The organism is Rhizobium hidalgonense (genome assembly GCF_005862185.2).
GTDB lineage: Bacteria > Pseudomonadota > Alphaproteobacteria > Rhizobiales > Rhizobiaceae > Rhizobium > Rhizobium hidalgonense.
Genome location: NZ_CP054030.1, coordinates 115,134 through 283,207, shown reverse-complemented (window position 1 = coordinate 283,207; position 168,074 = coordinate 115,134). Strand labels below are relative to the sequence as shown.

General features: G+C 57.4%; 147 protein-coding genes, 26 pseudogenes and 1 riboswitch (1 of these 174 only partly in view). Of the genes and pseudogenes, 95 read left to right on the top strand and 78 right to left on the bottom strand.

What is annotated here, in order from left to right; translation table 11 throughout:
• The 5 genes and pseudogenes from FFM81_RS32540 to FFM81_RS32520 all read left to right on the top strand — a co-directional run.
• Nucleotides 1-238: pseudogene (locus tag FFM81_RS32540) on the top strand (FGGY-family carbohydrate kinase); the annotation flags it as partial.
• The gene (locus FFM81_RS32535; protein WP_138386432.1) at nucleotides 235-1,008 is read left to right on the top strand and encodes an SDR family NAD(P)-dependent oxidoreductase; all 774 of its coding nucleotides are present in this window, start codon (nucleotides 235-237) and stop codon (nucleotides 1,006-1,008) included. The pseudogene FFM81_RS32540 and the gene FFM81_RS32535, both read left to right, overlap by 4 nt.
• A gap of 19 nt (nucleotides 1,009-1,027) precedes the next feature.
• Nucleotides 1,028-1,783 carry an SDR family NAD(P)-dependent oxidoreductase gene (locus tag FFM81_RS32530; RefSeq protein ID WP_138386433.1) on the top strand — a complete coding sequence of 252 codons (756 nt, stop codon included), beginning with the start codon at nucleotides 1,028-1,030 and terminating at the stop codon, nucleotides 1,781-1,783.
• Between the two features lie 316 nt (nucleotides 1,784-2,099).
• Complete coding sequence (locus FFM81_RS32525; protein WP_138386434.1) at nucleotides 2,100-3,527, top strand: ISNCY family transposase; 1,428 nt, start codon at nucleotides 2,100-2,102, stop codon at nucleotides 3,525-3,527.
• Between the two features lie 1,162 nt (nucleotides 3,528-4,689).
• Nucleotides 4,690-5,538, top strand: coding sequence for a DUF932 domain-containing protein (locus FFM81_RS32520; RefSeq protein WP_138386436.1), 849 nt, complete (start codon nucleotides 4,690-4,692; stop codon nucleotides 5,536-5,538).
• Between the two features lie 194 nt (nucleotides 5,539-5,732).
• On the opposite strand, the gene FFM81_RS32515 is transcribed toward FFM81_RS32520, so the two are convergent.
• Nucleotides 5,733-6,710, bottom strand: a complete 978-nt coding sequence (locus FFM81_RS32515; RefSeq protein WP_246401491.1) for an antitoxin Xre/MbcA/ParS toxin-binding domain-containing protein — start codon at nucleotides 6,708-6,710, stop codon at nucleotides 5,733-5,735.
• A 676-nt stretch (nucleotides 6,711-7,386) separates the two neighbouring features.
• On the opposite strand from FFM81_RS32515, the gene FFM81_RS32510 reads away from it, so the two are divergent.
• Nucleotides 7,387-9,045, top strand: coding sequence for a ParB/RepB/Spo0J family partition protein (locus tag FFM81_RS32510; protein WP_138386573.1), 1,659 nt, complete (start codon nucleotides 7,387-7,389; stop codon nucleotides 9,043-9,045).
• Here FFM81_RS32510 and FFM81_RS32505 read toward each other — a convergent pair.
• Nucleotides 8,981-9,475: pseudogene (locus FFM81_RS32505) on the bottom strand (phosphomethylpyrimidine synthase ThiC); the annotation flags it as partial. The gene FFM81_RS32510 and the pseudogene FFM81_RS32505 overlap by 65 nt on opposite strands.
• Nucleotides 9,476-9,567: 92 nt before the next feature.
• Nucleotides 9,568-9,679, bottom strand: a riboswitch (TPP riboswitch).
• 130 nt (nucleotides 9,680-9,809) lie between these two features.
• Between FFM81_RS32505 and FFM81_RS32500 the strand changes: the two are divergent.
• Nucleotides 9,810-10,999, top strand: a protein-coding gene (locus FFM81_RS32500) for an IS3-like element ISRle4 family transposase (protein WP_173883915.1) whose coding sequence is annotated in 2 segments (ribosomal slippage) — nucleotides 9,810-10,059 and nucleotides 10,059-10,999 — 1,191 coding nt in all. Because the reading frame shifts where the segments join, the coding sequence is not laid out codon by codon here.
• A gap of 177 nt (nucleotides 11,000-11,176) precedes the next feature.
• On the opposite strand, the gene FFM81_RS32495 is transcribed toward FFM81_RS32500, so the two are convergent.
• Nucleotides 11,177-11,887, bottom strand: coding sequence for a hypothetical protein (locus tag FFM81_RS32495; protein ID WP_138386540.1), 711 nt, complete (start codon nucleotides 11,885-11,887; stop codon nucleotides 11,177-11,179).
• A 1,913-nt stretch (nucleotides 11,888-13,800) separates the two neighbouring features.
• On the opposite strand from FFM81_RS32495, the gene FFM81_RS32485 reads away from it, so the two are divergent.
• The gene (locus tag FFM81_RS32485; protein ID WP_138386541.1) at nucleotides 13,801-14,034 is read left to right on the top strand and encodes a helix-turn-helix domain-containing protein; all 234 of its coding nucleotides are present in this window, start codon (nucleotides 13,801-13,803) and stop codon (nucleotides 14,032-14,034) included.
• Nucleotides 14,021-14,284, top strand: a complete 264-nt coding sequence (locus FFM81_RS32480; protein ID WP_138386518.1) for a hypothetical protein — start codon at nucleotides 14,021-14,023, stop codon at nucleotides 14,282-14,284. The genes FFM81_RS32485 and FFM81_RS32480 overlap by 14 nt, the downstream gene beginning before the upstream one ends.
• 41 nt (nucleotides 14,285-14,325) lie before the next feature.
• On the opposite strand, the gene FFM81_RS32475 is transcribed toward FFM81_RS32480, so the two are convergent.
• The gene (locus FFM81_RS32475; protein WP_138386519.1) at nucleotides 14,326-14,583 is read right to left on the bottom strand and encodes a CrpP-related protein; all 258 of its coding nucleotides are present in this window, start codon (nucleotides 14,581-14,583) and stop codon (nucleotides 14,326-14,328) included.
• A gap of 1,090 nt (nucleotides 14,584-15,673) precedes the next feature.
• On the opposite strand from FFM81_RS32475, the gene FFM81_RS32470 reads away from it, so the two are divergent.
• Complete coding sequence (locus FFM81_RS32470; protein WP_138386520.1) at nucleotides 15,674-16,333, top strand: transcriptional regulator; 660 nt, start codon at nucleotides 15,674-15,676, stop codon at nucleotides 16,331-16,333.
• Nucleotides 16,334-16,463: 130 nt separating this feature from the next.
• Complete coding sequence (locus FFM81_RS32465; protein WP_138386521.1) at nucleotides 16,464-17,024, top strand: hypothetical protein; 561 nt, start codon at nucleotides 16,464-16,466, stop codon at nucleotides 17,022-17,024.
• Between the two features lie 631 nt (nucleotides 17,025-17,655).
• On the opposite strand, the gene ccoS is transcribed toward FFM81_RS32465, so the two are convergent.
• From ccoS to FFM81_RS32360, 21 genes and pseudogenes are all read right to left on the bottom strand, one after another.
• Nucleotides 17,656-17,805, bottom strand: coding sequence for a cbb3-type cytochrome oxidase assembly protein CcoS (ccoS, locus tag FFM81_RS32460; RefSeq protein ID WP_138386527.1), 150 nt, complete (start codon nucleotides 17,803-17,805; stop codon nucleotides 17,656-17,658).
• Nucleotides 17,802-20,087, bottom strand: a complete 2,286-nt coding sequence (locus FFM81_RS32455) for a cation-translocating P-type ATPase (protein WP_138386528.1) — start codon at nucleotides 20,085-20,087, stop codon at nucleotides 17,802-17,804. The genes ccoS and FFM81_RS32455 overlap by 4 nt, the downstream gene beginning before the upstream one ends.
• Nucleotides 20,088-20,092: 5 nt before the next feature.
• Nucleotides 20,093-20,569 carry a FixH family protein gene (locus FFM81_RS32450; protein WP_138386529.1) on the bottom strand — a complete coding sequence of 159 codons (477 nt, stop codon included), beginning with the start codon at nucleotides 20,567-20,569 and terminating at the stop codon, nucleotides 20,093-20,095.
• Nucleotides 20,566-22,134 carry a cytochrome c oxidase accessory protein CcoG gene (ccoG, locus tag FFM81_RS32445; RefSeq protein WP_138386531.1) on the bottom strand — a complete coding sequence of 523 codons (1,569 nt, stop codon included), beginning with the start codon at nucleotides 22,132-22,134 and terminating at the stop codon, nucleotides 20,566-20,568. Before ccoG ends, FFM81_RS32450 begins: the two co-directional genes overlap by 4 nt.
• A gap of 232 nt (nucleotides 22,135-22,366) precedes the next feature.
• On the bottom strand, nucleotides 22,367-22,552 hold the full coding sequence (locus FFM81_RS32440; RefSeq protein ID WP_138386532.1) for a hypothetical protein: 186 nt from the start codon (nucleotides 22,550-22,552) through the stop codon (nucleotides 22,367-22,369).
• Nucleotides 22,553-22,562: 10 nt separating this feature from the next.
• On the bottom strand, nucleotides 22,563-23,426 hold the full coding sequence (gene ccoP, locus FFM81_RS32435; protein ID WP_138386534.1) for a cytochrome-c oxidase, cbb3-type subunit III: 864 nt from the start codon (nucleotides 23,424-23,426) through the stop codon (nucleotides 22,563-22,565).
• A gap of 1 nt (nucleotide 23,427) precedes the next feature.
• A complete protein-coding gene (locus tag FFM81_RS32430; RefSeq protein WP_138386536.1) occupies nucleotides 23,428-23,580 on the bottom strand; it encodes a cbb3-type cytochrome c oxidase subunit 3 in 153 nt (50 codons plus the stop codon).
• Between the two features lie 8 nt (nucleotides 23,581-23,588).
• Nucleotides 23,589-24,323 carry a cytochrome-c oxidase, cbb3-type subunit II gene (ccoO, locus tag FFM81_RS32425; RefSeq protein ID WP_138386537.1) on the bottom strand — a complete coding sequence of 245 codons (735 nt, stop codon included), beginning with the start codon at nucleotides 24,321-24,323 and terminating at the stop codon, nucleotides 23,589-23,591.
• Nucleotides 24,324-24,331: 8 nt separating this feature from the next.
• The gene (gene ccoN, locus FFM81_RS32420; RefSeq protein ID WP_138386538.1) at nucleotides 24,332-25,954 is read right to left on the bottom strand and encodes a cytochrome-c oxidase, cbb3-type subunit I; all 1,623 of its coding nucleotides are present in this window, start codon (nucleotides 25,952-25,954) and stop codon (nucleotides 24,332-24,334) included.
• Between the two features lie 467 nt (nucleotides 25,955-26,421).
• Nucleotides 26,422-26,766: pseudogene (locus FFM81_RS32415) on the bottom strand (Asd/ArgC dimerization domain-containing protein); the annotation flags it as partial.
• Nucleotides 26,767-26,792: 26 nt separating this feature from the next.
• A protein-coding gene (tnpC, locus tag FFM81_RS32410) for an IS66 family transposase (RefSeq protein WP_246401488.1) occupies nucleotides 26,793-28,446 on the bottom strand; the annotation gives its coding sequence in 2 pieces (ribosomal slippage) (nucleotides 26,793-27,453 and nucleotides 27,452-28,446; 1,656 coding nt in all).
• Between the two features lie 45 nt (nucleotides 28,447-28,491).
• Nucleotides 28,492-28,839, bottom strand: coding sequence for an IS66 family insertion sequence element accessory protein TnpB (gene tnpB / locus FFM81_RS32405; protein ID WP_138386577.1), 348 nt, complete (start codon nucleotides 28,837-28,839; stop codon nucleotides 28,492-28,494).
• Between the two features lie 94 nt (nucleotides 28,840-28,933).
• The gene (gene tnpA / locus FFM81_RS32400) at nucleotides 28,934-29,242 is read right to left on the bottom strand and encodes an IS66-like element accessory protein TnpA (RefSeq protein ID WP_173883911.1); all 309 of its coding nucleotides are present in this window, start codon (nucleotides 29,240-29,242) and stop codon (nucleotides 28,934-28,936) included.
• Nucleotides 29,243-29,321: 79 nt separating this feature from the next.
• Nucleotides 29,322-30,018: pseudogene (locus FFM81_RS32395) on the bottom strand (aspartate-semialdehyde dehydrogenase); the annotation flags it as partial.
• 451 nt (nucleotides 30,019-30,469) lie between these two features.
• A complete protein-coding gene (fdxB, locus tag FFM81_RS32390) occupies nucleotides 30,470-30,793 on the bottom strand; it encodes a ferredoxin III, nif-specific (RefSeq protein WP_138386542.1) in 324 nt (107 codons plus the stop codon).
• A gap of 382 nt (nucleotides 30,794-31,175) precedes the next feature.
• Nucleotides 31,176-32,495 carry a nitrogenase iron-molybdenum cofactor biosynthesis protein NifN gene (gene nifN / locus FFM81_RS32385; protein WP_138386543.1) on the bottom strand — a complete coding sequence of 440 codons (1,320 nt, stop codon included), beginning with the start codon at nucleotides 32,493-32,495 and terminating at the stop codon, nucleotides 31,176-31,178.
• 74 nt (nucleotides 32,496-32,569) lie between these two features.
• Nucleotides 32,570-33,970, bottom strand: a complete 1,401-nt coding sequence (nifE, locus tag FFM81_RS32380) for a nitrogenase iron-molybdenum cofactor biosynthesis protein NifE (RefSeq protein WP_138386545.1) — start codon at nucleotides 33,968-33,970, stop codon at nucleotides 32,570-32,572.
• A 65-nt stretch (nucleotides 33,971-34,035) separates the two neighbouring features.
• Complete coding sequence (gene nifK, locus FFM81_RS32375; RefSeq protein ID WP_138386546.1) at nucleotides 34,036-35,577, bottom strand: nitrogenase molybdenum-iron protein subunit beta; 1,542 nt, start codon at nucleotides 35,575-35,577, stop codon at nucleotides 34,036-34,038.
• Nucleotides 35,578-35,672: 95 nt separating this feature from the next.
• Complete coding sequence (gene nifD, locus FFM81_RS32370; RefSeq protein ID WP_138386547.1) at nucleotides 35,673-37,172, bottom strand: nitrogenase molybdenum-iron protein alpha chain; 1,500 nt, start codon at nucleotides 37,170-37,172, stop codon at nucleotides 35,673-35,675.
• A 116-nt stretch (nucleotides 37,173-37,288) separates the two neighbouring features.
• Nucleotides 37,289-38,167, bottom strand: a complete 879-nt coding sequence (gene nifH, locus FFM81_RS32365) for a nitrogenase iron protein (RefSeq protein WP_138386548.1) — start codon at nucleotides 38,165-38,167, stop codon at nucleotides 37,289-37,291.
• A gap of 348 nt (nucleotides 38,168-38,515) precedes the next feature.
• A pseudogene (locus FFM81_RS32360) lies at nucleotides 38,516-38,666 on the bottom strand (transposase); the annotation flags it as partial.
• 225 nt (nucleotides 38,667-38,891) lie between these two features.
• On the opposite strand from FFM81_RS32360, the pseudogene FFM81_RS33110 reads away from it, so the two are divergent.
• The 4 genes and pseudogenes from FFM81_RS33110 to FFM81_RS32345 all read left to right on the top strand — a co-directional run.
• A pseudogene (locus FFM81_RS33110) lies at nucleotides 38,892-39,129 on the top strand (plasmid partitioning protein RepA); the annotation flags it as partial.
• A gap of 470 nt (nucleotides 39,130-39,599) precedes the next feature.
• The gene (locus FFM81_RS32355) at nucleotides 39,600-40,244 is read left to right on the top strand and encodes a hypothetical protein (protein ID WP_138386549.1); all 645 of its coding nucleotides are present in this window, start codon (nucleotides 39,600-39,602) and stop codon (nucleotides 40,242-40,244) included.
• 13 nt (nucleotides 40,245-40,257) lie between these two features.
• On the top strand, nucleotides 40,258-40,968 hold the full coding sequence (locus FFM81_RS32350) for an AAA family ATPase (protein ID WP_138386550.1): 711 nt from the start codon (nucleotides 40,258-40,260) through the stop codon (nucleotides 40,966-40,968).
• Between the two features lie 179 nt (nucleotides 40,969-41,147).
• Nucleotides 41,148-41,838, top strand: a pseudogene (locus FFM81_RS32345) (cytochrome P450).
• Between the two features lie 397 nt (nucleotides 41,839-42,235).
• On the opposite strand, the gene FFM81_RS32340 reads toward FFM81_RS32345, so the two are convergent.
• Entirely contained in the window at nucleotides 42,236-42,436 is a 201-nt protein-coding gene (locus FFM81_RS32340; RefSeq protein WP_138386551.1) for a hypothetical protein, read from the bottom strand.
• Between the two features lie 166 nt (nucleotides 42,437-42,602).
• Between FFM81_RS32340 and FFM81_RS32335 the strand changes: the two genes are divergently transcribed.
• Together FFM81_RS32335 and FFM81_RS32330 are read left to right on the top strand one after the other, a co-directional pair.
• Nucleotides 42,603-42,884, top strand: a complete 282-nt coding sequence (locus tag FFM81_RS32335; RefSeq protein WP_138333897.1) for a toxin-antitoxin system TumE family protein — start codon at nucleotides 42,603-42,605, stop codon at nucleotides 42,882-42,884.
• Nucleotides 42,881-43,240: an HVO_A0114 family putative DNA-binding protein gene (locus FFM81_RS32330; protein WP_065284004.1), complete on the top strand. Its 360-nt coding sequence runs from the start codon at nucleotides 42,881-42,883 to the stop codon at nucleotides 43,238-43,240. Before FFM81_RS32335 ends, FFM81_RS32330 begins: the two co-directional genes overlap by 4 nt.
• On the opposite strand, the gene FFM81_RS33290 is transcribed toward FFM81_RS32330, so the two are convergent.
• Nucleotides 43,149-43,379 carry a WGR domain-containing protein gene (locus tag FFM81_RS33290; RefSeq protein ID WP_343073729.1) on the bottom strand — a complete coding sequence of 77 codons (231 nt, stop codon included), beginning with the start codon at nucleotides 43,377-43,379 and terminating at the stop codon, nucleotides 43,149-43,151. The two genes, FFM81_RS32330 and FFM81_RS33290, sit on opposite strands and share 92 nt — an antisense overlap.
• A gap of 407 nt (nucleotides 43,380-43,786) precedes the next feature.
• On the opposite strand from FFM81_RS33290, the gene FFM81_RS33095 reads away from it, so the two are divergent.
• Both FFM81_RS33095 and FFM81_RS33090 read left to right on the top strand, forming a co-directional pair.
• Complete coding sequence (locus FFM81_RS33095; protein WP_246401485.1) at nucleotides 43,787-44,104, top strand: hypothetical protein; 318 nt, start codon at nucleotides 43,787-43,789, stop codon at nucleotides 44,102-44,104.
• Between the two features lie 111 nt (nucleotides 44,105-44,215).
• A complete protein-coding gene (locus FFM81_RS33090) occupies nucleotides 44,216-44,383 on the top strand; it encodes a hypothetical protein (protein ID WP_246401483.1) in 168 nt (55 codons plus the stop codon).
• Between the two features lie 49 nt (nucleotides 44,384-44,432).
• On the opposite strand, the pseudogene FFM81_RS32315 reads toward FFM81_RS33090, so the two are convergent.
• The 3 genes and pseudogenes from FFM81_RS32315 to FFM81_RS33085 form a co-directional block, all read right to left on the bottom strand.
• Nucleotides 44,433-44,725 (bottom strand): annotated as a pseudogene (locus FFM81_RS32315) (IS3 family transposase); the annotation flags it as partial.
• 24 nt (nucleotides 44,726-44,749) lie between these two features.
• Nucleotides 44,750-44,992, bottom strand: a pseudogene (locus FFM81_RS32310) (MerR family transcriptional regulator); the annotation flags it as partial.
• Between the two features lie 149 nt (nucleotides 44,993-45,141).
• Complete coding sequence (locus tag FFM81_RS33085) at nucleotides 45,142-45,369, bottom strand: hypothetical protein (RefSeq protein ID WP_204339644.1); 228 nt, start codon at nucleotides 45,367-45,369, stop codon at nucleotides 45,142-45,144.
• Here FFM81_RS33085 and FFM81_RS32305 point away from each other — a divergent pair.
• Nucleotides 45,320-45,551 (top strand): annotated as a pseudogene (locus FFM81_RS32305) (aldehyde dehydrogenase family protein); the annotation flags it as partial. The gene FFM81_RS33085 and the pseudogene FFM81_RS32305 overlap by 50 nt on opposite strands.
• Before the next feature lie 168 nt (nucleotides 45,552-45,719).
• On the opposite strand, the gene FFM81_RS32300 reads toward FFM81_RS32305, so the two are convergent.
• From FFM81_RS32300 to FFM81_RS32285, 4 genes are all read right to left on the bottom strand, one after another.
• Nucleotides 45,720-46,895 (bottom strand): E22 family MetX-like putative esterase, encoded by a 1,176-nt coding sequence (locus tag FFM81_RS32300; protein ID WP_138386508.1) that lies wholly within the window; start codon nucleotides 46,893-46,895, stop codon nucleotides 45,720-45,722.
• Between the two features lie 168 nt (nucleotides 46,896-47,063).
• Nucleotides 47,064-47,855, bottom strand: a complete 792-nt coding sequence (attM, locus tag FFM81_RS32295) for an AttM family quorum-quenching N-acyl homoserine lactonase (protein WP_163925935.1) — start codon at nucleotides 47,853-47,855, stop codon at nucleotides 47,064-47,066.
• Nucleotides 47,856-47,901: 46 nt separating this feature from the next.
• The gene (locus tag FFM81_RS32290) at nucleotides 47,902-49,065 is read right to left on the bottom strand and encodes an iron-containing alcohol dehydrogenase (protein ID WP_138333571.1); all 1,164 of its coding nucleotides are present in this window, start codon (nucleotides 49,063-49,065) and stop codon (nucleotides 47,902-47,904) included.
• 25 nt (nucleotides 49,066-49,090) lie between these two features.
• A complete protein-coding gene (locus FFM81_RS32285; RefSeq protein WP_138333569.1) occupies nucleotides 49,091-50,542 on the bottom strand; it encodes an NAD-dependent succinate-semialdehyde dehydrogenase in 1,452 nt (483 codons plus the stop codon).
• 77 nt (nucleotides 50,543-50,619) lie between these two features.
• Between FFM81_RS32285 and FFM81_RS32280 the strand changes: the two genes are divergently transcribed.
• The 9 genes and pseudogenes from FFM81_RS32280 to FFM81_RS32245 form a co-directional block, all read left to right on the top strand.
• Nucleotides 50,620-51,450, top strand: a complete 831-nt coding sequence (locus FFM81_RS32280) for an IclR family transcriptional regulator (RefSeq protein WP_138333567.1) — start codon at nucleotides 50,620-50,622, stop codon at nucleotides 51,448-51,450.
• A gap of 546 nt (nucleotides 51,451-51,996) precedes the next feature.
• The gene (locus FFM81_RS32275; protein WP_138333565.1) at nucleotides 51,997-53,277 is read left to right on the top strand and encodes an ABC transporter substrate-binding protein; all 1,281 of its coding nucleotides are present in this window, start codon (nucleotides 51,997-51,999) and stop codon (nucleotides 53,275-53,277) included.
• 141 nt (nucleotides 53,278-53,418) lie between these two features.
• On the top strand, nucleotides 53,419-54,315 hold the full coding sequence (locus FFM81_RS32270; RefSeq protein ID WP_138333563.1) for a branched-chain amino acid ABC transporter permease: 897 nt from the start codon (nucleotides 53,419-53,421) through the stop codon (nucleotides 54,313-54,315).
• Complete coding sequence (locus tag FFM81_RS32265; RefSeq protein WP_138333561.1) at nucleotides 54,312-55,271, top strand: branched-chain amino acid ABC transporter permease; 960 nt, start codon at nucleotides 54,312-54,314, stop codon at nucleotides 55,269-55,271. Before FFM81_RS32270 ends, FFM81_RS32265 begins: the two co-directional genes overlap by 4 nt.
• Nucleotides 55,268-56,044 carry an ABC transporter ATP-binding protein gene (locus FFM81_RS32260; RefSeq protein ID WP_138386509.1) on the top strand — a complete coding sequence of 259 codons (777 nt, stop codon included), beginning with the start codon at nucleotides 55,268-55,270 and terminating at the stop codon, nucleotides 56,042-56,044. Before FFM81_RS32265 ends, FFM81_RS32260 begins: the two co-directional genes overlap by 4 nt.
• Nucleotides 56,037-56,681, top strand: coding sequence for an ATP-binding cassette domain-containing protein (locus FFM81_RS32255; protein ID WP_049810903.1), 645 nt, complete (start codon nucleotides 56,037-56,039; stop codon nucleotides 56,679-56,681). Before FFM81_RS32260 ends, FFM81_RS32255 begins: the two co-directional genes overlap by 8 nt.
• A 599-nt stretch (nucleotides 56,682-57,280) precedes the next feature.
• Nucleotides 57,281-58,928, top strand: a pseudogene (locus tag FFM81_RS32250) (acetolactate synthase large subunit).
• 143 nt (nucleotides 58,929-59,071) lie between these two features.
• Nucleotides 59,072-59,200 (top strand): iron-containing alcohol dehydrogenase, encoded by a 129-nt coding sequence (locus FFM81_RS33205; protein ID WP_163925920.1) that lies wholly within the window; start codon nucleotides 59,072-59,074, stop codon nucleotides 59,198-59,200.
• Nucleotides 59,163-59,573, top strand: a pseudogene (locus tag FFM81_RS32245) (bifunctional folylpolyglutamate synthase/dihydrofolate synthase); the annotation flags it as partial. The gene FFM81_RS33205 and the pseudogene FFM81_RS32245, both read left to right, overlap by 38 nt.
• Nucleotides 59,574-59,644: 71 nt before the next feature.
• Here the strand turns inward: FFM81_RS32245 and trxA are convergent.
• From trxA to FFM81_RS32155, 18 genes and pseudogenes are all read right to left on the bottom strand, one after another.
• Nucleotides 59,645-59,965 carry a thioredoxin gene (gene trxA / locus FFM81_RS32240; RefSeq protein ID WP_138333557.1) on the bottom strand — a complete coding sequence of 107 codons (321 nt, stop codon included), beginning with the start codon at nucleotides 59,963-59,965 and terminating at the stop codon, nucleotides 59,645-59,647.
• A 543-nt stretch (nucleotides 59,966-60,508) separates the two neighbouring features.
• Nucleotides 60,509-61,393, bottom strand: a pseudogene (locus FFM81_RS32235) (plasmid partitioning protein); the annotation flags it as partial.
• Nucleotides 61,388-61,698 (bottom strand): annotated as a pseudogene (locus FFM81_RS32230) (transposase domain-containing protein); the annotation flags it as partial. The pseudogenes FFM81_RS32235 and FFM81_RS32230, both read right to left, overlap by 6 nt.
• A gap of 150 nt (nucleotides 61,699-61,848) precedes the next feature.
• On the bottom strand, nucleotides 61,849-62,619 hold the full coding sequence (locus tag FFM81_RS32225; protein WP_173863108.1) for a hypothetical protein: 771 nt from the start codon (nucleotides 62,617-62,619) through the stop codon (nucleotides 61,849-61,851).
• Between the two features lie 431 nt (nucleotides 62,620-63,050).
• Complete coding sequence (locus tag FFM81_RS32220; RefSeq protein ID WP_246401481.1) at nucleotides 63,051-63,683, bottom strand: adenylate kinase; 633 nt, start codon at nucleotides 63,681-63,683, stop codon at nucleotides 63,051-63,053.
• A gap of 102 nt (nucleotides 63,684-63,785) precedes the next feature.
• Nucleotides 63,786-65,747, bottom strand: coding sequence for an acetate--CoA ligase (acs, locus tag FFM81_RS32215; RefSeq protein WP_138386510.1), 1,962 nt, complete (start codon nucleotides 65,745-65,747; stop codon nucleotides 63,786-63,788).
• 101 nt (nucleotides 65,748-65,848) lie between these two features.
• The gene (locus tag FFM81_RS32210) at nucleotides 65,849-66,274 is read right to left on the bottom strand and encodes a hypothetical protein (RefSeq protein ID WP_138333554.1); all 426 of its coding nucleotides are present in this window, start codon (nucleotides 66,272-66,274) and stop codon (nucleotides 65,849-65,851) included.
• Nucleotides 66,275-66,333: 59 nt separating this feature from the next.
• Nucleotides 66,334-67,887, bottom strand: a pseudogene (locus tag FFM81_RS32205) (acyl CoA:acetate/3-ketoacid CoA transferase); the annotation flags it as partial.
• Nucleotides 67,888-68,150: 263 nt separating this feature from the next.
• Nucleotides 68,151-69,323, bottom strand: a complete 1,173-nt coding sequence (locus tag FFM81_RS32200) for an iron-containing alcohol dehydrogenase (RefSeq protein ID WP_168291034.1) — start codon at nucleotides 69,321-69,323, stop codon at nucleotides 68,151-68,153.
• Nucleotides 69,324-69,439: 116 nt separating this feature from the next.
• A pseudogene (locus tag FFM81_RS32195) lies at nucleotides 69,440-71,064 on the bottom strand (acetolactate synthase large subunit).
• Nucleotides 71,061-71,234: a hypothetical protein gene (locus tag FFM81_RS32190; protein WP_173883914.1), complete on the bottom strand. Its 174-nt coding sequence runs from the start codon at nucleotides 71,232-71,234 to the stop codon at nucleotides 71,061-71,063. Before FFM81_RS32190 ends, FFM81_RS32195 begins: the two are co-directional and overlap by 4 nt.
• Before the next feature lie 631 nt (nucleotides 71,235-71,865).
• Complete coding sequence (gene repA / locus FFM81_RS32185; protein ID WP_138386563.1) at nucleotides 71,866-73,113, bottom strand: plasmid partitioning protein RepA; 1,248 nt, start codon at nucleotides 73,111-73,113, stop codon at nucleotides 71,866-71,868.
• A gap of 675 nt (nucleotides 73,114-73,788) precedes the next feature.
• Entirely contained in the window at nucleotides 73,789-74,952 is a 1,164-nt protein-coding gene (locus tag FFM81_RS33080; protein WP_246401479.1) for a hypothetical protein, read from the bottom strand.
• A gap of 163 nt (nucleotides 74,953-75,115) precedes the next feature.
• Nucleotides 75,116-76,222, bottom strand: a complete 1,107-nt coding sequence (gene phaC / locus FFM81_RS32175; RefSeq protein ID WP_138386564.1) for a class III poly(R)-hydroxyalkanoic acid synthase subunit PhaC — start codon at nucleotides 76,220-76,222, stop codon at nucleotides 75,116-75,118.
• A gap of 3 nt (nucleotides 76,223-76,225) precedes the next feature.
• Nucleotides 76,226-76,822, bottom strand: a complete 597-nt coding sequence (locus FFM81_RS32170; protein WP_246401477.1) for a poly(R)-hydroxyalkanoic acid synthase subunit PhaE — start codon at nucleotides 76,820-76,822, stop codon at nucleotides 76,226-76,228.
• 97 nt (nucleotides 76,823-76,919) lie between these two features.
• Nucleotides 76,920-78,094: pseudogene (locus FFM81_RS32165) on the bottom strand (iron-containing alcohol dehydrogenase).
• A gap of 57 nt (nucleotides 78,095-78,151) precedes the next feature.
• Nucleotides 78,152-79,275, bottom strand: a pseudogene (locus FFM81_RS32160) (thiamine pyrophosphate-dependent enzyme); the annotation flags it as partial.
• Nucleotides 79,276-79,872: 597 nt separating this feature from the next.
• Complete coding sequence (locus tag FFM81_RS32155; protein ID WP_173883913.1) at nucleotides 79,873-80,016, bottom strand: hypothetical protein; 144 nt, start codon at nucleotides 80,014-80,016, stop codon at nucleotides 79,873-79,875.
• Nucleotides 80,017-81,418: 1,402 nt separating this feature from the next.
• Between FFM81_RS32155 and FFM81_RS32150 the strand changes: the two genes are divergently transcribed.
• The 14 genes from FFM81_RS32150 to FFM81_RS32085 all read left to right on the top strand — a co-directional run bounded on the left by FFM81_RS32150 (nucleotide 81,419) and on the right by FFM81_RS32085 (nucleotide 94,394).
• A complete protein-coding gene (locus FFM81_RS32150) occupies nucleotides 81,419-81,577 on the top strand; it encodes a hypothetical protein (protein ID WP_173883912.1) in 159 nt (52 codons plus the stop codon).
• Nucleotides 81,578-81,601: 24 nt separating this feature from the next.
• Entirely contained in the window at nucleotides 81,602-81,742 is a 141-nt protein-coding gene (locus FFM81_RS32145; RefSeq protein ID WP_163925910.1) for a hypothetical protein, read from the top strand.
• A 107-nt stretch (nucleotides 81,743-81,849) separates the two neighbouring features.
• A complete protein-coding gene (locus tag FFM81_RS32140) occupies nucleotides 81,850-82,206 on the top strand; it encodes a hypothetical protein (RefSeq protein WP_138333887.1) in 357 nt (118 codons plus the stop codon).
• A gap of 70 nt (nucleotides 82,207-82,276) precedes the next feature.
• Nucleotides 82,277-83,737 (top strand): radical SAM family RiPP maturation amino acid epimerase, encoded by a 1,461-nt coding sequence (locus FFM81_RS32135; RefSeq protein WP_246401475.1) that lies wholly within the window; start codon nucleotides 82,277-82,279, stop codon nucleotides 83,735-83,737.
• Nucleotides 83,734-85,800, top strand: coding sequence for a RiPP maturation radical SAM C-methyltransferase (locus FFM81_RS32130; RefSeq protein ID WP_246401473.1), 2,067 nt, complete (start codon nucleotides 83,734-83,736; stop codon nucleotides 85,798-85,800). The genes FFM81_RS32135 and FFM81_RS32130 overlap by 4 nt, the downstream gene beginning before the upstream one ends.
• Before the next feature lie 68 nt (nucleotides 85,801-85,868).
• On the top strand, nucleotides 85,869-86,720 hold the full coding sequence (locus tag FFM81_RS32125; RefSeq protein ID WP_138386449.1) for an electron transfer flavoprotein subunit beta/FixA family protein: 852 nt from the start codon (nucleotides 85,869-85,871) through the stop codon (nucleotides 86,718-86,720).
• Between the two features lie 17 nt (nucleotides 86,721-86,737).
• Nucleotides 86,738-87,859, top strand: coding sequence for an electron transfer flavoprotein subunit alpha/FixB family protein (locus FFM81_RS32120; protein ID WP_138386450.1), 1,122 nt, complete (start codon nucleotides 86,738-86,740; stop codon nucleotides 87,857-87,859).
• The gene (locus tag FFM81_RS32115) at nucleotides 87,860-89,167 is read left to right on the top strand and encodes an FAD-dependent oxidoreductase (protein WP_138386451.1); all 1,308 of its coding nucleotides are present in this window, start codon (nucleotides 87,860-87,862) and stop codon (nucleotides 89,165-89,167) included. It abuts the gene before it with no gap.
• 11 nt (nucleotides 89,168-89,178) lie between these two features.
• Nucleotides 89,179-89,475 (top strand): ferredoxin family protein, encoded by a 297-nt coding sequence (locus tag FFM81_RS32110; RefSeq protein WP_017958637.1) that lies wholly within the window; start codon nucleotides 89,179-89,181, stop codon nucleotides 89,473-89,475.
• Nucleotides 89,476-89,671: 196 nt separating this feature from the next.
• Complete coding sequence (nifA, locus tag FFM81_RS32105) at nucleotides 89,672-91,225, top strand: nif-specific transcriptional activator NifA (protein ID WP_017958636.1); 1,554 nt, start codon at nucleotides 89,672-89,674, stop codon at nucleotides 91,223-91,225.
• Nucleotides 91,226-91,440: 215 nt separating this feature from the next.
• Nucleotides 91,441-92,934, top strand: coding sequence for a nitrogenase cofactor biosynthesis protein NifB (nifB, locus tag FFM81_RS32100; protein ID WP_017958635.1), 1,494 nt, complete (start codon nucleotides 91,441-91,443; stop codon nucleotides 92,932-92,934).
• Between the two features lie 15 nt (nucleotides 92,935-92,949).
• On the top strand, nucleotides 92,950-93,144 hold the full coding sequence (locus FFM81_RS32095) for a 4Fe-4S binding protein (RefSeq protein ID WP_017958634.1): 195 nt from the start codon (nucleotides 92,950-92,952) through the stop codon (nucleotides 93,142-93,144).
• Between the two features lie 162 nt (nucleotides 93,145-93,306).
• A complete protein-coding gene (nifT, locus tag FFM81_RS32090; RefSeq protein WP_017958633.1) occupies nucleotides 93,307-93,513 on the top strand; it encodes a putative nitrogen fixation protein NifT in 207 nt (68 codons plus the stop codon).
• Nucleotides 93,514-93,770: 257 nt separating this feature from the next.
• A complete protein-coding gene (locus tag FFM81_RS32085) occupies nucleotides 93,771-94,394 on the top strand; it encodes a glutamate acetyltransferase (protein WP_138386452.1) in 624 nt (207 codons plus the stop codon).
• Between the two features lie 232 nt (nucleotides 94,395-94,626).
• Here the strand turns inward: FFM81_RS32085 and nodX are convergent, their stop codons facing one another.
• The 6 genes from nodX to FFM81_RS32055 all read right to left on the bottom strand — a co-directional run bounded on the left by nodX (nucleotide 94,627) and on the right by FFM81_RS32055 (nucleotide 100,321).
• Nucleotides 94,627-95,730 carry a nodulation protein NodX gene (gene nodX / locus FFM81_RS32080; protein WP_138386453.1) on the bottom strand — a complete coding sequence of 368 codons (1,104 nt, stop codon included), beginning with the start codon at nucleotides 95,728-95,730 and terminating at the stop codon, nucleotides 94,627-94,629.
• A gap of 198 nt (nucleotides 95,731-95,928) precedes the next feature.
• The gene (locus FFM81_RS32075) at nucleotides 95,929-96,708 is read right to left on the bottom strand and encodes an ABC transporter permease (protein WP_138386454.1); all 780 of its coding nucleotides are present in this window, start codon (nucleotides 96,706-96,708) and stop codon (nucleotides 95,929-95,931) included.
• 3 nt (nucleotides 96,709-96,711) lie between these two features.
• Nucleotides 96,712-97,746, bottom strand: coding sequence for a nodulation factor ABC transporter ATP-binding protein NodI (nodI, locus tag FFM81_RS32070; RefSeq protein ID WP_138386467.1), 1,035 nt, complete (start codon nucleotides 97,744-97,746; stop codon nucleotides 96,712-96,714).
• Between the two features lie 37 nt (nucleotides 97,747-97,783).
• Nucleotides 97,784-99,061 (bottom strand): chitooligosaccharide synthase NodC, encoded by a 1,278-nt coding sequence (nodC, locus tag FFM81_RS32065; RefSeq protein WP_138386455.1) that lies wholly within the window; start codon nucleotides 99,059-99,061, stop codon nucleotides 97,784-97,786.
• 22 nt (nucleotides 99,062-99,083) lie between these two features.
• Nucleotides 99,084-99,734, bottom strand: coding sequence for a chitooligosaccharide deacetylase NodB (gene nodB / locus FFM81_RS32060; protein WP_138333873.1), 651 nt, complete (start codon nucleotides 99,732-99,734; stop codon nucleotides 99,084-99,086).
• Complete coding sequence (locus FFM81_RS32055) at nucleotides 99,731-100,321, bottom strand: NodA family N-acyltransferase (RefSeq protein WP_017958626.1); 591 nt, start codon at nucleotides 100,319-100,321, stop codon at nucleotides 99,731-99,733. Before FFM81_RS32055 ends, nodB begins: the two co-directional genes overlap by 4 nt.
• Nucleotides 100,322-100,578: 257 nt before the next feature.
• Between FFM81_RS32055 and nodD1 the strand changes: the two genes are divergently transcribed.
• The 6 genes from nodD1 (at nucleotide 100,579) to FFM81_RS32025 (ending at nucleotide 107,589) form a co-directional block, all read left to right on the top strand.
• A complete protein-coding gene (gene nodD1, locus FFM81_RS32050; protein WP_138333871.1) occupies nucleotides 100,579-101,511 on the top strand; it encodes a transcriptional regulator NodD1 in 933 nt (310 codons plus the stop codon).
• 660 nt (nucleotides 101,512-102,171) lie between these two features.
• Complete coding sequence (locus FFM81_RS32045; RefSeq protein WP_017958624.1) at nucleotides 102,172-102,450, top strand: acyl carrier protein; 279 nt, start codon at nucleotides 102,172-102,174, stop codon at nucleotides 102,448-102,450.
• Nucleotides 102,451-103,662, top strand: a complete 1,212-nt coding sequence (locus FFM81_RS32040) for a beta-ketoacyl-[acyl-carrier-protein] synthase family protein (RefSeq protein ID WP_017958623.1) — start codon at nucleotides 102,451-102,453, stop codon at nucleotides 103,660-103,662.
• A 384-nt stretch (nucleotides 103,663-104,046) separates the two neighbouring features.
• Nucleotides 104,047-104,619 carry a nodulation O-acetyltransferase NodL gene (nodL, locus tag FFM81_RS32035; RefSeq protein ID WP_017958622.1) on the top strand — a complete coding sequence of 191 codons (573 nt, stop codon included), beginning with the start codon at nucleotides 104,047-104,049 and terminating at the stop codon, nucleotides 104,617-104,619.
• A gap of 580 nt (nucleotides 104,620-105,199) precedes the next feature.
• A complete protein-coding gene (glmS, locus tag FFM81_RS32030; protein WP_138386456.1) occupies nucleotides 105,200-107,026 on the top strand; it encodes a glutamine--fructose-6-phosphate transaminase (isomerizing) in 1,827 nt (608 codons plus the stop codon).
• Between the two features lie 77 nt (nucleotides 107,027-107,103).
• A complete protein-coding gene (locus FFM81_RS32025) occupies nucleotides 107,104-107,589 on the top strand; it encodes a MaoC family dehydratase (RefSeq protein ID WP_138386457.1) in 486 nt (161 codons plus the stop codon).
• A 737-nt stretch (nucleotides 107,590-108,326) separates the two neighbouring features.
• On the opposite strand, the gene FFM81_RS32020 is transcribed toward FFM81_RS32025, so the two are convergent.
• Nucleotides 108,327-109,184 (bottom strand): calcium-binding protein, encoded by an 858-nt coding sequence (locus FFM81_RS32020; protein ID WP_138386458.1) that lies wholly within the window; start codon nucleotides 109,182-109,184, stop codon nucleotides 108,327-108,329.
• A 316-nt stretch (nucleotides 109,185-109,500) separates the two neighbouring features.
• Nucleotides 109,501-109,742, bottom strand: a pseudogene (locus FFM81_RS32015) (SfnB family sulfur acquisition oxidoreductase); the annotation flags it as partial.
• Between the two features lie 917 nt (nucleotides 109,743-110,659).
• Here FFM81_RS32015 and FFM81_RS32010 point away from each other — a divergent pair.
• A complete protein-coding gene (locus tag FFM81_RS32010) occupies nucleotides 110,660-111,310 on the top strand; it encodes an outer membrane protein (RefSeq protein WP_138386468.1) in 651 nt (216 codons plus the stop codon).
• A gap of 25 nt (nucleotides 111,311-111,335) precedes the next feature.
• On the opposite strand, the pseudogene FFM81_RS32005 reads toward FFM81_RS32010, so the two are convergent.
• Nucleotides 111,336-111,446: pseudogene (locus FFM81_RS32005) on the bottom strand (IS6 family transposase); the annotation flags it as partial.
• A 360-nt stretch (nucleotides 111,447-111,806) separates the two neighbouring features.
• Between FFM81_RS32005 and FFM81_RS32000 the strand changes: the two are divergent.
• Complete coding sequence (locus tag FFM81_RS32000) at nucleotides 111,807-112,550, top strand: helix-turn-helix transcriptional regulator (protein ID WP_018496492.1); 744 nt, start codon at nucleotides 111,807-111,809, stop codon at nucleotides 112,548-112,550.
• A 749-nt stretch (nucleotides 112,551-113,299) separates the two neighbouring features.
• Here FFM81_RS32000 and FFM81_RS31995 read toward each other — a convergent pair.
• Complete coding sequence (locus FFM81_RS31995) at nucleotides 113,300-113,776, bottom strand: tail fiber protein (RefSeq protein ID WP_017958615.1); 477 nt, start codon at nucleotides 113,774-113,776, stop codon at nucleotides 113,300-113,302.
• Between the two features lie 231 nt (nucleotides 113,777-114,007).
• Nucleotides 114,008-114,703, bottom strand: a complete 696-nt coding sequence (locus FFM81_RS31990) for a protein rhiA (protein ID WP_138386460.1) — start codon at nucleotides 114,701-114,703, stop codon at nucleotides 114,008-114,010.
• Nucleotides 114,704-115,477: 774 nt separating this feature from the next.
• Between FFM81_RS31990 and istA the strand changes: the two genes are divergently transcribed.
• The 23 genes and pseudogenes from istA (at nucleotide 115,478) to virB11 (ending at nucleotide 136,772) form a co-directional block, all read left to right on the top strand.
• Nucleotides 115,478-116,992, top strand: a complete 1,515-nt coding sequence (gene istA / locus FFM81_RS31985; protein WP_138386461.1) for an IS21 family transposase — start codon at nucleotides 115,478-115,480, stop codon at nucleotides 116,990-116,992.
• Entirely contained in the window at nucleotides 116,989-117,885 is an 897-nt protein-coding gene (istB, locus tag FFM81_RS31980; protein ID WP_138386462.1) for an IS21-like element helper ATPase IstB, read from the top strand. The genes istA and istB overlap by 4 nt, the downstream gene beginning before the upstream one ends.
• A gap of 64 nt (nucleotides 117,886-117,949) precedes the next feature.
• Nucleotides 117,950-118,477 carry an acyl-homoserine-lactone synthase gene (locus FFM81_RS31975; protein WP_281389181.1) on the top strand — a complete coding sequence of 176 codons (528 nt, stop codon included), beginning with the start codon at nucleotides 117,950-117,952 and terminating at the stop codon, nucleotides 118,475-118,477.
• 310 nt (nucleotides 118,478-118,787) lie between these two features.
• Nucleotides 118,788-118,946 (top strand): hypothetical protein, encoded by a 159-nt coding sequence (locus FFM81_RS31970; protein WP_168291008.1) that lies wholly within the window; start codon nucleotides 118,788-118,790, stop codon nucleotides 118,944-118,946.
• 73 nt (nucleotides 118,947-119,019) lie between these two features.
• On the top strand, nucleotides 119,020-120,612 hold the full coding sequence (locus FFM81_RS31965) for an asparagine synthase-related protein (RefSeq protein ID WP_138386464.1): 1,593 nt from the start codon (nucleotides 119,020-119,022) through the stop codon (nucleotides 120,610-120,612).
• Between the two features lie 64 nt (nucleotides 120,613-120,676).
• Nucleotides 120,677-120,978: pseudogene (locus tag FFM81_RS31960) on the top strand (integrase core domain-containing protein); the annotation flags it as partial.
• A 626-nt stretch (nucleotides 120,979-121,604) separates the two neighbouring features.
• The gene (locus tag FFM81_RS31955; protein ID WP_138386465.1) at nucleotides 121,605-123,080 is read left to right on the top strand and encodes an efflux transporter outer membrane subunit; all 1,476 of its coding nucleotides are present in this window, start codon (nucleotides 121,605-121,607) and stop codon (nucleotides 123,078-123,080) included.
• Nucleotides 123,081-124,364: 1,284 nt separating this feature from the next.
• Nucleotides 124,365-125,078: a GntR family transcriptional regulator gene (locus FFM81_RS31950; protein WP_138386466.1), complete on the top strand. Its 714-nt coding sequence runs from the start codon at nucleotides 124,365-124,367 to the stop codon at nucleotides 125,076-125,078.
• Nucleotides 125,079-125,279: 201 nt separating this feature from the next.
• A complete protein-coding gene (locus tag FFM81_RS33075; RefSeq protein WP_246401468.1) occupies nucleotides 125,280-125,723 on the top strand; it encodes a hypothetical protein in 444 nt (147 codons plus the stop codon).
• A 79-nt stretch (nucleotides 125,724-125,802) separates the two neighbouring features.
• Nucleotides 125,803-126,039: a hypothetical protein gene (locus FFM81_RS33070; protein WP_246401466.1), complete on the top strand. Its 237-nt coding sequence runs from the start codon at nucleotides 125,803-125,805 to the stop codon at nucleotides 126,037-126,039.
• Nucleotides 126,040-126,182: 143 nt separating this feature from the next.
• Nucleotides 126,183-126,491 carry an IS66-like element accessory protein TnpA gene (gene tnpA / locus FFM81_RS31940; RefSeq protein ID WP_173883911.1) on the top strand — a complete coding sequence of 103 codons (309 nt, stop codon included), beginning with the start codon at nucleotides 126,183-126,185 and terminating at the stop codon, nucleotides 126,489-126,491.
• Between the two features lie 94 nt (nucleotides 126,492-126,585).
• A pseudogene (gene tnpB / locus FFM81_RS31935) lies at nucleotides 126,586-126,933 on the top strand (IS66 family insertion sequence element accessory protein TnpB).
• Nucleotides 126,934-127,387: 454 nt separating this feature from the next.
• Nucleotides 127,388-128,062: a type IV secretion system lytic transglycosylase VirB1 gene (locus tag FFM81_RS31930; RefSeq protein WP_138386512.1), complete on the top strand. Its 675-nt coding sequence runs from the start codon at nucleotides 127,388-127,390 to the stop codon at nucleotides 128,060-128,062.
• A 49-nt stretch (nucleotides 128,063-128,111) separates the two neighbouring features.
• Complete coding sequence (gene virB2 / locus FFM81_RS31925; protein ID WP_138386513.1) at nucleotides 128,112-128,477, top strand: pilin major subunit VirB2; 366 nt, start codon at nucleotides 128,112-128,114, stop codon at nucleotides 128,475-128,477.
• Nucleotides 128,474-128,800 (top strand): type IV secretion system protein VirB3, encoded by a 327-nt coding sequence (locus FFM81_RS31920; RefSeq protein WP_017958581.1) that lies wholly within the window; start codon nucleotides 128,474-128,476, stop codon nucleotides 128,798-128,800. Before virB2 ends, FFM81_RS31920 begins: the two co-directional genes overlap by 4 nt.
• Entirely contained in the window at nucleotides 128,800-131,169 is a 2,370-nt protein-coding gene (gene virB4, locus FFM81_RS31915) for a type IV secretion/conjugal transfer ATPase VirB4 (protein ID WP_138386514.1), read from the top strand. Before FFM81_RS31920 ends, virB4 begins: the two co-directional genes overlap by 1 nt.
• Before the next feature lie 13 nt (nucleotides 131,170-131,182).
• Nucleotides 131,183-131,854 carry a TrbJ/VirB5 family protein gene (locus FFM81_RS31910; protein ID WP_017958579.1) on the top strand — a complete coding sequence of 224 codons (672 nt, stop codon included), beginning with the start codon at nucleotides 131,183-131,185 and terminating at the stop codon, nucleotides 131,852-131,854.
• Nucleotides 131,855-131,920: 66 nt separating this feature from the next.
• Nucleotides 131,921-132,805 carry a type IV secretion system protein gene (locus FFM81_RS31905; protein ID WP_138386515.1) on the top strand — a complete coding sequence of 295 codons (885 nt, stop codon included), beginning with the start codon at nucleotides 131,921-131,923 and terminating at the stop codon, nucleotides 132,803-132,805.
• Between the two features lie 10 nt (nucleotides 132,806-132,815).
• Nucleotides 132,816-132,995: a type IV secretion system lipoprotein VirB7 gene (locus tag FFM81_RS31900; RefSeq protein ID WP_391581026.1), complete on the top strand. Its 180-nt coding sequence runs from the start codon at nucleotides 132,816-132,818 to the stop codon at nucleotides 132,993-132,995.
• Nucleotides 132,992-133,705, top strand: a complete 714-nt coding sequence (locus FFM81_RS31895) for a type IV secretion system protein VirB8 (RefSeq protein ID WP_017958577.1) — start codon at nucleotides 132,992-132,994, stop codon at nucleotides 133,703-133,705. Before FFM81_RS31900 ends, FFM81_RS31895 begins: the two co-directional genes overlap by 4 nt.
• Nucleotides 133,702-134,583: a P-type conjugative transfer protein VirB9 gene (gene virB9, locus FFM81_RS31890; protein ID WP_138386516.1), complete on the top strand. Its 882-nt coding sequence runs from the start codon at nucleotides 133,702-133,704 to the stop codon at nucleotides 134,581-134,583. The genes FFM81_RS31895 and virB9 overlap by 4 nt, the downstream gene beginning before the upstream one ends.
• Nucleotides 134,580-135,686 (top strand): type IV secretion system protein VirB10, encoded by a 1,107-nt coding sequence (virB10, locus tag FFM81_RS31885; RefSeq protein ID WP_138386517.1) that lies wholly within the window; start codon nucleotides 134,580-134,582, stop codon nucleotides 135,684-135,686. Before virB9 ends, virB10 begins: the two co-directional genes overlap by 4 nt.
• A 45-nt stretch (nucleotides 135,687-135,731) precedes the next feature.
• Nucleotides 135,732-136,772: a P-type DNA transfer ATPase VirB11 gene (virB11, locus tag FFM81_RS31880; RefSeq protein WP_138333823.1), complete on the top strand. Its 1,041-nt coding sequence runs from the start codon at nucleotides 135,732-135,734 to the stop codon at nucleotides 136,770-136,772.
• Nucleotides 136,773-136,870: 98 nt separating this feature from the next.
• Here the strand turns inward: virB11 and FFM81_RS31875 are convergent.
• Nucleotides 136,871-137,993, bottom strand: a pseudogene (locus tag FFM81_RS31875) (integrase core domain-containing protein).
• A 95-nt stretch (nucleotides 137,994-138,088) separates the two neighbouring features.
• Nucleotides 138,089-138,723 (bottom strand): annotated as a pseudogene (locus FFM81_RS31870) (IS5 family transposase).
• Between the two features lie 579 nt (nucleotides 138,724-139,302).
• Between FFM81_RS31870 and virG the strand changes: the two are divergent.
• Nucleotides 139,303-140,079 (top strand): two-component system response regulator VirG, encoded by a 777-nt coding sequence (gene virG / locus FFM81_RS31865; RefSeq protein ID WP_017958571.1) that lies wholly within the window; start codon nucleotides 139,303-139,305, stop codon nucleotides 140,077-140,079.
• A 15-nt stretch (nucleotides 140,080-140,094) separates the two neighbouring features.
• On the opposite strand, the gene virD4 is transcribed toward virG, so the two are convergent.
• Entirely contained in the window at nucleotides 140,095-141,789 is a 1,695-nt protein-coding gene (gene virD4 / locus FFM81_RS31860) for a type IV secretion system ATPase VirD4 (RefSeq protein ID WP_017958570.1), read from the bottom strand.
• 581 nt (nucleotides 141,790-142,370) lie between these two features.
• Nucleotides 142,371-143,267, bottom strand: a complete 897-nt coding sequence (locus FFM81_RS31855; RefSeq protein WP_080635817.1) for a hypothetical protein — start codon at nucleotides 143,265-143,267, stop codon at nucleotides 142,371-142,373.
• 316 nt (nucleotides 143,268-143,583) lie between these two features.
• Between FFM81_RS31855 and FFM81_RS33200 the strand changes: the two genes are divergently transcribed.
• The 8 genes and pseudogenes from FFM81_RS33200 to tnpC (FFM81_RS31820) all read left to right on the top strand — a co-directional run bounded on the left by FFM81_RS33200 (nucleotide 143,584) and on the right by tnpC (FFM81_RS31820) (nucleotide 149,103).
• Nucleotides 143,584-143,877, top strand: a complete 294-nt coding sequence (locus tag FFM81_RS33200; protein ID WP_051077362.1) for an NAD(P)H-binding protein — start codon at nucleotides 143,584-143,586, stop codon at nucleotides 143,875-143,877.
• A 95-nt stretch (nucleotides 143,878-143,972) separates the two neighbouring features.
• Nucleotides 143,973-144,221, top strand: coding sequence for an NAD(P)H-binding protein (locus FFM81_RS33195; protein ID WP_276314873.1), 249 nt, complete (start codon nucleotides 143,973-143,975; stop codon nucleotides 144,219-144,221).
• A 77-nt stretch (nucleotides 144,222-144,298) separates the two neighbouring features.
• Nucleotides 144,299-144,547: pseudogene (locus tag FFM81_RS31845) on the top strand (transposase); the annotation flags it as partial.
• 64 nt (nucleotides 144,548-144,611) lie between these two features.
• A protein-coding gene (locus FFM81_RS31840; protein WP_173883910.1) for an IS3-like element ISRle4 family transposase occupies nucleotides 144,612-145,800 on the top strand; the annotation gives its coding sequence in 2 pieces (ribosomal slippage) (nucleotides 144,612-144,862 and nucleotides 144,861-145,800; 1,191 coding nt in all).
• Between the two features lie 14 nt (nucleotides 145,801-145,814).
• A pseudogene (locus tag FFM81_RS31835) lies at nucleotides 145,815-146,723 on the top strand (IS5 family transposase); the annotation flags it as partial.
• A 43-nt stretch (nucleotides 146,724-146,766) separates the two neighbouring features.
• On the top strand, nucleotides 146,767-147,075 hold the full coding sequence (gene tnpA, locus FFM81_RS31830; RefSeq protein ID WP_173883909.1) for an IS66-like element accessory protein TnpA: 309 nt from the start codon (nucleotides 146,767-146,769) through the stop codon (nucleotides 147,073-147,075).
• Between the two features lie 94 nt (nucleotides 147,076-147,169).
• Nucleotides 147,170-147,517, top strand: a complete 348-nt coding sequence (tnpB, locus tag FFM81_RS31825; RefSeq protein ID WP_138386577.1) for an IS66 family insertion sequence element accessory protein TnpB — start codon at nucleotides 147,170-147,172, stop codon at nucleotides 147,515-147,517.
• A gap of 45 nt (nucleotides 147,518-147,562) precedes the next feature.
• Nucleotides 147,563-149,103 (top strand): IS66 family transposase gene (tnpC, locus tag FFM81_RS31820; protein WP_246401464.1). Its coding sequence is split into 2 segments (ribosomal slippage): nucleotides 147,563-148,067 and nucleotides 148,067-149,103, totalling 1,542 coding nucleotides; the frame shifts between segments, so codons are not numbered across the junction.
• 175 nt (nucleotides 149,104-149,278) lie between these two features.
• On the opposite strand, the gene tnpC (FFM81_RS31815) is transcribed toward tnpC (FFM81_RS31820), so the two are convergent.
• Both tnpC (FFM81_RS31815) and tnpB (FFM81_RS31810) read right to left on the bottom strand, forming a co-directional pair.
• The gene (tnpC, locus tag FFM81_RS31815; protein WP_138386365.1) at nucleotides 149,279-150,877 is read right to left on the bottom strand and encodes an IS66 family transposase; all 1,599 of its coding nucleotides are present in this window, start codon (nucleotides 150,875-150,877) and stop codon (nucleotides 149,279-149,281) included.
• 74 nt (nucleotides 150,878-150,951) lie between these two features.
• Nucleotides 150,952-151,272, bottom strand: a complete 321-nt coding sequence (gene tnpB / locus FFM81_RS31810) for an IS66 family insertion sequence element accessory protein TnpB (protein ID WP_138386309.1) — start codon at nucleotides 151,270-151,272, stop codon at nucleotides 150,952-150,954.
• Nucleotides 151,273-151,423: 151 nt separating this feature from the next.
• Between tnpB (FFM81_RS31810) and FFM81_RS31805 the strand changes: the two genes are divergently transcribed.
• From FFM81_RS31805 to FFM81_RS31795, 3 genes are read left to right on the top strand one after another with little or no spacing between them, the layout of a single operon-like run.
• Nucleotides 151,424-152,668, top strand: a complete 1,245-nt coding sequence (locus FFM81_RS31805; RefSeq protein ID WP_138386310.1) for a tyrosine-type recombinase/integrase — start codon at nucleotides 151,424-151,426, stop codon at nucleotides 152,666-152,668.
• Nucleotides 152,662-153,579 carry a tyrosine-type recombinase/integrase gene (locus tag FFM81_RS31800; RefSeq protein WP_138386311.1) on the top strand — a complete coding sequence of 306 codons (918 nt, stop codon included), beginning with the start codon at nucleotides 152,662-152,664 and terminating at the stop codon, nucleotides 153,577-153,579. The genes FFM81_RS31805 and FFM81_RS31800 overlap by 7 nt, the downstream gene beginning before the upstream one ends.
• Complete coding sequence (locus tag FFM81_RS31795) at nucleotides 153,576-154,589, top strand: tyrosine-type recombinase/integrase (RefSeq protein ID WP_138386312.1); 1,014 nt, start codon at nucleotides 153,576-153,578, stop codon at nucleotides 154,587-154,589. The genes FFM81_RS31800 and FFM81_RS31795 overlap by 4 nt, the downstream gene beginning before the upstream one ends.
• Before the next feature lie 123 nt (nucleotides 154,590-154,712).
• On the opposite strand, the gene FFM81_RS31790 is transcribed toward FFM81_RS31795, so the two are convergent.
• From FFM81_RS31790 to FFM81_RS31780, 3 genes are all read right to left on the bottom strand, one after another.
• Nucleotides 154,713-155,063, bottom strand: coding sequence for a transposase (locus FFM81_RS31790; RefSeq protein WP_173883907.1), 351 nt, complete (start codon nucleotides 155,061-155,063; stop codon nucleotides 154,713-154,715).
• Nucleotides 155,064-155,740: 677 nt separating this feature from the next.
• Complete coding sequence (locus FFM81_RS31785; RefSeq protein WP_017958563.1) at nucleotides 155,741-156,745, bottom strand: RcgR family putative quorum lactone hydrolase; 1,005 nt, start codon at nucleotides 156,743-156,745, stop codon at nucleotides 155,741-155,743.
• A complete protein-coding gene (locus tag FFM81_RS31780) occupies nucleotides 156,735-158,345 on the bottom strand; it encodes an RcgA family putative transporter (protein ID WP_138386314.1) in 1,611 nt (536 codons plus the stop codon). Before FFM81_RS31780 ends, FFM81_RS31785 begins: the two co-directional genes overlap by 11 nt.
• Before the next feature lie 346 nt (nucleotides 158,346-158,691).
• Between FFM81_RS31780 and FFM81_RS31775 the strand changes: the two genes are divergently transcribed.
• On the top strand, nucleotides 158,692-159,369 hold the full coding sequence (locus FFM81_RS31775) for a hypothetical protein (protein WP_138386315.1): 678 nt from the start codon (nucleotides 158,692-158,694) through the stop codon (nucleotides 159,367-159,369).
• Here the strand turns inward: FFM81_RS31775 and FFM81_RS31770 are convergent.
• The 5 genes from FFM81_RS31770 to FFM81_RS31750 are packed head-to-tail and all read right to left on the bottom strand — an operon-like array spanning nucleotide 159,366 to nucleotide 163,424.
• A complete protein-coding gene (locus FFM81_RS31770) occupies nucleotides 159,366-161,387 on the bottom strand; it encodes a relaxase/mobilization nuclease domain-containing protein (RefSeq protein ID WP_173883906.1) in 2,022 nt (673 codons plus the stop codon). The two genes, FFM81_RS31775 and FFM81_RS31770, sit on opposite strands and share 4 nt — an antisense overlap.
• Nucleotides 161,353-161,745 (bottom strand): hypothetical protein, encoded by a 393-nt coding sequence (locus FFM81_RS31765; protein ID WP_017958558.1) that lies wholly within the window; start codon nucleotides 161,743-161,745, stop codon nucleotides 161,353-161,355. The genes FFM81_RS31770 and FFM81_RS31765 overlap by 35 nt, the downstream gene beginning before the upstream one ends.
• Nucleotides 161,746-161,748: 3 nt before the next feature.
• Nucleotides 161,749-162,150, bottom strand: a complete 402-nt coding sequence (locus FFM81_RS31760; RefSeq protein ID WP_017958557.1) for a hypothetical protein — start codon at nucleotides 162,148-162,150, stop codon at nucleotides 161,749-161,751.
• A 4-nt stretch (nucleotides 162,151-162,154) separates the two neighbouring features.
• The gene (locus tag FFM81_RS31755; RefSeq protein ID WP_240604629.1) at nucleotides 162,155-162,976 is read right to left on the bottom strand and encodes a ParA family protein; all 822 of its coding nucleotides are present in this window, start codon (nucleotides 162,974-162,976) and stop codon (nucleotides 162,155-162,157) included.
• A gap of 49 nt (nucleotides 162,977-163,025) precedes the next feature.
• Nucleotides 163,026-163,424 (bottom strand): hypothetical protein, encoded by a 399-nt coding sequence (locus FFM81_RS31750; RefSeq protein ID WP_017958555.1) that lies wholly within the window; start codon nucleotides 163,422-163,424, stop codon nucleotides 163,026-163,028.
• A 125-nt stretch (nucleotides 163,425-163,549) separates the two neighbouring features.
• On the opposite strand from FFM81_RS31750, the gene FFM81_RS31745 reads away from it, so the two are divergent.
• From FFM81_RS31745 to FFM81_RS31720, 6 genes are read left to right on the top strand one after another with little or no spacing between them, the layout of a single operon-like run.
• A complete protein-coding gene (locus FFM81_RS31745) occupies nucleotides 163,550-164,230 on the top strand; it encodes a thermonuclease family protein (protein WP_017958554.1) in 681 nt (226 codons plus the stop codon).
• 17 nt (nucleotides 164,231-164,247) lie between these two features.
• Nucleotides 164,248-164,880 carry a thermonuclease family protein gene (locus tag FFM81_RS31740; protein WP_043294360.1) on the top strand — a complete coding sequence of 211 codons (633 nt, stop codon included), beginning with the start codon at nucleotides 164,248-164,250 and terminating at the stop codon, nucleotides 164,878-164,880.
• The gene (locus FFM81_RS31735; RefSeq protein WP_138386316.1) at nucleotides 164,877-165,473 is read left to right on the top strand and encodes a thermonuclease family protein; all 597 of its coding nucleotides are present in this window, start codon (nucleotides 164,877-164,879) and stop codon (nucleotides 165,471-165,473) included. The genes FFM81_RS31740 and FFM81_RS31735 overlap by 4 nt, the downstream gene beginning before the upstream one ends.
• Before the next feature lie 25 nt (nucleotides 165,474-165,498).
• Nucleotides 165,499-165,813, top strand: coding sequence for a hypothetical protein (locus FFM81_RS31730; RefSeq protein ID WP_138386317.1), 315 nt, complete (start codon nucleotides 165,499-165,501; stop codon nucleotides 165,811-165,813).
• Between the two features lie 8 nt (nucleotides 165,814-165,821).
• The gene (locus tag FFM81_RS31725) at nucleotides 165,822-166,193 is read left to right on the top strand and encodes a hypothetical protein (protein WP_246401462.1); all 372 of its coding nucleotides are present in this window, start codon (nucleotides 165,822-165,824) and stop codon (nucleotides 166,191-166,193) included.
• 19 nt (nucleotides 166,194-166,212) lie between these two features.
• Nucleotides 166,213-166,758, top strand: coding sequence for a hypothetical protein (locus FFM81_RS31720; RefSeq protein WP_138386318.1), 546 nt, complete (start codon nucleotides 166,213-166,215; stop codon nucleotides 166,756-166,758).
• A 32-nt stretch (nucleotides 166,759-166,790) separates the two neighbouring features.
• Here the strand turns inward: FFM81_RS31720 and FFM81_RS31715 are convergent, their stop codons facing one another.
• Nucleotides 166,791-167,132, bottom strand: a complete 342-nt coding sequence (locus FFM81_RS31715; RefSeq protein ID WP_138386319.1) for a helix-turn-helix domain-containing protein — start codon at nucleotides 167,130-167,132, stop codon at nucleotides 166,791-166,793.
• 412 nt (nucleotides 167,133-167,544) lie between these two features.
• On the opposite strand from FFM81_RS31715, the gene FFM81_RS31710 reads away from it, so the two are divergent.
• Entirely contained in the window at nucleotides 167,545-167,838 is a 294-nt protein-coding gene (locus FFM81_RS31710; RefSeq protein WP_138386320.1) for a hypothetical protein, read from the top strand.
• Nucleotides 167,839-167,847: 9 nt separating this feature from the next.
• Nucleotides 167,848-168,074 carry the 5' end (the start) of a hypothetical protein gene (locus FFM81_RS31705; protein ID WP_138386321.1) on the top strand. Its footprint extends 1,162 nt past the window's final position, so the window shows 227 of its 1,389 coding nt (coding positions 1-227); the start codon lies at nucleotides 167,848-167,850; the stop codon falls past the right edge of the window.

The window sequence follows — 168,074 nt, the reverse complement described above, 5'->3', positions numbered from 1 at the left end:
CCCGGTCTGCGTACCGGCGTCGCGCGATGCGCCCTCCGTCGGCTCCGCGGTGCTGGCGGCGCATGGTGCTCGCCATTTCGCGACCATCGACGATGGGATCGCCGCCATGGTGAAACCCGGAAAACGCATTGAGCCGCGCCCGCGCGAGGCAGCGCTCTACAACGAGATCTACCAGCAATACCGGGCGCTTTATCCCGCCTTGAAATCCATTCGCGAGCTGAGGGGAACCACGACATGACGGGCGACGCGGATTTCAGGCTGGACGGCAAGGTTGCGGTGGTGACGGGTTCTGCCCGCGGTATCGGTCGTGCGGTGGCCGAACGCCTGGCGGCTGCCGGTGCGCATGTGGTGATTGCCGACCGGGATGATGCGGAAGCGGCTGTGACGAGTGCTGCCATCGAGCGGGCATGCGGCAAGGCGAGCGCCATTGCGCTCGATGTCACGGATCGCGATGAGATTGCCGAGGTGGTCGAGCGTCTCTACGACGCGCATGGCAGGATTGACATTCTCGTCAACAATGCGGGTATCGTGCGCAATGCGCCGGCCGCGGAAATGAGCCTCGACGACTGGAAATCCGTCATCGACATCGATCTTGGCGGGGTCTTCAATTGCTCACAGACCTTCGGGCGGCGCATGATTTCGGATGGACGCGGCGCGATCGTCAATATCTCGTCCATCTGCGGCGAGGTGGCGGTCTATCCGCAGCCACAGGTCTCCTACAATGCGGCGAAGGCTGGGGTGAACCTCCTGACCAAATCGCTGGCGGTCGAATGGGCCAAGCAGGGCGTGCGCGTCAACGCTGTCGCTCCCGGCTATGTCGGCACCGAACTGACGCTCAAGGGCCGAAGCAATGAGGAACGGTTTGGCACCTGGATGCGCATGACGCCGATGGGTCGTCTCGGCGAACCGCGAGAAATAGCGAATGCCGTTCTTTTTCTGGCCGCCGACGCATCGAGCTACATCACCGGAACGGTGCTGACGGTCGATGGCGGATATACCGCGATGTAATCTGGAGGAGTTTGAAAAAATGGATGAACAGACAAGAACGGTGCTGGTGACAGGCGCCAGCCGTGGTATCGGCAAGGCGATCGCCGTTGGCATGGCCAAGCGTGGCTATGATGTGGTGATCAACGATATCGAGCGGCAGAGGGACGCGCTGGCGGAGGTAGCAGTCGAGATCGAGGGCCTTGGACGCAGGGCACTAATCGTGTTTGCCGATGTCAGCAACAAAGCGGATGTTGGCCGGATGGCGGGGGAGGTCCGTGCGGCCTTCGGGCACCTCGACGTCGTCGTCAACAATGCCGGCATTCTGATTTGCGGCGATGTCGAGGGTCTCAAGGAAGAATACTGGGACAGCGTTATGGGCGTGAACGCCAAAGGCACGTTCCTCGTCATCCAGTCCGTTCTACCCATGATGAGGGCCCGTAAATATGGCCGCATCGTCAACATCGCCTCGATTGGGGGCAAGCATGGCGCGCCGGAACAGGCGCATTACTCTGCGTCCAAGGCGGCGGTGATGGGCTTTACCCGGGTTCTGGCGCAGGAAGTCGGTGTCGATGGCATCACCGCCAATTGCGTCTGCCCCGGCATCATCCTGACCGATATGGGCCGCGTCAATCTCAATGATCCGGCCGTGCGCAAGGGCTGGCAGGACAAGACCGCGATGCGCCGGATCGGGGACCCCGAGGATGTCGTCGGTGCGGTCGCCTTTTTCGCATCCGACGATGCCGCCTTCATCACCGGTCAGACACTTAATGTCGACGGCGGTATCGTATTGAGTTGATCGCATATTGCATGAAAAAACGGCTAACGCGAGCTCGCCGTCCACGGTAGAAGCCGAGTTGAAGACGCATTTGGCCGCTGGTCGGTTTAACCTTATTGTCGTGCCGGACACGATGGCCGAAACTTTGAACCCCGTCACGTCCAGTTCCATAAATCTGCTTATGCCATTTTCCGATGTAAGGGCTATTTAGTAATGCGACAGTTGGGCCAGTTAGAGATGCGACAGTCTCGCCTCTCGACGCGCTGGTCAAAGCCAATGTTGGGAGCAAGGATGACGATCTTCAGCCTGGTCGAGACCATGAGCGGTCGGAGTCGTCATGTCCTTTATGATCACCATGTCACAGAAAGAGTTGCATCGCCTCGAAGTTATCCAGAAGATTCGTGACGAGCGCCTGAGCGTTGTCCAGGCTGCCGAACTGCTCGACCTCAGTCGAAGTCAGGTCCATCGGCTGCTGCAGGCTTATGACCGGAATGGTCCAGCCGGCCTGGTTTCGAAGAAGCGATCGAGACCAAGCAATCGGCGCCACAGCGAGGAGTTTCGCAATGCAGCGCTGGATCTGATCCGCGAGCGCTATCTGGATTTCGGTCCGACGCTGGCGCGCGAGAAGCTGATCGAACTGCATCAGATCTCGGTCGCCAAGGAGACGCTGCGGCAATGGATGACGGAGGCCGGCATCTGGATCTCGCGCCGGAAACGCAAGAAGCGAGTTTTCCAGCCGCGCGGCCGGCGCGACTGTTTCGGCGAACTCGTGCAGATCGATGGTTCGCATCACTGGTGGTTCGAGAGTCGCGGCCCCAAATGCGCTCTGCTTGTCTATATCGATGACGCCACCGGCAAGCTGTTACATCTTCGCTTTGCCGGATCGGAGAACACCTTCGACTATCTGCATGCGACGAAAGCCTATCTGCAGCAATGGGGCAAACCGCTGGCTTTCTACAGCGACAAGCATGGTGTCTTTCGTTCGACCCATGCGTCGGAGAAGGACCGGACGAGCGGCCTGACGCAGTTCGGTCGGGCGCTTTATGAGTTGAACATCGACATCATCTGCGCCAACACCCCGCAGGCCAAGGGCCGTGTGGAACGCGCCAACCAGACATTGCAGGATCGGCTGGTGAAGGAGATGCGGCTTCGCGGCATCGATACGATCGAAGCTGCCAATGCCTATGCGACTGAGTTCATTGCGGATTTCAATGCCCGCTTCGGCAAACCGCCGCGTAATCCGAAGGACATGCACCGGCCGCTTGCCGCGCATGAGAATCTCGATGGCGCCATGTGCCGGAAGGAAGTCCGCACACTGTCGCAGTCCCTGACGCTGCGTTACGACAAGGTCTTGTTCATTCTCGATCCGACGGAGCGGGCCAAAGGGCTGGCGGGAAAGAAGGTCGTTGTCTGCGACTACCCGGACGGCCGCCTCGAGATCATGCACGAGAGCTTCACCCTCCCCTACAGAACCTTCGACAAGTTGCGATCGGTGCATCGAGCCGAAGTCGTTGAGAACAAGCGTTTGGACGACATGCTTTCCGTCGTCGCCGAGCTGCAGGCCGGGCGGGAACAGCAACGTAGCAAGAGCGGCCCTCGCCGCACTGGCCAGACGGATCATATGTTCGGTATTCCCGATGGCAGCCAGGGCAATGGTTATCAGAAGCGTGGCCGCAAGCCCGGACGGCGGACGGACTTCATGAATGATCCGGAGGTCATCGCAAAAAGGCAGAAGGCGCTGGCACGAATGGAGGCAGCAGAATAAATGGGGCACTCATAATCTCAAAGCTAAAGCCGAAGTGCTGCTCCTCACCCGCCCCCTCCCTTCCCTTGCAACCCGGCCCAGCCGGTCCGGTCGGGGGCTTGCCTCAGCGCAAGTGGACATGCCGAGTGTCGCATTTCTAAATGGCTGACAGCGTTGCGCATCTAACCAGCTTTGACAGTTATAACATTACGTTAGATAGAAGTATCCTTTTGACAGCTCAAGTGCTTACACGAGACGCGATGGACGCAGGCATGCACTGTTGCGGCATGGTATGAGAATTATCAAATGTCACCATCACTCGTCCACCAACCGCAACACTGGTGGCGCGCCATATGGGCGGAACGTCTTTAGGTCGACTTGAACCATCGGGCCACGCGGCGTGTGTATGGTGAGGGTGCTGATATCAACATCAATTCCGGTTTTGTGTACGTTGCGGATGGCGTCGTTCATTTGTTGAAGCGCTGCCCTTAGTCTTTCCTCAGCATGCTTCTGTCTCGTAAGGTGAGATGTCATGGTTGCCCTGATTGTTATTTGCTTTCCGCCACGCGGGTAACTTTGTTCGTCCCTTTATATAGAGAGCTTTCCGGCACACCATCGAACTGGCCCTTCTTTGTTGCGGGGCAAAACCAAAGCTTTTGGCGAGGCAGGACGTTAGCCAAGGCAGAATGCCTTCGATTGTCCTGGCGCTCGCAAGCACTGCTGCATGCAGGACCTTGCCATATATTCGACGCTCGGGCGCCAGCCTTAGCCACCGCCCCGTTCCGGTCGGCCGCGCTCTATGCCGAGGGCACGAAGCCGGCCGGCGCCCGTCTCCGCCGATCCCGGTAACGATCCCTTGTCCAGCGGGTGCTCGCGCATCCGGCACTGGGGCCGGCTCCGGGCCACCTTGCTTGTTTCCGCCCCATGACATCGCCGCCCAGGCCGGTCAAGCGGCCCGTGAAGGTGGAAGATCTTCCGCGCCAGTCCGGCCGAAGGCCGGACCCGAGAAGATCCCCCACCTTCCGCGCCACACCACTTGACAGTCCCGCCCGCCGCCGTGGGGCGGGCTTTCGCCCTCCCCCCTCTGTCCGGGGGAATGTCAGAGGCCATTCCCCCGGAAAGACCGGGGAGGCTTCGCCCGAGGGAGCTCCCCTTCGGGAACGGGAAAATCAGGAGACAGACAATGAGCATCTACACCGAGACCGCACGTTTCGACACTGGCCGCGCCCTGACCGAAACCGAAATGCGCCAAACCGCGCCGTCGATCTTTGCCGTGACCGCCCATGAGAGCCGATCCGAGCGCTTCAAACCCATTCCGACCATCGAGGTGCTGCGCGGCCTCATGAATGAAGGATTCATGCCGGTCGGCGCCAAGCAGTCACGCAGCCGCGCGGAAGGCAAGGCAGATTTTACCAAGCATCTCATCCGCTTGCGCCGCGTCGATGACGGCAAGGTTTACAATGTCGGCGACACGGTTTGCGAAATCCTCCTCAAGAACGCCAATGACGGGACGAGCGCCTATGAGCTTATGGCCGGGCTTTTCCGTGTTCGTTGCCTCAATTCCTTGGTGACGCAGACCGGCACCATCGACGCCATCAAGGTTCGCCATTCCGGCGATGTGCAGCACAAGGTCATCGAAGGCACCTATCGTGTTCTCGGCGAGGCCGAACGCACCCTCGCCGCTCCGCAGGATTGGTCGACCTTGCGGCTGAACCATGAGGAAGCCGATATTCTCGCAGACGCCGCCCATGTCCTGCGCTTCGGAGACCACGAAGGCGAGACGACCACGCCGATCAAGGCGCAACAGTTGCTTATTCCCCGCCGCCACGACGACCGCGCCAATGATCTCTGGACCGTCTGGAACGTGGTTCAGGAAAACGCCATCAAAGGTGGGTTGCGTGGCGTGGGCCGCGACGATCTTGGCAGGCCGCGCCGTGTGAAGTCCCGCGCCGTGAGCGGCATCGATCAGGATATCAAGCTCAACAAAGCCCTTTGGCTCCTCGGCGAAAGGATGGCGGCGCTGAAGGCGTGAGCAGGCAAGCACATGCGTCGCCGCAAGAGGCGGCGCAACGCCCCCGCGCTCGGTCCCTTTGTGTTTGCAAGATGAAGAGCCTTGGCCACCGGTGCTTGCCGTTTGCCTGTCCCTCACCGCTATCCAAGCGGCACGTGCCAGGACGAGGGATGCCCGAAGCCCCATCCCTCGCACTCCCTTCCCACCCGTGAAATTCAGGATTTCGAGGACAAATCGTCCTGATCGCCGGCCTTGTCGAGCTGGTCGCGTATATAGGCTTCGATGTAGTCGAACACCTCGACCGCGCCGGCATCCGTCTCGATCAGATCGATCGGGCGACGGCCGCCGAGATGTGCGCTTTCTCTGCGCGCCCATTTCAAGACTTCGCCTTCGGTGCACAGCACGGGGCGCGCCATCTCCAGCATCGTCGCGAGGTGATGCGGTTTCACATACCATGAATGCGGTTTGACGCTGGCCCGACGACGCCCGGGGACGACGTCGGGCAATTGCGATGTCCGCAACTCATCATCGGAGATATGCCGTCTGACCCAATGAGCCAGCTTCGCCAGCGACACGTTTGCCTCGCGTTCGAGATCCCCGCCCGTGCCGACTTTGCGCGTCGGGATCACCAAGCCGCGGACGATGTGCGGGCAACGCACCTGCAACATCTGCAACGCCGGGGTAAGGTCGGTATCGTTGGTGACGAGCACCACCTGGTCGATGTCGCCGCTCAGGGCGTCGTCGTAAAGATGAAGCGCCAGATTCACGTCCGATTGCTTTTCCTCAAGCTTCCAGACCTGGATCTTGTCGCAATCGCGGGGCCAGCGTTTCGGATCGTAGGCTGGAACAATATGCTGGTTGGCCTTGTAGAGCGAATAATTGCCCATCACGAAAGAGAGCCGACCACCGCAATGCGTCGTTAGCGCATTGTGATACTGGGCCTGCGAAGACACCGAGTCCTCGCCCTTGGCCGCGCTTTCGATGATCTTGGCGGTGAAATATTTGATCGCGCAGTCCGGATGGAGCGTCATCGTTGCCGGCGCGGCGTCCGGAGCTGGCCGGTAGAGGATCGACGGCAGAATTTGCGTTTCGAACAAGGTCAGGGCGTCGAGCCATTTGAAGGCGGTCTTGCGAAGGCAACCATAATAGAGATTGTAGCCGTCGATGTAGACTCTTGTTCGTAACGCTGGCACTCCTTGCTCCCAAGACATAAAAAAACCGGCTTGCGCCGGCTTTTTCCCCCAACCGCCCGGAGCGCATGTCTCTCAGGATGCTGGGTTAGTTGTTAGCTCTCAACATAGTGTTAGGTGGCCCTTTAGTCAACCGATATTGACCGCCACCCACGCGTTGAAACGCCCGATTTCGCCGTGAATTCACCTAAAATAGGCATTCTTCGGGAAATCTGCAACGGAATGACACTGCCCTCCGCGGACACTGAATAAGGAGAAGGCCGCCGCCCGGTCTGGGCGGCCGCGCTCTATGCCGCTTGCACGGAGTCGGCCTTCGGACGTCTCCGCCGATCCCGGTAACGATCGCTTGTCCAGTCGGGTGCCGCGCACCCGGCACTGAGGCCCTCCCGGGCCGCTTTGCTTGTTTCCGCCCCATGACATCGCCGGCCGTCCGGATCAAGGGGCAGGCGCGGCAAAGCCGCTTGTCGCGCCGGGAAAAAACGGCTTTCCACCTGCGGCTGGAACCTTCCGTTTTTTGCGCGCCACGACCCTTGACCCGCCCGACCGTCGCCGAGGGGCGGGCTTTCGCCCTCCCCCCTCTGTCCGGGGGAATGTCAGAGGCCATTCCCCCGGAAAGACCGGGGAGGCTTCGCCCGAAAGGGGCTTTCCCTTCGGGAAACGCAAACCCAGCAGACAGACCATGACCGATACCCAAGCCGCAACCGAGACCTTTTTCGTCCCTCTGAACAAGCTGTACGCCGACCCCAAAAATGTCCGCAAGACCTACAGCAAGGAAGGCATTGCGGAAATGGCCGCGACCATCCGCGCCGATGGCTACCGGATTTTGCAAAACATCGTCGTCCGCAAGGGTGACAAGCGAGGACGCTTCTTCGTGACCGCAGGCGGTCGCCGGCTCGCCGCCCTCAACCTTTTGGCCGAGGCCGGTGAAATCGCCAAGGATTACCCCGTCGAATGCAAGGAGCGCAGCGGGGCCGATGCGACCGAAATTAGCCGGATCGAAAACACCAGCCGTGAGGCAATGCACCCGGTTGATGAATACGAGGCGTTCCGCGTCCTGGCCGACGGCGGAAAGCCGGTCGAGGATATCGCCGCTCGCTTCGGCACGACCGAAACCATGGTGCGCAAGCGTCTGGCGCTCGCTCGTGTCTCGCCTGTATTGCTCAACCTTTTCCGCAACGAGGAAATGAGCTTCCACCAGCTTTCCGCATTCACCGTGTCCGACGATCACGTAAAACAAGTGGAGGTCTGGAACGGCCTGCCGTCCTGGAACCGCGATAGCCGGTCGATCAAGTCCGCATTGCAGTCGGAGGCCATGAAAGCCACCGACAAGCGCATCAGGTTCATCGGCGGGATCGACGTCTACGAAACCTCAGGGGGAGCGGTCAAACGCGACCTCTTCGATGAACAAAACAGCGGCTACGCCCTCGATGTCGCCCTTGTCAAAAGGCTTGTGGTGGAGAAGCTTGAAGCAGATGCGGAAAAGCTTCGTGCCGATGGCTGGAAATGGGTGGAATGCGTCAGCGAACTTCCGCAGGAAGCGCATTACATGTCGCGGGTCTATCCCAAGGACGTCCCCATGACCGATGAGCAGCAGGCCGAACTGGACCGGCTAGAGGGAGAATATGCCGAGCTTGCGGAATTGATCGAGGCAGGTGTTGCCGACGACGAGGCCGAACCCCGCGCCGAATCCATTCAGGCCAAAATGGCGGCGCTTGCCGACAGAGGTGAAATCTATGATCTCGAAGACGTCGCCAAGGCCGGTTGCTACGTCCTGATGGACTATCACGGCAAGCTGTCGGTTGAGCGCGGATTGATCCGGCCCGAGGAGCAGGACGAGCCGGCCGAAGGTACGGACGAGAGCAGCGAACCCGTTCGCCCTCGGCCTGAGACGCAGCCTGAACCGTCCTTCTCGCTCTCGGCTGCATTCGCTCAGGAATTGACGGCACAGAAGACCGCCGCCATCCGCGCCGAGCTTGCGCAGAATCCGGACGTCGCCCTTGCCGCCGTAGTTCACGCAATGCTTGCGAGCCTGTTCCATCCTTACGGCAGCACAGACGAAACGTGCCTTGAGGTGAAACTTACGAGCGAAAAGCTCGAAACCAGCATCAAGAACCCGGCAGCCTGCAAGGGCATCGTGACGATGGACGATCTCAGGGAGAATTACGGCCACACCATTCCCGGCAATCCCCACGATCTTTGGGAATGGTGCCTGGAGCAGCCGACCGCAACGCTTCTCGATTTGCTCGCCTATGCCGCCGCAAAGTCGGTCAACGTTCGCCGCTGCGGACCATGGCTCCGGCCCTCGCTTTGCGGCCGAGATTTTCGCGGATGGCGATGAACTCCATTTCCGGCGTGATGATACCGGCGCGCGCATAGGCGAACTGGGTGACGGCCTTGCCGTCCTTTGCGCGCAGCGGCTGGCGTAGCGCGGGGAATTCGGGCGTCAGCCTTTCGCCGCTGGCAAAGCCGTTGTCTTCGGGACGGACATGACGGCCCTGATAGGCCTCGACGTCGCCGCGGGCGAGAACCCAGTCACGTCGCAGTGAGGGCAGCCCTTGTTCGATGCGGATCTCGGTGCCCTCGATCGTATAGGGGCCGGACGAGTCGTAGACGACGACGGGCGGCTCGCCCGATGTCGGATGCAGGCTGATTTCGCGCATCGGCACGCTAATGTCGGGATGGACGTCCCCCCGAATGTAGATCTTCCTGGATGCCGGCAAGGGGCCGGTGGTGACGGATGGGGTGATATTCTTTGCGGCGATATTCATGGTTTGAGGCTCCAAGTTTTCGATTGGAGACCCAGTCCTCAGCCGGAATGATGAAAAGACGCCGGCACGGATTCGACGCGTGAATCCACTGCCTTCGAGCGCTTGCACCGTCCCTACGCCAGTATGAACTGGATCAGGTTCAACGGGTCACTGCGCGCGATAGCAGTATCTCAGCCCCTTGCCGGGACCCCCCTGGTGAATGCGAAAAAGGGTAGAGGCTTGCCGAAGGAGCTGTCAAGCGACAACTGCAATGGCTTGGGGATGCAGGTTGACCTTGCCCCGTTGAAATAATCCATTTTGAAGTAAGCTCTGGCCCATTTGAGAGGACCAGAGGATGAAGCGCAATCGTTTCACAGACGAACAGATCATCGGCATATTGAAGGAGCACGAGGCAGGCACGCCGGTCTCGGAGCTTTGCCGCAAGCATGGCGTCAGCGATGCTAGCATCTATAAATGGAAGGCCAAGTTCGGCGGCATGGAGGTGTCCGAGGCCAAGCGGCTGAAGACGCTTGAGGACGAGAACACGAAGCTGAAGCGGCTCCTGGCGGATGCGATGCTCGACAATGCTGCCTTGAAAGACCTTTTGGGAAAGAAGTGGTGACGCCCGCGGCCAAGCGGAAAGCTGTCGCGCATCTGATGAGCCATCATGAGATGAGCGAACGGCGGGCGTGTAAAGCCATTGGTTTTTGCCGAATGACGGCCCGTTACGAGAACAGGCGCGACAATGATCATGAGCTTCGCGAGCGAATGAAGGCGTTGGCGCATGAACGTCGCCGCTTCGGATATCGACGCATTCATGTGCTGCTCCGGCGGGAGGGTCACCTCGTGAACCACAAGAGGCTCTTCCGGCTCTATCGGGAGGAGAAACTGACAGTGCGCAAGCGCGGCGGTCGCAAGCGAGCGATAGGCACGCGAGCGCCGATGCTGGTGCCGATGGTGGCCAATGATCGTTGGTCGCTAGACTTCGTGTCGGATCAGTTCACCGATGGGCGCAGGTTGCGGATTCTGACCGTCGTCGATGATTGCACGAGGGAGTGCCTGGCGCTCGTCGCCGATACATCGCTTTCCGGTCTTCGCGTCGCACGGGAGCTTGACCGGATTATCGAGGAGCGCGGCAAGCCGAGGATGATCGTCAGCGACAACGGCAGCGAGTTCACCAGCAACGCGATCCTGCAATGGGCGGACCGGACCAAGGTTGACTGGCATTACATCGCGCCTGGAAAACCGATCCAGAACGCTTTTATCGAAAGCTTCAACGGGCGGCTGCGAGACGAGTTCTTGAATGAAACTCTGTTCTCGTCGCTTGCTCACGCCCGGTCTGCGCTTTCAAACTGGCGTAGCGATTACAACGATCAACGCCCGCATTCAGGCCTTGGCTGGCTGACACCGGCCGAATTCGCTCAGACACTCAACCCGCGACGTGATGCGGTGCTGCGCAGCCGAAATGGCTCCGCACCGCAACCCGCCGCTACCGAACCAACAACAGCAACCAAAAACCGCTGGAGCGAACTCAAGACTGGATAAAACTTGGGGGCAAGGTCAAGGTGACACTCAGGCTATCGTGCGTGGAGCCCGCGATCAAACGACGGACAAGGGCAATCGTCCGGCCGGCACGCTTCCACAAGACAAGCGCACTTATCGCATGCCGTGGCAATCGATTTATTCCGAGTAGTTCGCCAATTGTACCGAGATACCGAAGCGCTATTGAGAAAGCAGGCGCGGAACTGGAAAGTCTAGTACTTTGTCCGTGTAGCTTTCGACCAAGGTGCTAAACGGCGTGCCGTCTCGAAGCTTCAGTACGGCGCGATGTTCGAGCAGGAACGGCGGCAGGCTAAGGGAACTTGTTTCATGCGCTATTAAGCCGTCCATGTCCCAGCCTTCGGATAGAGGGGACCAGAGCAACTTGGCAGACAGGTTTGTGCGAGTGAAATTGAGAGCCTGAACGGCTCTGCCAAACGCGATATCGCTGGTATTCAACACCTGATTCATCTCAGCAGTTAATTTCGCAGGTACATACCAGTTGTCGGCTTCGGACAAGACGCGGTCTCCGCAGACCAGGCGCACGCGGCGATAAGCGATAAGCTCACCGGGGCCGACGGTCAGAAGTTCACGGATGTGCTCATCGGCCGGTTTGCCTTGCCCGCCCACACGCTGAGCTACGATCTTGGACCCTTCCGGTGCGAGCTTATGCGCGGCGCACCAGCGGTCAAGGGTCAACGTAGCACTGGCGTTACTCAGGAGATTGGCATTCAAGGTCTGGAGGACCGCAAGCGCTCCCACTCGAGATGCCGGCGTGTTCAGCCACTGAGACCCTATAGACGGTTCTTGCGCGATTGCGATCTGGGTGCCCAGCACGATGGCGGCCGCTGCAAGTGCGGCTATGCGAATGCATTTCGCAGAACATAATGACATGGAGAATGAAATCCTTTCTGCAGTATAATTGGGCGAACCTTGCGGGTCAAATTTCCTTGATTTTTGCTGGTGAGCGAGCATTGTCAGCGTATATGATAACGGCAGCAGGATTTGAACTGCGGCTTGCGTGCACCGTATAACGGTCAGGTTCCCGAAGACATTCTTACCATCTTTCGATGTTCCTGCCGTGCTGGTTCGCACCTGTTGAAATCTGTGTGCCCGAGCCGTCCTTTGCTTGCGTCGCATCCATGTTTTCCATGATATCCTCCATCCCCTCGCCGACCTGTTGCTCGAGTTTGCAAGCGTCGGCGACTGAGCCGGTGCTTCCATTCTGGAATATGGAAACCCGAGAGACGTGGATTCCAAATGAGGAACGTGGCGGCCGGTCCGAATTCTCCCAACTCTATACTCGTAACTCTCACTTAAAGGTTCAGCGCCCTTGTCGTCGCCCTCGCTCGTTGCGAGATGTTCATATAGCTGGATCGGATAAAATAGCTCGCAACCGAAAGCAAAATCCAGGAGCCATTGTTGGAAAAAGGTCTTCTTCGTCGACCCAGAGCCCTCCTGCCGGTCGAGTGACAATTGCAGACCAGGCAGCGACACGCCGTCGATGGTTGCCAACCGCAGATGCGAGTAGCCAAGGCGCTTGTCTGATTGGTTTTTTTGACCCATGTCATCGTGCTCCTTGTGCAAGCCTCCCGACGATGATGTCGCCGGCTGTGGTGCACTATCGTACCTCCCAACCAGGACAGTTCATGAAAACCATCAGCAACGCAACAGATGAGCCCGATATATTTTATAGTATATCTTTCATAGCTCGGAACAGAGGTACATATTAGCCCAACAATTCGTAAGTTATATAATATAACGTTGCACACATAGGTACACATATTGACTTCATGGCTTTGGGGCCTGGGTGAAATGGCAGCTCTCGAACCGCTAAGGAAAACTCTTGCTGGTCGAAACGTTGGGCGATACAAGGCCATCATCGGGCGGCGCCTGCGGGCCAGGTCAGCAGACCGAAGTCGCCATTGGTTGAGCCGTTCTACCGCATGCTTGACTGGGCACGCCCGAAAGCCGTCTGCCGCAATCCAGCCACGGCGTGATCAGACGTTTCAAAGACCGGCAAGGATTTTGACCAAGTCATCGTCGTCGGGCGCGCCGATGCTACGCAGGCCCGCGATCTCGACGTTACCATTTTCCAGGATTCCGCCCGCCAGGGCAAGGCTCGCTCGATACCGCACTCAAGCCTGCCAATGGGCGAAAAAGTCGAAAAGAAGATCTGCGTTCCCTTTCAGCTCGTCAAGTTTGCGAACGTCAAGGACTTCGTCTTCAAGAGGTGAGGCGGGAATGCCACACAATGCTGGGTTTGCTCTCGAATTCTCTCTCTGGGCGCTCGAAGTTCGACAAAACCAGTAAGGTGCCAAGACGATGAAGGGGCCTTGAGCTCAGGCCGCGCTTGATCTCGACGCGCCGTTCTCCGGCGATCTCTTCGAGACGACGGCCGATCAACAGAGCCCGAGAGATTTCTCATACCCTCTGGCCAAACCTGCGCGCCATGAGCGTTTCGCGCCGAGGCAATCCTCGAATGTTTGTCCATTGCTCTCCGCGTCGGAATGATCGGTGCATCACTCCCCATGAGCTTCCCACCGCGCGAACGCTCGTGCAAGATAGGAAGCTGTTTGTCGGCCGTCGCGAGTTTGCGCCGCAGTTGGGAGCGGGTCACCTCTCGTCGGCTGCCATGCAAGGGTTGTCCGTCCTTCATCGCGTCAGACCTATACTCCGTCGCACAAACTGATAGAAAGAGCGCCCGCGGATTTCGAAGAAACTGTCCGTTGCTGGACGCGGTCGGCAGTGGTGGAACTAAAAAACGGATGCACGTTTTCCGGCCGCCAAAAGGAGCCTTAAACGACATGAACATGGTCTCGAATGTTACGAAATCCCAAGTTGCCCCGTCCGTTGGTGCTCTGCTTGGAGAAGCTCGCCTGGCTCGCGGCTATTCGCTGGATGACGTTGCAGAAACTACTGGTCTGACTGTGGCAGAGGTGGCAGCTCTGGAGAATGACGCGGATTTCGACGCGTCGAGGATCCGAAGGACGGCATCCGCTCTAGGGATTCTAGGAAAGATATGCGATGCGCCGCGCTGAAATCGTTGAACAGCTTCTTCCAGGACTGCACCTCTTCAAGGAAGATCGGTGCAGCAACTCACGGGTCGCGCTTCAATCGCATGCTGTTCAACTCCGGCGCATTATCAGGGGTAATCAAATACGGCTGGACGTGCTCGTCCAGCCAGCTGGGCCGGATCTTATTGCTGAGCGCCTGAAGTTTAACGTGGAGTCGCAAGTTTGGTATTCACCTGAAGTCCAGCGTGCTCCTGATACGGATCCTTCGCTGTGACGGGGACCCAGCTCATCGCTAGCTAACCACCGTCAATAACGCTAGGCATCGGGCGCCCGTTGTTTTGCAGTCGAGATCAACTTCTTGAAGTGCGCGGCAATGCTACCTTCGCGGCTAGCGTCCTCCGCTTCCCAACCGAACTTCCACGCGTCGTGACGCGCAAGCCAATCCCCAAGGGCACTGGCATCACCAGTAGGCATCCTATGGGCGGCGAGGTATGGGTTTTCGTGAGCCTTCAGGCCGAGCACCCGTGCCCTTGAGCCTACTTCCTGTATATCGATCAGCTCTTCAATTGTCATCCGCGATTCCCCCGCGATGTCGGCGACGGTAGCATCGCGGCCCGCGCATGCAAGCGAATGCATATTAATGGGTTAATTTGGGACAGTTTTCGAGTGCAAGGTCTGTCCGCGACATGCATCCCAGGCTCGTTCATCACCGCGCTCATATCGCTCCACACCCCCCGTCGCAGCTATATGTTCGTCGGACCACCTCCCAGCCATGCTGCACATCACAGTATCATGTGCTTCCGATGCATCGCGGCGAGGCTGTGAGTTTCGAGCCGTGGCATATGCGAATGGCATCATTGTCATACCACTGCTGTCGACGTTGACAGCTCCCGAGTCCGAGAAAACCGGGATAGGGTGTTGTAATGAAGTTCCAACTTCGTCGAGTTGCACTCTGGATTGAACTTCGTCAGCCCGTTTGACGGAGACCGTCGCCAGCCGATTCAGCGCATCAAGCGCTTCATATCAACGAGCGCTAATCGAAACCGGTGCGTCCGGCATTCACGCCAGGCAGGTGCGTTGTAATGCGAAGTACCGCGGCATCGGACACGGAGTTACCTTTTGGTCCGGACGCCGCAACGCGTCGTCATACTCGACAATGTTGGCTCCCACAAAAGCGACAGGGCTAAGTCAATTGCTCAAAGCAAAAGGCGCCGGCTCCTCGGCTTGCCCGCCATTCGCCCGATCTCAATCCAATCGAAGTCGGCTTTCCACGCTCAAAGGCTTGCTGCAACGAGTAGTCCGAATTTTTCGAATCTATCACTTAAGCCCTCGGTGAGGTCGTCAGTCGCTTCTCCATGCAATCGCTCGCCATAGTCGTAGAGTTGTGCACCTCGTGCGACGAGTGTCGGGATTGGCGGAAACGCGAAGTAGTCACAGGAATCAGTCACAATGGGCGGCGTCAACGGAACTATATCCCGACGGCTGCGATTCGATCGTTTTGTCACAGTTGCGTCCATAAGTGGTTCTCTGCGATTGGAGCCGCGTGTGAGCCGAATACTTAAAAAGGATAGACCGAATGGACCGCAGTCGTTATCTGAAAGGATTGTTGCGATGCTGAAGACGTCGCCGAAAAATTACCACAGACACCAGAGGCTTCTTTAAAGTGAAAAAAGTGCAGCGCAGCTTTGCCGTCGAGTACAAATCAGGTCGGCGAAAACTCAATTCCAAACCGAGTTCGATCTGGGGAGACACGGATCTCAAGTCCGTTGCTCACGATCTGCAGGACGAGGCGATGCCGTTTATGTCATTAGCTCCTCAGGCAAGAAGCAGCGAGATGCTTGTATCCGGGGAAGAACAGGGCGGGCCGTTGTTGACACAGTCGGTCGAGCAAGAGACAAATGCATCGGCTTTACAGGAGACCACAATGGCCGACGAAAACGATATGATGACCAATGCTAACACGCCGGCCGCCGCGGCGCCCGATGTACCGAAGAAGGTGCGCAAACCTCGCAACGAGAAGGTGGTCCCGGCAACGGCCCCAGTCGCCGTTTCGGCGGAACCGGCAGTTGCTTCGGGTGCCGCAGCTGGAAAACAGAAAAGAGGACGTAAGGCGAAGTCTGACGAAGGTACGTTGAGTGCCAAGCGTGCGCCTGTCAAACGTGCTCCGAAGGCTGTGCCGACAGCGCCTGCGCCAGTGGCGGCAGTTGATGAGGTCGCGGATCTTCTGCAGCTCGAAGAGGAAAACCAGAGATTGCGCAAGCTGCTGGCAGAGAAGCTCCGCGCTGAAAATGCCGATCTGCGAAAGCGGCTCAACCTCGGTTGATCGGCAGCAGACGGCCAAGCGCTGGCCGCATTCTCATGCTTATTGAAGTGAATATCTTGGCGGCGGTTCGTTCCGTCGCCAACGCTTTTGCTTGCGGTTTGCATACGGGGTAGAATTCGAGGTCGATAAAATGGCGTCTCCATGGAAATTTCTTGCTCGACTGGTGTCACCGCGACGCCAGCAGAAGCAAGAACACGGCTCGACCGATGACGTGAAGCCGGACGTATCAGCAATCGCCGAGCTGACTGAAGCGCCGGCCGGCAGTCGGTTGAAAGCCGTGGATCGTGCGGCCAACGAAAGGCCCTTCATTCACGAAGAACGCGAGGCGGCGTCAGTGGACCCGCATCATGCCGAAGAAGCGGTAAGCATTGTTGACGACACGGCAGATGTCGAAAGCGCCAAGCCCGTGGAAGCGGCTGACCCGGCTTTGTCCAATGAGGCCGATACAGCAGCGCATGCTGCACCAAAAGCCTTTCGGGTTGGCGAAGGTCAAACGCGAAAGCGGGGCATGCGGGGCAAGAAACCGAAAACGATTGCAGTCGTTGTTCCACCTTCTCCAAGCGCTCCCACCGCTTTTGACGATGTAATCAATCTCGATGAAGAAGTCAGGCTTCTCCGGGACCAGTTGGCGCGCAAGCTTCAAATGCAAAATGCACAATTGAAGAAGATGCTGGAGCGGTTCGAACGCTGAACGTGTCATTATCCGTTCTCTGGACTGGGCTTGAGCAGCGTGTAGAACACACATTGTTTTTAAGCTGGCCGAAAACGCACTTGGCGCCTCTTCGGGCAAGAGGGCGTCAAGGATCGGCAAGTAAGCCTCAGGGGAGCTTTCCCGAACACAGAACACATCGTTCTGAATGCCACGCGCAATCTTTCGCACTGTTCCGCGGCTGATGCCGGATTAGCGAACGATCTTCTTCAGCGAAAGGCCTCGTCGTCCGTGATAGCTTGTTGACCTCGTCGCGCCGGTGATAACTTTTAAATTGTATGAGCTCTGCTTGTGTCAGAAGGTCGGGCTTGACTGTGGAAGGGATCATCGACCGACGGATACCTTGCATCGATTTGCGGAAGACGGTGCATCGCCGGTTCAGTCGCTGGTGCCATGCCTGCGTATGGGAGCGGTTTCTCATGCTGACCGGGACAATCTGTACGTAATAATCGACAGCACTATCGTGTGTACCCATCAACAGGCAGCGAGCTTCATCGTGACGGTCAGGTTGGCGAGGGGCATGTGTCGCGAAGGCGACAAACGACGACAGTGCAGATTGGCACAATTGTCCATATTCCTTTCGTGTTTTGGACTCAGTGTGAGGTTAGGGCTTTCATTGATCGATTTCGTCCTCGGCGAGAATTCGCCAGGCGGCGCCTTTAAGGTCGTCGTACTGGCCGCTCTTCAGCGACCAAAGGAATGCCAGGAGTCCCATTCCTCCCAGCAGCAGGGCGATGGGTATGAGATAGATCAAAATGTTCATGCAGCTTTGACCTCCGCACTCCTGCCAATGCCCCCTCGAATTTGCATGTCTCGACGCTTGCCGAACGCGTTCAGGCGCAGGGCGTTCGTCACGACGATGATCGAAGACGTCGACATTGCCACCGCCGCTATGAGCGGTGTCGCCAATCCGGCGATGGCGATCGGCACCGCCAGAATGTTGTAACCGATGGCAAGAGCGAAGTTCTGTCGGATGAGGCTGGCGGATCTTCGCGCAACAGCGATCGCTTCCGGAACAGCCTCAAGGCGATCATTGAAGAAAACCAGGTCGGCCGCCTGTCTGCCGATATCGGAGGCCGTGGCCGGCGCCATCGAAACATGCGCCGCAGCAAGCGCCGGGGCGTCGTTGATACCGTCGCCGACCATGAGCACGCGACGACCTTCGCCATTCAACCTCTGGCATTCCTCGACCTTCTGTTTCGGCGTCAGAGAGCCCAAAGCCCTCTCGATACCCAGGGCATGCGCCGTATTGTCGACGACGGTCTGCCTGTCGCCGGACACGATCAGCGTTTCAAGGCCGGCTGCGTCGAGCCGGTCAATGGCCTCGCAAGCACCCGGACGAAGCGTGTCATCGAAGAAGAAGCCGGCAAGATCGACGCCATTCTTCGACAGGACCACTTCCGAGAACGGATTGTCGACGATGCGGGCCACGATGCTGGTTCCGCAGGCAAACGCCGCGTTACCCAATCGATAGACATCCGCTCCGTTGCTGGCTTCCAGTCCCCCGCCGGGGATTTCCGTGACCCTGTCGAAGGAGATGGGGGCGGTTTCGGTGTCCCGCACCAGAGCCCGAGAAAGAGGATGCCGTGAATGCGCGGCCAATCCGCGGGCGATTGCAGTGGCGCTCTCGTCCATGGAGTCCACTCTGACAAGGCGCGAACTGCCCATCGTCAAGGTGCCCGTCTTGTCAAAGGCCACCGTGTCGGTCTCGGCCAGCCTTTCGAGTGCTGAGCCGTCCTTCACCATGATGCCCTTCCGGAAAAGCTCCCCCGCAGCGACAACCTGGACCACGGGCACGGCAAGACCCAACGCGCATGGGCAGGTGATGATCAGCACCGCTACCGCGACCAGCATGGCCTGTTTCCAATCTCCGCCCAGGAAGCCCCAAGCAAGGAAAGAGACCAGCGCCAGCAGATGCACGACCGGGGAATAGAGTGTCGCAGCGCGATCGGCGATCCTGCGATAGCGAGCTCTTCCGCCCTCGGCGGCTTCCATGAGGCCGATGATCTCGGAGAGAAGTGAATTCTTGGCAATTCTCGACGCCCGCAACACGAGCGAGCCGGTCAGATTCATTGCTCCAGAACTCACTTCGCTGTTGCTGGCAACGGCGACGGGGCTGCTCTCGCCGGTGACGATGGAGAGGTCCACGTCGCTTTTTCCGCTGACGACTATGCCATCGACGGGAACCCGTTCGCCTGCGGCTATCGAGATTTCATCCCCCGCTGCAATCTCTTCTACCGCAACGTATTGTCGCGATCCGTCCGGATTGATCAGCAATGCTCCGCGCGGGGCCAGTCGTGCTAGTCCGTTGATCGCCGCCCGAGCCTTTTCCCGCATGACATGGTCGAGGGTTCTGCCGATCAGCAGGAAGAAGAGCAGCGAGACCGAAGCGTCGAACCACGCATGCTCGCCATTATGGACGGTTTCCCACAACGAAACGGCATAGGAGAGCGTCACGGCTAGCGAGATCGGAACGTCCATGTTGGTGCGCCCGTGCCGGAGCGCATTCCAGGCCGATTTGAAGAAGAAGCGCCCCGCATAAACCAGCGCGGGCGCTGCTATCATCGCCGAGATCCAATGAAACATGTCGCGCGTCGCGGCATCTGCGCCCGACCAGACCGATACCGAGAGCAACATGATGTTGGCAGCCGCAAAACCGGAAACGCCGATTGCGAGGAGAAGCTGATTTCTGGTCTTGTCGTTCTCGGGAGCCGAGGGCGTGAAGAGATGCGCGCGATATCCGGCTGAGTTGATCACTGCGAGGATCTTGGACGGATCGGTTGCACGCGTCTCGACCTCCTCCTGGTAAACGCAGGTCACCCTTCGAGCCGTGAGATTAACTCGCGCTGTCTCGACGAAGGGAAGTGTCAACAACGCCCTTTCGATGGTCGAAATGCAGCCGCCGCAGTGGACGTCGGGAACACTCAGGTCCAGCTGACGCAATCCCTCGCCGAGCGGCTGGCTGGAAAGGCGAACCTCTTCGGCACTGGATGATGCCGTGCTGAGGGCAAACACGCTTTCCGCGTCCATGGTACAGCAGGTCATTGGCCTCACTCCGCGCTATCGATCCGTTTTGCCTCATGCATGACGACCACACCGCCGTTTCGTGAGATGGCCTCGACGATCCAGTCACCTTCGGCTAGGCCGTGCTCCGCTTCGAACCGCCCCGCGGCTGTCTTCCTGAGCGTAAGGTGGAAGTCCTCATGGTCTCCGACCGGCCGTTTGAAATTCAGAACGACGTCGTCGACCATCGCAGGCGATCCGCTCTTGTCGTGAATGTCGTAGCGGATCTCGTGCCCCTTTATGGAGAGGGTGCCCTCGATGCCGGAAATGGCCATTGCCTTCATCGCCGCCGCTTTGTGGTTGAACTCCTGACTGGCGACATAGGTGTTTTCCACGACCAGACCGCTCCAGCTGGAGGAGGCATAGAAGGCCATGGTGACGTTCACCGCGATCACCACGCAAAAGAATGAGGAGGTCGAAAGCAGCATGTGCAGGCCTGTAAAACCTTGAGCGGAGCTCTTCATTTGATGTCTCCCGGTGCATTGAACGCCGCGCGGTAGGTTGCCCGATCGGCATGATTAGTATCTTCGATAACGAACAGAAATTCAGTGATCGCGGCTCCGGTAGGCTCGCGCGTAACGAAGACCTTGAGCGTCGTGGCCGCGTCGGGTTCGGCATGGACTGTAAAGTTGCGAGCGGCTTCCTTGCCGAACGCGGGAATGCGCATCGTCGCCCCCTCCAGCCCGACCAGGCTTACGTTCAGATCCCTCGGCGTCGGCACCATGTTCAAGACACGAAGCGTGTAGCCATTACGCAGCGAGCCGTCGCTTTCCAGAACATATTGGGGGTTTCGGTCGTGAACGACGTTGAGTTCAAGGCGCTCCCGAACGGTAAGATGGACGAGCATGGCCACGCCGACCGACGCCCAGGCGACTGCGTAAAACACGGTTCTCGGACGAAAGATGATACGCCAGTTGAAGTGCCGGATCGCCGGAACGAAGGTGCCATCCTCGTTTCGAACCCTGGATGGCTGGACGGACGTTCGACCTTGGTCCGTGGCAAGCGACATGTTGCTCGAGTATTCGCTCAGCGTGGCGTAGGCGATCAGGCCGCGAGGCTTTCCGAGCTTGTCCATGACACCGTCGCAGGCGTCGATGCAGAGCGCGCATGTGATGCACTCCATCTGCTGTCCGTCGCGAATGTCGATCCCCATCGGACACACCGCCACGCAAACATTGCAATCCACGCAATCCCCGACCGGCAGGCCCCTGGCTCGAGCTTTCTTCGGGTAACGCGACTGCTGCTCGCCCCGCCAGTCATTGTAGGTGACGACGAGAGAATTTTCGTCGAGCATCGCACCCTGGATGCGTGGCCACGGGCACATGTAGGTGCACACCTGCTCTCGCATCAGACCGCCGAGCACATAGGTCGTCGCAGTAAGGATGGCGACGGTGGTGTAGGCGGCTGCAGGCGCGCGGCCGGTGAACAGGGAAACAAGCAGGCTCGGCGCGTCGGCAAAATAAAAGATCCACGCTCCGCCCGTGACGACGCCGATCAGCAGCCAGATCGAATGTTTGACCACACGCTTCCTCAGCTTGGCAAAGCTCATGGGACCAGCGTCAAGCTTCATTCGCGCGTTTCGATCGCCTTCGATCGCACGTTCGACGACGAGAAAGAGATCAACCCAGACGGTTTGCGGACAAGCGTAGCCGCACCATGCGCGGCCAACCGCGGAAGTGACGAGAAACAGGCCGAGCCCGGCCATGACGAGGAGACCCGCTACATAATAAAATTCCTGAGGCCAAATTTCGATGGAGAAAAAGAAGAAGCGCCGTGAAGAAAGGTCGATGAGGATTGCCTGGTCAGGCGCGTAAGGACCACGATCCCAGCGAATCCATGGAGCGAGATAGTAGATGCCGACCGTAATCAGCATGACGATCCACTTGAACCGACGGAATCGTCCCTCTGCACGTTTCGGGAACACCTTCTTGCACGTTGCGTACAAAGGCTCGCGGTTCTTCCGCGCGCTCAGAGGTTCTGCGTCGATCCGGGGCACATCTTTTGCATCAGGAGCTGTGTAGAAATCCATGACCGCTTTCCGGTTTCTGCCCCTCCTTTTCCCGCCTTCGGATCCGGTGCTCCTTGATTCAGGTCAAGGATCCGATCGGAAAAAGAAGGGCCACGCTGGACAGGAGACGTGGCCCCCAAAGGAAGCGTCGAGGATGAACCTTCAACCGTTCTAAGTCTTAGGGCACCAGAAGGCACCGCGGGAAATTAACCACCCTTTGAAGAGGAATCGCTGGGACTTCCTCGAAGCGCAATTATCGGCCGGTCGTCGACTGATCTTTGAGCGAGATCAAACTGAACATGCAATTGCCGATCTTCTCCGAACCGTCCTCCTCGCTCTGCGGAGCCTCCTGCTGGTTCCGCGCCGAGACACGAGGGTGGATGACCGCGCGCGGAACGCCATACAGGGCTACAAGCGGATTGTATTCATGGTCGCTCATCTTGTTCTCCTCACGTCCCCCCGCCAAGCGAATGCACGAAAATGGTCAGTTCCTTGATCGTCGTGTCGCCGAGACGCCTTGACCAAGCTGGCATAACGCCGTGCTTGGGAGCGGCTTCCTGGCGGATGATCGCATCCTCGCCGCGTGACTTCAGCCAGATCGCATCGGCGAGATCCGGCGCGCCCATTTCGGCCTTGCCTTTGGCGTCGTCGCCGTGACATGCGGCACAGTTATCGACGAAGACCTGTTTTCCGGCTTCTGCGAGACCAGGGTCCGACGGTGTATTGGTCAGTCCCCAGACATAGGCGGCGACCTGCCTCATCTGGATCGGTTCCAGAACATCGGCAAAGGGCGGCATCTCCGAAGCGTGCGTCTCGGAATCGGACTCGAAACGAACCCCATGCGCAATCGTCGCCTGGATCGCATCGAGGTCCCCACCCCACAGCCAGTCATCGTCGTTGAGGTTCGGAAATCCCGGGCCGCCGCTCGCTCCCGAGCCATGACAGTTGGCGCAGTTTACCTTGAACGCAGACGCGCCCCCGGCGATCGCGAATTCACGAAGGGCAGGATCGGAAGCAATCTCCCGCACCGTCTTTGCTGCGATCAGGTCATGCAGCTTCATCTGCGACGCCTTAGCCTGATCCAAGTCCTGCTGCAGTTCGGCGCGCGTGGAGTAGCCGAGATATCCTTTCGTGGCGGAGGTGATCATCGGGATGGCGGGATAAGCGATCGCATAGCCCACCGCCCAGAGAACGGTGGCGTAAAAGGTCCACACCCACCAGCGGGGCATTGGATTGTTGAGTTCGCGGATGCCGTCCCATTCATGTCCTGTCGTTTCGACGCCGCTCACTTCATCAATGTGTTTTTCCGACATCTCAATCATCCTTCAAGGGAATATCGGCGGCTTCTTTCGCCGTTTGCTTGCTGCCTTGGCGAAGGGTGAACACAACGACGCCGACGAAGAATGCCGCCATTGCCAGGAGGCCCCAGCTGTCGGCGAAGTGTCTCATTGCAGTGTAGGTTTCCATGGATCACCTCAGCGGTAGCCGGTCGCATCGTCGTAGGTCGAAAAATCGACCAACGTTCCGAGCATCTGCAGGTAGGACACCAAGGCGTCCATTTCGGTTAGCCGGGCGGGATCGCCGTCGAAATCGCCGACCTTGGCCTTCGGATAGCGGGCGAGCAGGCCCGTCGTGTCGGCATTCGGATCGGCCTGCGCCTTCATGTCTGCATCGGCATTGGCCAGCATGTCGTCGCTATAGGGAACGCCGACGTTCTCGTTGGCCTTGAGGTCCATTCCGACGCCCTTGACCGTCACTTCCTGCTCCTCGAGGAAGACGTAGCTCGGCATGATCGATTCCGGCACGACGGCGCGCGGATTTGCCAGATGCTGGACATGCCATTCGTTCGAATAGCGTCCCCCCAGACGGGCCAGGTCCGGCCCAGTACGTTTGGATCCCCACTGGAACGGATGATCGTACATCGATTCCGCGGCTAGCGAGTAATGACCGTAACGCTCCACCTCGTCGCGGAATGGCCTGATCATCTGGCTGTGGCAGACATAGCAGCCTTCGCGGATGTAGATGTTGCGCCCCGTCAGCTCGAGGGGTGTGTAAGGCCGCATGCCTTCCACTTTCTCGATCGTGTTCTGCAGATAGAACAGCGGTGCGATTTCGACGATGCCGCCGATGCTGACGACGAGCAGCGAGCCGACCAGAAGAAGCGTCGCATTCTTTTCGAGGATCTTATGCTTATCCAATATCGGTGCCATGTCTCACCTCATTCGGCAGGCTGTGCCTGGGGCACGAAAGTGGTCGGAATTGCAGCTTCGTCGCGCTGGTGGCCGCGGATCGTCATGAACACGTTCCAGGCCATGACGAGGCCGCCCGCCAGATAAAGAGCTCCGCCGACCGCGCGCAGCACGTAGTAGGGGATCATCGCCGCGACCGTCTCGGCGAAGGAATAGACGAGGAAGCCCTGGGAATTATATTCGCGCCACATCAGCCCCTGCTGTATGCCGGCAACCCAGAGCACGGCCGCGTAAACGACAATGCCAAGCGTTGCGAGCCAGAAATGCCAGTTGACCATCCGCAGGCTGTAGAGACGCTCGCGCCCCCACAGCTTCGGCGTCAGGTAGTAGATCGCCCCAAAGGTAATCATCCCGACCCAGCCGAGTGCGCCGGAATGCACGTGACCGATCGTCCATTCGGTATAGTGGCTGAGCGAATTGACGGTTTTCACAGACATCATCGGGCCTTCGAAGGTCGACATGCCATAAAAGGCAATGGCGACGATCATCATACGAATGATCGGATCGATGCGGATCTTGTCCCAGGCGCCCGAAAGGGTCATGAGGCCGTTGATCATGCCGCCCCAGGAGGGCATCCAGAGCATGATCGAGAAGACCATGCCGAGCGTCTGGGCCCAGTCGGGCAGTGCCGTGTAGTGCAGATGATGCGGGCCGGCCCAGATATACATGAAGATCAGCGCCCAGAAGTGGATGATCGAAAGCCGGTATGAATAGACTGGTCGGTTGGCCTGCTTCGGCACGAAATAATACATCATTCCCAGGAAGCCGGCGGTGAGGAAGAAGCCGACGGCGTTGTGGCCGTACCACCATTGGGTCAGCGCGTCCTGGACGCCCGAGAAGGCAGAATAGCTCTTGGAGCCAAGGAATGAGGTCGGAACCGCAAGGTTGTTGACCACGTGCAGCATCGCGATGGTGACGATGAAGGCGAGGTAGAACCAGTTTGCCACGTAGATATGCGGCTCTTTGCGCTTCAGGATCGTGCCGAGATAGACGGCGAGATAGGCCACCCAAACGATGGTCAGCCAGAGGTCGACGTACCACTCAGGTTCGGCATATTCACGGCCTTGAGTGATTCCAAGAACGTATCCGGTCGCAGCCATCACGATAAAAAGCTGATAGCCCCAGAAGACGAACCAAGCCAGGTTGCCACCGAAAAGACGTGCGCGACAGGTGCGTTGCACCACGTAGAACGACGTCATGATCAGCGCGTTGCCGCCAAAGGCGAAGATGACCGCCGATGTGTGGACTGGCCGCAGCCTGCCGAAATTGAGATAGGGCGCAATGTTGAGGTCGGGAAAGGCCAGCTGCAGGGCAACAACGACGCCGACGAGGAAGCCGACCACGCCCCAGAATACCGTGGCGATCAGGCCGTAGCGGATCACCTCGTCGAAATAGCCCGACATATCGACTTTTCGTCGTTGGCCTGCCGGCGCAAAGTCAACCTTCCTGAGCATCAGCACAGCGCCCATAACGAGGCAGAGGCAAAGTATGCCCATATGGACCGCAAAGGGATGATCATGCGCAAATGCGGCTACTAGCAGCGCTAGAAACGCCGCGATCGCGATCACCATCGTTTCCGTTGTGTAATTCATGATGTCGTCCCCAGTACGCCGACGACCGCGTCGCGGCCGTCTTTCTCGCCAGGACTGTCATGACGCCGCAAATTGCGCCTTGATCTGCGTCAACGAGAGGGCGGGAAGATGGGACAGCGCTACGATTACAAATGCCAGCGCGTCTTCAGTCGTTGGCACATTCCGACTGTCCTACCCTCACGGGTGTTTATAGGTTCGATCTCGCTTTTGGTGGATCAGTTCTTTGGATTGGCTGAACGCGCTCCGGATCAGGTGTTACACACGAGCGCATCAAGAACGATGCACTCCATCAAACAATATCCGAGTTTGCCGACGCGCTATAGAATCAACCAGCGGAAGGTGGCCGGAAGAAAAAGCACGATCTTGGCCGACTCTCTTGCAGTCCGCAGCTCAGCTAAATGCCGAGCAACTCGAGCTAGTGACAACGATCTCGAAATCGGAATCCCCGAATTCGACAATAGTCGGCTTCATGTTTCACTGATCAAGTTATTGGCGATCGCAAGCTGTGCGATCAGGAGTGCGTTGAGTGCGGCCCAGACCTGAAGGTCATCGGCTACCACCCACATCCACAGCTCGCGTGGATTCTCGGGATTAACTCGGACCCGTCCGACGTGAGCATCTGCAGGATCTCCCAGAAATCGCGGCGTTGGATATCCGTCGCGAATTTCATCAGCATAAAGTCGAACACCTGGTTCATTTGCCAGGACCTCATGGACCTGTTCAAGTCGAACATGATCGTCGAACTCCACGTATACCGCCTCGGAATGACCCGTCTTTACCGGCACTCTAACGCAGGTGGCGGTTAGCTGCAGAGTAAGCATCCGGTGAAGTTCGCAGGTTAGGCTGCGTGAGCGTTCAGTCCGTGCGGCTGCCAATCCCACGGAAGCAATTGCTCCAGCTTACTGATTGGCGTGTCGGCGATGCGGGCCAGGACGTCAGCAAGCCAGGTCTGCGGATCGATGTCGTTGAGCTTGGCACTCATGATCAGCGTGGCCATGAAGGCGGCACGATCGGCACCGCGATCCGATCCGGCGAAGAGCCATGACTTCCTTCCGAGAGCAAAGCCTCGCAATGCCCGCTCGGCAGCATTATTGGACAGGCAAATCCGGCCATCATCGAGGAAGGACGTGAAGCCGTTCCAGCGCTTCAGCATGTAGTCGATCGGCTCGGCGACGGGAGAACTGCGCGACAGTTTTGCCCGCTCGGTTTGAAGCCAGCGGTGCAGTTCGCCGACAAGCGGCAGGCTGCCCTTGCGACGGTGCTCCAGGCGTTGGCCGGCGGCAAGTCCGTTGATCTCACGCTCGATGTCGAACAGCGCATCGATCCGTTTGACGGCTTCCAGCGCCATAGGCGAGATCGGCGCGGCGCGGCTGCCGCGTTTGGCATTCGTGGCGATGTCGGCCAGCACGAAGAACTTGCGCCTCGCGTGCGACCAGCAGAGCGCCTGCGTCAGCGGCCCCGGATCGCGGTCTACCTTGAACAGCGGATTGTAGCCGCCAGGCATCAGCCTGCAGAATGCCGGTGAAGGTCTTCAAGTGGCGCTCGGGATGCTCTTGTCGTCGATCTCGCGAAGCATAGTAGAGAGCCGCCGGCGGCGATTGCCCGCCGAACGGCCGGTCATCTCGGACATAGGTCCAGATGCGACCCGTATCGGTCTTTCCCTTCGCCAGGATCGGCACTGTGGTGTCGTCACCGTGCAGCCGCTCGGCAGCCAGGACATGCGCTTCGATCAACGAATGGAGTGGCTTCAGCGCCGCGGCGCAAGCGCCGACCTGATCTGCCAGCGTCGACAGGCTGAGGCCGATACCCTCACGGGCATAGCGCTCGCTCTGGCGGTTCAGCGGTTGATGCTGCGCGAACTTCTCAAACAGTATCATCGCCAGAAGGCTGGGCCCGGCAAAGCCCCGCGGCGTCACATGGAAAGGAGCTGGTGGCTGGGTGATCTTCTCGCATTCGCGGCAGGTGAACTTCTCCCGCACCGTTTGGATCACCTTCCACTGACGTGGGATGACCTCCAGGGTCTCGGTGATGTCTTCGCCCAGCTTCGACAGCTTGCCCGAACCGCAACAAGGGCAGCTCGCCGGGGCCGCGATAACGACACGCTCGCGCGGCAGATGTTCAGGGAATGGTTTCCGTGATGGACGCTTGCGCTCGAAAGCCCTGACCGTCGAGGCTTTGGCCGCAACCTCTGCCGCCAGTTCGTCTTCGCCAGCGTCAGCCTCCAGCTCCTCGAGCTGCAGTTCCATCTGTTCGAGGAGTCGCGCCTTGCGTTCTGACCGGCTGCCGTAAAGCTCGCGGCGAACCTTCTCGATCTCCAGCTTCAACCGCGCGATCAGCGCTTCGGAATGCGACACGAGCGCCTTTGCGCTGGCGGCTTGCGCCTTGGCGGTCGCAGCTTCTGCCTCGGCAGTGATACGCCGGGCACGCTCCTCGGCCAGCAGTGCAAGCGCACTGGCAAGGTCGTCCGGAAGCTCATCAGTCGCGTCGCTCATGGCAGGATGGAATCATATTCGAGTCCGCCATTCCAGTTCTTTTGCTCATCCTGCCGATGTTGGCCGCCAGGTCTTTTGCGGCATCCGCCAGTCTATGCCTTCGAGGAGATAACCGAGCTGGGCCGGTGTGATCACCACCGTGCCGTCAGCGGCTGACGGCCAGATGAAGCGGCCGCGCTCCAGCTTCTTCGTGAACAGACAGGCTCCTTGTCCGTCATGCCAGATCACCTTGATCAGACCTCCACCGCGCCCCCGGAACACGAACAGATGTCCGCACATCGGATCGCGCTTCAGCGTCTCCTGCACCATCAGCGACAGACCGGGGAAGCCTTTGCGCATGTCCGTGGGACCGGTCGCCAGCCAGACCTTCACACCACTCGGAACCGGGATCATCTCCGCCCCAGCACGACATCGAGAATGCGGCCCAGCGCGTCCGTGTCGATGTCGCTGTCTACGCGGATACGACGGTCCCGACCGAGTTCAATCGTCACATCGCTGCGCTTCCGGCCTGCGATGGGGTGGGTGGCCCCGAGGGAATAGGCGAGGCTGGAAGCGCGGCCTCGGACACGACCACCGGCACAAACGTGCTCGTTGTTTCCGTCCTCGGCTCCTCGATTTGGCAAAGCTCCCTGCGCCAACGGAAGAGCTGACTGACATGGATACCGGCCGATCGCGCAATCTCGGAAAGCACCGCACCTGGCTCGAGACAGGCTGCAACGAGCCGCTCTTTATCTTCCTGAGACCAGCGCCGTCGGCGCTCGACAGACGTGATCACTTCAATCTGATGCTTCGTCATAGGACTACTCCTAGTGTTTGCACTAGGACTTCCGATGTTCGTCTCAACCTCGCAAGACGGCCCTCACCGGACGCTTACGCTGCAGATCGGGCATACCGAAGATCTTCCGTGGCTCTTGAACCAGCTTGCGTTCCTCAAGAGCCACGCCTTCGCGGGAAATCTCTCCGATCTGCGGCATGACATTGAACGCGAGAGGGACAGGAAACCTCTCCGCAGGGGGGCCGGCGCTCCCCTCGAGCACGGCTTCGGCACCGTCTAGGAACTCCTTACACCCGAGCAGGCCCATTCCAGACGCTGCTTGATAGGTAGTCAAAAGAATCTGGTGAACGTGGAACGTCGCTATCAGCGGGTTCAGCACCCGAACCAGCTGTATCGTCGAGCAATTTGGGATTGCTACTATTCCAGACCGTGGGCGAACAGTAAATGAACGGGCGTTAACTTGTGGTACGATGAGTGGTACGTCAGGGTCCATTCGAAAGGAGTTCGAGTTGTCAATCACCAAGGTGCCTTGGGATGCGAACGTAGCCCCCATTCGGCACTTACGTCACCGCCTGCGGAGAAGAATGCGATGTCGGTTTGGTATCGGCGATATCGCAGATGTCGCGGAGTGCCTCAACAAAAAATGTTTGGTCTCGAAACTTGAATAGGCGCGCACCCGAACTGGAGGCGAACAGTCGCAGTCGATTGATCGGAATCCCGCTCGTTTCCAATAGCTTGATCAGGGCCGTTCCAACCGCCCCGGTTGCTCCGACGACAGAAATATCTAATGCTCTCATGAGTATCCTCATTTAGAAGCTCAAGGTTGGATCTTGCTTTCAGATTTCGAAGCTCGCTTCCGCCACACAAGGATCTAACCGGAAAGCGTCGAACTCGTCGGCGGGCCTACATGCTCCGAGGGGGACCACATCAAGTCCAGCCAGGTTGAGCATGACGTTGGTTTCACTCGCGACAGTCGCTTCGGCGACGCAAAGAATAATCACAGAGAGGGTAGGTCCCGGCTTGATGCACAGTTCAATGCCTCTTCTCTTCAGATCGTTCGACTTAACCTAGTGTTTCCTGTGATGATTGCCTTCGAATGGCAGATTGGATGCCCAGAAAGAGTTTCGCGTCGCATGGCTGGATTTGCTTCACGCAAAGCTGCCATGCAGCCTGCTCCACGTCTTTGAACCGATGCGATTGTCTCGCACTTTGGATGGCGCCGGCGGCTTCTACCGCTCCGAACGGAATTCAAGATTCGTGCACCGCACGATCATCAACGGCGATATGAGTCTGGCAATTCTTGGGACAGACGCGTGCGCACGCTCCGCAGCCGATACAGCGGCCGGGATAATCAATGACCATGATCACGCGACTGAGCTCACCATTGAAGTCGTCCTCGCCATCGCAGACACCGAGCATTTCGCCTGCTTCATCGATGCCGTAGGGATGCATGACCTCACGTGAGCAGACCTTGAAGCAGCGACCGCAGCCGATGCACATCGCAGGGTTGATCGAATTCAGATATTCCGTAATCCATAGGGACCCGTCGCGAGTCACGGATGAGCTTGTCATAGATTCCTCCAATTTCGCGAGTTCTGCCAATGACAAATGTGACCTCCGAGGGCGCGCCGATTGCGGGACAAAATGCGAGCTGGCAGCTTAACGCCGCTATCTTTGCCCCGGTGCAGTCCTCCTTCGATACGGTGTCTCCCGATCTCGTCGGAGATATCCTCGAACCTAGCGGTTTCCACGAAGGTCGACGGCGTCGCGCGTCGGGTCATAGATGGCCAATCGTTTGGCCGATGCGAACTGCGCTTTCAGTCCTTTCATTGCGTGGCGATCGCGTTTCGCAAAGTGCTCAACTTCCATTTCGTCCGCGTTGATGAAGTCCGCCATTGAAGAGCGAGACGCGACGAATCGATCTCATTATTGCAATTCCCGCCTGTCGGTTGAGTCAAGTGGGCCAGGGGTTCGGAGGGTGGTTAGCCTGAATGATGTTCGCAAAGTCGAAGATCACGTCGCGGGTCCCCCGGTATAATATTGTAAGCTTGTGCTGGCTGCCGGAGCGGTCGAACATGGGGAAACCCACCCGCATCAGCGGAATGCCGAGACGTCTGGCAGCTTCTCGGCCGTGCGAGTGTGTGACGATAAGATCGGCCGTTGCGGCGAGACTTTCCAGATCACTGAGATCGCCGACTTTGACGGTCTTCGCCGGTACCATCTCGAGCGCCTTCGAAGTGCCGGTCGTGGTGACCGCGGCCGCAATTTCCGCACCCATGGCCGTAAAAAAGTCGGAGAGCTGGAAAAGTTGATCGGGCTCGGAAGCGATTGCGATCTTCTTGCCAGCCATATGGAAATGTCCGTCGAGCATGGCATCCTGCAACTGCATTCGGTTGCGGCGGACATTGAGCGGTATCTGTTTGCGTGACATAGCGGCAAGCACGCGAATGAAGCGATCGACGTTTTCTAGGCCCGTCAGCGATCTAAACAGCACGTACGGCACGCCGGTCAGTCTCTGCAGCGCTTCAGCCGGTCGCCGCATATGCTCACCGATTGCAATACACTGCATCGTCGCACCAAGATCGCGGATCTCCTTCGTTTTCGTGCCGCCATACGTTATCGGCATCCATTCTTCGGGGATGGAGCCGTCGAGCGCTCCGGATACGTCTGGCAGAATAACCGGGTCGAGGCCGAAGCTTACGGCCGTCTCGCGCAGATGTTCTATGTCAGCAGCCGTTAAGTTCCAGCCAGGCAAGATCGCGATCCTCCTCGGATTGCGATAGTGCTTGTCAGGTCGCGCTATTGCCTCGATCACGGCGGTAACAGCTTTAGACCAACCCTCTTCTATGGCGCCGTCAAAGTCAGGTGTGTTGGCGACTACCACTTCGGTGCCCACAAGTTCTATCGCCCGCCTACGTTTGATGTTTTCGACGTCGCCGGCGACATCCTCGTCGCGGGCCTCTACCGATGCGGTCGTGCATATCCCGATCAGTCGTGGCCTTGTGCGGGCGTTGAGGCTGAGAATTGCCTCTTCAAGACGATCCGCGCCGCCGACGATTATCGCGGCTTCGTTCATCGCCGTCGTTTGCAGCGGGATCGCTTCATTGAAATGCCTGACGAGCAGTGCGAGCGCGAAGCTCGTACATCCCTGGCTGCCATGGAGCAGAGGTATTGCGCCGTCGACGCCCAGAAAGGCGAAGGCAGCACCAAGCGGCTGAGACGACTTCAGGGGGTTGACCGCCGCCGGCTTAGTTTGAGATACGACGCGTGCCATAGTACGACCTCAACATTTTTTGCGAGTGATCTCGCGGTTTTGGTTCGACGCGCTTACGCTTCTCTTTTCGCTCGCTATTCAACGACCAAGGCCGGCTCCCATGGCGCCGGCTCGCGCACCTGCGGCCACATCGGATTGTGGATTGCCAGGTCCATTTGTCGAGCAAGTTGCACCATTCCCTCATAGCCAGCGTAGGCGTGATGACGCTCCTGGTTGATGTCGAGCCAGGGCAGTTTTGCCTTTAGCGCTATATACTGGGTGCGTCCGCCCGACAGCATGATGTCAGCCTTTCTCTCGAGTAGAAGCGAGAAAAGCTCGCGCGGCGACATCGACTCGAACAGGAGGTTCTCCTCCTTCAGGCTCTGTTTCACTCGCTCCCTGTCTTCGAGCGTCGATTTCTTGACTGATGTGCCGACGATCTCCATGCCGATCTCCATCAAGGCATGGACGACCGACCAGGATTTCACGCCACCTGTATTTAGAAGCACGCGCTTGCCCTCAAGGCGAGGTCGGTAGGCTTCCAGCCTCTTCCACACCTTTTCCTCTTCTTCCGCTACAAGGATTTCCGTGCGATGCAAAAGCGAGGGGTCAGCACCCTTCTTTACAAGCAGATCGACGATCCGACGGAGCGCCTCCGAGGTGCCGGAAACGCCATAGAAGGAGCCCTCGAAAAATGGAATGTCCCAGCGTTCCTGCATCTTACGTGCCAACGTAACGAACGCTGTCGAACACACCGTCATCGCTGCCCGTGAGCGGTGGGCGGAGGCGACTTGCAGATATCGCGCGTCTCCGGGAATACAGGCTCGGACGCGGATGCCGAGCTTATCCAAGAGCGGCTTCACCTGCCAGAACTCACCCGAGAGGTTAAATTCGCCGAGTATGTTGATGTCGCAAAGGCCCGGTTCATCGGGCTCCACGGTACCTATGACATGCTTGATAAGCGCCTCGCCCGCTAGCTTGTTGCCGATGTTTTTCGATCCGATAAAGCCTGGCGCATTGACCGGCACCACCGGTAAGGCAAATTCGTCCGTCGCTCGCTTGCAAACAACGTCGATGTCGTCACCGATCATCGCTGTAACGCAAGTTGAATAGACGAAAATCGCCGCGGGCGCATACCCATCCTTGATTTCCCGGATCGCTCTAAAGAGCTTCCGTTCACTGTGTCCCATTACGATATCGATTTCCGTAAGATCAGTCGTGAAGCTCGTGCGCCAAAGTGTTGGACCGGACGAGGCAGCGCCACGGTTGTCCCAGGAATTTCCCTCGCAGGCGAGCGGCCCGTGAATCAGATGTGCGACATCGGTGATCGGCTGCAGTGCGACCTTGGCGCCGTCGAAAGCGCAACCGCCGACGGCCGTTCCCGGGGCCATCGGCCTCGCGCAATTCCTTCGGCGTGCCTTTGGGCCCTTGCTGCCGCTCCTTTCATTCGCTAGGTCGTGGAAGGCATCTCTGATTTTGGCGTTGAGCGAGGACATTCGTTTGCCTTCATATCTGGTGGAGAGATAGGCCGCCTGGCCGGCCGCTTGGCCGGCCGCCGCTCTTAGCGAGTGAGGTCATACGAATAATCTGTCACACCCGCGTGCATTGTTTCACGATCCAGGTTGTCGAAGATCTTGTCGAGGATCGCCGTTAGAAGACGCAGCCCGCCTTGGTAGCCCATGAGGGGGAATCGATGATGATGGTGCCGGTCGAAAATTGGAAACATCAGCCGAACCAGTGGGGTACCGGTGTCCCGTTCGAGATACTTCCCATAAGAATTTCCAATCAGGAGATCCACCGGCTCGGTGAACAGTAGCGACCGCAGAGCCCAGAGATCTTTGCCTGGCCAAACCTGTGCATTCTTCCCGAAGGGCGAGGATGCGAGGAGTTCCTTCATCTCGTCCTCCCAAGCTGAGGTGCCATTTGTGGCGAGGCAGTGGGTTGGCTCGCCGCCGGTCTCCATGATGAAGCGCGCCATCGCATAAACGAAATCTGGATCGCCGTAGATCGCGTATTTTTTTCCGTATAGCCAAGCTTGGCTGTCCGCCATCGCATCGATGAGTCGGCCGCGCTCCAGACGGATCGCCTCAGGAATTTCTCTGCTGGAAATCTCCGATATCACCATCAGAAGTTCGTCGGTCGCTTCGACGCCGAGAGGGTAGTGGAAGGAGGTCACCGCTTGTCCAACGTCTCTGCAGTAATCTAACGTCTTGCGAGAGTTGTAATATTGCAGGGACAATGTCCACTCCGCGTTCAACGCGGCCTTCACGTCATTGATGCTGGTCCCGCCGTCATACATCCGAAATTTGCCATCGGAAGGCGTATCGAACTGATCTGATGCGTCCTGGATGAATATGTAAGTCACTTGCATCAAGTCGAGCAGGCGTTTCAATTCCCGATTGTTCCCAACGCAGAAGCCATCAAATCCAGGAATGATGTTGATAGTATCGGCGGCTTCATTTCGCGCGCTGCCCTTCCAGAAATTCTCCAGCACACCTTTTACCATGCTGTCATAGCCATCGACATGGCTGCCGACAAAGGCAGGTGTGTGGGCGAAGGGGACGTCGAAATCGCGCGGGACCGAACCTTCACTTTTGGCGTTTTCGATAAAACCATGCAGGTCATCTCCAATGACCTCGGCCATACATGTCGTCGACACCGCGATCATCTTCGGGTTATAGAGCTTGTACGTGTTTGCGAGACCGTCGACCATATTCTTCAGGCCGCCAAACACAGCGGCGTCTTCTGTCATCGATGACGAGACCACCGATGAAGGCTCCTTGAAATGGCGTGATAGGTGCGATCTGTAGTAGGCAACGCAGCCTTGGCTGCCATGGACGAACGACATCGTTCGCTCGAATCCCGCCGCTGCAAAGACAGCGCCGAGTGGCTGGCAGGCTTTGGCTGGATTAACGACAAGGGCTTGGCGGGCCAAGTTTTTCTCGCGGTATTCCCAGGACTTCGTGAATTCGCGTTGGTCTGACACGACCTGGTCCGGGTGTGGGCATTCGAATTTCCGTTTTTTCTCGGCCAACATTTGCCTGTATTCCGGCTCACAGAACAAAGGCGCATGGTCGAGAGCTTTCTCGGCTGATTGCGGCATAGGGTCACCTTTTTCGATCTGGCTGCGACATGGAGGCGGTACAGGGACCTTCGCCGCGTAAGGCCTCCCGCGTTTCTTCGAGAGATTCTAGGTTCTCATGCGACTGCCACTGCCGCCAAAGCGGGGTCATTCTTCCAGGGTGCGTCATAAAGACCCCAAACGGGATTATTGATGGCCATATCCATGTCCCTGGCGAAAATTGAGAAGCCGTCATAACCGTGATACGGACCAGAATAATCCCAGGAGTGCATCTGACGGAACGGAATGCCCATTTTCTGCACTGGGTATTTTTCCTTGATGCCGGACCCGACGAGATCGGGCCGAATTCCCTCTATGAATTTCTCTAGTTCGTAGCTAGTCACGTCGTCGTAGATCAGCGTGCCTTCTTTTACGTAGTGGCCGGTGCGCTGATAGTCGTCGCCATGGCCGAATTCGTAGCCGGTTCCTACGATTTCCATTCCGAGGTCCTCATAGGCGGTGATGACGTGACGAGGACGCAATCCACCGATGTAGAGCATCACCCGTCTGCCAGAAAGGCGCGGCCAGTATCTGTCAACCACAGCCGAAACGAAGGGTCGGTATTTGGCGATGACTTTTTCGGTTCTATCTTCGATCTCCGGCCCGAAATGCTTAGCTATGTTGCGCAGCGAGGCTTCGATCTGGAATGGGCCAAAGAAATTATACTCCATCCAAGGAATGCCATATTTTTCCTCCATGTGTCTGGAGATGTAATTCATCGACCGATAGCAGTGAATGAGGTTGAGCGTAGCTCTCGGAGCGCGCTCTACTTCGGCGAGAGTTGCATCTCCCGACCAGTTGCCGACTACGCGCAATCCGATCTCCTCGAGCAGGATGCGCGATGCCCATGCATCGCCGCCAATGTTATAGTCGCCTATGACATTTACGTCGTAGGGACCCGGCTCGAATTTTAAGTCTTTCTTTTCGAAGACCCAATCTCGAATTGCGTCGTTGGCGATGTGGTGGCCAAGCGATTGCGACACACCACGGAAGCCTTCGCAGCGCACCGGCACGATGGTCGTCGTGTGTTCTTTGGCCTTTTTTCGCGCCACGGCCTCGATGTCATCGCCAATCAGACCGATCGGACATTCGGACTGCAGGCTGACGCCATTGCTTAGCGGGAAAAGTTCAGCAATCTCGTCGATGACCTTTTCCAGTTTCTTGTCACCGCCGAAAACGATGTCCTTCTCCTGGAAATCGGAGGTAAATTGCATCGTCACGAAAGTGTCGATGCCTGTCAGACCGACGTAATAGTTGCGACGTTGCGACCAGGAATATTGACCGCAGCCGACCGGCCCGTGTGAAATGTGAACCATATCCTTGATCGGTCCCCAGACGACGCCCTTTGAACCGGCATACGCGCATCCGCGGATCGTCATCACGCCAGGAACAGACTTGATGTTCGACTTTACCTCGCATTCGCTAATCGCGTTTGGGTCCTCGCCGGCGTCCTTTTCGCTCGTTGCCACGCTAAGGTGTTTACTGCGGCGCTTCGCTGCTTTGCCCGGATATTGTGACAGCACGTCTGCTATAAGCTTCGCATGGAAGCCACTGTCATTGTCGTATTTGAGGCTCATTGGCCCTACCCCTTAGAAAATCCGGATGAAGCCTCATTGGCGAAACCTCCCTCACGGGATGGCGGGCGCTTTGCGTGTCGCTGCGCGCTCGTGTCAGTGTGATCACTGGGCAGCTATCACTTCGCATCCCTGGCTTGAAGTTCGGCGAGCATCTGCTCGTCGGTTTTCATGATCCCGAAATCGAGAAGCATGTCCTCAAGTTCTTCCATGGTGATGGGGGTCGGGATGGTGCCTTTGCCAGAATTGTCATGTATTCTTTGGGCAAGTATCCGGTACTCGGCCGCTTGCTGAGAGTCCGGCGCATATTGGATCACCGTCATCTTTCTAAGCTCGGCGTGTTGGACAATGTTGTCGCGTGGCACGAAGTGGATGAGCTTAGAATTGAGTTTGGCAGCCAGCGCTTCGGCGAGGTCGAGTTCCCGGTCGGTCTGACGCTCGTTACAAATGAGCCCACCCAGGCGGACGCTGCCGCCTGCAGCATATTTCAGGATGCCTCTGGCGATATTGTTGGCGGCATAGAGTGCCATCATTTCGCCGGACATGACGATGTAGATTTCCTGAGCCTTGTTTTCACGGATCGGCATCGCGAAGCCGCCGCACACAACGTCACCGAGCACGTCATAAGACACGTAGTCGACATCGTTGTAGGCGCCGTTCTCTTCGAGAAAGTTGATCGACGTGATAACGCCGCGTCCCGCGCAGCCGACGCCCGGCTCCGGGCCGCCAGACTCCACGCATTTGATACCTTTATAGCCGACCTTGAGCACGTCTTCGAGTTCAAGATCTTCAACCGAACCTCTCGTTGCTGCGAGATCAAGAACCGTATCCTGAGCCTTCGAGTTCAAGATCAGGCGCGTAGAATCAGCCTTAGGATCACAGCCGACGATGAGGATCTTCTGTCCATGGTCCACAAGGGCGGCTAGCGTGTTTTGGGACGTAGTGGACTTGCCAATTCCGCCCTTTCCATAGAATGCAATCTGACGCAGAGCTGCCATGTTTGGCGTTCCTTCATGTGTTCGAGGCAATGCGGTTATCTCGCAACGCGGATGCGGCGGCCGTTCCGTTGCCTCGCAATAGCTCTCAAGATTCGTGCCAAGCAGGCCGATTGAGCTCACGAACAATAATTCGCTGCGATTCCAGTTATGTGGGCGTAAAAATACGGGATTGAGAACAAGGACGCCTGTCACTTAACCGACAAAGGTGACGACAATGTCGTAAATCGGATGTCGAGAATTTCGGTTGATCGGGCCATCTGGAACTGCGACTTGCGACCCATGCAGATTAAGCGGAGATCGCATTGCCCTCAATTTCGGTAGAGGGGGAGTCCGATCGCCGATGTCTGTCGGCGGCAACACGCCGGCACACTTCTTCTTCCAATTGAAGTAGGTCGCCTGACTGATGCCCGCTTTGCGGCAGATCGCAGCAACAGACAACTTCATCACCTTGCTTCAGAATGAACGCCTTCTGCGCGTCCGAAAATTGCGATGCCTTCATCGTTGTTCCTTTCCCAGCCAGAAAATGCACCGGAAAACTTTAGCTAAAACTGGGCCAGTTTGAGGTGTTCAGATCAGCTGACGAAAGGCCTGCTCCGATGGAGCGGGAAGTTCGTTGGCGCGGCAAAGTGCTTGTTGGCTGCTGACTAGCCACGTCGACGTGTTTATAACGTTATGTGGAAAACAACCCGTCACGATGGTATTTGCGCTGAATATAGCCAATAGGCAATTTCCCGACGACATGACCTTGCACTCGTTCTCCTTGCGCGAGGTTGCGGAGATTCTCGGCGTATCGGGCAGCTATCTGCGCCAGTCGTCCATTGATGGGCTGGGGCCAACACCGGAGCCAGGGACCGCAGGAAGACGATCCTATACGCTTCGACAGATCAACGAACCTCCGTGCTTATCTCGTTTGGGCCCGTCCGAAACATTCTTTGAAGTTTTTGCCCGCAGGGGCTCGAGGGTGAATCGGGCCCGATACGGGAAGTTGTATTCTGTCAGGGGTAGCGGTAGGCCGATCGGCCTACGAGCAAGCGATCAAATCGCTGACTTCCACCAATGCGGAGGTAATGGACATCGTATCCAAGGTTTGGGGCCGTCCCCCGATCTATATGTCACAGGCTTCGTGCTCCAGGACTGCAGGTAATGCGAACTCCCAATCCAGGGACTTAGCAGATGATCCCACGCACGCAGCGCATACGCTTCATGTTGTACGGACCGGCCGAGCTCTTGAAGGCGACCAACGCCATGGCGGAGGCGGCGGCTAGAAGCAGACACTTTATAAGCTCGCACTCTGGGGCTGCCAAGTTATGGCGAGCTCGCGGCCGCGAAGACCGATATCTGCAGAGTAACGTTTGGAGAGAAACCTGATGCGAATGCTGCTTTTAGAGACCCAGGCCTTCCACTCAACTCCACTTTCAAAAGGAACATCGTCTTGACTGAATCCGATCGCTTTGTGTGGCAGAAACTTGGTTGTCATTTTAAGACCAATGATTTGGCAGTTCTCGTGAGCTCACGCCGACAGTTTACCGCACATCTCCTGGCAGATCTTCAAACCATTATCGAGGACTTGGTCGCACCTTGGTCCCCTGAGCTCTTGGGCTTCCATCAATGGAACGAGTATCTCCCAATGAAGCTGTCAGACCTGACCACTTCCGAGGGAAAACCCGTCGTGCAGCTGACGCCCCTGCAGCATCAAGACATCGACATTGGCGAAGATGAGCCATATGCTTCGATTAACAACGGTCTCTGGCTGATAACGATCGACGGCGGCATGCCTGCAGTAGTCATGCTGTCGAAGTTCAATGCCCGGGGTGGTCCAAAGGTCCAGGTCGAAATTGGTCATCTGCCTAATCAGGTGGGTCATGACTTCGCCAGTGGCTTTCTGCGCACAATCCAGACGCAGGGCAAGAGCTCCCGATATTATCGCAACAAGGCCGTCTCTTTCGAGTCCACTGACTTCGAAGGCACGAACGAAACAATGCGCGTGCATAAGCTCCCTGCTGTAAGCCGGGACGACGTCGTGCTTTCAAAGGCGACTATGGGCCCAACTCGACACGCACGTCTTCGATTTTGTTAAATGCCGGGAGGAGTTGAAGCGCCTCGGCCAGTCAGGACAGAAAGGGATTCTGCTCTACGGAGAGCCTGGCACCGGCAAGACCCATGTCGTCCACTATATCGTTGCCAACCTGCCCGAGCACAGCACAATTCTGGTCACGGCTGAGCAGATGCTGGATATGGAGGAACACTTCGCGCTGGCTCGTGTCCTGCAGCCGTGCATTATGGTGATTGAGGATGTGGATCTGGTTGGCCGTTCGCGCGAAGATATTTCTGGCCAAAAGGCAGAAAGCCGCCTGAACCGTCTGTTGAACGAGATGGACAGTCTCGGCACAGACGCGGACATCCTCATCATCCTGACCACGAATCGGCCGAAATCCCTCGAGCAGGCACTCGCCACCCGATCGGGCCGTGCAGATGCGGCTCTTGAGATCCCTCTCCCTGATGACGATTGCCGCGAGCGGCTGTTCAAGCAATACGGTCATGCGCTGAACTTCCAGGGTGGAGCTTTGGCCGAAGCCGTCTTCCGCTCAAAGGGCGGCAGCGCCGCTTATATCAAGGAAATTGTGCGCCGTCTCGCCCAACGGAGCATTATAAGAGGTGTCGGCCCGCTCGTCCCACGCGAGGATGTTGAGGTGGTCCTTTCTCTCGCTGAAGCAGAGCGCAGCCCCTTCGAGAGGCATGAGGAAACGGTAAGAAGACACATCGTAGAGCAAGACGATGAAGACGATTGCGGTTCCTGCTGACGCTTGCAAGACGTCCAGCGCGTCATGCCGGTACTCCCCCGCTGTTCGTGCGGTGGAATATCTGGCGCCGACAATCGCCGCGTAGGACGTCTTCCACATGCCGCCTTAAGTCGTTGGCTGCCGGCAGCGCTTGCCGGTCACCTTCCGCCCTTTCATCGCATAGAGAGTGAAGTGCCATCATGTCCGGACAATCCTTGCCGACGCTGCCGATGTGGCGCGTCAATCACATCGTCCCCTCGCCCGAGATGTTGGCGTTACGCGCCAACAGTCCGATCCACCGCGTGCGCTTCCCGTCCGGGCACGAAGGTTGGTGGGTAACAGGCTACGAGGAAGCTAAGGCGGTACTGTCCGACGCGGCTTTCCGGCCCTCGGGAATGCCGCCGGCGGCATTCACCCCGGCTACGGTGATTCTTGGTTCGCCGGGGTGGCTGGGCTCGCACGAGGGCAGCGAGCATGCCCGGTTACGCACGATCGTGGCGCCGGCCTTCAGAAACCGCAGGGTGAAGCTGCTCGCGCAGCAAATCGAGGCGATCGCCGCGCAGTTGTTCGAGACGCTGGCGGCCCAGCCCCAGCCCGCCGACCTGCGACACTACCTCTCCTTTCCGCTTCCGGCCATGGTCATCAGCGCGCTGATGGGCGTGCCCTACGGAAATCTTCGACATCGGACGCGCCGAAAAACCTCACCTGGCGTTCTCCTGCGGGCCGCACTACTGCATCGGCGAGGCGCTTGCCAGGCTGGAACTCAAGGTGGTGTTCGGCTCGATCTTCCAGCGCTTCCCCACGCTGCGCTTGGCCGTGGCGTCCGGAGAACTGAAGTTGCGCAAGGAGATCATCACTGGCGGGTTCGAGGAGTTGCCGGTGCTCTGGTGATGCTCGGACACCACCGGGAATCGCGATCTTTCCGGAATTTGCCGGCGCAACTACATGGAGGCGAGCGGCCAAGCTGCTTTCGCGTTCTGACCATGCGGTTTCGTTGCTCCCGTTGCGGGGAGGGGTGGCCCGACCATCCCGACACCCGCGTCCCTTGCCCCACATGCCACGTCAAGGCGGGAACATAGTGCAAGCGCCGTCCGGTCATCGCGCCGCCGAGCTTCATATCGACCGCGAGCACGCCGCCCTTGCGGCCGGCGCGGCGCAGCTATCCCTCGATCTGCAGGACATTCATCATGGGTGATAAGAGCGTAGAGGACTCCCATCGGCGGCACGGAACCGACAACGAACCGACCGCCTCACGCGCAAGCGCATCATGCCGCTCTTTTCGAAGCGCTCAGAGGAGGATCGACCATGCCGACATTGCGACGTGCGCATCGATCTTGACCCCTTGGACCGGGCCACCATTACCGCCGCGTTGATCTTCTGGCGCGATGCGGAAACCCGCCCGGACGAGTTGATATCTGTCATGCGGGTTGGCGAATTCGCCGCCCTCGATGCGCAGGGTATCGAAAAGCTCGCCGCCGCGATCAACCAACGGCGACCTTGGCAACCGGCCCTTCTCGAGAGGAACGGTTTTGGCCGAAACACGCGATCCTGGAGCCTGCATCGGGGCGTCGAACCCCGGCGCCGGCTTTGCTGCGCAAGACAGCCCATCGTTGTTGTTCTTGACAACAACGATGGGTGATGTTATTAAAAACAACATGGAAGCCGTGCTGATCGAAAAATCCAGAACCGCCCTCAGCGATACGGCATTTTTCGAAACGGTTCTGTGGCATGTGCCGATACCCGTGCCCGGCAGCAACCACCATTTTAAATATCGTCTGGCGCTGATCGTCAACGGCGAGTGCGTCATGCGTTATGACAATGAGCGCGGCAAGGGCGATCATCGCCATCTCGGGGATATCGAGGAACCGATGGAATTCACAACGCTGGAAGCATTGTTCGATGCGTTTCAGGCGGACATGGAAAGGATACTCGCATGAGGACGCTCGTCATCAGACTAAGCTCGATTGCCGATGCCAAGGCCCGCTTCGTGAATGCGGGGCAGAAGGCATTGGAAGGCGTCGTCGTTCCTGCTACGCCGTCGGTGAATTTTCCAAGCTACGACGACATGCACAGGGTTCTTGCGCCGCCGCGGCTTGCGATCGTGAAGGCGATGGCAGGGCAGGGGCCGCTGGCGATACGGGAAGTCGCCCGACGTGTCGGCCGGGACGTGCAGGCCGTCCATAAGGATGTGACGACGCTTGTCAACGCGGGTGTCCTGGACCGGACTGACGCCGGCGTCGAATTCCCCTATGACCAGCTTCATTTCGAGTTCGATGTGAAGGCGGCCGCCTGATCCGGTCGCCAATCAGGCCATCGTTTTCTGGCCGCACTGGGGTTTCGGTTTGTATCCGTGCGACCGCCTCTTCCTCCCGAGGGAAATGGTGGACTTCCCTCTTGCCACCAGAGCCGATGCGCCCCCAGCGCCGCGTCAAGCAGGCCTCCCCAAACAAACGTCGGCTCGAGCGTAAAATCGGGCCATGTTTTTCGAAGCGTCGAAGGTATGCATCCGGTGAAGGCCGCAGGTTAGGCTGCTTGAGCGTTCAGTCCTTGTGGCTGCCAATTCAGCAAACAAATGAAAAACTGCTGTGCAAGCTCCGGCCTGCGGGCGGAGGATGCGATGAAACAGCAGAAGCGCATCCTGGTCAACAATCCGCGCAAGCTCGACCACGACCAGGCCCGGGCGATCTATGCCAGCGCGCTTGCGGGCCGCGGCCCGGCCGCAGGCGAGTGAGCCGACTATGACCCCGAGCTCGGACGACCAACCGGAATTCTTGCAGATGCTGCTGCGCATGTCGGAAATGTGGCGCAGCAACATCGAGCAGGCAGGGGAAATTGGAAAATGTGGTTCAACTCGATGATGCCCTTCCTCACCACGCGCGCGGCCGACAGCAGCCTGTTTGCCGTTGCGCTGGGCGGCGAGATCTCAGAAGCCTTCAAACGCATGGCGGAAGCCCCGCGCCTTGCCGACATGTGGAACTTCGACCGGCAGGTCTATGCGCTGATGGCGGCCTGGATGGACGTCGGCCAGCGCATGGCGGCCTATCACGCCATAGCCTCCGTGCCGTGGAGCAAGGCCTATGAACGCAGCGCGACGCTCGCCGACACGAAGGAAGGAGACGCCGAGGATTTCGGCTGGCGCAAGGCCTTCGACAAATGAAGGGACATTGCGAACGAGGAACTGATCAGCAATCTGCGCTCTAAGGATTTCCTCGCCACGCAGCGCGAATGGCTGCTCGCCGGGCTGGAGCTGCGCACCCGCCAGCAGCAAATGACCGACAGCGTCGCGAAGCTGTTAGGCGTTCCGAGCCAGCACGACTTCGACGAGCTGACGCGGCAGTTCACGGAACTCAGGCGGGAGGTGCGCGCCAGCATCAGGGCACAGCGCGATGAAGTCGAAGGTGCGCGCGGTATCGCCACACAACCAGGAAAGGGATGAGCGATGACCGAACCCCGCAAAACCGCATATGCAAGCAACGATAGCCTTACCGTACACGCGTCTCGCAGATCGCACGAATACGACGTTCCGGACCGGCCTGATCGGCGTGGAGAGAGGTGTAGTGGTAGGTGGTCCGATCGAAGTTCAACGGCCCACAGGCACGCCGGATCGAGACCATCTAATCCCGGCACATGACCTTCACCCCTCCCGCTTCCGAGCAGGCCTTGGACGTTTCGGCGAATGGACCTCCCGCAACATATTGAGCTCCAGCGCCTGCTCTGCGACAATCCGTTTCAACCGGGCGTTTTCGTCTTCGAGCTGCTTCTGCTTCTTCATTTCCGGGATGGCATCACTCGCGTCCGTGCCCGCTTCTGGCGAAGACTTCCTGAGATCTTCGCGGATCCCCGCGATGGTGAGTCGTCTGTCTTTTCTGAGCGATGCGATACGCTTTAACTGCGTAACGTGGTCAGCGTCGTACTGCCGGTGGCCGTTTTCCGAGCGATCCGGTACGATGAGACCCTCCTTCTCCCAAAGCCGAAGTGTCGATGCAGAAACCCCCGCTAGACGTGCAGCTTCCGCAACGCGATAGATTTTCTTTTTGTGGTTCATCTCGGCACTTTCGTTCAGCCGCAATTTTTGCCGTTTATAAGCACGCTCGATCCAAGGAAGTGTCTTGAACGCTGCATTGTTTGCAAAATGCGTTCGCACAGGGAAAGACACGGGCACATTTGGAGAAAAATACCCGTGGCAGATCGAAATCAGTGTGGGATTTCATAGCCATGTGTTCGATCACTCGCAACAGCGACGCTGGCGAATTTATCAAACAGGTCAGCGAGAAAGGCGCCTTTTAAGGGCTGATCCTGCTCACCTGTGGCGCTGGGCCACATCATCCGCTTCCTCGCACCGATCACTACCAAGGAAAACGCTTTCGACACATCGCTCGCATTGCTTGCAGAGCGCGCAGGCCTGTCGACTGGTGTCTTCATGTTCTGCTCTCCGAGGATTCCCATTTATTGGCCGAAATTCACGGAGAACGAGAAGGTGCGCAAGCTCACCTTCACCGGCGCGACCAATGTCGGCAAGATCCTGATGCTCCAGGGCGCCAACGAGATCATGAAACGCGGCGCCGAGCTTGGCGGCAACGCCGTTCATTGTTTTCGATGGCGCCTCGCAACGAGTGAGAGCGTAGCGGACCACCTCGGCTGTCTTGGACTTGCCGGAGACCACTAATTTTCCGATTTATGGACCCCGAGCACGGCGGGTGTGGCCGACTACAGCCACGACGACGGCAGCATCTGCTGGCTCGGCTTAAGGAAAAGGGAGGGCCCGCCCGCTCCTATTTGACCTCAAGGAAGGCTCGAATTCGCTCTCCCGCCTGAGCAATGCTCAATAAGCCATCCATGTGCCCTCGCGTACCTTCCAGTTCGACGAATTCGACCGGCGTACCATCGGTTTTGATAATCGTTCCTGTCTCTCGCACTGCGTTTCCAGGAAAAATCAAGTCTTCATCGGTATAGATCAGCATCACGGGTACATTGATATCTAGGAGCCCTTTGTACAGGCTGTCTTTGGGCTGTCCAGCGACGAACAACTGATTGGCGCGCGCCAGATAAAGGAAATGGTTCGCATCTGACTGGGCAACGCGTGCTGCGCCCGCCTCGTTCAGCTTCGTGACGACCTTATAGTCATTCGCCCAACTCTGCCCGGGATCTGCACCTTCTATGGCCCAGTCCCGCCCAAATGTACCATCGGTCCATTCTGCCGAATTTGCCTGCAGTGTTAAAGTCTTCAGGGCTTGAGCCAGCCCTGCTTTTGGCGCCCGGCCTGTGTAATAATCTCCACCATTCCAGTTTGGATCCAGTTTGATAGGCGACGCCCAGACGTCCAGCCACGCGATCAGATTCGCATCTGCCCAACCAGAGGAAATGACTGGAATCACTCGCTCCAGTTTGTCGGGATAGCGTGCTGCCCATTCATAGCTTTGCAGCCCTCCCATGGAGGCGCCCATGACAGCATGCCATTTCTCAATCCCCAGTCGCTCCATCAGCCCTTTCTGCGTATCAACGAAATCGCCGATCGTCATGATTGGAAAATCCATACCCCAAGGCTTTCCTGTTTTGGGATTGATCGTCGCCGGTCCGGTGGTGATGACGTTCGGATCGTTGGCACCGAGATTGACCGGTGTGTCGACCGACACGACAAAGTATTTGTCCGTATCGATGGGCTTGCCGGACCCGATGATCGCATCCCAATAGCCGGCGCTTACATCTGCCTCCTTATATTTTCCCGCTGCGTGACTGCTTCCACTGAAATAATGCGGAATCAGGATGGCATTATCTTTGGCGTCGTTCAGCGTGCCATAAGTTTCGTACCCCAGCCGCATTTCGGGAACCGTCCTGCCTCCACGTGTCACGAAGTTCTTTAGGGTAAATTCCCGCTTCTCAACCAAAGGCTCATACGCCAATGCCGGGCCGGCCATCATGGCGACAGTGATAAGTATTTTCAGGCGCATTTACTTCTCCTTGGTCGGGATTACCAACGAAACAAAGCGGTGGCCTCAGCCTTTCAAAGCCGTATCCTGGTCACCGGATTTCACATTGATCCAGGTCAAAACTTCTCAGCTTCTAAGGGGCTTATTCGCCCCTGTAGGATCATGTCGCGGCCAGACCGCAGCGACTTCTCAAGAGTAATACTCTGGTGCCTTCTTGAAGGTCGACCACGCATCCGGGTCGTGACCGGTGACGACGTTTGCCCCCGTTCTTTCCGCGATTGTGCGCAGCTTCTGTACAGAGCGAACAGTATCCACCGTCGATGCGAGGAAGCCCGGCAGCGCCTTTTCATCCCAATGGTCGAGTGTGTAGGCGGCATCGATCGTCAGAAGCAGCGGCTCACTATTGGGAAGGCGGACGAGAAAGGATTGATGGCCCATCGCATGGCCAGGACTGAAGATCGTCGTCAGCGTTCCGTCGCCATAAACATCGTAAAAATCGTCTTGAGTGCCGTTCAAAAACTGCCATTTCAGACCAGGGCGATCGAAATCCTTGCGGATATAGCCGCCATCGGCAAACCAGTCGGGCGTGAAGGCATATTCATATTCGGCCCTCTGCACGATATGCGTGGCATTCGGAAAGCGGCCGATCGCGCCGGTATGGTCGAGATGCAGGTGGGACTGCACGACGTATTTAACATCCGCCGGATCGAAGCCGAGAGCTTTGATCTGATCGACGCATCCTTTGTCCTTGTCAAGGACCGGCCAGTACACATCGCAAATACCGCCCCAGTGGCCGCGCGGGTCCGTCGCGACTTCAATGGCGTTTCCACCGTCGATGACGGTGTGACCGTCGGGATGGGTGATCAGGAAAAAAGGAACCGGGATTTCGTAATCCGCACCATTTCCCTGATTCATTTTGATGTTGTGCACTTTGCATTTCAGGGTGCCGGACTGAAGCATGTAAAGTCGGATATCCGTCACGTTGGATCCTCCCATAATGTTATAATGGCGGATGTCTGCGGAATCTTCAGAAAGCTTCCCGATACAGCGCCAGCGCATCCTCTTCCCGAACCTCGACCGGATTGTTGACGAGCAGGCGCCCCTGGTTTTTTATCGCATCCGTGGCCAGCATGGCGAGGCTGTTGTCGGTTACCCCGACATCGCGGAGCCGGCGCGGCGCGCCGCTTTTATCCATCAGCACCTGCATATGGGTAACGAAGTCCTCGGAACGGGCCGCAGTGTCGCCGCTTCCCTTGACTCCAAGCACATCGGCGAGCTCGGCGTAAAGCGGGGCAGCCGACTGTGCGTTGTAACGAAGGACTGGGCCGAGCATCAGGGCGTTCGAAAGACCATGCGGAATGTGGTAATGTCCACCCAGCGGATAGGCCAGCGCGTGGACCGCAGCCACCGGGGAATTGGAGAAAGCCTGGCCCGCAAGCATTGCACCGAGAAGCATGCCTTCGCGTGCATCCCGGTTTGTCGGCTCCTTGCAGGCAGCGATTAGATTGCTGCCAAGAAGCCGCAACGCCTCACGCGCAAGCGCGTCCGAAAGTGGGTTTTTCTTATACTTACTTGTATAGCCTTCGATGGCATGCACCATCGCATCGATGCCGCTTGCTGCGGTGTGAACCTGCGGCAAACCAACGGTCAATTCCGCATCCAGGAGCACGAAATCCGCATAGAGTTGCGGCGACACGACCCCCATTTTGGTCGTCTCGCCGGTGGTGATGATGGAAATGTTGGTGACTTCGGAACCGGTGCCCGCAGTCGTCGGAACGAGAACCAGTGGGACACGCGCCCCCTGAACTTTGCCGATGCCGTACATGTCGGCGAGCGGTTGTGCCGATGGCAGCAGCACCGCAGCGAGCTTTGCTATATCCAAGGACGAGCCACCACCGAGACCAATCACGATATCGGCTGCGACTTGCCGCGCCTCCTCGACACAACCATACAAAACACTTTCCGGTGGATCTGGCACAACCCTATCGAAAATCGCCACGCTGAAGCCAGCCGCCTCCAGACTGGCGGCAATGGGCGCAATCAACCCAGCCTTCACAAGGCCCGCATCGGTGACCAAAAGCACCTTGCGCGCGGCAAAACGCGCAGCGATGATTTCACCTAATCGCTTAGCTCCGCCCCAGGCCATTTCAATGGATAGGACAGTTCGAAACTCGAACGGATTGATCGTCATTCAGTCCTCCCTTGTCGTCAGCTGCTTAAGCGATCGCCGAGCACAGATATTTGATTTCCAGGTAGTCATCGATCCCGTAACGGGAGCCTTCCCGTCCGAGGCCGGACTGCTTGACGCCGCCAAATGGCGCTACCTCGTTCGAGATCTGACCGGTGTTGTGACCCACCATGCCGTACTCCAGCGCTTCGGCCACTCGCCATGTCCGACGGACGTTTTCAGTATAGAAATAGGCAGCCAATCCGAATTCCGTATCGTTGGCCATAGCGACCGCCTCTTCCTCTGTCTCAAAGCTGAAGAGAGGCGCGACTGGCCCGAAGGTTTCCTCGCGTGCGACCTTCATCGCCTGTGTCGCTCCCGTCAGGACGGTTGGTTCGAAGAATGTCCTGCCAAGGCTGTGTCGCTTGCCACCTGCGACCACTTTCGCTCCCTGCGCGACCGCATCGCTAATATGGTCCTCGACCTTGGCAATGGCGTCAGCATCAATCAGCGGCCCGATCGTTACGCCCATCTGCGTACCTTCACCGACTTTCAGTGCAGAAACCTTCGCGGCAAGCTTTTCAGCGAAGACAGCGTAAACACCGGACTGCACGTAGATACGGTTTGTGCAGACGCAGGTCTGACCAGCATTACGGAATTTCGAAGCGACGGCACCATCGACGGCGGCATCGAGGTCCGCGTCGTCAAAAACAATAAAGGGTGCGTTGCCGCCGAGCTCCATTGATAGTTTTTTTATCGTCGGCGCCGACTGCGCCATCAGAATTCGCCCCACCTCGGTCGATCCGGTGAAAGAGAGTTTTTTGACAATGTCGCTTTCCGTCAGCACCTTGCCGATCTCGCGTGCTTTTCCTGTCACAATCTGGAAAACGCCGGCGGGAATGCCTGCCTGATCGGCCAGAACGCCGAGAGCAAGCGCCGTGAGGGGTGTCTGCTCAGCCGGCTTAACCACCATTGTGCAACCGGCAGCCAGCGCAGGCGCCGCCTTGCGTGTAATCATTGCTGCCGGGAAGTTCCAGGGCGTGATCGCAGCGCAGACACCGATCGGCTGCTTGAAAACCAGGATGCGCTTGTCGGTGGTGGGTGCGGGTATGATGTCCCCATACACTCTCTTTGCCTCCTCGGCAAACCATTGAATGAAGGAGGCAGCATAGAGTATTTCCCCCCTGGCTTCGGAGAGGGGCTTACCCTGTTCAGCCGTCAACAGCGCGGCGAGATCGTCTGCATTTTCTACTATCAGGTCGAACCAGCGAAGCAGGACGGCCGCTCTTTCCTTGGCTGCAAGCGCGCGCCACGATCGGAACGCCATCTCGGCCGCTGCGACCGCCTGCTCAATATCTGCCGTCTCCAGCGCAGGGACGGTGCCGACAATCTCCCCCGTCGCGGGGTTCTTGACGGCTACGTTGTTCTGAGAGCTCGCAACCCACTTGCCATTTATCAGGCATCGATCGCGTAGCAGTTCCGTTTTTTTTAGATTGACCATGACCTCTCCCAAGCATACAGTTCAATCTGATGAACCAATATCGTCGTATTGAACTAGCCTGACAGGAGGTATCGGAGGTGTCAAGTGCAAGACTCACCCCAGTGGAAGACACTGCGATCGGAAAATCGGTCGATTCTGTTCCGGCGCTCAGGCGCGCCGTCTCGATCCTCGATCTTGTCACCAATTCCAGCGACGCAATGTCGGCCGCCGACATCACACGGGCTATGTCGTTGCCAAAAAGTACGGCGCACGGGCTACTTGGCGTCATGGTAGAGCTTGGCCTCCTTGTTCGCAAACAGGACGGCACATTCCGGCTCGGTCCACATCCTATGCGCTGGGCGCACGGCTTTCTATCCGAGATGGACATGGTGTCAGTTTTCCGGAATTATTTTGCTTCGGATACCACATTGTCTCCTTACACGGTTACACTGACGACCCTTGACCGTCACGAGGTCGTCTATATTGATTGCCGAAATTCCGACCAGCCCCTGGGACATACTTTCCGGATTGGAATGCGTCTTCCTGCCACCTTTACCGCAACAGGCAAAATGCTGCTTTCCGAAATGCCGGAGGATAAGCTCGAGGCTCTCTTCAGAGCGAACTTTCCTTTGCCCCTCACCTCTAGAAGCGTCAAAAATCTTGCCGCACTAAGGCAGGAGCTGGCTGACATACGTATGCGCGGTTTTTCGATCGATAACGGCCAGGTTCGCGAAGGGATGATCTGCATCGGCACCGCTCTGAGAGATCATACGAGATGCGCGGTTGCCGGCATTGCCATCAGCCTTCTGGAAAGCGAAACGACTCCGGCGCTTATCGAGTCACTCGGAGAGACGATGCGCAAATCAGCCGCCATTCTTTCCGAGCAATTGGGGCATAGCAGCTCATCACGCATCAGCGTCGAAGGATAGCGTAGCGTTTGGGGAGAGCGGAAATTTGCTGCCGAGCAAAGGGTGGGGTTGGCTCAGCTTGAGCAACGCGGCTGCTCTCTGACCCTAACGCAGGCCGTCGCAGCGTCGAACCGAATGGCTGCGAAAATGTACATTTGGGCTCACCGTCAATCCGATGCAAGTGTCGATGTCGCGGTTCGCTCTCCAGGCGAATGGCTACATAAGCAGCTGACGAAAATCCTCTCCACGTCGATTTTTTGATGGAGGTTTTGCCAAAAGCGAGCTCCTGGGGGAGTTCAGGAGAAGTCGTCTTCGGGGATTCTTCGTGAGGCTGACGTCGCCCGTTTCCCCTTTAGGAACAGTTCGCGCCGCTGATTGTACTCGCCTTCTGGCTGAACAGCCGCTCCTCCATCTTGACGTTGGTTGCAATACTCACTATACACAGTAATGAACTAAGTTCAATAGAATGAACTCAGTTGCGTGGCCGCAGCGTGAGAGGACGCTTCGGCCTACCACGCAAGCGTGTCATTGCACCGGAACAGGCAATTTGCCGTAGAGGAGGAATCTATGAAGAAGTCGTGGTCTCTGACCATTGCAGCTATCTTTCTGTCTGCCACCGCCCCCGATGGCCTCTTGGCTCAGGAGCCAAAGCCCTTCACGATTGGCGTTGTGACATTCCTGTCCGGTGCACCGGCTGGTCCCTTCGGCATCCCCGCAAAGATTGCCGCCGAAGTCTTTGCCCAGCAGGTCAACGCCGGTGGCAAGCTGCCGGCGCCGTATGACAAGGTCGGCTTTGGCGGCCGTCCGATCGAACTCGTCATTATCGACGAGGCCGGTGGCACCACCAAGCAGGTTTCCGAACTACGCAATCTCGTAGAACAGCAGAGCGTAGACATGATCGTCGGCTACACGTCCTCGGGAGATTGTCTTGCGGTCGCGCCTGTTGCCGAAGAACTGAAAACGATGACACTTCTCTTCGATTGCGGCACGCCGCGCATCTTCGAGGAAGCTGACTACGAATATGTATTCCGCCCCGTTGCAACCGCGACGATGGACAACGCCGGTGCCGCACTCTACGTCAACGAGACAGTCAAGAAATTCAACACCTACGCCGGCATCAACCAGAACTACGCCTGGGGTCAGGACGCCTGGAACGACTTCGAGGGCACACTGAAGAGCCTTCGCCCCGAAGTTACGCTGACGACCTCGCAGATGCCGAAGCTCGGTGCCGGTCAGTACAATACTGAAATCTCCGCAATTCTCGGCAGCAAACCCGATATCATTCATTCGAGCTTCTGGGGTGGCGACCTTGAGGGTCTCGTGCTTCAGGGAGCGCCGCGCGACCTGTTCAAGAACGCCACTGTCGTTCTGACGGCAGGCGAAACGGCGATTCATCGCCAGGGCAAACAAATCCCAGATGGCACCATCATCGGCGCCCGCGGTCCAAACGGCATCTTTGCACCGGACAACGCCTATAACGACTGGTTCAAGACCGCTTACAACGCCAAGTCCGCCACGCCCCCCAGCTATCCGTCCTACCACATGGTGCAGACGCTTTTTGCGGCGAAGTTCGCTTATGAGAAGGCACAGGGCGGCGACACCGCCAAGACGCCGACTACGGAGGAGATCGCCGCTGCTCTCAAGGGTGCCACCTTCCAGAGTCCCTCGGGCGAAGTGAAGATGTCGCTGGGCAAGGGCAACCAGGCTGTGCAAGAAATGGTCTATGGCCGCACCAAGACCGTCGATGGCAAGCTGACCTTCGTCGATGTGATCCGCTACGCTCCAGAAAAAGTGAACCCACCGGAAGGCATGACCAGCCATGAGTGGATCAAGAACAAGCTGAAGTGATCCGGAAATTTCACCGCGGCATCGCTTGCGCGGGTTCCCGGCGCGTTTGGCGCCGCAATCCCTTTGAAGCGGTTTTCACCTTTCGCGCGCCGACTGGCACCGAAGATGGATCCCGTCCCTCCTTCCGAAACGGTGTGTGGCATGAACGCGTTTCTAGGCGCCGTGATTGACGGCATTCTGTATTCCGCATGGCTCTTTATCATCGCAGTCGGCTTGACGCTGATCTACGGTGTGATGAAGATCCTCAACATGGCCCATGGCACGTTCTATGCCATCGGCGCCTACGTGTCGGTTACTCTGTTAAGTTACTGGTTCGCCCAGGGGCTGCCGCCCGCTGGAAGCATTCCGGTCATGATTGTCGCGGCGCTGATCGCCGGTACGATTGTCGGCCTCGTCGTCGAACGGGGCGTCCTGCGCTTCTTGGCGGGCCGCGATCCGGTCGTGCTGCTACTGGTAACCTACGCGCTCTTCCTCATTCTGGAAGACGTGGTGAAGCTCATCTGGGGTGTCGATCCATGGATAGCGTCCGACCCGGTGTGGGCTTTCGGCAACGTCCATCTCGGCCCCCTTGTCTACCCGACCTACAATCTCATTATCGTAGTCGTGGCGATCATCAGTGGTGGTCTCCTCACGTGGTTTCTGCAATTCACTGCCAAGGGCAAGATGCTGCGCGCCGTCATCCATGATCCGGAAGCATCGCTGGCGATGGGCATCAATGTCAGCCGCTGGAAAATGTCGGCCTTTGTGGTCGGCTCGATTCTCGCCGCGCTCGGCGGCGCCTTCACAGCTCCGACCATCTCTGTGGCGCCGGGCATGGGGGTCGAAGTGATCGTCATGATGTTCGCCGCGGTGGTGATTGGGGGGCTCGGATCGATTCCTGGCACCGTCGTCGGTGCACTGATCGTCGGCTTCGTCCGCTCGCTTGCCGTCCACTATTGGCCCGAAGTCGAAGTGTTCAGCATCTATGCAGTGATGGCTATCGTTCTCGCCCTGCGTCCGCAGGGGTTGTTTCCCGGTGTGGAGTTGCGCAAGATATGATGAACAAACCCCAAACCTTTGTGCCTCTCGCCGTCGGCGCGGCACTTTTCCTTATTGCCGCAGCCTGGGCGCTGCCCACCTGGAACTTCGTCATCTCGATCGGCCTTGCCAAGGGGCTTGCGGTACTCGGCCTCGTGCTGATGATGCGGGCCGGGCTGGTCTCGTTCGGCCAAGGACTTTACTACGCAATCGGCGGCTATTCCGTCGGCCTGATGGTCAATCTCTGGAAAATCAACGAAACGGTTCTCCTGCTCATTACCCCGGTCGCCATCGCCGCGGCGACTGCAGCATTCGCCGGTCTCCTTCTGTCGCGTTACCGCGACATCTTCTTCGCGATGCTGACGCTGGCTCTTTCGATGCTTTTATACGGTCTTCTGGTGAAGTCGGTGGAACTTGGCGGCACGGACGGGTTCAACATCCGAGGTGTGACCTTGTTCGGCCTGCCACTTAGCGGTGCTGCGCGATCCAATGGCCTCGTTATCCTCATCCTGATCTGTTTTACAGCGGCGATAACCGTTTGGTACTTCGGCAAGACGTCTCTCGGTCGCCTGCTGCCGGGCATCAAGGATAACGAAATCCGCGTCGAGTATCTCGGTGCGTCCGCAAACAAGACGATCTATCTCTCCTACATCCTTGCCGCAGTTCTAGCCGCCCTGGGCGGTGCCATGAGCGGCATTTTCGTCGCGCATGTGGATCCGGAAATGGCTTTCTGGGCAACTTCGGGCGAATTCGTGGTGATTGCGGTCCTAGCCGGTACCGGGAACATCTTCACGCCTTTCATTGCCGCGCTCGCACTCGAATTTGTCCGGACGTTCGCCTATCAGCACGCCCCCAACACCTGGCAACTGGTACTTGGAGTCATCATCCTATCGATGATCTTGTTTCTGCCGACAGGCCTTGGCGGCATCCGTTTTGGTAAGCGCAAGGCAACCGTCGAGGCAGGAGAAAAAGCATGAAGCCGATTATTGAAGCAAAGAGCCTCATTAAGCGGTTCGGCGCGGTAACTGCCGCAAACGACGTAAATGTCGACATCATGTCTGGAACGATTTCGGGGCTGATCGGCACAAACGGCGCCGGCAAGACGACGTTTATCAATATGATTACGGGCTACCTCGGCCCGGACTCCGGTTCGATCCTGCTCGACGGACAGGAAATCGTCGGGCTTTCACCTCGTCAGATCACTCGGCGCGGCGTTGCCCGGTCCTTTCAGATACCGCAATTGTTCAACTCGCTGACAGCGATTGAGAACCTGATGTTTGCCTACAGCGCCACGGACAGCGTTGGCATCAAGGGCTTTTCAATTCTTTCCGACGACGAGCTCGCGACCCATGCTGACGAGAGGCTCGAGGTGTTCGGACTTGGAGCGTTCCGCAACTCGATTGCCGGCACGATGCCCGAAGGCATCCGCAAGCTTCTCGACATTGCAATTGCCATGGTTGGCAAGCCGAAGGTTCTTTTCCTGGACGAGCCGACGAGCGGCGTCGCCAGCGAAGAAAAATTCTCGGTCATGGACCGCATTATTGATGCGACCCGTGTCGCAGGCGTCAGCGTGCTCTTCGTCGAGCACGACATGGAGATCGTTGGCCGCTACTCCGACCGCGTGCTCGCTTTCTTCGAAGGCCGGGTGCTGATTGATGGACCTCCGGAAACCGTCCTCAGCGACCGACAAGTGCGCGAACTCATCATTGGTGAAGAACATTGCGTTCTCAGGGAGGACAACCATGCTTGAAGTGAAGTCAATCAACGTCTCCATCGGCGGGGTACCTATTCTGCGTGACGTTTCCATGAAGGTCGAAGCCCGCTCGATGGTCGGAATCGTCGGCCGCAATGGTGCCGGCAAGACCACGTTGATGCGTGCGATAATGGGGCTCTTGCCACTCCGGGCAGGTTCGATCCATTATGAGAAGAAGGACATTTCCCGTGAGGCGCCGCATCTGCGCGTGCACCACCAGATGGGCTTCGCGCCGGAAGACCGGCGCCTTATTCCCGAACTGACTGTTGAGGAAAACCTGCTTATTCCGGCATGGGCAGCTGGCGTCACAGATGCGCAGAAGCGGCTCGACGATGTCTATGCGCTCATTCCGGAGGCAGCGGACTTCCGCCATCGCCGCGCCCTGCAGCTTTCAGGCGGCCAGCAGAAACTCGTGGCCATCGGTCGCGCACGCATGACTGGCACCCAGCTGTTAATGCTAGACGAGCCATTCGAAGGCGTCGCCCCCGCGCTTTCCAAGCGCATTTCCGAGGTAGTCGCATCCCTGCAGCCGCTTGGTCTTTCCATCCTTCTTTCCGGCGCCGATCTTCGGCACGCCGGTAAGGGCCTCGATATGGTTTATCGCATGGACCGTGGCCAGATCACTTCTATTTGACCGTCATTGGCAGCGCCTGTGCATCTCTGCTGCGTCCCAACCGCCGCATACGAAATTGTGAACCACTTCGGTAACCTGTGGTTTCGACGGTTGCTCTTTCAAGGCTGCGTTGGAGGCATTCGCGCGGGCTTAGGAGCGCGGGTCTAAATACTGGTCATTCTTTGTTCTTCATCATTGCCGCCTGAAGCTGTGGGCAAGTGGGATCCTATCCCAAGGAATGGTTTAGCGGGATAGCACTGGCCTACCAGTGTTTCGGGTGGGTCAGTTGTTGATGACAATCAACTTACGACATCGTCGTCACCTTTTTCGGCTTCGCGAGACGAATTCTTCCTCCCCCAATCGCGTATTTTTCGCCCTGAAGCCTATCGAACCGCCCCAGCGTTTGCGGTGGTGATCGGGACGGATTGCGACGCGACATGTCGGCAACCCTACAAAACCCCTCCGCATGGCGACAACGAAACATGTGCAATCTCGAAGGCTTACCGGCGCAACCTGATTGGCACGAGTAGTGCTCAGAGTAAGCCGGGTCGCTAAAGCCCGATCGTGGTCCCGACCTGATTGGCACGAAGGGAGACTGACATGGCAGAAATGCAAAAAAGATCACCTCCAGCCCTGAGGGCGAACAGCGCGAGGTCAAGGGGTCCGACCTCTTTGTCCGGGCGCTTGAAAACCAGGGAGTCACGTGCATCTTCTACATCCCCGGCGAGGAAACCATCGACCTCTTCCATTCGCTGAGCAACTCGACGATCAAGGTCGTGCCGACCCACACCGAGCGGGCCGCGGCCCTTATGGCCGCCAACTGGGGTCGGCTCACCAGCCGCACTGGCGTCTGCATCACCACCTGCGGTCCGGGCGCGCTCAACGTCCCGAACGGCGCGGAATATGCCCGGCTCAATGGCATGCCGGTGCTGCTGATCGCCGGCCAGAAGGCGATCAAGAACCGCCGCCAGGCGGGTTTTCAGAGGTCCGCCACCGTCGAGGTGATGAAGCCTGTGACCAAGCACGCAATACAAATCACATCGGCGGAGATGATCCCGCCAACGGTCAGTGAAGCATTCCGCATCACCCAGGAGGGAAAGAAGGGGCCGGTGTATATTGAACTTCCGGAAGATATCGCGGCCGAAAATGCGAGAAGGAGGTAGCGCTGATTGCGCCGCACAAGCGCGAACTGCCGATAGCAAACGATGCGGCCCTCGATCGCGCCGCCGCCCTCATCACCGCAGCCAAACGTCCGCTTCTCGTGTTCGGGGCCGCCGCCCCGCGTCGCGCCGCCTCGTGTCCCGGCTTGATAGCGGTTATGGAGCAATTTGTGAACCGCACGGGCATTCCGTTCTTTACCACTCAAATGGGCAAGGGTGCTGTGTCCGAAGACTCCCATCTCTATATGGGCACGGCGGCGCCTTCCGAAGGCGACTATGTGCATGACGCCGTCGACAAGGCCTACCTGATCATTACGATCGGCCATGACACGACCGAAAAACCGCCCTTCCTCATGGGGCCGAAGGGACGGGAGGTCATTCACATCGGAGATCAGTCGCCGCCCGTCGAGCAGGTCTACTTCCCGCAATCCGAGGTCATCGGCGACATCGGCCATTCGCTCAAGGCGCTGGCGGATCGCCTTGAGGGCAAGCTGCCCAATGCCCGCGCATTGCTGCCGCTGCGCGAGAAGATCCTCTCCCGGATGTCCAACGACGCCGATGAAGAACGTTGGCCGGTCACGCCGCAGCGACTGGCGCACGACGTGCGCAAGGTCATGACGGAAAACGGCATCGTTGCGCTCGACAACGGCTTGTACAAGCTCTCGTTCGCCCGCAACTACCCGACCTATCTCCCCAATACGCTGCTGCTCGACAACGAGCTGGCGACCATGGGCGCGGGACTGCCGTCGGCGATTGTTGTCGCGATGTCAATCCCGGGCGGCGCGTCATGGCGGTCTGCGGCGACAACGGCTTCCACATGACCAGCCAGGAACTGGAGACGACCCGCCGCCTCAAGCTCAACCTGGTCGTGCTCATCGTGGAGGACGGCGGCTACGGCATGATCCGCCATAAGCAAGCCGCCCGCGGTTTCCCGGATTTCGGCAACACCGTCGACAATCCGGATTTCGTGAAATTGGCCGAAGCCTATGGGGTCAAGGGTACGCGCGTCGAAGCGCTGGACGATCTGGTGCCAGCGCTGGAAGCCGCTTTCGAAGGCGGCGGCGTCCATGTCGTCGTAGTGCCGATCGATTATGCGGAGAACAAGTGAGTGCTCACCGACGAGCTGCAACTCGCGCAAAGCGTAACCGGGATAAACCGCCCTCAGGAGCCCAGGAGGTCGACAGCAATGATCATCTTTTCAGAGCGGACGACGGGCCCTGCTGTCCGAGAAAGCAACAGGAGGACCACAACATGAAACAGTTTATCTTCCAGACCCCGCCAAACATCCTTATCGAGGCAGGCGCATCCAGCAAGATCGCCGACGTCCTCAAGGGCTACAAGGCCGCCCGGCGCCGAGATCTGGATCGATGGCGGGCATAATCCCGGTGCCGGCGAAGTGATCGCCGAAGCCATGGCCAATTTCGAGGAACGCCAGTCTCGGCCGCTTTTTCTGATCATCGGCATGATCAATACCAGGGATCCGGTCGGCTATTTCAAGGCCTTTACCGGCCTGGTCGAAAAGGTTTTCTGCGTGCCGATCCGCGGCAGCGAAGCGATGGTCGACCCGGTGATATTGTCGAATGCCGCTTATGATGCCGGTTTGGTTGCCGAACCGATGTTGAAGGTCGGCGATGCGCTGGAGGCGATAAAGGCATTTCTCGATCCGGAGGAATTGCCGCCACGCATCCTGGTCGGCAGATCTCTCTATCTCGTCGGCGACGTGCTTGCCGACAACGGCACGCCGCCGAAGTGAAGGCTGCAAAATGAAAAAAGCCCGGTCTAGCCGGGCTTTTTCATCAATGTGATATAATTCGTCGATATCAATCAGACAGCGCTCGAAATCCAGTTCGAAAGAACCGTCTTCGGCTTTGCGCCGACAGAGATATCGGCAACTTCGCCGCCCTTGAAGATTGCAAGGGTCGGAATGGAGCGCACACCGAACTGTGCAGCGAGTTCCGGGTTCTCGTCGATATTCAGCTTGGCGACCTTGACCTTGCCTTCCATCTCGACGGCGATTTCTTCGAGGCTCAGAGCGATCATCTTGCACGGGCCGCACCATTCGGCCCAGAAATCGACGACGACGGGTATTGCGGATTCCAGAACTTCCGACTGGAAATTATTGATATCGACTTTCACGATAGCCATGGGCTGCTCCTTTACCGGAATTGGGTGTTGAACGGGCGTGTCGCAAAGCGGTCGGCCGAACGCATTGAGCTGAAATACGTTCTGCAGCGGCTCGACAAATACACCCCGGTGATTTCGTCTTCTGAAATGGCTTCTGCGGTTACGTGCCATTTGAAAGTATCCTTCTTTTGGGAGAGTGCCGACGCCCCGCTGGCAGGTGAGCCGGCCGTAGGGGGCGAGCTATGAAGGCCGCCGCCGGCTCAGCTTGATCTTCGAGTTGCGCAGCGACTCGACTGCGTCAAAGTTTTCCTCGGCGGAGACGCCGAACATGTACTCGACTCCCTCGTCTCGAGTGCCGAGACAAGAAAGTCAGCCTCCTTGAGGCGTGCATCTACAGACTGAGGCATACATAACCTTCTGACGGTTTTTATCTCATTGACGGCTCCATATCGTCACGACGATCTAGATACACCTCTTCAAACCGCGCAGTCAAGAATCATTTTGCACCACGAACGTGCCGGCTCCATCGGAGCAGGCCTTTCCTCAAGCCATTGAATTTTTCTCTTAGTGAGGGCGCAGCGAGGAAATTTCCTCGGCGATCCGCTCCGCAGTCGGGCGCGGATTCGTCTTCGGCCGGGACGAACGATCCCCCACGTCGGCGGGCAATTCGTCGACCTTGCCACAATCCTCCATGCTTTTGGCAAGCCACTCGGCCAGCTTCGCGTCATCGGGTGCGAAAAGGGCTGCCGGATGCACGAAACGTTCTTTCTTGAAGTGCTCGACAAGGGCAGCGCGGGTGTCCCTGACGCGCGGGCGGGGAACGACACTCGTGCCGCCGCAGGACGCTTCCAAAGCCGGGCGGGTGAGGCACGCGAGGAACTCCTCCTTGCCCATGTTCGGAAGATCTGCGTCGGCGCCGATGGCATCGCCGGCAATGCGGACAACGACGCCGCTGTCCGAACGATTGGTGCGCGCCGACAGGGCGTCGATCAGGGTCAACCTTGCCACGACACGAAGCGTGTCGATGTCGACCTCCAGCTTGCCGTTTTCGCCGATCAACTGGGCAGCGTGCCGGGCGAACCGCCTGGACCCATAGAGATGCCCGGAGGCTTCGGAGCCGGAGTCGACCGAGACGTTCTGTCCAGCAAACGCACGCACCAGCATTGCCATGAGCGTATCTTCCTCGATCGGGGCCCGTGCCAGCGCCTCGTGCAGCGCGTCGGTGCGGAAATCGCCGATCATGTCGATGCCGTTTCGGGTCACGTCCGGCCCGGTCTTGGCTGAAACGTCGATGGCAGCCTCGTTTCCGTCCTCGCCGCCGGGCGCGGTCGGATCGCCCTTGCCTTTCGCTTGTCTGGCTTCCGGCATCCGAAAATGGGCAGACTGCACCTTGCCCTCACGATCGAGAAACATGGCGATGCAATCGCCTTTGCCGGGCTTGCCGTACAGGTAACGCCACTTACCGCGGATCTTGACGTAGGTCTCGTCGATCCTGACCGAACCACAATGCGAGCGCCGAAACTGGCGCAGCCGCTTCTCGATCATCGGAACATAGGCAAGTACCCAGCGGTTAATCGTGCTGTGGTCCACTTCGAAGCCGCGCTCTTGGAACATCTCCTCAAGGTCTCGGTAGCTGAGCGGATACCGCAGATACCAGGCCGCCGCCTGCACGATGAGCCATGCTCGAAATGCCGCCCTTTGAAATCATCTTTCGACCAGCGCTTCAGCTTCTCGGCAATGGTATTCAGAAACACAGGCTCGCTCCACAAATTCGAAGCGAGAATTTCTCCGGCGAGTGTCAACAGACGGTTAACTAAGAAAATTTGCGACAGGCCCGGTCATCGCCCTGGCCCCGAGGACGCTGGAACGGGACGAGCGACTTGGTTTTTCGCAGTGAGTTGCTGCTATGGAGCGCCGACCTTTGCTTCAACTCCAGTCACACCATAGCCGTCCTGCTCAAGGGCGGCGGCGTACGCGACGGCATATGCCGCGATCTTATTCGCACAATCCATTCCATTGATAACTTGGCGAGCGTCGATGAAGTTGGTTGCCCGAAGATTAATGTAATCCGAGAGCTTCTTGCCGGTAAACCAGCCTTCCTTCAAGCCCATGACAAGCACCTTCGCCGCAATTTCCGGTACCAGTGCTCTTGCTGGAACGGAAACGATATCAATGCCGAGCTTGATGCTGGCCACGCGGTAGTTTTTCTTGTGCGTGAGTTGGGCGTATCCTCTCCCAAACCAGCCTTTACGCCAATATGGGGAGGAGACCCAAGGCAGCCCGCCCTTTGCCCATGCGCTGTCAAGACGGGCAATCGCCTGAAAGTCAGATATCGCGAGAGTCTCGCGCACCGGCTTCATAAGGCATCTAGTTTCATGAAATGCTGTAGCCAACACGTAGGCGCATTGGTTGCGCTGTAATGTGTGCACCTTGCATTCCGAGATTAGAAGTCGGGTGTCCCCGCGGTCGAGGTCGCCGACGCCGCTTTTGGCGGCAAACGCCACGGCGACGCAAATTAAAATAATCAGGCATGCTGCAGCGAGTGTTCGGAGTATCGGCTCCGCTTCCCGTTCAGGGTGCCGCATGAGTGCGCCACCTACGTATTCGAAGGCGTCTCGTGCGTGTTCTACGTCTGATGACGGGCGGTACTTGCCATAGTAGTAGGCTATCTGCATCGCTTAACTCCGCAATATGCTGAGAACAAATCGACAGACGCCCCGCATAGGTGCGCAACTCAATTTTAATTTGTAAACAATAGGGTAGCGTACGTAACGGACCAAGGAGAGCAAAGTGACTCTTGCCGGGCGCCGCTCTGTCAATCGTTGTACTTATGGGCTGTGGCCAAAGAAAAAGGGAACCCACGTCGACACTCCCAATGGAGAAAGAGAACGTTGGGAGCTATGAGCGCGCGAGAATGGCGAGCGCGAAGTTCGGATCGCCTCCTTTCCATGCTCCTAGAGCAGCCTCTGGACCTCGCGTATCGTCTCCTCCCGACTCGACAGCACGTTGATGAATTCGGGCATGTGGGAGATGTCCTCGCGGGCGATCACTCTGTTTTTGCCTGTTTGATCATCATGGATCGCGAATTCGGATCACCTTTCCTGACTCATTCGAATTCGGCCCGCGACAGACTGGTTTGTTCGCTTTCGGGTTTGCGATGGAGCCGCAATTCCGCAAGAAGGCTCGACGTAACCTGATCGATGGGCCTCAGCCCATCAACGGTGCGTAGGAGGCCGGCGGTGCGGTAGTAGTCCGCGAGCGGCTGCGTCTGAGTCCGGTAGGCTTCGAGCCTGACTTTCAGCGCCTCCGGATTGTCGTCGGCGCGCACCGGCAGGCCTGCGGCCTTGGCCTCGCGCGCCCGATAGATGATGCGGTCGAGGAGCACGGATTCGACGACCTTCAGTTCGAGCACCGCATCGAGCCCGATGCGCGCCTGTTCGAGCGCTTCGTCGAGGGCCCGCGCCTGTCCCAGCGTGCGGGGAAAGCCGTCGAGGATGAAGCCGGATGCAGCGCCCGGCTCGGCGATGCGTTCGAGGACGCAATTGACGACGATGTCGTCGCTAACCAATTCGCCCCGCGCTATGAAGTCGCGCACAGCAAGGCCGACCGGCGAGCCCTTGGTGACCGCAGCGCGCAGCATATCTCCCGTCGACAGCTGCGGCACGCCCAGCCGCTCTGCCAGGCGCGTTGCCTGCGTTCCCTTGCCCGCCCCCGGCGGTCCAAGGATGATCAATCTCATCGTTCCCTCCTTCGTACGTCTGGCCATTGTCTTTCCCTTGATCGCCCCGTCGGCCCCGATGAGGCGACACGCCGGAACCCACGTCTTCATCTTGTGCTGCCGTCAGCCAGCCTTCCGGTTCAGCCGGTTGTCTATCAGGTGGTCGACCACGGCGGGGTTAGAGAGCGTCGAGGTGTCACCGAACTCGGTGCATTTGTCCTCAGCTATCTTGCGCAGGATGTGGCGGATGATTTTCCCCGAGTTTGTTTTCGGCAGACCCACCGCGAACTGAACCTTGTCGATCGTGAAGATCGGGCCGATCGCCCTGCGAATCCAGGAAACGAGTTCATTGCGCAGCTCGTCAGAGGCAGTCTCGCCGTCGATAAGGACTACGTAAGCGTAGATGTCCTGCCCCTTGATCTCGTGCGGATAGCCGACCACCGCGGCTTCCGAAACGCTAGCGTGGGCGACTAGGGCGGACTCGAGTTCCGCCGTGCCGATGCGGTGGCCGGAGACGTTGATGACGTCGTCGACGCGGCCCGTGATCGAGTAATAGCCGTCTGCATCGCGCCGGGCGCCATCGCCGGTAAAATATTTGCCGGGATAGCGGGAGAAATATTCCTGCTCGAAGCGCTCGTGATCGCGGTAAAGCGTTCGCATCTGGCCCGGCCAGCTGTCGGCGATCACCAGGTTTCCGTGTGCAACGCCATCAAGCACGTCGCCCGCCTCATCGACCAGCTCAGGCTTGACGCCGAAGAAGGGGCTGCCGGCGGAGCCTGGCTTCAGGTCGGTGGCGCCGGGAAGCGGCGTAATCAGGATGCCGCCGGTCTCGGTCTGAAACCAGGTGTCGACGATCGGGCAGCGACCGCCGCCGACGACGCGGTGATACCATTCCCAGCTTTTCGGGTCGATCGGCTCGCCGACTGAACCGAGGAGGCGGAGCGAGGCGAGCGAATTCGATTTCACTGCGTCCTCACCCCGGCCCATCAAGGAGCGGATCGCCGTGGGGGCGGTGTAGAACAGGCTGACCTTGTGCTTGTCGATGACGTCCCAGTAGCGTGACGCGCTCGGATAGGTCGGTATACCTTCGAAGATCAGCGTCGTCGCACCGTTGGCGAGTGGCCCGTAGACAATGTAGCTGTGGCCGGTGATCCAGCTGATTTCGGCAGTGCACCAGTGGATGTCGCCGTCGTGGTAGTCGAAGACATATTGATGCGTCATGGCGGCATAGACGAGATAGCCGCCTGTGGTGTGCACCACCGCCTTCGGCTTGCTGGTGGAACCTGACGTAAAGAGGACGAACAGCGGGTCCTCCGCTTTCATCTCCTCTGGCGGGCATTGATCGGGGACGGTCTCGGCGAGATCGTCATAATAGTGGTCGCGGCCTTTCAGCATCCCTACCGGTGCGCCGGTGCGCTTGACCACGATGACGGTTTTCACCACCTTGGGAAGCTTGTCCAGCGCAGCGTCCACATTGACCTTCAGCTCCAGCTTGCGCCCACCGCGCAGGCCCTGGTCGGCGGTGACCACGACGGTGCTCGCCGCATCGGCGATGCGGCTTGCCAGGACTTCGGGCGGGCACTGGCTGGAGAGCGCCGAATGGATCGCGCCGATGCGCGCGCAGGCGAGCATCGCATAAGCCGCCTCGGGGATCATCGGCAGGTATAGGGTGACGCTGTCGCCCTTCCGGATGCCCTGTGACCGCAAAACGTTAGCCCATTTCATGACTTGGGCGTACAGTTCGCGATAGGTAATGCGGGCGACATCCTTCGGGTCGTCCCCCTCCCAGATGATGGCGACCTGGTCGCCCCGCTCGGTCAGATGCCGATCGATGCAATTATAGGAGACGTTGGTGGTGCCGTCCTCGAACCACCTGATCGAGACCTTGCCCGGTTCGAACGAAGTGTCCTTGACGGTGCTGTAAGGCTTGATCCAGTGGATGCGCTTGCCGTGTTCGCCCCAGAACTGGTCCGGGTTGGCGATCGAGGCCACGTACATCGCCTCGCGGCGCTGCGCATCGATGGACGCGCGTTCGGCCCATGCCTTCGGAACTGGATAGACGCCTGCCTTCTTGTTGCCGTTCATTGTCGTTGTCCTTCCTAGGACGTTCTTCGCAGCTCCCCATCACCTCGACGGGTGGAGGATTGTCATGCACGAATTATGCTTTCCGTTCGGCAGGTCCGGCCTCACGTATCCGTTCGGAGTGTCGCTGCCTTGCGGAACTGCTCGAAAATTTCGGTCATCCGGTTGCGGGCGATGGCGAAAGCGTTCTCGCTGGCCTTGACCGCCATGCTGGTGATCTCGCGCGAGCCGTTCAGCGCCATCTCGTAAGCCTGTTTCGCCAGTTCGACGCGGTCCTTGGGGGCAAGGGCCGCATCCTCAAACACCATCAGGAGCTGTGAGGAAGCCGCGCGGAACAATTCCAGCTGCTTTTCGGCGACGCCGTAGGCGCCCTTGTTGGCAACCTGCGTGGCCTGCGCGACGGCCTCGATATTCCTGGCCTGTTCCCTGACAAGTGCTGCCGGATCGACGCCCGGCATGTTGAACTTGGCAAGCATCTCGTTGATCTGGTTGGTCAGCGTCTGGATATCCGGGGTCTGCGATGTAGGCATGGGTAGTTTCTCCTTAAACGATGGGGTTACGAGGCGTCGGATGGAGTTTGCGGCCATTCGAGCAGCAACTTGTCGAGATTCATCGGACCGTCAGTGAAGATCACGGCCGGCATCTCGCGTGCCTCGCGGATGATCGGCAGGAACTCCATATGGGCGAGGATGTCGCGCTCGATATCGATCCCCGGCGCGACTTCGATTAGTTCCAGCCCCTCAGGGATCAGCGAGAAGACGCAGCGCTCGGTGACGTAGAGCACAGACTGGTGCGTCTCGCGGGCAATTTCGCCCGAGAAGGTGATCTGCTCGACCTCTTTGATGAACTTCGCCCGGCCCTTGTCGGTGAACGTGCCACAGAAGACGACCCGGCGGGTGTTCTGCGAGATGTTGATGAAGCCGCCGGCGCCGGCGAGGCTGCCACCGAACCGGCTGGCATTGACATTGCATTGAGCATCGACCTGCGCGAAGCTGAGACAGGCGAAGCTCAGCCCGCCGCCGTCGATGAGATCGAACATCTGGTTCTGGTCGATGATCGACTCGGGGTTTTTGGCCGCGCCGAAATCCATCCCGGTCTGTGGGGTGCCGCCGATGGTACCGGATTCGGTGGTGAGCTTGACGAGGTCGATGATCTTCTCTTCCGCCGCTACCGCCGCAATGCCTTCCGGCATCCCGATGCCGAGGTTGACGACATCGCCCGTCCGCAGTTCGAAAGCGCAACGCCGCGCGATGATCTTGCGTTCGTTCAGTTCCATGGAGGCGGCGCGGTCCGGCGGCGCACGGAATTCGCCGGAGAAGGCGCCGTTATATTGGGTCGCATAGGTCTGCATGTGATGTTCCGGCTCGGCGACGACGACGTAGTCGACCAGGTGGCCGGGGATTTTCACGTCGCGAGGGTTCAGCGAGTCAGCGGCGGCGATGCCCTCAACCTGCACGATGACGATACCCTTGCTAGCCTTGGTGGCCATGGCGAGCGACAGGTTGTCGAGCGTCACCGCCTCCTTCTCCATTGTGACATTGCCGGATGGATCGGCCGTCGTGCCGCGCAGGACGGCGACATCGATGGAGAAGGTTTTGTAGAGGAGCCCATCCTTGCCTTGGATTTCCATCAGCTCGACGAGATCTTCCGTTGTGTTGGAATTGATCTTGCCACCGCCGTTGCGCGGGTCGACGAAGGTCCGAAGCCCGACTTTCGAGATCAGCCCGGGCTTGCCCCCAGCGATCTCGCGGAAGAGATGGGAAATGATCCCGAGCGGCAGATTGTAAGCCTCGCACTTGCCGCTGACCGCCAGTTGCGCCAGCTTCTTCACCAGCTTGAAATGCCCGCCGATGAGGCGTTTCACCAGCCCGTCATGCGCCAGGCGATTGAGGCCCTTGTCTTCGCCGTCGCCCGGCGCGGCAGCAAAGACGAGGGTGAGATCACGTGGCTCGCCCGTTTCGCGGAAACGGTTCTCGAGGGCGCAGATCGCCGCCTCTGGCGTGCCGATGCCGACGAAGCCGGAAAAGGCCACTGTATCGCCCGAACGGATGATCGAGGCGGCTTCGGCGGCGGAGACAATCTTGGTAGTGGATTTGTCAATTCCGCCCTTTCCATAGAATGCGTTCTGATGCGGTGCTGCCATGCTTGGCGTTCCTTCATGTGTTCGAAGCAATGCGGTTAACCCGCAACGCGGATGCGGTTGCCGTTCCGCTGCCTTGCAAATAGCTCTCAAGATTCGTGCCAGGCCGGCCGACTAAGCTGACGAACAATTATTTGCTGCTGTTTCAGCTACGTGGGCGGAAAATACTGGATTGGGCGGAGTGGAATGGGGTCGCGAGCCGACAAAGGTCACGACGATGTCGTAAGTTGAATGTGGAGATTCCGACTGGTCGTCCGAGCTCGGGGTCATGGCCTGCTCACTCCCGCAAGCGCGCTGGCATAGATCGCCCGGGCCTGATCACAGTCGAGCTCGCGCGGATTGTTGACCAGTAGGCGATCCTCGTGCTTCATCGCATCCTTCGCCAGCTTGGAAAGATCGCCTTCGCCGATTCCAACCGCCGAAAGCGAGCCGGGCACCCCGCAGTCTCGGCAGATCGCCTCGATCTCGGCGATGAAGGCCACAGCGTCCGCCGCATTGGACTGTCGGCGATAGCCGGGCTGGATAACGTCGGAGAGCTCGGCATAAAGCGCTTCGGCCGCCGACCGGTTGAATTCCAACACGTAGGGCAGGACCAGCGCAATGGAGAGGCCGTGCCCCACATGGTAGATCTCGCCGATCGGATAGGCGAGCGCATGCACCGCGGCAACCGGCGAATTGGCAAAGGCCATGCCGGCCAGCATGGAGCCGAGCAGCATTTCCGAACGCGCTTCAAGGTCAGAGCCGTCCGCGTAGACTTTCCTGAGATTGGCCGACAGCAGCGCCAGCGCCTTCAGTGCGAGCTGGTCGGAGATCGGGTTCTTCTTGATCTTGCCGGTATAGGCCTCGATCGCATGGGCCATGGCGTCGATGCCCGTCTCAGCGGTGAGGTGCGGCGGCAGGCCGAGCGTCAGTTCGGGATCGAGGATCGCCCAGTCCGGGATGAGGCGCGGCGTGATCACCGCCTTCTTCTCGTTGTTTGGCGTCTTAACGATGGAGATCGGCGTCACTTCCGATCCGGTTCCCGCCGTGGTCGGCACCAGCAGCAGCGGCAGCCGGTCGCCGGTGGCACGGTCGATACCATAGATATCATCAAGCTTGACCGGGGTTTTGGCGAGATAGGCGACGAGCTTTGCCGTATCCAACGCGCTGCCGCCGCCGATCGCCACGACAGCGTCGACGCCGCACTCGCGGCAGATTTCTGCTGCCGCTTCGATGACATGCGACGGCGCGTCGGCGACCACGCCGTCGAACATGGTGAGCGCGATGCCGGCTTCGGCAATCGCCGCTTCCGCATTGCGCGTCAGCCCGGCCGCCCGCACCTTCTCGTCAGTGACGAGCAGCACATGGGCGGCCTTATAGCCCTTGAGGAGCCCGCCGATCTTGCTGGACGCGCCTGCGCCGAAACGGATGTTGGTCGGGCTATGGAAAGTGAAGGCCATGTGTTTGGTCCTTTTGTTTGGCTCTCTCGGGCGGCAGGGCCTGCCGCCCCCTCTGAAATGCCGATCCTTGCTGTCGACCGCCCCAGGACTCCCGAGGCGGTTCATTCCGGGCCTGCTCAGGCGCTCGGCGGTTTCGCCTTGGGCGAGCGAAGTTCGCCGAGCAGTCGCTTGTACTTTGAATCATCGACCGGCACTGCGACCACATGCACCCCGCCGCCTTTGAGAGCGGCTTCAAGCGCAGGCATCAGATCGTCCAGCGTTTCGACGCGCGTGCCCTTGGCGCCATAGGCTTCGGCCAATTTCGCGAAATCCGGATTGCGGAAGTCGACGCCGAATTTCGGGAAACCTCTGGCGGTTTGCTTCGCTTCGATCATGCCCCAGCCGCTGTTGTCCAAGATGAGGACGACGAGGTTGAGCTTTTGTTCGACGGCCGTCATCAGTTCCTGGCCGGTCATCTGAAAGCCGCCATCGCCGCAGACCGCCATCACACAGAGCCCGGGTTTAAGCATCGCCGCCACGATCGCTGAGGGCACGCCGGCTCCCATGGTCGCGAGCGTGTTGTCGAGCAGCAGCGTATTGGGGTGATTGGTCCGATACTTCCGGGCGAACGGGATCTTGTAAAGGCCATTGTCGAGCGTAACAATGCTGCCTTCCGGCATGACCTTGCGAACAACGTGCACTATGCGATCCAGCGTGACCGGCCAACTTTTATCATTGGCACCCTCGCCAATCAGGGCGAGGATCCCCTCACGCAGCGGCAACAATGCGCCGGCATTGGGCAGCTTGCCCTCGACGCGATCCGCCAGCGCCGCGACTGAAGCGCCGATGTCGCCGATGACCTCGAGCTGCGGCGAATAGGCCTGCGTGAAGGTCGCATGCTGATGTGCGATGTGAATGACCTTCGGGCCGCCCTCAGACATGATGAACGGAGGCTTTTCGCACGTATCGTGGCCGACCGGGATGATCACGTCGGACTTGTCGACGGCGACGTGGACATGGTCGCTTTTGGAAAGCGCCGCCGTGCCCATATAGAGGTCCGAGTCCTCCGCCACGACGCCCTTGCCCATTTGCGTGGCGAAGAAGGGAATGCGGGTGCGTTGCACGAAGTCGCGGATTTGGGCGATCGAGTGCTGGTCGAGGCGGCTTGCCGCCCCGCCCACCATGATCATGGGACGCTTGGCCGCAAGGATCATTTCAACCGCGCGATCGAGGGTCTTAGTAATCAAAATTCATCCTCCTTATATTCTTCGGCCGCAATGTCTTCCGGTATTACAACAGACACTGGGCCTTGCTTTTCCTCTTGAGCGATGCGGAACGCCTCACTGAGGACTGGCCCGATCATTTGCACCGACCCGATCTGCACTGCGAACTTGGTGAGCCCCTCCATCACGGAGACGAGGGGGGTGACCTGAAAGTGCCCATGGAGGCTGCTGTTGACCGGCTTCTGGCCGGCGATCATCACCATCGGAAATCCGCCGAGATGGGCATACTCAGCGCCGTTGGGGAAGTTGAGTGCGCCCGGGCCGCAGGTGGCGACGCAGACGCCTGGGCGGCCGGTGAGCCGGCCCTCGGTGGCGGCCATGAGGGCCGCACCCCACTCGGTACGGGTCGGCACGAACTCGATCTTCGACTTGCGCAGCGACTCCATGATGTCGAGGATTTCCTCGCCGGGGACGCCGTAGATGCGCTTGACGCCCATTTTCTCAAGGACCGCGACACAGAGGTCGGAACCCTTGATCATGCGTTGCCCCCCTTAGAATTGGGTGGGTTCTTTTCCTGCTTTGTCCATTGCATGACGGGTTTCTCCTTTACTGACGCCATTAAAGCGTCATGACGTAAAACATTATCAGGCACGAGAGTCAACGGTAAAAACGCTTTATAGCCACCACCGCGTTCCTTCGTCGGCTTCATTGCGTTCTCGTGTATTTTAGTTGTGGCGCATCGAGGCAAATTTCCTCAGCTCCGCGGTCCGGCGTGACTAGCCGGCGACACCTTCAGGTTGGGCTTTGTGACGGCGAAGTCCGTCGCGCTCGGTCGCTTCATTTTCGAAGGCTCGCCGGGATTGAGGAACGTTGGTCCCGCTCGACGAGCAGCCCGGTCGGAGACCCGGCGGGGATCGCCGAGGACCCTCGTTGCCACTTAGGTGAGCAGTGAAATCGCAATGAGGCTAACGAAATGCCCGCTCCAAGGAGTGGCAAGTCGAGTTGTTGCCGCGGGGATATCGCAGAGTCTTGACTAAAGCGAGCAACCGACGTAGGGACGAGACGGTCTAGTAGCTCCATAGCCATTTATTCCGTTACGGAGGTATTTATGCCGCAACATGGGGCGCACGCCTTGAAGAAAATTCGGCGTCGAAGTATGCTCGTCGCCAAGTCGCCGATCGGGGAACGGCTTGCACACCGGATCGGATTTGGGTAGCCCGCCCAATCGGAAGTGGCACATCCCGATCCGCGCCGGCGCTGGCCGCCTTCAAGAGCCCAGCCGGTTCGTACAACATGAAGCGTAGGGCTGCGTGCGTAGGCTCACTTGCTAAGCCGTTGGATTAGGAGCTCGCCTTACCTGCAGTCCGCGAAGCCCTCGACACATACATCGGGGGACGGCCCCAAACCTCGGATATGAGGTCCATTACCTCCGCATTGGTGGAATTCAGCGTTTCCATCGCTTGTTCGTAAGCCGACCGGCCTACCTCTCCCGCTGACAGCTCATATAACGATCGGTTTTTCATCCAAGCTTGCCGGATCGCGTCCGATTCCCAGACGGTCGCAGTCAACAGATCATCCCCCAGCCAGTCCCGCAGTAGTCCGACTGCCTCCTGCTGTGCGACGTCACGCGGATCGTGTCTTGTCACCAAATATTTGGTGAAATCATAATTTACCGACCTCCCAGCCTTTTCGATCAAAGAGACGAAATGCGAGAAGGAGTAGAGGGACAGGGTCATTGACGCGATCTCAGGCCATTGAGGGCGGACCGTCATCAGAACGCCGGTCGCTGCTTCATACGCACCCGCTGTCAGAAAGGTTCCACGTCCACAGTGGATAACGACAACGTCGTAGCCCTGCTCGACTTCCTTGAGCGCATCCACCATTCCGATGCTAGCGTCTGGGAGCTTCAAGTCCTCATTATGGAAGCGCTTCCAACTTTCCCGTTCGAATATTTCGAGCTCCATAGTACCCGGCACAAGATTAAGACCATCAAAATGGGTCGATTCAATTACAGAGCTCATACTGACCCGGTTGTCATCATAGCTTAAAGCGCCATACATGCTCCTAGGGCGGTCGGGAAAACACAAAGTCGGAAAACAATAGCCGAACATTTTCGACAATGAGCCCTTCAGATCGAGATCTATAGCGAGAACGCGGTATCCTTGAAGTGCAAGGCCTTGAGCCAGGTAGAACGATGTGGTGGTGCTTGCGGAGCCGGCGGCTACCGAGATGATCTGTAGTTTCTCACCCTCGCGCCTGCGCGGGCAAAACTTCAAAGCCTCTTTCGGACGGGCCGAAGCGAGATAAGCACGGAGTTCGTTAATCTGTCGAAGCGTATAGGAGCGCCGTCCTGCGGTCCCTAGCTCCGGTGTTGGCCCCAGCCCATCAATTGACAACTGGCGCAAATAACTGCCCGACACGCCGAGAATCTCCGCAACCTCGCCCAAGGAGAACGAGCGAAGGGTCCTGTGGTCTCGAAAATCAGGCTCTACCCCCCGCTCCCTTAGGCGATCCCAGAGTTCGTCGGTACGGCGCTCAATGCGCTCCGAAGTGGTTTCCATTTGAGATGGGTTCTCAGAGCGTGGCATCAGTGACCTCGTGACGGTATTTCTTGTCATGACGTGTTTATGCTGTCACGATTTACCACATTGTCTGTGCCCGTCAACAAGCACTTTTCCGCGCCCAGGAAGCTTACGGCTACATACTTTCGTCAGGGAATTCTTGTTCTATATTCCTCTTAGGACGGAACGAGATTTTTTGGGCGATCTGCTCCGGGGTCCGGCTTGGGCTCGTGTTCGGCGGGACGAACAATCCTCCATGCCGGCGGGGCCTCCGCACAGAAACCACTCGACCCAGCGTGCCACGACCTTCGCCGTTACCCCGTATGGCCCTGCTGGCCGCGGATCTTGCGGCCCCGCTTGTCCCAATTAGCCTAAGACGTGGACTTGCGTATCGAATCGATCCAGATTCTTGTCACAACATGACGATTGCGGTGCGGCGGATGATCTCGAAGCGCACAACCCTGCCTTCGATATCCGCGCCAGCCAGCTGAATACAGAAGAGGTCTGGCGCAGCACCTTGCGCCGCTCGCGCGCAAGATCAGGTCTCGTCCTCCGCGAAACCGGCGCGGCTAGGCCCCTCCGCCGCCGGGGCGATGCCGGACCGGGCGCCGATCACGAAGATAGAAGGTCATGCGCATAACTTCATCGCCGGGCAACTTTCGGCGGTTCGCTTTCTCGGGCAGCGTCGTGGCGGGGCCGGTGTTAGTCCCCGATTGCAAAGCGGGCAATTGACCAGATGAAATCCGTCTGCATGGCAACGGCGGCCTGGTCGCGCTTGCCGGGATTGGTCCAGAACCAATTCGGATCCGGTGCGCCGTTGGGACTGCAGGAACCGGATGGATTAGGACAGAGCGCCGGGATCGGGGGATCGACAAATCCTGCTGGCGTCGTCATTATTCCCTTTGCGTTGACGGCGGCACGCGCATGGCAGGTGATGCAGGACGAAGTGTCGGCGAATCCGGCCTCCGTTACCGAATTGCCGAGATGCGTCGGCAAGCCGGTCGCCGAGACGAAGTCGGTCTGGCTGCCCTTCAGGCAGTAATGTTCCCACACAGGCGAAAGACCTGCAGAGCCCATCATGGCTTTCAGTGCGTCGTTCTTTGCACAGGCGCTGTAGGGCCGATCAAGGACGTCATTCGCGTCCACGTCGGCGACAACCGCGCCATAGGCATCATGGCATCCGGTATAATCGCAACGGCCTGGATTGTTCTGGTGCTCGAACGTTGCCCAGGTCCAGTTGGGCAGCACCTTACTGATGATATGCATGGCGGTTAGCGCGGATTTCTTCCCGTCAGGTGCCTCGCTGACATAATAATCGGCGCTATCGACCTCATCGGCGGGTACCCAATTTGCCTTGACTTCCATGGCGCCGACAGGAGCTGAGATCGGCCGGCCGGCATTATAGAAGGCTCGCAGACCGGTCTTGGTAAAGAGCTGGTTGCAAACGATGTAATCGAAAGTCGCCTGGTTGCGGCGAACTTCTTCGCTCCCGTCGGGCGACCCATGCGGGACGGAGCCCATCGGAGCCAACTGCTGGAGGGCTGGAAGACTCAGTATTTTTGGGCTGGCCACGGGAGTGGCGATTTCCGCCGCTGCACCCGACTGTCCACAGGACGGGTCACCTTTGGCGCCCGGAAAAACCGGGTGCGGAGTGAATGTATCTTCGTTCGAAGCCCATGTTTCGAACAAAGCCTTGTTAGGCGTCGCCGCGACGGGACCAGCGACATAAGCGAGGAAACGCCAAGACGCCTCGTCCGGCCTGTTGATTGCCAGGTTGGCATCGACCGACTGGGCGAAGCCGTCGAGGGGTATGGACGCCAACGTAAAAATGGCACCCGTTGCAAATAATCTGGAAATCCAGTGCATCTTGTTCTCCAAGCAGTTTCATCAGTCTCCGAGCTTTTTCGGAGGGGATTTTGTATTCTATTGGTGACATCCCGCCTCGAAGCGGAAAAGGCGACTGCCGTCCGAACGGGTGATCGTGACGGCTTCGGCGGGGGAGAAAATCTTGTTTGCTTATAGCTATCCCCTACCCGTCCCGTGGCCGGAGCCATTCAACTATGCTTTTGGGGAGCTTGCCCTGCGACTTGCTCGAAACGAGCACGCCGACATGCCCGCTCGGAAGCGGAATCTCCGTATAGTCGGTGCTGCCAATCTTGCCGCCGAGCGCCTTGGAGCAGGCCGGCGGAATGATATGATCGTTCAGCGCGAAGATGTTAAGCACGGGCATGTCGATCGCGCGGAGGTGGACGATGCGGCCCGACAGCTCGAACCTACCCTCGACCAGGCGGTTCTCCTGATAGAGCTCCTTCAGCCATTGCCGGCCGGCCGCGCCAGGGTGATCCGGCCGGTCGGCCAGCCATTTCTCCATGCGCAGGAAGTTCATCAGCCAGTCCTTGTCACCGGCGTTGTCGAAGAGTTCGACATTGTACTTGGTCAGCGATTTCATCGGCGTCATGAGCGAGAAGATCGAGCTCATGAATTCGCCGGGGACGACACCTAACGCATCGACCATGCGATCGATATCCTCGGGCGTAAGCGAGCGGGTCCAGATGTTGAGGAGGCCGTGATCGGGCGCCGGGTCGTCGATATCGGCGTGGAAGTCGATCGGCGTGATGGTCAGGACCAGGTTCTTGACCTTCTCCGGATGGAGCGCCGCATAGCAGGTGGCGAAGACGCCGCCCTGGCAGATGCCGAGCAGCGTTACCTTGTCATGGCCCGTCTCGCGGCAGATCCAGTGCACCGCCTCGTCGATATAGTCGTCGACATAGTCGTCCATCGTCAGGCAACGCTCGGCGCGGCCAGGCTTGCCCCATTCGATCAGCCAGACGTCGACGCCCTCGGCGAGCAGGCTGCGCACCAGCGAGCGGTCGGGCTGGAGGTCCGCGATAGTGTAGCGGCCGACCAGGCTATAGACGATGAGGACCGGCGTCTCGACGGTGCGCTTGACCGTCGGCTCGTAGCGAAACAGCTTCACCTTGTCGCGGCGCATGACGAGCGTCTTCGGGGTTGTTCCGACATCGACATCCTCGTCGCGGATGCCGGCGAGCACGTCCGCCCCCTTGTGAAACTTGCCGACATTCTCGGCGAAATCCTTCAGGAAGCTGTTAAAGGCGGTTTTGCGGGGTTCGGTCATCGCTCATCCCTTTCCTGGTTGTGTGGCGATACCGCGCGCACCTTCGACTTCATCGCGCTGTGCCCTGATGCTGGCGCGCACCTCCCGCCTGAGTTCCGTGAACTGCCGCGTCAGCTCGTCGAAGTCGTGCTGGCTCGGAACGCCTAACAGCTTCGCGACGCTGTCGGTCATTTGCTGTTGGCGGGTGCGCAGCTCCAGCCCGGCGAGCAGCAATTCGCGCTGTGCGGCGAGGAAATCCTTAGAGCGCAGGTTGCTGATCAGTTCCTTGTTCGCAATGTCCCTCCACTTGTCGAAGGCCTTGCGCCAGCCGAAATCCTCGGCGTCTCCTTCCTTCGTGTCGGCGAGCGTCGCGCTGCGTTCATAGGCCTTGTTCCACGGCACCGAGGCGATGACGTGATAGGCCGCCATGCGCTGGCCGACGTCCATCCAGGCCGCCATCAGCGCATAGACCTGCCGGTCGAAGTTCCACATGTCGGCAAGGCGCGGGGCTTCCGCCATGCGTTTGAAGGCTTCTGAGATCTCGCCGCCCAGCGCAACGGCAAACAGGCTGCTGTCGGCCGCGCGCGTGGTGAGGAAGGGCATCATCGAGTTGAACCACATTTTCCAATTTCCCCTGCCTGCTCGATGTTGCTGCGCCACATTTCCGACATGCGCAGCAGCATCTGCAAGAATTCCGGTTGGTCGTCCGAGCTCGGGGTCATGGCCTGCTCACTCCCGCAAGCGCTTTGGCATAAATCGCCCCGGCCTGATCGTCGTCGAGCTCGCGCGGATTGTTGACCAGTAGACGCTCCTTTTGCTTCATCGCATCCTTGGCCAGCTTGGAAAGATCGCCTTCGCCGATTCCAACCGCCGATAGCGAGTCGGGCACCCCGCAGTCTCGGCAGATCGCCTCGATCTCGGCGATGAAGGCCACAGCGTCCGCCGCATCGGACTGGCGGCGATAGCCGGGCTGGATAACGTCGGAGAGCTCGGCATAGAGCGCTTCGGCCGCCGGGCGGTTGAATTCCAACACGTAGGGCAGGACCAGCGCAATGGAGAGGCCATGCCCACATGGTAGATCTCGCCGATCGGATAGGCGAGCGCATGCACCGCGGCAACCGGCGAATTGGCAAAGGCCATGCCGGCCAGCATGGAGCCGAGCAGCATTTCCGAACGCGCTTCAAGGTCAGAGCCGTCCGCGTAGACTTTCCTGAGATTGGCCGACAGCAGCGCCAGCGCCTTCAGTGCGAGCTGGTCGGAGATCGGGTTCTTCTTGATCTTGCCGGTATAGGCCTCGATCGCATGGGCCATGGCGTCGATGCCCGTCTCAGCGGTGAGGTGCGGCGGCAGGCCGAGCGTCAGTAAGGGATCGAGGATCGCCCAGTCCGGGATGAGGCGCGGCGAGATCACCGCCTTCTTCTCGTTGTTTGGCGTCTTAACGATGGAGATCGGCGTCACTTCCGATCCGGTTCCCGCCGTGGTCGGCACCAACAGCAGCGGCAGCCGGTCGCCGGTGGCACGGTCGATACCATAGATATCATCAAGCTTGACCGGGGTTTTGGCGAGATAGGCGACGAGCTTTGCCGTATCCAACGCGCTGCCGCCGCCGATCGCCACGACAGCGTCGACGCCGCACTCGCGGCAGATTTCTGCTGCCGCTTCGATGACATGCGACGGCGCGTCGGCGACCACGCCGTCGAACACGGTGAGCGCGATGCCGGCTTCGGCAATCGCCGCTTCCGCATTGCGCGTCAGCCCGGCCGCCCGCACCTTCTCGTCGGTGACGAGCAGCACATGGGCGGCCTTATAGCCCTTGAGGAGCCCGCCGATCTCGCTGGACGCGCCTGCGCCAAAACGGATGTTGGTCGGGTTCTGGAAAGTAAATGGCTTCATCTGCTTGGTCCCTCTGTTTGGCTCTCTCGGGCGGCAGGGCCTGCCGCCCGAGGCGGCTTATCCTAGGTTGCTCAGACGTTTAGTTGGTTTCGCTTTGCGCGAGCGCGGCTTGTCGGTGAGCACTCGCTTGTTATCCGCATAATCGATCGGCACTAGGACGACATGGACGCCGCCGCCTTCGAAAGCGGCTTCCAGCGCTGGCACCAGTTCGCCCAGCGTTTCGACCCGCGTTCCCCTGGCCCCAAAGGCTTCGGCCAATTTCACGAAATCCGGATTCCCGACGGTGTTGCCGAAATCCGGGAAACCGCGGGCGGCCTGCTTATGGCGGATCATGCCGTAGCCGCCGTCCTCCACGATGAGCACGACCAGGTTGAGCTTCAGTCGGACGGCCGTCTCCAGTTCCTGGACGGTCATCTCGAAGCCGCCGTCGCCGCAGAGCGCCATGACGCGATGCCGGGGATAGAGCATCGCGGCCGCTATCCCTGACGGCAGTCCTGCTCCCATTGTTGCAAGAGCATTGTCGAGCAGCAGCGTATTGGGGGCATTGGTCTGGTAGTTGCGAGCGACCGAGATCTTGTAAAGGCCATTGTCCAGCACCAGGATGTTGTCATGCGGCGTCATTACCTCGCTTATACCGTTGACCAGACGCCCTAGCGCGAAGCTGTCGTCCGTCGCCCGCGCGGCGACTGCCCCAACATCAGAAGCGGACGTTTGGCTGCGGTGATGGGGCTTCGGCGCAATCATCAGACCTCCCCCTCCTCGCATTTTTCGGCCGCAATATCTTCCGGAAGCTCAAGATACACTGGCCCCGGCTTTCCCTCCTGGGAGACGCGGAAGCCCTCCCTCATCGTCGACGGGATCAACTGCGCCGATACGATTTGTATTGCGAGCTTGGTCAAGGGCTTCATCACTGCGACGGAGTCGACCCTTTGGAAACCTGCCTGGGGGCGGCTCTTGATCGCCTTCTGGCCGGCGATCACCAGCAGCGGCATCCCGCAGAGAAAGGCATAGCCAGCGCCGTTGGGGAAGTTGAGCACGCCCGGACCGCAAGTGGCGAGGCAGACGCCGGTCTTGCCAGTCAGGCGGCCATAGGTCGCGGCCATGTAGATGGCTCCCTGTTCGTGTCGGGTCGGCACGAACTTGATCTTCTTCGACTTGCGCAGCGACTCGAGCAAGTCGAGGGTTTCCTCGCCGGGAATGCCGAAGATCTACCCAACCTCCTGCTCCTCAAGCCCCCGCACAACGAGGTCGGACCCCTTAACCTTACGCTTCCGGGATTGTGCCACCACGCTTGGTCTCCCTTCATGTGTTCGAGGCAATGCTGTTATCCCGCAACGCGGATGCTGCGGTCGTTTCGCCCGAGCGTTCTTTCCTGCTTTTTTGTCATGCCAGCCGCTTTTAAATTGCTGCTGTAAATTCCTTGGTCGTCGCGCTGCCGCTGAGACCGGCGGTCGCGACATTGTCGAGGTTCAGCGCCTTGCCGACCGCGTTGCCGTGGCGTTCGCCTTCTCGCCTTCGCCGACATTGGTGGACATGAGGCAGGTGGCGAGGCACTGCCGTCGGATTGGCGACATTCTTCCGGCGATGTCCCGGGCAGATCCCCGCGACGCCGCCGACAAGGGCCGGCGATCTGGTCGGAGAGGACGCCCAAGCAGGTTGGTTGCTAACGAGGACGGTGAATTAACAGACTGTGTCATGTCAAACATCCTGACGGGGTATCTAATCTGTGACGGTATTAAACCGTCATATGGTATATGTATGATCATGCCGCACGAACGTCAACGGCCATTAACCTGCCGCGCCAACAAAATTACCGGTTCTATCGGAGCAAGGCTCACGGCTTCGGCGGCGGAGACAATCTTGGTAGTGGACTTGCCAATTTCGTCCTTTCCATAGAATGCGATCTGACGCAGAGCTGCCATGCTTGGGGTTCCTTCACGAGTTCGAAGCAATGCGGTTATCCCGCACCGCGGATGCGGCGGCCGTTCCGCTGCTCGCAATAACTCTCAAGATTCGTGCCAAGCCGGCCGATTGAGCTCACGAACAATAATTCGCTGCGATTCCAGTTATGTGGGCGTAAAAATACGGGATTGAGAACAAGGACGCCTGTCACTTAACCGACAAAGGTGACGACGATGTCGTAAGTTGATTGTCATCAACAGCCGACCCCACCTGCTGTTAGGTCAGTGCTATCGCGCTAAACCACTCCTTGGGATACGATTCCACTTACCCAATAGCGCTGTCTCCGGTGGGATCATCGACGATCACGCGCCGTGGCGAGCGATCCCATTCACCAGACGAGGTAACCTCGTCCCGCATCTGGTACCCTGCATAATGTTGCCGTCTGGCGCGCGCACCTGCTCCGCCATAGGCCAAAATGTTTTGAGCGGCCTCGCCCCACTCAAGGGACGGCGACGTCGCAAATGACGCTTGCCGTTTTGTAAATGTATCCCGCCCTCCGCGCCTGGAGTGCTGTTGCAGCAGGTGATGATGACAGATTGCACACACCATTCCCAAAGTTCGGGCAGGAAGCCGCTTCTTCACAGGGCTTATGGCATATTGATTGACTGTTTCGTCCATCACTATGCCGGAGCGTTGTAATTGAGCGAAGAGCGTCAGGCGAAAGCAGGATCTCTGGAGGACGATTGTGCGGCATGCAGGAAAAGTCCGAACACTGCGATTCCTGATTGATGATGCCGAGGCCTTGCGCAGGGAGGCGGACAATCCCGTTGGTAGTGGGTGACCTCAGCGAGGCTCTCGCCGTGCGCCTGCGACCTGGATAACCATGACGCTTGCACGAACGAAGAAGACACCCCTCCAGCACGGTCTTGTTCAGCGACAGCTCGGCGACAGTCCGCCTCAGCTTGACGTTCGCCCTTCCAAAATGGCGTAGACGCTTCACTTGCGAGAGCATCAGGCCGGTATATTTTGTTCTAATTTAGAAAGTGGCGTTTAGAAGCTTCTGCTTTGCGTCAGACATCGGCGATCGGACCCCCCTCTACCAAAATTGAGGACAGTGCGATCTCCGCTTAATTTCTTCCTGCATGGGTCGCAAGTCGCGGTTCCAGATGGCCCGATCAACCGAAATTCTCGACATCCAATTTACGACATTGTCGTCACCTTTGTCGGTTAAGTGACAGGCGTCCTTGTTCTCAATCCCGTATTTTTACGCCCACATAACTGGAATCGCAGCGAATTATTGTTCGTGAGCTCAATCGGCCGGCTTGGCACGAATCTTGAGAGTTATTGCGAGCAGCGGAACGGCCGCCGCATCCGCGGTGCGGGATAACCGCATTGCTTCGAACTCGTGAAGGAACCCCAAGCATGGCAGCTCTGCGTCAGATCGCATTCTATGGAAAGGACGAAATTGGCAAGTCCACTACCAAGATTGTCTCCGCCGCCGAAGCCGTCTCGATCAATCCGTTCGGGCGATACGGCGGCGGCATCCGTTGCGGAATAACCGCATTTGCTACGAACATATGAAGGAGAGCTATCTATGACGGGAAAGTGCGGAACTGGCAAATCGCCGAGAATGTCGGCAAGTTCCACAAGGGGACGGACGTGCTCGCCGGCATCCGCGACAAGGATGTCGATGTCGGAGCGACGCCGAAGACGTATCACGCTTCACTCACGGCCGAGGCTTTCTGAGCTCGAGGCGATCTGGAGATTAAAGATGTCCAAAACTGAACTTGAGCGTTTCGTTGGCGATGTGGGGAATGACGTCCGCCTGATGGAATACACGAAGGAGATTAAAAATGTCTGATACTGAATTAGAGCGTTTCGTTGCCGATCTGGAGAAAGGCGGCAGCCTGCTGGAATACGTGAAAACGAATGCTACCGGTCTCGCATCATTGGTGGCAAGCGGAAAAGCGCATGGCTACGATTTCACGATCGATGAGGCCAAAAGTTACATAAAGGCCAGAAATCCAGGTGGCATGACCGCCAAACAGACCGATCCAGCTGTCGGCAAGCGCCATTCGGACGTTGTGACCTCTATCAAGGCAGTCCAGACCATCGTGGCCGCCACCACCGCTGTTGAGGCGGCGCAAGCGGCAACGACAGTCTTTGAAGCTGCCGAAGCGATTGTCGTGGTCGCTGCGGTCCTCATTTAACCAAACGGTCACGGGCGGTGCGCATTCACCCCCCGTGACCAATGAGAAAGTGGAAATGGGAGGTAACCTCGTGACCCACTCTGCTAAGGAACACTATCGACAGATCTTTGACCGGCGGACGCCTGCAGAGGTCCGCACGCTGGCCCACATCAAGCGCTTCATGGAATGCCTCTCCGGCGACGCGGCATTCAAGAGCGCGCTTTCGGAGAACGTCGACAACCCTCGTAGCGTAACGGCACGCTACGGGATTGAAGTCGACCCGATGGAGATGCTGCCGCTCTGGCATTCTAGCTACCGGAAATTATATGGCAAACCGGAGTGTACGTCGTGGCCATTGGCTGTAACTTGGCGTGAGTATATGGACGAGATGGTGCGCCATCGCGACATCCTGCGCGACCAAGGCAACATGTCGGTTGCTTCCCCTCGTTTCCATGCGTGGCGCGAGCGGCAAATGCGCCGCTGCGACGACGTGTTGGGCATATCGGCACAGTCGATCACGCACCCCGTCATTGCTTTCGAGCTGAGCGAAGGCTGTACCGGGGGCTGCTGGTTTTGCGGCCTGTCGGCGAGTCGGTTCAAGGGTTATTATGAATATAGCAAGGAGCATGCCTACCTTTGGCGCGGGGTAGTTGGCGTCTCGAGCGAAATGTTCGGTTCGGCAGCGAGCACTGGCTTCTGCTACTGCGCCACAGATCCGATGGATAATCCCGACTACGACCGCTTTCTCTTTGACTATTATCAAATCACCGGCACATTGCCGCAAACAACGACGGCTATGCCTCTCAAGAATCTGGCACTCACCAAGCGTGTGCTCGAGCTGTTCGAACGCTACCGTTGCGTGACCAATCGCTTTTCCGTGCTGAGCACGGACCAACTCAATCAGATCCACACGGCATTTTCGCCCGAGGATCTGATGGGCGTTGAACTCGTCCTGCAAGGCAAGGAGATGCGAAGTTCAAAAGCTTTCGCCGGCCGCGCGCGAAAGGAGAAACTCAGCGCAGTCAAAGACGGCGATGCAACCGTGGAATCTGAGAGCGGTCACACGACGATCGCCTGCGTTTCCGGCTTTCTCGTAAACATGCCGCGGCGGCGTGTGCAATTGGTGACGCCGGTACCGGCGAGCGGACGTTGGCCTCTCGGTTATCGCATCGTGGATGAACATTTCTTCGGAACGCCAGATGAGTTCCGGGACGAAGTCCAAAGCATGATTGATGAGCACATGCACGAGAGCCCACCTCCCAACCGGCCGATCCGCTTCCGCGGGGACTTGCAGTACGAGGCCAAGCGCCATCACTTCCTCCTCCGATCTTGCCACATTGAGTATCAGGTGCCCGACAACGCCGCCTCCTCCGTTGGCGATCTGATCGCAAGTGACCGTTGTACTGCGTCGGAATTGGTTGCGCAGGTCGTAACGGATGGAGCGAGCGCCATAGCAGTTGCCGATGAACTCGACCAACTGCACATGAGAGGATTGCTCGAAGAGGACCTCGACGAGCGCTTTGCCTGGCGGAATGGCGAGGGCACGACATGAGCGCCGATATGCCGATCGTGCTGGTGAACATGCCGATGTCAGCAGTTGAACGACCGTCGCTGGCGCTTGGTCTGCTGCAGTCGGCGCTGACGCGGGCCGGCCTGCAATCGAGGACAGTTTATGCCAATATCTGGTTTCTGGAATACGCTGGCCTCGCCGACTATAATTTACTTGAGACTTCCCCTCCGGAGGAAGCGCTTGTTGACTGGCTGTTCGCAGGCGTCGCATTTCCTGACTTCGAAACCAACCACGCCCTGTTCCTCGATCGGTATTTCCGGCGCAATCCGTGCCCACATAGAAGTGAGGCCGAGCTTCGTGCTAATTTCCTCAAGTTGCGTTCGCTCATCGGCGGCTTCATCGATTGGACATGCGGCAAGATACTGAAGGAACAGCCGGCTATGGTCGGCTGCACGTCAACATTCAATCAGCACGTTCCCTCGTTTGCGTTGTTGCGGCGCCTGAGCGAGCTCGCGCCAGGCTTGGTCACCCTCATGGGGGGGGCAAATTGTGAATCCGTGATGGGACGTACTACTCATGCGCGGTTCCCGTGGGTCGACTACGTCGTGTCGGGGGAGGCCGACACGCTGATCGGAGGGCTCTGTCGCGACATCCTCACTCATGGTCGCGATATCCCACCGGGCGACCTGCCGTTCGGCGTTTTCGGCCCGGTTCATCGCCAGGCCGGCTATCCCGCCACGCTGACAGGCGACTTGGTGCCCCGCGCAGTGGTCGAGGATATACATGCCCTGCCGCTGCCCGATTTCTCGGATTATTTTGTCGAACTTGAGCGATCGCTCTATGCCGACCGCGTTTATCCGGGGCTGCCGATGGAGTTCTCTCGCGGCTGCTGGTGGCAGCGCAGCAGCCCCTGCACGTTCTGCGGCTTGAACGGCGCATTGATGACGTATCGCCAGAAACCGGCCGCACAAGCGTTAGAGGAGATGATCGAGATGTCCAAGCGCTACGGCACGTCGCGCATCGAGGCAGTGGACAACATTCTGGCGAATGACTATGTTGAAAAGGCATTGCCTCGCCTCGTCGCCCTACCCGAAAAGCTCTCCATCTTCTTTGAAGTCAAAGCCAATTTGAAGCGCGTTGAAGTCGAGAAGTTGGCCGCAGGCGGTGTCCGCTGGATCCAACCAGGTATCGAGAGCCTGGATAGCCGCGCTTTGAAGCTTATGGGCAAGGGAACGACGGCAGTGCAAAATGTTCAGCTCCTGAAATGGTGTCGCCAGTTTGGCGTGCGGGCTATCTGGAGTATCCTGTGGGGTTTCCCCCGCGAAAGCGATGCTTGGTACGCTCAAATGGCTCGCTTGTTGCCGCTGCTGCATCATCTGCAGCCGGGACACGCTGTTAGATTGCGCTACCAGCGCTTCAGTCTCTATCATCGCACAGCCGACCAATATGGTCTGACGCTCAGCCCGGCCGCTTCCTATCGCTACGTCTATCCGCTCTCTGAGCGCGATCTTGCGGATCAGGTTTACTACTTCGAAGACAGTCAAGCCAATGATACCGGCCGCAATTTCGGTGTACTTGACGCAAACCGCCGCCCCGGCGTTCAGGCGATGATTCAAGGTATGGATGCCTGGAGAGACGCATGGCGCGGCCCGACGACCCCCATGCTATCGATGTGCGATAGCGGTGACGAGATTATGATTGAGGACACGCGCAATATAGCAGTGGAGCGTGAACAGCGAGTCAAAGGCTTGGCGCGTGAAATCCTACTGGCTGCTGATCAAGGCATGCCAGAGGCCCGCCTGAGTGGACAGCTGAAGGGGGCGAGCCTGGCGGAGATTGAGGAGGCGACTGCAGACCTTATTGCTCGCAAGCTAATTGTCCGGCTGGACGCCCGCCTGGTCGGGCTTCCGGTTTGGGACCCCTGTACGTCAATGCCCGCTCTGACCGCGTTTCCAGGAGGCTATTTAGACCGACGTGTCGGCGGGTACTGTCCGAGCGAAAGGCTGGGGCGGATTACGACAAAACATGTCGGCAACCCTACAAAACCCCTTCGCATAGCGACAACGAAACATGTGCAATCTCGAAGGTTTACCGGCGCAACCTGATTGGCACGAGTAGTGCTCAGAGTAAGCCGGGTCCTAAAGCCCAAATCCGATTGGGAGCTTAAACGACTATGCACATCGTGGTCTGTATCAAACAGGTGCCGGACTCTGCGCAGATACGCGTCCACCCGGTGACAAATACGATCATGCGCCAAGGCGTACCGACCATCATTAACCCTTACGACCTGTTTGCCCTCGAAGAGGCACTACAAGTTCGTGACCGCTATGGGGGCGAGGTGACCGTTCTCACGATGGGACCGCCCATGGCTGAGCAAGCGCTACGCAAAGCCCTCACCCACGGCGCAGATCGCGCAGTGCTTCTGACCGACCGCCACTTTGCTGGATCTGACACGCTGGCGACCTCGTATGCACTTTCTCACGCAGTAGCGAAGATTGGCGAGAGCTATGGGGCGCCTGATATCGTCTTTACGGGAAAGCAGACAATTGACGGCGACACGGCCCAGGTCGGACCCGGAATTGCAAAGAGGCTGAACCTCCAGCAACTGACCTACGTAACGAAGATTGTCTCCATTGATCCCACGTCGCGCGAGCTCATGGTTGAACGGCACGCGGAGAGCGGCACGCAGATGCTGAAGAGCACGTTGCCATGTCTCATCACCGTGCTGGAAGGAGTCAATGCTATCCGCCGGGGCTCTCTCGATGACGCCTTCCGTGCCGCGCGAAGCACGGTTCTTAAATGGGGGGCCGCTGACGCCGGCATCGGGGAGTTGACCAAATGCGGCCTAAGGGGATCGCCGACGGTCGTGAAGCGAGTATTCGCCCCTGGTCCGCGCGCCGAAAAAGCTATGCAAATGGACATTAACGACAAAACGTTGGCCGAGGTCGCTGCGGACGCGGTCACTGCAATTTTTGCCCGCCAGCCTGTTTTGGAACGCAAGCTCACGTCCCATGGCAATCGGTGAGCAGCGAGGAGTAGATTTTGGTCGCTAGAAAAAATGAAACGCCGGCAAACGCGGTCGGCCGCGCCAGCTCAGGGAAAAAGCTGCTAAAGTGTTTCGAAGATCACCGGCACGTCTGGGTCTTCATGGAACTTGAGCGCGGCAATGTTCATCCCGTATCGATTGAACTCCTCGGCGAAGGCCGCAGACTAGCTGACAAACTGGGTGTCCAACTGGCCGGGGTAATCCTCGGTTCGTCTCAAGGCGTGGGCACCAAGCCTGCGATCGAAGAGGCCTTCGCCTACGGAGCTGATGTCGCCTATCTAGTAGAGTCGCCACTCCTCGCCAATTATCGAAACGAACCCTTTACCAAGGCTTTGACGGATCTGGTCACTACTCACAAACCAGAAATTCTCCTTCTCGGCGCGACCACGCTCGGCCGCGACCTCGCCGGTGCTGTAGCAACGACCTTACAAACAGGGCTTACGGCTGATTGCACCGAGCTGGATGTTGATGGAGATGGTTCACTCGCAGCGACGCGGCCAACTTTCGGCGGGTCCTTGTTGTGCACGATCTACACGCTGACTAGCCGGCCGCAAATGGCAACGGTGCGGTCCAGGGTCATGGCGACGCCGCAACGTGCGGATAACCCAATTGGGCGCGTTATCCAACATCAACTCCTGATGGTTGAGGAGGAGATCGTCACCAAAGTCTTCGCGTTCCTTTGTAACAGCGGGTCTGAGCAATCCGATCTGGCCAACTCCGACATTGTGGTCGGGGGCGGACTCGGCCTCGGCGCTGCAGGAAACCTGCAATACTTAAGAAACCTGGCAACGACGATCGGCGGGGGAGTCGGGTGCTCGCGCCCACTGGTCCAAAAAGGCTGGATGCCTGCGGATCGACAAATTGGTCAGTCCGGCCATACCATTAGACCCAAGCTCTACATCGCGGCGGGAATATCTGGCGCGGTCCAGCATCGCGTTGGAGTCGAAGGAGCCGATCTGATTGTCGCTATCAACCTCGACCAGAACGCTCCGATCTTTGACTTCGCTCACATCGGCGTTGTCGCTTGCGCGCTGGAGTTCTTGCCGGCGTTGACAGACGCTTTCGCCAAGCGAATGGCACCGCACAACTCTATCAAGGTTATGGACCGAGGAAGCTAGATGACCAAGAGTAAGTTCGACGCGATAGTCGTTGGAGCCGGTATGTCCGGCAACGCCGCAGCATATTCGATGGCTAGGCGCGGTCTAAAAGTGCTGCAGCTGGAGCGCGGAGAACATTCGGGCTCTAAGAATGTTCAAGGGGCTATATTGTACGCCGACATGTTGGAGGCGATTATCCCAAACTTTCGCGATGACGCTCCTCTTGAACGGCATCTGGTCGAGCAACGATTCTGGCTAATGGATGACTCGTCGCACACGGGCGTGCACTATCGCTCTGGTGACTTCAATGAACTGAAGCCAAACCGGTATACGATCATCCGCGCCCAGTTTGACAAATGGTTCTCACACAAGGTGCGCGAGGCGGGCGGCACAGTCCTTTGTGAAACGACAGCGACCAGACTCGCTTGGGACCTGAGCGGTAAAGTAATAGGCGTTCACACGGATCGAGAGGGCGGGGTGATCCTCGCGGACATAGTCGTCCTTGCTGAGGGCGTGAACGGACTGCTTGGAACACGAGCCGGCTTACGCGATATGCCGAAGCCGGAAAATGTGGCCCTCGCTGTCAAGGAAATGCATTTCATGCCGGAAGACGTCATCGCAGAGCGCTTCGGCCTCAGCGGTAGCGAAGGTTGTGTGATCGAAGCCGGCGGCACGATCTCACGCGGAATGGCCGGACTGGGCTTCCTTTATACCAACAAGGAGTCGATCTCGGTGGGGATCGGCTGCCTCGTCTCCGGTTTAGCGGAAGGCATGGAAAATCCGTACCGCCTTCTTGACGCCTTCAAGCAACATCCCTCGATCCGACCATTACTGGCCGGATCAGAGATCAAAGAATACGCCGCGCATCTTATTCCTGAGGGTGGCTTCAAGGCAATCCCACAGCTCTTTGGCAACGGGTGGGTCGTCGTGGGCGACGCGGCGCAACTAAACAATGCCGTGCATAGGGAGGGATCGAACCTTGCGATGACATCCGGCCTCATGGCGGGTGAAGCGATCTTCCAGATAAAGAGCCGTGGCGGTCTGATGACGAAACGCAATCTCTCTCTCTATAAGGGCATACTGGACAAGTCGTTCGTCATGAAAGACCTGATCAAACACAAAGATCTTCCAAGCCTCCTCCACACCGACAGCCACAATTTTTTCATGACGTATCCAACGCTTATATCTCAGGCGGCGCAAAATTTTGTGCGCGTCGACGGTGTACCTAAAATCAACAGGGAGAAGGCTACAGCTGCCTCCTTTATCAAGGCACGATCCCGTTGGGGGTTGATCAGCGACGCGGTCCGCTCCGCCGCATCTTGGCGCTAAAGGAAAATTCGATGAAGACGACTATCATTGAGCGCATTGAGGATAAGCTGTACCAAAACCGATATCTCGTCGATACTGGACGACCACACATTACGGTGCGACCGCATCTGTCGCCAAGCCCAAGCCTCCTCGCCTTGACGCAAATCTGTCCGGCCAAGTGCTACGAGCTGAACGAAATTGGTCAGGTAGCGATTGTTTCGGATGGCTGCTTGGAATGCGGCACATGCAGAGTGTTATGCGAAGCTAGCGGCGACATAAAGTGGAATTATCCCCGGGGCGGGTTCGGGGTCCTCTTCAAATTCGGATGAAGAGTTCCTACCTCCGGCGGATAGCAGCGATCGGTGCAGCTGCATTAGCGGCGGCGATTGAATGTGCATCCACTCAACCTTTTTGAAAGGCTAATTTACGCCGTCGATAACACGTATCGTTAACTTAGGAATATGCGGCGACATATTTCGCGCACCAGGGTAAAAAACAGTGCAACCTCCCCTGTTTGTAGGCCCGATGAAACCAGAGACGCGGCTCAGTATACTCTACGCCGTATCCAAAGAACTTATCTCTTCTTTTCCTCTAGACAACGTGCTGAAGGCAGCCATGAATGCACTCGCCGAGCATCTGCTATTGAGCGATGGCGGAATCGTGATTCACGGCGCCGGAGGAGAGCCCTGGATAAACGTGCGGGCTCTCATTGGGCACGACGTTCGCTCACGTCCACTTACGATTGAACAGGCGGACGCAATAGATCGTGTCCTCGCTGGCGGTGAGAAGCACTTTGGGAAAAATTCCATCTTTCTCCCCGTTAAGGCAAACCGGAAAGCAATCGGCGCATTGTGGATTGATTTCGCACAGCAAAGCGAAGCTCAGGACGAAAGTCTTCTGACAAAGATTGCCGTGCTGATCGGTTTAACCTGCCAGCGATATCGCGAATTGTGCAGCGATGGCGGCTCGGTCACCGAGGAACAACAAGCAGGACAGATTCCGAAAATCAAGCCGAGGCCTCACACCCAGCACGATAAGATCGACTGGATCGTCGGGGACAGCCCTGCGATCAAGAAGGTTCTCGAAACCACCAAAATCGCGGCCGCGACAAACTCCGCGGTGCTTTTGAGAGGTGAGACCGGTACTGGCAAGGAGTGCTTTGCCAGAGCAATACACGCGCTGTCGATACGGAAAAGCAAGCCATTTATTAAGTTGAATTGCGCCGCGCTGTCGGAAACCGTTCTGGAATCCGAATTGTTTGGCCATGAGAAAGGCGCTTTCACTGGCGCTCTTCTTCAACGAGCTGGACGTTTCGAACTGGCCAATGGCGGAACGCTGTTGCTTGATGAAATTGGCGATGTATCACCACAATTCCAGGCGAAGTTATTGCGCGTGTTACAGGAAGGCGAATTCGAACGTCTCGGCGGAACGAAGACATTAAAAGTAGACGTTCGAGTTATATGCGCCACCAACAAAAACCTTGAAGTGGCCGTCCTTCGAGGGGAGTTCAGAGCCGACCTCTATTACCGGATCAATGTGGTGCCCATCATTTTGCCGCCACTTCGGCTGCGCGACGGAGACATTTCGCTTCTAGCGCAAGTGTTCCTCGAGCAATTCAACAAGGCAAATGATCGAAATTTTGAGTTCGCGCCGTCGGCACTAGACATTTTGTCTAAATGCGCATTCCCCGGCAATGTTCGCGAGCTGGACAACTGCGTACAAAAGACCGCCACTCTCGCCAGTTCAAATACCATCGGTTCATCAGATTTTGCTTGTCAGCAAAACCAATGTTTTTCGGCGCTCCTTTGGAAAACCGACGTCGACGGTATTGGCAACAAAACGATGCACACTCTCAACCCGCGAGACACAATGTCGAGCGGACTGGGCCCCTACGCAGGCACTCCCAGCGGTGCCACAGCCACAATGGAGGCACCGGGTCTCACTGAGCGTGATCGACTGATCAATGCAATGGTGAAGGCTGGTTGGGTACAGGCCAAAGCGGCTCGTATCCTAGGGAAAACGCCGCGACAGGTCGGCTATGCGTTGCGCCGGTTTGGTATCGATGTGGTGAAAGAGTGAAGGTGAGCGAGATCAAGAGCGTTGTCAGCTTTGGTTGGTTGCCAGCGAAGCGACTTCGGGCGCGACCCTGTCTTGATTTCTACAAAACAGCTCCGACAGCAAGCGGGGGAATCGGGTGTTAAAGGCGACATAAGCGCTGAAACCATAATGTCTCGTCGACGGGAATCTCGCTTGCTTTTGGAGCTGTAACCTTTCCTCATCAGTGGAACAGTGCAATGTCGGAACCGGAAATAAAGGTCGGGACGAGCAGCAGTGCCTCCTTCCACCGAGCGCCGATGGCTCCCGCTATGCCCGGTGGCCGCGCATCTTCGTCCTATGGCCTTTCGGTGACGGATGACATAGATGCGCGGATCTGGGAGAGAATCAAAGACCATCCCTGCTTTTCAGAGCAAGCGCATCACTATTTCGCTCGAATGCATGTCGCGGTCGCACCTGCTTGCAACATCCAGTGCAACTACTGCAATCGCAAATATGATTGCACCAACGAAAGCCGCCCGGGCGTCGCATCGGTGAAATTGACTCCCGACCAGGCAGTACGCAAGGTGCTTGCCGTCGCCAGTAAAGTGCCGGAGCTTTCCGTAGTCGGCGTTGCCGGACCGGGCGACGCTTGTTACGACTGGAGGAAGACAGTAGCGACGTTTGAAGGAGTTGCGAGAGAAATACCTGACATCAGACTATGCATTTCTACCAATGGATTGGCGCTTCCGGACCATGTCGATGAGCTAGCTGACATGAACGTCGATCACGTGACGATCACTATCAACATGGTGGATCCGGAAGTCGGGGCGAAGATCTATCCATGGATACTTCACGGTCATCGTCGATACACCGGGATAGAAGGTGCCAGGATCCTTCACGAGCGCCAAATGCTGGGTTTGGAAATGCTGACCAAACGCGGCATTCTCACCAAAATCAATTCGGTGATGATTCCAGGCGTCAATGACACGCACCTCGTGGAAGTTAACCGATGGATCAGAGACCGCGGGGCATTCATGCACAATGTGGTGCCCCTGATTTCCAAGCCTTCACATGGCACTTATTACGGTCTTACGGGTCAGCGTTGCCCGGAGCCGTTCGAACTGAAGGCACTTCAAGACTGTCTCGATGGCAACGTTAAGCTTATGCGCCACTGCCAACAATGCCGGGCCGACGCCATCGGTTTGCTGGGCGATGATCGCGAGCGAGAGTTTGCCCTCGACCAGATCTCCACCAGAGTTAAATTCGACACCCGCAAGCGCGAGGCCTATCGCAAGCTGGTCCAGCATGAGCGAGGGGATCAACTAGCAGCAAAATTGGACGCGAACAAAGCAGTCAGGTCACTGGGTTCTTCGGGAACCCTCGCTGTTGCCGTGGCGACTAAAGGTGGCGGCAGGATCAACGAACATTTCGGTCAGGCAAGGGAACTCCAAGTGTATGCAGTCTCACGAAAGGGGATCAACTTGGTGGGACACCGCAAGGTCGAGCAGTATTGCCTCGGTGGTTTAGGCGAGAAGGCCACTCTCGATCACACTATCGTTGCACTCGACGGCATCGACATTCTGCTTTCTTCCAAAATCGGCGATTGCCCAAAGAAGCGGCTGGCAGAAACTGGCGTGCGAGCCAGTGACGCATTTTCCTATAATTACATCGAGACTGCGATTGGCGCGCTATACGCCGCCGAGTTTGGCGGCAAACCGGCGATGCCGACGGCTTTAGGCCCCTCTAATTGAATCAGGAGCTAAAACATGGCCTTCAAGATCATTGTATCCCAATGCACCCAGTGCGGGGCTTGCGAATTTGAATGTCCCTCAGATGCGATCAGTTTCAAAGGTGAGGGATACGTCGTGGATTCAAAAAAATGTACTGAGTGCAAGGGTGAGTTTGACACGCAACAATGCGCTTCGGTGTGTCCGATGCCGAAGACCTGCGTCCCTGCCTGATCGCCACCGGACTAAATCGTAAAGAATGCGACGAGCCGCTAGTGGTCTCCTAAGCGAACATGAGGTCAAAAATTCACGTACCACCGATATCCAATCCAGTGAGCGATGCGCGCAACCTGAGCTTCCGGAGCTCCAAATCCGGCGCAGCGAGAAGGGACATGCATGAGAGTGACAATCAGCAGAACTGACGTCGGCTTATCGGTCTATATTCACAAGAAAGACCTTGAGGAACCGATCATTTCGGTTGAGCACAAAAACCTATGGGGCGGCTTTATTTTGCTGAAAAATGGATGGCGGATAGCCCTCCCCGACCTATCGCAGAACAGGCGCCTGCCCGTTACTGTCGACGCGAGGAGGCTATCCAGTTAGCGTGTGCGCAGGTTGATAGATGAGCGTCGATGTGAAGCGCAAGCGGGCATACACACCAAATAGAGGGCATCGAGTTCCCGATCCCTTGAAGGCGGCTAACGGCAAGAGGCCGCCCGTAAATCAGGAGGAATCCGAGATGGCTGCCATTCAACGAAACAACGCTAGCCTAATCGGCAATCCAGGCGGAAGCCCTAAGCTTTGTAACAGCATTCATCCCATCGGTTCGGTGATATCCGCGGCTCCGGAAAGGAATTGGCATGAACCCCTTCGCCAGAACAGCTGCGGCTCTTTTCCTCGTGAACGGCCCCAAGAGCAATAGCCCCCTCGACGCAGAGAAGATTTGTTCAGCTTTGATTCAGACACTATTGGAAGATGCCTCCCGCAATCTGGAGGCTCGAGCCTGGCAGAACGCCGTGCAGACGGTCCCTTATCAGGTAGGAAGAATGAAATTGACGCAAACGCTGAGCTGCACAATGCCGCTTGGGGGGTTGCCGGACAAACTTGCGTCGATGTGCACCAGTAAAGGCCAAAGGCCCACACTGGCGAAATCCATTGGCTCCTACCTGAAACGATTTGGAAAGCCGACAGCGTTCAACTGCCTCATCCTGGATCAATCCGACACGGCTGAGATCCACCTCAGTCTGACGTGCCTGGATGTAACGGAGGACCGAAATCCGGAGAAAATTATCATCGCTTCGACTCAAGTTTCGGCGAAGCTGAAGCTCTCGAACCAGCAAACGCAGGCCGCTATCACCGAGGCCTTCGGCTCCTTCCAGGCGACGAGCGACCAGCCCTTCTACCTCCGCGCTGAATTGATTCAGATGCCCACCAAGTCAAGCTCAATGGAGGATATCCGTACCCGATGCTCTGGCCGCACGTAGTCCTGACTATTTTGATCCGCGACCATGGACTAGCGCGTCTCCTCCGCCAAAAGCGCTCGGCTGCCGGGCATTGGTCCAGTTTCACCCGGAACGACTTGCGGCCCCTGTGGTTCTTCTGGCCCAACCGGGCCTCGGATGGGGTCACCTTCACCCACGCCGATTCATCCCAGACACCACAGCCCAATGTGGCAGCTTCCATTGGAGTTCCGATCTCTTAACAGGAGCTTTCCGTTTAAGCGACGGAAAGCCTTCTGGCGACTAGCGATGTGCGAAGTTTCATGGCCGGCTGTTCAATCAGCGCCCATGATAGAGCGGCTAGTGCCACGGTTCCGACAGGCTCGACGATCCAGAGCCACCAGTGGCCGACCCATCCGATGGCGATCAGCGTGTGCATGACGAGCATATGGTAGAGGTAGATCCCGTAAGAGAGATCCTGCCCGCGCAACAGATTAGGGCGCGGAAATGAGTGCGCTGCCGACAGGACTAGACCGGCGAGAACAGCGATTCGGAATGCATCAACAGGCGCCGCATTGTTGATCGAGATGAACGCAGCGGACGTTCCTGCTACCCACCACGTTATCGCGAGATGAGTTGCCAGCCACCACAAGAGCTTGCCTTCAAAGATCTTGCTGACGCGATGCCAGTAAAACCGAGCAAGAACCCCCATCGAAAAAATCCAGAAAGTCGGGCCTGCTGTCACCGACAGGAACGGATTGTACTTATCAGTTATGTTGAAGTGCTGCGCCATGACCCAAGACCCGAGAGCGGCGACGGCAACGACTAGCGCCCCTGCTCGTTTCCACCGCCGCCAAATTTCCAACAGCGTTGGCAGGGTGAGGTAGAACGTCAGCTCCACCGTCAGCGTCCACAGCACCCCACTTAGGTCCGAGGCGCCATAAAAGCCGCTCATCGTGTAGGGCTCGTAGGTGAAGTAGACCGCCCAGATCCGTGCAGCGGTCAGGATGTAGACAGTGAAGTAAGACAGATACTGCAAGATGCCAGTGACATGTAGTCCCCCAGTCACCAGCAGGGCAAGTTCCATTATGGCGATGTTGACGAACAGTGCAGGAAAGATCCGGAGCGACCGCTTGACGAAAAAAGAGGCCGCAGACGATGAGCGGATGTAAGAATCCGTTACTAGAAAGCCGCTGATTACAAAGAAGATCGCAACACCCGGCGCCGAAAACAACAGATTGAAGACCGATGTGCCGTCTAAAGAATCGCCCAGGTGAAGCCAATTCCACGCGTGGCTGAACATCACTTGGCAGGCGGCAAAGAGCCTTAACAGGTCAAAGTTGTTCCGGTGGTCGGATGAGTGTTCATTGGATGGTCCCATGAATGTCCATCAGCGCGGGCAGATGCCGCGCAACCTTTTGGCGTTTATTGAGAACAGAACTCGGTGTAGCGGTGGACGGCATTGTTGTCGGCAGCTCTGCCGTTAGATCGTTTGCCCTCGTTCGGCAACAACGTCAACAATTACATGCTGATCCGGACGGTGGGGTCAAGGCACCGCTTACTGTGAAAGTGGCACTCATCACCGCATTAACCGCCGTCGAAGCAATGTGGTCGACACGAGGAATGGTACGACTATGTAGATGCAGAGAACGCCGATATGCAGGCAGACATTGGCGATTGGTTGGCCCAGCATCATCGGGCGGATAACATCGATCGAATGTGCCAAGGGCAAAAAGGCGGCTATCTGTTGGAATGCTACGGGCAATTGGTCTACGGGAAAGACTGCGCCTGACAAAAACAACATCGGTGTGATGACGAGGGTTTGGTAAAATATGAAGTAATCGTAACTGGGCGCGAGGGCCGTAACGACCATTCCAAGGCTCGCAAACGCTAAGCCAGTGAGGGCGATGACCGGAAGCGCATAGAGAAGACACAGCCAATGAGTGTATCCCAGCGTGGCGGCGACGATACCAATACCGGTGCCCGCCAGCGCCGCCTTAGTTGCTGCCCAGGCCATTTCCCCAACGACGATATCCCCTAGCGTGAGCTGTGTGTACAACATTGCTTCCCAGGTGCGCTGGCCCTGCATTCGGCCAAAGGCCGCATAGATAGTCTCGAAGGTTGCAGCAGTCATCGCGCTTGTCGCGATCATTCCAGCCGCCAAAAATGCAGTGTACGATACGCCGTCAACGCGCCCTACCATCACTCCCAATCCAGCGCCGAGCCCGAATAGGTATATTATAGGATCGGCTAGATTTCCGAGAATGGATGCCAGCGCCGCTTTTTTCCAAGCCAGATAGTTTCTGCGCCAAACTGCGAGCCAGTTCAAACCGCCGGCGGGTAATGTTGCTACGCCCATCGTCTACTTCTCCATCTCGCGTCCGGTTAACCGCAAGAAGACATCCTCTAGATTTGGTGGACGCTCCAGCAAGCGCAGGCCCGAATATCCACGCAGTTGCGCGCGCACCTGCTCTGGATCAGGCGTGTAGCAGAACAGGGTCTCTCCGCTGATCTCCAGTCGCCTAGCATTCGGCCTGACCAAAAGACTAAGCTCCTGCGGATCGCCACCATAAATTTCGATCACGGGACAACCAATCTGCTCCTCGATCAGGGCATGCGGTCGGCCTTCGGCGATCTTTCGCCCAGCTTCAAGCACGCACAGCCGGTCGCATAACCGCTCAGCCTCTTCCATGATATGGGTGGTCAGAAGAATTGTCTTGCCGCGTGCCAACAGCGATCGAAGTCGTTCCCAGATCAAGTGGCGCGCGTGTGGGTCGAGACCAGTAGTCGGCTCGTCCAAAATGAGTAGCTGCGGGTCATTAATGAGCGCACGCGCCAAAGTGAGGCGCCGCTTCATTCCTCCAGATAGGTCTGCCACACGCGTATTCGCCTTGCTCTCAAGTCTCGCAAATTCAAGTAGTGACGGGATGACCGCTTCGATTTCTCGGGTGCTCATGCGGAAGTAGCGGCCGTATACTAAAAGGTTTTCGCGGACCGTGAATTCCAGGTCCAGATTATCGAACTGAGAGACGATCCCGATTTTCGCGCGCGCCAAGCGAACCTGGCCCGGTTCCTGCGCTCCGAGTACAGTCATATTGCCTGCACTTGGCGACGTCATTCCTAGGATCATACGGGTGATCGTGCTTTTTCCCGCGCCGTTCGGTCCTAAAAGACCAAAACACTCTCCTGCGGCGATAGTAAACGACAAGTCATTGACGACGACTTTACCACCATATGACTTCGAAACGCCGGCCAGATCGATTGCAACTGGGGACAATGCGCCAGAAGGCGAATCCACTGCCTTGCATTTCGAACCGCCCTGCCGCTCCGACGAGATGATATGATCCAGGTGCGGATCAGCGATCGTCGTCTTCAAATTCGCTAATTGCCCGTTCATTTCTTGTCCCAAATTTTGAGCTGCGGTGGCGCGATCATCACTCGCCACTATAGGCAATTTCAGATGTCGCCCGTCCTGGCATTTTGGCAGGGCCCTGCTGACCAACATTCGGCGCAACAGCTACTGATCCGCGCGACAGCCAGTCGCTATTGGATAGGGTACAAAGGGCATAGGCTTTCAAGGGAATTAAGAGAAAGATGTTCACGAGCGTGTGGAGAGCAAAACTCAGAAACCTAAGTTCGCGGGCGCGATAGGCAGCCACGCTACACCGTACAAGAGTCATGGATCCAATGACCAGGATCGTCCACCATGGCACTGTGGCGGTCAGTGCAAGCTGGCCAATACCGGTCACTACCGACAGCGCAAGAAGAAGAAGGCCGACATTTTGCCCGATTGCATCCAGCGTGAGATACCGATCGAGGCCAGGCAGTACGGGGAGCGCAAGTAAAGTATCCCGAAAAGTGCTGCGTGCCCACCGTAATTGCTGACGCAGATAAACACCCATTGTGTCAGGAACGACTGTCGCCGCGATGGCGCTCGGAACATATTCAGTTCGAAAGCCTGCGCTCAGCATGAGAATCGTCAAATGGCGATCTTCGCCGAAGTCACTCGGCTTGCCGCGATAAAGCTGCGTCTCGTACTGATCGAGCAGCGAAAGCATAGCAGACCGACGGTACATCGCACATGGGCCGCAGCAACACATAACTGCACCGAAGCGAGCTTGTGCCGCGCGCTCCTCGTTGCAGGCAATCCAGTACTCCATGTCAATCAAACGAGTTAGCCAGCTGTCCGCCTGGTTACTGGCTTTCATTTGGCCCATCGCCGCACCGACTGCTGGATCCCGCATTTTGTGGGCAAGCTTCGAGACTACGTCGGGGGCGATCGTGGTGTCTGAGTCCACATTCAAGATAAGATCCCCAGAGGACTGGGTTATAGCGGCGATTTGCGCTTTGCGCTTTCCAACATTTTTAGGGAGAATTGTGAAGTTGAATCTCTCATCGTCTGCATAGACAGCGCGCTGAGCCACCACCGCGTCGCGATTTTTGGAACCGTCGTCGACTACATAAATACACAATTTTCCGGCATAATCTTGTTCCGCAAGCGACGCGAGGCATTCCGAAAGAACGATTGGGTCCTCGTTGAAGCACGGCACAATCACATCGACGCTTGGCACGGGGCTGGTTTCGATGTCTTGTGCAGGTGTTGTTGAGATCGTTGTCCGCCTAGCATGAAAAACCTGCGCACTCTTGTAAACGGTGGAGAGCATTGCATAAAGCGAGACGGCGGCGATGCTGGTTGTTGCGAGCAGGGTCATGGTTTCTCGTTTGTCCAGTGTTTCAGGGAAGTGAACGAATTTGGAATCCGCGGCTATGCAGTGCCGGAATAATTCGAGAGAGTGCTAAAAGCGTCTGGTCACGCAGTCCGGCGAGCGAGCATTGCTCAACCTCATCGGGAGGACACCCGTCGTGCAAAAGTACGATTGCCCCAGGCCGAGCAGCAGCAAGCACCTCATCAACGATCACATCGGTGCCCGGGCAAGACCAATCTCTAGGGTCGGCCGACCAGTGAACGGCTCCAAGTCCAGCCCTCACCGATGCTGAGAGCACGTCTTCAGTCCACGCCCCGTAAGGCGCTCGTAAGTGCCGGACCTGGGCTTGGGGGCAGGCCGAGACAATAGCTTGATGCGCCTCGTCTATTTCACGTTTCACATCCTTGGGATCGCAGGTGGCGAGGTCGGGATGCGTCATGGTATGATTGGCGACATCATGACCTTCCGCCACAAGGCGTTGAATGAGTTCCGGGTGATCCTTCACGTAGGAACCGATAGCAAAAAATGTTGCCGGGACGCGGTGCTCAGCTAGAACATCAAGGATTTGCGGCGTGCAGAATGGATTGGGACCATCATCGAACGTCAAGTAAACGCAGCGATCTTCCGGTCCGTTTGTGTGATTGACCGGTACTTCGCTCATATAGGCAGGCCGCTTCATAGTTCCGACCCGTTTCGTTCAATCAACGAGCCCGCAGGCCACTCAGTCATCGGACGGTCGACGGGAACTACCAATACGAGGACATCTTCAGTGCGCGTGGCTGGCAGGTCGGAATGCGCGTCTGGAAGCGTGGAGCGCACACGCAGCCCCGTCATCATATTGGCGGTTCCGTCTCGGCAGTATCTTTCCATGTGATTCCGCATGGCGTGGCGAACTGTTCCAAAAGCAAATGGAACGCTCAACTCGCGCAGAACCGGAAACATAGCGCGGACCGAGTGAGCGATGCCTAATCCTTCTAGATCCGGTCGCACTCCGTACAGGCCTAGCTCGGCCACAAGCAAATCAGTCGTACCGACCCTTACGAAGCGGCGTAACAAGCCCATGTGGCTAGCGACACCGCGCGAGTCATATGCGATTGCGCGGCGTTCGGGCCTCGCACCACCCCAGCTTCGGCCAGTCTCGAACGGCTTGGCATTGAAAGCTCCCGTCGGCCCATAGGTCTTGCAAAAAAAATCAGCGAGCTCCGCGTGGTCTGAAGCTTCCAGCTCATTTTCCCAGCATATTTTCCATCGCACTTCAGAAGACATGCAAAAGCTCCACGTTGGTCCTTCACGCAGCCACGATCAAAGCCGCGCGAGATTGTTGCGCATGACTATTGGATTGCCGGTTAGACAATCGAGCGGTTAGGAGAAGTAAAGAATTGAAATCGGGCCCTTGCCCGGCATTTCGATTTTTCGTTCCCGGCCTTGATATTGATCAAGTTCCGGCTTTTCTATAAGTGATCCGAAAGATTGGTAAAATTGATTGTTTGGATGGCAATCATCTATGTAATGGATATACACTCATGCGTTTTAAAGGCCTTGATCTCAACCTTCTTGTAGCGCTCGACGCTCTAATGACCGAGCGCAAGCTCACAGCAGCGGCACGCAGCATCAACCTCAGCCAACCCGCCATGAGCGCTGCCATCTCCAGGTTGCGCGCCTATTTCAACGACGAGCTTTTTATCATGCAGAGACGGGAGCTAATTCCGACCCCGCGTGCGGAGGCACTCGCCCCCGCTGTTCGCGATGCTCTCTTGCATATTCAGCTCTCCGTCATCGCATGGGATCCAATAAACCCCGCGGAGTCCGACCGCCGATTCAGAATTATCCTTTCAGACTTCATGACACTGGTCTTCTTCGACAAGATCATCTTGCGCTTAGCTCGAGAGGCGCCGGGGGTCAGCTTCGAGTTGCTGCCGCTTGACGACGATCCGGAGGAGCTTCTCCGCCGTGGGGATGTTGATTTTCTGATCCTTCCGGATTTATTCATGTCTGGCGCCCATCCGAAAGCAAGGCTTTTCGAAGAGGAACTGGTGTGTGTCGGCTGCCCTACGAACGAGCAGCTGCCAGGGAAGCTCTCTCTGGAGCAATATATGTCCATGGGGCATGTTGCGGCTAAGTTCGGACGTGGTCTTAAGCCTTCTGTTGAGCAATGGTTATTGCTGGAGCACGGCTTCAAGAGGCGTATTGAACTCGTCGTGCCGGGGTTTAACTTGATCCCGCCGTTGCTGTCAGGCACTAACCGAATAGCAACCATCCCGCTCCGGCTGGTCAAACATTACGAACAAATTATCCCCTTACGGATCATCGAGCATCCTTTGCCACTTCTTTCGTTCACTGAGGCTGTCCAATGGCCGGCTCTTCACAACACTGATCCTGGAAACATATGGTTGCGCAAGATTATGATCAAAGAGGCTTCGCGCATGGAATCTGAGATGGAAAGTTGTGCGTCGTAAGCGGCACCGCCGGGTTCATTTCACAGGCCCAGTAGTTAGATGGGCGCTGATCATTGGAACCGATGCATTCGGTCCCCAAACGAGGCATCACGCTACAGGCGGGCCCCACTGCCTCAGTTCATCTACCAATCGAAGCGATTGTGCCGAGAGATCGTTTGAACCTGAGAAGGTGCCATTTGTATGCTTTCCTTGGCCTCATGCAAAAGTGATTCAAAACTTTATTCCTGTCACTTATGTTCGGCTCATTGCTGAAAACCAGCATCACGCCGCGGCGAGCTCATCGACCTCCCGCACATGCTCCCTGCGCCGCACTGACAACGCGCTGGCCCGGGAGAGCGGCCAAAGCTCAATACTTTCGATCCGCGTAATCACGCTTTTTCTGGAGGGTCTGCAACTTCGCCGGCGCATGAATTCAGCGGCGGCAATGGCCGAGCCGCAATCCATAGCGTGGATGCTTTTGATCCACACAATCAATTTTACCAATCGTTCCCTATGATCCATAGCAGGGCAACCGCGCGATGACGTTCCGGTAAGTTTATCGGTTTCTGTCGTCACTTCGCAGACGAGCCGGAACATCTTCCGATGTTAGCAGCATTTAGATCGAGCCTTCTCGCAAGGCCGGCGGCTTGTCGAAATTAGACATGATGGAAAGGAATACAAATGGCTGACCAACTCACACTGGAAATTATCAGTGCGATCAATAAGCTCGTCAAAGCTGAAAACGGCGAGAGAACGATCGTAGCGCTCGGCGAAATAACGACTGACACTGAGTTGACTTCACTTGGCATCGATTCGCTGGGTTTGGCCGATGTCCTTTGGGATCTGGAGCAACTCTACGGCATTAAGATCGAGATGAATACGGCCGATGCCTGGTCGAACCTCAACAACATCGGCGACGTGGTGGAAGCCGTCCGTGGCCTGCTCACCAAGGAGGTCTGAATGGACAGGCGCGTCGTTATCACCGGATTGGGCGGACTGTGCGGACTGGGCACCGATGCTTCCTCTATCTGGACGGAGATGCGCGAAGGCCGCTCCGCCATCGGCCCGATCTCAAACTCAGAGATTCATGAGCTGAAGGGCATGATCGGGACCGAGATCAAGGTCCTGCCTGAACACGACATTGATCGCAAGCAGCTCATCTCCATGGACCGCTTCAGCCTGCTTGCCGTGCTTGCAGCTAGAGAAGCCATGCGACAGGCCGGCCTTTCGTGCGATGAAGAAAATGCCCACCGTTTTGGCGCGACAGTGGGCGTTGGCTTTGGCGGCTGGGACGCTACCGAGAAGGCCTACCGCACCCTCCTATTGGGCGGCGCGACGCGCACTGAGCTATTCACTGGGGTGAAGGCGATGCCTAGCGCGGCTGCCTGTCAGGTAAGCATGAACCTCGGGCTGCGGGGGCCAGTCTTCGGTGCCACCTCCGCCTGCGCCTCGGCCAACCATGCGATCGCTTCAGCGGTAGACCAGATCAAGCTCGGTAGGGCGGACGTTATGCTAGCTGGAGGAAGCGACGCGCCACTCGTGTGGATCGTGCTTAAGGCATGGGAAGCAATGCGCGTACTCGCTCCAGATACTTGCCGCCCATTCTCCGCCGACAGGAAAGGACTAGTTTTAGGCGAGGGTGCGGGCATGGCGGTGCTGGAAAGTTATGAGCATGCCGCCGCCCGCGGTGCAACGATGCTTGCCGAGGTCGCCGGCATTGGCCTTTCCGCCGATGCCTACCACATCGCTGCACCAGCTGTGCATGGGCCGGAGGCCGCGATGCGCGCCTGCCTTGTTGATGCGGGTTTAAATGCCGAGGATGTAGACTACCTCAACGCCCATGGCACCGGCACCAAGGCCAACGATCAGATTGAAACAACGGCGATTAAGCGCGTCTTTGGTGACCATGCTCGATCGATGTCCATCTCTTCTACCAAATCCACTCACGCGCACTGCCTCGGGGCAGCAAGTGCGCTCGAAATGATAGCTTGCGTTATGGCGATCCAAGAAGATGTCGTGCCGCCGACGGCCAACTATCGCGAGCCAGACCCCGATTGTGATCTGGACATCACGCCAAATGTGCCCCGAGAGCGCAGGGTGCGCGTGGCCATGAGCAACGCCTTCGCGATGGGCGGCATGAATGCTGTCCTTGCGTTCAAGCAGGTGCAATGAAGTGAAGATCGTCATGATTGAACCCTTGTAAGGCCAGCGGCAAAATGCCTGAGGCGGGCGCCGCCGATTCCCGTTAGCGAGGTTTTGCTGCAGTTTCGCAGATACTCGCGCATCTGAAAAATGTTCCTCCGCGCAGCCACGTTATTCAGCTTTCACCATGTGTCGCGGGAGCTGGAGCCTGACTATTTTCGTCGCCGGAGTTCTCACTCGGCTCGCCGGTCGACTAAAGTTGACGCCTCATCCTTTTCTTCCACGAACAAGGAGTGTTACTATCAATTCCACCTCCGCCTACGCCCGATATCGTGCCAGGTGCTAGCTAGCTTGGTCGCGAAGTAGTCGCACTCAAGTACCGTCCTCCCGCGAACAAGATCTGAGAAGTGTACGATGACAAGCAGCCAAAAAGAGAAGATGCTGGCAGGCGAAATGTACAACGCAGCGGACCCCGAGATCCAAGCCGAGTTGCTCCTCACCGGGGCTTGGTTGAAGCGGTATAATGACACGCTGGGCGACTCCGCCGAGCGGTGGAATGCGCTCCTTTTAGAACGATTGGGAGCAGTCGGGCTTGGAGCGGTTATTCGTCCGCCGTTCCACTGCGATTACGGGTTTAACATCCGGGTCGGAGCTTGGGTTTACATCAATTACAACTGCGTCATTCTTGACGTGGCAGCGGTAACTATCGGTGACGGAACCGCAATAGGCCCTGCTGTGCAGATTTACACCGCGGACCATCCACATGATCCAGAGCAGCGCCAGGCTGGACTGCAGTTGGGACGACCTGTCAGCATTGGCAGGCACGCCTGGATTGGCGGTGGAGCAATCATTCTCCCGGGCGTGACAATTGGCGACCACGCTGTCATTGGCGCTGGTAGTGTGGTCACGCGAGATGTTCCTGCAGGAAGCACGGCCATGGGAAATCCAGCTCGGGTCAAGGCTGGTGGACGCTTGCCGAAATCATAAAAGCAGGCGTTGGGGTAAATCCGGCGTAAGGGGTAGCTTCTTTGCTTGTGCGAGCGCAACCTCTGGCCGCCCTTGCCGTTCCAACTGTCGGCACTTGCACTCTGACGCCAACCTCTTTGCAAATGCGGCTGGGCGGTCCTGCTGGCCGATTCGTGATCACGTTTGCATGCAAAGGGGCAACTACGACTTAGGGTCAACCCGCAGACACATACCGCGCAGAAAAACGAATTGTCTTTCAGTCCGTGCGCATGATGAAAGACAATTGATCGTGTCGAATGGACATGCGCGCGGCATGTCGTCGGCAAATACCAATTCCTGTTGGCTCGAACATTTTTAGAGGTAGGCGCCCAACACCCGGGCGTAAGTTATCATCGACACTTTGCAGAAGGCACCATACGCTGTCTGCAGCGTCTAATCGACGAAACCCGAGTGCGCGACATCCATATCGTGGATGGTAGCTATTGCAACAATCAATTTTACTAATCTGTTTGGATTTATTAGCACCCCTGGAGGACCCGCACCGAGCGGCGTCCGCCTTCCTGATGACCGGGCGGGGGCTCTTGGGACGTGGGTGACGAGCATGTGTGGGATTGTTGGCATAGTCGGACGGAAGCCCGTGTCGGAGCGGCTGATCGAAGCCTTGGAGCGACTGGAATATCGTGGCTATGATTCAGCCGGCGTTGCGACGATCTTCGAGGGAGAATTGCACCGACGCCGCGCAGAAGGCAAACTCGTGAACCTTAAAACGAGATTGAAAAAAGAGCCCCTGAGCGGCACCGTCGGCATCGCCCACACGCGCTGGGCGACGCATGGTGCGCCGACAGAATGCAACGCTCACCCGCACTTTGCCGATGGCGTAGCCGTTGTTCATAACGGCATCATCGAAAATTTTGCCGAGCTGAAGGACGGATTGGCGAAGGTAGGGGTCAAGTTTAAGACCGATACGGACACCGAGGTGATTGTGCATCTCCTGACCAAATTCCGTCAGGATGGCATGGGATGTCTTGAAGCAATGCAAGCCATGCTGAAGTGCGTTAACGGCGCCTTCGCTCTTGCCATTTTGTTTGAGGAAGATCCCGCAACCATTATGGTGGCGCGCAATGGGCCACCATTAGTGATAGGCCATGGCGATGGTGAGATGTTTCTGGGCTCCGACGCGATCGCTCTTGCTCCGTTCACCAATGACATCACTTATCTGCACGATGGCGATTGGGCTGTAGTAGGCAAAACGAGTGTCCAAGTTTTCGATATCGAAGGCAAAGTCGTTACGCGCCCGCGGCACATATCGATTGCTACCGCCGACCTGGTCTGCAAGGGCAATCACCGGCACTTTATGGACAAGGAAATCTACGAGCAACCCGAGGTCATCGCCCGCGCTCTTGGTCACTACATCGATGTCAACGAAAATCATGTCAAAGCCATTGCAGCCGACATCGGATTTGCCAGGGTTGAGAGCCTCGCAATTTCTGCCTGCGGCACTGCATATCTAGCGGGGCTGGTTGGCAAATATTGGTTCGAGCGCTACGCACGGTTAATGGTTGAAATTGATGTCGCCTCTGAATTCCGCTATCGAGAAATCCCATTGTCTCCGCGGTCGGCAGCGCTCTTCATCTCTCAATCTGGTGAAACGGCTGACACGCTTGCATCGCTGCGCTATTGCAAAGCACAAGGTCTGAGAATAGGCGCTGTCGTCAATACCCCAGAATCTACTATTGCCCGCGAGGCAGATGCCATCTTTCCGATCCTCGCCGGGCCAGAGATCGGCGTTGCTTCTACCAAGGCATTTACCTGCCAGCTTGCTGTTCTCGCTGCACTTGCCATCGGCGCAGGCAAGGCGCGGGGCACAATCACGGACGACGAGGAACAAGCGCTCGTCCAAAGCCTGGCGACGTTACCAGGCGTTATGCGACGGGTGCTGAACGACATCAAGCCGAAGATCGAGCTCTTGTCACGGGAATTGTCGCATTATCGCGACGTGCTCTATCTCGGCCGCGGCACGAATTTCCCATTGGCCATGGAAGGTGCGCTGAAGCTCAAGGAGGTTTCCTATATCCATGCTGAAGGCTATGCGGCAGGAGAATTAAAACATGGTCCGATCGCCCTGATCGACGAAAATATGCCAGTCATCGTCATCGCGCCACATGATCGGTTCTTCGACAAGACTGTCTCCAATATGCAGGAAGTGGCCGCCCGCGGCGGCCGCATCATTCTGATCACAGATGAGACGGGAGCTTCGATGTCGAAACTCCCCACCATGCACACTATCGTATTACCCAATGTCGAGGAGATTATCGCGCCAATGATCTTTTCTCTGCCGCTGCAGCTTCTTGCGTATCACACGGCGGTGGTCATGGGGGCAGATGTGGACCAGCCGCGGAATCTAGCTAAGTCAGTCACAGTCGAATGATTGTGACGATTGATTAGATCGCAACTCGCCTCCGGGAAAATCCACGACTTGATCAGACATCAAATAAGTGAGGTCGAATGCACGAACTTTCGCTCGCCGACGTGCCGTCGCGAATTGGCCAGGAACTCGGCAAATCCGAATGGATCACCGTCGATCAAACTACAATCGATCTCTTTGCCGATGCGACACACGATCATCAATTCATCCACGTGCACCCGGAACGCGCTGCAGTCGAAAGCCCGTTTGGTGGCACTATCGCTCATGGCTTCTTGACACTCTCGCTTCTGTCGGCGATGAACTTCAGCGGCATGCCAAGGATCCGCGAGCAGACCCTGGGCCTTAACTACGGCTTAGACCGGGTGCGTTTCATGTCACCGGTTAGGACCGGCAGCCGTGTGCGCGGCCGCTTCGTTCTCTCTGAATGTCAATTTCGCGGCGCAAGCATGCTGGTGACCACCTATGAGGTGACGGTCGAGATCGAGAACGAAAACCGACCGGCACTCACTGCCAATTGGATCACGATCATTCAGTTTGACCCGAACGACAGGCCTAAAGGGATTTGACGCCAGCCTGCCCCAGTGGTCTACGGATACACCGCCATGGACCTACGCGCTGTTTTGCATTAAGCGTCTGTTTTCCTTTACAGTCGTGCCTTGCGAATGCCTATTGCTTTCGGCCGGTTGATTAGACTTGCGCCGCAAGCAAAGCGGCAGACTGCATGATGCGCAACATCTTGGAAAGCGTTATCAGCGAGATCACCAGGCTCGTTCAACGTAAATGATTGTTGAAGTAACGGCGGTTACTCATTTCCGGCCGAGCAGATCACCGAAGCCTGTCGCCAACACCAGTATGTTGACGACAGCACTGTCAAGCGCAATGTAAACCTTCCTCGACGGAAGACGCACCGCCAGCAAAAGGATGTGACCGCGTGGACCCCTCGCCAAGCAGCCATGAAACGGGACGTAATCCTGCTAAGGCCCTCAACGCAGACTTTCACTAAGATGGAATTGCTTCGCGGGCCTGTACAGAAAACGGATGCTACGCAGGCGCCGCTCCTGATACACCACGCGGGTCATCAGCAGCAGGGCCAACTCCGCCAGCATCTCACGATCCTCTCGACCAGGGTCACGTCTTTGCGGTTTAAAAACGCCGACACTGGACAGCACGCGACCGGCCATTGGACCTTGTTCACGTGCCGGTGCATTCGATCAAAAAAATTTCGTCGTTTCCATTTTTCCGTACTGCGCCACGTTGGAAAAGAGAAGCGCCCCAAGGGTGGAACGCTCCTCGGGTCTTCGAATTAAATGAAGCCGAAATTTTCCCCCGTAAACGAGGTAAGATCTGACATGTCGTGCAGATTGTCGACATGAGCGAAGGCATGCGCGTGGTTCGCGGAATCGACATAGGCTAGTGTCGCACCGTGAGTTTTGCCATCCTGACCGAGAGTTTTTTCATCATAGTAGACAATGATGTCACCGCGGGCTTCCCCGTGAATAGCGGTCGCGGCGGCAGAGCTAGACGTGAACCCACGATCTGTGATTACCACAACGTGCTCACCGTGCGCGTTCGCGGCCTTGCCATTGTAGAAAGTGTCCACAAATTGGCCTGGGAAACCCTTCGAGTGGTTGATGAAATTTGCGCCAAACAGATCCCCTTTACCGAAGTGATCGGCGTCCATGACAAAACGGTCTTGCTTCGGGTCGAAATCTTTCACAGTCGTATAGCAGTGCGTTGTTCCAACCATAGGATCGTGGAACCGAAACACGAAGGCGTCAGCGTCTTCGCCGCCAGCCAAAACATCTGCGCCGTCGCCAGCCACCAGAGTATCCTTCCCGTCATCGCCGTGGAGCCAGTCGTCGCTCTCGCCGCTATGTGGTATTACGCGGTGCACTTCGAAGGGGTTGAAGGCGGCGAATGAGCCGTCGCTATACAGGAGGTCGTCACCATCACCAGCATGGATAGCGTCTGAGCCATCCCCGGCCCAGATGATGTCATGGCCGGGACCGGCCTCGATCATGTCGTGTTCGCGTTCAGCCCAAATCAGATCATCGCCGCCGCCGGCTTTGATCCAGTCATTGCGATTGAGTCCATAGATTGTGTCGTCTTCATCGGATCCATTAATAATAAAGGGGCTTTTATCAGTGCCTTTGATCATCATCACATATACTCCTTATGAGGCAGCCGAAGCTGCCAGCACCCCTTATGTTTTCTAAGTGCCTATTAGTGAAATCCATTGATTTGATCTGAAGGATTTGAATGATGGATGCCGAAGTGTTTATCTCCGGACGACTGTGCGCCCTTCGTAGATGGCCGGCAGAATATGAAAAAGACTTAGGGCTATGACAATCGGCGGCCAAGCAGTGGCAACAATGTCCGCGACACCTCGTTGACGAAGGTGGAAGCTTCCCCCTCGTATACGTTGCAGACAAATCTGCAGAGCACCTGATCTCAGGGTGCTTTGCAGATCGAAAACCTCAGCTCCAGGCATGGAGCGGTGGCTTCTCGCCATTCAGGAAATACTTACCCAAAATGGCGTACTTCCAGCGGACCGGGTCATGCAGAGTATGGGTGCGGGCGTTGCGTCAGTGGCGATCAAGCCCGTGCTCTGCAAGGGTTGAACGCGTTCCTGCCAGCTCGAACAACTTGTGGCCGCAATCGCGATTTCGGTGGAGAGTATCTTCGCTTCGGCGGTAACGATCTGGGCTTCCGCAACCGTTCAGGAAGAACAAATTGGCGATGCTGATCACCCGCAGGAACAGCGCAGAGATACTGGTCGCGACGACGCCGTCAATGTTGTGAATATCCTCAAGCCGACCCGACGCGTCCCTATGACACGCTTCTCCACCAACGGTGAGCCCAACCCGGCGGGGTGGGAGTCGGACGGGGTCTCACCCATCACTCGCGAGTTGCCCAGACGGCTGAACCGGCCTCGGGATCGGGCATCGCACCGCGGGTCGGCAGCCGCTCGGCCCCACCCATCGGCTGACCGACGATCATATCACTGCGGATTACAGGCTCCTGGACCAGGAGTTGCAGGGACGCTCTGCGGATCTGGCCGCCCGGACGAGCGTCGTGAATTCTGTCGTGGCATAAGCTCAGCTACAGTCGCGCTTTCGTTGTGCGAGCCTAAGTTTGTTGGCGCGGCAAATGCTGGTGCCACGAGCTGGAAAATAAACCAGAATATATGTGGAAATATATTTCCGTATAGTTTTCCATTAAATGGTGAACTATCAATGCATTACCGTTCTTTGGCATAACATTAACGAATATACTATTAAATATATCCTCTGCGTCTCTTGTCTTAAATCGGGTAATTGTAGAGAGTCTGCGTATGAAAGCAGGTATGACAATGCTGAAATATTCAACAGGCGAAGGTCTGTCGCAGGGAGGAACGTCGGGGGCTATGGTCCAGGAGGTAGGCTCCGGCACAGCAGGGACAACGCCTCCTATGTGCCGGAGAGCGTCGGGTCCACACAAGACCCAACGGACGCGATGCGAAACTTGATCCGGTCGAGCGATCTGGCTTTTCTCATGGAAGCTCATGATGCCCTCTCCGGGGGTCAGGCGGAGTTTGCAGACCTTTGGGCGTCCAGCCCAGCACCGGATGTTAGTTTCGCTCGTTATGGGGTTATTATGTCGCTAATTAAGAGAAAAATCTTCGCCCTAGGCGTCTCGACCCTAATGGCATGCGGCGCGTCGGCGGCCGATCTAGCTGACCACAGCGTTCCGAGCGTCCCCTCTTATGACGCACCGGGAACCTTCTCGTGGGCCGGGGCTTACGCCGGTCTTCACGGAGGTGTCGCGGCCTCCAAATTCAACCCGTTCAACAATGGTCGCGCCCCAGCGGTGGGCGCTCAGGTAGGTTACAATTTCCAGGCCGGATCGGGCGTTTTCGGCGCAGAACTCGAAGGCTCTTACATGAACAACGAAGTGCGTGTGCCCGGCGGCAAGGTGGAAAGCCGCTTCCGCGGTGCCGCGAAAGCGAAGGCTGGCCTGGGCTTTGATCGCACTTTCGTCTACGGCACCGCGGGCGTCACAACGACCGAGTTCGAGGGCCGCCGCCTCGTATCCGGATCGGACAAATGGATATCCGGACCGGATAGCTGGAAACAAGGCTACCTCTTCGGTGGCGGCGTCGAGCACGCGTTTTCGGGCGGCGTGTCGGCAAAGATCGAGTATAACTACGGCATTAACAACGCCGTCCCGACCCCGAGCGGAGGCATCAACTCGAAGTCCAACCTCAACGATAATGTAATTAAGGCGGGCCTTAACTTTCGCTTCTGACGAACTCGTCTGAAGCCTTGAGCAAACGCAAATACCAGGCAACCGCCCGCACGATCGGCCATGCCTCGAAATGCCGGCCCTTGAAATCAGCCATCGATTGCCGCTTCAGCTTTTCGGTAATAGCATTCAGAATCATCGGCTCGCTCCACAACTTTCGGAGGGGCAATCTCTCGTCCCATGGTCCACATACCGTTAAGCGCCAAAATTTGCGACAGGCCCTGCTTCGAAGTTGTCAGTCGTCTGCCGCACGGTTCCGGGTGAATGCGTAGCTATGGCGATCGGGCTGACGCACTCGGTTAAAATTGACGGCTCGAACTGTTTTTAGACGAGCGGCGCCAAACGGTTTGCCGAGGACGATCCCGCCTGGAAGATGCGCTTTTTGGTTGTATGCATCAAGGGTATCTAATATGGTTTTCAGAGTTTCGCTGCCCACGGAACTGGACACTCACTGCTTAGATGTGAGGAAGTTAATCTTGCGCCGAACCGGGAGGTTGTCGTGAAGGAAGAATCCTCAGCGGTCTCGAATCTGGTGTTCGATTTCCTGTCAGAGTCAGCCAGCGCAAAGAGCAAAGACGATGTGTTACTCTTACTTGGAAAAATTTCACAATATTTCGGGTTTAGTTATTTCGCGATATCCGGCATCCCCTCGCCTCCGGAGCGAATTGATCCCTATTTCGTTTTGGGCAATTGGTCAGCCGGGTGGTTTGATCGCTATCGTGAAAACAACTATGTCCACGCCGACCCCATAGTGCAGTTTAGCAAGACATGTGATCACGCATTTGTTTGGTCGGAAGCTCTGCGAGATCAAAAACTCGCTCGGCAGAGCCGTCGGGTCATGAATGAGGCACGCGAATTCAAGTTGATTGACGGCTTTAGCGTTCCTTTACACACTGCCGCCGGGTTTCAATCGATTGTCAGTTTTGGAGCGGAAAGGGTAGAGCTCTCAACCTGCGACCGAAGCGCGCTCTATCTGATGGCGGCTTACGCGCACAGCTTGCTCCGCGCCCAAATTGGGAATGATGCCAGTCGAAAGATTCAGGCCTTACCCATGATCACAACGCGAGAGCGCGAAATCATCCATTGGTGTGCCGCAGGCAAAACAGCAATAGAGATCGCAACGATTCTCGGACGATCCCATCGAACCATTCAAAATGTCATTTTGAACATCCAGCGAAAACTCAATGTGGTAAATACACCCCAGATGATTGCCGAAAGCTTTCGTCTCAGGATCATTCGCTGAAATATATGGAGTTTTCGGCCACTTCAAGGATCGGGCCTGTTGGATCACGACAGCGATCATGATCTGATGGTAGCCCGTTGAAATGCTAAATCTGCGCCTAATTGATAGACAGGCGCAACACAGTTTTCGGTAGGTCGAGCAGAGAGCATCCATTGGATGGCTGCGAGGACGTGCTTTGAATTTGTTTCCTCAGAAGTCGTCCAATGGCCGCCTACCGCCAGACGGCCCCCCCGAATTGACCAGTCGCGTCTTTCGGGGTGATCCCCGACAGATCGCAGTGGTTGGCATTGTCTGGTCGGGCAGCTTGGATTAGCCGCGCACTTTTGACCGGCGCATTTATCACGCAATACGCGTTAAAGCGTGCGGGAAGCCCTGGCAATGTATTCGCCTGGTTGCCACTTGGCCTGCAGTTGACGCTTGCCCCCTCCAAACGTCCGGATGGATCCACGGGCTCACCGCTGAAATCGCATGTTTTCCCGGTTGACGTTCCCGGATTTCCAACCGGGCCGGCAAGCGTGATGCCGCGGATCACAACGCCAGTTTCTACGGGCTTCGCTGCGACCTTGCCTTTTTGGTGCTCCTCAGCCGCGGCTCCCTGCGTTAAGGTGAAGGTCAGAGCGAAAGCAGCTAGGCATCCGAAAGCTCTCAAAGTAGCAGTCATTAGGCTTCTCCTCTTTTGCCGGCCGGCAAGATGTCGCTTCCGGACCGATGTCTCTGAATCGAATGAAAGGATCTGCGCCCCTTTCAAGTTACCGAAACTTGATCAGGTAATTCACGGCCACGTTCTTGGGACGCGTCTCAAGAGCTGTGCGTGCCGGATTTTCCGGTGAACCTGTCGATTTGCTTGAAATGGAAGTTCCGGCGGCACTGCCCTGTTGCGAAATTCCCGCCGGCGTCGTTATCTCATAGGGATGCGCATGAACTTGCAGAGCATCGCATTGGAGTGATCCAACAACGTTTGCAACATTATTGCCAGTTGGATCTAGCCGTCGTTTCGCGTCAGGGTCCATACCGGCACCGGAATCGAAACCGCGCAGGAACAGCCCACGGTAGTCTGGAATCCGAAATTCCAGATCGGCCGTGGAATTCCGCTCTCCATAGAGTCCGCCGAGAACGGCGTAGAGTTCTGGATAGGCGGCTGCCCTGAGATAGCGTCCATCGCAAAGCATCCATCCCTGGGCTTCGACGTAGCTGATCGGAGCTTCCGCATTTGTACCCGCAGCCACGCCAGAGCTTGCGCAGGGTGTGTTGCTCCAGATTGTATTAACCGAGCTCGAGATAGGGGCAACTTGCCCCGCAAAGGGACACACCGCACCGATTGGAGGCCCTGCAAACATCTTTGGTTCCTCGGTCAAATTGATGTGTGAGGGAAGGAATGCCAATTATCAGCAACAACAGGCACTCCCCTGCATCAGCTCCGTCCTGACGGACGGAGCTGATGCTAATTCACCTTGCCATCAAGCCGGGTTGACATCCCAGGTATTGTCGTCTTGGAGCACGCCTACGAGATTGAAGACGGCAGAGGGAAACTTGGCTTCCTTGGTCTGGGTGATCGTGTCGATACTGAGCACCGAGCCGATGGTCACATTCGTTCCCGCCGCAATCCAATAACTCGGAGTCGGCGTGAACGTGTGGAGCAGATTGGTGCCCGCTTGTGCAACATAAGTTCCTGTTCCGGACATGCCGATGCCCACGGAGAACCGGTTGTTTGGCACATTGGCAGCATCGTTGATGACCAGTGATCCTGCAGGATCACCCTTGATCGGCGCGGTCAGGCCAGGTCCATCACTTAATGAAAAAGTAGTGGTGTTTCTCCCGCTGGGGCTGCAGTCCTCCACTCCAGAGGCAAGAAAGTCCACGCCAGCAATCAGGTGTCCCGTGTCGCTCCAGACGAAGTTATAGGCGAGCTCCCAAGTGAATTTGATTTGATTGCCAACCCGAATTTGATACGGAGAGCAGAACCATGCCAAGGAGAAGACATTGGCAACAGGCTGAGGCATCTTTTGATAGACGTAGAAGGTCCAAGGTTGCGCCGATTGATTCTTCAATAGCAACGAATATTGCGTTCCTTGGGCAAGCGCCGCGCTTCCCGACTGTGATGCACGGGCATGATCCGCCATTTCCTTGTCTACGTAGCTGACATGCAAGGACATTTGATTCTCCCTTTCCGCTGATTTTCTATCTTCACGCCAGGACGATCCAAACGTTTGGACCGCTCCTTGGCCCAGCTCCAACTGAGGCGAGTGTTATTGGAGACACCAATTCAGCTATAGTCATTTCTGGGTGACGTAAATGAGTAGATATACTCCCTGACAGACCACCATTAACCCATAGTCATGCCCCCGAGACCCGGGACGGTAAGAGCGGTCGATGCCTATTTGGTCGGTAGCAGATAAGCACGGCCGAATCTAACGCAATCCCATCAAACGAAAAGCGGCCTGAGAGCCGGCTCGATCGAGCCTTAGGCGTCTTTGACGCACACCGTATGCTCTGCAAATTTACTCTAGCGGTACGGGATGATGGCATTCTTAAGCCCGTTTTGGCCGATCTTTCCGTTAACGCCATTTCCCATCCGCGCGGATTATTTGATTTCAAACCATGTTAGCGCGACGAACGACGTTAAACATCCGCGACCTAACTCAGAAATAAGTATTTCTACTCATTTTGAAGGACAGAAAGATCGCGCATAATGATCTCCGGGGGCAGGGAGCGATGATGAAGATTTGCATTGGGAACTCTCGGGCTGCGCGGCGACAATCACGGTGAGATTAAACGTCAATCAGGATGAGACTCGGCGGCGGGGGTGTGACGAAGGGAGGGCGTAGCCCGACCGGAGTTACACCCCCGCCGCGGCGCAATTTTTAGGCGTCTCATGATCGCGGTCGGCCCGCTACGGTGGCGGTTTTCTGGAATGGAGAACCACCTTTGTGCCGGGTCGCCATGTAACCGATCATCAGATGAGATTATTCATGAAGTACCGACAAACGCATTCTGTTGAGGTCGCCGCCGCGAAGGCGTCGATCAGCCGGGCGACGGCGTTCCGTATGGAAAAAGAGCAGCGCCTTCCGTCGCAGAACAAGCCGCCCCGCGGTCGGCGTCGCCCCGATCCGCTTGAGCATATCTTTGATGCAGAGGTCGTTCCGCTCCTCAAGGCCGCTCCCGGCATTCGTGCGGTCGCCGTTTACGACGAGATGCTGCGGCGTCACCCGGAACTATCCGAAGGCATTCGCCGCACACTTGAGCGGCGCATTCGGTCCTGGCGAGCCGTTCACGGCCAGGAGCAGGAGGTGATCTTCCGCCAGATGCATGAACCCGGCCGGTTGGGGTTGTCGGATTTTACCGACATGGGCAGCCTCAGCGTGACGATTGCCGGCCAGCCGCTCGACCATTTGCTTTATCACTTCCGGCTGGTTTGGTCGGGCTTCGAGCACGCCCATGTCATCCTTGGCGGAGAAAGCTTTGTGGCCTTGGCCGAGGGGCTGCAGAACGCCCTGTGGTCCATTGGCGGCTCGCCCCTCTATCATCGTAGCGACAGTCTGTCGGCCGCATTCCGCAACCTCGATGCCGATGCCAAGGTCGATATGACAAACCGCTATGAGGACCTGTGCGCTCATTACCGAATGACGCCAACTCGCAACAACAAGGGCATCGCCCACGAGAACGGCTCGATCGAAAGTTCCCACGGCCATCTCAAGAGCGCTGTCCTCGATGCTCTTCTGATGCGCGGCACCACGGACTTTGACGATCTTCCCTCCTACCGCGCCTTCATCGATGAGATCGTCAGTCGCCGCAATGCCACACATGGCAAGCGCATCGATGCCGAGCGCCCGCATCTGCAGGCGCTTCCCGATCGCCGCACCACCGACTTCGAGGAGGTGGTCGTCACCGTGTCGCGCACCGGTGGCTTCGCCTTGCGAAAGGTCTTCTACACGGTCCCCTCCCGTTTGATCGGCCATCGGCTGCGTGTGCGTTTGTTTGACGATCGCCTCGACGTCTTCATCGGCGGCACGCATCTGCTGACGTTACCGCGGGGTCGCGCCCATGCGAGTGGCAAGCACGATCAGGTCGTCAACTATCACCACGTCATTCATTCCCTGCGCAAAAAGCCGATGGCGCTTCTCAACTTGGTCTATCGCGACAAGCTCTTCCCCCGTTCGGAATATCGAAGGGCTTTCGACGCTCTCCTCGAGCAACTGCCTGACCGGCAGGCTTGCAAGATCACCGTCGAATTGCTGGCCCTGGCTCATGATCGCGGTTGCGAGCGTGAACTGGCCGAGGAGCTTGCCAGAACGCTCGACGCCCACAACCTGCCCGACCTGGTCGCCTTGAGAGCGATCTTCGGCCCGGACCCGGATCAGTTGCCGACCGTTCATGTGCAACTCGCATCGCTCAATAGCTATGAAGCCCTGATGGAGTCTGCCTATCCGGGAGAAGCGGCATGAAGAACGTCCACAACACCATCGACGAAGCCCGCCTCGGCATCATGCTGAATGAGCTCCGGTTGCCGACGATCAAAACGCTGTGGCCGCAATTTGCCGAACAGGCCGATCGTGAAGGGTGGCCTGCGGCTCGCTTCCTCTCGACCATCGCCGAGCATGAACTGGCTGAACGGGCGCATCGCAGGATCGAACGTCATCTCGCCGAGGCGCATCTGCCGCCTGGAAAGACGCTCGACAGCTTCGCTTTTGACGCCGTGCCCATGGTCTCCAAGGCCCAGGTCATGGCCATTGCCGCCGGCGATAGTTGGCTCGCCAAAGGTGCCAATATCCTCATGTTCGGTCCGCCCGGCGGCGGAAAGAGCCATCTCGCTGCCGCCATCGGTCTCGCGCTAATCGAGAACGGTTGGCGGGTGCTGTTCACCCGCACGACTGACCTCGTCCAGAAGCTTCAGGTCGCACGGCGTGAACTCCAGCTCGAGTCCGCCATCACAAAGCTCGACAAGTTCGATCTGCTTGTCCTCGACGATCTGGCCTACGTCACCAAGGACCAGGCCGAGACCAGCGTGCTCTTCGAACTCATCTCCGCAAGATATGAGCGACGTTCCATCATGATCACCGCCAATCAGCCCTTTGGAGAATGGAACCGCGTCTTTCCGGACCCGGCCATGACGCTTGCCGCGGTGGACCGACTTGTTCATCACGCAACGATCTTCGAAATGAACGTCGAAAGCTACCGGCGACGTTCCGCCATGGAAGCCAAACGCCAGCGCGGCAGACCTGCCGCCTTCGCGACAATCAAAAGCTCTTCCCAGTTTGTCGCGGAGCGGCAATCAGAACACGACGAGACTCTTGCCAGCGACAATCAGCATGATACCTTCATGCCGACCGCGACATAAGAGTCTCATCCAGATTGTCGCCACCGTCTCATCCTGATCGCCGCGCTATACTCGGGCTAACGCCGTGCTCATGGAGAAAATCTGGCGATTTCGACACCAGCAATTTGTGGAACGACGTGGATGGCAGGCATTACGCAAGAGTGATAGACGGGAAATAGATCAGTTTGATCACGATTGCGCTATTCATTTTAGCGTTCTCAAGAACGATGCGGTGATCGGGTATTCTCGGCTCCTTCCTACGGTGCAGCCACATCTTCTTTCAAGCGTCTACCCGCAAATCATGCGGGGCCAAAAGTGGCCAAGGTCGCACGACGTTTTCGAATGGACGCGGTGGGCGGTTGCAAGCGGTGACGAAAGGATTGACGGGGTTCGCGTATCGCGGGTTTTAATGATCGGGTTGATGGAGTTTTGCCGCGTTGCCGGCATCACCTCGCTTATCGGCGAGACGCACCCAAAGTTGATAAACTCCTTGCGCGCCAACGGGTGGCAAACACACATACTCTCAGAGCCCAGCATTTTCGAAAACGAATTAGTCGTGCCACTCGAAGTCATCCCCTCGTCCGCCCCGCAGACGTTGAAGGCAACTAGCTAGCATAGGAAATTCCGCTCGATGTTTGAACCTTATGGCTCAGGAAGTATTGGTCACCAATTCGCCGCCAGTCCGGCTCATAAACGCACACAAGTCCCCGCCTGCATTTCTTTTGCACAAGCGGTGCTACATCACAATCGATGCTGGGGCCAGAGAGCCAGTCACGTAGCCGCCCGGATCGATTGCAGCCTAATGATTCCGCAGCCTATGCCACCCTAGAACGGCATAGGACAGTCAGTGCACCTCAGTCACTCGCGTCATTGGCATCCCTTTAGGGAGACGGCGAGGAAAGCAACCAACGGAGAGTCAAAACATGGAAACGACAACCACCCGCAAGCCCGTTAATCTCATCGCTAGCGAGTTGAGCGTGTTTGCCAAGGCGCCGCGCGTCGGACCGACCCCTTCGACCACAGAGATTGCTGCCATGATCAAGGGGGGCAAGCCGGGCGACATGGACAAACTGGACGTTTAAGTTTGATCCGTGTGACCGTCGCCAAGGCGGCGGTCACCGCCCCTTTAGATTTTCATCAACTAAGCGATCACCGATGTTCAAGGGAACGATTGACCGAGGTCATCTCGAGTGCGTGGCTGAGCCCCCGATGTACCCGCCGCCCTACCCCAACATCTCTATCCTAGACCATCCTTTGCTCGAAAGCTTCCGGTGGGACACCACTGATCAAATCATCCTGATCTGCCGCGAGCGTTCCGCCGAAGCGAATGGGCAGCTTGTGGCACTCAGGGATTGGTCGATAGAACGAGCGGAGGATTTCTGTGCCTTTGGGCAATGGCCATTGGACTATCAGACAATTTCGATCAACTGCCATTCCGGCACGGTGACCTTGAGCGCCGGACATGGAGGTGTTGCGCCACTTTATCTGAAGGTCAGCGGCGAGCGCATTGATCTCTCCTGGTCGATAGCGGACTTTTATTCGGGCATGACCCTCGCCGACGTCGACACCGACCGAACTGGCCTGCGTCTTATCGGCACGCTCCCCTATGCAACAACGACGATGTTTCGCGGTGTTTTCATGCTGACGGAGCGCGCGTCGCTTTGCATCAGCAGGACCGGAGCCGTCGAGACGAAATATCCCCCTCCGGCACCGTATTTCATCCCGACCCCGCTTGTGGATGAGGCCGATGTTGCAGCCGCAGCATGCCGTTTGATCGACACCCTGCTGCGTCGCTGGCCGCTCACGCCCACCCTCACGGCTAGCGAATTCAGCGGAGGATTGGATTCGGCAGTCGTTACCGCCATTTTGGCTGGGCAGCATCCTGACGCCCTGCAAACCTATGCCTTGGAAGTCGAGGGGCCAGCTCGAAGTCAACAGACTTCGCGGCGCGAAATAGCAATCGAGCACTTTGGCTTCCACGACCAAACGCTGCGTGTTGACACGATACCAATGGTTCCGTGTGGGTTCGAAGTGAGTAGCGACTACGTCCCCGCTCCCTACAATGCCGATCTGCAGCGGCCCCTCCATCAACTATTGAAGTCGCTCGCAACTGCCTCAGCCCCGCGGGCGGTCGCAACTGGTACAGGCGGTGATGAGTTGCTAATGGCCCATGCTTTCGAGCAAAGTCACGAGCAAATCGCTCGTAATATTAGCGATGCATTCCTTCCTGCGATCCTTCCCTCCGCCATGACGCTGGTGCTCAAAAGCCGATTGCCCGACTATGCAGCATGCTGCGATCGGGCACCCTTTCCTATTCTGCCGATCTCGGTACTGGAGGCACACGCCGCGCGGGCTCCTTTGTTTGCGAGCCATGGCATATGGCCAATTAGCCCATTCGCCCAGCCAGAAGCCGTACGATTTTATCGGAGTTTGCCTTTAGCCTGGAGGCACGAAAAGGCGCTGCATCGCCGGATGTTGGAACGGCTTGGATATCCGAAACGGTTCTTCGGCGTTTCTATAAGAGAAAATTTCGAACACTATCTGACCGGCTCGCTGATTATCGGTGCTAGCGAGATCACTAATCAATTATCCCGTCGTTGCCTGCTGCATGAACTGGGACTGATCGATGCTGACCGGCTGATCGCCACAATAGACGACATCCGATACGATTCTCCGCTTAGCGAACTCGGCTTTATCTTCCACGCAATTAACGTTGAACACATGCTCCGGCGAATTGATGGAACTTGAAGGAGATCACCCGCTAATGCGGCGGGATTTCGAGATGCCGGCAATTAGCTCCCTTACAATTCGGAAGCCAATGCAGAACGGCTATGTCGAGAGTTTCAACGGGCGCATGCGCGACGAGCTGCTCAACGATAGCCTTTTCTTCGGGCCTCGATCATGCCCGAAGCGCCATTGCTGAATGGGCGGACGATTACAACCGCTTCCGGCCACTCATCGCTCGGATACAAAACCCCAGCAGACTTTGCCGGGACCATCGCCGCAACCGGCTCCAACGCTGCGCAAGATGAAAACTTCGCGTTTCCGCCGGTTGCTCACACCGCGCCAATTGGCGTATTCAAAAACGCCGGGGCTCCGGTCGCCGCCGGATGAAAGTTCAGTGGCAGGTCAAGGGGTACACGCCGAATCGTCGCCTTCCTGCAATGTCCGCCCACGCTGCGATCGCGATACCGCTGAGTGGTCTGGCGATGACCGATAGCAGCATCGTTGTGCCGGGGATTCCCCGGAAAAGTCTCATCAATCAATCACGGTATGACGTCACAACAGGTGAAATCGAAGAACTCCAAAATATGTCGAGGACAGCCGCTGCAAGCATATCCGGGATATGGCGCAACGATGTGTTCCGTCACTGTGGGTTGCAATCGCAAGACAGCGCGCCTCAAATCGACATCATGTTACCGGTTGGGCATCTAACGTGTCCGTCGAAATATGCCTGCTGGACTCGTCAAAGGTGTCATAAGCCAGCGTCTCCCCCAAAGCGCCGAAATTCTAGGCTTCCTGTCGGAGTCTGGCCGGCTTTCTGGCGACTTATTACAAATTTAGTCGAATGGGGGAGGACAACGGTTGTAGACTTGTTGCTTTGGCTGCACGCGATTTCGTAGTCTCACGCTCGAATTCTTCGCCTCGATCGACTGCGTCGGCAATTGTGCGCTTGCATCATTCTTCGGGCAGGCGAAACGGGTTTGGCTTGAATTGTGCTGTAATCGAGGTTGATTGAAATGCATTCGCTCCGTCTAGCCGCTGCGGTGTTGCCGCTGCTTTTGTCATCTTGCATGCTCGGGCCCGACTTTGCACCGCCGGAAACACCTTTACCGGCGAAGTTTTCCGAGGGTGCAAAACAGAGCGTCGGCGATGTTGCGGTGTCGGCATGGTGGAATTCCTTTTCAGATCGTACGCTCAACCAGTACGTTGCCACCGGCCTGGATAAGAACCTCAGTGTTCAGCAGGCGCTCGAAAGGATTAATGCCGCCGCCGCGGACGTCACCATCACTGGCGCCGGGGGCCTTCCCAACCTTGATTTTGGAGCATCACACACGATCTGCAAAGCGCGAGATGTCACGAGCACCCAGAATATCTCCGGGGGGCAACTATCGTTGACCGGGCTGCTGGACGTATTCGGCCAGTACCGGCGCAGCACCGAAAGCGCACTTGCTTCTCTTGATTCTGCGCATGCGGCTGTCGACGTCGCAAAGCTGGCTCTAATCAAAGATCTTGTTTCCTCCTACATCGACGCCCGGTACTACCAGCAGCGCGTCTCCATTTCTCGAGCGAACCTGAAGTCGCGCCAGGAGACCTACGATCTCACGAATTTTCAACTCGAAGCGGGAGCAGCTTCCCGGCTGGATGTCTCGCAGGCCGAAGCGCTTGTCCAGTCGACGATTGCCGAATTACCAAGTCTGGAACTGAATTTCCGCGTGTCGGCTCATCACATTGCGACCCTCATCGCCTTGCCGTCGGAAATGGTGGTCAAGCAACTGCAGAAAAACGAAGGGCAGCCGGTCTATCGCGGAAAGATCAATGCCGGCATTCCCGCCGATCTTATTCGCAATCGACCCGATATTCGCCAAGCTGAGCGGAATCTCGCCGCGGCGACTGCAAAGATCGGCGTGGCGGAAGCACGGCTTTATCCCGCGATAACGCTCTCCGGCTCGATCACACCTTCCTACATCAATCAGCGTGGCCGTCGCGGCGATATCTCGAAATGGTCCTTCGGGCCGAGCCTTGACCTCCCGATTCTGGACGGCGGCCGTTTACGGGCAAACGTGGAGACTTCTAAATCGGCCGCGGCAGCAGCCTACATAAGCTGGAAATCAACCGTGCTGACAGCTGTGCAGGAAGTTCAGGACGCTTTGACAGCCGTCCGACGCGACGTTCGCACAGTAAACTCACGTCACAGGCAAGTGGAAACGACCGAAGAAACACTGAGGCTTTCGGTGGACTCGCACAAGGATGGCGCCTCGTCTCTGCTCGATGTTCTCGACGCGCAAAGGCAGGTGTCCAGCGCTCAATCAAGCCTCGCTACGGCAAACCAAAAATTGGCCAAGGATCACGTGCAGTTGAATGTCGCAATCGGCGGTCGTTTTGCGGCTCCCATGGTCGCGTCGCCCTGGGTGGAGGCTTCACGGGTGTCGCAGCAAATGCAAACGTCCGGTCCCACTCGCAATAGTCGAGCGTTGCATTGCGGGATGTTTTAACCTGATGGCTATGACACCACCCGTGTCGCGAGGATAAAGTATCAATGTTCCGGGAGCGAGCGCCGTGTGACTGGCTCGATAAGAATGCCATTCTTTTGCGGTGGGTCGCTCGCCCAGCAAAACTAGTCGGATCTACCACACGGGGAGCCAGGATGCCAGATTTCCGACCTGCCGAGAACGCTCTCTGCGCTGACCGAATATAATGGTGTTCCGAGTAAACTGACTTCGGCGTAGCCGGTGTTCATCCCAGGCGTTCTCTTGTCAGCGATCTGTGTTTGACTTTCGATACAAGCGCGAAGGAAGTGTCTCCGTCGGACTTAGATTCTTCCAATAAATACAATTACTTGTGATCGGCCCGGTGTTGCCGAACTACTCAATCCCACCAACATGTCGGGCGTGTCAGATAGAGGGGAACTTTTCGTGCTGCTTTGAGGGAGTCATAGCCGTACATGACCACTCCGCGCTTTGGCCATCACCAACGGGAGATTGTCAGCTCGAACATTCGCGGACTCAAGCAAACCTTCAACGCGCGCGCGCTATACTATATCGCCTGGGGATTTGTATTCGGCAACTAGAGTATTAAAGTCCGACCGGGCAATTGGCCGAATATATCAAAAAATATATTATTGTTGAATATTGATCTATGATGGAGCCCCGTCTAGACCTGCTCAACACGCGGCAGGGGGACTACCCTGGTCAGCGACCGGAGGCTTAGATGAACCGACGTGACAAAATGCATCCAAACAAAGTCAGGTGTGATAGCCCGGAAATGGGGCTCGCATTGCTCGATGGCGAACGTGTGGTTGCTCCACGGCGTGCTATACGCTGCCCGGCCGAGCGGAACGAGCATCTGAATGCGCTTCGCGAGGTCGCAGATAGCGGAAGATACATCAAATCCGCCTATGCCTATAATCGGCTGATTGGTAGGAATAACCGATCGGCAAAATTATTCGTTGACGGTGAGGCCGACACACGTCCACCGAAGAGCACGGTTCGCTTAAAGCTGGCCGCTTGCGAAATACGACAGGCGGTAGACATTGGACCAGCGCGCTACCCGACCCAGCCGTGTGCCTATGCCATTGAAATCAGCGCTATAATGCAATAGCTGCCAATTACGGCCGCGGCTGTTACAGGTGGTTGATGCCGAATCTGGTTCGGGCGCGAAACGCGGTGCCGGCATTGGAAGGGCCGACTAATTCGATCTTAATTCGAAGCGACCGTCCAGTCTCAATGCAAGAAACTCCTGTAGGTCCTTGAAGGATATCGACAGAGGAAAACTATCAAATGCGGTGTTGCAAGAACGCGCCCCAAGGTCGTGGGGATGACCCAAATTTTTCTACTGAACCAGAACCTGCAAAGGCCGATATTGCCTACGATGCTATCCGACGAATTCTCTACAGTAACGGTCGTGTGCCGGGGCAACATCTCAGGGAACAGGATCTAGCGTCTAAGCTCGATTTTGGTCGAACGCCAGTTCGCGAAGCACTTCAGCGGCTTGCAGCTGAAGGGAATATCCAATACATCCCTCAAAGAGGCTTTTTCACGAGGCCGATGTCGGAAAGAGCCCTGTTAGATTTTTATGTTGTCGGACGTGAGACCCTGATCTCGGCATTAAATCGAATGCGGCCGCAGGTCCCAGAGACCTGGACCGTGGCGGATAAATTGTCCTCTGACGAACTTGCCTTAAGGGCAGAAGCGATATTCACTAAAATCGCCCAAGAAGCATTGAATTGCGAGGCTTGCAAAATCGTCCACCGATTCTGTTTTTGCACTCACCCTTTACGAATGGAAGTAACTGCGTCGGAACTTCGGCCCGCGTTTGTTGAGAGCCTCGGGAAGCTAATTGCCGCAATATCTGAACTAGGCAGGGCAGCGACCCTGGTGGAGTCCGCGTTGATGAACCACCTTGATCTAGAACAGGGTGCCGTTTCAAGGATTGTACAAGAGGTGAACGAACGTGGATTAACAGGTTTTCCGGGGCCTGCGAAAAGTTCGTGACATCGCAACCGTCATCTCGACGAATGATCCCAATCAACGAGCCTAAAGAACTTTGTCGAGTGCCGCGCATATCTGCGGCTGCTGCGGGCAATTCAAAAGCCGGTGTCGGTATCACCTATCAGCATTTTAATTATGTTGCCAAATCAAAGAGGCTGCCGCATCCCTTCAGCATTCCAGAATATAGCGCTGGCAAAGCGAAAGGTGCTTGTGTCCTATCGGGCAACGCCCTCCGCAGGTTTCCATTTGCCGCGGCTTTCCCAGTCCAGCTATGATGATCGAGCGACGTTTTCAGCCGAAGTCTCAAAAGATATTGTGCCAAAGATCATAACAGCCAACGGGATCGACGCTGCGACCTTGAGGAAAGAGGTTACGCCCGGCGGGTATCTCCTCAAAACCAATGCATCGCTTCAGACCGTGAGTGATCTCGATGAGGCCGCGGCCGATCGACTTGCCGGCTCCCTAGGTTACGTCTTCCGCCAATATCGCGCCCTTACCGCTCGCCTCAACGACACGACAGGTAAGACAGGCTTTGTTGTCGTGCGGTTTCCGCAGGGCAGCCTTAACGCCACCGTCGCACAAAGATTCTTCGAGGCAGCGGACGCAACGAAAAAAGGTTTGGAGCGGCGGATATGCCGTGTTCGGTGACTAGCAGATCTTCCTTAATGCAAAGAATTTCGAAGGAAAGCCTTATAGCGGACTCGATGACGCAAGCTTTCAAGGCGGATTGAGCCGCGCAGCCGTATCGTTTGGCAACCCAAAACCAAAGGTTTCTTCCTTCGGCAAAGCGACCGCACGCTTTATTGGGAATGATTGGCAGAGGTCAACAGGAGGCAAGGACTATCAAACCTTGCTCGGTGGACCGGACAGCGAGTTAGTGAGAAAGCTCGACGAGATCAGCAGGTACAATGCGTTCCTCCTCGCGAAGACGGCCGACACCAACGGCTGGGCCAAAGATGAATAAGGGCCGGACGAGAACCTACGCTAAAGTCGCTTAGCGGGTTCAGATGGCATCTCGCAAAAAGGATCGTAAGCGACCGGTGAGGGCCGTCTTGCGAGGTTGAGACGAACATCGGAAGTCCTAGTGCAAACACTAGGAGTAGTCCTATGACAAAGCATCAGATTGAAGTGATCACGTCTGTCGAGCGCCGACGGCGCTGGTCTCAGGAAGATAAAGAGCGGCTCGTTGCAGCCTGTCTCGAGCCAGGTGCGGTGCTTTCCGAGATTGCGCGATCGGCCGGTATCCATGTCAGTCAGCTCTTCCGTTGGCGCAGGGAGCTTTGCCAAATCGAGGAGCCGAGGACGGAAACAACGAGCACGTTTGTGCCGGTGGTCGTGTCCGAGGCCGCGCTTCCAGCCTCGCCTATTCCCTCGGGGCCACCCACCCCATCGCAGGCCGGAAGCGCAGCGATGTGACGATTGAACTCGGTCGGGACCGTCGTATCCGCGTAGACAGCGACATCGACACGGACGCGCTGGGCCGCATTCTCGATGTCGTGCTGGGGCGGAGATGATCCCGGTTCCGAGTGGTGTGAAGGTCTGGCTGGCGACCGGTCACACGGACATGCGCAAAGGCTTCCCCGGTCTGTCGCTGATGGTGCAGGAGACGCTGAAGCGCGATCCGATGTGCGGACATCTGTTCGTGTTCCGGGGGCGCGGTGGAGGTCTGATCAAGGTGATCTGGCATGACGGACAAGGAGCCTGTCTGTTCACGAAGAAGCTGGAGCGCGGCCGCTTCATCTGACCGTCAGCCGCTGACGGCACGGTGGTGATCACACCGGCCCAGCTCGGTTATCTCCTCGAAGGCATAGACTGGCGGATGCCGCAAAAGACCTGGCGGCCGACATCGGCAGGATGAGCAAAAGAACTGGAATGGCGGACTCGAATATGATTCCATCCTGCCATGAGCGACGCGACTGATGAGCTTCCGGACGACCTTGCCAGTGCGCTTGCACTGCTGGCCGAGCGACTTTTCAGTGCGATCACAAAAGCATGACTTCCGAGGCGTTAATCTTGAGCCAGATGGAAGCTGGGATGATTCCACGAGCGGCTCCTCGCCTCAGATGCCGGGCAATTCCGGCGCGCTAGTCTCGTTTTGTTGTCTCCTGTTCCCGGCATCTAGCCGAAGTCAGGAAATTGCACCTATCCTGGCTGTCCAGATTTCCCGAGCCCGCTCTGAGCATGCCACTTTCCTTCATATGAAATCAAAATGCAGAATTGGGACATCGTTTTGTAACAGGCTATGGCCAATAAGCGCGAGTGGCAATTAACTCCGACTCTTTCGGCAACCTACGACCCTGAGGCGATACGAAATGTTCCCTGCAGCTTGGCCCTTGGCGGTGGCCGTTTTGACCTCGACGTGCCTTTCTAGCGAGGCCGCCCCACTATCCTTCCGTGAATTTGATAGCCTTGCTCGCGATTGCGCACCATCGGTTGATCCGACGACCTTAGCGGCAATTGCCAAGGTCGAAAGTGGCTTTGATCCACTTGCGGCACATGACAATACTACGGGTGAGAGCCTTCACTGGGATGATCAAACGCAAGCACGCTATGGTGTCAAAGACCGCCTCGACGCGCAGCATTCCATCGACATCGGGCTTATGCAGATCAACAGTAAAAACTTTCCCGCCCTCAATCTCACGATTGAAAATGCCCTGCAGCCCTGCAAGTCACTTGCCGCTGCGGCGTACTTGCTTGAAAGCCGCTATGCTGGCGGCGACACTGCCGCGGCACGGCAACTTGCTCTCCGAAAGGCCATCTCCGCCTACAACACGGGCGATCTGCAGCGCGGGTTTGCAAACGGTTATGTTCGGAAGGTTGAGGCCGCCGCTCGAGAGATCGTGCCACAGCTGATCGAACTACCGCAACAGGCTGATGAAAAGCAGATATCGGAAGACATATGGGACGTCTGGGGCTCGTACGAGCAAGAGCGTTCGGAGGACGATTCATCGCGTCTCCAAACACATCAAAAGGTCGCACGACCTTGAATTCAAACAACAATAATGACCAATGGTCAATCGAATGGAGATACAAATAATGGCGTTATCTAACACAAATCGTGTACGTTTTAGCTCCCTTTCACTGCTGAGCGCAACGTTGCGTGCTGCAGTTCCCTATGCGCCAGCTGCCGGCGGAGCGGCGGCCTGGAGTATTGTCTGCTCCGCGCCTGCGATGGCGCAAGTCACGGGCGGGACCGATCCCGCGACGATGGTAAATAATATCTGCACGTTCATCCTTGGTCCGTTTGGACAGTCACTGGCTATCCTGGGCATCGTCGCCATCGGCATATCGTGGATGTTCGGTCGTGCTTCACTCGGTCTCGTTGCCGGTGTCATCGGTGGCATCGTCATCATGTTCGGGGCCAGCTTCCTTGGCAAAGCGCTCATTGGCGCCGGCGGATGAGCGACCGACTGGAAGAGAGTATTCTCTACGTGGCGGCCACACGCCCTGCATTATTCCTAGGCGTGCCGCTCACCTTGGCCGGATTACTCATGATGTTAGCCGGCCTAATCATCGTCATCGTTCAGAATCCTCTTTACGAAATTATCCTTGTGCCACTGTGGTTCGGATCAAAAGTTGTTGTTGAGCGCGACTATAATGCCGCGAGCGTGGCGCTACTCTATCTGCGGACCGCAGGCAGAAGCGTCGATGGGCCGATCTGGGGCGGGGCAAGCGTCAGTCCCAACCCGATCAAAGTGCCGAGGCGAGGAAGAGGAATGGCTTAATGTTCGGCACAAGTGGCAGGACCGAGAGGTCTGGTGAGATATATCTGCCATATGTTGGCCACCTCAGCGACAAGGCTGTCCTTCTCGAAGACGGCGCAATCATGGCCATGGCACATGTCAGAGGCTTGCCCTTCGAACTGGAAGACGTTGCAATCCGAAATGCACGCTGCCGAGCGTTTAATACGCTCTTACGCAACATTGCCGATGATAACGTATCGATATGCGCCCATCTCGTGCGACATAATGATGTCCCGTCACCCCCGGCACGGCAGTTCCGAAGCACGTTTGCTGGTAGTCTGAGTGAAGCTTATGAGCAGCGTGTGCTGCTTGGAAATCTTTTTCGCAACGATCACTTCCTTACCCTGATCGTGTACCCTCGCAGTACCGTCGGAAAATTCAGAGGCCGTTTTTTCAAGCGCTACGAAGGCAAGGAAGTCGATCTGGCAAGCCAAGCGCGGAACCTGGAAGATCTCTGGCACATCACTGCTGGCGCCCTCGACGCTTACGGTCTCCGCCGACTTGGGATTCGCGAGAAAGATGGCGTGATTTTCTCAGAAATCGCGGAGGCACTCCGGCTGATAATGACCTGCCGTTTGACTCCAGTTCCAATGGTTAGCGGCTCACTGGGCGCTTCGATTTATACTGATCGTGTGATCTGCGGCAAACGCGCAGTGGAGATTCGTACTCCCGGAGATAGCTACGTCGGCTCAATGTTTTCATTTCGAGAATATCCAGCGAAAACCAGTACAGGTATGCTCCATCCGCTACTGTCCACGAATTTCCCGCTTGTTTTAAGCCAGAGTTTCTCCTTCCTCACGCGTGCACAGGCTCATGCCAAACTTAGCCTTAAGTCCAGTCAAATGACGAGCTCTGGTGACAAGGCCGTCAGCCAGATCACAGAACTCGCCGAAGCAGAGGACGCACTGGCAAGCAACGAATTCGTAATGGGCTCGCACCATTTAAGCCTCTGCGTCTATGCCGATGATCTCAATAGCCTTGCCGACCGCGCTGCAAGCGCCCGCACTCGGTTGGCGGAATCGGGCGCCGTCATTGTCCAGGAAGGTATTGGTATGGAGGCGGCTTACTGGGCGCAACTTCCGGGGAATACCAAGTGGCGCACGCGACCCGGGGCAATTACCTCCCGCAACTTCGCCGGCCTGGTCTCATTTGAGAATTTCCCCAGCGGCGCGAATTCTGGCCATTGGGGCAATGCAGTTGCACGCTTCCGCACCAACGGCGGCACCCCTTTCGATTATGTCCCTCATGAGAATGATGTTGGCATGACGGCGATATTCGGACCCGTCGGAAAAGGCAAAACAACGCTAATGACCTTTATCCTTGCGATGCTCGAGCAGAGCACGGCTGAACGTAATGGTGCGATAGTTTTCTTTGACAAAGACCGCGGTGGTGAACTGCTGGTACGTGCCACCGGAGGGACATATCTGGCACTACGCAGAGGCGTTCCCAGCGGTTTGGCGCCTCTGCGGGGCCTCGAAAATACGTCGGCCTCGCGCGATTTTCTGCGCGAGTGGATGGTCGCACTCATCGAGAACGACGGACGTGGAGCAATTTCGTCGGAAGAGGTTCGCCGCTTGGACCGGGGCATCACCCGACAACTTTCGTTTGAGCCAGCTATGCGCTCAATCGCAGGTCTACGCGAATTCCTGTTGCACGGCCCCTCAGAAGGCGCAGGTGCACGGTTGGAGCGGTGGTGCCGAGGAAGCGCGCTGGGTTGGGCCTTTGACGGCGAGATAGATGAAGTAAAGCTCGACGCTTCCATTACAGGCTTCGACATGACGCAGCTGTTGGAGTACGAGGAGGTCTGCGCGCCGGCAGCTGCCTATCTACTGCATCGCGTAGGCTCTGTCGTGGACGGACGTCGCTTTGTCATGAGTTGCGACGAGTTCCGGTTTTATTTATTAAACCCCCAATTCGCTGCCGTCATCGACAAGTTCTTGCTGACCGTTCGCAAGAATAACGGCTTGTTGATACTCGCAACACAGCAACCCGAGCACGTTCTGGAATCGCCCATCGGAGCCAGTCTTGTTGCACAATGCATGACAAAAATCTTCTATCCATCACCGACGGCGGACCGATCAGCCTATATCGACGGCTTGAAGTGTACCGAAGGAGAATTTCAGGCTATCCGCGAGCACATGGCAATCGGCAGCCGCAAATTTTTGCTTAAGCGCGAGAGCGGGAGCGTTGTCTGCGAATTCGACTTGGCTGAGATGCGCGAATATGTCGCCGTACTGTCCGGGCGGGCCAACACGGTGCGCTTTGCCGATCAACTCCGCGACGAATACGGAGAGGCCCCCGGTGCGTGGATCGACAAATTCATGGCACGTTACCATGAAGTGCAGGATTGACGGAGGAACTTTGATGAAATTTGCCCAACTCACAGTTACAGCGCTGACCACCTTCCTAGTGCTGCAGGGTCCAGCTCGCGCGCAGTTTGCCGTCATTGACATGGGAGCAATAGCTCAGACCATCGTGCAAATCGAAAAAACAGCCGCGATTCTCGAGCAGACAATGAATTTGGTGACGGTGTTCTCGTCGTCCTTCGGCGTCACCGGTCTGTTAGGCTCGCTCAACCAAGCGAACCGATATCCCTTGACCAATCAGCTAAACGAGAAAATGTTCGGTAGCGATAAGATACTAAGCGTGACGATACCAACCGGGTCCACGGCGCGCGCGATCATTCAAAATCGCGAAATCTCGGGTACCGACGCGGAAGCGAAGCTGCTACTGCAACAAATTACCGGTGCTGCTAATGCCGCGGACATTGCAGCCGACAATCTGGAGAAGATGGGCCAGCGCCTGGCAGAAAACAGCAAGACGCTCGCTCAGCTGTCTAGTTCAAGGAACATAATGCAGGCCACCGTCACGAACGGTTTGCTTCTCAAACAGATCCACGACGCCATCATTCAGAACAGCCAGGCGACCAGTTTGCTGACGATGACCACTGCGCAGGCCAGCCTTCACGCCGCGGAAGAGGCGGCAGCGCAGCGACTAGAACGCGAGAAAACCGGGCGCATCTTTGGCCCGTGGTAATTCGGCTCAGATAATAATTCAAACTCAGCCCACCTGCGGTGGAAAGAGCCAAATCAGGTTGGAGCGATGAAGTTTGCAATTTCTGCGCCGTTTACGGCTATACATACGGTCTTTGATCAGGCCTTCACAATCGCACTGAACTCCGTGCTCGGAAAGATCCAGAGCGCGCTCAATGCGCCTCTGGTGGCGTGTGTCACGCTTTGGATAATAGTCCAAGGCTTTTTGGTGATGCGTGGCGAAATCGATACCCGTGGTGGAATCACGAAGATCATCACGGTGTCGATCGTTATCTCCCTGATCCTAGGCCAGGCGAACTATCATGACTACGTCGTGTCATTCTTTGAGGATACGATCCCGAGCTTCGTTGACCAGATCAGCGGCAGTAACATTCCGCTGGTTAATATTCCCGCAAAGCTCGACTTCATGTTCGCTCTAAGCCAGGTCTGCTTTCAGAAGATCGCATCCGAAATTGGACCGATGAATAGCCAAGACACTCTTGCCTTCGAAGGCGCACAGTGGATTTTCTACGGTGCACTTTGGGTAGCGTTCGAGATCTATGACGCCTGTGGGATCCTAACCAAGCTACTGGTAGCGATCGGACCGCTGATCCTTGTAGGCTATCTCTTTGATCACACGCGCGATATGGCTTCCAAATGGGTCGGACAGCTCCTCTCCTACGGGCTGCTGCTTCTCCTGTTGAACATCGTGGCAACTCTGGTCATCGCAACGGAACTAGGAGCTCTCGCATTCATGCTCGGCGTGATCAACCTTGCGGGCACGACTGCAGCCAAGATTATCGGGCTTTACGAACTCGACATGTTCTTTCTAGCTGGTGACGCCCTGATCGTCGCACTTCCGATGATAGCCAGCAATATTGGTGGTGGCACCTGGGCGGGTACAAATAAATCTCTCAGCCTCAGCCGCCAATTAGCCCAGATCACACGCGGTTAAGTGCAATGAAATGAAAATTGAGGTTGACGACATGAAGTATTGTTCTCTGTTTCTGTTCCTCGCTTTGGCCGCTTGCAAGACAAGTGATTCGCTGGCGACTTGCAAGGGTGCGGCTTTCCAGCTGAATGCGGGGCGATGGCAACCCACCACATCGGATCTCGACGTCGAATGTGCGGGAGAGCCTAAATGAAGGGACCTGAGTATGGTCTCCTGGTGGGGCGAGAGTCGCTTTCCGCACATTACAAGGAAGTGGAGGCCTTCCAAACTTCACGCGCGAAGTCGGCGCGGCGTCTTTCCAAAGTATTGGTCGTCATTGCGGCTGCTGCTGTTCTTGGAAACGTTGCGCAGGCCTTCACTATCGCCGCCATGGTTCCGTTGACCAAGCTTGTGCCCGTATATCTTTGGGTGCGACCGGATGGGACGGTTGACAGCGAGGTATCCGTGTCTCGACTGCCAGCCACGCAAGAGCAGGCAATCATCAATGCTTCACTGTGGCAATATGTTCGCCTACGCGAGGGTTATACAGCGGACACAGCTCAATATGCCTATGACCTCGTATCGAGTTTCAGCGCATCGTCTGTTCGCCAAGAATATCAGCAATTCTTCAATTACCCCAGTCCGAGCTCGCCCCAGGTCACAATCGGCAAGCGAGGTAGGCTAGATGTCGAGCACATCTCCTCAAACGATATTGCGCCGGGAGTGCAGCAGATTCGTTACAGACGAACGCTCATCTTGGATGGTCAGATGTCAACGGTGAGTACTTGGACTGCAACCGTCCGCTATGAAAATGTCACAAGCCTGCCTGGCCAATCGAGGCTGACAAATCCAGCAGGATTAATCGTTACCTCCTACCGGGCTTCGGAAGATACCGTCTCGAATGCGGGAGGGACTCAGCCATGACAACAAGGGCCGTTTTCACACTGATCTGTTTGATTTCCTTTGCGATGGGCGTGCATGCGGAAGATACTCCTGCTGCCGGCAAACTGGATCCGCGCATGCGCTATCTGGCCTACAACCCCGACCAGGTGGTCCGAATGTCAACCGCTGTCGGCGCAACACTAGTTGTCACTTTCGGAGCCGGCGAGACGGTAACAGCAGTCGCCGTGTCGAATAGCAAGGATCTGGCAGCCCTTCCGCGAGGCAACTATCTCTTTTTCAAGGCCAGTCAAGCCCTGTCCCCACAGCCAGTTATTGTGTTGACTGCGAGCGAGGCAGGTACGCGACGATATGTCTTCAACATTTCCACCAAGGTCATGTCTCGACTTGATAAAGAGCAACCTGACCTATACTACAGCGTACAATTCGTCTATCCGAACGACGACGCTGCTGCTCGGCGGAAGGAACTAGAAAAGCAATCGATATTCGATGGGATGCGGGCGAAAGCGCGGTCTCAACAGAGAGCTCAGGATTTGTTGGATCAGCCGGCCGCAGCCGCCAATCCTGATGCCAACAATTTCCACTACGTCGCACAGGGCGATCACTCGCTAACACCATTGGAAGTCTTCGATAACGGAGTCACCACTGTATTCCGCTTTCCAGGCAATGTACGCATTCCCTCCATCTACATGATCAATCCGGACGGTAAGGAAGCTGCTGCCAATATTTCGATCAAAGGAGCCTATATCGAGGTCTCCGCAGTTGCGCGTGAATGGCGGCTGAGGGATGGCCATACAGTATTAGGAATTTTCAATAGCGCATACGATCCCATTGGAAAAAATCCGGGCACCGGTACGGTAAGAGCCGATGTATGGCGCGTTGTGAAAGGGACGAGCCGATGAATGACGCCAACTCAGAATCGGGGCACGATGTAGATGCGTCGGGATCCCTGGTTACCGAGCCAACTCGTCGAAGTCTTTCGGGATCAAAGAAGTTGTTGATTGCAAGCCTAATTCTGGCTTCATCGCTATCTCTCATCTGGACCGTCGGATTCTCAAAGAAAAGAGGCGCCCCCCCTCCGCCGCCTCAAACACCGTTGGTCGCCAACGCAGAGCCTTTTCGCCCGGCACCGATTGAGGTTGCGCCCGATCCTCCAACACCCAAACAGGCTGTTCAGACGTCAGCCTCCGCGCCAGAACGGAACTCTCCAGAGCTGGATGATGCGCAGGTCGCGCAATCGGCAATATTCGCTTATGATAGCGGTGATCAATCGGCTGACATTAGTCACCCCCGCGAGGAGGAACAGAACGAGACCTCGTTGCAGGCGGGCGAAGCTCCAGTCGAGAACGATCTGTCAACTCGCATGAAACCCGGTGTGCAGGAGCCAACCAGAGCCAAACTCCTGCCGCACCCTGACTTCATGATTACCCAAGGAACCATTATTCCCTGCGTTTTACAAACAGCGATCGACACGAACTTGCCGGGCTTCGTAAAGTGCGTCTTACCCCAAGACATTCGTGGGGCGACGAATAATATTGTGCTTCTAGATCGCGGAACAACCGTTATTGGTGAAATTCAGCAGGGTTTACGGCAGGGGGATGCACGAGTCTTTGTAATCTGGAACCGCGCTGAAACACCGACTCATGCCGTGGTTTCGCTCGCGTCGCCGGGCGCTGATGAACTCGGCCGCTCCGGCATGCCCGGTACCGTGGACAATCACTTCTGGCAACGATTTGGAGGCGGAATGCTCTTGAGCGTCGTCCAGGGTACGTTACAAGCCGCCAGTCAATACGGTGAAAGTTCAGGCGGGCTCAGCGTCAACAATTTTCAAGGCAATGGTGGACAAACGGTCGATACTGCGCTTGAGGCAACGGTCAACATTCCGCCAACCCTAAAGAAAAACCAGGGTGATGCCGTGTCCATTTTTGTCGCTCGTGATCTTGATTTCTCAGAAATATACGAGCTTAAGGCGACCGACGCGCCAAAGAGAGCGAGAAGTCGATAAACAATGGCCCAAGCACCTCAACGACAATGAAGATTGGAGACTTTGATGCAAGCGGTGGCACATCCCCAATTGTATTTCCTCCTCAAACCGGTTTTGAAATGGCTTGAGGACCCAAGGACCGAAGAGGTCGCGATTAACAAGCCCGGGGAGGCATTCGTTCGCCAGGCCGGTGCGTTCAAGAAACATCCTTCATCTCTCACATGCGACGATCTTGAAGATATCGCGATCTTGGCCGGAGCGTTGCGAAAGCAAGATGTAGGACCACGAAGCCCTCTCTGCGCCACCGAGTTGCCAGGCGGAGAGCGGCTGCAGATCTGTTTACCGCCTGCAGTGCCGTCAGGTACTGTTAGTCTGACAATTCGGCGCCCCTCGACTCATGTGGCCGAACTCAAGGAAGTGTCATCCCGCTATCAAGCATCACGCTGGAATAAATGGCAGTTGCGCAACGAGCGCCGTGCTCATGAAGATGAGGAGATTCTAAAGCTCTACGCTTGCGGTGATTTGGAAAAATTCCTTCAAGCCTGCGTGACCGGGCGACTGACAATGCTGCTTTGCGGACACACAGGAAGTGGGAAAACCACGATGAGCAAGACTTTGATAAACGCTATTCCACCGCAAGAAAGGCTAATCACTATTGAAGACACACTCGAACTCGTAATCCCGCACGAGAATCATGTCAGGCTACTCTATTCGAAAGATGGAGCAGGTTTAGGTGCGGTAACTGCAGAGCAGCTTTTACAGGCTAGTTTACGCATGAGGCCGGATCGAATATTGCTGGGCGAGATGCGCGACGACGCCGCTTGGGCGTATCTGAGCGAGGTCGTTTCTGGCCACCCGGGATCGATTTCCACTATTCACGGAGCAAATCCTGTCCAAGCCTTCAAGAAGCTCTTTTCGCTCGTCAAGAGCAGCCCGCAAGGATCTTCCATGGAAGACCGTACGCTAATAGATATGCTCTCCTCAGCAATCGACGTCATAGTGCCATTCCGGACAAGCGGTGACGTGTATGAAGTGGGCGAAATATGGCTAGGCGCCGATGCCCGCAGACGCGGTGAGACAGTGGCTGATCTTCTAAACCAGCATTAACCTCGCAACCAAAGTGTCGTATCCGAGATGTGAGAACTTTAGTTTTCCCTATAGGTCCAAACCTCATCAAGGGGCTGAAGTGACCTGCCACTGAAGTTTCATCCGGCTGCGATTAGAGCCTCGGCGGGTTTGTATACGCCAAATGGCGCGGTGGGAGCAACCGGCGGAAACGCGAAGCTTTCATCTTGCGCAGCGTTGGAGCCGGTTGCGGCGATGATCCCGGCGTAGCCTGCCGGGGTCTGGTATCCGAGCGACGAGTGTGGCCGGAAATGGTTATAATCGTCCGCCCAATCAGCAATGGCGCTTCGGGCATGATCGAGGCCGAAGAACAGGCTTTCGTTGAGCAGCTCGTCGCGCGTGCGCCCGTTGAAACTTTCGACATAGCCATTCTGCCTCGGCTTTCCCGGAGCGATGTAGTGCCATTCGACCTTGTGATCTTTCGACCAGGTGAGGATGGCATTCGACGTGAGTTCGGTGCCGTTGTCGGAAACGATCACCCCCGGTTTGCCGCGTCGTTCGATCAGCGTTGTCAGTTCTCGGGCGACGCGACGACCGGAGATCGAGGTGTCCGGGATCGCTGCCAGGCGTTCTGATCATGGACGAAATCCAGCGACCAGCGGGCATTGGCCTTCGCTTCGACCAGGATCGGCGCACGCGTGCGTCGGGCCTTCCGCTTGCGTACTGAAAGCCCTTCCTCGCGATACAGCCGGTAGATGCGGTTGACGCCGGACGGCTCTCCCTCCCGCCGAAGCAAGACCAACATTCGGCGGTAGCCGAAACGCCGTCGCTCATTAGCCAACTCGCGCAGCTTCGCTCGCAACTCGGTCTCCGGCGGTCGGCTCGACTGGTAACGGATCGTCTTGCGATCGGCAGATATGATCTGGCAGGCCCGCCGTTCCGAAAGACCCATGACGGACTTCAGATGCGTGACGGCTTCACGCTTGGCGGCAGGCCCTACCATTTTATTGCAAGAAGCTCGCGGAGTGCGGCCGCATCAAGCATCTGTTCGGCCAGCAGCTTCTTTAGCCTCGCGTTCTCGTCCTCAAGCGCCTTCAGCCGCTTCGCCTCGGAGACTTCCATCCCGCCGTATTTGGCTTTCCAATTATAAAACGTTGCTTCTGAAATTCCGTGCTTGCGCCAGAGATCGGCTGCCTTCGCACCCGCCTCCTGTTCCTTCAGCACCGCAATAATCTGCTCTTCCGTAAATCTCTGCTTCTTCATATGTCCGTCCTTAATGGTCCGGACTCTAATCCATTCTGGAGGAAATTCTCAGTGGCAGGTCAGAAGAGGCCGACACGCTCTAGGGCGATCGACATTCATGGTATCCAGATCATGATCGCAGCGAGATGGATGAATCCTGTGAAGTGAATAGCTCGACGTTCGTAGCGTGTGGCAAAGCGTCGGAAGTGTTTCAGGCGATTGAAGCACCTTTAGATGCGATTGCGATGCTTGTAGATTTTCGGATCATGCGGAATGATGACTTTTCGGGAACGGTTTGAGGGTATGACCGCTTCGGCCTCCATCTTCGCGATCGTTGCCCGCAAGGCATTGCTGTCATAGGCTTTATCCCCCAGAACGGCCTGACCTGTCTGATCATGAAGAAGAGCGGGAGCTTGCGTGATGTCGCCGACCTGGCCGGCCGTCACGATAAAGCGCAAGGGACGCCCGAGTGCATCGGCCAGCATATGGATCTTAGTCGTCAGTCCACCTCTGGAACGCCCCAGCGCCTGATCCTTGGCCCCCCTTTTCCGCTCGCCGCCTGTTGATGGGCACGCACGATAGTACTGTCGATCATTAAGTACTGATTGTCCCGGTCAGCAGTGAGGGCATCAAAGACCCGCTCCCATACACCGGCATGGCACCAGCGACTGAACCGGCGATGGACCGTCTTGCCTGGCAACAAAGGCGCAATTCTCGACCATTGCGCCTCGTTCAACTCGTATCGCTTCACTCCCATCAAAGGCCTCCGTGCTTCACACGGTACCCTATGAATCAGTGATCAACCGATTTGGGAATCCTGAATGTCGATCGGTCCTAGAGCATTTTAAGGCTCTTCACTCAAGTATCCATGTTCTCGATGAACGCCATTCAAATTATCAATTTTACAAATATATGTTATCCATTAGAAGGGCCGAAGTCGGCAAACTGATGCCGCTAGGAATCAAAGAGGTAGGATGCTTCAGAGCTGGTTGATATCGCCTGTAACCCCATTATCTCCACACGGATGCTATCATTCGCTCGTGTCAACCAGTGCTCGAGCTTTTATGAATGAACAAAGCAAGATGGTTTTGATTGGAAAAGCACTGGAAGACCAACTCATAGCCAAGTCGCCAAGGCGTTCATCCCGAATTAAGTAGACGGGCGCTGGGCACGTGTCTGCGATGGATCGTCAGTAAGGGGCTTTCTCTCGATTGCGAACTTTCGGGTCACCTCATCAGCGTGCCGGAGTTACCTAACTGCACTGAGGGACTGAATACCAGACGGTGGTCCGGTACCCACCTTAAGTTTGATATAATTGAAAGGTACGCTGTTGAAGCACGTTCTTGTCTTTGATGACGACGCCGCTATGCGGCATCTTATTGTTGAATATCTGACTTCACACGCCTTCAGGTCAACCGCAGTCAGCGATAGTAGGCAGCTGAATCGCGTGCTCGCGTGTGAGCCGGTTGATCTTGTGGTTCTTGAGCTTAATCTGGGTCGTGAAGACGGATTGGAGATCATACGCAACCTGACAACAAAATGGGGAATTCCCATCATCGTGATTAGCGGTGATCGCCTTGAGGAAGCAGAAAAGGTTGTTGCACTGGAGCTCGGGGCAACTGACTTTGTTTCAAAGCCTTTTGGAATGCGTGAATTCCTAGCCCGCATTCGCGCGGCAATGCGTCGCCGGACTTTCAGTCCAGGGGCAAAAGATCGACGTTCCTTTAATTTTTTGGGATGGACATTGAACCTCAGACAGCGTCGGCTAATGTCAAAAAAAAGCGGCGAGGTCAAACTTACCCCGGGGGAATTCAATCTTTTGGTCGCTTTTCTGGAACAGCCGCGTGACGTGTTAACGAGAGAACAGATTCTGCGTGCGAGCCGAGTCCGTGGAGAAGAGGTGTATGACCGAAGCGTCGATGTCCTCATTTTGCGCCTGCGTCGAAAGCTTGAAGCAGATCCCGCGAACCCTCGTCTAATCAAAACAGCCCGAGGGGCAGGCTATGTGTTCGACGCTGATGTGGACATTCATTACGGTGACAATGGCTCTCTTAACCGTGGCCTTTACGAGGACAGGCGTCGTGTCTCGCAGAACCCATTCGTTTAAAAGTGGCGATTAGAATTAAGCCCGCGCGACTGTGTCTTCTTCTACGTCCGCCCAAGGCGCAGGCTCCGGAAGAGGACCCGTCTGGCTCTCGAAGATGCGCTTCAGTGCGCGATCGGAGTAATACCGGACTTTTCTCAGCCTCAATGGCGGGTGACCCTTTATGAGAACGATCTGGTCGTCGTCATCTAGCAGCCGCACCTGCTCAGGCCGTAATAGAGGAGCACCTTGGCTCGAATTTTGAATATTACGATCGAACATCCTCCCTTGGCTATAGGAGGTGGAGCGCGCTACAAACGTATATTCACCAATCGCTTTCGAAATATAAACAGGTGTCTCGTCATCAGCAGTTGCCATGAAGACTTGCACGCCCGTATTGCTAAGGAAGTTTTGCTTGCCGGCCTCGTCGTACGTTCCCGACAATGCTGAGAGGCTTTGGATTATGAACATAAAATGGCCCTTGTAGCCAGCGATTGTCGTGATCGCTGTCTCAATTGTGTCGAGTTTTCCGAGGTGCTTGAATTCATCGAGAAGGAATAGCACCTCATGCTTCTCGTCCTTGTCTGGCAATGATCGTTGCAAAACAGAAACGATCTGCTGGAAGAGGAGGCGCATAAGTGGTGCGACAACCTCTAGATCGTTCGGGCTAACACAAAGATAAAGACAAGTCCTCCGACGGCGGAGATCATAAATTGAGAAGTCAGAACGGCTCGTCGCCGCTTTAACCAAGGGGTCCGCCCACAAGTTGAGGCCGCCGTCACCCATAACAGAGGTGTAGGAGGTGAGGATTTTTGTATCGTTGCCTGCCATATCATTGAAAATCCGCTGAGCTTCTTTGTTCCTAGTCTCCTCCGCGAGGCGCCCGAGGAGCTGATATTTCTCCCCCGGTTGAGCAAAGAGATCGTACACAGCGCCAATGGTTGGCGTACCACGCTCGATACAAGCAAGAATGCCAGCGACAAATAGATCCCGTGCGCCGTTGATAAATCCTTCCGCGCCCTCTCCTTTGGCTGTGATAAGATTTGCGGCCAAGCGACGCGCTTCGGTGAACTGCCGCTCTGAAGGTAACGCCGTGATATCTAATAAAGGATTGTAACAGCTCGTCCGCCGTTCTGGGTCTAGCGGGGCAAATTTGAACACATCGTCCCCACAAGTTTTGCGCGCCCTGGACGTGAGCTCAAACAACTCGCCCTTGACATCTAGGGCTATAATTGAGCCTTTGAACGTTAGCAGTGTTGGAATGACAACGCCCACGCCTTTTCCCGCTCGGGTAGGGGCAACAATAAGGCTGTGAGGCTGCGCGCCGTTGGTCAGATAATAGTCAGACCAGAATGGGCCGCCAGTCTTTCCGAACACTGGGCCACTGAGGCAGTTGTACCGCTGGAAATAACCGGCCCGTCGCATCTCACCCACCTGAGCCCAACGCGCCGTCCCGTGATGGTCGTGCTTGCGTTGGCACAAGACCTGCTGCGCTAGCAAAACGATTCCCGACGTTGAAATGATGACGGCCAAACCCTGATAAAACAATAGGGTTGTGTATCCAAGAAAGAACGGCGACTTGTACCAAAAAGCGAACACATCGAAAGTCATCAAAGCATGACCGCTAAACCCGTAACCAAATGTTGAGTACACACTTGCAGCACAAAAACCTACGGCCAGTGAACACACCGTACTCAATGCTATATTCAAGAGCTTTGTTTTGTTTGGTATCATCGGTCCACCATAGATTTCTTCGATGCTAAAATGGCACGCAACAAGATGAATCGAACGCACATCAGGCGATTTGCCAGCGGATCGCGGCGGCACCTAAAAAGAAGGAAATCGTCGGGTGCGCCGCTTCATCGAGGACGGATTAGAGGTCCGGCCATTGAAGGACGGACTGACAAAAAATGAACTGAAGCCTTCAAACTGGACCAGTTGGTTAGAGTTTTCCGGTGGATTTTCCTGGCTGGAAAGGAACGGAAGACGATGAAGGCATCGCAGTTTCGCACGCGCAGTGGCGTTCAGTTTGAGGCAGGGCGATGAAGGCGTTCGATCACACATCATTCGAAGTGAAACAAGATTCTATCGAAACGAATGACTCTTCCAAACGACGAACCAATAGCGGAATTCCACCACAAAATCACAAGTTTCAAGCCGCTATCTGCACGCTTTTCGCTGTTTATTCCTTAGCGTTATCAAGCATACTTCCGACGTGATGCCCTCCGCTACATGCTGCGACCTATGTCGCTGCATTGTATCATCGAGCACGACGGTCCGGCGGTAGAAAGCGTCAATATTCCATTTTCAAGACCTCAACGGCCCGTGCGATCTCTGCTTCCCGCTGCATCTCGACTTCTGGAGGAAGGCCTCAGGTCGTCTCGGGCATGATTGTAAGCGTGGCTTATGGACTGCGCGATTTTACCAGCTCGCTGCAGCTGTTCAGTTGACGTTTGCGGGCCCACCGTATCACGGACTGACTTCTCAATACTTCTTATGTGCTCATCCAAATTCGCACTCCGTTCCTCTGCTACATGCCTCGGCGGTTGAATGTGCTGCAGTGAGGCACTGATGGCGGGAAGCGAGTGGGCCTGGGCCCTTTGATTTGCGTCTAAGTCGTGATAAGCGACAAAAATAGCATTGTGTGCATTCGCTTTGCTCTCGTGATGCAGATGAGGATCAGCAGCCAATTCGCGGGCCAGCTCAAAGATACGAGATTTATTGTTGTCATCAAACTTACTGAAGTTATGCGATACCAACAAAACTCCAGTAGCTTGATCCGTTGGCTCCATGTTGCTAATGCGATTAACAAGAGCAGTTTGCTTGGCTGGGTCTATATAATGGGCTACATTGCCGGCCGCTTGGACTTTTAACAAAGCTACAGCATCCGAGTCGAACCCCAGTCCGTCCGTCAATTTGTCGGCCAGCTCGATGGCGGATTGTCCGAGCTGTTTGTTCCGCCTTTCAAATGTCGTGAGGGCAGTTTCTTTCCCCTGTTCGGCTTCCCGAACAGCACTTAGCGTTTCCTTCGCGAGCGATTTGAAGTTTCGAAGATTGAGTGCTGTATCGCGCGGATTCGAGGTTACTAACTGTTCTGCAACATTGGATATTGGTCCCTGTGGAAGATCAAGGAGGTCGCGGCGTTCCTCGGCCCCCCCTAGGCGGCCGGGTGAACTTGCATTTGCGCGTGTCCGTTTGTTATCGCGATCCATTGCTCGGCTCCTAAGTCGTTTCTCTAGCCTATGAGTTAGCAGGAATGCGTGATCGGCCAAACCGATATGGTGTTACGGTTGTAGTATCGCAGAGGCTTCTCCCAGCCCTGCGGGCCGTGGAAAGACCCCATCCAAGCCAAAGAATGAGATGAAGTTGGCCTCAAAGACGATGAATGGTAAGCGCTGTTTTTAGGCCACGGCTTTGACTTCATGCTTTGCAGCGTAGACCCAAGGCAGCAGGTCGTCGATCTGGCTATTTGGATGTCGGAGTCGAGGCCGCGACGTCGGTGGCATTGCGGGCTTCTGGCTTCGGCCAGTGAATGCACGACCCGGCGCGCGCACCATATATCTTCAAGGTCAGTATGCCACTCAGCCTAAGGCATCACCGCTTTACGCCCAACTCGACGGACTGCCGCCGATCCGGGGAAAAGGCGTTGACCTTGCCGGCGCCGAGCTCGTTGAAGGCGACGCTCGCGATCCCGCCGCGCTGACCCGCGCCATCGCCGGCTATGATGCTGTCGTCAGTTCGCTGGGCACGGCCATGAGCCCGTTCCGGGAGGTGACCCTGCTCTCCACGGCGACGCGCGCACTGTTCGGCGTTATGGATTAGCAGAATACCCGCCGGCTGGTGTGCATTACCGAGTTGGGTGCCGGCGACAGCGGCGGCCATGGCGGCTTCTACTTCGACCGGCTGTTCCTGCCCTGATGCTGCGCAAGGTCTATGAAGACAAGGACCGCCAGGAAGATGCGATCCGGGTGATCACACTCGACTGGACCATCGTACGCCCAACGGTGCTCAACGACAAGCCGGCGCGCAGTCACATCAAGGCAGTGCCTGACCTGTCGGGCGTCCATGGCGGATCCATCGCCCGACCCTATGTCGCAGAGTTCGTCGTGCACCAGCTCACCGCAGATACGTGGCTGCGCAAAGCACCGGTGATTACATCCCTCTAGCAGGCTGCTGCAAAACCCTCTGGCTTTTGGGTTGAACTGATGATTCCCTCGGGCTGCAACAGCGGGGATTGATTTGCATGCGTGGCGGGGATGAGCGGACGGGATCGCTGTTTTCGTATGTTGACCTTGAGGCACGGGTTCCGGCAGGGCATCCGCTTCGTGCGATGCTCCGGTTGGTGAACGCATCGCTTGCGGCGCTGGATGGGTCGTTCGATGGGCTCTATGCCAAGACGGGTCGGCCGTCGATCGCGCCGGAACGGCTGTTGCGGGCGGTGCTGCTGCAGATGCTGTATTCGATCCGCTCCGAGCGGCAATTGATGGAACGTGACCTTGCCCCGTTGAAATAATCCATTTTGAAGTAAGCTCTGGCCCATTTGAGAGGACCAGAGGATGAAGCGCAATCGTTTCACAGACGAACAGATCATCGGCATATTGAAGGAGCACGAGGCAGGCACGCCGGTCTCGGAGCTTTGCCGCAAGCATGGCGTCAGCGATGCCAGCATCTATAAATGGAAGGCCAAGTTCGGCGGCATGGAGGTGTCCGAGGCCAAGCGGCTGAAGACGCTTGAGGACGAGAACACGAAGCTGAAGCGGCTCCTGGCGGATGCGATGCTCGACAATGCTGCCTTGAAAGACCTTTGGGAAAGAAGTGGTGACGCCCGCGGCCAAGCGGAAAGCTGTCGCGCATCTGATGAGCCATCATGGGATGAGCGAACGGCGGGCGTGTAAAGCCATTGGTTTTTGCCGAATGACGGTCCGTTATGAGACCAGGCGCGACGATGATCATGAGCTTCGCGAGCGAATGAAGGCGTTGGCGCATGAACGTCGCCGCTTCGGATATCGACGCATTCATGTGCTGCTCCGGCGGGAGGGTCACCTCGTGAACCACAAGAGGCTCTTCCGGCTCTATCGGGAGGAGAAACTGACAGTGCGCAAGCGCGGCGGTCGCAAGCGAGCGATAGGCACGCGAGCGCCGATGCTGGTGCCGATGGTGGCCAATGATCGCTGGTCGCTAGACTTCGTGTCGGATCAGTTCACCGATGGGCGCAGGTTGCGGATTCTGACCGTCGTCGATGATTGCACGAGGGAGTGCCTGGCGCTCGTCGCCGATACATCGCTTTCCGGTCTTCGCGTCGCACGGGAGCTTGACCGGATTATCGAGGAGCGCGGCAAGCCGAGGATGATCGTCAGCGACAACGGCAGCGAGTTCACCAGCAACGCGATCCTGCAATGGGCGGACCGGACCAAGGTTGACTGGCATTACATCGCGCCTGGAAAACCGATCCAGAACGCTTTTATCGAAAGCTTCAACGGGCGGCTGCGAGACGAGTTCTTGAATGAAACTCTGTTCTCGTCGCTTGCTCACGCCCGGTCTGCGCTTTCAAACTGGCGTAGCGATTACAACGATCAACGCCCGCATTCAGGCCTTGGCTGGCTGACACCGGCCGAATTCGCTCAGACACTCAACCCGCGACGTGATGCGGTGCTGCGCAGCCGAAATGGCTCCGCACCGCAACCCGCCGCTACCGAACCAACAACAGCAACCAAAAACCGCTGGAGCGAACTCAAGACTGGATAAAACTTGGGGGCAAGGTCAAACGGCTTGAGTTCGACCTGTTGTTCCGCTGGTTCGTGGGTCTTGGGATCGATGATGCGGTGTGGCATCCGACGGTGTTCACGCATAATCGCGACCGAGTTCTGACGACGGAAGTGGCGCAAGGCTTCCTGTCGGCGCTGCTTGCGCAGCCGGCAGTGAAGAAGCTTTTGAGCGCGGAGCACTTCTCGGTCGACGGGACGATGCTGAAGGCATTCGCCTCGATGAAGAGCTTTCGCGTCAAGGGGGCCCCGGGTGGCGACGATGGCGAGCCACCGGAGGGCGCGCGCAATGGCGAGCGTGACTTCCGCAAGGAGAAGCGCTCGAACGAGACGCACGCCTCGACGACCGACCCGGATGCCCGGCTCTATCGCGAGAGCAAGGGCCAGGAGAGCCGGCTGGCCGATCTGGGGCATGCGCTGATGGAGAACTGCAATGGACTTGTGGTCGACGGCGCAGTGACGCATGCCACCGGCACCGGCGAGCGGGAGGCGGCCACCAAACTGAGCGAGGGTCTCGGCGAAGGGGTGACGTTGGGTGCCGATAAGGCCTACGACGTGGAAGCCTTTGTCGAGGGATTGAAGGCGCGCAAGATCGAGCCGCATGTGGCGATCAACGGGACGGTGAGCAAGACGGGCAAAGTACGCAAGACGGCGGCGCCGCCAGACGTCGTCCAAAGCCCCGGCTATGCGATCAGCCTGCGCTGCCGCAAGCGGATCGAGGAAATCTTCGGCTGGGTCAAGACGACGGCCGGCTTGGCGCAGATCAAGGTGCGCGGACTGGACAAGTTGGAGGCAGCCTTCACCTTCGCCCTTGCCGCCTACAACATCATTCGCCTTCCGAAATTGATCGGATCGACGGGCCAAGTGTGTCGTAAGCGTCCGGTGAGGGCCGTCTTGCGAGGTTGAGACGAACATCGGAAGTCCTAGTGCAAACACTAGGAGTAGTCCTATGACGAAGCATCAGATTGAAGTGATCACGTCTGTCGAGCGCCGACGGCGCTGGTCTCAGGAAGATAAAGAGCGGCTCGTTGCAGCCTGTCTCGAGCCAGGTGCGGTGCTTTCCGAGATTGCGCGATCGGCCGGTATCCATGTCAGTCAGCTCTTCCGTTGGCGCAGGGAGCTTTGCCAAATCGAGGAGCCGAGGACGGAAACAACGAGCACGTTTGTGCCGGTGGTCGTGTCCGAGGCCGCGCTTCCAGCCTCGCCTATTCCCTCGGGGCCACCCACCCCATCGCAGGCCCGAAGCGCAGCGATGTGACGATTGAACTCGGTCGGGACCGTCGTATCCGCGTAGACAGCGACATCGACACGGACGCGCTGGGCCGCATTCTCGATGTCGTGCTGGGGCGGAGATGATCCCGGTTCCGAGTGGTGTGAAGGTCTGGCTGGCGACCGGTCCCACGGACATGCGCAAAGGCTTCCCCGGTCTGTCGCTGATGGTGCAGGAGACGCTGAAGCGCGATCCGATGTGCGGACATCTGTTCGTGTTCCGGGGGCGCGGTGGAGGTCTGATCAAGGTGATCTGGCATGACGGACAAGGAGCCTGTCTGTTCACGAAGAAGCTGGAGCGCGGCCGCTTCATCTGGCCGTCAGCCGCTGACGGCACGGTGGTGATCACACCGGCCCAGCTCGGTTATCTCCTCGAAGGCATAGACTGGCGGATGCCGCAAAAGACCTGGCGGCCAACATCGGCAGGATGAGCAAAAGAACTGGAATGGCGGACTCGAATATGATTCCATCCTGCCATGAGCGACGCGACTGATGAGCTTCCGGACGACCTTGCCAGTGCGCTTGCACTGCTGGCCGAGGAGCGTGCCCGGCGTATCACTGCCGAGGCAGAAGCTGCGACCGCCAAGGCGCAAGCCGCCAGCGCAAAGGCGCTCGTGTCGCATTCCGAAGCGCTGATCGCGCGGTTGAAGCTGGAGATCGAGAAGGTTCGCCGCGAGCTTTACGGCAGCCGGTCAGAACGCAAGGCGCGACTCCTCGAACAGATGGAACTGCAGCTCGAGGAGCTGGAGGCTGACGCTGGCGAAGACGAACTGGCGGCAGAGGTTGCGGCCAAAGCCTCGACGGTCAGGGCTTTCGAGCGCAAGCGTCCATCACGGAAACCATTCCCTGAACATCTGCCGCGCGAGCGTGTCGTTATCGCGGCCCCGGCGAGCTGCCCTTGTTGCGGTTCGGGCAAGCTGTCGAAGCTGGGCGAAGACATCACCGAGACCCTGGAGGTCATCCCACGTCAGTGGAAGGTGATCAAACGGTGCGGGAGAAGTTCACCTGCCGCGAATGCGAGAAGATCACCCAGCCACCAGCTCCTTTCCATGTGACGCCGCGGGGCTTTGCCGGGCCCAGCCTTCTGGCGATGATACTGTTTGAGAAGTTCGCGCAGCATCAACCGCTGAACCGCCAGAGCGAGCGCTATGCCCGTGAGGGTATCGGCCTCAGCCTGTCGACGCTGGCAGATCAGGTCGGCGCTTGCGCCGCGGCGCTGAAGCCACTCCATTCGTTGATCGAAGCGCATGTCCTGGCTGCCGAGCGGCTGCACGGTGACGACACCACAGTGCCGATCCTGGCGAAGGGAAAGACCGATACGGGTCGCATCTGGACCTATGTCCGAGATGACCGGCCGTTCGGCGGGCAATCGCCGCCGGCGGCTCTCTACTATGCTTCGCGAGATCGACGACAAGAGCATCCCGAGCGCCACTTGAAGACCTTCACCGGCATTCTGCAGGCTGATGCCTATGGCGGCTACAATCCGCTGTTCAAGGTAGACCGCGATCCGGGGCCGCTGACGCAGGCGCTCTGCTGGTCGCACGCGAGGCGCAAGTTCTTCGTGCTGGCCGACATCGCCACGAATGCCAAACGCGGCAGCCGCGCCGCGCCGATCTCGCCTATGGCGCTGGAAGCCGTCAAACGGATCGATGCGCTGTTCGACATCGAGCGTGAGATCAACGGACTTGCCGCCGGCCAACGCCTGGAGCACCGTCGCAAGGGCAGCCTGCCGCTTGTCGGCGAACTGCACCGCTGGCTTCAAACCGAGCGGGCAAAACTGTCGCGCAGTTCTCCCGTCGCCGGAAGGAAGTCATGGCTCTTCGCCGGATCGGATCGCGGTGCCGATCGTGCCGCCTTCATGGCCACGCTGATCATGAGTGCCAAGCTCAACGACATCGATCCGCAGACCTGGCTTGCTGACGTCCTGGCCCGCATCGCCGACACGCCAATCAGTAAGCTGGAGCAATTGCTTCCGTGGGATTGGCAGCCGCACGGACTGAACGCTCACGCAGCCTAACCTGCGGCCTTCACCGGATGCTTACAGTGTGTCTTGTGGGAGGCAAATAAGCCAATATGACCAGGTTATTGCCTGCGGCCAGCTCAAATCTGACCGCAATCCGTCAAAAAACCGCACCCCAAGCTCTCGATTGCGGCAACGCAGCGCCAATTTCGTAAGCGGTGAACTGAGACCGTTACTTCTTGAAGTTCCACGGCATCAGAGCGTCGATATCGCTTGATGGCCAACCTGCGGCGATACGCTCAAGCGTCTGCGTCAGCCAGGCCAGCGGATCGACTTCGTTCATCTTGGCGGACTGGATGAGCGTAGAGAGCGTGGCCCACGTCCTTCCGCCGCCGGCATTTCCGGCAAATAGGCTATTCTTCCGAACAATTGCCTGGGGCCTGATAGCCCGTTCAACGATGTTGGAGTCTATCTCGATGCGCCCGTCATGGAGGAATTGTTCGAAGGCTTCCCGCCGATTAAGGGCATAGCGAATGGCCTCGGCGAGCTTTGATTTTCCAGAGATGCGGGGCAACGTGTCCTGCCAGAGTTTGTAGAGATCGGCAACGACGGCAACGGAGGCCTCCTGACGGGCGGCAACGCGAACATCGGGGCTTTGTCCGCGCACCTTTTCCTCGATCGACCAAAGTGCGCCCATCTTTTCGATCGTCGCCGTTGCCACTTTGGAACTGTCGCTCGCATGGAGTTCGTAAAACCGGCGGCGACTGTGCGCCCAGCACCCCGCCAAAAGAGCGCCGTCGTTTCCGCGGTCAGGTCGGGCAACACGATTGTAGGCAGTGTATCCGTCGATCTGCAGAATGCCGCGATAGCTTTCGAGATGCCGAGCAACACAATCACCGGATCGACTGTCTTCAAAGCGATAGGCAACCATAGGCGGTCCACTGCCACCGAACGGTCGGTCGTCCCGCGCGTATGCCCATAAATACGCTGTCTTTGCCGACCCCGATCCGGGAACAAGTGTCGGCAATGTCGTCTCGTCGGCAAATATTCGCTCGCCTTCTTTGATCCGTTCAAAGGTGTAGTCAGCGAGGATTTCCAGCTCGAACCCCAGCTTGCCCATCCATCGTGCCATCGCACCACGGTCGACTTCGACATGGTCGCGCAGGAAGATCGCCTCCTGCCGGTAGAGCGGTAGGCCATCGCCGTATTTCGAGACCGCGACAAAGGCGAGCAGCGCTTCCGATGGGATGCCGCTTTCAACGATGTGCGCCGGTGCCAACGCCTGGATGACGCCGTCCTCGTCTTTGAAGGCATACTTCGGGCGATGGGTGACAATCACCCGGAACTTCGGTGGGATAACATCAAGCCGCTCGGAGGTATCTTCACCGATCAGGACCTTCTGTTTGCCAGCATGTTCGGGCAGTTCGTCCGGCTCAATGACGACATGCACGCGTTCCAGATGCGGCGGGAAGCCCTTGCGGGGACGCGGCGCACGCTTTGCAGCGGCTGGATTGCGACCCTTGGAAACCAGCGCCTCGATCGCGGCAATGCCGGTCTCGATTTCTTCGAAGACAAACGCGCCCTGTTCGTCCAGGTCTGCCTCGATGTTCTTTCCCTGCTTTTCCGAGCGGCGGCCATACCTGTATCGATTGAAGGCTTTGAGGATCAGCTTCAGCTTGGCGATCTGTTCGTCCGCGTCCGCATTGCGGGCCTTGAGATCAGCGACGTCCCTCTCCAGAGCGTCCGCGCGCGCAGCCTTTTCAGCCATCGCCAGGATCATGGCTTTCAGCGCATCAACGTCATCGGGAAGCTGCAGATCGGCTGGTGTCATGCCTGCAAATAGAGCACATTTTGCCGACGATTTCCCGCAGTTTCGACGGCCTGATTCACTCTGCCGCAGGGCTTTTACCCAACAAGTTCCGGCCGTTTCACAGCAATCGAGCGGACGCGTTTCCAGTCCATGCCGTCGATCAACGCCATCAATTGTGCGTGGTTGAGCTGCACCCTGGCATGGCCGATCTTCGGCCAAACGAACTGATTTTTTTCCAGCCGCTTCGAATACAGGCAAACACCGGAACCATCCCACCAGGCGATCTTAATTCTGTCTGCTCTTTTTGCGCGGAAGACATAAAGCGAGCCGTTGAACGGATCATTACCGGCGTCGCGCACCAGCGACAGAAGGCTATCGGGACCTTTGCGGTTATGCGGAGCTCCGCATAACCGCAATTATGTGGAGCGCCAGATTATGCGGAGTCGGCAGCATTCAGGCCATTTTGTCCTTTTCATTCCAATAACTTAGAGCACTTAATCCGCTTTCATGCTCGGCATAATTGTTGTGGTCTCCCGATGGTCTTTTGACCTCGAGAGGAGACCACACGTGTCAAAGTCGAAGGAAGTTCTGCTCGAATGCACGCAATTGATGGACCCAGGCGCCTTGCGACCGTCCTTGGAAGCGTTCACGAAGCGATTATTGAGCCTGGGACACACGCGCCTGACGGTGTCCGGCTACGAAGCCTCGGCTCGTCATTTCGGGCAATGGCTGCAAACTATGAAGATCCCTGCCGCGGAGATCGACGAGGATACGGTTCGCCGCTTTGCTCGGCATCGATGCCGCTGTCCCGGCAGCCGACCGACAGACCATCTTTCCATCAAATACGTGAACCGCGCACGCCGGTTCGTAAATTTCCTCGCGGAGTGCAGGCTCGTGGCGCCGTTAAAGGAGAAGGCGCCGCGCGTCCACGACGAGCAAGTTCTTGCCTTCCAGATTTGGCTGAGACGTCATCGGGGTATCTCGGAGCGCACCGTCCGGCGCCATGGCCTTATGGTCATGCGCCTTCTTCCCGCTCTGGGCACTGATCCAAGGCGGTACGATGCCGCTCTCGTCCGGCAAGCGATCCTAGATGAGGGGAAGCGAAGCTCGCCGGCCTACCTCAAGACTATGACGATGGCGCTGCGGAGCTATCTCAGATATTTGGCGGTGCAGGGGTTGTGCCATCCGGGGCTGGATCAGGCGATACCGACGGTCCCGCAATGGCGGTTATCAGCGTTGCCGCGCTACATCTCCGCGGCGGAAGTCGAGCGGGTCATCGCGTCGTGCGACGTCACGATGCCAATGGGCATCCGCGACCGCGCGGTGCTTCTGCTGCTTTCCCGCCTCGGCCTGCGCGCTGGCGACATTTCAGGCATGCGCCTCGAAGACATCGACTGGAACGAAGGAACCTTGCGCGTTCGCGGCAAGGGACGCCGCGAGATCAGGCTTCCACTGCCCCAAGACGCTGGCGACGCGGTCATCGACTATTTGCGACACGCCCGTCCGCCCGCCGCTTGTGACCAGATTTTTCTGCGGACCATTGCGCCGTTCCGGCCATTGGTCAGCACGAGTGTTTCAAGCATCGTCAGTCTTGCGCTTGCGAGGGCCGGCATCGATCACGCTCCGTCCCGAGGCGCCCATCTTCTCCGACACTCGGCTGCAACCAGCATGCTGCGGGCCGGCGCCACACTGGATGTGATCGGAACCGTGCTTCGCCATCGGTCAGTCGATACCACCGCCCATTACGCAAAGGTGGACATCGACATGTTGGCCCAGATCGTCCAGCCCTGGCCAGGGAGTGCGTCATGCTGAGCCAAGACCTCGCACGCTATGTAGAACTGCAGCATAGGCTGGGCTTCAAGTTCCGCGTCCAGCACACGCTTTTGAAGAGCTTCGTTGCCTTTGCCGAGCGACACGACGACCGACATGTTCGAGCGGCGCGCGTGCTCGAATGGGCGAGACTTGCACCGTCGCCGCAGCAGCGCCGCAACCGGCTATTGACGGTTCGCCGCTTTGCACTGGCGCTGTCGGCGGAGGATCGGCGTCATGAGATTCCGCCGCCCGCGGACGCTTTGGGCGGCGGAATCTTCGAGCGGCGGCTTCCACACATATACGCCGCCGACGAGATCGCCGCGCTAATGCAGGCGGCTGCCCGCCTGAAGCCATCGGACTCGATAAGACCGCTGATGTACGAGACCCTGTTCGGCTTGCTGGCCGCCACCGGCATGCGCATTTCCGAAGCCCTCGCTCTTCAGCTCTATGACGTGACCGCCGATGGCCTAATCATCCGACAAACCAAGTTCCAAAAGAGCCGCTTGCTGCCGCTCCACCCGACAACACGGGGTGCGCTGGATCGGTATTTGGCAGCGCGTCGTCGGGTCGGAACCTTGAACAGCGCGCTGTTCGTTTCCGCCACCGGCGCTCCGCCAGCCTACAGTACCGTGATCGCCGTCTTCCTTCGGCTCACGCGAGTGATCGGTCTGCGCGGGGAGCCCGGTCTGCGCGGACCCCGCATTCATGATCTCCGGCACACCTTCGCCGTACGCTCTCTGGAGCGATGTCAGAACGATCGCAATGCTGTCGGCCGTCATATCGTCGCCCTCAGCACTTATCTTGGCCACGCGCATGTCACCGACACCTACTGGTATCTACAGGCGACGCCGATACTGATGAGGCAGATTGCGGCGGCAGGCGAAGCGCTGCACCAAGGAGCCGTCGCATGACCGCGTTGGCTCCGCATCTCACTGCCTTTCTGCGCGAGCACCTGCCGCATGAGCGGCGGGCAAGCCAACATACCTGCGCGGCTTACGCCTACAGCTTCCAGCTGCTGCTCTCCTTCGCGGCGGCTCGTTTGGGGACCACTCCGTCCCGCATCGAGATCGAGCAGTTCGATGCACCGCTCCTTCTCGGCTTCCTGGAACACATCGAGGAGGGACGCGGCAATTCGGCACGCACTCGAAACGCCCGTCTTGCCGCCATCAAAGCCTTCTTTCGCTTCCTCGAGTACCGGCTCCCGTCCTGTCTGGATCAGGCGCGACGGATCCGGGCAATCCCGATGAAGAAGGTCGACGAGGCTCTGGTCGGTCATCTCAGCCGCGACGAGATGCAAGCTCTGCTCGACGCGCCGGATCCGCGCCACGTCTTCGGCATCCGAGATCGGGCTATGCTGCATCTGGCCTTCGCCGCCGGGCTGCGCGTGTCCGAACTCGTCAGCCTTCGCATCGACCAGATCGATCGTCAGACGGGCGCCAGCATCCACGTTATGGGCAAAGGACGTCGCGAGCGCGTGCTGCCCCTGTGGAAGGAGACCGCGGCGGCGTTGAAGGCCTGGCTGGCGGTCCGCCCGGCGAGTGGCGACGCCGAGCTCTTTCTAAACGCGACAAGACGCGCGATGACCCGGTCCGGCTTCGAATATATCTTGGCCAAGCACGTCACGACCGCGGCGCGGAAGCAACCGTCCATCGCCGACAAGCGCGTCACTCCCCACGTCTTGCGACACACCTGTGCCATGCACACGCTGCAGGCGACGCGGGATGTTCGCAAAGTCTCGCTCTGGCTCGGTCACGCCAGCCCGCAAAGCACGGAAATCTACCTGCGGGCCGATCCGAGCGAGAAGCTCGAGGCACTTGCCGCGATGGTGCCGCCGTCACTCAAGCCGGGCCGATTCCGCGCTCCCGACAAGCTGCTGACCATGCTGAAGTCCATCAGCCGATCCGGAGATTATGCCGAGTGATCGCCACTTAAACACCGCAGTCGGCAAGCGATTGCCGCTGCGGACTCCGCATAATCTGGCGCTCCACATAATTGCGGAAGTCCACGGGGTGGCTTGCCAGAAACACCTTCGCACCGGCCGGGATCATGCGGAGCGCACCGCACGGATCACCCGAGCAAGATGAGCCTCATCGATCTCGGCACCCGTGCGGATTACCGCATCACCGATGATGATGTCGACCGTGGAAGATGGGAATGCTTGGGCAGGTTGCTGCCCCTTCTCGGCTTTCGACGGCAAAGACATGGCTTTCTGCCGGGCAATGCGACGCCACGTGAACAACTGTGACGGATCAACACCAAGTCGGCGTGCTACTGCTGAGACGCTCGCTCCAGGCTGCACCGTCTCGGCCACAGCCTGTGCCTTGAAGTCATTCGACCAATGCCGCCGCACTTGCCGCGGAGCTCCTTCCAATGGGCCTGCGACGGCCTCAATCATATGGAAGGTTCTATGATCAGACACAGTAGCAGACATAGAAGTTCACACCCGAGCTAATTCCTGGATCGCTCTGTCACGGATAAACCCGCTGACCTGCCATCACCAGATGGGGTGTATGCATCGCTTACCCAATTTCAGCAGCCTGCTAGACGTTAATTTTCGGATCCGTTTGACCGATTTTTCCATTCGCCGTGATCCACTCAGGGCGAATAAAGGTATTTGCGGACAATTCACTACATCAGAATTGGTGGGCTAACGTTAGATGAAAAAATGGGGCAAAATCCTGCTGAAACTCAACACCAGCTTTTCACACGCCCTTATCGAACGCCGGCCGAGGTCTTCCTCACACATTTGCAAGACGGGGCATGATCCCCTACCCTCAAAACGGCATGATGCGCTTGGGATAGATTCTCCAAACCATGTGTAGTCATGCCTCTCCCGCGATCCGACTGTCGGGAGGACACTTCAGCGCCCTCCACCATCATCCCTTATTAATCGGCAGGAGCGCCGAACCTGCATCGTTGATGCCCTACGGAACTGAGCCCGGTCCGTCCCGTAGGGAAATCAACATGGCAACGCATCGCCACCCGTCACCCGCTACGACCCTTGCGCGCACATCTCTCCTCGGCCATCTGTATCGCAGCAACCGTCATCTTGTGAGATCAAGAGCCCTCAGTCTAGCGGAACGACAGAAACCGTTTCAGGCTCAAACCGGCCAGCAAAATGTAAGGCGGCATGCCGAGCGAATAGTGACCACAGTTTAATTCCAAAATGTTTGGCCTAGCGCCGGCGGCCTTCAGCCTCTGCATGAACCCTTGTGATATCTCTGGCAGAACAACCTTGTCCCTCTTAGCCAACACGACGTGAAGTTCGAGATCGGTCCGTGCCAAATTGTGCGCGTAATTCTCTAGGTTAAGCGGACCCCACGCCCTTCTGAGCTCGGTCAGCTCAATAATGGGTTCAAGGCTTTCACGTATCGATCGTGTCGCGCGCCCTGTCCAAACCATATCCGCGAGACTTCCTGCCGTAAGAAACAACGAGGCTTTTGACACAGCCGAGTCGTGCGCAGCGATTAAGCCTGCGACCCAGGAACCTAAGCTCATACCGAGAACGGAAATCTCTCGATAGCCTTCGCTTTTCACCCAACGAATGAGTTTTCGCCCGTCCCATACCGCCTGCCGTACAGACTGGATGGTTCGACCGAGATTAGGGCTAAGCATAAAATCGGCGTGCACGGACCCGGAACGGCTGCGCTCGAAATGATAAGGCATAGCGATCTCGACAACCGTGATTCCACGCTGTGAGAAAAAGTTGGCGATCTGACGATTGCGTGCACTCGCATTCCAGTGATGAAAAATCACCAACGCCTGATCGAAGGATCCGCTTTCTGTGATTTTTGCCCAGACTACATTGTTCTCTTCGACGCCAGTGGACATGTCCGACGGAAATTTGATCCACCCGTCTTGCCGTTGAAAATGCTGATCGTCCCCGCTCGGTTCATCGAAAAAGGCTGGATCAGCCGCTGCCTGGTCCGCAAGGGCACAAAACTCGCCGATACTTACTATGTTCTTGGCGCGTGGGAAGGCGAGGTTGGCATCAAGGACGAAATCGCTTATTTCCTTGGATTCCTCACCGCGCCTTGCCCGCCGCTCATCCCAACGATCAAGCCAACTATGATACATTCTGATTGCTTCCCCAGTCGCTCGCTCTCCATCGCCCAAGCTCTGGATCAATGAGGCCGTACATCGCGAGCAGCACTGCAAGGCACAGAAGGATCGAAAAGCCTGTAAATGCGTCGATCAGCAGGTAGCTGGTAAAAAGTAACCCTACTGCCGCTGACATCTTCCACATGGGAAAATGAAATCGGCTTCCGGCACCTAGACGGATAGAACCGTAAAGAAAAACGATAATCGTCGAAATAGCGATAAGAAGGCTGCTGTAGTGGGTCGGCATCCTGTAGCTGAATCCTTTGCCCATGTCTTTGCCCTCATACAAAGCTGACGACATATCGGCAAGCAGCCAAGCCACGATGTTCTTTCCATTCGACGCCAAGTAGGAGCTTTGGGCCTTCATGCATACGGCGATCAGAAGACCTAAAACAGTGCACCGAAATATTCCGCGCATCACCCGTAAGCCGATTTCATGGACATGGTATTGATAATCAATTCCCGGCCGGTTCCTCGATGCTCCTCCGATTTTCCAAAGGTCATTAATCATCGTATGAAGCAAAATGAGACCTACGAAGAAGAGATAGAAGCACAAGCACATGTAGAGATAAGCGAACGCCGTGAATACAATCTCCATCGGCACTGATATGACTTCGGGCCGCACGAGCGCTAACTTGCCCCAATCTATCGCATAGTTGCCACCGCCTTTTACCAACGGGATCAAGCACACACCGATCCATTGAAACACACCGGCGAACAACACGCAGACGATAAAGACCGCCCAATATGTATACGAAGAAGCATCTACGTTTCGGGCCCAGGCGGCGTCGCTTTCCACACGATTGCCCGCCGCTACAATCCGTAAGCGTCCTTCATTTTTCCAAAACAACAGCAACTCTATGACGAGCGCAAAAAACAGTGGCAAGAACACCATAAAGAGGAACGTCCAATTGGGCGCCCAGAGGAAACCTACCTGTTTGACGAGACCATCCGCCCGATTGTAAGTCGCGTTGTGGATCCCCACAATATACGAGAGAAACCCCAGGGCGGTGGCACCCGCAAACACCGACGCAGGTAGATCTAAGGTAGATCCGCGGCTAAATAGCGCCTCCGACCTCCTCGCCAAATTAAAACGTCGGCGCGGCTGATTAGCCTCAGTATCGCTTTCCAGCTTTGCCGGCGACTCCATCTCCTCATCGACGACATTCCGTGCCAGATTTGGAACCTCTGCCGCGGGGCTGCTTCCCGCTTTCTTCAAACCTCGCCTCTTCGCCGTTAAGCGAGATTGCGCCGCACTTAGCTCCATCTGCCATTCGCTTGTTGCTACCGGATCATCACACCCGAAGACCCTTGCCAGCCAACGAATATTGGTGGTGCTGATACCCTTCTCATTTTCTTGAAACCAAAGCTGGACCGTTCGTAGATCGACCCCGGTCCGGTTGGAATCGATGTGTGAAATCGCCTCAGCGAGAAGTTCCGGCGTCCACGGGCCTGCGGGAAAGCCATCACTTCCCAACGGCCGGCCCGCTCCTGCCGCGGCCAATTGTTTGAAGAGTTCTTTGAAATCACTTCCGTCTTTCGGCGGAGGGAGAAATAACTTTCCATTCTTTGGCAATGGCTTACCGGCTCTGGTTTCGTTTCGTTTCGGTAGATTTCGTGCGTTTGTGCCCGATCAACGGGTATCGCAACTACACGCAACTGCATAGCGATTCTACTATCAGGAGCAAAATTTTGAAGTTTGGGATGTTGATTTCAGAACAAATGAGCAGCGAGTGAGAGGAGGAAGCCATTTTGCCGCTCGCTTGTAGGAACGCCGGAGATTCCTCACCGAAACGCGCTGATTTCCCATCCGATAACCGGGTAACGACGACAATCGCCACCGACTGGCCCCAAGAGGAAGCTGCGCGTCATTTCGAAGTCGTGTGATGGCGAAGCTGGCTTCAAGGTTTGGAATTTAGCCAATGAACAATCATGCAAAATATGCAGACAGGATCTTTAGGAGGATCGGTTCAACCGGCCTCGTCATTTTTGAGAGAGATGGCACCCTCCTGAGAAAGACTAGTCCCTCCGGGGATTACATGCTCGGAGATATCAACGAAGAATTCGTTGAAATGTTAAGGCATCTGCGACACCTCAATGCTCGTTTCGGCTTTATTTCGGACGAGCGTGGGATGGACGCGGGTGCCTATGGAAGATCAGAATTCGCAACCCTGACCGAATTGCTTGACGCATTACTGAGCATCAGATGTGCCATACCGGATTTCTGGGTGACATGGAGTGACGTCCCACATGCAAGCGGAACCGGCCTTCAGCGCCAAGCGGATCGGCAACAGGAGGCTGGCGCCGGAGCGATCTTCCAAGTTATGGAGCGGTATGGGATCGGCAGGAAGGAAACCGTTTTCATCGGCAGCTCGACCGCTGGTAGCCTCGCTGCCGACGATGCGGGTGTCTCGGTAATCGACTACTTCAACAACCGAAGCGAGGGAACCGCTCAGGGTGCGGCCCGAAAGCATGTCCCCAATTTGTCTCCGCCTGAAGCCACGGAGGTCCAGCGACTCCGCGCCAAGATCCAGGCGACGTTGGGCTGGTCCATCGCTGGAGAGCTTAACTGTGGCCAACAGTGCGGTTCGCAGGGTTAGCGGGTGCGGTCCCTGTCCTTCTCCTGAGGCGGGCGAAGCTTGATCGATTTTGGTATGTCGCGATCCCGCTGCTGGGGTTTCGGGCGCTCCCGATTCGAACGATCTGTTTCCGGCGCGTCATGCTCCGCATTAGACCGGGCGATGCGCGATGCGTCGAGAGAACGGTTGTTCGAACTCCTATTAACCACGCCCTGCTCCGCAATATGATCGCGACCGGCAGCCGACTTGGTTTCGAGGCTGTCCGAACTCCGCTTATCCCTGCCAGACTCCGTTCGGTCTCGATTCTTGTCAACGCGTGAGTCGAGCTGCAGCCCGACGACTTTGCCGATGATCTTCGTCGCCTGCTCGAAGATCAGCCGATCAGATGGATTGGCAATCTTCACGGCAACCGTGAGCGCGGTGTTCGCCAGCGTTTCCTTCGCCGCCTTTGCTTGCGCGGCACTAATGGGTGTGGATCGCAGCATGTGGTCCTCGCCTTTCTCTCGTGTGGGATCACGGCCTTCGCGGACCGCTGTTTTAAGCCGCCCATATTCGCGCCGAAGCCCGATGGACAGATCCTGGCTGATTTCTCGTGCGGTGCTCGGTGCACCGCGGTCCTTGGCAATACCATCCAGCATGCGAATGACGTGCCCGACCGAACGCCGGCTCTGGTCGAACCGCGTCCTGGCCTCCTCACGCTTCGGCGCCGTCGGCGTGTCGCGGAGCTTGGACATTACCTTTTCGACGACGTTCGACGGCGCCGTTGCTCCCATCCGGCGAAACATTTCCCACTCCCATCGTTTGACGGGCGGCGGGCCAGCACGTTCGAGGCGCTTCTGCCGATCGATCGGGATGCCGCGCTCCCGCGCCTTGTCAGCAAAACGGACCCGCCATTCGGTGAAGTCGCGGATATTGGGGTTGAGCATCTTTCCGCTCGCGTTGCGCAGCGCAACGATGACATGCAGGTGCGGATGCTTTTCAAGATCATTGCGATTATGGACGGCATAGGCGTAGCGGTGGCCCTCAAACTGCTCCCTCAGGAAATCTCGGCCCGCCAGGATGAAGCGGTCGCGATCAACGTTGGCCGGCCCCGAGAGCAACAGGTGCATGAAGTCCCGCGGCTGGCGGGTCTGCATGAGAGCACCGACGACCTTGCCCTCGGCCGTCAATTCCTTGTGGTCTTTGGTCGTGACTTCGCGCCGTTCTCCGCCGCGCTCGTAACGGCCGCTCTTGCCAGGGCGGTCTCTAAGGTGTGTTTTCGTCGACAGCGTTACCTCCGCCCCTGCCCGTTGCATCGCATGTAGGGTGGCGGTCAGGCCTTTGGGCCCAGAGGAGAATTCAGCGGGATAGCGCGAAACCGGAGTAATACCGGCGCCGCGCAATACCTTGTCGAGTCGCTCATCGATCGCGCGGACATCATCGATTTCTGCAGGAATACGATTGGCGCTGCTTCGATCCGACCTGTCCTTCTTCTCGTGGGCAATTACCAGAGCAAATTGCAGACGGGTCTGCCCCTTCACACCCTCGCTGACGCTGAAGGCATAGGTTCGATCGCCGTCGCCCGGCTGACGGAACCCATCCTCCGCCAGCGAAGCGAGAGCGCGCCCTAAGTGCTCGCGGTTGGCTTTTTCAAGCTCGTAGGTCAGACGGAGAATATCCTGGCTGCCTTTTCGGTTGCCAAACTCCCGCTCCCAGGATCGGACGGCGGCATTGAGATCGGTGACCTCCCGGCCATCCTGGTCAAGGGCCTTCTCCTCCTTGCTTTGATAGGAGAGAACGTTGCGGGCCGAACTCGCGCCGGCACCATAAGACAAGACCTTGACGACCACCGCATTGTTGCCGGCCGCACGGCTAAACGCCGAGGCAGCGCCCGGATGCTTGGCGGAGGGTGAGGCAGATTTCGTAAAGGTCGGCCGCTTCGCTGATCGACCGCCGCCGCCCCCGCGCCGCCGCAACTCGTCTTCAATGATATCGAAATAATTCGGCAGCCGATGACCTTGCGATCTAGATGCGAAGCGACTTCTGGACAGGTCGTTCATCGTGGCTCCTAATTAGATCGGCGATAGTGGTGGAGGGCCGAATAAAGGCGGCATCGCGGATGGCATCGAGAGCGGTCATTACCTCGTTGAGCTTTTCCGTGATCGCCTCTGCTGCTGCGCCTCTCCGTCCCTGTTCGACAAGAAATTCCTCGTTGCGAAAGGCGAGCTCGCGCAGAAACTGGTGCATGTTTGCCAGTTGCCGGTCATGTTCTTCGAGCATCGCCGGAATGTGCATGATCTCTCTGGTGACGATGAGCTTCGCGATGATGTTGACGGAAACCCCAAGTCTCTGCGCGAGGGCTTCGACGTTGCTCAGGACGTGAGCGGGCAGGCGGAACATGATAGCCGGTTCACGCATCGGCTAAAGCCCCCTCGCCTTCAGAGCCTCGACAATCAGCCGATGCGTCGCGGAGGATAGCTGCTCGTGGCGCTCCAGTGAAACTCGGAAGATCTTTGTCAGCACGTCGTCATCGAGATACAGCGAGATCCGCTTCCGTTTCGTGGTGTCCCCTGCCGCTGAGGTTCCCTCGGCGGCCAATCGCTCACGTCGTCGATTTTTGTCCGGAGTGCGGACGTCCGGTGACCTGACGCCGGGCGCGACGTTCTCTCCCGACTCTTCGAGAGCCTCATCGGGCATGAGCGTTTCAAGGTCGATATTGGTCGGCATATAGGAGGTGGCGGTGTCCTCCACCTCCTTCGCCTGCTCCTCTCTCGACCGGGTAAGGGCTAGAATGTTGCCGGCCGGTGTTCTTTCCCCCGCCATCTCTCTAAGCCGCCTCCGCCTGCAGGAGGCAGATGAATTCGTTGTTGATCTTCTTCACGAGATCGATCGCATCGAGCACGCTCTCTGAGGCCCGGCGCTTGGCCGATGGCGTCAGCGACGAGTTGTTCTCAATGCTGGCGAGCTTGGAATAGAGCGAACCGAAGCCGGCTCCGACGTCGCTGAAATGATTGCTCTTGCGGATGACCGTCTCCACCATGGGAATCTTACCGCTGGTCAGGATTGCGTGAACTTCCGGAAGCGACCGATTGTGCTTGAGAGCGATCATGTCGACGTAGTTCCAGATCGCCGCATAAGGGATCGGTCCTTGGGGCCGTTTTTTGGATATCTCCTTCAAAATGGTCGCGACCTTGATCGCTGATGTCGCGGCGGTCGGTTCCGGGATAATCGGAATGAGGACTGCGTCGCACTCGTGATAGACCTCGATTGCGCGTTGGTGGACGTAGCCGCCAACGTCGTAGATGCGAATATCCGCCTCGGGCGCTTCAGCCAACCGGTCCCGAAACCGATCGACGGGAGCTACTCGCAGATGCAGCAACGTGCCATCGCTCGGAAGTAAGCCGCGCTTCATCGAGACATTGTACCAGCGTGTCGATGACTCCTGCTCATCGCAATCAATGAGCAGCGTTCTGTGTCCCTGTTGGGCGAACTCCGCTGCAAGGTTGACATTCAAGGTCGATTTTCCTGCACCACCTTTGAACGTTGAGATAGCAAGCGAAAGTGGTTTGACTGCCATGAAATTCCTCACCCTTTGCATCAAAAATCGCCGGCGCTGCGGACTGTGTTCAATCGCAGTGGCGGCCGACAAGGACGTTGTGGGATCCAGCGCGCTGCAACCGTGCCAGGAGCCTCCCCTTTCAGGCCCGAAGTCTGGCTCGTCGCTGTTCCTGCTGCCGCGCTGCGATCAAATCGTCATTCAGCTGTGTGATCTCACGCTCACGCGCCGCATCCGCCACCGAATCCCTCGCCGGCCAAAATCGGAGGATGGGCAAGAAAAGTAGCGTGAAGAAAACGAGTGCGGCAGCTCTGAACCAGGAAGACTGGGCATACAGATCCGCTGCCCATCGCCATAGTGCCTGCGTCCATTCTGCGGGCAGAAAGGCATACGAAAACGCCAGGGCGATGCCATATGCAACGAAGGCCGCGACGAGAAGGCAGACGCCCGAGACGGCCAGAAAGTTCGCGATCAACATCAGAAACCATGCCGCCCGGAATGGAAAAACAACGACCCTAAGCGCCTTTCTTGCCGCCGACATCACTTTTCTCCATCTGTTCGTTTCCAGCCGACAACACATACTGCAATCCTCGGACATTTTCCAGACTTGCACTGCAGTATAATTTCGTGCATTCTCAAAACAGTCAACAGGTGACGGATGCGAGCATGAACAATGGCGCATGGCGGTTCGACCGCCTCCTCTTTTGCACCCTTCTAGGCGCCCTGATTGCCCTGCCCTTTGCCGCGCGGGCCGACACGGCCTTTGAGTTTGTCAGCTACTATCAGAATGCCTATGCACAGGGCCGGGATCTGATCCCCGGACCACAAATGCCGCTCGACACCTCATCGATCGCGTCCCGACTTGATCTCCAAACCGTTAGTCCAAAAGCCGCGCTGAGCGGCAGTGCCTTTCTCGGCGCCGATGGTGCCGTCATCAAACTGGCTGGCGCCCAGGGCTGCCTCTCGACCGAACCAATGGAATTTGCCGGAATGCCGACGACCTGTGCCATGATCTCGCTTGCCGGCATGACTGCGACCCTCGATGAGGCAAAGGCAGGTGCCGGCGATGCATTCCCTTGCCACGTTTTCGCGCAAAATCCCGGCAGACCAGCCGTGCGTTTTGCTGAGTGTTTTTTCGTCGAGAATGGCGTGGTGCGATCGCTCTCCGAGGCGCTCATCCGCAAAGGCTTGGCATTCGCTGCCCGTGACCGCGCCGGTCGGCCTGTCTTTCCGGAATATCTGCAAGCCGAGGACGCCGCACGCGGTGAACAAGCCGGCATCTGGGGCAACGGCCAACTCACGCATCCCTATGGGGAACGCTACCCGGTCAATTCGTCAACCAATTGATGCGGATCGGGTTTCTCATGTTCATTTCCGCGATCACAGCTTCCGGCCTCTATGCTGCCACGACGATCATGCCGATGCTCCCCCACGGCAACGTCGCCCGCGAGCCGCATGTCTCGCCCCCGGTCATTCCTGTTCAGGCCTCGCAAGCCGACCTTCCCGCGGCCGTTGACGTCGGTGGCGATCAGCCTAAATTCGCTCCGTTCCCTACGGAGGCGCAATTCGAGACCGGCGACACCTGGATCTCCGGTGGTCGACGCTATCGCCTCTATGGCCTGCAGGCCTGTCTTCGCGGAACCAATGTCACCGTCTCTGCCGGCGTCGTCCGTGACTGCGGTGAACTCGACCTGATCATGGCCCAGGCATTGATCCGGGACACGAGGCCCGTCTGCACGACTATCAGAAATCTCGACCAGAATAACGCCGTCGTCGCATGCCAGACGACGACAGGCCAGCATCACTACGATCTGGCAACCTATATGATCGCACAAGGCTGGGGATTTGCCGCCGTCGACAGCGCGGGGCGACTGATTGTTCCAGGTTACAGGATTGCTGAGGAAAGTGCGCGTTCGGCGCGCGCAGGACTTTGGGCCTATTCGGACCTGCCGCACCCGGTCGCGGTTCTCCAACAACAGGCGGGAGCACAGCAATGAGAGTTGCGGTCGCCTTGATGCTATGGCTCGCGATGGCCCCGAAAGCGTTGCTTGCGCAAAGCCGCCCATCCGATGTGCCGCGTCAGATCTACGGCAAGGTTCAGGTCGTAGATGCGACCACGTTCGAATTCGTCAAGAGCCGACAGATCGTCCGCCTGGCAGGGTATGAAGCCCCCCGCCTTGAACAGACGGCGACCAGTGATGGCGTGGAGTGGCCGGCCGGTCAGGTCTCGCGCGCGTGGATGATCCTCCGGACACTCGGGCAGAACGTCAACTGCGCGCCGGCTGGCCGCGACACCAGCAAAGTGCTGATCGCCCATTGCTTTGTCGGCGAGACAAATCTGGCAGCGACGGCAATTGCGGAAGGTATCGGCTATGCCTTCAATTACCGCAATGAACCCCAGGTCCCTGCCTATTTCGATATCGAGCGAAAAGCTAGAGGACTAGGATATGGCGTCTGGTCGTCACCGGACCTGCTTCCTCCCTGGCTTTATACCGCATCGAAGGCGACCGCAGAAAAGCAGGACGGCCATTCACCAGAAGCCGACACAGGCCTTCCACTGCCGTTGCCTGTTACCGAAACGGCGCGCTGAACTCAAAGCCGTGCAAGGAGATTGGATGAATCGTATCTATGGTTCCCTCAGTATTGCAGCGTTCCTGCTCGTCCTCGCACCGATCATAAGCGGCGCGCAAGATGGAGCCACGCCTAATCCCAGCGAACAGCGCGATCCGAACTTTTGCGGCGCAGGAGGCGCTGGCTGCGATCCCGCGGACGTGCAGCAATGGAAAGCGATCGGCAACAGGCTTGCCGATCTGTCATCGGCAGACCTTAGCCAATACGCCTACGCCTGCGCCAAACACGCGGACTGGAAAAGGGACTGCGAGACTGATCCGGTTGCCGTCCTCAAGCGATTGGGCATCGAGGGGTATTGAGGTACCCGGTGGCTAAGCGTCTACCTACCGCGCTGATCGCTGCCGCGGTCTCTTTCCTTGTTGGAACAGCGGGAGGCTACGCGATCAATGAGTTGGCGCGACCTGATCGTGTCGCCGAGCTGGAACAAGAGATCGTCCGGCTGAAGGTGGCGGCGCAGCAACCATCGCCTGTCGACGCTCCCAGTGACGAAGAGGCAAGCATGGCGATCGCGAAGTCGGGCCGGTCGATCAGGATTTTCGGAGTGCAAGCCACGCTTAGCTGTGCCCGGTGTCACCTGTACCGGCACCATCACGACGATGCCAGGCTCCTTTGCCGGCTCAGCGCAACCGGGCGTACTTTCCTTGCGAAAATTGACGGCACCTGGGCGCAAATCCAATAGTCGATAACGGAGGCGAACAATGAGAGTGTTCCTGATTATGGTCGCAACATTGACGGGTACAGCCCTTGCAATCCCGGTCGGTGGCGCAAATGCCGACGACGCCTCGTGGGGATGTCAGGTTCTGCTGTGTGCGGCATCGCAAAATCCGTCCTGGCACGGCGTTCCCTATTGTGTTCCACCCATGACAAAGCTCATTGCCGCGATGAAGGAACCGGGTTTTTCCTGGCCGATTTGCCATGAGGCCGATGCCGGCAAGCCGGGGCGCGAGGATTTCGAGGATTGCCCGGCCGGAACGACCGTCGGCTACAGCTCGCAAGGCGACGATGGCTGGCGGGGCGAGCCCGACCGGTGCATCAAGACGGTCGATGTCTGCCGATCACCGATCGACCGCAATGCCAACACGAGACAGTCAGGTATGACGATAGAGCGCAGTTTCGGAAATGGCCGTGATGGTTGCATCCAGCAAGTTGCCACCCCGCGACCGCGGCGAGCCGATCCGTATTTCTTCGACATCCCGAATGACCAGGGCGTGAAGGAAAGGTTCTGGTTTAACCTCAATCACTAGCCCAGGCCCGATCGTGCACTGTGACAGGAAAATCAGGACATGGTCTCGGGAGCATTTTTCTTCCCTCGGCGCGCTTTCAAAGCTTCTATCCGAGAGAGATCCTCTTCGGTGACCCTGAGCAAATCCTCGATAATGACATTCCACTCGCGCTGCATCTTGTCGAGGGTCGACAGCTTGACGTCACGCATGGCGCGGGTCACTTGCGACATATAGGCTTCCGATACACCGAGTTGCTCGGCCAGATCCTTGTTCGACAAGCCCCTCTCGGTCTTCAATCGCCGCAGGCCAATGGCAAGCCTTTCTTGAAACGACAGCGCCTTCAATATCGAAACGTCCGCTGCGTTGCCGGACTGATCGTCTTTCACACGAGACATGGAACGGCTTCCTTGGCGGAAGATGTGCTCGATGCGGCACGATGGAACGTATCATCCCGGCGACAGAGGGTGCCGCCGCAGCTGCTGGTCCGGGACTTGTTCGAAATTCTACTGCTCATCCAATGCCTGATGCCGGCTAGAGACCACGATGACCAAGCGTAAACGCTTTGTTGCCTATCTCTTGCATCCAACCGTTCACAACTTCGTTACACGTCTTACACTGCGACGATCACGCCCCGCAAGAGGATGTCGCAACCTCCTGGGACCGCCGAGCCCACTAGTTGGCGACGTCTTCAATCGGCACGAATCCTCATGGACAAGTCCCTCCATAGATTCGAGTCCCTTGCCGCTGCTCGCTCATCACTTATACTGCAGTTATATTTTTCGAAATTGAGTTCGAAGGAGACTCTCGATGACGTCGCTTAAAAAGCGTGGCTACCGATTTGACTTGCGGCGGCTATGTGTGGCGACCCTGGTTCTCGGATTTGTTTTCCTCCTCGCCTGCATCGTAATCCGAGACAGCCTCACGGTGGGTTACGCGATGATGATCCCGATCTATGCCTTCCTTTCGGCTGTGCTCGAAGGTTCGCGCATCGACAAAGGCAGGGCTTGGAACATCCGAGCTTGGGAAGAGACGATCATCGCCGCAAGCGCCGCCGCCGGTGTGGGATACCTCGGATATCGGCTCTGGGTCCTCGGCTATTGAAGGTCTGGCATGCGGATCGTCGTTCGCAACAGTTCAGCCCATCCACTTACCGACCTGTCCGGCCGAGAGGCAACCGCGTTGCGTGCCTGGTATGGCAACGCTGCATCCAAGGAAGATGAGGCTATTGCGCTTTCGGTCATCAAAGGCGCCAAAGTGATGGACGGCTGGATTGAATGCGATTGCCTCGCCGCTGGCTTGCAGCCATTGCTCGCTCCGATCCAACAGGAGCGTACATT

Bases quoted from the DNA above. Each gene is read 5' to 3' on its own strand.
- FFM81_RS32535 (WP_138386432.1), top strand. From the start codon at position 235: ATGACGGGCGACGCGGATTTCAGGCTGGACGGCAAGGTTGCGGTGGTG.
- FFM81_RS32530 (WP_138386433.1), top strand. From the start codon at position 1,028: ATGGATGAACAGACAAGAACGGTGCTGGTGACAGGCGCCAGCCGTGGT.
- FFM81_RS32525 (WP_138386434.1), top strand. From the start codon at position 2,100: ATGTCCTTTATGATCACCATGTCACAGAAAGAGTTGCATCGCCTCGAA.
- FFM81_RS32520 (WP_138386436.1), top strand. From the start codon at position 4,690: ATGAGCATCTACACCGAGACCGCACGTTTCGACACTGGCCGCGCCCTG.
- FFM81_RS32510 (WP_138386573.1), top strand. From the start codon at position 7,387: ATGACCGATACCCAAGCCGCAACCGAGACCTTTTTCGTCCCTCTGAAC.
- FFM81_RS32495 (WP_138386540.1), bottom strand. From the start codon at position 11,887: ATGTCATTATGTTCTGCGAAATGCATTCGCATAGCCGCACTTGCAGCG.
- FFM81_RS32485 (WP_138386541.1), top strand. From the start codon at position 13,801: ATGAACATGGTCTCGAATGTTACGAAATCCCAAGTTGCCCCGTCCGTT.
- FFM81_RS32480 (WP_138386518.1), top strand. From the start codon at position 14,021: ATGCGCCGCGCTGAAATCGTTGAACAGCTTCTTCCAGGACTGCACCTC.
- FFM81_RS32475 (WP_138386519.1), bottom strand. From the start codon at position 14,583: ATGACAATTGAAGAGCTGATCGATATACAGGAAGTAGGCTCAAGGGCA.
- FFM81_RS32465 (WP_138386521.1), top strand. From the start codon at position 16,464: ATGGCGTCTCCATGGAAATTTCTTGCTCGACTGGTGTCACCGCGACGC.
- ccoS (WP_138386527.1), bottom strand. From the start codon at position 17,805: ATGAACATTTTGATCTATCTCATACCCATCGCCCTGCTGCTGGGAGGA.
- FFM81_RS32455 (WP_138386528.1), bottom strand. From the start codon at position 20,087: ATGACCTGCTGTACCATGGACGCGGAAAGCGTGTTTGCCCTCAGCACG.
- FFM81_RS32450 (WP_138386529.1), bottom strand. From the start codon at position 20,569: ATGAAGAGCTCCGCTCAAGGTTTTACAGGCCTGCACATGCTGCTTTCG.
- ccoG (WP_138386531.1), bottom strand. From the start codon at position 22,134: ATGGATTTCTACACAGCTCCTGATGCAAAAGATGTGCCCCGGATCGAC.
- FFM81_RS32440 (WP_138386532.1), bottom strand. From the start codon at position 22,552: ATGAGCGACCATGAATACAATCCGCTTGTAGCCCTGTATGGCGTTCCG.
- ccoP (WP_138386534.1), bottom strand. From the start codon at position 23,426: ATGTCGGAAAAACACATTGATGAAGTGAGCGGCGTCGAAACGACAGGA.
- FFM81_RS32430 (WP_138386536.1), bottom strand. From the start codon at position 23,580: ATGGAAACCTACACTGCAATGAGACACTTCGCCGACAGCTGGGGCCTC.
- ccoO (WP_138386537.1), bottom strand. From the start codon at position 24,323: ATGGCACCGATATTGGATAAGCATAAGATCCTCGAAAAGAATGCGACG.
- ccoN (WP_138386538.1), bottom strand. From the start codon at position 25,954: ATGAATTACACAACGGAAACGATGGTGATCGCGATCGCGGCGTTTCTA.
- tnpB (WP_138386577.1), bottom strand. From the start codon at position 28,839: ATGATCCCGGTTCCGAGTGGTGTGAAGGTCTGGCTGGCGACCGGTCCC.
- tnpA (WP_173883911.1), bottom strand. From the start codon at position 29,242: ATGACGAAGCATCAGATTGAAGTGATCACGTCTGTCGAGCGCCGACGG.
- fdxB (WP_138386542.1), bottom strand. From the start codon at position 30,793: ATGACAAGCTCATCCGTGACTCGCGACGGGTCCCTATGGATTACGGAA.
- nifN (WP_138386543.1), bottom strand. From the start codon at position 32,495: ATGGCACGCGTCGTATCTCAAACTAAGCCGGCGGCGGTCAACCCCCTG.
- nifE (WP_138386545.1), bottom strand. From the start codon at position 33,970: ATGTCCTCGCTCAACGCCAAAATCAGAGATGCCTTCCACGACCTAGCG.
- nifK (WP_138386546.1), bottom strand. From the start codon at position 35,577: ATGCCGCAATCAGCCGAGAAAGCTCTCGACCATGCGCCTTTGTTCTGT.
- nifD (WP_138386547.1), bottom strand. From the start codon at position 37,172: ATGAGCCTCAAATACGACAATGACAGTGGCTTCCATGCGAAGCTTATA.
- nifH (WP_138386548.1), bottom strand. From the start codon at position 38,167: ATGGCAGCTCTGCGTCAGATTGCATTCTATGGAAAGGGCGGAATTGGC.
- FFM81_RS32335 (WP_138333897.1), top strand. From the start codon at position 42,603: ATGGAAGCCGTGCTGATCGAAAAATCCAGAACCGCCCTCAGCGATACG.
- FFM81_RS32330 (WP_065284004.1), top strand. From the start codon at position 42,881: ATGAGGACGCTCGTCATCAGACTAAGCTCGATTGCCGATGCCAAGGCC.
- FFM81_RS33095 (WP_246401485.1), top strand. From the start codon at position 43,787: ATGTGGTTCAACTCGATGATGCCCTTCCTCACCACGCGCGCGGCCGAC.
- FFM81_RS33090 (WP_246401483.1), top strand. From the start codon at position 44,216: ATGACCGACAGCGTCGCGAAGCTGTTAGGCGTTCCGAGCCAGCACGAC.
- FFM81_RS33085 (WP_204339644.1), bottom strand. From the start codon at position 45,369: ATGAAGACACCAGTCGACAGGCCTGCGCGCTCTGCAAGCAATGCGAGC.
- FFM81_RS32300 (WP_138386508.1), bottom strand. From the start codon at position 46,895: ATGCGCCTGAAAATACTTATCACTGTCGCCATGATGGCCGGCCCGGCA.
- FFM81_RS32290 (WP_138333571.1), bottom strand. From the start codon at position 49,065: ATGACGATCAATCCGTTCGAGTTTCGAACTGTCCTATCCATTGAAATG.
- FFM81_RS32285 (WP_138333569.1), bottom strand. From the start codon at position 50,542: ATGGTCAATCTAAAAAAAACGGAACTGCTACGCGATCGATGCCTGATA.
- FFM81_RS32275 (WP_138333565.1), top strand. From the start codon at position 51,997: ATGAAGAAGTCGTGGTCTCTGACCATTGCAGCTATCTTTCTGTCTGCC.
- FFM81_RS32270 (WP_138333563.1), top strand. From the start codon at position 53,419: ATGAACGCGTTTCTAGGCGCCGTGATTGACGGCATTCTGTATTCCGCA.
- FFM81_RS32265 (WP_138333561.1), top strand. From the start codon at position 54,312: ATGATGAACAAACCCCAAACCTTTGTGCCTCTCGCCGTCGGCGCGGCA.
- FFM81_RS32260 (WP_138386509.1), top strand. From the start codon at position 55,268: ATGAAGCCGATTATTGAAGCAAAGAGCCTCATTAAGCGGTTCGGCGCG.
- FFM81_RS32255 (WP_049810903.1), top strand. From the start codon at position 56,037: ATGCTTGAAGTGAAGTCAATCAACGTCTCCATCGGCGGGGTACCTATT.
- FFM81_RS33205 (WP_163925920.1), top strand. From the start codon at position 59,072: ATGAAACAGTTTATCTTCCAGACCCCGCCAAACATCCTTATCGAGGCA.
- trxA (WP_138333557.1), bottom strand. From the start codon at position 59,965: ATGGCTATCGTGAAAGTCGATATCAATAATTTCCAGTCGGAAGTTCTG.
- FFM81_RS32225 (WP_173863108.1), bottom strand. From the start codon at position 62,619: ATGCAGATAGCCTACTACTATGGCAAGTACCGCCCGTCATCAGACGTA.
- FFM81_RS32220 (WP_246401481.1), bottom strand. From the start codon at position 63,683: ATGAGATTGATCATCCTTGGACCGCCGGGGGCGGGCAAGGGAACGCAG.
- acs (WP_138386510.1), bottom strand. From the start codon at position 65,747: ATGAACGGCAACAAGAAGGCAGGCGTCTATCCAGTTCCGAAGGCATGG.
- FFM81_RS32210 (WP_138333554.1), bottom strand. From the start codon at position 66,274: ATGCCTACATCGCAGACCCCGGATATCCAGACGCTGACCAACCAGATC.
- FFM81_RS32200 (WP_168291034.1), bottom strand. From the start codon at position 69,323: ATGGCCTTCACTTTCCATAGCCCGACCAACATCCGTTTCGGCGCAGGC.
- FFM81_RS32190 (WP_173883914.1), bottom strand. From the start codon at position 71,234: ATGAAGCCGACGAAGGAACGCGGTGGTGGCTATAAAGCGTTTTTACCG.
- repA (WP_138386563.1), bottom strand. From the start codon at position 73,113: ATGCCACGCTCTGAGAACCCATCTCAAATGGAAACCACTTCGGAGCGC.
- FFM81_RS33080 (WP_246401479.1), bottom strand. From the start codon at position 74,952: ATGCACTGGATTTCCAGATTATTTGCAACGGGTGCCATTTTTACGTTG.
- phaC (WP_138386564.1), bottom strand. From the start codon at position 76,222: ATGACCGAACCCCGCAAAACCGCCTTTAACAGCTTCCTGAAGGATTTC.
- FFM81_RS32170 (WP_246401477.1), bottom strand. From the start codon at position 76,822: ATGTGGTTCAACTCGATGATGCCCTTCCTCACCACGCGCGCGGCCGAC.
- FFM81_RS32155 (WP_173883913.1), bottom strand. From the start codon at position 80,016: ATGGCAGCTCTGCGTCAGATCGCATTCTATGGAAAGGACGAAATTGGC.
- FFM81_RS32150 (WP_173883912.1), top strand. From the start codon at position 81,419: ATGGCAGCTCTGCGTCAGATCGCATTCTATGGAAAGGACGAAATTGGC.
- FFM81_RS32140 (WP_138333887.1), top strand. From the start codon at position 81,850: ATGTCTGATACTGAATTAGAGCGTTTCGTTGCCGATCTGGAGAAAGGC.
- FFM81_RS32130 (WP_246401473.1), top strand. From the start codon at position 83,734: ATGAGCGCCGATATGCCGATCGTGCTGGTGAACATGCCGATGTCAGCA.
- FFM81_RS32125 (WP_138386449.1), top strand. From the start codon at position 85,869: ATGCACATCGTGGTCTGTATCAAACAGGTGCCGGACTCTGCGCAGATA.
- FFM81_RS32115 (WP_138386451.1), top strand. From the start codon at position 87,860: ATGACCAAGAGTAAGTTCGACGCGATAGTCGTTGGAGCCGGTATGTCC.
- FFM81_RS32110 (WP_017958637.1), top strand. From the start codon at position 89,179: ATGAAGACGACTATCATTGAGCGCATTGAGGATAAGCTGTACCAAAAC.
- nifA (WP_017958636.1), top strand. From the start codon at position 89,672: ATGAAACCAGAGACGCGGCTCAGTATACTCTACGCCGTATCCAAAGAA.
- nifB (WP_017958635.1), top strand. From the start codon at position 91,441: ATGTCGGAACCGGAAATAAAGGTCGGGACGAGCAGCAGTGCCTCCTTC.
- FFM81_RS32095 (WP_017958634.1), top strand. From the start codon at position 92,950: ATGGCCTTCAAGATCATTGTATCCCAATGCACCCAGTGCGGGGCTTGC.
- nifT (WP_017958633.1), top strand. From the start codon at position 93,307: ATGAGAGTGACAATCAGCAGAACTGACGTCGGCTTATCGGTCTATATT.
- FFM81_RS32085 (WP_138386452.1), top strand. From the start codon at position 93,771: ATGAACCCCTTCGCCAGAACAGCTGCGGCTCTTTTCCTCGTGAACGGC.
- nodX (WP_138386453.1), bottom strand. From the start codon at position 95,730: ATGGGACCATCCAATGAACACTCATCCGACCACCGGAACAACTTTGAC.
- FFM81_RS32075 (WP_138386454.1), bottom strand. From the start codon at position 96,708: ATGGGCGTAGCAACATTACCCGCCGGCGGTTTGAACTGGCTCGCAGTT.
- nodI (WP_138386467.1), bottom strand. From the start codon at position 97,746: ATGAACGGGCAATTAGCGAATTTGAAGACGACGATCGCTGATCCGCAC.
- nodC (WP_138386455.1), bottom strand. From the start codon at position 99,061: ATGACCCTGCTCGCAACAACCAGCATCGCCGCCGTCTCGCTTTATGCA.
- nodB (WP_138333873.1), bottom strand. From the start codon at position 99,734: ATGAAGCGGCCTGCCTATATGAGCGAAGTACCGGTCAATCACACAAAC.
- FFM81_RS32055 (WP_017958626.1), bottom strand. From the start codon at position 100,321: ATGTCTTCTGAAGTGCGATGGAAAATATGCTGGGAAAATGAGCTGGAA.
- nodD1 (WP_138333871.1), top strand. From the start codon at position 100,579: ATGCGTTTTAAAGGCCTTGATCTCAACCTTCTTGTAGCGCTCGACGCT.
- FFM81_RS32045 (WP_017958624.1), top strand. From the start codon at position 102,172: ATGGCTGACCAACTCACACTGGAAATTATCAGTGCGATCAATAAGCTC.
- FFM81_RS32040 (WP_017958623.1), top strand. From the start codon at position 102,451: ATGGACAGGCGCGTCGTTATCACCGGATTGGGCGGACTGTGCGGACTG.
- nodL (WP_017958622.1), top strand. From the start codon at position 104,047: ATGACAAGCAGCCAAAAAGAGAAGATGCTGGCAGGCGAAATGTACAAC.
- glmS (WP_138386456.1), top strand. From the start codon at position 105,200: ATGTGTGGGATTGTTGGCATAGTCGGACGGAAGCCCGTGTCGGAGCGG.
- FFM81_RS32025 (WP_138386457.1), top strand. From the start codon at position 107,104: ATGCACGAACTTTCGCTCGCCGACGTGCCGTCGCGAATTGGCCAGGAA.
- FFM81_RS32020 (WP_138386458.1), bottom strand. From the start codon at position 109,184: ATGATGATCAAAGGCACTGATAAAAGCCCCTTTATTATTAATGGATCC.
- FFM81_RS32010 (WP_138386468.1), top strand. From the start codon at position 110,660: ATGTCGCTAATTAAGAGAAAAATCTTCGCCCTAGGCGTCTCGACCCTA.
- FFM81_RS31990 (WP_138386460.1), bottom strand. From the start codon at position 114,703: ATGTCCTTGCATGTCAGCTACGTAGACAAGGAAATGGCGGATCATGCC.
- istB (WP_138386462.1), top strand. From the start codon at position 116,989: ATGAAGAACGTCCACAACACCATCGACGAAGCCCGCCTCGGCATCATG.
- FFM81_RS31970 (WP_168291008.1), top strand. From the start codon at position 118,788: ATGGAAACGACAACCACCCGCAAGCCCGTTAATCTCATCGCTAGCGAG.
- FFM81_RS31965 (WP_138386464.1), top strand. From the start codon at position 119,020: ATGTTCAAGGGAACGATTGACCGAGGTCATCTCGAGTGCGTGGCTGAG.
- FFM81_RS31955 (WP_138386465.1), top strand. From the start codon at position 121,605: ATGCATTCGCTCCGTCTAGCCGCTGCGGTGTTGCCGCTGCTTTTGTCA.
- FFM81_RS31950 (WP_138386466.1), top strand. From the start codon at position 124,365: ATGCGGTGTTGCAAGAACGCGCCCCAAGGTCGTGGGGATGACCCAAAT.
- tnpA (WP_173883911.1), top strand. From the start codon at position 126,183: ATGACAAAGCATCAGATTGAAGTGATCACGTCTGTCGAGCGCCGACGG.
- FFM81_RS31930 (WP_138386512.1), top strand. From the start codon at position 127,388: ATGTTCCCTGCAGCTTGGCCCTTGGCGGTGGCCGTTTTGACCTCGACG.
- virB2 (WP_138386513.1), top strand. From the start codon at position 128,112: ATGGCGTTATCTAACACAAATCGTGTACGTTTTAGCTCCCTTTCACTG.
- FFM81_RS31920 (WP_017958581.1), top strand. From the start codon at position 128,474: ATGAGCGACCGACTGGAAGAGAGTATTCTCTACGTGGCGGCCACACGC.
- virB4 (WP_138386514.1), top strand. From the start codon at position 128,800: ATGTTCGGCACAAGTGGCAGGACCGAGAGGTCTGGTGAGATATATCTG.
- FFM81_RS31910 (WP_017958579.1), top strand. From the start codon at position 131,183: ATGAAATTTGCCCAACTCACAGTTACAGCGCTGACCACCTTCCTAGTG.
- FFM81_RS31905 (WP_138386515.1), top strand. From the start codon at position 131,921: ATGAAGTTTGCAATTTCTGCGCCGTTTACGGCTATACATACGGTCTTT.
- FFM81_RS31900 (WP_391581026.1), top strand. From the start codon at position 132,816: ATGAAAATTGAGGTTGACGACATGAAGTATTGTTCTCTGTTTCTGTTC.
- FFM81_RS31895 (WP_017958577.1), top strand. From the start codon at position 132,992: ATGAAGGGACCTGAGTATGGTCTCCTGGTGGGGCGAGAGTCGCTTTCC.
- virB9 (WP_138386516.1), top strand. From the start codon at position 133,702: ATGACAACAAGGGCCGTTTTCACACTGATCTGTTTGATTTCCTTTGCG.
- virB10 (WP_138386517.1), top strand. From the start codon at position 134,580: ATGAATGACGCCAACTCAGAATCGGGGCACGATGTAGATGCGTCGGGA.
- virB11 (WP_138333823.1), top strand. From the start codon at position 135,732: ATGCAAGCGGTGGCACATCCCCAATTGTATTTCCTCCTCAAACCGGTT.
- virD4 (WP_017958570.1), bottom strand. From the start codon at position 141,789: ATGATACCAAACAAAACAAAGCTCTTGAATATAGCATTGAGTACGGTG.
- FFM81_RS31855 (WP_080635817.1), bottom strand. From the start codon at position 143,267: ATGGATCGCGATAACAAACGGACACGCGCAAATGCAAGTTCACCCGGC.
- FFM81_RS33195 (WP_276314873.1), top strand. From the start codon at position 143,973: ATGCTGCGCAAGGTCTATGAAGACAAGGACCGCCAGGAAGATGCGATC.
- tnpA (WP_173883909.1), top strand. From the start codon at position 146,767: ATGACGAAGCATCAGATTGAAGTGATCACGTCTGTCGAGCGCCGACGG.
- tnpB (WP_138386577.1), top strand. From the start codon at position 147,170: ATGATCCCGGTTCCGAGTGGTGTGAAGGTCTGGCTGGCGACCGGTCCC.
- tnpC (WP_138386365.1), bottom strand. From the start codon at position 150,877: ATGACACCAGCCGATCTGCAGCTTCCCGATGACGTTGATGCGCTGAAA.
- FFM81_RS31800 (WP_138386311.1), top strand. From the start codon at position 152,662: ATGCTGAGCCAAGACCTCGCACGCTATGTAGAACTGCAGCATAGGCTG.
- FFM81_RS31795 (WP_138386312.1), top strand. From the start codon at position 153,576: ATGACCGCGTTGGCTCCGCATCTCACTGCCTTTCTGCGCGAGCACCTG.
- FFM81_RS31790 (WP_173883907.1), bottom strand. From the start codon at position 155,063: ATGATTGAGGCCGTCGCAGGCCCATTGGAAGGAGCTCCGCGGCAAGTG.
- FFM81_RS31785 (WP_017958563.1), bottom strand. From the start codon at position 156,745: ATGTATCATAGTTGGCTTGATCGTTGGGATGAGCGGCGGGCAAGGCGC.
- FFM81_RS31775 (WP_138386315.1), top strand. From the start codon at position 158,692: ATGAACAATCATGCAAAATATGCAGACAGGATCTTTAGGAGGATCGGT.
- FFM81_RS31770 (WP_173883906.1), bottom strand. From the start codon at position 161,387: ATGAACGACCTGTCCAGAAGTCGCTTCGCATCTAGATCGCAAGGTCAT.
- FFM81_RS31765 (WP_017958558.1), bottom strand. From the start codon at position 161,745: ATGCGTGAACCGGCTATCATGTTCCGCCTGCCCGCTCACGTCCTGAGC.
- FFM81_RS31760 (WP_017958557.1), bottom strand. From the start codon at position 162,150: ATGGCGGGGGAAAGAACACCGGCCGGCAACATTCTAGCCCTTACCCGG.
- FFM81_RS31750 (WP_017958555.1), bottom strand. From the start codon at position 163,424: ATGTCGGCGGCAAGAAAGGCGCTTAGGGTCGTTGTTTTTCCATTCCGG.
- FFM81_RS31745 (WP_017958554.1), top strand. From the start codon at position 163,550: ATGAACAATGGCGCATGGCGGTTCGACCGCCTCCTCTTTTGCACCCTT.
- FFM81_RS31740 (WP_043294360.1), top strand. From the start codon at position 164,248: ATGTTCATTTCCGCGATCACAGCTTCCGGCCTCTATGCTGCCACGACG.
- FFM81_RS31735 (WP_138386316.1), top strand. From the start codon at position 164,877: ATGAGAGTTGCGGTCGCCTTGATGCTATGGCTCGCGATGGCCCCGAAA.
- FFM81_RS31730 (WP_138386317.1), top strand. From the start codon at position 165,499: ATGAATCGTATCTATGGTTCCCTCAGTATTGCAGCGTTCCTGCTCGTC.
- FFM81_RS31720 (WP_138386318.1), top strand. From the start codon at position 166,213: ATGAGAGTGTTCCTGATTATGGTCGCAACATTGACGGGTACAGCCCTT.
- FFM81_RS31715 (WP_138386319.1), bottom strand. From the start codon at position 167,132: ATGTCTCGTGTGAAAGACGATCAGTCCGGCAACGCAGCGGACGTTTCG.
- FFM81_RS31710 (WP_138386320.1), top strand. From the start codon at position 167,545: ATGACGTCGCTTAAAAAGCGTGGCTACCGATTTGACTTGCGGCGGCTA.